The organism is Pseudomonas weihenstephanensis (assembly GCF_016812185.1).
Taxonomy (GTDB): domain Bacteria; phylum Pseudomonadota; class Gammaproteobacteria; order Pseudomonadales; family Pseudomonadaceae; genus Aquipseudomonas; species Aquipseudomonas weihenstephanensis.
The window spans coordinates 394458-602251 of record NZ_JAAEBV010000003.1; the positions used below are offsets into that span (position 1 = coordinate 394458).

The 207794-nt window shown below is 57.6% G+C and carries 186 protein-coding genes, 6 tRNA genes and 8 pseudogenes; 99 read left to right on the forward strand and 101 right to left on the reverse strand.

From position 1 onward, the window contains the following. Positions 1 to 123: 123 nt before the first annotated feature. From pepN to GYN01_RS12710, 6 genes are all read right to left on the reverse strand, one after another. Positions 124 to 2781 (reverse strand): aminopeptidase N, encoded by a 2658-nt coding sequence (pepN, locus tag GYN01_RS12685; protein WP_048401863.1) that lies wholly within the window; start codon positions 2779 to 2781, stop codon positions 124 to 126. A gap of 12 nt (positions 2782 to 2793) precedes the next feature. Beyond that, positions 2794 to 3624, reverse strand: coding sequence for a DUF2797 domain-containing protein (locus tag GYN01_RS12690; RefSeq protein ID WP_048364994.1), 831 nt, complete (start codon positions 3622 to 3624; stop codon positions 2794 to 2796). Then, positions 3621 to 3881 (reverse strand): YeaC family protein, encoded by a 261-nt coding sequence (locus GYN01_RS12695; RefSeq protein WP_048365111.1) that lies wholly within the window; start codon positions 3879 to 3881, stop codon positions 3621 to 3623. The genes GYN01_RS12690 and GYN01_RS12695 overlap by 4 nt, the downstream gene beginning before the upstream one ends. Before the next feature lie 126 nt (positions 3882 to 4007). Further along, positions 4008 to 4886 (reverse strand): rhomboid family intramembrane serine protease, encoded by an 879-nt coding sequence (locus GYN01_RS12700; protein WP_203307241.1) that lies wholly within the window; start codon positions 4884 to 4886, stop codon positions 4008 to 4010. After that, positions 4883 to 5854 carry a metallophosphoesterase gene (locus GYN01_RS12705; protein WP_048401861.1) on the reverse strand — a complete coding sequence of 324 codons (972 nt, stop codon included), beginning with the start codon at positions 5852 to 5854 and terminating at the stop codon, positions 4883 to 4885. The genes GYN01_RS12700 and GYN01_RS12705 overlap by 4 nt, the downstream gene beginning before the upstream one ends. Beyond that, positions 5854 to 6744, reverse strand: a complete 891-nt coding sequence (locus tag GYN01_RS12710) for an NAD(+) kinase (protein ID WP_048364997.1) — start codon at positions 6742 to 6744, stop codon at positions 5854 to 5856. Before GYN01_RS12710 ends, GYN01_RS12705 begins: the two co-directional genes overlap by 1 nt. A gap of 101 nt (positions 6745 to 6845) precedes the next feature. On the opposite strand from GYN01_RS12710, the gene GYN01_RS12715 reads away from it, so the two are divergent. Then, on the forward strand, positions 6846 to 7829 hold the full coding sequence (locus GYN01_RS12715; protein ID WP_203307242.1) for a DUF1853 family protein: 984 nt from the start codon (positions 6846 to 6848) through the stop codon (positions 7827 to 7829). Positions 7830 to 7884: 55 nt separating this feature from the next. Next, the gene (locus tag GYN01_RS12720) at positions 7885 to 8433 is read left to right on the forward strand and encodes a cytochrome b (RefSeq protein WP_048364999.1); all 549 of its coding nucleotides are present in this window, start codon (positions 7885 to 7887) and stop codon (positions 8431 to 8433) included. Here the strand turns inward: GYN01_RS12720 and GYN01_RS12725 are convergent. Together GYN01_RS12725 and GYN01_RS12730 are read right to left on the reverse strand one after the other, a co-directional pair. Further along, a complete protein-coding gene (locus GYN01_RS12725) occupies positions 8430 to 9350 on the reverse strand; it encodes a pyridoxal-phosphate dependent enzyme (protein WP_203307243.1) in 921 nt (306 codons plus the stop codon). The two genes, GYN01_RS12720 and GYN01_RS12725, sit on opposite strands and share 4 nt — an antisense overlap. Before the next feature lie 47 nt (positions 9351 to 9397). Continuing rightward, positions 9398 to 11434, reverse strand: coding sequence for an NADPH-dependent 2,4-dienoyl-CoA reductase (locus GYN01_RS12730; RefSeq protein ID WP_203307244.1), 2037 nt, complete (start codon positions 11432 to 11434; stop codon positions 9398 to 9400). Between the two features lie 212 nt (positions 11435 to 11646). Here GYN01_RS12730 and GYN01_RS12735 point away from each other — a divergent pair, with 212 nt between their 5' ends. Together GYN01_RS12735 and GYN01_RS12740 are read left to right on the forward strand one after the other, a co-directional pair. Beyond that, positions 11647 to 12777 (forward strand): carbon-nitrogen hydrolase family protein, encoded by a 1131-nt coding sequence (locus tag GYN01_RS12735; RefSeq protein WP_048365002.1) that lies wholly within the window; start codon positions 11647 to 11649, stop codon positions 12775 to 12777. Between the two features lie 3 nt (positions 12778 to 12780). Then, positions 12781 to 13821 carry an AraC family transcriptional regulator gene (locus GYN01_RS12740; protein ID WP_048365003.1) on the forward strand — a complete coding sequence of 347 codons (1041 nt, stop codon included), beginning with the start codon at positions 12781 to 12783 and terminating at the stop codon, positions 13819 to 13821. 16 nt (positions 13822 to 13837) lie between these two features. Here GYN01_RS12740 and GYN01_RS22485 read toward each other — a convergent pair whose 3' ends face one another. From GYN01_RS22485 to GYN01_RS12775, 8 genes are all read right to left on the reverse strand, one after another. Continuing rightward, positions 13838 to 13966, reverse strand: coding sequence for a hypothetical protein (locus GYN01_RS22485; RefSeq protein ID WP_275296435.1), 129 nt, complete (start codon positions 13964 to 13966; stop codon positions 13838 to 13840). A 92-nt stretch (positions 13967 to 14058) separates the two neighbouring features. Next, on the reverse strand, positions 14059 to 14958 hold the full coding sequence (locus GYN01_RS12745) for a DUF2242 domain-containing protein (RefSeq protein ID WP_203307245.1): 900 nt from the start codon (positions 14956 to 14958) through the stop codon (positions 14059 to 14061). 125 nt (positions 14959 to 15083) lie between these two features. Further along, positions 15084 to 16589 carry an efflux transporter outer membrane subunit gene (locus GYN01_RS12750; RefSeq protein ID WP_048401848.1) on the reverse strand — a complete coding sequence of 502 codons (1506 nt, stop codon included), beginning with the start codon at positions 16587 to 16589 and terminating at the stop codon, positions 15084 to 15086. Beyond that, positions 16586 to 19693 (reverse strand): efflux RND transporter permease subunit, encoded by a 3108-nt coding sequence (locus GYN01_RS12755; protein WP_048365006.1) that lies wholly within the window; start codon positions 19691 to 19693, stop codon positions 16586 to 16588. The genes GYN01_RS12750 and GYN01_RS12755 overlap by 4 nt, the downstream gene beginning before the upstream one ends. After that, entirely contained in the window at positions 19690 to 22791 is a 3102-nt protein-coding gene (locus GYN01_RS12760) for an MdtB/MuxB family multidrug efflux RND transporter permease subunit (RefSeq protein ID WP_048365007.1), read from the reverse strand. The genes GYN01_RS12755 and GYN01_RS12760 overlap by 4 nt, the downstream gene beginning before the upstream one ends. Next, on the reverse strand, positions 22788 to 24098 hold the full coding sequence (locus GYN01_RS12765; protein WP_203307246.1) for an MdtA/MuxA family multidrug efflux RND transporter periplasmic adaptor subunit: 1311 nt from the start codon (positions 24096 to 24098) through the stop codon (positions 22788 to 22790). Before GYN01_RS12765 ends, GYN01_RS12760 begins: the two co-directional genes overlap by 4 nt. Before the next feature lie 321 nt (positions 24099 to 24419). Then, positions 24420 to 24920 (reverse strand): thiol peroxidase, encoded by a 501-nt coding sequence (gene tpx / locus GYN01_RS12770; protein WP_048401841.1) that lies wholly within the window; start codon positions 24918 to 24920, stop codon positions 24420 to 24422. Positions 24921 to 25188: 268 nt separating this feature from the next. Beyond that, the gene (locus tag GYN01_RS12775; RefSeq protein ID WP_203307247.1) at positions 25189 to 25857 is read right to left on the reverse strand and encodes a DUF3313 domain-containing protein; all 669 of its coding nucleotides are present in this window, start codon (positions 25855 to 25857) and stop codon (positions 25189 to 25191) included. Positions 25858 to 26207: 350 nt separating this feature from the next. Between GYN01_RS12775 and ccoN the strand changes: the two genes are divergently transcribed. The 3 genes from ccoN to tal all read left to right on the forward strand — a co-directional run bounded on the left by ccoN (position 26208) and on the right by tal (position 29007). Next, a complete protein-coding gene (gene ccoN / locus GYN01_RS12780; RefSeq protein WP_048365112.1) occupies positions 26208 to 27635 on the forward strand; it encodes a cytochrome-c oxidase, cbb3-type subunit I in 1428 nt (475 codons plus the stop codon). 56 nt (positions 27636 to 27691) lie between these two features. Next, positions 27692 to 27922 carry a hypothetical protein gene (locus GYN01_RS12785; RefSeq protein WP_048365011.1) on the forward strand — a complete coding sequence of 77 codons (231 nt, stop codon included), beginning with the start codon at positions 27692 to 27694 and terminating at the stop codon, positions 27920 to 27922. A gap of 161 nt (positions 27923 to 28083) precedes the next feature. After that, complete coding sequence (gene tal / locus GYN01_RS12790; RefSeq protein ID WP_048401839.1) at positions 28084 to 29007, forward strand: transaldolase; 924 nt, start codon at positions 28084 to 28086, stop codon at positions 29005 to 29007. A gap of 184 nt (positions 29008 to 29191) precedes the next feature. Here tal and rfaD read toward each other — a convergent pair whose 3' ends face one another. Beyond that, the gene (gene rfaD / locus GYN01_RS12795; RefSeq protein WP_048365013.1) at positions 29192 to 30178 is read right to left on the reverse strand and encodes an ADP-glyceromanno-heptose 6-epimerase; all 987 of its coding nucleotides are present in this window, start codon (positions 30176 to 30178) and stop codon (positions 29192 to 29194) included. 220 nt (positions 30179 to 30398) lie between these two features. Further along, entirely contained in the window at positions 30399 to 31676 is a 1278-nt protein-coding gene (locus GYN01_RS12800; RefSeq protein WP_048365014.1) for a serine/threonine transporter, read from the reverse strand. Positions 31677 to 31902: 226 nt separating this feature from the next. Here GYN01_RS12800 and GYN01_RS12805 point away from each other — a divergent pair, with 226 nt between their 5' ends. After that, positions 31903 to 32433, forward strand: a complete 531-nt coding sequence (locus tag GYN01_RS12805) for a DUF4946 domain-containing protein (RefSeq protein ID WP_203307248.1) — start codon at positions 31903 to 31905, stop codon at positions 32431 to 32433. 632 nt (positions 32434 to 33065) lie between these two features. Here GYN01_RS12805 and GYN01_RS12810 read toward each other — a convergent pair. Beyond that, positions 33066 to 33218, reverse strand: a pseudogene (locus GYN01_RS12810) (IS5/IS1182 family transposase); the annotation flags it as partial. A 127-nt stretch (positions 33219 to 33345) separates the two neighbouring features. Between GYN01_RS12810 and GYN01_RS12815 the strand changes: the two are divergent. From GYN01_RS12815 to GYN01_RS12860, 10 genes are all read left to right on the forward strand, one after another. Further along, positions 33346 to 33792, forward strand: coding sequence for a DUF411 domain-containing protein (locus tag GYN01_RS12815; RefSeq protein WP_048365019.1), 447 nt, complete (start codon positions 33346 to 33348; stop codon positions 33790 to 33792). Positions 33793 to 34314: 522 nt separating this feature from the next. Further along, complete coding sequence (gene glgA, locus GYN01_RS12820) at positions 34315 to 35892, forward strand: glycogen synthase GlgA (protein ID WP_048365020.1); 1578 nt, start codon at positions 34315 to 34317, stop codon at positions 35890 to 35892. 166 nt (positions 35893 to 36058) lie between these two features. After that, positions 36059 to 38149, forward strand: coding sequence for a 4-alpha-glucanotransferase (malQ, locus tag GYN01_RS12825; RefSeq protein ID WP_048401833.1), 2091 nt, complete (start codon positions 36059 to 36061; stop codon positions 38147 to 38149). A 220-nt stretch (positions 38150 to 38369) separates the two neighbouring features. Further along, positions 38370 to 38618 (forward strand): DUF2934 domain-containing protein, encoded by a 249-nt coding sequence (locus GYN01_RS12830; RefSeq protein WP_048365022.1) that lies wholly within the window; start codon positions 38370 to 38372, stop codon positions 38616 to 38618. Positions 38619 to 38747: 129 nt separating this feature from the next. Next, positions 38748 to 40919 carry a glycogen debranching protein GlgX gene (gene glgX, locus GYN01_RS12835; RefSeq protein WP_048365023.1) on the forward strand — a complete coding sequence of 724 codons (2172 nt, stop codon included), beginning with the start codon at positions 38748 to 38750 and terminating at the stop codon, positions 40917 to 40919. Then, the gene (locus tag GYN01_RS12840) at positions 40916 to 41917 is read left to right on the forward strand and encodes an acyl-CoA dehydrogenase family protein (protein WP_203307249.1); all 1002 of its coding nucleotides are present in this window, start codon (positions 40916 to 40918) and stop codon (positions 41915 to 41917) included. The genes glgX and GYN01_RS12840 overlap by 4 nt, the downstream gene beginning before the upstream one ends. After that, on the forward strand, positions 41914 to 42690 hold the full coding sequence (locus GYN01_RS12845; RefSeq protein ID WP_048401827.1) for a PIG-L deacetylase family protein: 777 nt from the start codon (positions 41914 to 41916) through the stop codon (positions 42688 to 42690). Before GYN01_RS12840 ends, GYN01_RS12845 begins: the two co-directional genes overlap by 4 nt. After that, a complete protein-coding gene (locus GYN01_RS12850) occupies positions 42687 to 43286 on the forward strand; it encodes a class I SAM-dependent DNA methyltransferase (protein ID WP_048365026.1) in 600 nt (199 codons plus the stop codon). The genes GYN01_RS12845 and GYN01_RS12850 overlap by 4 nt, the downstream gene beginning before the upstream one ends. Further along, positions 43283 to 43984, forward strand: a complete 702-nt coding sequence (locus GYN01_RS12855) for a glycosyltransferase family 2 protein (RefSeq protein WP_048401823.1) — start codon at positions 43283 to 43285, stop codon at positions 43982 to 43984. Before GYN01_RS12850 ends, GYN01_RS12855 begins: the two co-directional genes overlap by 4 nt. 24 nt (positions 43985 to 44008) lie before the next feature. After that, positions 44009 to 44809 carry an endonuclease/exonuclease/phosphatase family protein gene (locus GYN01_RS12860; protein WP_203307250.1) on the forward strand — a complete coding sequence of 267 codons (801 nt, stop codon included), beginning with the start codon at positions 44009 to 44011 and terminating at the stop codon, positions 44807 to 44809. A 177-nt stretch (positions 44810 to 44986) separates the two neighbouring features. Here the strand turns inward: GYN01_RS12860 and glgB are convergent, their stop codons facing one another. The 3 genes and pseudogenes from glgB to GYN01_RS12875 all read right to left on the reverse strand — a co-directional run bounded on the left by glgB (position 44987) and on the right by GYN01_RS12875 (position 51265). Further along, positions 44987 to 47212 (reverse strand): 1,4-alpha-glucan branching protein GlgB, encoded by a 2226-nt coding sequence (glgB, locus tag GYN01_RS12865; protein WP_203307251.1) that lies wholly within the window; start codon positions 47210 to 47212, stop codon positions 44987 to 44989. A 264-nt stretch (positions 47213 to 47476) separates the two neighbouring features. Further along, positions 47477 to 49213: pseudogene (gene treS, locus GYN01_RS12870) on the reverse strand (maltose alpha-D-glucosyltransferase); the annotation flags it as partial. Positions 49214 to 49270: 57 nt separating this feature from the next. Next, on the reverse strand, positions 49271 to 51265 hold the full coding sequence (locus GYN01_RS12875; RefSeq protein WP_203307252.1) for a maltotransferase domain-containing protein: 1995 nt from the start codon (positions 51263 to 51265) through the stop codon (positions 49271 to 49273). Positions 51266 to 51493: 228 nt separating this feature from the next. Between GYN01_RS12875 and GYN01_RS12880 the strand changes: the two genes are divergently transcribed. Both GYN01_RS12880 and GYN01_RS12885 read left to right on the forward strand, forming a co-directional pair. After that, positions 51494 to 51664, forward strand: a complete 171-nt coding sequence (locus tag GYN01_RS12880) for a hypothetical protein (RefSeq protein ID WP_167337969.1) — start codon at positions 51494 to 51496, stop codon at positions 51662 to 51664. Between the two features lie 48 nt (positions 51665 to 51712). Continuing rightward, entirely contained in the window at positions 51713 to 51952 is a 240-nt protein-coding gene (locus GYN01_RS12885) for a DUF3203 family protein (RefSeq protein ID WP_048365032.1), read from the forward strand. A 55-nt stretch (positions 51953 to 52007) separates the two neighbouring features. Here GYN01_RS12885 and GYN01_RS12890 read toward each other — a convergent pair whose 3' ends face one another. Next, positions 52008 to 52550 carry a maltotransferase domain-containing protein gene (locus tag GYN01_RS12890; protein WP_241485745.1) on the reverse strand — a complete coding sequence of 181 codons (543 nt, stop codon included), beginning with the start codon at positions 52548 to 52550 and terminating at the stop codon, positions 52008 to 52010. 367 nt (positions 52551 to 52917) lie between these two features. On the opposite strand from GYN01_RS12890, the gene ccoG reads away from it, so the two are divergent. Together ccoG and mapR are read left to right on the forward strand one after the other, a co-directional pair. Next, complete coding sequence (gene ccoG, locus GYN01_RS12895; RefSeq protein WP_048365034.1) at positions 52918 to 54339, forward strand: cytochrome c oxidase accessory protein CcoG; 1422 nt, start codon at positions 52918 to 52920, stop codon at positions 54337 to 54339. 125 nt (positions 54340 to 54464) lie between these two features. After that, complete coding sequence (gene mapR / locus GYN01_RS12900) at positions 54465 to 55874, forward strand: GntR family transcriptional regulator MpaR (protein WP_048365035.1); 1410 nt, start codon at positions 54465 to 54467, stop codon at positions 55872 to 55874. A gap of 43 nt (positions 55875 to 55917) precedes the next feature. On the opposite strand, the gene GYN01_RS12905 is transcribed toward mapR, so the two are convergent. Continuing rightward, the gene (locus tag GYN01_RS12905) at positions 55918 to 56328 is read right to left on the reverse strand and encodes a PA0061/PA0062 family lipoprotein (RefSeq protein ID WP_048365036.1); all 411 of its coding nucleotides are present in this window, start codon (positions 56326 to 56328) and stop codon (positions 55918 to 55920) included. Positions 56329 to 56553: 225 nt separating this feature from the next. Here GYN01_RS12905 and GYN01_RS12910 point away from each other — a divergent pair, with 225 nt between their 5' ends. The 3 genes from GYN01_RS12910 to GYN01_RS12920 are packed head-to-tail and all read left to right on the forward strand — an operon-like array spanning position 56554 to position 62324. Continuing rightward, positions 56554 to 59769 (forward strand): efflux RND transporter permease subunit, encoded by a 3216-nt coding sequence (locus tag GYN01_RS12910; protein ID WP_203307253.1) that lies wholly within the window; start codon positions 56554 to 56556, stop codon positions 59767 to 59769. After that, on the forward strand, positions 59762 to 60925 hold the full coding sequence (locus GYN01_RS12915; protein WP_203307254.1) for an efflux RND transporter periplasmic adaptor subunit: 1164 nt from the start codon (positions 59762 to 59764) through the stop codon (positions 60923 to 60925). Before GYN01_RS12910 ends, GYN01_RS12915 begins: the two co-directional genes overlap by 8 nt. Further along, on the forward strand, positions 60909 to 62324 hold the full coding sequence (locus GYN01_RS12920) for an efflux transporter outer membrane subunit (RefSeq protein ID WP_203307255.1): 1416 nt from the start codon (positions 60909 to 60911) through the stop codon (positions 62322 to 62324). Before GYN01_RS12915 ends, GYN01_RS12920 begins: the two co-directional genes overlap by 17 nt. Positions 62325 to 62428: 104 nt before the next feature. Here GYN01_RS12920 and GYN01_RS12925 read toward each other — a convergent pair whose 3' ends face one another. After that, a complete protein-coding gene (locus GYN01_RS12925; protein WP_048365040.1) occupies positions 62429 to 62788 on the reverse strand; it encodes a hypothetical protein in 360 nt (119 codons plus the stop codon). Between the two features lie 252 nt (positions 62789 to 63040). Between GYN01_RS12925 and csrA (GYN01_RS12930) the strand changes: the two genes are divergently transcribed. Next, positions 63041 to 63232 (forward strand): carbon storage regulator CsrA, encoded by a 192-nt coding sequence (csrA, locus tag GYN01_RS12930; RefSeq protein ID WP_048365041.1) that lies wholly within the window; start codon positions 63041 to 63043, stop codon positions 63230 to 63232. Positions 63233 to 63531: 299 nt separating this feature from the next. After that, positions 63532 to 64065, forward strand: a complete 534-nt coding sequence (locus GYN01_RS12935) for a DUF1269 domain-containing protein (protein WP_048365114.1) — start codon at positions 63532 to 63534, stop codon at positions 64063 to 64065. Between the two features lie 74 nt (positions 64066 to 64139). Here the strand turns inward: GYN01_RS12935 and GYN01_RS12940 are convergent, their stop codons facing one another. Both GYN01_RS12940 and GYN01_RS12945 read right to left on the reverse strand, forming a co-directional pair. Next, a complete protein-coding gene (locus GYN01_RS12940; protein ID WP_048365042.1) occupies positions 64140 to 64556 on the reverse strand; it encodes an Ivy family c-type lysozyme inhibitor in 417 nt (138 codons plus the stop codon). Between the two features lie 63 nt (positions 64557 to 64619). After that, positions 64620 to 64940, reverse strand: a complete 321-nt coding sequence (locus GYN01_RS12945; RefSeq protein ID WP_048365043.1) for a YbjQ family protein — start codon at positions 64938 to 64940, stop codon at positions 64620 to 64622. A gap of 286 nt (positions 64941 to 65226) precedes the next feature. Between GYN01_RS12945 and ppnN the strand changes: the two genes are divergently transcribed. Then, positions 65227 to 66600, forward strand: a complete 1374-nt coding sequence (ppnN, locus tag GYN01_RS12950) for a nucleotide 5'-monophosphate nucleosidase PpnN (RefSeq protein ID WP_048365044.1) — start codon at positions 65227 to 65229, stop codon at positions 66598 to 66600. Between the two features lie 77 nt (positions 66601 to 66677). Here the strand turns inward: ppnN and GYN01_RS12955 are convergent, their stop codons facing one another. Then, positions 66678 to 67211, reverse strand: coding sequence for a DUF3087 family protein (locus GYN01_RS12955; RefSeq protein WP_048401810.1), 534 nt, complete (start codon positions 67209 to 67211; stop codon positions 66678 to 66680). Positions 67212 to 67344: 133 nt separating this feature from the next. After that, a complete protein-coding gene (locus GYN01_RS12960) occupies positions 67345 to 68028 on the reverse strand; it encodes a glycoside hydrolase family 19 protein (RefSeq protein ID WP_048365046.1) in 684 nt (227 codons plus the stop codon). A 236-nt stretch (positions 68029 to 68264) separates the two neighbouring features. On the opposite strand from GYN01_RS12960, the gene GYN01_RS12965 reads away from it, so the two are divergent. Beyond that, entirely contained in the window at positions 68265 to 68516 is a 252-nt protein-coding gene (locus GYN01_RS12965) for a hypothetical protein (RefSeq protein WP_048401808.1), read from the forward strand. A 211-nt stretch (positions 68517 to 68727) separates the two neighbouring features. Here GYN01_RS12965 and GYN01_RS12970 read toward each other — a convergent pair whose 3' ends face one another. Then, positions 68728 to 69198, reverse strand: a complete 471-nt coding sequence (locus GYN01_RS12970) for an Lrp/AsnC family transcriptional regulator (RefSeq protein WP_048401806.1) — start codon at positions 69196 to 69198, stop codon at positions 68728 to 68730. Between the two features lie 124 nt (positions 69199 to 69322). Here GYN01_RS12970 and GYN01_RS12975 point away from each other — a divergent pair, with 124 nt between their 5' ends. Beyond that, a complete protein-coding gene (locus tag GYN01_RS12975; RefSeq protein WP_048401803.1) occupies positions 69323 to 70522 on the forward strand; it encodes a methionine gamma-lyase in 1200 nt (399 codons plus the stop codon). Between the two features lie 331 nt (positions 70523 to 70853). Here the strand turns inward: GYN01_RS12975 and GYN01_RS12980 are convergent, their stop codons facing one another. Next, positions 70854 to 71780: a LysR family transcriptional regulator gene (locus GYN01_RS12980; protein ID WP_048401801.1), complete on the reverse strand. Its 927-nt coding sequence runs from the start codon at positions 71778 to 71780 to the stop codon at positions 70854 to 70856. A 309-nt stretch (positions 71781 to 72089) separates the two neighbouring features. Here GYN01_RS12980 and GYN01_RS12985 point away from each other — a divergent pair, with 309 nt between their 5' ends. From GYN01_RS12985 to pcp, 3 genes are read left to right on the forward strand one after another with little or no spacing between them, the layout of a single operon-like run. Further along, positions 72090 to 72821, forward strand: a complete 732-nt coding sequence (locus GYN01_RS12985) for a DUF969 domain-containing protein (protein WP_048401799.1) — start codon at positions 72090 to 72092, stop codon at positions 72819 to 72821. Then, the gene (locus tag GYN01_RS12990) at positions 72818 to 73768 is read left to right on the forward strand and encodes a DUF979 domain-containing protein (protein WP_203307256.1); all 951 of its coding nucleotides are present in this window, start codon (positions 72818 to 72820) and stop codon (positions 73766 to 73768) included. Before GYN01_RS12985 ends, GYN01_RS12990 begins: the two co-directional genes overlap by 4 nt. A gap of 7 nt (positions 73769 to 73775) precedes the next feature. Beyond that, positions 73776 to 74423, forward strand: a complete 648-nt coding sequence (gene pcp, locus GYN01_RS12995; protein WP_048401795.1) for a pyroglutamyl-peptidase I — start codon at positions 73776 to 73778, stop codon at positions 74421 to 74423. Between the two features lie 34 nt (positions 74424 to 74457). Here the strand turns inward: pcp and GYN01_RS13000 are convergent, their stop codons facing one another. Then, complete coding sequence (locus GYN01_RS13000) at positions 74458 to 75543, reverse strand: linear amide C-N hydrolase (RefSeq protein WP_048401793.1); 1086 nt, start codon at positions 75541 to 75543, stop codon at positions 74458 to 74460. A gap of 449 nt (positions 75544 to 75992) precedes the next feature. On the opposite strand from GYN01_RS13000, the gene GYN01_RS13005 reads away from it, so the two are divergent. Then, positions 75993 to 76931: a hypothetical protein gene (locus GYN01_RS13005; protein WP_203307257.1), complete on the forward strand. Its 939-nt coding sequence runs from the start codon at positions 75993 to 75995 to the stop codon at positions 76929 to 76931. 116 nt (positions 76932 to 77047) lie between these two features. Here the strand turns inward: GYN01_RS13005 and GYN01_RS13010 are convergent, their stop codons facing one another. Further along, on the reverse strand, positions 77048 to 77323 hold the full coding sequence (locus tag GYN01_RS13010; protein WP_048401787.1) for a hypothetical protein: 276 nt from the start codon (positions 77321 to 77323) through the stop codon (positions 77048 to 77050). Positions 77324 to 77937: 614 nt separating this feature from the next. Here GYN01_RS13010 and GYN01_RS13015 point away from each other — a divergent pair. Next, entirely contained in the window at positions 77938 to 78309 is a 372-nt protein-coding gene (locus tag GYN01_RS13015; RefSeq protein ID WP_082149395.1) for a dihydrofolate reductase family protein, read from the forward strand. A 174-nt stretch (positions 78310 to 78483) separates the two neighbouring features. Here GYN01_RS13015 and GYN01_RS13020 read toward each other — a convergent pair whose 3' ends face one another. From GYN01_RS13020 to GYN01_RS13030, 3 genes are read right to left on the reverse strand one after another with little or no spacing between them, the layout of a single operon-like run. Next, positions 78484 to 79512, reverse strand: coding sequence for an alpha/beta hydrolase (locus tag GYN01_RS13020; protein WP_048365056.1), 1029 nt, complete (start codon positions 79510 to 79512; stop codon positions 78484 to 78486). A 25-nt stretch (positions 79513 to 79537) separates the two neighbouring features. Continuing rightward, positions 79538 to 80041, reverse strand: a complete 504-nt coding sequence (locus tag GYN01_RS13025; protein ID WP_082149394.1) for a cyclophilin-like fold protein — start codon at positions 80039 to 80041, stop codon at positions 79538 to 79540. 27 nt (positions 80042 to 80068) lie between these two features. After that, entirely contained in the window at positions 80069 to 81256 is a 1188-nt protein-coding gene (locus tag GYN01_RS13030) for an MFS transporter (protein WP_203307302.1), read from the reverse strand. Between the two features lie 128 nt (positions 81257 to 81384). Here GYN01_RS13030 and GYN01_RS13035 point away from each other — a divergent pair, with 128 nt between their 5' ends. The 3 genes from GYN01_RS13035 (at position 81385) to GYN01_RS13045 (ending at position 86178) form a co-directional block, all read left to right on the forward strand. After that, a complete protein-coding gene (locus GYN01_RS13035) occupies positions 81385 to 82278 on the forward strand; it encodes a LysR family transcriptional regulator (protein ID WP_048401783.1) in 894 nt (297 codons plus the stop codon). Positions 82279 to 82574: 296 nt separating this feature from the next. Beyond that, on the forward strand, positions 82575 to 84227 hold the full coding sequence (locus tag GYN01_RS13040; RefSeq protein ID WP_203307258.1) for a cytidine/deoxycytidylate deaminase family protein: 1653 nt from the start codon (positions 82575 to 82577) through the stop codon (positions 84225 to 84227). A 796-nt stretch (positions 84228 to 85023) separates the two neighbouring features. Then, positions 85024 to 86178: a linear amide C-N hydrolase gene (locus GYN01_RS13045; RefSeq protein WP_082149393.1), complete on the forward strand. Its 1155-nt coding sequence runs from the start codon at positions 85024 to 85026 to the stop codon at positions 86176 to 86178. Positions 86179 to 86391: 213 nt separating this feature from the next. On the opposite strand, the pseudogene GYN01_RS13050 reads toward GYN01_RS13045, so the two are convergent. After that, a pseudogene (locus GYN01_RS13050) lies at positions 86392 to 86934 on the reverse strand (tyrosine-type recombinase/integrase). 228 nt (positions 86935 to 87162) lie between these two features. On the opposite strand from GYN01_RS13050, the gene GYN01_RS13055 reads away from it, so the two are divergent. Further along, on the forward strand, positions 87163 to 87747 hold the full coding sequence (locus GYN01_RS13055) for a DUF6630 family protein (RefSeq protein WP_048365059.1): 585 nt from the start codon (positions 87163 to 87165) through the stop codon (positions 87745 to 87747). Between the two features lie 143 nt (positions 87748 to 87890). Here the strand turns inward: GYN01_RS13055 and GYN01_RS13060 are convergent, their stop codons facing one another. Together GYN01_RS13060 and GYN01_RS13065 are read right to left on the reverse strand one after the other, a co-directional pair. After that, entirely contained in the window at positions 87891 to 88430 is a 540-nt protein-coding gene (locus tag GYN01_RS13060) for a P-loop NTPase family protein (RefSeq protein WP_048365060.1), read from the reverse strand. A gap of 168 nt (positions 88431 to 88598) precedes the next feature. Next, positions 88599 to 89272, reverse strand: a pseudogene (locus GYN01_RS13065) (IS3 family transposase); the annotation flags it as partial. On the opposite strand from GYN01_RS13065, the pseudogene GYN01_RS13070 reads away from it, so the two are divergent. Beyond that, positions 89266 to 89691, forward strand: a pseudogene (locus GYN01_RS13070) (DNA cytosine methyltransferase); the annotation flags it as partial. The pseudogenes GYN01_RS13065 and GYN01_RS13070 sit on opposite strands and share 7 nt — an antisense overlap. Positions 89692 to 89922: 231 nt before the next feature. Here GYN01_RS13070 and GYN01_RS13075 read toward each other — a convergent pair. After that, positions 89923 to 90153: a ubiquitin-like domain-containing protein gene (locus GYN01_RS13075; RefSeq protein WP_053221351.1), complete on the reverse strand. Its 231-nt coding sequence runs from the start codon at positions 90151 to 90153 to the stop codon at positions 89923 to 89925. A gap of 360 nt (positions 90154 to 90513) precedes the next feature. On the opposite strand from GYN01_RS13075, the gene GYN01_RS22295 reads away from it, so the two are divergent. Both GYN01_RS22295 and GYN01_RS22300 read left to right on the forward strand, forming a co-directional pair. Beyond that, positions 90514 to 90735 carry a hypothetical protein gene (locus GYN01_RS22295; RefSeq protein ID WP_053221350.1) on the forward strand — a complete coding sequence of 74 codons (222 nt, stop codon included), beginning with the start codon at positions 90514 to 90516 and terminating at the stop codon, positions 90733 to 90735. Continuing rightward, complete coding sequence (locus GYN01_RS22300; protein WP_238936233.1) at positions 90696 to 91019, forward strand: hypothetical protein; 324 nt, start codon at positions 90696 to 90698, stop codon at positions 91017 to 91019. The genes GYN01_RS22295 and GYN01_RS22300 overlap by 40 nt, the downstream gene beginning before the upstream one ends. A gap of 199 nt (positions 91020 to 91218) precedes the next feature. Here GYN01_RS22300 and GYN01_RS13085 read toward each other — a convergent pair. Then, positions 91219 to 91295, reverse strand: a tRNA-Val gene (locus GYN01_RS13085). A gap of 184 nt (positions 91296 to 91479) precedes the next feature. On the opposite strand from GYN01_RS13085, the gene GYN01_RS13090 reads away from it, so the two are divergent. Next, a complete protein-coding gene (locus GYN01_RS13090) occupies positions 91480 to 92763 on the forward strand; it encodes an NAD(P)/FAD-dependent oxidoreductase (RefSeq protein WP_048401692.1) in 1284 nt (427 codons plus the stop codon). Positions 92764 to 92813: 50 nt separating this feature from the next. Here the strand turns inward: GYN01_RS13090 and GYN01_RS13095 are convergent, their stop codons facing one another. Next, the gene (locus tag GYN01_RS13095; protein ID WP_048401690.1) at positions 92814 to 93491 is read right to left on the reverse strand and encodes a lipoprotein; all 678 of its coding nucleotides are present in this window, start codon (positions 93489 to 93491) and stop codon (positions 92814 to 92816) included. 220 nt (positions 93492 to 93711) lie between these two features. Between GYN01_RS13095 and GYN01_RS13100 the strand changes: the two genes are divergently transcribed. After that, positions 93712 to 93879, forward strand: a complete 168-nt coding sequence (locus GYN01_RS13100; protein ID WP_167337975.1) for a hypothetical protein — start codon at positions 93712 to 93714, stop codon at positions 93877 to 93879. A gap of 56 nt (positions 93880 to 93935) precedes the next feature. On the opposite strand, the gene GYN01_RS13105 is transcribed toward GYN01_RS13100, so the two are convergent. Beyond that, on the reverse strand, positions 93936 to 94691 hold the full coding sequence (locus tag GYN01_RS13105; protein ID WP_048401689.1) for a TerC family protein: 756 nt from the start codon (positions 94689 to 94691) through the stop codon (positions 93936 to 93938). A 30-nt stretch (positions 94692 to 94721) separates the two neighbouring features. After that, a complete protein-coding gene (locus GYN01_RS13110) occupies positions 94722 to 94964 on the reverse strand; it encodes a hypothetical protein (RefSeq protein WP_203307259.1) in 243 nt (80 codons plus the stop codon). Positions 94965 to 95097: 133 nt separating this feature from the next. On the opposite strand from GYN01_RS13110, the gene nhaR reads away from it, so the two are divergent. Next, positions 95098 to 96003 carry a transcriptional activator NhaR gene (nhaR, locus tag GYN01_RS13115; protein ID WP_048366076.1) on the forward strand — a complete coding sequence of 302 codons (906 nt, stop codon included), beginning with the start codon at positions 95098 to 95100 and terminating at the stop codon, positions 96001 to 96003. Here nhaR and GYN01_RS13120 read toward each other — a convergent pair. Further along, positions 96000 to 97154 carry an MFS transporter gene (locus tag GYN01_RS13120; protein ID WP_048366077.1) on the reverse strand — a complete coding sequence of 385 codons (1155 nt, stop codon included), beginning with the start codon at positions 97152 to 97154 and terminating at the stop codon, positions 96000 to 96002. The genes nhaR and GYN01_RS13120 overlap by 4 nt on opposite strands. 344 nt (positions 97155 to 97498) lie before the next feature. Here GYN01_RS13120 and sstT point away from each other — a divergent pair, with 344 nt between their 5' ends. Next, positions 97499 to 98725: a serine/threonine transporter SstT gene (sstT, locus tag GYN01_RS13125; protein ID WP_048366078.1), complete on the forward strand. Its 1227-nt coding sequence runs from the start codon at positions 97499 to 97501 to the stop codon at positions 98723 to 98725. Positions 98726 to 98804: 79 nt separating this feature from the next. Here sstT and GYN01_RS13130 read toward each other — a convergent pair whose 3' ends face one another. After that, positions 98805 to 99314, reverse strand: coding sequence for a DUF1993 domain-containing protein (locus tag GYN01_RS13130; protein WP_048366079.1), 510 nt, complete (start codon positions 99312 to 99314; stop codon positions 98805 to 98807). A 132-nt stretch (positions 99315 to 99446) separates the two neighbouring features. Between GYN01_RS13130 and GYN01_RS13135 the strand changes: the two genes are divergently transcribed. Beyond that, positions 99447 to 100091 (forward strand): YceH family protein, encoded by a 645-nt coding sequence (locus GYN01_RS13135; protein ID WP_048366080.1) that lies wholly within the window; start codon positions 99447 to 99449, stop codon positions 100089 to 100091. Between the two features lie 38 nt (positions 100092 to 100129). On the opposite strand, the gene GYN01_RS13140 is transcribed toward GYN01_RS13135, so the two are convergent. After that, positions 100130 to 100948 (reverse strand): shikimate 5-dehydrogenase, encoded by an 819-nt coding sequence (locus GYN01_RS13140; protein ID WP_203307260.1) that lies wholly within the window; start codon positions 100946 to 100948, stop codon positions 100130 to 100132. Positions 100949 to 101181: 233 nt separating this feature from the next. Between GYN01_RS13140 and GYN01_RS13145 the strand changes: the two genes are divergently transcribed. The 3 genes from GYN01_RS13145 (at position 101182) to GYN01_RS13155 (ending at position 102192) form a co-directional block, all read left to right on the forward strand. Next, the gene (locus tag GYN01_RS13145) at positions 101182 to 101532 is read left to right on the forward strand and encodes a hypothetical protein (RefSeq protein ID WP_203307261.1); all 351 of its coding nucleotides are present in this window, start codon (positions 101182 to 101184) and stop codon (positions 101530 to 101532) included. A gap of 160 nt (positions 101533 to 101692) precedes the next feature. Next, a complete protein-coding gene (locus GYN01_RS13150) occupies positions 101693 to 101887 on the forward strand; it encodes a hypothetical protein (RefSeq protein ID WP_048366083.1) in 195 nt (64 codons plus the stop codon). Positions 101888 to 101997: 110 nt separating this feature from the next. Further along, entirely contained in the window at positions 101998 to 102192 is a 195-nt protein-coding gene (locus GYN01_RS13155) for a hypothetical protein (protein ID WP_082149389.1), read from the forward strand. Here the strand turns inward: GYN01_RS13155 and GYN01_RS13160 are convergent. After that, positions 102140 to 102451 (reverse strand): AzlD domain-containing protein, encoded by a 312-nt coding sequence (locus GYN01_RS13160; RefSeq protein ID WP_048366084.1) that lies wholly within the window; start codon positions 102449 to 102451, stop codon positions 102140 to 102142. The two genes, GYN01_RS13155 and GYN01_RS13160, sit on opposite strands and share 53 nt — an antisense overlap. Next, on the reverse strand, positions 102448 to 103143 hold the full coding sequence (locus GYN01_RS13165; protein ID WP_203307262.1) for an AzlC family ABC transporter permease: 696 nt from the start codon (positions 103141 to 103143) through the stop codon (positions 102448 to 102450). The genes GYN01_RS13160 and GYN01_RS13165 overlap by 4 nt, the downstream gene beginning before the upstream one ends. A 205-nt stretch (positions 103144 to 103348) precedes the next feature. Between GYN01_RS13165 and GYN01_RS13170 the strand changes: the two genes are divergently transcribed. Continuing rightward, a complete protein-coding gene (locus tag GYN01_RS13170; protein WP_048366086.1) occupies positions 103349 to 103867 on the forward strand; it encodes a Dps family protein in 519 nt (172 codons plus the stop codon). A 146-nt stretch (positions 103868 to 104013) separates the two neighbouring features. Here the strand turns inward: GYN01_RS13170 and GYN01_RS13175 are convergent, their stop codons facing one another. Then, entirely contained in the window at positions 104014 to 104955 is a 942-nt protein-coding gene (locus tag GYN01_RS13175; RefSeq protein WP_048366087.1) for a class I SAM-dependent methyltransferase, read from the reverse strand. A 318-nt stretch (positions 104956 to 105273) separates the two neighbouring features. Here GYN01_RS13175 and pbpG point away from each other — a divergent pair, with 318 nt between their 5' ends. After that, entirely contained in the window at positions 105274 to 106212 is a 939-nt protein-coding gene (pbpG, locus tag GYN01_RS13180; protein WP_203307263.1) for a D-alanyl-D-alanine endopeptidase, read from the forward strand. 275 nt (positions 106213 to 106487) lie between these two features. Here pbpG and GYN01_RS22490 read toward each other — a convergent pair whose 3' ends face one another. The 9 genes from GYN01_RS22490 to gltX all read right to left on the reverse strand — a co-directional run bounded on the left by GYN01_RS22490 (position 106488) and on the right by gltX (position 111191). Next, a complete protein-coding gene (locus GYN01_RS22490; protein WP_256209835.1) occupies positions 106488 to 106616 on the reverse strand; it encodes a hypothetical protein in 129 nt (42 codons plus the stop codon). Between the two features lie 188 nt (positions 106617 to 106804). Then, positions 106805 to 107254 (reverse strand): Hsp20 family protein, encoded by a 450-nt coding sequence (locus GYN01_RS13185; protein ID WP_048366089.1) that lies wholly within the window; start codon positions 107252 to 107254, stop codon positions 106805 to 106807. Between the two features lie 122 nt (positions 107255 to 107376). After that, the gene (locus GYN01_RS13190; protein WP_059763385.1) at positions 107377 to 108336 is read right to left on the reverse strand and encodes a tRNA dihydrouridine synthase; all 960 of its coding nucleotides are present in this window, start codon (positions 108334 to 108336) and stop codon (positions 107377 to 107379) included. Positions 108337 to 108410: 74 nt separating this feature from the next. Continuing rightward, positions 108411 to 108845, reverse strand: a complete 435-nt coding sequence (locus GYN01_RS13195) for an acyl-CoA thioesterase (protein ID WP_203307264.1) — start codon at positions 108843 to 108845, stop codon at positions 108411 to 108413. Positions 108846 to 108985: 140 nt separating this feature from the next. After that, a tRNA-Glu gene (locus GYN01_RS13200) sits at positions 108986 to 109061 on the reverse strand. A 76-nt stretch (positions 109062 to 109137) separates the two neighbouring features. Further along, positions 109138 to 109213, reverse strand: a tRNA-Ala gene (locus GYN01_RS13205). Between the two features lie 50 nt (positions 109214 to 109263). Continuing rightward, a tRNA-Glu gene (locus tag GYN01_RS13210) sits at positions 109264 to 109339 on the reverse strand. Between the two features lie 75 nt (positions 109340 to 109414). Then, positions 109415 to 109490, reverse strand: a tRNA-Ala gene (locus GYN01_RS13215). A gap of 219 nt (positions 109491 to 109709) precedes the next feature. Beyond that, on the reverse strand, positions 109710 to 111191 hold the full coding sequence (gltX, locus tag GYN01_RS13220; protein WP_048366092.1) for a glutamate--tRNA ligase: 1482 nt from the start codon (positions 111189 to 111191) through the stop codon (positions 109710 to 109712). A 240-nt stretch (positions 111192 to 111431) separates the two neighbouring features. Here gltX and GYN01_RS13225 point away from each other — a divergent pair, with 240 nt between their 5' ends. Further along, positions 111432 to 112757: an Nramp family divalent metal transporter gene (locus tag GYN01_RS13225; RefSeq protein WP_203307265.1), complete on the forward strand. Its 1326-nt coding sequence runs from the start codon at positions 111432 to 111434 to the stop codon at positions 112755 to 112757. A 69-nt stretch (positions 112758 to 112826) separates the two neighbouring features. Here GYN01_RS13225 and GYN01_RS13230 read toward each other — a convergent pair whose 3' ends face one another. From GYN01_RS13230 to GYN01_RS13240, 3 genes are all read right to left on the reverse strand, one after another. Further along, positions 112827 to 113786, reverse strand: coding sequence for an alpha/beta hydrolase fold domain-containing protein (locus tag GYN01_RS13230; protein WP_203307266.1), 960 nt, complete (start codon positions 113784 to 113786; stop codon positions 112827 to 112829). Positions 113787 to 113889: 103 nt separating this feature from the next. Then, on the reverse strand, positions 113890 to 125625 hold the full coding sequence (locus GYN01_RS13235) for a non-ribosomal peptide synthase/polyketide synthase (RefSeq protein WP_203307267.1): 11736 nt from the start codon (positions 125623 to 125625) through the stop codon (positions 113890 to 113892). Then, positions 125625 to 136682, reverse strand: a complete 11058-nt coding sequence (locus GYN01_RS13240) for a non-ribosomal peptide synthase/polyketide synthase (RefSeq protein WP_203307268.1) — start codon at positions 136680 to 136682, stop codon at positions 125625 to 125627. Before GYN01_RS13240 ends, GYN01_RS13235 begins: the two co-directional genes overlap by 1 nt. Before the next feature lie 167 nt (positions 136683 to 136849). On the opposite strand from GYN01_RS13240, the gene GYN01_RS13245 reads away from it, so the two are divergent. Continuing rightward, positions 136850 to 137800 (forward strand): siderophore-interacting protein, encoded by a 951-nt coding sequence (locus GYN01_RS13245; protein WP_082152938.1) that lies wholly within the window; start codon positions 136850 to 136852, stop codon positions 137798 to 137800. A 27-nt stretch (positions 137801 to 137827) separates the two neighbouring features. On the opposite strand, the gene GYN01_RS13250 is transcribed toward GYN01_RS13245, so the two are convergent. Further along, on the reverse strand, positions 137828 to 138676 hold the full coding sequence (locus tag GYN01_RS13250; protein ID WP_082149388.1) for a YceK/YidQ family lipoprotein: 849 nt from the start codon (positions 138674 to 138676) through the stop codon (positions 137828 to 137830). 168 nt (positions 138677 to 138844) lie between these two features. Continuing rightward, entirely contained in the window at positions 138845 to 139621 is a 777-nt protein-coding gene (locus GYN01_RS13255; protein ID WP_048401668.1) for a sulfite exporter TauE/SafE family protein, read from the reverse strand. Between the two features lie 94 nt (positions 139622 to 139715). On the opposite strand from GYN01_RS13255, the gene GYN01_RS13260 reads away from it, so the two are divergent. The 15 genes from GYN01_RS13260 to GYN01_RS13330 all read left to right on the forward strand — a co-directional run bounded on the left by GYN01_RS13260 (position 139716) and on the right by GYN01_RS13330 (position 152491). Then, positions 139716 to 140624, forward strand: a complete 909-nt coding sequence (locus GYN01_RS13260) for a LysR family transcriptional regulator (protein ID WP_203307269.1) — start codon at positions 139716 to 139718, stop codon at positions 140622 to 140624. Between the two features lie 214 nt (positions 140625 to 140838). Continuing rightward, complete coding sequence (locus GYN01_RS13265) at positions 140839 to 142047, forward strand: PepSY-associated TM helix domain-containing protein (RefSeq protein ID WP_048402008.1); 1209 nt, start codon at positions 140839 to 140841, stop codon at positions 142045 to 142047. Beyond that, positions 142044 to 142589 carry a hypothetical protein gene (locus tag GYN01_RS13270; protein ID WP_048366100.1) on the forward strand — a complete coding sequence of 182 codons (546 nt, stop codon included), beginning with the start codon at positions 142044 to 142046 and terminating at the stop codon, positions 142587 to 142589. Before GYN01_RS13265 ends, GYN01_RS13270 begins: the two co-directional genes overlap by 4 nt. 35 nt (positions 142590 to 142624) lie before the next feature. Further along, on the forward strand, positions 142625 to 142930 hold the full coding sequence (locus tag GYN01_RS13275) for a hypothetical protein (RefSeq protein WP_173427004.1): 306 nt from the start codon (positions 142625 to 142627) through the stop codon (positions 142928 to 142930). Continuing rightward, entirely contained in the window at positions 142927 to 143481 is a 555-nt protein-coding gene (locus tag GYN01_RS13280; protein WP_048401662.1) for a DUF6162 family protein, read from the forward strand. The genes GYN01_RS13275 and GYN01_RS13280 overlap by 4 nt, the downstream gene beginning before the upstream one ends. A 34-nt stretch (positions 143482 to 143515) precedes the next feature. Next, positions 143516 to 144454, forward strand: a complete 939-nt coding sequence (locus GYN01_RS13285; RefSeq protein WP_048366103.1) for a metal ABC transporter substrate-binding protein — start codon at positions 143516 to 143518, stop codon at positions 144452 to 144454. Next, positions 144451 to 145206: a metal ABC transporter ATP-binding protein gene (locus GYN01_RS13290; RefSeq protein WP_203307270.1), complete on the forward strand. Its 756-nt coding sequence runs from the start codon at positions 144451 to 144453 to the stop codon at positions 145204 to 145206. Before GYN01_RS13285 ends, GYN01_RS13290 begins: the two co-directional genes overlap by 4 nt. After that, complete coding sequence (locus GYN01_RS13295; protein WP_048366105.1) at positions 145203 to 146102, forward strand: metal ABC transporter permease; 900 nt, start codon at positions 145203 to 145205, stop codon at positions 146100 to 146102. The genes GYN01_RS13290 and GYN01_RS13295 overlap by 4 nt, the downstream gene beginning before the upstream one ends. Beyond that, positions 146103 to 147008, forward strand: coding sequence for a metal ABC transporter solute-binding protein, Zn/Mn family (locus tag GYN01_RS13300; protein ID WP_203307271.1), 906 nt, complete (start codon positions 146103 to 146105; stop codon positions 147006 to 147008). A gap of 179 nt (positions 147009 to 147187) precedes the next feature. Beyond that, positions 147188 to 147439, forward strand: coding sequence for a DUF1654 domain-containing protein (locus GYN01_RS13305; protein ID WP_203307272.1), 252 nt, complete (start codon positions 147188 to 147190; stop codon positions 147437 to 147439). Between the two features lie 4 nt (positions 147440 to 147443). Next, positions 147444 to 148133 (forward strand): endonuclease, encoded by a 690-nt coding sequence (locus GYN01_RS13310; RefSeq protein WP_048366108.1) that lies wholly within the window; start codon positions 147444 to 147446, stop codon positions 148131 to 148133. Positions 148134 to 148290: 157 nt separating this feature from the next. Beyond that, complete coding sequence (locus GYN01_RS13315) at positions 148291 to 149004, forward strand: GntR family transcriptional regulator (RefSeq protein WP_048366109.1); 714 nt, start codon at positions 148291 to 148293, stop codon at positions 149002 to 149004. After that, the gene (locus GYN01_RS13320; RefSeq protein ID WP_048401654.1) at positions 149001 to 150005 is read left to right on the forward strand and encodes an ADP-ribosylglycohydrolase family protein; all 1005 of its coding nucleotides are present in this window, start codon (positions 149001 to 149003) and stop codon (positions 150003 to 150005) included. The genes GYN01_RS13315 and GYN01_RS13320 overlap by 4 nt, the downstream gene beginning before the upstream one ends. Positions 150006 to 150099: 94 nt before the next feature. Then, positions 150100 to 151563 carry a purine-cytosine permease family protein gene (locus tag GYN01_RS13325; RefSeq protein ID WP_048401652.1) on the forward strand — a complete coding sequence of 488 codons (1464 nt, stop codon included), beginning with the start codon at positions 150100 to 150102 and terminating at the stop codon, positions 151561 to 151563. Then, complete coding sequence (locus GYN01_RS13330) at positions 151556 to 152491, forward strand: PfkB family carbohydrate kinase (protein ID WP_203307273.1); 936 nt, start codon at positions 151556 to 151558, stop codon at positions 152489 to 152491. Before GYN01_RS13325 ends, GYN01_RS13330 begins: the two co-directional genes overlap by 8 nt. On the opposite strand, the gene GYN01_RS13335 is transcribed toward GYN01_RS13330, so the two are convergent. Then, complete coding sequence (locus tag GYN01_RS13335) at positions 152481 to 152621, reverse strand: hypothetical protein (RefSeq protein WP_203307274.1); 141 nt, start codon at positions 152619 to 152621, stop codon at positions 152481 to 152483. The genes GYN01_RS13330 and GYN01_RS13335 overlap by 11 nt on opposite strands. Positions 152622 to 152722: 101 nt before the next feature. Here GYN01_RS13335 and lpxO point away from each other — a divergent pair, with 101 nt between their 5' ends. Next, entirely contained in the window at positions 152723 to 153622 is a 900-nt protein-coding gene (gene lpxO, locus GYN01_RS13340; protein ID WP_048366113.1) for a lipid A hydroxylase LpxO, read from the forward strand. A 58-nt stretch (positions 153623 to 153680) separates the two neighbouring features. Here lpxO and copD read toward each other — a convergent pair whose 3' ends face one another. Next, positions 153681 to 154529, reverse strand: a complete 849-nt coding sequence (copD, locus tag GYN01_RS13345) for a copper homeostasis membrane protein CopD (RefSeq protein WP_203307275.1) — start codon at positions 154527 to 154529, stop codon at positions 153681 to 153683. A 4-nt stretch (positions 154530 to 154533) separates the two neighbouring features. After that, on the reverse strand, positions 154534 to 154908 hold the full coding sequence (gene copC, locus GYN01_RS13350) for a copper homeostasis periplasmic binding protein CopC (RefSeq protein ID WP_048401647.1): 375 nt from the start codon (positions 154906 to 154908) through the stop codon (positions 154534 to 154536). 109 nt (positions 154909 to 155017) lie between these two features. Here copC and GYN01_RS13355 point away from each other — a divergent pair, with 109 nt between their 5' ends. Beyond that, complete coding sequence (locus tag GYN01_RS13355; protein WP_048366116.1) at positions 155018 to 155563, forward strand: histidine phosphatase family protein; 546 nt, start codon at positions 155018 to 155020, stop codon at positions 155561 to 155563. 6 nt (positions 155564 to 155569) lie between these two features. On the opposite strand, the gene bkdR is transcribed toward GYN01_RS13355, so the two are convergent. After that, positions 155570 to 156058, reverse strand: coding sequence for a Bkd operon transcriptional regulator BkdR (gene bkdR / locus GYN01_RS13360; protein WP_048366117.1), 489 nt, complete (start codon positions 156056 to 156058; stop codon positions 155570 to 155572). A gap of 206 nt (positions 156059 to 156264) precedes the next feature. Here bkdR and GYN01_RS13365 point away from each other — a divergent pair, with 206 nt between their 5' ends. Genes GYN01_RS13365 through lpdA form a run of 4 tightly spaced genes read left to right on the forward strand, consistent with a single transcriptional unit; the run spans position 156265 to position 161241 of the window. Then, entirely contained in the window at positions 156265 to 157500 is a 1236-nt protein-coding gene (locus GYN01_RS13365; protein ID WP_048366118.1) for a 3-methyl-2-oxobutanoate dehydrogenase (2-methylpropanoyl-transferring) subunit alpha, read from the forward strand. Between the two features lie 4 nt (positions 157501 to 157504). Further along, positions 157505 to 158560 carry an alpha-ketoacid dehydrogenase subunit beta gene (locus GYN01_RS13370; RefSeq protein WP_048366119.1) on the forward strand — a complete coding sequence of 352 codons (1056 nt, stop codon included), beginning with the start codon at positions 157505 to 157507 and terminating at the stop codon, positions 158558 to 158560. After that, complete coding sequence (locus tag GYN01_RS13375) at positions 158561 to 159850, forward strand: dihydrolipoamide acetyltransferase family protein (protein WP_048366120.1); 1290 nt, start codon at positions 158561 to 158563, stop codon at positions 159848 to 159850. It abuts the gene before it with no gap. A 2-nt stretch (positions 159851 to 159852) separates the two neighbouring features. Then, entirely contained in the window at positions 159853 to 161241 is a 1389-nt protein-coding gene (gene lpdA, locus GYN01_RS13380; protein ID WP_203307276.1) for a dihydrolipoyl dehydrogenase, read from the forward strand. A gap of 63 nt (positions 161242 to 161304) precedes the next feature. Here lpdA and GYN01_RS13385 read toward each other — a convergent pair whose 3' ends face one another. Next, a complete protein-coding gene (locus tag GYN01_RS13385) occupies positions 161305 to 162948 on the reverse strand; it encodes an ABC1 kinase family protein (RefSeq protein WP_203307277.1) in 1644 nt (547 codons plus the stop codon). 184 nt (positions 162949 to 163132) lie between these two features. On the opposite strand from GYN01_RS13385, the gene GYN01_RS13390 reads away from it, so the two are divergent. Next, a complete protein-coding gene (locus GYN01_RS13390) occupies positions 163133 to 164518 on the forward strand; it encodes a nucleobase:cation symporter-2 family protein (RefSeq protein ID WP_048401634.1) in 1386 nt (461 codons plus the stop codon). A 153-nt stretch (positions 164519 to 164671) separates the two neighbouring features. Beyond that, the gene (locus GYN01_RS13395) at positions 164672 to 164932 is read left to right on the forward strand and encodes a helix-turn-helix domain-containing protein (RefSeq protein WP_048366123.1); all 261 of its coding nucleotides are present in this window, start codon (positions 164672 to 164674) and stop codon (positions 164930 to 164932) included. A gap of 3 nt (positions 164933 to 164935) precedes the next feature. Here GYN01_RS13395 and GYN01_RS13400 read toward each other — a convergent pair whose 3' ends face one another. The 5 genes from GYN01_RS13400 to GYN01_RS13420 are packed head-to-tail and all read right to left on the reverse strand — an operon-like array spanning position 164936 to position 169373. Beyond that, positions 164936 to 165694 carry an ABC transporter permease gene (locus GYN01_RS13400; RefSeq protein WP_048366188.1) on the reverse strand — a complete coding sequence of 253 codons (759 nt, stop codon included), beginning with the start codon at positions 165692 to 165694 and terminating at the stop codon, positions 164936 to 164938. An 8-nt stretch (positions 165695 to 165702) separates the two neighbouring features. Then, on the reverse strand, positions 165703 to 166902 hold the full coding sequence (locus tag GYN01_RS13405; protein ID WP_048401632.1) for an ABC transporter substrate-binding protein: 1200 nt from the start codon (positions 166900 to 166902) through the stop codon (positions 165703 to 165705). Continuing rightward, the gene (locus tag GYN01_RS13410) at positions 166868 to 167716 is read right to left on the reverse strand and encodes an ABC transporter ATP-binding protein (RefSeq protein WP_048366125.1); all 849 of its coding nucleotides are present in this window, start codon (positions 167714 to 167716) and stop codon (positions 166868 to 166870) included. Before GYN01_RS13410 ends, GYN01_RS13405 begins: the two co-directional genes overlap by 35 nt. After that, entirely contained in the window at positions 167713 to 168783 is a 1071-nt protein-coding gene (locus tag GYN01_RS13415; RefSeq protein ID WP_048366126.1) for an acyl-CoA dehydrogenase family protein, read from the reverse strand. Before GYN01_RS13415 ends, GYN01_RS13410 begins: the two co-directional genes overlap by 4 nt. 32 nt (positions 168784 to 168815) lie before the next feature. After that, a complete protein-coding gene (locus tag GYN01_RS13420; protein WP_203307278.1) occupies positions 168816 to 169373 on the reverse strand; it encodes a carboxymuconolactone decarboxylase family protein in 558 nt (185 codons plus the stop codon). A 101-nt stretch (positions 169374 to 169474) separates the two neighbouring features. Between GYN01_RS13420 and GYN01_RS13425 the strand changes: the two genes are divergently transcribed. Together GYN01_RS13425 and GYN01_RS13430 are read left to right on the forward strand one after the other, a co-directional pair. Beyond that, positions 169475 to 170386, forward strand: a complete 912-nt coding sequence (locus tag GYN01_RS13425; RefSeq protein ID WP_048401629.1) for an AraC family transcriptional regulator — start codon at positions 169475 to 169477, stop codon at positions 170384 to 170386. A gap of 15 nt (positions 170387 to 170401) precedes the next feature. Further along, the gene (locus GYN01_RS13430) at positions 170402 to 170734 is read left to right on the forward strand and encodes a DUF6388 family protein (RefSeq protein WP_048401627.1); all 333 of its coding nucleotides are present in this window, start codon (positions 170402 to 170404) and stop codon (positions 170732 to 170734) included. Between the two features lie 55 nt (positions 170735 to 170789). Here GYN01_RS13430 and GYN01_RS13435 read toward each other — a convergent pair whose 3' ends face one another. Genes GYN01_RS13435 through GYN01_RS13450 form a run of 4 tightly spaced genes read right to left on the reverse strand, consistent with a single transcriptional unit; the run spans position 170790 to position 173935 of the window. Then, entirely contained in the window at positions 170790 to 171404 is a 615-nt protein-coding gene (locus GYN01_RS13435) for an ATP-binding cassette domain-containing protein (RefSeq protein WP_238936235.1), read from the reverse strand. Beyond that, complete coding sequence (locus GYN01_RS13440) at positions 171382 to 172188, reverse strand: ATP-binding cassette domain-containing protein (RefSeq protein WP_203307279.1); 807 nt, start codon at positions 172186 to 172188, stop codon at positions 171382 to 171384. Before GYN01_RS13440 ends, GYN01_RS13435 begins: the two co-directional genes overlap by 23 nt. Further along, a complete protein-coding gene (locus tag GYN01_RS13445; protein WP_048366132.1) occupies positions 172188 to 172994 on the reverse strand; it encodes an ABC transporter permease in 807 nt (268 codons plus the stop codon). Before GYN01_RS13445 ends, GYN01_RS13440 begins: the two co-directional genes overlap by 1 nt. Further along, the gene (locus GYN01_RS13450; RefSeq protein WP_048401622.1) at positions 172991 to 173935 is read right to left on the reverse strand and encodes an ABC transporter permease; all 945 of its coding nucleotides are present in this window, start codon (positions 173933 to 173935) and stop codon (positions 172991 to 172993) included. The genes GYN01_RS13445 and GYN01_RS13450 overlap by 4 nt, the downstream gene beginning before the upstream one ends. A gap of 307 nt (positions 173936 to 174242) precedes the next feature. Between GYN01_RS13450 and GYN01_RS13455 the strand changes: the two genes are divergently transcribed. After that, entirely contained in the window at positions 174243 to 174734 is a 492-nt protein-coding gene (locus GYN01_RS13455) for a hypothetical protein (RefSeq protein WP_048366134.1), read from the forward strand. Between the two features lie 125 nt (positions 174735 to 174859). Here the strand turns inward: GYN01_RS13455 and GYN01_RS13460 are convergent, their stop codons facing one another. Then, positions 174860 to 176440 (reverse strand): ABC transporter substrate-binding protein, encoded by a 1581-nt coding sequence (locus GYN01_RS13460; protein ID WP_203307280.1) that lies wholly within the window; start codon positions 176438 to 176440, stop codon positions 174860 to 174862. A gap of 171 nt (positions 176441 to 176611) precedes the next feature. Here GYN01_RS13460 and GYN01_RS13465 point away from each other — a divergent pair, with 171 nt between their 5' ends. The 4 genes from GYN01_RS13465 (at position 176612) to GYN01_RS13480 (ending at position 181495) form a co-directional block, all read left to right on the forward strand. Then, positions 176612 to 177847 (forward strand): VWA domain-containing protein, encoded by a 1236-nt coding sequence (locus GYN01_RS13465; protein WP_203307281.1) that lies wholly within the window; start codon positions 176612 to 176614, stop codon positions 177845 to 177847. 102 nt (positions 177848 to 177949) lie between these two features. Further along, entirely contained in the window at positions 177950 to 178441 is a 492-nt protein-coding gene (locus GYN01_RS13470; protein ID WP_048366137.1) for a hypothetical protein, read from the forward strand. A 697-nt stretch (positions 178442 to 179138) separates the two neighbouring features. Continuing rightward, positions 179139 to 180194: a fatty acid desaturase gene (locus tag GYN01_RS13475; protein WP_048366138.1), complete on the forward strand. Its 1056-nt coding sequence runs from the start codon at positions 179139 to 179141 to the stop codon at positions 180192 to 180194. A 155-nt stretch (positions 180195 to 180349) separates the two neighbouring features. Next, on the forward strand, positions 180350 to 181495 hold the full coding sequence (locus tag GYN01_RS13480) for a serine hydrolase domain-containing protein (protein ID WP_203307282.1): 1146 nt from the start codon (positions 180350 to 180352) through the stop codon (positions 181493 to 181495). A 260-nt stretch (positions 181496 to 181755) separates the two neighbouring features. On the opposite strand, the pseudogene GYN01_RS13485 reads toward GYN01_RS13480, so the two are convergent. Both GYN01_RS13485 and GYN01_RS13490 read right to left on the reverse strand, forming a co-directional pair. Next, positions 181756 to 181845 (reverse strand): annotated as a pseudogene (locus GYN01_RS13485) (zinc-binding dehydrogenase); the annotation flags it as partial. Positions 181846 to 182330: 485 nt separating this feature from the next. Further along, positions 182331 to 182418, reverse strand: a tRNA-Ser gene (locus GYN01_RS13490). Positions 182419 to 182541: 123 nt separating this feature from the next. Here GYN01_RS13490 and GYN01_RS13495 point away from each other — a divergent pair. The 8 genes from GYN01_RS13495 to GYN01_RS13530 all read left to right on the forward strand — a co-directional run bounded on the left by GYN01_RS13495 (position 182542) and on the right by GYN01_RS13530 (position 187099). Then, positions 182542 to 183213: a Bax inhibitor-1/YccA family protein gene (locus GYN01_RS13495; protein WP_048366141.1), complete on the forward strand. Its 672-nt coding sequence runs from the start codon at positions 182542 to 182544 to the stop codon at positions 183211 to 183213. A 108-nt stretch (positions 183214 to 183321) separates the two neighbouring features. Continuing rightward, the gene (gene tusD, locus GYN01_RS13500) at positions 183322 to 183714 is read left to right on the forward strand and encodes a sulfurtransferase complex subunit TusD (protein WP_048366142.1); all 393 of its coding nucleotides are present in this window, start codon (positions 183322 to 183324) and stop codon (positions 183712 to 183714) included. Between the two features lies 1 nt (position 183715). Continuing rightward, a complete protein-coding gene (tusC, locus tag GYN01_RS13505; protein WP_048401610.1) occupies positions 183716 to 184078 on the forward strand; it encodes a sulfurtransferase complex subunit TusC in 363 nt (120 codons plus the stop codon). Beyond that, positions 184078 to 184377, forward strand: a complete 300-nt coding sequence (gene tusB / locus GYN01_RS13510) for a sulfurtransferase complex subunit TusB (protein WP_048366144.1) — start codon at positions 184078 to 184080, stop codon at positions 184375 to 184377. The genes tusC and tusB overlap by 1 nt, the downstream gene beginning before the upstream one ends. Then, on the forward strand, positions 184374 to 184709 hold the full coding sequence (locus GYN01_RS13515; protein WP_048366145.1) for a TusE/DsrC/DsvC family sulfur relay protein: 336 nt from the start codon (positions 184374 to 184376) through the stop codon (positions 184707 to 184709). The genes tusB and GYN01_RS13515 overlap by 4 nt, the downstream gene beginning before the upstream one ends. Next, positions 184706 to 185707 carry a glycosyl transferase family protein gene (locus tag GYN01_RS13520; protein WP_048401607.1) on the forward strand — a complete coding sequence of 334 codons (1002 nt, stop codon included), beginning with the start codon at positions 184706 to 184708 and terminating at the stop codon, positions 185705 to 185707. Before GYN01_RS13515 ends, GYN01_RS13520 begins: the two co-directional genes overlap by 4 nt. An 87-nt stretch (positions 185708 to 185794) precedes the next feature. Then, the gene (locus GYN01_RS13525) at positions 185795 to 186793 is read left to right on the forward strand and encodes a glutathione S-transferase family protein (protein ID WP_048366147.1); all 999 of its coding nucleotides are present in this window, start codon (positions 185795 to 185797) and stop codon (positions 186791 to 186793) included. A 78-nt stretch (positions 186794 to 186871) separates the two neighbouring features. After that, entirely contained in the window at positions 186872 to 187099 is a 228-nt protein-coding gene (locus tag GYN01_RS13530; RefSeq protein WP_048366148.1) for a YheU family protein, read from the forward strand. On the opposite strand, the gene csrA (GYN01_RS13535) is transcribed toward GYN01_RS13530, so the two are convergent. Together csrA (GYN01_RS13535) and GYN01_RS13540 are read right to left on the reverse strand one after the other, a co-directional pair. Further along, positions 187096 to 187299, reverse strand: coding sequence for a carbon storage regulator CsrA (csrA, locus tag GYN01_RS13535; RefSeq protein WP_203307283.1), 204 nt, complete (start codon positions 187297 to 187299; stop codon positions 187096 to 187098). The genes GYN01_RS13530 and csrA (GYN01_RS13535) overlap by 4 nt on opposite strands. 173 nt (positions 187300 to 187472) lie before the next feature. Next, complete coding sequence (locus tag GYN01_RS13540; protein WP_048366150.1) at positions 187473 to 187805, reverse strand: YnfA family protein; 333 nt, start codon at positions 187803 to 187805, stop codon at positions 187473 to 187475. A gap of 205 nt (positions 187806 to 188010) precedes the next feature. Between GYN01_RS13540 and GYN01_RS13545 the strand changes: the two genes are divergently transcribed. Continuing rightward, on the forward strand, positions 188011 to 188163 hold the full coding sequence (locus GYN01_RS13545) for a DUF3309 family protein (protein WP_047294031.1): 153 nt from the start codon (positions 188011 to 188013) through the stop codon (positions 188161 to 188163). A gap of 70 nt (positions 188164 to 188233) precedes the next feature. Here the strand turns inward: GYN01_RS13545 and GYN01_RS13550 are convergent, their stop codons facing one another. From GYN01_RS13550 to GYN01_RS13570, 5 genes are all read right to left on the reverse strand, one after another. After that, complete coding sequence (locus GYN01_RS13550) at positions 188234 to 190312, reverse strand: LTA synthase family protein (protein WP_048401599.1); 2079 nt, start codon at positions 190310 to 190312, stop codon at positions 188234 to 188236. A gap of 328 nt (positions 190313 to 190640) precedes the next feature. Continuing rightward, positions 190641 to 191516 (reverse strand): polyamine aminopropyltransferase, encoded by an 876-nt coding sequence (speE, locus tag GYN01_RS13555; protein ID WP_048366152.1) that lies wholly within the window; start codon positions 191514 to 191516, stop codon positions 190641 to 190643. 202 nt (positions 191517 to 191718) lie between these two features. Continuing rightward, positions 191719 to 191910, reverse strand: coding sequence for a PLDc N-terminal domain-containing protein (locus tag GYN01_RS13560; RefSeq protein ID WP_048366153.1), 192 nt, complete (start codon positions 191908 to 191910; stop codon positions 191719 to 191721). A gap of 83 nt (positions 191911 to 191993) precedes the next feature. Beyond that, positions 191994 to 192524: a hypothetical protein gene (locus GYN01_RS13565; RefSeq protein ID WP_048401597.1), complete on the reverse strand. Its 531-nt coding sequence runs from the start codon at positions 192522 to 192524 to the stop codon at positions 191994 to 191996. Positions 192525 to 192594: 70 nt separating this feature from the next. After that, on the reverse strand, positions 192595 to 193128 hold the full coding sequence (locus GYN01_RS13570; protein ID WP_048401595.1) for an ankyrin repeat domain-containing protein: 534 nt from the start codon (positions 193126 to 193128) through the stop codon (positions 192595 to 192597). Positions 193129 to 193453: 325 nt separating this feature from the next. Between GYN01_RS13570 and GYN01_RS13575 the strand changes: the two genes are divergently transcribed. Further along, positions 193454 to 193732 (forward strand): DUF3509 domain-containing protein, encoded by a 279-nt coding sequence (locus GYN01_RS13575; protein WP_048366189.1) that lies wholly within the window; start codon positions 193454 to 193456, stop codon positions 193730 to 193732. 83 nt (positions 193733 to 193815) lie between these two features. On the opposite strand, the gene mtnC is transcribed toward GYN01_RS13575, so the two are convergent. The 5 genes from mtnC to aroC form a co-directional block, all read right to left on the reverse strand. After that, on the reverse strand, positions 193816 to 194499 hold the full coding sequence (gene mtnC / locus GYN01_RS13580; protein ID WP_048401594.1) for an acireductone synthase: 684 nt from the start codon (positions 194497 to 194499) through the stop codon (positions 193816 to 193818). Between the two features lie 9 nt (positions 194500 to 194508). Continuing rightward, positions 194509 to 195054, reverse strand: a complete 546-nt coding sequence (locus tag GYN01_RS13585) for a 1,2-dihydroxy-3-keto-5-methylthiopentene dioxygenase (protein WP_048366157.1) — start codon at positions 195052 to 195054, stop codon at positions 194509 to 194511. Between the two features lie 90 nt (positions 195055 to 195144). Then, positions 195145 to 195765 carry a methylthioribulose 1-phosphate dehydratase gene (locus tag GYN01_RS13590; RefSeq protein WP_203307284.1) on the reverse strand — a complete coding sequence of 207 codons (621 nt, stop codon included), beginning with the start codon at positions 195763 to 195765 and terminating at the stop codon, positions 195145 to 195147. After that, on the reverse strand, positions 195762 to 196910 hold the full coding sequence (locus GYN01_RS13595; RefSeq protein ID WP_338053163.1) for an MFS transporter: 1149 nt from the start codon (positions 196908 to 196910) through the stop codon (positions 195762 to 195764). Before GYN01_RS13595 ends, GYN01_RS13590 begins: the two co-directional genes overlap by 4 nt. 34 nt (positions 196911 to 196944) lie before the next feature. Continuing rightward, positions 196945 to 198036: a chorismate synthase gene (gene aroC, locus GYN01_RS13600; protein WP_048366160.1), complete on the reverse strand. Its 1092-nt coding sequence runs from the start codon at positions 198034 to 198036 to the stop codon at positions 196945 to 196947. 142 nt (positions 198037 to 198178) lie between these two features. Here aroC and GYN01_RS13605 point away from each other — a divergent pair, with 142 nt between their 5' ends. Both GYN01_RS13605 and GYN01_RS13610 read left to right on the forward strand, forming a co-directional pair. Continuing rightward, positions 198179 to 199144, forward strand: a complete 966-nt coding sequence (locus GYN01_RS13605) for an alpha/beta hydrolase (RefSeq protein ID WP_203307286.1) — start codon at positions 198179 to 198181, stop codon at positions 199142 to 199144. Positions 199145 to 199241: 97 nt separating this feature from the next. After that, on the forward strand, positions 199242 to 200033 hold the full coding sequence (locus tag GYN01_RS13610; protein WP_203307287.1) for a hypothetical protein: 792 nt from the start codon (positions 199242 to 199244) through the stop codon (positions 200031 to 200033). A 172-nt stretch (positions 200034 to 200205) separates the two neighbouring features. Here the strand turns inward: GYN01_RS13610 and prmB are convergent, their stop codons facing one another. Further along, on the reverse strand, positions 200206 to 201114 hold the full coding sequence (gene prmB / locus GYN01_RS13615; protein ID WP_048366163.1) for a 50S ribosomal protein L3 N(5)-glutamine methyltransferase: 909 nt from the start codon (positions 201112 to 201114) through the stop codon (positions 200206 to 200208). A 261-nt stretch (positions 201115 to 201375) separates the two neighbouring features. On the opposite strand from prmB, the gene GYN01_RS13620 reads away from it, so the two are divergent. The 3 genes from GYN01_RS13620 to GYN01_RS13630 all read left to right on the forward strand — a co-directional run bounded on the left by GYN01_RS13620 (position 201376) and on the right by GYN01_RS13630 (position 203056). Then, the gene (locus GYN01_RS13620; protein WP_048366164.1) at positions 201376 to 201966 is read left to right on the forward strand and encodes a cysteine hydrolase family protein; all 591 of its coding nucleotides are present in this window, start codon (positions 201376 to 201378) and stop codon (positions 201964 to 201966) included. Between the two features lie 148 nt (positions 201967 to 202114). Next, positions 202115 to 202435 (forward strand): hypothetical protein, encoded by a 321-nt coding sequence (locus tag GYN01_RS13625; RefSeq protein WP_203307288.1) that lies wholly within the window; start codon positions 202115 to 202117, stop codon positions 202433 to 202435. A gap of 63 nt (positions 202436 to 202498) precedes the next feature. Next, positions 202499 to 203056, forward strand: a complete 558-nt coding sequence (locus GYN01_RS13630) for a Smr/MutS family protein (RefSeq protein ID WP_048401587.1) — start codon at positions 202499 to 202501, stop codon at positions 203054 to 203056. A gap of 22 nt (positions 203057 to 203078) precedes the next feature. Here GYN01_RS13630 and GYN01_RS13635 read toward each other — a convergent pair whose 3' ends face one another. The 7 genes and pseudogenes from GYN01_RS13635 to GYN01_RS13665 form a co-directional block, all read right to left on the reverse strand. Then, positions 203079 to 204233: a lysozyme inhibitor LprI family protein gene (locus GYN01_RS13635; protein ID WP_203307289.1), complete on the reverse strand. Its 1155-nt coding sequence runs from the start codon at positions 204231 to 204233 to the stop codon at positions 203079 to 203081. 258 nt (positions 204234 to 204491) lie between these two features. Then, positions 204492 to 204920 carry a LexA family protein gene (locus GYN01_RS13640; protein WP_203307290.1) on the reverse strand — a complete coding sequence of 143 codons (429 nt, stop codon included), beginning with the start codon at positions 204918 to 204920 and terminating at the stop codon, positions 204492 to 204494. Between the two features lie 100 nt (positions 204921 to 205020). Beyond that, positions 205021 to 205263: a hypothetical protein gene (locus GYN01_RS13645; protein ID WP_048366167.1), complete on the reverse strand. Its 243-nt coding sequence runs from the start codon at positions 205261 to 205263 to the stop codon at positions 205021 to 205023. 160 nt (positions 205264 to 205423) lie between these two features. Further along, positions 205424 to 205759 (reverse strand): Imm53 family immunity protein, encoded by a 336-nt coding sequence (locus GYN01_RS22685; protein ID WP_203307304.1) that lies wholly within the window; start codon positions 205757 to 205759, stop codon positions 205424 to 205426. A gap of 105 nt (positions 205760 to 205864) precedes the next feature. Further along, positions 205865 to 206115, reverse strand: a pseudogene (locus tag GYN01_RS13655) (RHS repeat-associated core domain-containing protein); the annotation flags it as partial. A gap of 77 nt (positions 206116 to 206192) precedes the next feature. Then, a complete protein-coding gene (locus tag GYN01_RS13660; protein ID WP_203307291.1) occupies positions 206193 to 206657 on the reverse strand; it encodes a hypothetical protein in 465 nt (154 codons plus the stop codon). A gap of 340 nt (positions 206658 to 206997) precedes the next feature. Continuing rightward, positions 206998 to 207675: pseudogene (locus GYN01_RS13665) on the reverse strand (RHS domain-containing protein); the annotation flags it as partial. Between the last annotated feature and the right edge of the window lie 119 nt (positions 207676 to 207794).

The window sequence follows — 207794 nt, forward strand, 5'->3', positions numbered from 1 at the left end:
AAAAGCCCTGCGACTGCGGTACACCTTTATGACGCGATGAGACACCTTGATGTTGCGTTCAGCGATCCATGAAAAAAGGCGCTCACCGATCACTCGGTAAGCGCCTTTGTTTACCCCTGTGGTTTACGCCAGGCTTTTGCTCACCACCTCAAACACATCGCTGGACAGCTCACCCGAATGACGGATGCGCTCCAGTTCAGCCTTCATCAGCGCCTGACGGGCGCTGTCGTATTTGCGCCAGCGCGTCAACGGCGCCAACTGGCGCGAAGCGATCTGTGGGTTTAAGCCGTTGAGCTGGATGACTATATCCGCAAGGAAGCGGTAACCCGAACCGTCCGCCGCATGGAAGTTGATCAGGTTTTGGCCGGCGAACGCACCCATCAACGCGCGTACCTTGTTCGGGTTCTTGATGTTGAAGGCCGGGTGTTCCATCAACTCGCGTACCCGCTGCAAGCCGCCAGGCAAAGTGCTACCCGCCTGCACGCTGAACCACTGATCCATGACCAACGGATTGTCCTTGAAGTGCTCGGCAAAACTGGCCAGTGCCTGGGCCTTTTCAGCCTCGAACGGCGAATTGACCAACACCGCCAGCGCGGTCAGGCGCTCAGTCATGTTGTCGCTGTGCTCGAATTGCTCCAGGGCTGCGGCCAGCACTTCGGGTTTGCCTGTGAGCATCAGGTACGACAACGCGATGTTTTGCAGCGCACGGCGCGCAAAGTGCGACGCTTGAGGCACATACGGCGTGGTTTTGGACACTTCACGGTTGACCTGATAACGCGCCCACAAGGCATCGTAAAGGCTGTCAGCGAGCTGTTTGCGAGCGAATTCGCGGGCGGCATGAATCGCCTCCACATCCGCAACGTCACTGATTTCAGTCAGGTAGGCTTCACCCGGCAGCGACAACATTTCTGCCACCATCGCCTGATCCAGTTGCTCATTGCCCAGCACACTGCGCAGGGCTTGAACCAGGCGTTGATCCATGACCAGCGCCTCGCCGCGCTGATGCTGCCCGATCAAGTCCTGCAACACCTGCACCGCTAACTGCTGACCTGCTTCCCAACGGTTGAAGCCATCGCTGTCGTGTTGCATGAGGAACATCAATTGGTCACGGCTGTACGCAAAGTGCAGTTTGACCGGGGCCGAGAAACCACGCAGCAACGACGGCAGCGGCTGTTCAGTGAGACCGGTAAAAGTGAACGTCTGCTGGCTTTCAGTCACCGACAACACTCGGCTGGTGCCCGCAGGCGACGATTCATCCGCCAATTGCAGTGGCAGTTCTTTGCCCCTGGCGTCCAGCAGGCCCAGTGCCACCGGGATCACAAACGGCAGTTTTTCAGTCTGCCCCGGTGTGGCCGGGCAGCTTTGGGTGAACGTCAGGCTGTAGGTCTGGCTCGCGCCATCGTACTGCTCGCTGACGCTCAGGCGCGGCGTCCCGGCCTGGCTGTACCAGCGCTTGAACTGGGTCAAGTCCACGCCGTTGGCGTCTTCCATGGCACTGATGAAATCGTCGCAGGTCACGGCCTGGCCGTCGTGGCGATCAAAGTACACGTCGCTGCCTTTGCGGAAACCTTCGGCACCGAGCAAGGTGTAAAGCATGCCCACCACTTCCGAGCCTTTCTCGTACACCGTCAGGGTGTAGAAGTTGGAGATTTCGATGAAGCTGTCCGGGCGTACCGCGTGAGCCATCGGGCCTGCGTCTTCAGCAAACTGATGAGTGCGCAGGTAGGCCACGTCCTGGATACGCTTGACCGTCGCCGAGTTCATGTCTGCCGAGAAACCTGCATCGCGAAACACGGTGAAGCCTTCCTTGAGCGACAACTGGAACCAGTCGCGGCAAGTCACGCGGTTGCCCGACCAGTTGTGGAAGTATTCATGCGCAACGATGGCTTCAACGCGCTGGTGGGCGGCGTCGGTCGCGGTCTCGGCACGCGCCAGCACGGCGCTGGAGTTGAAGATGTTAAGGCCCTTGTTCTCCATCGCGCCCATGTTGAAGTCGTTGACGGCCACGATCATGAAGATGTCCAGATCGTATTCACGGCCGTAGGTTTCTTCGTCCCAACGCATGGACTTTTTCAGGCTGTTCATGGCGTGCTGGCACTTGTCGATGTTTTCAGGTTCGACATAAATACGCAGCGCCACCTCGCGCTGGCTCATCGTGGTGAAGGTGTCTTCGACACACCACAGATCACCGGCCACCAGCGCAAACAGGTAAGCCGGTTTTTTGAACGGGTCTTCCCACGTCGCCCAGTGCCGACCTTCGTCCTGCGGGCCGCTGCCCACCGGGTTGCCGTTGGACAGCAGGATCGGGTAGCGATTTTTATCGCCGATCACCGTGGTGGTGAACGTGCTCATCACGTCAGGGCGGTCGAGGTAGTAGGTGATCTTGCGAAAGCCTTCAGCCTCGCACTGGGTGCAAAACATGCCGCCGGACTTGTACAGGCCCTCAAGCGCGGTGTTGGATTCAGGGTGGATCTTGACGCTGGTGTCCAGTACAAACTGTTCGGTTTGCGGGTGCAGGGTCAAGTGGCTGTCCGTGAGCTGATAGTCCTGCGCCGTCAGCTCCAGGTCATTGAGCTTGACCGACAGCAACTCCAACTGCTGGCCATCGAGCGCCAATGACGGCAAGCCTGCACCCCGTGCTGGGTTACGACGCATCACCAGCTGCGCATGAACCAGCGTGTGGTCCTCGAACAATTCAAAGGTCAGGTGCGTTTCGTCGATCAGATACTCGGGCGCCTGATAGTCCTTGAGGTAAATCATTTTCGGTTGTTCGGTGCGCATGCTGGAGTCCTTTTACTGATGCACGGCCAGCTCGTAGGCCGTGTATTTGCGAATGTTGATAACGCCGGTGTCAAAGATCAGGTACTGGCCCTTGATCCCCATCAGCGTGCCTTCGACGATCGGATCTTTGTCCAGATTGAAGCTGACGATCTTGCTCGGGTATTGCTCGACCGGGTAACGGATCTCGATGGGCGCAACGTCATGCAATGGTTGGACCGCTTGCAGGCCAAAACGCTCCTGCAACTGTTGCAAGCCTTCGGCACAGCTCTCAAACAATTGCTCACGCACTGCAACGAGGTCCACCGGCGCGGCGTCGCCCTTGAGCAGTGCACGCCAGTTGGTGCGGTCCCCCACTTGCGAGCGAAACAGGTCTTCGACAAACCCCGATTGCTGTCGCGTGGCCACACGCACAATCGGTATTGCCTGGCTGGCGCCCTGATCGAGCCAGCGCGTGGGCAACTGCGTGGCGCGGGTGATGCCGACTTTGATCCCTGACGAGTTGGCCAGGTACACCACGTGATCGGTCATGCAGAACTGCTCACCCCACGACGGATCACGGCACGTGCCTGCGGCGTAGTGGCAACGCTCCGGGCTCATGATGCACACATCGCATTGGGCCAGTTTGGTCATGCAGGGGTAGCAATAACCTTGGCTGAAGCTTTTTTTGGTTTTGCGCCCGCAGTGGGTGCAGTTGATCGCCCCCAAAAACTCCAGGCGCAGTTTAGTGCCGATCAACGGGTTGACCGGCACCTCGGTGTCACCCAAACGAAACGCATATTGAACAGTCGGCGATTCAAGGCGTGCCGACATTTTGCTGATTGCACCACGACCAATTTCAATCAATGGATGGCATCCGATTTGAACAGGATGTTAGGTACCGAGATGGACTTGGAGCTGCACTCCTGCGGGCCCATGTAACCGGTGCGCTGGTCTTCCGGCAGGTTGTGCAGTTCCCAGGCAATCATGGCCTGCAACGACAGCTCGCGCTGTTCGGCGGTCAGCTTGTTACCGTCCGCCCATTTGCCGATTTCCACGGCCAGTTTCAGGCTCTGGTAGATCTCGGGGGTAATGTTTTGGATCATTTCGTTGAAAGAGGACATGGTTCTTTTTTCCACTAAACAGTAATTAATCGCGTCGTCGCTGCCGCAGTCTGCGATAAGGGCCGAAAAACCTTCGCTCATTTCAGGAAGGCTCGCCACGTATACATTGCAGCCTTGGGCATCGACTTACAGGGCATGAGTCTGCTTTCTTCGGGCCCACAGGCCGCCGAGCAAGCCGGTGAGGCAACCGATCAACAGCCCGCCCACGTGGGCGGCGTTGGCAATCTGTCCAAAACCGATCAGTGACACCAGGCCGGACAAGCACACGGCCAGCCACACCAACATCATCACCAAAACCCCGCGAGGCAGGCGATACAGCGGGTTTGGCGCCATCAACTGGTAAATCCACACATGCCCCAACAGGCCGTACAGCACGCCGGACAAGCCGCCAAACAGGCTCGGGCCGCCAAACAGGTACTGGGCAAAGTTGGACACCAAGCTGAACAACAGGCTCAACCCAATGAGATTGATGCTGCCCTGACGCATTTCGATGCGTCGCCCCAATTCCCAGTACCACAGGCCGTTCATGGCGATGTGCAAGAAACCGAAGTGAATCAGCATCGGGGTGAACAATCTCCACCATTGCCCGGCGGCCAAGCTATCCGACAAAGGTGTGAACTGGATGTACTGCCCGCGAATGCTGAAGTCGAGAAATGTCAGCCCGCTGAGGGTCGAGAGGTTTTCACCCAGTTGCGTCACCACCGCGACGATGATGCACAACAGCAAAATCGCGGCAGTGGCCGGACTGTCGCGCAGTTGCTGGACAAAGCCGGGGCGCGCCATCGCTGGCGGGCGCTCAACAACCGGTAATTGATGCTCGGGATCACCCTGAGGGAAACGCTGATACAGGCTACGCACATCGTCAGCGATGCCGTCAGGCGCCCACACCACTTGCTCGCCCGCCTCTTCACTGACGCGATGCGGCACTTGCAAGCGCTTGAGCAAGCTGACAAAGCCACTTAAATCAGTCGACAGCGGCAAACGTAATACAGCAACAGCACTCATTGAATAGCCTCCGGGCGCTCAACATCCACCCATACAAATTTGTGCGGATCGAGGCGTGTTTCCTGATCCAGACGATAGGCCACCAACTTGCCGTACAACACGGCACTGTAATCCAGGCAGGCCAGGTTTGGCCGGATCGGTGCAGGCTTGCCACTGCGCCAGTAGTGACCGACAAACAACATTGGCTCTTCAATGCCGTAGCGCAGCAAGGCGCCTTTTTCAGTAGGCGATAGGGGCTTTTGTGCCACGCCTGCGGGCAGTGCATCCGGCTGAAACACAATATCGCCGTAGGTCTTGGGGTCGTCTTCCCAGAATTTGGTGCGAAAAAACGCTCGCGTCAGACCGTCGCCACCGGTCAACGTCATGCCGTTCGGCAAGCGCATGTCGGTGCCGCGCAGCAGGCGATTGAAGCTCATAGTGGCAAAGCTTTCAGGCTGCGCCGCCGCTTGCAGGAACGGTTCGTCGATGCAGCCATCGGGGTATTGCGCGCGCAGGGTGGCAATCACATCCGCATCCCAGCAGGCATGCACCACCCGAAAGCGACCGGCATCGACAAACAGCGGCATGTCGTAAAACCACTGCACAAAGTCGCGCCACTCGCCGGGGTACTGGGCAAATTGCTCCAGGGTTTCGTGGATCAGCCGGGTGTGGCGCGGGGTGTGCTCACGCACATACTGCTTGCCACTGCCCGCAGGCGCCGGTGTGCACCAACCCAGCGCGTTGAACTCATGGTTACCCATCAGGCACAGCGCGTGCTGCGCCACAACCATGTCGCGCACGATATGCAGCGCCTCGCGGATCCGCGGACCGCGGTCGATGATGTCACCCAGAAACACCGCCATGCGTTGCGCGTGTTGCCACACACCGCCACGTTTGCGATAGCCCAGACGCTCCAACAGATGCTCAAGGGTATGAGCACAGCCATGCACGTCACCGATCAGATCGTAACTGCGCGCGGGATCGAGCATCAGTCGCTCCTACCGCCCAGTCGGCTACCCCAACCGAGCTTGGTCCGACACACTTCATAGTAGTTGTGGTCCAACGGGTGAATCAGGCGCAGCTTTTGCGCTTTTTTGCTGACGGTGATGGTGTCGCCGGGCGCGCAGGTGAAATGGTTCTGACCGTCGCACGACACTTGTGGGTAGATCTGCATGTCCTTGGCCACCACGATTTTCAGCTCGCTGTTGCCATCCACCACAATCGGCCGGCTGCTGAGGGTGTGCGGGTACATGGGCACAATGACAATGGCATCCAGCTTGGGGTGCATGATCGGGCCGCCGGCCGACATGGCGTAGGCCGTGGAGCCCGTCGGCGTGGCCACGATCAGGCCGTCGGCTTTCTGGCTGCACACGAACTGACCGTCGATGTGCAATTCGAATTCAATCATGCGCGTGGATTTACCGGGGTGCAGCACCACGTCGTTCAGCGCGTCGCCCTGGCCAATGGCTTCGCCGTGACGGCGCACTTCGGCTTGCAACAGAAAGCGGTTTTCAACCAGGTAATGGCCGTCGAGCACCTCGGCCACTTTGACTTCGAGTTCATCCGGACGAATGTCGGTCAAAAACCCCAGGCTGCCCCGGTTGATGCCCAGCACCGGGACATTGTGCCGCGCCAGTGCGCGAGCGGCGCCCAGCAAGCTGCCATCGCCGCCGACCACAATCACCATGTCGCACACTTCACCGAGCATTTTGCGCGACGAAGTTTGCAAGCCATGACCGGGCAACACTTCGGCAATGGTGTCTTCGAGGATCACGTGCATGTGCCGCTCGAGCAGGAATTTTTTCAGTCGGCGAACCGTGTCGAGCACTTGCGAACTGCCCAAACGACCAATGATGCCGATATTACGAAATTGCTCCATGAGGCTCCTGCGGGATACGTGACGGGCGAAAACGACGATTATGGGCGAAAGCACACGATAGACAAAACCCTTTCAGCCCTTCAGCACGCTATGCTCGCAGCATGATCCTCTTCCCCGACTTGCTCAACCTGCCCCGCCAGCTACGTCACCCCCAGGTGCGGGATTTGGCGTGGGTGATCCTCGCGCCCCCTATGCTCAGCCAAACCCCGTGGCCACAACGTCACCCGCTGGCTGGCAGCGACTGGGTACAGGCCCCGGATGCGCTCGAGCACTGGCTGCGGGCACTGGATCAGCACAGCCAACCCCTGGAGGACTGGCTCGCGCAGGCCACCACGCGCAGGCTCGGCCGTTACTACGAGCGACTGTGGCAGTTTGCTATCCAGCGCGCACCCGGTGTGGCGTTGATTGCAGCCAACCTGCCCATTCGCGTGGGTGGCCACACGCTGGGCGAACTGGACATGCTGTTGCGTGATCGCGACGGCGTGCATCACCTCGAACTGGCGATCAAGCTCTATCTGGGGCCGCAACAGGGCGACGGCCGCGACCCCGCGCAATGGCTTGGCCCCGGCAGCAATGACCGACTGGACCGCAAACTCAACCACTTCGCCCAGCATCAGTTGCCGATGTCCAGCCGGGCGCAAAGCCGCGAGATTCTGGCCGGGCTGGATATCCAACAGTTCAGCGCGCACCTGTGGCTGGGCGGCTACCTGCTGTACCCGTGGCCCGGCCATGCGCAGCCGCCGGCGGGCGCTCACCCTCAACACTTGCGCGGGCGGTGGCTGCATCAGCGCGACTGGCCTGCGTTTGTCCGTCAGAGCGCCCAAGGCTGCTGGCAGCCGCTGCCACGCCATGCGTGGCTGGCGCCCGCCCACTACGGCCCGCAAGACTGCTGGAGTGCATCCCAGCTCAAGGGCTGGCTGAGCCAATTACATCCCCAGGCACCCGCGCAATTATTGGTGCGCCTGACTCAAAATAACGACGGTGACTGGGAGGAAGCCGAGCGTTTGTTTCTGGTGTCCGACGTGTGGCCAAACCTGCCGGGGAACAGCGAATCCATGCAATCGTGTGCAACCGTATTAAAGTGAACGCACTGCGTCAGAAAAGAACGCAGGCTTAAGACCTGAACCGTGAGGAAACACCATGTCCTGGAAAAGCTCGACTGACCGTTACAGTCGTATGTCCATCGCCCTGCACTGGCTGATGGTGCTGTTATTTGTATTGATCTACGCCGCCATTGAGTTTCGCGGGATCTTCCCCAAAGACAGCGACGGCCGCACGCTGATGAAAGATGCACATTTCATGCTCGGTTTAACCGTGTTTGCGCTGGTTTGGCTGCGCCTGCTGGCACGCACCCTTGGCGTGGCGCCCACCATCACGCCAACACCGCCCGCCTGGCAAACCGCACTCGCGACCCTCATGCACTGGGCGTTGTATGTGTTCATGATCGCCATGCCGGTCATGGGGTTTCTGGTGCTGAGCTACAACGACAAGTCGATATTTTTCTACGGCTTTGACCTGCCGCCGTTAACCCTCAAAGACATCGACACTGCCAAACAGATCAAGGGCTGGCACGAACTGGGCGGCACCCTTGGTTACTGGCTGATCGGTCTGCATGCACTGGCCGGCCTGGCGCATCACTACGTGATCAAAGACAACACCTTGCTGCGCATGCTGCCCAAGCGCAGCTAAACCGTTGAGGCAAATCCCCGGCGGCCCTGCAAGCCGCCGGTGTGCACAAAAACCACTCGCCGACCGCGTGCAATATGCCCCGATTGCACCGCCTCTTTGAGCGCCAACAAGGCCTTGGCGGTGTACAGCGGTTCCAGCGGCAACCCACTCGACTGTTCGCTGGCGCGCATAAATTCCAGCAACTGATCATCGACCTTGGCAAACCCGCCACGGCTGGCCTCGATCAACTGATAAGGCCGCGAGGCCAGCCCGGCCTGTTGCAAGATGGCCTGCACATTAGGTGCCACCCCATGATCCTGCGGCACCGCCAGCGCGCCAAACACCTCGCGCGGGTCTGCAAGCACCAAGCCTGCCAGCGTAGTCCCGGTGCCCGCCGCCAACCACCACGCGTCATAATCCGCCCAGCCGACAGCACCCAGTTGCTCGCGCACCTGCGTCACCAGCGGCGCGCACCCTAAAGCGCCCGCCAGCCCACCTCCGCCTTCGGGCACGGCGTGTAACTGCGGATACATCTCGTGCCAGGGCAGCCAGAAACCCGGCTCATGCCGGGCGCGATACCCGGCAAACCCCAGCCAATGCAGATGCATGCCAAAGTCTTGCAGGTCGCGGGTGGTCGGTGTTGCTTGAGGGTGCCCGCGCAGCAGGCCCACGGTGGTAAAGCCGAAGCGTTTACCCGCCGCGGCCAGCGCATGCAAATGATTGGAGTGTGCCCCGCCGAGGCTGATCAGGCCCTGCGCGCCAGCGGCCTGAGCGGCCCTTAAGTGATGATGCAGCTTGAACCATTTGTTACCACTGATCAGCGGGTCAATCAGGTCCAGGCGCAGCACCGCCACCTCTACCCCGGCGTTTGTCAGCCAGTCAACGTGCAAGCGCTGCAAAGGCGCATAAGGCTGCCAGTCAATCAAAGGCACGGTCACGGCAGACTCCGCTCAAAAATGAGCGGAGTTTAGCGCACCTCAATCGCTTATAGCTCGGCCGCCAGCCGCGACCCCTGATTGATCGCACGCTTGGCGTCCAACTCAGCGGCAACATCGGCGCCACCGATCAAATGCACGCGCTGCCCGGCGGCTTCCAGACCTTGTTGCAATTCACGCAGCGGGTCCTGGCCTGCGCAGATCACGATGTTGTCGACCGCCAGCAGTTGCGGCTCGCCCTCGCCGATGCGGATGTGCAGACCTTGATCGTCAATGCTCAGGTATTCGACGCTGTTGAGCATCTGCACGTGTTTGTTTTTCAAGCCGGTGCGGTGAATCCAGCCGGTGGTTTTACCTAAACCTTCACCCACTTTGGTTTTTTTGCGCTGCAACAGGAACACCTGACGCGCGGGCGATTCAACCTCAGGCTGGATACCTGCCACCCCGCCACGGGCTTCAAGCCGGGTGTCAATGCCCCACTCCTTCCAGAACGCGTCGCGGTCCTGACTGGTGGATGCGCCCTTGTGCACCAAAAACTCCGACACATCAAAACCGATACCGCCCGCGCCAATCACAGCCACCTTGGCGCCCACCGGCTTGCGTTGCAGGATCACATCCAGATAACTCAGCACTTTGGGGTGATCGATACCCGGGATCGCCGGGGTGCGCGGTGCAATGCCGGTGGCCAGAATGATTTCGTCGAAGTGGCCCGCCAGCAGGTGCTCAACGTCCACGCGGGTATTGAGACACACCTCGACCCCGGTGGTTTGCAGCTTGCGCTTGAAGTAACGCAGGGTCTCGAAGAACTCCTCTTTGCCCGGTACACGTTTGGCCACGTTGAACTGGCCGCCAATTTCACTGCCCGAATCAAGCAACGTGACCTGATGCCCCCGTTCGGCCGCCACAGTGGCCGCCGAGAGGCCCGCTGGACCGGCACCGACCACGGCAATTTTTTTCACGTCGATGGTCGGCAAGTAGTTGAGTTCGGTTTCATGACAGGCGCGCGGGTTGACCAGGCAACTGGTGAGTTTGCCGCCAAAGGTGTGATCCAGGCACGCCTGATTACAGCCAATACAGGTGTTGATTTCATCGCTGCGCCCGGCAGCGGCCTTGTTGACGAATTCAGGGTCAGCCAAAAACGGCCGCGCCATCGACACCATGTCGGCATCGCCCTCAGCCAGAATCTGCTCGGCGATCTCAGGGGTGTTGATGCGGTTGGTGGTAATCAGCGGCACGCTGACCGAGCCGCGCAACTTGGCGGTGACTTTGCTGAATGCGCCACGCGGAACTTTGGTGGCAATGGTCGGAATACGCGCTTCATGCCAGCCAATACCGGTGTTAATCAGGGTTGCACCGGCCTGCTCGACCGCTTGGGCCAGTTGCACGATTTCATCCCAGACGCTGCCGCCCTCCACCAGATCAAGCATCGACAGGCGATAAATGATGATGAAGTTCGCACCCACCGCTTCACGCACGCGGCGCACGATCTCGACCGGCAGGCGCATGCGATTTTCATAGCTGCCGCCCCAACGGTCAGTGCGATGGTTGGTGTGAGCCGCCAGGAACTGGTTAATGAAGTAGCCTTCAGAGCCCATGATCTCGACGCCATCATAGCCAGCGCTTTGCGCCAGTTTGGCGCAGGTCACGAAATCGCTGATTTGCTTCTCGATACCCGCCTCGTCCAGTTCTTTGGGCTTGAACGGGTTAATCGGTGCCTGAATCGCACTCGGCGCCACTTGGCGAGGGCTGTAGGCATAACGCCCGGCGTGAAGGATCTGCAAACAGATTTTGCCCCCCGCTGCGTGCACCGCTTGCGTCACCACCACATGCTTCTCGGCTTCTTCAGCGGTACTGAGTTTGGCTGCACCGCTGTACACACCGCCTTCGTCGTTGGGCGCGATGCCACCTGTGACCATCAATCCCACGCCGCCTTGGGCGCGTTCGGCAAAGTAGACGGCCATGCGCTCGAAACCGCCGGGTTTTTCTTCAAGGCCGGTGTGCATCGAGCCCATCAAACTGCGGTTGCGCAGCGTGGTAAAACCCAGGTCCAGCGGGGCCATCAAATGCGGGTAGTGAGTGGCAGTCATCAGGTTGCTCCACAACAGGCTAATTCACGGAACGCGGGATGCTCTGCGGCTCCCGTCGTTGAAGGTAAGGCACAGTAATGGCATGCCCGACCCCGCTCAATGACCCAAAGTGACAAATTATTAACCCAATTGCGCAGCGCCCCTTGGCAAGTGTGCATACGCCACCTACCCTAGACGCCGAATCCTGCAAATGGCTGCCTGCTCTATTTCCCATGCGTACTTTAATTGGCTGCACCCTACTGATTGCTCTTGCCGCCGCGGGTGGCGGTTATGCGTACTGGACCGAGCAACGAGAGGTCGGCCACTACCTGTCTGACCTGCGGGTTGAACTGGCGATCAACGATGGCGTCGATAGCGGACGTGGCAACTTGTTAGGCATCGAAGCCCAACTGTCGCCGCGTGACTATCAAAGCCTGGCGCTGCTTCACCTCAAGCTGGCCGCCTATATGAGCAAAGCGCGTGATGCCGGTTTGCTCAACGACAAAACCATCGTCGTATTGCCCGAGCACATTGGCACCTGGCTAATGTTTCGCGGTGAAAAAAACGAACTGTACCAAGCCCGCGATTTGAACGAAGCCATGCACTGGCTGGCCATCAGCAACCCGTTGACGTTTACCCGTGCGTGGCTGGGCGCCGTCGGTGAAAGCCGCCTCAACGATGCGCATTTGCGCATGAAAGCCGCGAGCATGGCCGCTGATTACCAAACCTTGTTTGGCGGGCTGGCCAAGGAGTTCGGCGTGACGCTGGTGGCCGGGAGCATTGCGCTGCCCGACCCGCGCATCGAAAACGGCACGCTGCGGGCAGGCACGGGGCCGCTGTACAACAGCAGTGTGGTGTTTGACCGCAATGGCGCCGCGCAGGGCAAACCGCAGCGGCAATTGCTGCCCACCTATGAAGAACAAACCTACATCCAGCCCAGCCCCGACCACCAGCTGAATGTGATTGACACCCCGGCCGGGCGCCTGGGCATTTTGCTCGGCAGCGACAGCTGGTACCCCGAAAACTATCGCTCACTCAACGAGCAGCAGGCGCAGTTCATCGCGGTGCCTGCGTTTATCACGGGTAAAGACACCTGGCAAAAACCGTGGGGCGGCTATAAGAGCGTTTCGACACCCAGCGAAATCAGCCTCAAGCCCGGTGAAGTCAGCGAGGGCGCAGCCTGGCACCGTTTAACGCTCATCAGCAGCGTGCCCACCAGCACCGCCGAAGCCGGAATCACGGTGTTCTCACAAGGCAAGTTCTGGAACAAGCACAGTGGCGGGCAAAGCTTTATCAGCCGTAACGGTTTGACCAGCCATGACATGCCGGTGACCAGCGCACGCCTGCTCAATCTCTGGTTGTAAACCATGAAACCGTTGCCGATGCGCCTGGGGGATTTATCGGTCGGCTTCGTGCAGCAACTGGCCGATGCGGTGCGCAGTTATGGCCACGACCCGCAGCCTTTGCTCAACCAGTACGGGCTGGATGCCGCCCGCTTGAGCCAGCCGCTGGCGCGGTTGTCGATCCCGCGCTACATGCGCCTGGGGCATGCCGCCATTGCGCTGACCCAGCAACCGGCGCTGGGTTTGCGCATGGGCCAACTGAGCCGCCTGAGCCAGGCCGGGCTGGCCGGCGTGACAGCCGCCCAAGCGCCCACGGTGCGTGAAGCGGCACGCACATTGATTCGTTTCGAAGCGCTGTATGGCTCCAATTACCGCGGTCAGTCGAGCCTGCACGAAGATGCCCGGGGCGCCTGGCTGCGCTTTTATTCCATCAGCCCGTATAACGCCTATAACCGCTTTGTCGTGGACTCGATCATTTCCGGCTGGCTGCACCAGTTATCGTCGGTGGCGGGCACGACGCTGATCAGTGAACACATCGACATCGAGTTCAGTGAGCCCGATTACGCCGAGCAATACCGCCACCTCAGCCATCACCCGCTGCACTTTCGCGCCGACACCAATCAGTTGCGCTTGAACCATGACGCGCTGGACCTGCGCAATGCGCAGCATTGCCCCAGCACCTGGTCTTGTTTGCTGCTGATGTGTGAACGCGAACTGGAGCAACTGACCCGCACCCGCAGCCTGCGTGAACGCATCACTCAACTGCTGGGACCGTTGCTCAATGGCGGCCGTGAACCCGACCTGGAAGAAGTGGCTGCGCGCCTCAAGCTGCCGACCTGGACCCTGCGGCGCAAGCTCACCGAAGAAGGCACGCAGTTTCGCGCCATTCTCAACGACACGCGCCGCGACCTCGCCATGACCTACATCCGCGATACAGAGTTGGCGTTTGGTGAAATTGCGTATTTGTTGGGATTTGCCTCAGCCGAGGCGTTTCAACGCGCCTTCAAACGCTGGAACGCCGAAACCCCGGGAGAGTTTCGACGTCGCCAGCGCCAGTCGGCTTGACAGGGCAACGCTGCGATCACAACTCGGTGGCGTCATCAGCGGGGTCCTGCGGGTCCAGTTCAGATGCCTGATATTCAAGCAGCTCTTCCTGATAGTCATCCATGTCGGCATCCTTGGGTGTCTGGGGTCGTGTTCGAGCCAGCATAAGGTGCCCGCATGAAGGAAAAATGACACCTTCGCGGGCAGACCCGGCGCTCAGCATTAAACGTAGCAGAACGTTTCGGATTTACCGCGCCTTTATTGCATCGGCATCGCTTCAAGGGTTGCGGGTGCCGTCACGGGCACAGGCGCTTGAGCCGGTTGGGACGTTTCAGGTGCCGGGGCATCAGACGCCTGCGGTGCTGCAGGCACTGGCACTTGAGGTGTTACAGGCACCTCGATCGGGGTAATGGGTGCCGCTTCAGCTGGCGGCACCACCGGCTGTGAGCCGACCGGCTCGGCCACCAGCGGCTCAGCCAGCGGTGTTGCGGGCACAACCACAACCGGGGCGATAACGGCCGGCGCCACCGGTGCAAGCGCGCCCGGGACGTCATCCACCTTGGCAGGCACCGGGTCAGGCACCCCCAGTTCAGCCTTGGGTGTCTCTTCGATGTGCGCAGCGTGTTTCACATCTTTGGGCAAATACACTTCGACCAAGGAGAAGAAGCGATCATAAAACTGCGCCGACGACACGGTTTCGCTGGCGACTTTGACCATCGAGTCATCGGTCGAGCCAATCGGCATCGACACCGATCCCAACACGCCCACCCCCAGGCTGGCCGAATTATTCACCTTCTTCAGCGCATAGCGGTCCTGCAAGGCGTTGGCAAACATGGTGGAGTGATGGCTGGCTGCGCCGTCATCGGCACAGACCACGCTAAAGCTGATTTCCAGATGGCTTTCACCGGTTTGTTGAAAGCTTTTGTGGCCACTGATCATTTTTGGGTCGCGACTGCCGATGATGTAGCCCTGACTGAGCAAGGCACGGCGCGCCGCTTCGCACGCGGCTTTGTCGGCCACCGGGTAGTTGCGCGAGAACGTGCCGGAGTCATCGAAATTTTCATGCTCGTAAATCGCGGTTTTCTGCGTCGAGCAACCTGCGAGGCTTGTCAGCACAAAGGCGGCAAAAGCAGTACGCAGGGGGAATGACTTGAACATTGAACATCCTGAAGAGAACGGTGCGGGCGAATGCGCGCAGTTTGCTCGGATGAGTGACGCAGAACAAGTCGAAGATGAGGCGCCCGTGCGTGGCCTGCGCCAACCGCTACGCACGAGGCTCATGACTATTGAGCGGCCTTCTCGTTCGCACTCAAGTCGGTGTTGCCATCCCAACCGCCGCCCAGCGCGGTAATCAGATTAACGCTGGCAATCAACCGGCTTTGTTGCAGGTTGAGCACGGTGCGCTCTGCACTCAACGCCGTGGCTTGCACCACGACCACGTCCAGATAGGCAATCAAGCCCGCCTTGTACTGGTTGCTGGTCAAGCGCAACGACTCACGCGCCGAGTCCAGCGCCTGCTGCTGCACCACAGCCTCGTCTTCGAGCACCTTCAACTGCACCAGGTAGTTTTCAACTTCGCGAAAACCATCGAGCACGGTCTGCCGGTATTTGGCGACGGTCTGGTCATACAGCGCTTCATTGCGATCCACTTCGGCCGAACGCTGACCACCATCAAACAGCGGCAAGGCGATTTTGGGCCCCACTGACCAAAAACGGTTCGGCACGCTGATCCAGTCTTCATAGGTACTGCTGCTGTAACCGCCGGACAGGCTCAAGCTCAAATCAGGGTAGTACGCCGCTTTGGCGACCCCTATATTGGCGTTTGCCGCAATGATTGAGCGTTCCGCCGAAGCGATATCCGGGCGCCGCTCCAGCAATTGCGACGGCAAGCTCACAGGAATTTGCGGCAAGGCAGGCACCGCCTGGGTTTCGGCCAGCGCGAAACCTGCGGGCGGTTGCCCGGTGAGCACGGCGATGGCGTTTTCAAACTGGGCGCGCTGCCAGATCAGGTCGATCAGGTTGGCCTGGGTGTTGCGCAGCTGGGTTTGTGCCTGAGCCACGGCATCTTTGCCGGAGATGCCCGCACGGTACTGGTTTTCGCTCATTTTCAGCGAACGCTCATAGGCCACGACGGTGTCTTGCAGCAAGCGTTTTTGTTGGTCGATCACACGCAATTGCAGGTAGTTCTGCACCAGTTCCGACTGTTGACTCAAACGCATGGCCGCCAGATCGGCGAGACTGGCCTCGGCGCTGGCTTCATTGGCTTCCAGGCCCCGGCGCAACTTGCCCCACACATCGGCCTCCCAGCTCACGCCGACCTGCGCGTTCAGCGTGTCCCGAATGCCGCTGCTGGAACTGGTCAGACTGGAGTTGGAGCTGCCGGTGCCCTGGCTGGAACGGGTTTTACCCACGCTCAAGTCGGCACTCGGAAAAAAAGCCCCACGCGCACTGCGCACCAGGGCCTGCGCCTGACGAAACTGGGCTTCGGCCTGCGCAACGGTCTGGTTGGAGCGGTTGAGGGTCTGGACCAGGTCATTGAGCTGCGCGTCGCCATACAGCTCCCACCACGCACCCCGCGCCAAAGCGTCGCTTGGGTTGGCTTGGCGCCAGCCCGCCGCTTCCTTGAACGCCACCGGCGTGGTGGTGTCAGGGCGCTGATAATCCGGGCCAATCGCGCAGGCGTTGAGCAACAGGGTGGACAGCACCAGTGCCAACAGGCGCGAACCGCGTGCCAGCGCCCACGGTTGGGACGACAGAGCCGGTGCAAGGGTAAGCAAACGATGGGTCATAGCGCAGTTTCCAGAGCAGCATCAGTGCGCACGCCGCGCCATTTATTGAAACGATGGCGCGTGCGGTCGAGATAGAGGTAAACCACCGGGGTGGTGTAAAGGGTCAGGATCTGGCTGAAGATCAAACCGCCGATGATGGTCAGGCCCAGCGGTTGACGCATTTCGGCGCCCTCGGCGGTACTGAGCATCAGCGGCAGTGCGCCGAGAATGGCGGCCAGCGTGGTCATCAAAATCGGGCGCAAACGTTGCAAACAGGCGCTACGGATCGACTCCAGCGGGTTCATGCCTGAGTGACGTTCGAGTTGCAGCGCCAGGTCGATCATCAGAATCGCGTTTTTCTTCACCACCCCGATCAGCAAGAACAAACCGAGCAGCGAGATCAGGCTGAACTCTCCGCCCGTGAGGTAGATGCTCAACAACGCCCCGACCCCCGCCGACGGTAAGGTCGAAAGGATGGTTAAGGGGTGAATGTAGCTTTCGTAAAGAATCCCCAGTACCAGGTACACCGCCACCAGCGCGCCAAGAATCATGAACGGCTGACTTTTTTGCGTGTCGGCAAAGGCGTCGCCCGTCCCGGCCATTTTTGCAATCACTTCTTCGGGCAGCCCAAGCTTGGCAATCGCCCGTTCAATGGCCGCAGTGCCCTGCTCCAGCGTGACGCCGGGCGCCATGTCAAACGCGATGGACTCTGACGCAAACTGACCTTCGTGCGAGACGCGATCGTTCTGCAAGCTGTTTTCATAGTGCGCAATCGCCGACAACGGGATGCGCTGGCCCTCGGCCGTAATCACCTGCACCTGATTCAAGGTTTCGGGGTCTTGGGCGTATTTGGGGTTGACCTCCATGACGACTTGATACTGGTTCAGGCTGTCGTAAATGGTAGAAATCTGGCGCTGACTGTAGGCGTTGTTGAGCACGGCAGTGACCATGTCCATGTCCACCCCCAGGCGCTTGGCCTGATCACGGTCGACCACCAGCGTGACTTGCTGCGCGCCACGGCCTTCGCGCGCATCAATGGCGGTCAACTCCGGCAGCGCCTTGAACGCGGCCACGACTTTGGGATACCAGGTGCGCAGTTCGGCGAGGTCGCCACTTTGCAGGATGTAGGCGTATTGCGAACTGGTTTGATCACGTCCGCCGCCAAATTGCAGGTCCTGATCGGCCATCAGCATCAGGCGCCCGCCCGGCACCTTGGGCATGTTTTCACGCAAGCGTTCGATGACTTTTTGCGCCGACACCTTGCGCTCAGACACCGGCTTGAGGCGCACGATCATGAACGCATTGTTGGTGCCGCCGTTACCGCCAATAAAGCCCGCCACGCTTTCTACCGCAGGGTCTGCCAACACCGCCTTGCGAAAGATTTCCATCTTGGGCTGCATCACGCTGAACGACAGGCCATCGTCACCGCGTACAAAACCGATCAACTGCCCGGTGTCCTGCTGCGGCATAAACGTTTTAGGCACCACCACATACAACGCCACGTTGACGCCAATGGTCAGCAGCAGGCTCAACAGCGTCAGGCGTTTGTGCCGCAACACCCAATCCAGGCTGCGCGCATAGCCGCTGACCATGCGCTCGTTGAGGCGTATGCTCCAGCGCTGCATGGCGTTTTCAGTGCCCGGCACGTGAGGCTTGAGCCAGCGTGCGCAGAGCATCGGGGTGAGGGTCAAGGAGACCACCAGCGACACCACAATCGAGGCCGCCAGAGTAATGGAGAACTCGCGGAACAGGCTTTCTACAATCCCGCCCATAAATAGAATCGACAGGAACACCGCCACCAGCGAGACGTTCATCGAGAGCAAGGTAAAACCGACTTCCTTGGCCCCCAGGTACGCGGCTTTCATCGGCGCGATCCCGGCGTCGATATGGCGCGAGATGTTCTCCAGCACCACAATCGCATCGTCGACCACCAGTCCGGTGGCCAGGATCAGCGCCATCAGCGACAGGTTGTTCAGCGAAAAACCGTACAGGTACATGATGGCAAAGGTGCCCACCAACGACACCGGCACCGCCAGCGTCGGGATCAGCGAGGCGCGAAAATTACCCAAAAACAGAAACACCACCAAAATCACCAGCGCCACAGCAATCAGCAAGGTCATTTCGGCTTCGTGCAAGGTGGCTTTGATCACCGGTGAACGGTCCATCGCCACGTTCAGTTGCACACTGGCCGGCAACACCGCTTGCAGCGCTGGCAACTGCGCCTTGATCGCGTTCACGGTTTCAATGATGTTGGCCCCGGCCTGCCGGTTGACCACCAGCAACACCGCCGCATCATTGTTGAAAAAACCACTGTTGTAGCGGTCCTCAACGCTGTCTTTGACCGTGGCCACATGGCTGAGGCGCAACGCGGCGCCATCTTGGTAGCGGATGATCAGCGGTTCGTAATCTTTGGCCTTTTCCAGTTGATCGTTGGCCTGGATCTGCCAGTTATGGTCATCGTCGGACACCGCCCCCTTGGGCCGGCGCACGTTTGCGTTGGCGATGGTGCGACGCACGTCATCCAGCGCGACGCCGTACTGGTTGAGCAGTTGCGGCTCTAACTCGATACGCACGGCAGGCAGCGAACTGCCGCCAATCTGCACCTCTCCAACCCCCGGCACCTGCGACAAACTTTGCGACAGGATGGTCGAGGCCAAGTCGTACAACTGGCCCTTGGACAGCACTTGACTGGTCAGAGACAGCACCATGATGGGCGCTTGCGAGGGGTTGATTTTCTTGTAGGTTGGCATGCTTTTCATGCCACTGGGCAGCAGGTTGCGCGAGGCGTTGATGGCCGCCTGCACTTCGCGCGCGGCGCCGTTGATGTCGCGGTCCTGATCGAACTGCAAAATCACCCGGGTTGAACCCTGGCTTGAGTTGCTGCTCATGGTGTTGACCCCGGCAATCGCACCGAAGGCCCGCTCCAGCGGCGTGGCCACGGTCGACGCCATGACCTCGGGGCTGGCACCCGGCAAGTTGGCCGACACCACAATCACCGGAAAATCCATCTGCGGCAACGGCGACACCGGCAACAGACCAAAACTCACCCCACCCAGCAACATGATTGCCAGGCTCAGCAGCATCGTGGCGACCGGCCGCCGAATAAAAGGCCCGGACAGGTTCATACCGACGCCTGCTCAGGCTGGGCCACATCACCCCGCCAGCGGCGGCCGAGTCGGTCGAAATACAGGTAAATCACCGGGGTAGTGAACAGGGTCAGCACTTGGCTGACCAACAGACCGCCGACCATCACCAGGCCCAAAGGCTGACGCAATTCGGCCCCGGAACCGGTGGCCAGCATCAGCGGCACGGCACCAAACAGGGCCGCCAGCGTGGTCATCAGAATCGGTCGGAAGCGCAGCAGCGCCGCCTGGTAAATCGCCTGCTCGGGGGCCATGCCCTGATTGCGCTCAGCATCGAGGGCGAAGTCGATCATCATGATCGCGTTCTTTTTCACGATACCGATCAGCAGGATGATGCCGATGATGGCGATCATGCCCAGATCGTTGCCACTGAGGATCAGCGCCAACAAAGCCCCGACCGCCGCGGACGGTAAGGTCGAGAGGATGGTAATCGGGTGAATGTAGCTCTCGTACAACACGCCCAGCACGATGTACATGGTCACCACCGCTGCCAGAATCAGCAACAAGGTGCTCGACAGCGAGGCCTGAAACGCTTGCGCCGCACCCTGGAACTGGGTCTGCACACCGACCGGCATGCCGATGTCTTTGCGCACCTGATCGATCAATTCAACGGCCTGCCCCAGCGCCACGCCGGGCGCCAGGTTGAACGAGACCATCACCGAGGGGAATTGGCCGATGTGCGACACGGCCAGTTGCGCCTGGCGCTCTTCAATCCTGGCCAGGTTCGACAACCGAACCTGTCCGCCGTCGGTGGTTTTGACGTGGATCTGGTCCAGCGCCTGCGGGCCGATTTTCTCGCCGTCCTGCGCCTGCAACACCACACGGTATTGGCTGGCCTGCGTGTAGATGGTCGAAATCTGCCGCTGCCCGAACGCGTCATACAGCGCATCCGTGATATTGGCCACCGAAACGCCCAGGCGGGACGCAGCATCGCGATCAATCACCAGGTACACCTGCAAACCTTTGTCTTGCAGGTCGCTGGCGACATCTTTGAGTTCAGGCTGATTGGCCAATGCACTGACCAGCTTCTGGCTCCAGGTGCTGAGCAGCTCGGCATCCGGGGACGACAGGCTGAACTGGTATTGAGTGCGGCTCACACGGTCTTCGATGGTCAAGTCCTGTACCGGCTGCATGAACAAGCGAATACCCACCAATTTGTCGAGCTGCGGTTGCAACCGCGCAATCACCTCGGTCGCGGTTTCACTGCGCTCGCTGTGCGGCTTGAGGTTGATCAGCATGCGCCCACTGTTAAGCGTCGCGTTGTCGCCATCGATGCCGATGTAGGACGACAGGCTCTCAACGTCCGGGTCTTGCAGAATGATTTTGCCCAACGCTTGCTGACGCTGGCTCATGGCACTGAACGAGATGGACTGCGGCGCTTCAGAAATACCTTGGATCACCCCGGTGTCCTGCACCGGAAAGAAGCCCTTGGGCACCACCAGGTACAGGAACACCGTGAGGGCCAAGGTGGCGATGGCGACCAGCAGGGTTAAAGGCTGATGCTTGAGTACCCAGCGCAACATGCGCCCGTATTCGGCAATCATCCAGTCAATACAGGCACCGCTGGCGCGGTAGAACCGACCCTGCTCGGCTTCTTTGGGCTCAGGCTTGAGCAGACGCGCGCACATCATCGGCGTCAGGGTCAGCGAGACCACCAGCGAGATCAGAATCGCCACCGCCAGGGTGATGGCGAACTCGCGGAACAAACGCCCGACCACGTCCGCCATAAACAGCAGCGGGATCAGCACAGCAATCAGTGACAGCGTCAACGAAATCAGGGTGAAGCCAATTTGTTTGGCGCCCTTGAGCGCTGCCTGCATCGGGCTGTCGCCTTCCTCGATATAGCGCGAGATGTTTTCCAGCATGACGATGGCGTCATCCACCACGAAGCCGGTGGCAATGGTGAGCGCCATCAAGGTCAGGTTGTTGATCGAGAAACCGGCCAGGTACATCACGCCAAACGTACCGACCAATGACAGCGGCACGGCAATCGAAGGAATGATCGTGGCACTGGCGCGCCGCAGGAACAGGAACGTCACCATCACCACCAGCGCAATGGCAATCAGCAGTTCATGCTGCACATCGCGCACCGAGGCGCGGATGGTTTGCGTGCGGTCGGTCAGCACGGTCACATCGATACCGGCGGGCAGGTTGTCGGTGATGCTCGGCAGCAGCGCTTTAATGCGGTCCACCACCTCAATCACGTTGGCGCCCGGCTGGCGCTGAATATTGAGCAACACCGCCTGGTTCTCATTGGCCCACGCGGCGAGACGTTCGTTCTCGGCACCGTCGACTATTTCGGCCACATCCTTGAGGCGCAATGGCGCGCCATTGTTGTAGGCGAGAATCAGCTCGGCGTATTCCTGCGGGGTTTTGAGCTGATCGTTGGCATCGAGCATCGAGACCCGGGTCGGACCGTCAAAGTTACCCTTGGGCTGGTTGACGTTAGAGGCGCCGATCAAGGTGCGCACATCGGCCAGGTTCAAACCATTGGCCGCCAGCGCCTGCGGGTTGACCTTGATCCGCACCGCCTGGCGTTGCCCGCCCGCAATGCTGACCATGCCGACGCCGCTGATCTGTGCGATTTTCTGCGCCATGCGCGTGTCGACCAGGTCGTTGAGCTTGGGCAACGGCATGGTTTTGGAACTGATGGCCAAGGTCAGTACCGGCGTGTCCGCCGGGTTGACCTTGTTGTACACCGGTGGTGCTGGCAGATCGCTCGGCAGCAAGTTGCTGGCAGCGTTGATCGCGGCCTGCACCTGTTGCTCGGCGACATCCATGTTGATGTCCAGGTTGAAGCGCAAGGTCAACACCGACGCGCCGCCGGAACTGGTGGAGGCCATTTGCGTCAGCCCCGGCATTTGCCCGAACTGACGCTCCAATGGCGCCGTTACGGCGCTGGTCATGACGTCCGGGCTGGCACCGGGGTACAGCGTCATCACGCGGATAGTCGGGTAGTCCACCTGAGGCAGAGCCGATACCGGCAACAAGCGGTAGGCGATGATCCCGGACAGCACGATGGCCAGCATGCACAGCGTGGTAGCGACCGGACGCAGGATAAACAGCCGCGACAGATTCATTCGTGGGCCTTGGTCTTGGCAGTGTCTGTAGCCTGCGCAGTACCGGCATCGGCATCGGCCCCGCCTTGCAGGTGCGAAGCAGGCGTGGCAGGCACTTGAGCGCTGTCATTGACCACTTCGACCGCCCCGCCATCACGCAGACGGTCGGTGCCTTCGAGCACCACGCGATCACCTGCCGCCAGGCCCTCTTCAATGACGCTCACGTCACCGTCAGTGGCCCCCACTTTAATGTGGCGAATCTTGACTTTGTCGTCGCCCTCCAGCGCGTACACAAACGAGCCATCCGTGCCGAACTGAATGGCCGCCGACGGGGCCAGCACTACATCCTTCAAGGTGTCGGCCAGCAAGCGCACGCTGACAAACTGATTGGGGAACAGGACTTGATCACGGTTCTCGAACAGCGCCTTGAATTTCAGGGTGCCGGTGGTGATATCAATCTGGTTATCGATGCTGCTCAACACCCCGACCGCCAGCTCTTTGCGATCGCCTCGATCCCACGCCTGCACCGGCAGTTTTGCGCCTGAGCGATAGCGGGCAAGCACCCGTGCCAGATCGGTTTCGGGCAAGGTAAAACTCACCACGATAGGCTCGGTCTGGGTGATGACCACCAAGGCTGTGGTGTCATTGGCCGCGACCAGGTTGCCGACATCCAGTTGGCGCAGACCCACACGACCACTGATCGGGGCGCGAATCTTGGTGAATTCAAGGTTGAGCTTGGCGTCGTTGACCGCTGCCTGATTGGTTTTGACCGTGCCCTGATATTGGCTGACCAACGCTTCAGCGGTGTCCAGGGTTTGCTTGGCGATGCTGTCTTCGGCGTACAGGCCGCGGTAGCGCTGCACATCGACCTGAGCGTTTTTCAATTGGGCCTGGTTCTGCAACAACGTACCTTCTGCTTGCAGCAATGCGTTCTGATAGCTGCGCGGGTCGATTTCAGCCAGCAACTCCCCCGCTTTGACCATCTGCCCTTCTTTGAAGTACACCTTGACCAACTCTCCCCCCACCCGACTGCGCACATTGATCGTGTTCAGCGCCGTCACGGTGCCCAGTGCCTTGTAGAACACCGGGAAGTCCCCGCGCTTCACTTCAGAGACCCTGACCGGCACGGCCTGCGTGGAGCCGCCAAAACCTGGGCGCATCATCCCCGACTTACCGGTATGCCCGGCAGGCTGGGCCGCCTGCTGGTTTTTCGAGGCTGAAGGCCACAGCCACCAGCACAGGCCAATGACAATCAACAGGAGCAAAAGGCCAACCAGCCAGCGACGGGGTTTGTGTGAAACAGAGGATTGCATGGAGTGATCAACCATTAGGCACGAGGGCTTGAATTCGAGAAGGCTGAACGATAAGCAGTGTGGGCCGTTAAGAAAAGGCTCTTTACCGGGTATTTACGTTAACGGGGTGTCTGGAGCGGGTTTAAGGGCTAAATAAGCCCAAGACGTGTAGCCACTGTCGAGTGGCGAGGCTGCGATCGAGGGCTAAGCAGATGTAAATACTGAGAGCGTGATGGGTCTGAAACACCGGACACAAGGGTTTACGACGGCTGGGTTGTCTCGCGTCGCCGGTCAGCGCATGCGAAAAAAAACGGCCCGGCAATCAATGCCGGGCCGTTTTAGGTGAAGCGCCGAGGCTTACTTCAAAACAGCCAATACGGCTTCGTAGTTCGGCTCTTCAGCGATCTCTTCAACCAGCTCGCTGTGCAGCACGTTGTCGTTTTCATCCAGCACCACAACAGCACGGGCTGTCAGGCCTTTCAACGGACCGTCAGCAATGGCCACGCCGTAGTTTTTGATGAACTCTGCACCACGCAGGGTGGACAGGTTTTTAACGTTTTCCAGACCTTCAGCGCCACAGAAACGCGCTTGAGCGAATGGCAGGTCGGCCGAGATGCACAGCACAACGGTATTGGCCAGGTTGCTGGCCTGCTCGTTGAACTTACGCACCGACGTCGCGCACGTCGGGGTATCAACGCTTGGAAAAATGTTCAGCACTTTGCGTTTACCGGCAAAGCTGGCCAGCGTTACATCGGACAAATCACCCGCAACCAACGAGAACGCAGGTGCCTTGGCGCCTACTGCTGGCAGGTCGCCGTTGACTTGAACAGGGTTGCCTTTAAGCGTCACTTGAGCCATGAACGATGTCCTTCTTAACAGTTTTTGAAGAGGCCGAAGTTAAACACGAAACATTCTGCTGACCTATGCCCTACCTGCAAAATGTCATGCTGAACATCACATTAAGACGATTCTTAACATTATTCAGACAAATTCTTACAGGCACACACAGCCTCATTGACGCGTTATCTAGGGGCCATCGCGCAAAAAACGGCCAAAGGATTGCTACTGGCGTCATGGAAAGAGGCGAGCGCACCTCGCCCCTGTAAAGGGTGGATGGTGCAACGCTTTACTTCTTCAGTTTCAAATACGACTGATGCAGGTCGCAGGCCCAGCCATCGATCACATTCTTCACATCATCGGCCTTCATGACCTGGCTGTCGTTTTCCAGCGGTTTGCCCGTGCCTTTGCGCACCACTTGCGCCACCACATCCTGGGTTCTGCCGTCGATAAACACGGCCTCTGTCGCCAAGTCGGTTTCCTGATCACGAATACCCGAAGCGGTGCTCACGGCGGCCGCCACCAACGCCACCGGGATCAACTCGTACGGCTTGAGACTTTCAGTCTTGCTGCTGACCGCCGTGATTGCCGGGCGAACCACTATCACGCCGGGCCCCGGTGCGCTGGCCAAGGGTAACGATTTGCTCAGCTCACGCTTGAGTGCCTGATCGTAGTAATGGGTGATGGCCGTGAGGGTGCTTTGCGGAATTTTTGCGGTGGGTTGTGGCGCTGGATAGAACTGGCTGGGTTCGATATAGACGCTGGTGAACTGGTTAACGTTGAGCTTGGGGTCAACCCAGCGCATGACATCAGCGCCAGAGGGCGATTTTGCTTCTTTGAGACGGCTGTAGTCCTTCAAAAAACCGGAGTATTCATCCGGTTGCGCAACATTGCTTGAACAACCGCCCAGCCCAAGCGAGGCGAGGCATAGCGCACCAATCATTAAGCCCAACTTCATGATGAAACTCCTGTAGAAAGCGCAACCGCATGCACACGGTATTTAAGGTATAGACAAGCCCTGAGCAGCCGTCGCTGATTCGCCGTGCACGTCGTAGCAGGTGTGATCCAGCGCCCATTTATCACGCGCACGCTCTGAGCCTGCGTCAATACGGCGCAGAGCATTCAAAAAATCAGTAAATATCCAAAAAGCAGATCAGATAGCGATTCAAAGCTTTAAAACAGCCTTTATATCTGATCCGTATAATTTAACTTTTTCTGGATCTGTTTTGTTATGCGCAGGGTTTCTAAAGTTCAACCTGCGCCAGACCACGAGGTCTGGCATGACTTTGAACCGTGGAAGACTTGAGCATGAGCACAGCACTAAACGGGCAGGCCTATAACTATAAGGTCGTGCGCCAATTCACCATCATGACGGTGGTGTGGGGCGTTATCGGCATGGCCATGGGGGTGTGGATTGCCTCTCAACTGGCTTGGCCCGCCATGAACCTCGACCTGCCCTGGACCACATTCGGCCGCTTACGGCCGCTGCACACCAGCCTGGTGATTTTCGGTTTTGCCGGCAGCGCACAATTTGCCGCCAGCTACTACGCCGTGCAGCGCACCTGCCAGGTACGGCTGTTCTCCGACAAACTGGCCGCGTTTACGTTTTGGGGCTGGCAATCGGTGATTGTGATCATGTTGGTCACCCTGCCACTGGGTTACACCACCACCAAGGAGTACGCCGAAATCGAGTTCACCGGCGCGGTGTGGTTAACCGTGGTGTGGGTGGCCTACGCCATCGTATTTTTTACCACCGTGGTCAAACGCAAGACCAAGCATATCTATGTCGGCAACTGGTTCTTCGGTGCCTTCATTCTGGTCATTGCCATGCTGCACGTGGTCAACCACTTGGCGATTCCAGTGGACTGGTTCAAGTCATACCCGGTGTACGCGGGCGCGACGGATGCCATGGTGCAGTGGTGGTACGGGCACAACGCCGTGGGCTTCTTCCTGACTACCGGCTTCCTGGGCATGATGTACTACTTCGTGCCCAAACAAGTCGGCCGCCCGATTTACTCCTATCGCTTGTCCATCGTGCATTTCTGGGCCTTGATTACCCTCTACATCTGGGCCGGTCCGCACCACCTGCACTACACCGCCCTGCCTGACTGGGCGCAATCGCTGGGCATGGCCATGTCGATCATCCTGCTGGCCCCCAGCTGGGGCGGCATGATCAACGGCATGATGACCTTGTCGGGCGCCTGGCATAAGTTGCGCACCGACCCGATCCTGCGCTTTCTGGTGCTGTCACTGGCGTTCTACGGCATGTCGACCTTTGAAGGCCCGATGATGGCCATCAAAACGGTGAATGCCTTGTCCCACTACACCGACTGGACCATCGGCCACGTGCATGCCGGGGCCTTGGGCTGGGTGGCGATGATCACCTTTGGCGCGGTGTATCACATGATCCCCAAACTGTATGGCCGCGAGCAGATGTACAGCGTGGCGCTGATTAACCTGCATTTCTGGCTGGCCACCATCGGCACCGTGCTGTACATCGCCTCGATGTGGGTCAACGGCATCACCCAGGGCTTGATGTGGCGCGCCATCAACGATGACGGCACGTTGACCTACTCGTTTGTGGAATCGTTGCAAGCCAGCCACCCGGGCTTCGTGGTGCGACTGGTGGGAGGCGTGTTCTTCCTCACCGGCATGCTGCTGATGTCCTACAACGTGTGGCGCACTGTGCGCGTTCCTGACTTCAAAAAAGCCGAGTTGTCAGCGCAAATCGCCTGACCCACACACCGCGCAAACCCTACGGCTTGCGCGGTGCTTAACAAGGAGTTTCAGAGATGATTGATATCGCCTTGAACATGGCGGCCGTGACCAGCCTCTATTTCGCGATCAGTTGGTGTTTGAAGCATCAAACCGAGCGCGACATCGACGAAGCCAGCCTGATCCCCTTCGCGGACGACCCGCAAGTGGCACGCCGGGTTGAAGAGGCCACGGGCAAAACCATCAATGCCGTACAGATGAGCGAAGAGCCTGTGCGCACATCGGGTCAGGGCACGCTGAAGTTCTAAAAAGCCTGTTCGAAAGGGATCTAATGGCGCGTGCGCGCACACACTGGTTGCATAACCCACGTCTTGAGCGGCATGCTGCCAGACCTGATGTTTAGCGAACTTTTGATCGACGACGCACTCAATCTTCACAGCCATTAATACTTTTCGGACAGAGCACGCTCATGACTTCCAAGCTGGAACAACTCAAGCAGTTCACCACCGTGGTCGCAGACACCGGCGACCTCGACGCGATTACCCGTCTTAAACCCGTAGACGCCACCACCAACCCTTCCCTGCTGCTCAAGGCTGCGGCCATGCCCGGCTATGCCGAACTGCTGCAAAGTGCCATAAGCCACGCGAAGGGTGATGTCGGCCTGGCCTGCGACCACTTCGCGGTGTCTGTGGGTAGCGGTATCTTGAACGTGATTCCGGGCCGTATTTCGACAGAAGTCGATGCACGCCTGTCGTTTGATGAACCTGCCCTGCTGCAAAAAGCCAATCAACTGATCGAGCTGTACGACAAAGCCGGTGTAGGCCGCGATCGCGTGCTGATCAAACTGGCCTCGACCTGGGAAGGTATCCGCGCAGCTGAAAAGCTGGAAAAAGCCGGGATTCAAACCAACCTGACCCTGCTGTTCTCGTTTGCCCAAGCGGCCGCCTGCGCTGACGCCGGAGTGTTTTTGATCTCCCCCTTCGTAGGCCGTATTTACGACTGGTACAAAAAATCCACCGGGATTGACTACACCGGTTCCGATGATCCGGGCGTGCAGTCCGTGACCCGCATCTACAACTACTACAAAGCCAATGACTACAACACCGTGGTCATGGGCGCGAGCTTTCGCAACCTCAACCAGATCGAGCAGTTGGCCGGTTGCGACCGCCTGACCATCAGCCCGGACCTGATCGAAAAACTGGCGCAAGAGCAAGGCACGCTGGCGCGTAAACTGAGCCCAGGCAATGGCGGCGAGCCGCGCCTGATCCTCAACGAAGCGCAGTTCCGTTGGGCCTCCAACGAAGACGCGATGGCCACTGAAAAACTGGCAGAAGGCATCCGCCAGTTCGCCCGTGACCAAGAGAAGCTGGAAGCGCTGTTGTCGGGTAAATAACCCACAACGCCCACAGGCTGCGGCTGCATGTTACGCAGCAGTTGCCGAAGGCGACGTTCGATTGCGAAGCGCTGGCAAACCCCTGACGCGGTGTCTCAGAGGCACCGTGTCAAGGAATTAGCGAGCGCTTCGCCTCAACGGCTACACGTTTTACATGCGCGATCGTTGGCCGGTCACAGGGCTTCTACCGGTTTATCGTGCCGATATAGCGCTGCACCCCCTCCTCTAGCGTCAACATCGGCTCGCGATACCCCGCTTCACGCAGTTGAGTGAGATCGGCACAGGTGTACACCTGGTATTTGCCCTTCAAACTGTCGGGAAATTCGCAGTAGCGCAGCACCCCTTCGAGCAACGCAGTTTCCAGGGTCAAGGGTGGCCGATCCTCAGCCGCACGCAGGCTGTTAATCGTTGCCAAGGCCAGATCATTGAATGAGCGCGCGCGCCCTGTGCCCACATTGAAAATACCGCCGGTGTGCGGATGGTCCAGCCAGTGCAGATTGACCTTGACCACATCCTGCACCGACACAAAGTCGCGCAAATGCCCCCCCGCCGGGTAGTTGCCGTATTCGCCAAACAACTCAACAAACCCGCGCTCGCGATACTGGTTGACGCAGTGCCACACCATCGACGCCATGCGCCCTTTGTGCTGTTCGCGCGGGCCGTACACGTTGAAGTAGCGCACACCGACAATCTGACTGCGCGCCCTGGGCAGTAACTGGCGTACCTGTTGGTCAAACAGGCTCTTGGACCAACCGTACACATTGAGCGCGCGTTCACACTCACGCACTTCGCGAAAGTCCGTACCAGAGCCATACACCGCCGCCGACGAGGCATACACCAACGGGACGGACTGATCCTGACAGGCTTGCAGCAGGTCACAGCTGTAACGGTAGTTGTTGTCCATCATCAAGCGACCGTCATGCTCAACCGTGCTGGAGCACGCGCCCTGATGCAGCACCGCGCGCACGTCTCCGAGCTGGCGATCGGCAAAGCGTTGCACAAAGTCACGTTTGTCGAAGTAGTGCGCGATGTCACAGTCCGCCAGGTTGCGGCACTTGTCGCCATCGGTCAGATCATCCACCGCAATGATGTCGCGCTCACCGCGCAGATTGAGGGCTTTTACCAGGTTGCTGCCGATAAACCCGGCCGCACCGGTCACGATGATGCTCATCCAGGACCTCCTGCTGCTGCATGGAAGGTTTAAGCCTATGCCTGTGTGGGGGCGCACTCTTGATGCGGATCAATGCTCTTTGACGCGGGCAAACGCTGAAGTGACGTACGGCACGTTGACCGCGCTGGCACAGCTCAAGGCCGGTACGGATGGCGAAGGGAGAGGATTGCGGGGGTTCACAGGCGGTCGCCGCACAGTCAGGCGACGACCGCTACAGGGATCAAGGAATCAGCGAGTAAACCAGCGACGAAATCGCGATTAGCCCCACCAGCGTCACGAAGACGTTGGAAATTTTGCCCGAATACTTGCGCATGGACGGCACCCGGCGGATGGCGTACATCGGCATCAGGAACAGGATGGCCGCAATCACCGGGCCGCCGAGGGTTTCGATCATCACCAGAATGCTTGGGTTCAGCGTCGCCACCGCCCAGCACACGATCAGCATGAACGCGGCGGTCATGCGGTCCAGGTTTTTGGCTGCCGGACGCTTGCCGGTTTTGAGTACCAGACCTTTAAGCCCTTCGCTGGCACCGATGTAATGACCCAGGAACGATTTGGCAATCGCGACAAAGGCAATCAGCGGCGCAGCAAACGCAATGGTCGGGTTACTGAAGTGGTTGGCCAGGTAGGACAGGATCGACAGGTTCTGAGCCTTGGCTTCGGCCAGCTGTGCAGGCGACAGGGTCAGCACGCAACTAAATACAAAGAACAACACCATCGCCACCATCAGCAGGTGGGCGCGGGACAGGATCTGTGAGCTGCGCTCGTCGGCGTTTTCACCGTAGCGGCGCTTTTGATCGACAGCAAAGGCCGAGATAATCGGCGAATGGTTAAACGAAAACACCATCACCGGAATCGCCAGCCACAGCGTGTGCAGGAACGTCGAAGGCTCTGGCAACGTGCTGGCCGTGCTCAGAATGCCGCCGTTCCAGTGAGGAATGAGAAACACCGCCAAAAACAGCAACGCCACGATAAACGGGTAGACCATCATGCTCATGGCCTTGACGATCACTTGCTCGCCGCAGCGCACCACAATCAACAGACCGAGGATCAATACCAGCGACAAGAGTGCCCGTGGCGGGGGCGTGATCGACAGTTGGTTGAGCATGAAACTGCTCACCGTATTGGTCAGCGCCACGCTGTAAATGAGCAGGATGGGAAAGATGGCCAGAAAGTACAGCAGCGTAATGACTGCGCCAGCCTTGAGGCCGAAGTGTTCTTCTACCACGTCCGTGATGTCAGAACCCTCACGCCCGGAGAGCACGAAGCGGGTCAAGCCACGGTGCGCATAAAAGGTCATGGGGAACGCCAACAGCGCCAGAATCAATAGCGGCCAAAAGCCGCCAAGCCCGGCGTTGATCGGCAAAAACAAGGTACCTGCGCCAATGGCTGTGCCAAACAGGCCCAGCATCCAGGTGGTGTCTTGGCGGTTCCAGCGAGTGAGTGTCGCGGGTGTCTCGTCGAAACGTTCGTCGACGCTATTAGCCTGGTCATTCATCCGGTCGAATCTCCGCTAGCCGGTCGTTACCACGCGGCCGGGGCGGACAAAACACACCTTACAGACAACGCCCCAGCCATAAGAAGGGCGCGATTGTCCGGGATTAGACATAAGAAGCAAAGGCCTAGCTGAGCAAAGGTGAAAAACATCTGGCAGAGCAAAGCAATACATGGACACCTATTGATACAATCTGCCAGTCAAAAAACGCCCATAAGGCTCGCTCCCCATGACTGTTTTACAGCGCTGTAGTGCATTGATCGGACTCCTCTGTACGTTCGGGTTAACGCCGGCTTGGGCCGATTCGACCCAAATCACCTGGCCCGGGGGCTGGGAGGTACAAGCGGTACCGCCTGCACCAGACGACAATGGCCAGCGCCAGCGCGCGGTGAAAAATGACGCCAACGGCGACCCTTTGATGGTCATGGAGCTGACCCAGACCACCTTGGCACCCGAGCATCAGGTCAACATGAACGCTGTGTTGCTGCAAATGCGTAAAACCTTGCAGCAAAACTTCGCCAAAGGCGGCTATCAGAGCGTGTGCAATAAAATCCACGCCAGCACGCTGGGCGGTCTGGATGCGCTGGAGACCACCTGCAAAATCACGCAGAACGGCAATCATCTGATGACCCAGACCCTGGTAGCCGCCACCCGGGGCAGCCACGCTTATGCGCTGTCCTACGCAGGCCCGGCGGACGGTTACAAAGCCGTTAAGCCTGAAGTTCAGGGCATTCGAGCCAGTTTGCGTTTCGCGCCCTGACCCTCAGGGCACCCGCACCACTTGGCACTCACCCCTTGATTGACGTCGGCATAGCTGAGCAGCCCCTGGTCAAGGGCAACCGTTTTCAGCTGCTGAGGGACTGGCAGCCCTCGTTGAGCTTGATGTGAGGCCGCTTGGGCATCGTGGGCTCCTGCTTTTGATGGTCGCGGACTTTACTGAATCTCAACGCCGGTGGCATTCAAATGGGTTTCAGCTGATTTCGTACAGAGCCTAAAGACAAACACCCCAACAGGGTTTAACCGTCTTGGGGTGTTCGAGGTCAATACCATTCACGCGTGGGACCGCTGCGGACGGCCCTTGCATTCATGATTTCGTAAAAGCGCTCGTCCAAGGGGTCCACGTGAAGTTATTAATATTTGCATTAATCTCAGCGGCCCGTTCTGACTCGTAACAGCCGTTATTGCCCAACGCCCCGGTTCCCCCACAAATGACCGTGTTCATGTCGTCTAAATCGAGTGACTCAAGGCCTTGGGCCCAAAACCGCTGCATGATGCTCACTTTTCCGCCAGCCGATGTCAGGTTAGAAGTGGCTGTCGCAGGAGCGAGCCACATCGTAGCTACAGATACTTGAGTTCGGTTTTGCTTAGTGAACATTCATAGGTGTAGGCAGGTTCGACGATCAACCTCCGTTTACGCCCCTTCACTTTTTTGCCTGCACCGTAGCTGTTGTCACCGCCTTGGGGAGAACTGCGGGTCGATTGTGAATCCACGACAGCCGCTGACGGGCTGTCAACGCGTTCTAACCGCTCGCGCCATTGAGCCCGATAACAAAACAACCCCCCCAACCTGACAAAACTGTCATCCAGCCCTCAGTTGACTGACAGCCATCGTCAGCCAAACTGGCAATTTCCCAAGGCTGCATGTACGCCTTTTTACGGACAGAGGACCTCAATGAACACCCCATTACGTATTGCTGCACTCACCGCCTTGCTGCTCAGCGCCACGGCGCAAGCCGCCGAGCAATTGAGTATTGATGTTCACCGCGACGCCAACTGCGGGTGCTGCAAGGCCTGGATTTCACACCTGGAAACGAACGGTTTCAAGGTCAATGACCACGTAGAAACCGACATGAGCAGTGTTAAGCAGCGCCTTGGCGTCGAGCCTCGACTGGCTTCGTGCCATACCGGGGTGATCAATGGCAAGTTTGTAGAAGGTCACGTGCCTGCTGACCAAGTGGTGGCCCTGACTAAGCGCAACGATTTAAAAGGCATTGCCGTGCCGGGCATGCCGATGGGCTCACCGGGCATGGAGATGGGTGATCGCAAGGATGCCTATCAAGTGATTGGCCTGAGCAACGATGGCCACGATGTGGTGGTTGCTCAATACCCCGGTCATTGATCACCCCCCTGCGTAGGGGCGAGTTAGCTCGCTCCTACAGTCCCGATTGACGCGCGAACAACCAAACGTTCTGTATAAGTCCAAATCGTTCTAAGCCTTGCTTGGATCTCTCACCGTTTCCTTGGTAGAACTCACGTCATCGCCCCGCGATAGGCCCTGAATCGCACCGTTTCCTCTCTGACTGCACCTCGTTGGCGCATCCAAAACAATCAGAGAAAAAATTCCCACACATTTTGTCTGTTTAAACGCCGCTGAGTAGCTTCTCTCCTACACTCAAGCAGCTTGAAATCTGACTTCAAAGCCGAGTCATTTAAAACGAACCTTCTGCGTCTGCGTCGGGTCAGCTTAAAAAGAGGGTCTGCGTTATCGGGTGCAATTCTTGCAGCGCCGTCCTCACCCACGACGTATGTGGGATGCCATCAAGCGCTTTACCCAGTTTAGGCATGTAGTGCCTGCCCACAGGATGTGAGTAATAGCCCGGCCACAGGTCGAGGCCGATCAATAAATACAAGGGGGAACATCATGATCAGTGCTGCTGCACCACACCCACACAATTGCCTCACTACCCTGGTTAATGAGGTGATCGCCGCTGCGGGCCAAACCCCGGCAGGTAAAGCAGCAGTGCCCATAGCGCCTGAAATCCCCAACAACCCCAACAAAAAGAAAGTCCTGTTTGTGACCTCCGAGCTGGCCGATCTGGTTAAAACCGGCGGCTTGGGCGATGTGTCCGCCGCCCTGCCGCGTGCCATGCGCCATTTGCATGATGTGCGGGTGCTGATTCCGGGCTACCCGCAGGTGATCAACAGCGATAACCCGATCCATATTATTGGTGAGCTGGGCGGGCATGCCGCACTGCCAGCGTGCAAGATCGGGCGCATGGACTTGAAAGACGGGCTGGTGATTTATGTACTGATCTGCCCCGAACTGTATGAGCGCGAAGGCACGCCGTATGGCGCCAATAACGGTCGCGACTGGCCCGACAATCACATCCGTTTTGCGCGACTGGGCCTGGCCGCCGCCGACATTGCCGCCAACCTGGCGCAAATCCATTGGCAGCCCGATCTGGTGCACGCCCACGACTGGCCAGCCGGGCTGGCCCCCGCCTACATGCATTGGCGTGGTCAACGCACCCCCACTCTGTTCACGATTCACAACCTCGCCTATCAGGGCGTGGTCAGCCTGGCCTGCTGCCCGGAGCTGGGCATCCCCTCCCACGCCCTGCAACAGGAAGGCATGGAGTTCTACGGCAAACTGTCGTTCCTCAAGGCAGGCATGGCGTATGCCAGCCACATCACCACCGTCAGCGCCACGTATGCGCAAGAAATCACCACCCCGGCCTTTGGCTGCGGACTGGATGGCTTTTTGCACAGCAAGACCCAGCAAGGCCTGCTCAGCGGCATCCCCAACGGGATAGACGAGACATGGGAGGCCGCGAGCGATCCGCATCTGGTGGCACCCTTTTCAATCGGTGAATGGCAAGGCAAAGCCATCAACGCCAATCATGTGCGCACGTTGTTCGGCCTCAAACCATCCAAAGGCCCTCTGTTCGCTGTAGTCTCGCGCCTGGTGTATCAAAAAGGCCTGGACCTGACGCAAGGTGTGGCCGCGTACATCGTGGCCAACGGCGGGCAAATCGCAATCATTGGCCGCGGCGAGCCAGAAGAAGAACAGGCCATGCGCGAACTGGCGTTGCGTTTTCCCGGCCAGATCGGCGTGCGCATCGGGTTTAATGAGACCGATGCACGGCGCATGTTTGCCGGCAGCGATTTCCTGTTGATGCCTTCACGCTACGAACCCTGCGGCCTGAGCCAAATGTACGCGCAGCGCTATGCCTCTTTGCCAGTCGCACGCAATACCGGCGGGCTGGCAGACACCATCGAAGACGGGATCACCGGGTTTCTGTTTAACGAATCCAGCGTGCAGAGCTACGAACAGGCCTTGGGCCGGGCGTTCAAAGTGTTCGCCTTTCCCGGCCTACTGAACGCCATGCGTTGCCGCGCCATGTCAGCCCCGTTTAACTGGTGCCAGGCGGTAGAACCCTACGCGCAGCTCTATGAACAACTGGTGCTCAAATCGCTGACCCGCGTGGGCAAACCCTGACAAAAAATGAGCTGCATTCAAACCGGCCAGTTAAGTGACAGGCATTAACGGCGGGTATCTGCTGTACCTGACCTGTGAACGGCTTGAGCACTGAATTAACGCCTTAGAGCGCCCTGCTCAGCCGGGTGCCGCCAAGCGAACCCCTCGCCCCTGATGGAGAACGCCTATGAGCGACGCGCAACTGGAAATACTGGCGAGCCGTGCCGGGCTGGCCGTGGACTGGGTGGATGCCAATGGCAACCCGCAACGGGTGTCCTCCTGCGTGCTCCGTGCCGTGCTTGCCGGGCTGGGTCTGCCGGCCGACAGCGACGAAGCCATCGAAACCAGTTTGTTGAACCTGCAACTGGAACAGCAAAACAAACGTCTACCGCCTTTGTTGACGGCAGACGTAGGCCGAAGCCTGGACCTGACCCGCTACTTTCAACCCCACAGCCAGTGCGTGATCCATCTGGAGACCGGCGGCTCGCTGGACATTGAACTGGACGCCGACGCCTACCTGCCCGGCATGGTGCCAGTGGGTTATCACCGGGCGCAGATCGGCGAGCAGCACTTCACCCTCGCGGTGGCGCCCGCCCGCTGCTACAGCATCAACGATGCCGAGCACAGCGATACCCCGCGCAGCTGGGGGCTGAGCACGCAGCTTTACAGCCTGTGGCGCCCCGGCGACGGTGGGCTGGGGAACACGCAGGCGCTTGAAACGTTTGCCAAGGCCGCCGGGGAACGAGGCGCCGACGCGCTGGCGATCAGCCCCATGCACGCCATGTTCAGCTGCGATCCAGAGCGTTACAGCCCCTACTCCCCCTCCAGCCGTTTATTCCTCAATTACCTCTACGCAGCCCCGGCTAGCGTATTGGGCGAAAGCGTGGTGCAACAGGCCATTGATGACTGTGGGTTACGCGAGGAGTGGCAACGCCTTGAACACCTGCCGCTGATCGACTGGCCCGCGGCAACCCTGGCCCGCCAAACGTTGCTGCGCAGGCTCTACGACGACTTCATAAGCACTGAACAGCCGCTGCACGACGACTTCTATGCCTTTCGCGACGCCGGGGGCGAAGCCCTTGAAAACCACTGCCGTTTCGAAGCGGTGCAAGTTCAACGGCGCAGCGAGCAACTGAGCCAGGACTGGCGCGACTGGCCCGAACAGTGGCGCGACCCCAATAGCCCTGCACTGTTACTGTTTGCCGAAGAACACCACCACGACATTGGCTATTACGCGTTTTGCCAATGGCTCATTGCCCGCTGCCTGGCCCAGGCACACAAGGCGGCCCGTGACAGCGGCATGGCGATTGGCCTGATCGCGGACCTGGCGGTGGGGGCTGACGGCGCTGGCAGTCAGGCATGGTGCCGTCAGGACGAATTACTCTCGCAACTCACCGTCGGCGCGCCACCTGACCTGCTTAACCGTCAGGGCCAGGGCTGGGGTATTTCGGCGTTTTCACCCGACGGTCTCAAACGCAACGGTTTTCGGGCCTTCATTGAAATGCTGCGCGCCAATTTTGCCCATGCCGGGGGTTTACGCATCGACCACGTCATGGGCCTGCAACGGCTGTGGGTGATTCCCTTGGGAGCCCCGCCCGGCGACGGCGCTTATTTGTATTACCCGGTCGAAGATTTGCTGCGCCTGCTGGCCCTCGAATCGTTACGTCATCGCGCCATTGTGTTGGGCGAAGACCTGGGCACGGTGCCGGATGGCCTGCGTGAAAAGCTCAGCGAACGCGCCATTCTGGGCATGCGCATTTTGCTGTTTGAACAGGATTATGGGGCGCGCTTTCGCCCGGTCCTCGAATGGCCCGACACCGCACTGGCCACCACCAGCACCCACGACTTGCCCACGCTCAATGGTTGGTGGCTGGAACGCGACATCGACTGGAACGCGCAATTGGGTCTGGTGAATGCCGAGACCGAAGACCATTGGCGCGACAACCGTGCCCATGAGCGCAACGGTCTGCATCATGCGTTGAGCCAGGACCCGCAAAATTTTCAGGAGGAAGCCAGCGGCGCCGATCAGGTACTCAACGCCAGCGCACGGTTCTTGGGGCACACCCGGGCACCGCTGGTGCTGCTCCCCATCGAGGATGCGCTGGGCGTGGTGGAGCAAGCCAACTTGCCGGGTAACGTGGGCACTCATCCCAATTGGCGCCGCCGCTTACCCGTTGAATGCTCAGCCCTGCTTGACCGCCCGCAGGTTGCCAAACGTCTGGAACTGCTGGCCTGCGCACGCCTACAGGCACAAGAACGCGATGAGTGCAGACGATGATCGAGGGGCCTAAAGGAATCCATGTGGATGCCAATCAACCCTATAGGCATCCATATGAGTACATACCTGCATCAAATGACCGTTCGACGGAACATCGCGCAAATTAAATGGATTTTTTACACAGCCAGCAGTCATTAACAGTAAGACGATACGGGTCAGCGACGTACTAGGTTCTTTCCCTGTCAACCTCATACCCACCACCTAGTTCAGGAGCTTTGCGATGAATAATGATGACAAACGCATTCGTGAATTCGCTTACCAAATCTGGGAATCCGAAGGCAAACCTGATGGCCAGCAAGCCCGTCATTGGGACATGGCGCGCACGCTGGCCCAAGCCGAAGCGCTGGCACCAGGCAACGCTGAACCGCGCAAGGCCAAACCTAAAGCGCCCTCTGCCAGCAGCAAAGCCTCGGTGAAAGAACCGGCAGCGAAAAAACCCCGCGCTGCACGCAAACCACCCGCTTCCTGACGCTTGGCCTCTGAGTGCGCAGAACCCTGACGCACCGACGTTTCACGCCGATTTGAACAGGCCCGTAATGCCTGACGGGCACGTTTTGCCTGCCGTTTGTGAAGGCCTTTGATCCAGCCAGGAGTCAACATGACCAAGCGTAAGTCAGCCCCACCCGTGACACCGGACGTTGAACCCTCACGCCTCAGGGAGGGCCTGCCCTTCCCGTTGGGCGCTACTTGGGACGGGCTAGGTGTTAACTTCGCGATTTTTTCGGCCAATGCCACCAAGGTTGAACTGTGCCTGTTCGATGAAGCAGGCGAGGTGGAGCTTGAACGCATCGAACTGCCCGAGTACACCGACGAGACCTATCACGGCTACCTGCCTGATGCACATCCGGGGCAGATCTACGGTTACCGGGTATATGGCGCGTATGACCCGCAAAATGGCCATCGCTTCAATCACAACAAATTGCTGATCGACCCCTACGCCAAACAACTGGTCGGCGAGCTGAAATGGTCCGAGGCGTTGTTTGGCTACACCATTGGCCACCCGGATGGCGATTTAAGCTTCGATGAACGCGACAGCGCGCCCTTTGTGCCCAAGTGCAAAGTCATTGACCCGGCGCACACCTGGGGGCACGACCATCGCCTGATCGTGCCATGGGACAAGACCCTCTTTTATGAAACCCACGTGCGTGGCATCAGCATGCGCCACCCTGATGTGCCGCAAGCGGTACGCGGCACGTTTGCCGGGCTGATGGTGGATGAAGTCATCGAGCACATTCGCAAACTGGGCGTCACCAGTGTCGAGTTACTGCCGGTGCATGCGTTCGTCAACGATCAGCATCTGCTGCAAAAAGGCATGACCAACTACTGGGGCTATAACAGCATCGCTTTCTTCGCCCCGGACCCGCGCTACCTGGCCAGCGGCAAGATTGCCGAGTTCAAGGAAATGGTTGCACACCTGCACGAGGCCGGGCTGGAGGTGATTCTGGACGTGGTCTACAACCACACCGCCGAAGGCAACGAGCAAGGCCCCACCCTGTCGATGCGCGGCATCGACAACGCCTCGTATTACCGTCTGATGCCTGATGACAAACGCTATTACATCAACGACTCGGGCACCGGCAATACCTTGGACCTGAGCCACCCCTGCGTGCTGCAAATGGTCACTGACTCGCTGCGCTATTGGGCGCACGAGATGCATGTGGATGGCTTCCGTTTCGACCTGGCCACCATTCTGGGGCGTTACCACGATGGCTTTAACGAACGGCACAGCTTTCTTGTCGCCTGCCGTCAGGACCCGCTGTTGCGCCAGGTAAAGATGATTGCCGAACCGTGGGACTGCGGCCCCGGTGGCTATCAGGTTGGCGGCTTCCCGCCGGGATGGGCCGAATGGAACGATCGCTTCCGTGACACCGTGCGTGGGTTCTGGAAAGGCGACGACGGCCAGCTGGCCGACTTTGCCGCACGCATGACCGCTTCGGGCGAGCTGTACAACCAGCGCGGCCGCCGCCCTTACACCTCGGTCAACTTCATTACCGCCCATGACGGCTTCACGTTGCACGATCTGGTGTCGTACAACGACAAGCACAACGAAGCCAACGACGAGAACAATCAGGACGGCAGCAACAACAACCTGTCCTGGAACCACGGCGTCGAAGGCCCGACCGACGACCCTGAAATCAATGCATTGCGCCTGCGCCAGATGCGCAATTTCTTCGCCACGCTGCTGCTCGCGCAGGGCACGCCGATGATCGTGGCCGGTGATGAATTTGCCCGCACCCAGCACGGCAACAACAACGCCTATTGTCAGGACAGTGAAATCGGCTGGATCAACTGGGACCTGGATGACGACGGCAAATCGTTGCTCAAGTTCGTCAAACGCCTGATCAAGCTGCGTAACAGCTACCCGATCCTGCGACGCGGGCGCTTTCTGGTCGGCCACTACAACGAAGAACTGGGCGTTAAAGACGTCACCTGGCTAGCGCCCGACGGTAACGAAATGTCCATCGAACAATGGCAGGACGCCCAAGGCCGCAGCTTCGCCATGTTGCTCGATGGCCGGGCGCAAGTGTCCGGGGTCCAGCGCGCCGGCGCCGACGCCACCTTGCTGATCACCTTCAATGCCCACCATGACGGGGTGGATTTCATCTTGCCGCAGGTGCCTGAAGGCTCCGCCTGGATCTGCAAGTTCGACACCTTCGACCCCGACTTCAAAAGCCCTGCCCCCTTGGCGTTTGGCAGCACTTACACGCTTAACGGCCGCTCGCTCGCGCTGTTTGAACTGGAGCATCAAAAGGAACCCAACGGCTCATGAACCTGCACGACTTCCTTGAGGACCACGCCTGGCCACTCGACACCCCGCAGGCGCTGGGTCAGTGCTTGCAGGGCATGGTGCACGCCGGACTGGATCAACTGCCGTTGCCGGGCAGCGGCTTGACCTTGCAACGCTGGCAACATTTGGCGTTAGTCGCGGGCCACGATTTGGGCTTGTGCAAACTGTTCGAAGGGCACACCGATGCGCTGGCGACCCTGCGCGAGTTGGGCGCCCGCCCCGTGCCAGCGGGCAGCACATGGGGCATGTGGGCGGCCGAACCGCCCAATGCCCGCGTCCAAATGCGCGAAGTTCACGGTCAAACGCTGCTCATGGGCCGTAAAGCCTGGTGCTCGGGCGCAGGGGTACTCAGCCACGGTTTGCTCACCGCTTGGGATGAGCACGGCGGCCAACAATTAGTGGCCGTGGACATGCAACAGTCGGGCATCAGCATCACCGATGACGGCTGGGCCGCCGTGGGCATGGCCACCACTGCCAGCGTCGACATTGTGTTTGATCAGGTGTCCTGCACCCGCGTCGGCCAGCCGGGTGATTACCTGCGCCGCCCCGGTTTTTGGCAAGGCGCTATTGGCATCGCGGCGTGTTGGTTGGGTGCGGCGTACTCACTGGCGCATCATCTGCAACAGCCGTGTGCCAAACGCGCAGAGCCACACGCGCTGGCGCATTTGGGCGCGGTGCAGGCCGCGCTGTTCGGGGCACGTAACACGCTGCACACCTGCGCCACGTATCTGGATCAAAACCCGGCCGCCGACAGTCAACTCCTGGCCCGGCAGGCGCGGGCGCAGATTGAAGCCTGCGCCGAGCACGTCATCGCCCATGTCGGTCGGGCGCTGGGGGCCGGGCCTTTTTGTAAAAACCCGCAGTTTGCCCGCCTAAGCGCCGACTTGCCGGTTTTCCTGCGTCAAAGCCATGCCGAACGCGACCTCCAAGCGCTGGGTGAACTGGCCGCGCAGTCACCCGCAAGGCACTGGCCACTATGAAAGCCAACCTGATCGTGGGCAGCGGCACTGCGTTGGCACACTGGCGCCAATCTGAGCGCTTGGCCAACTTACCGTCGATTGAGCTTGCACACCTGTTACCCCACGGTTCGCGGGCGGTGATTGTGGCGCCGCACCCGGACGATGAAGTGCTGGGCAGCGGCGGTCTGCTGCAAATGGCCAATACGCTGGGGCGCTCGATACTGCTGATTTCCGTCACGGACGGCACTGCCAGCCATCCGGGTTCAAGCCGCTGGCCCACCCACGATCTGGCGCACCAGCGAGCCTCGGAGTCTGAACAGGCGCTGGGGCGCTTGGGGTTGGCATCGCCACGCTTGCAATGGGTCAGGGGCGGATTTGCCGACAGCCAGGTGCAGGCCCGCGAGGCGGCACTCGGCACCTTCATTCAGCAGTTCTTGCGCCCCACCGACGTGGTGTTCAGCACCTGGCGCGAGGACGGGCATTGCGATCACGATGCGGTGGGCCGCGCCAGCGCTCTGGCGGCTAAAAACGTCGGCGCACCCGTGCATGAGCTGCCGATCTGGACTTGGCATTGGGCGCACGATGATGACCCGCGTGTGCCGTGGCACCGCGCCCGCCGTATTGAACTCAGTGAGCAGCAGGTTGCGCGCAAACGTGACGCAGCCCAGGCCTTCACCAGCCAATTACACGCAGACCCGAGCACTGGGGCGCCAGCCGTGCTCAGCCCGCTGGCGCTCGAACGCTTGCTGCAACCTTTTGAACTGGTTTTTGTACAGGACAGGGAGAAGCCATGAGTGTCTCAACGGCTTTTTTTGATCAGTTGTATGCCGACAACAGCGATCCGTGGGCCTTTCGCGAGCGCTGGTACGAACAGCGCAAACGGGCCGTGACGCTGGCCAGCCTGCCCCGCCAGCACTACCCGGCCATTTTCGAAATAGGCTGCGCCAACGGCGAGTTAAGTGCCGGGCTGGCGCAACGCACCGGCGCGCTACTGGCCTGCGACGCAGCCGCCAGAGCTGTTGATCTGGCACGCCAGCGCTTGAGCCACTGCGCCCACGTTCAAGTGCGCCAGAGCCGTGTGCCAGAGCAATGGCCCGAACATCGATTCGATCTGATAGTGATCAGCGAAGTGGCGTATTACCTGGATGCCCAGGCACTCAAAGACGTGCTTGAGCGGGCGATCAACAGCCTCGCCCCCGACGGCCATCTGCTGGCCTGCCATTGGCGCCCGCCCATCGAGGGCTGCGTGCTGACGGGCGATGAGGTGCACGCCCTGGTACACGACACCTTGAAATGGCCGCGTTTAGTGCAACACCTGGAAGACGATTTCATCCTTGAAGTGTGGGGCCGCGACCCTATTTCAGTCGCCTGCCGGGAGGGTTTGCGATGATTGGTGTGTTGATACCTGCGCACAACGAGCAGGCCCTGCTCGCCCACTGCCTGCATGCGGTGCTGTCAGCCAGCGCTCACCCACAGCTCAACGGCGAGCCGGTGCGCGTGCTGCTGGTGCTCGACAGCTGTGACGACCTGTCGGCTGACATCGCAGCGCAATACGACGTCAACGTGCTGTCGATCAATGCACGCAATGTCGGCGTAGCCCGCGCGACCGGTGCGCAATGGTTATTGGAACAAGGCGCGCGCTGGATTTCATGCACCGATGCCGACAGCCGCGTGGCTGAGGACTGGTTGGTGGCGCAATTGGCCTTGGGCAAGGACGCCGTGTGCGGCACCGTGACCGTCGATGACTGGGGCACTGAAATCGATGAACGCGCTCAGTCACGCTACCTGGCCGCCTATCAGGCCCGCGACGGGCATCGGCATATCCACGGCGCCAACCTTGGCGTCAGTGCCACAGCCTATCGGCGTGCTGGCGGTTTTCAGCCGCTGGCCTGCCATGAAGACGTGCACTTGGTGCAACAACTGGAGGCGTGCGGGGCTTCAATCGCCTGGAGCCACCGCCCGCAGGTCACCACCAGCGCGCGACTGGACTGCCGCGCGGCGGGCGGCTTTGGTGATTATCTGAAGTCGCTGCTGGGTGCGGCCGAACATGACCCCCATCAAGCGGGTCCAAGGGCCGACGCGCTATAAACGCCCTATCGCACAGGAGAAACCATGACCTTCGATATTGCCGGTAACAACCTTGAACCCCCTGCACCTGTCGCAACCCCTGCTGTACACCGGATGAAGGTGTTGACGGTTAATACCCACAAGGGGTTCACCGCTTTTAATCGACGCTTCATCTTGCCCGAGCTGCGCGAAGCGGTGCGTAGCACCGGCGCCGATCTGGTGTTTTTGCAGGAGGTGCTGGGCGAGCACGAAAAGCATGCCTCACGCTATGACCACTGGCCCGCCGTGTCGCAGTACGAGTTTTTGGCCGACAGCATGTGGAGTGACTTCGCCTATGGGCGCAACGCGGTGTATCCCGACGGGCATCATGGCAATGCGGTGCTGTCCAAATACCCGATCAAGTCGTACCGCAACCTGGATGTGTCGATCACCGGCCCCGAGCGGCGCGGGCTGTTGCATTGCGTGCTGGATGTGCCGGGGCATGAGCAAGTGCACGCGATTTGCGTCCATCTGAGCCTGCTCGAAAGCCATCGCCAGTTGCAAATCGTGCTGCTTAACCAACTGCTCAAATCATTGCCGCCCGACGATCCGGTGATCATTGCCGGGGACTTCAACGACTGGAAGCTGCAAGGCAACGCTGCCCTGTCGCAACGTGACGACTTGCACGAAGTGTTTGAGCGCCATCATGGGCAGTTGGCCAAAACCTACCCCGCGCGCTGGCCGTTGCTGCGGCTGGACCGCATCTACCTGCGCAACGCCACCAGCCATAGCCCGACCATCCTGAGCAACAAACCCTGGACACATTTGTCGGACCACTTGCCGTTGGCGGTGGACGTTCATTTGTAGCCATTGGCGCAAGCGGTGCCCGGTTGCGCAACAATCGTCAACGTGCGAACCCTGAGGCACCGCATTGAACGGCCTTGCGACCGCTACGTGCCCGCACGCAACCTCGCGCAACTCGTCAACGACTACAAGACGAATGGGCGCAGGTTACGTGCGGCCACGCACGCCGGGTTGCTCGCCTTACTGCGGTTCCAGGATCAACACCCCCAGCGGTGGCAGGTTCAAGGCCACACTGAACGATTGCCCGTGACTGGCATCGGTTTGGGTATGCACCCCGCCGCCATTCCCATAATTGGAACCGGCATACAGCGCCGCATCGCTGTTGAGCACTTCGCGCCAGGTGCCCGCAAACGGCACACCGATGCGATACGCCTCGCGCGGCACCGGGGTGAAGTTGGCAACCACCAACAGCGGCTTGCCGGCCTTGCTCCAGCGCAGCCAGGCATAGACGCTGTTGGTCGCATCGTCGCCAATCAACCACTCAAAGCCCTGAGCCACGTCATCCTGGTCGTGCAAGGCCGGTACGTCGCGGTACAGACGATTCAAGTCGCCGACTAACTGTTGCACGCCTTTGTGCTCGGGGTATTGCAGCAAATACCAGTCCAGCTGCTGATCGTGATTCCATTCGCGCCACTGCCCGAATTCACAGCCCATGAACAGCAGCTTTTTACCCGGATGCGCCCACATGAAGCTCAGATAAGCGCGCAAATTAGCAAACTTTTGCCAGCGGTCACCGGGCATTTTGTCGATCAGCGAATGCTTGCCATGCACCACTTCGTCGTGGGAGATGGGCAGGATGAAACGCTCGGTCCACGCATACACCAGGCCAAAACTCAGTTCGTTGTGATGATGCGCGCGGTAAACCGGGTCTTGCTGAATGTAGTGCAGCGAGTCATGCATCCAGCCCATGTTCCACTTGTACGAGAATCCCAGGCCGCCCTGTTCGGTGCTTTGACTCACACCTGGCCAGGCAGTGGACTCTTCGGCAATCATCAACGCACCAGGCGCCTCAAGCGCAACGACGTCGTTGAGGTGACGCAGAAAGTCGATGGCTTCCAGATTTTCACGCCCGCCATGGCGATTAGGAATCCATTCGCCCGGCTGACGCGAATAGTCGCGATACAACATCGACGCCACGGCATCGACCCGCAGCCCGTCGATGTGGAAGTGTTTGAGCCAATGCAGCGCTGAGGCCAGCATGAAACCGTGCACTTCAGTGCGGCCCAAGTTGTAGATCAGCGTGTTCCAGTCCTTGTGAAAGCCTTCCAGCGGGTTGGCGTATTCGTACAGCGCCGTGCCGTCGAATTGCGCCAAGCCATGCGTGTCATTGGGAAAGTGCGCGGGCACCCAATCCAGAATCACGCCGATACCCGCCACATGGCAGGCGTTGACGAATGCACCAAAGTCATCGGGCGAGCCAAAGCGTGCACTCGGGGCGAACTGCGACAGCGGTTGATAGCCCCACGAGCCACCAAACGGATGTTCCATGATCGGCATCAGTTCGATATGGGTGAAACCCATGTGCTGCACATACGGGATCAGGCGCTCAGCCAGCTCATGCCAGGTGTATTGGCGCGCGACTTCGCCCACTTCATCCACTTCACACTGCCATGAGCCCACGTGCAGCTCATAAATCGCCAGCGGCGCGTCGGGACGCTGCAACTCGCCCCGGGCGTGCATCCAGTCCGCGTCTTGCCAGTCGACCGAGAGGGGCGAGGCCACTTTCGACGCGGTTTCGGGCGGCAATTGGGTGGCCAACGCCATAGGGTCGGCCTTAAGCGGCAAGATCCCCTCGGCCCCTAGAATTTCGTATTTATAGGCCTCCCCGGCCTCAAGCCGCGGAATGAACAACTCCCACACCCCACTGGGGTGGCGCAGGCGCATGGGATGACGGCGACCGTCCCAGATATTGAAATCGCCCACCACTGAGACCCGTCGCGCGTTTGGCGCCCAGACCGCAAAGCGCACGCCGGGCACCCCATCGACACTCATCACTTGCGCACCCAGGCACGTACTCAGGTCGCGGTGATTGCCTTCGGCAAACAGATACAAATCCATTTCGCCCAGTAACGGGCCAAAACTATACGGGTCTTCACTGGTTTGCTCGCCTGCGGCCCAGTTGATGCGCAAGGCATAGGGTTGCAGCTGCGTAAACTGGCCGACAAACAACCCCGGGACCTCGGTGATCGACAACGGGCCAAGCACCTGGCCGCACGCCCGGTCTATGACATTGACGCTCAACGCCTGAGGCAAAAACGCCCGTATAACCTGCCCACCCTGCCCATCGGCATGAGGACCCAAAATCGAAAAGGGATCGCGGTGCTCAGCCTTAATCAGCGCCTCGATGTCTTGACGATCGGGCAATAAAGCAACATATCCCTTACCCAGATCCTTGCCAGCATTCATCTTTTATCTCCGTTTGGTAAAGGCTTGGACATGCCTGGCAAATGGCTGAGCAATGCACTCAGCCCCTGCAATGGAACCCCAGACCAGGCAGGTCGGTTGGCCGCTTGGTACATCACTTCGTAGGCCGCCTTTTCCAGACTGAACAAGGCCAGTGCAGCCTCATGGCCACCTAACACCTGCCAGCCCTGAGCAAGACTAGCTGTTGCCTGCGAATACGCTTAAATCAATGCACTACGTGCCTCTATGAGATAACGCTCACTCCTGTTGTGGCAGCCTATCCGCCTGGGGCGGGTGATCGGGCATGGCGTTTTCACTGACCAGCAAAAACCAATAGAAGCCATAGGGGGCTAGGGTCAGGCTGTAAGGCAATGGCCCAATCGGCGGGAAGGGATGGGTGCTCAGCATCTCGACCGGCACCCGGCCCGCCCACGTGGACAAGTCCAGCTCCACGGTCTGGGCACTGCGCGAGACGTTCGCCACACACACAATGGTTTGGGTGTTACCTAAAGCGTCGGTGAATTCACGCACATAGGCCAGAACCCGGCGGTTGCGGGGCGAGAGCATGTTCAGGCTACCGCGGCCAAAGGCCTTTTGCTGCTTGCGCACGGCCAACAAGCGCCGCGTCCAGTTGAGCAAGGAGTGCGGGTCCAGGGCTTGCGCCTCAACGTTTACGGCCTGATAGCCATACAGCGGGTCCGTGATCGGCGCCAGCACCAGGCTGGCCGGGTTCGCGCGCGAGAACCCGCCATTGAGGTCGATGGACCATTGCATGGGCGTGCGCACACCATCGCGGTCATTCAGGTCAATGTTGTCGCCCATGCCTATTTCGTCGCCGTAATACAAGGTCGGCGTGCCGGGCATCGACAGCAGCAAACTGTTGAGTAACTCAATGCGCCGACGGTCGCCCTCCATCAGCGGGGCCAAACGCCGACGAATCCCCAGATTGATGCGCGCGCGCCGGTCTGGCGCGTAGTAATTCCACAGCGCCTCACGCTCCTTGTCGGTGACCATTTCCAGGGTCAACTCATCGTGGTTACGCAAAAAAATCGCCCACTGGCAATGGGCAGGTATAGGTGGCGTTCGCCGCAAAATGTCGGTGATCGGCAAGCGGTCTTCCTGCGCCAGCGCCAAGTACAGACGAGGCATCAAGGGGAAGTGAAAGGCCATGTGACATTCGTCGCCCTTGATACCGTCGCTGTCGCCAAAATATGGCCGAGTGTCTTCGGGCCATTGATTGGCTTCAGCGAGCAACATGCGATCGGGGTAGTTCGCGTCAATTTCGGCGCGGATCTGTTTCAGAATCTGGTGAGTTTCGGGCAAATTTTCATTGTTGGTGCCATCGCGCTCAATCAAATAGGGAACGGCATCCAGTCGCAGGCCATCAATGCCCATGTCCAGCCAGTAGCGCATGACCGACAGCACTTCATTTATCACCTGCGGGTTGTCGAAGTTCAGGTCGGGCTGATGGGCGTAAAAACGGTGCCAAAAGTATTGCCCCGCCACCGGGTCCCACGTCCAGTTCGAGGTTTCGGTATCAAGGAAGATGATGCGCGTGCCTGCGTATTTCTGATCGCTGTCGGACCACACGTAATAGTCGCGCGCTGTTGAGCCTGCCTTGGCGTGGCGGGCCTTCTGAAACCAGGGGTGCTGGTCTGAGGTGTGGTTGATGACCAGTTCGGTGATCACCCGCAGGCCGCGCTGATGAGCTTCACTGATAAAGCGTTTGACGTCAGCCAGGGTCCCGTAATCGGGGTGCACACCGCGGTAATCAGCGATGTCATAACCGTCGTCACGGCGCGGCGAAGGGTAAAACGGCAATAGCCACACGGTGTTGGCACCCAAATCGGCAATGTAATCGAGTTTGCTGATCAGGCCGGGAAAGTCGCCAATACCGTCGTTGTTGGCATCGAAAAACGACTTGATGTGCACCTGGTAAATCACCGCATCCTTGTACCAGAGCGGGTCATTGATCAGGTTCGACGATGCACGCTTGTTTGCCATTGGAACTACCTGTTGATTCATACGCCTGTGGCCACGGGAGCGGCATTGAAGGCCGGGTTAAAGAGGTTTAATGCGCCAGATACCGAACGGCTGCTGCGAGGGATCAAGCCGCGTCCACTGATGTTTGCCGTACCAGGTCCAGCGATGCCCCGTCATCAGGTCTTCGCCAGCGGTGGGGGCGTCATCGGCCAGGTCCATCTCCCACAGGGGCAATTCAAAGTGCGCCTCTTGGGCGTTATGCGGATCGAGATTGATCACAACCAACACAAAATTGCTGCCATCGGCAGTGCGTTTGCCGAAATACAGCAGGTGATCATTCCAGGCGTTGTACAGCCTCAAGCCCAAGTGGCTATGCAAGGCCGGGTTTTGCCGACGAATCCGGTTGAGCTGGGCAATTTCAGCCACGATGTCGCCCGGCGCGTTGAGGTCGCAAGGCTCGGTCGGGGACTTCCCGCTGCCCGGACACTCGTTCTTGCCCGATAAGGCTTGGGCTTCGCACCGTTCAAACCCCGAGTACATGCCCCACAGGCCAGACCCCATCGTTGCCAGCGCGGCGCGAATAAGGAACCCCGCTCGGCCAGCCCCCTGAGCACACTGCGGATGGATATCCGGGGTATTAACGAAAAAATGCGGGCGAAAGCATTCACGCCACGGGCTTTGGTTGAGTTCGATGAAGTACTCGCACAGCTCGGCCTTGGTATGACGCCAGCACAAATAAGTGTCGCTCTGCGAATAGCCGACCTTGCCCAGCCGCGCCATCATCGCGGGGGTGGTGCACGCCTGCGCTAAAAAGATCACGTTGTTATGCAGCCCTCTGACCTCGGCAATCAACCACTGCCAGAACGGCAGGGGCTGGGTGTGCGGGTTGGCCACCCGAAACAGCGTGACCCCCTCATCGACCCAGCCCAGCACCCTTGCGCGCAATTCAAGCCAGAGCCCGGGGATCGCGTGCGGAGCATAGAAATCAACGTTGACGCTGTCCGGATATTTTCGCGACGGGTTCTGGGCATCACGGATCGTGCCGTCGGGGCGCCAGTTGAACCAGCCAGGGTGCTGCGTGAGCCAGGGGTGGTCTGGGGAGCATTGCACGGCGAAGTCCAAGGCAACTTCAAGCCCCTGAGCCGCAGCGGCCGCGACCATGCGGCGAAAATCATCCCGCGTACCCCATTGCGGGTGAATCGCCGCCTGCCTGCCCTCCTCGCTGCCATTGGCAGACGGGCTGCCCGGTTCATCAGGACCTGCTTGCAGCGTATTGTTCGGCCCTGCGGGGTGGTGCTGATCAATGCGATGAATGGCCGGCAAAACCACAACGTCAAAACCCATGTCGTGAATCATGGGCAAGCGGGCATGCACATCATTGAACGTGCCGTGACCGGCCGGGTCATCGGTGACTGAGCACGCAAACAGTTCGTACCAACTGGCAAACGCAGCCAAGTGCCGTTCCACCTCTACCGGGTACTCAGGGCTGAGGCTGACATAGGCGTGATATTGCGCCTGCGCCATCAACTGAGCGCTGCTTTCATGAAGGAACAAGGCCACTTGTTCGGTCTCAAGCAACCCTGAGAGTTCGCGCAGCATTACCTGCAACTGTTGCTGAAGCTCGTCCGTGCTGCGCTCGATCGCATGCTGCACCAGCACCCGCCCGTGTTGAAGCTCAAGACTCATCGGCACGCCCGCTTGATGTTTTTTATCCAGCTCATGGCAAAAACTGGCGAAGCGATCGACCCAGGCTTCAATACAAAACACATAGCGGCCAGGCTCGGGCACCTCGAAATGCCCGGCCCAGCTGTCGTTGCCCAGACACTGCATGGTCGCGGTCCGCCATGTGTCGTGAGCGGCTTTGCGCCAGTGCAGCCTCACGGCCAGTTGATCGTGACCATCGACAAACACGGTACTGCTGACGTTGACCTGCTGGCCGACGGTCGCCTTGACCGCAAACTGACCGCCCTCCAGCACCGGGGATGTGCTCTCAATAGCGATGCGCGGCAGTAACAGCGCATGGGTCAACGGCAAAACAGCCGTGGAATCAGAATCCGGTAAATCAGCAGTCATCGAGCATCACTCCTCACGCCCTTGGACGCTCACGTGTGTCGTTTCACAGCACATTCCGGCGGTGGCACCGGTCACCTAGGTTGGGAGGCAACGACGGTTTAAAAGTTCAGACTGATTTGCACCACTCCGTTGGTCGCGGCGCGGGATTTTTTTGGCCGGTGTGAAGGTCAACCTCAAGAAGCCTGGCGCTTATTGCGCCTTGTTCATAACAACTACGAGGTCTTGGCGATGAGCATCCCTATCCCTGCCGAAACTCCCGACCCGAACATCGACGACCCGGTTTTACCGCCCGGCGAGCCGCAACCGGTCCCCGAAGAAGACCCGCCACTCAAACCCCCGGTTCCTCAGGGTGATCCACCCAGCGAAACACCGCCGATCAAAGCAAATCGGTCAATTTAGCCCGCAGCGGCCCCACTCCGCCGTGACCCTCACACAAGGAAACCGCCCATGAGCATTGAAATCGACACGCAGCACCAGACCTGTACGCTCACCTCTGCTGAAGGCTCACACCAGGCGCCACTGAGTCGCATTGAAGTGTTTAACGATGACCCGTCGCACCTGTCCCAAGCGTTAGTCGCAGGCAGGCGCATAGCCATAACCGAAGAAGAGGCCCAAGCGCTGGTGAGTGCGGGCGCCATCGACCAAAGAGACATGTTGCATGCCACCACGGACGGCTCACCGATTTGAATCAGACCTTTGCCTGAGTCCGTGAGCACCCGGCCAGGGGTGCTCACGGCGATGCTCAGTTGGTCACGTACAACGGGTATTCAGGACTTAATACCAGGCACGTTCGTTGCTGAACGTCACGCATCTGCACCTGGGTGCTTTCATCCATCAACAGCGCGATTTGCTCGTGCCCAGCCAGACCGGCCAGTTGCTCATAAAGCTGGATCAAAGGCTGCTGGCGCTCAATGTCACAAAATTCCAGGGTCTGCAAAATCTGTGATAACGCGTCCTCGATCAGGCCCTCGGGTGAATCGCCTCTGTGCATGGCCCTTTCCAGGGCCAGGCACAGTCCTGCGTATCGATCAATCCAGGCATCAATGCAAAAGACGTGCAAACCCGGTTTTTCTATACGGATTTGCCCATTCCAGACCCGGTCTCCCAGCGTGTGCATGTAGAGACTTTCGCCGTCACTGCTGTCCACATGCCGCCAACGAACAATCACCGCCAAGGGCCCGCTAGTCAGGCAAAAAACGCGACTGCTGATATTGAGCAACTGTCCTGTAACCACCTTGACCGGCTTATGGCCCTGGCCAATCACCGGCATCGTGCCTTCAATCACAATCAAAGGCAGCTCATGACTTAATGCTGGCTTTCCTGCATCTGAATCTGGCTCAAACCTCGCTCCAGCAGCCATTAAACCCCTCTCCCAACCAACTTATTTGAATGCGTACACACTTGTTTTAAAACTGGAGCTCCATTCTCAAGTGAGTCGCTTATTTCCTTGATCCCGATCAGGATCTTCTATGCCTGGATAAGTTACAAGCCAAGCCCCAACAATTCCTTGGTCATCACGGGGTGCAGCAAGTTGTCGCAGGCCTCTCAAAAAAGCATCTGATACGGTTTTTAATCGGATAGCTGAGTCTGTTATGCAAACAGTTCGCTGGTCATAGTGCACAGGCCTGATGGAGGCTGATGAGCGAAAGACCATGAGCGAACAAATACCTGTCCAGATACTTGAATCCTTTGAGGCTTCTCGACCTAGAGCCGCAAAACATAAAAACAAGTCCAGCGACAACCTAATCCACACCCGCAGTTTTACCGGGCTGTTCCGCACGCTTCGATTAGTCGGCGCAGGCTTTCTGTTCTTGCTGTTCTTCGGCACAGTCTGGCTTAACTGGGACGGTCGCCAAGCAGTTTTATGGGACTTGTCTGAAAGTAAGTTCCATATTTTTGGTGCCACATTCTGGCCACAGGATTTCATCCTGCTTTCGGCCTTGTTGATCATCGCAGCCTTCGGCCTGTTCGCAATCACGGTGTTTGCGGGGCGGGTGTGGTGCGGTTATACGTGCCCACAAAGCACATGGACTTGGCTGTTTATGTGGTGCGAAAAAATAACAGAAGGCGACAGAAATCAGCGAATCAAGCTGCAAGCAGCCCCGTGGCGCTTGAACAAAATTGCGCGTCGCACCGCTAAACATGCGCTGTGGATGGCCATCAGTGTCATGACCGCGCTGACTTTTGTCGGCTACTTTACCCCGATCCGGCCCCTGGCAACGGAGCTGCTGACCTTGGAGATGGCTGGCGTCAGTTTGTTCTGGGTGCTGTTTTTCACCGGTGCCACATACATTAATGCCGGGTGGCTGCGCGAAGCCGTGTGCATGCACATGTGCCCTTATGCGCGGTTCCAGAGCGTGATGTTTGATAAAGACACCCTCGCCATCTCCTATGACGTGGCGCGTGGCGAAAGCCGTGGGCCGCGTAAACGCGGGATTGAGCCAAAACAGGCAGGGCTGGGTGACTGCATCGATTGCCATATGTGCGTGCAAGTGTGCCCAACCGGCATCGACATCCGCGACGGCTTGCAGATGGAGTGCATCGGCTGCGCGGCGTGTATCGACGCCTGTGATTCGGTGATGGACAAAATGGGCTATGCCCGTGGGCTGGTGCGCTATACCTCCGAGCATGAATTGCAAGGTGGTAAGACGCATCTGCTGCGTCCACGCCTGATCGGCTACGCCATCGTCCTGGTGGTGATGATCGGCGCACTGGTCTTTGCACTGAATCAGCGCAGCATGGTCTCAATGGATGTGATCAAGGACCGGGGCCTGTTTCGCGAAAACAGCCAGGGCCAGATCGAAAACATCTACAGCCTTAAAATCATCAACAAGACTCAGCAGGCGCAGCACTATCGGGTGTCACTCAAAGACGGCGAAGGCTATCAGTTGCAAGGTAAAACCGAACTGACGCTGGCCCCCGGTGAAATGACTGACGTACCCGTGTCCGTCGCATTGCTGGCAGATCGCCCGACCAGCAGTTCGCAAACCATCACGTTTGTGATCACGGATACGGACGAACCTGGCATCCGCGCGGTAGCCGATAGCCGCTTTGTGGCACCGCTCAATCGTTGACCCGAGTGCCGAGGGTGTGTCCGCTCGCGCAGGGTTGCGCAATCGGACGCAGCCTTCGCCAGCCGCTACGGGTACAGTGCCCCTTCTGAATTTCCCTGAATAACGCCGGACCGAGCATTGCCTACATGAAACGCTACGAAAAATTTGCCGACGATATTGCTGAGCTGATCCGCTGCGGGGTGCTCGGCCCCGGACAACGCGTCCCCTCAGTGCGCTATGCCAGCCAAACCTACGGCGTCAGCCCTTCGACGGTTTTTCAAGCCTATTACCTGCTCGAACGCCGGGGCCTGATCCGTGCCAAACCGCGTTCGGGGTATTTCGTCAACGCACACACGCCCAGCCCGTTCAGCGAACCGGTCTTTAGCAGCCACGTCACCGAGTCCACCGAGGTCGATGTCAGCGCGCTGGTGTTCTCCGTGCTGGACTCGATCAAAGACCCGCACACGGTGCCCTTCGGCTCAGCGTTCCCCAGCCCGACACTCTTTCCGTTGCAACGTCTGGCCCGCTCGATGGCCACCGCCAGCCGCGAGATGGACCCACGCATGGTGGTGACCGACATGTCGCCGGGCAACCCGCAACTCCGGCGCCAAATAGCCCTGCGCTATATGGTCGGCGGGCTGATGTTGCCAATGGAAGAACTGCTGATCACCAATGGCGCGCTGGAAGCCTTGAACCTGTGCTTGCAAGCTGTCACCGAGCCAGGGGACCTGGTGGCCATTGAAGCCCCGGCGTTTTATGCCTGCTTGCAAGTGCTTGAGCGGCTCAAACTCAAAGCGGTGGAAATCCCTGTGCACCCGCGTGATGGCATTGATCTGGGGGTGCTGGCGCAAACCCTTGAGCGGCACCCGATCAAAGCCGTGTGGTGCATGACCAACTTCCAGAACCCGATTGGCGCCAGCATGCCCGAAGCTAAAAAGCAGGCATTGGTCGAACTGCTGCGCACCCATCAAGTGCCGCTGATTGAAGACGACGTGTACGCCGAACTGTATTACGGCCAACACGCGCCGAAACCGGCTAAAGCCTTTGATACCGAAGGTCTGGTGATGCACTGCGGCTCGTTTGCCAAAAGCCTGGCACCGGGTTATCGCGTGGGTTGGGTGGCGGCGGGCCGGTACGCGCAAAAAGTGGAGCGCCTGAAACTGATGACGTCACTGTGCGCCTCAATGCCCGCGCAAGCCGCCATCGCCGATTACCTGCAACACGGCGGTTATGACCGTCACCTGCGCAAATTGCGTGATGCACTGGAAGGCCAGCAAAACGCCATGCTGGCCGCGATTGCACGCTACTTCCCGGCCCAAACCCGGGTCAGCCATCCCAGCGGCGGCTACTTTCTGTGGCTGGAGCTGCCTGAGCAAATGGACTCGCTCAAGCTGTTTCAAATGGCCTTGGCGCAAGGTATCAGCATCGCGCCAGGGCCGATTTTCTCGGCCACCCAGCGCTTTCGAAACTGCATCCGCCTCAACTACGGCAGCCCGTGGGATGAAGTGAGCGAAAAAGCCATGGAAACCTTGGGCAAAATCGTGCGCTCGTTTTAATCCCATACGCCAGACACGCCGTAGCAGCCGCCGAGGCTGTGTATTACCCCGGCATGCAGGTGAAGTCGGCTGTATGGGCGACTTCCTTGCCGGATGAGTCCATCAGCGTCGCACTGATTTCAGGCCCCAGGCTCGATTCGATCAGTTGGTAATGCTCCCCCGCCTTGAACGCCGGGTATTTCACATCGCCTTGGCAATCCACCTGATTCTGGTCGCCGGTCGCGCCTTCGTACAGGGTCACGTCCAGCCGATGGGCGCCTGGCGTGACTTCAAAATAACGGCCGTCACGGGTGTTTTTCCCGTCCACCCGTTCGGCCATCAGGTCGCTGGTGCCTTCTTCTTTCAGGCCGATCCAGGCTTGAGCCGGGTCTTGCTTGGGCATCGGCCCCGCGCAGGCCGATAGCAACAGAACCAGACTCAGGGAGGGAATCAAAAGCAGCGGTTTAACAGTCATCGCAGACGAGCCTCGCAAAGAGCATTCAAAAAGTGCGACAGGCTCAACCCCGACCCGTCGAATAGGTCGTAAGCTTGGCGGCCATCGCGTACCGCGCCAAATGAATGAAAGTGAAGGGATTTTCAGCCCTTACCTAAAGGATCCTTCACGTTACTGAAAGCTGATCGTTAGGTGCCAACAGCAAGACTGCCGGGGTTTGCAATTCCACTCCTCGGAGGTTCAGGCATGCTCGGGCTGGTAAAGACCGCACTGCACAAGCCCTACACGTTTATCGTGTTGGCGATTTTCATCTGCATCATTGGGCCGTTGGCCGCCGTGCGTACGCCCACGGATGTGTTCCCGGACATTGGCATTCCCGTGGTCGCTGTGGTGTGGCAGTACACCGGCCTGGCGCCCGCCGACATGGCGGGCCGGGTCATTTACACCTATGAGCGCTCGCTCAGCACCACGGTCAATGACATCGAGCACATCGAGTCGCAGTCGTTGCCCGGCATGGGCATCGTGAAAATTTTCTTTCAGCCTGGGGTCGATATTCGTACCGCCAACGCGCAAGTGACAGCCGTGTCACAAACCGTACTCAAACAAATGCCGCCCGGCATTACGCCCCCGCTGATTCTCAATTACAGCGCCTCGACCGTCCCGATATTACAGTTGGCCTTCTCCAGCCCTACGCTCTCCGAAGCGCATATTCGCGACTTGGTACAGAACAACATCCGCCTGCCCCTGAGCGCCCTGCCCGGCCTCGCCATGCCGACGCCGATGGGGGGTAAGCAGCGCCAGATCACCCTTGACCTTGATCCGCAAGCGCTGGCAGCCAAAGGGCTGTCGGCACAAGATGTGGGCAATGCGCTGGCGGCGCAAAACCAGATCATCCCGGTAGGGACCGTCAAGCTGGGCACCTATGAATACACGGTGATGCTCAACAACAGCCCCAAAGCCATCGACGAACTCAACGCGTTGCCGATCAAAACGGTAAATGGCGCACTGATCACCATTGGCCAAGTGGCGCACGTGCGTGATGGTTCGCCGCCACAAACCAATATCGTGCGCGTGGATGGTCATCGCGCCGTGCTGATGCCGGCCTTGAAAAACGGCAACATTTCGACACTTTCCATTGTCGATGGCATTCGCGCGATGTTGCCGCGCATCAATGAAACCCTGCCGCCCTCGCTCAAGACCACGCTGTTGGGCGACGCTTCGGTGTTCGTTAAACAGTCGGTGGGCAGCGTGGCGCAAGAAGGCATCATTGCCGCGTTATTGACCAGCGCAATGATTCTGCTGTTTCTCGGCAGTTGGCGTTCGACGCTGATTATTGCGGTGTCGATCCCGTTGGCGGTGCTCTCGGCGATTGCCCTGCTGGCCCTCAGTGGCCAGACCCTGAACGTCATGACCCTCGGCGGGCTGGCATTGGCGGTGGGGATTTTGGTCGATGATGCGACGGTGACTATCGAGAACATCAACTGGCATCTGGAGCAAGGCAAGTCGGTGCGCGAGGCGATTCTCGATGGTGCCAAACAAATCGTCGGGCCCGCCTTTGTCTCGTTGCTGTGCATCTGCATCGTGTTTGTGCCGATGTTCATGCTGCAAGGCATTGCCGGATACTTGTTCCGTCCAATGGCCCTGGCGGTCATTTTCGCGATGGGCAGCTCTTTTATTCTGTCGCGCACGCTGGTGCCGACCCTGGCGATGTTTCTGCTCAAACCCCACGTGCCGGAACAAGGCGCTGGGCAGCATCCGGAAGATGGCTACATCAACCATCACGAGGGCGATCAGCACAGCAAAAAGCATTCGGCACCGGTGCAGGCGCTGTTGAATTTCCAGCAAGGTTTCGAGCGCCGTTTTTCGGCGGTGCGTGATGCTTATTACGCTGTGCTGGAGCTGACACTGGCCCATCGCAAACGCTTTTTGCTGGGGTTCATGGCTTGTGTGCTGTCCTCGTTTGCGCTGCTGCCAAGCTTGGGTCAGGACTTTTTCCCCGCCACCGATGCGGGCGCATTGGCCTTGCATGTGCGCTTGCCGCTGGGTACGCGCATCGAAGAAAGCGCTGCCGCCTTCGACCGGATCGAATCGCGGATTCGCGAAATCATCCCGGCTGATCAACTGGACAGCATCATCGATAACATCGGGATTCCGTTGAGCGGTATCGACATGGCCTACAGCAGCAGCGGCACCATCGGCCCGCAGGATGGCGATATTCAGGTCACCCTCAAGGCCGATCACAGCCCGACAGCCGATTACGTGAAGCGCTTGCGTGAAGCCCTGCCCGAAAGCTTCCCCGGCAGCCAGTTCGCCTTTATGCCTGCGGATATCAGTAGCCAGATTCTTAACTTTGGCTCACCCGCCCCGCTTGACGTGAAAATCTCCGGGCGCGACGCCGCCGCCAACCGGGCGTATGCGCTGGCGTTGCAGCGCCGCTTGCAACATGTGCCGGGAATTGCCGACCTGCGTATCCAACAGTCGGTGGGTTACCCGTCGTTGCAGGTCAATGTGGATCGTCAGCGCGCCAATGGCCTGGGCATTACCGAGCGTGATGTAACCAATAGCATGGTCGCGTCGCTGGCCGGCAGCTCTCAAGTTGCGCCAACCTTCTGGCTCAACCCGCAAAACGGCGTGTCTTACGGCGTAGTGGCAGCCACGCCGCAATATCGTCTGGACAGCATGCCTGCCCTGGAAGCGCTGCCAGTGACGGGCAGTAATGGCCAGTCACAAGTTCTCGGCGGGCTGGCCACGATCAGCCGCGTGCAAAGCCCGGCGGTGATCACCCACTACAACATTCAGCCGACGCTGGACCTGTACGCCAACATTCAGGGCCGCGACCTGGGATCAGTGGCCGCTGATGTGCAAAAGGTCATTGATGGCGCCGCCGACCTGCGCCCCAAAGGCGCGATCATCAGTTTGCATGGACAAATCGATGCCTTGCACGAGGCGTTCAGCGGCCTGAGCTTTGGTTTGCTTGGCGCCGTGGTGCTGATTTACCTGCTGATCGTGGTCAACTTCCAGTCCTGGGTCGACCCGTTTGTGATCATCACGGCGCTGCCTGCCGCCCTGGCCGGGATTGTGTGGATGCTGTTCTTGAGTGGCACCTCGCTGTCGGTCCCGGCCTTGACCGGTGCCATCTTGTGCATGGGGGTGGCCACGGCCAACTCGATTCTGGTGGTGAGCTTCTGTCGCGAACGTCTGGCCGAGCATGGCGACGCGCTCAAGGCCGCGCTTGAAGCGGGCTACACACGCTTTCGGCCGGTGTGCATGACCGCATTGGCAATGATGATCGGGATGTTGCCGCTGGCCCTCTCCGAAGAACAAAACGCCCCGCTGGGACGCGCCGTGATTGGCGGTCTGATGCTGGCCACCGTCGCCACCCTGCTGTTCGTGCCCGTGGTGTTCAGCCTGGTGCACGGGCGCAACGAACCCCGCGCTGCTGGAGAAACACCCCATGTCTAATCAAACACCGTCACGCAAGCGCTTAATGGTACTGGGTATCGGCGGCCTCTCGCTGGCCGCCTTGCTGGTGGCTAACGGGCTGGCTGCTCGCAGCCGCCATGAACAGGCGGTGGTTCACTGGACTGAAGCGGCCGCGTTGCCCGTGGTAAGTGTGTTTGAACCGCTGCAAAACGCGCACGGCGACACGCTGCGTTTGCCCGCTCATTTGGAGGCGTGGAGCAAGGCGCCGATTCATGCACGGGTGAGCGGCTATCTGCAAAGCTGGCAAACCGACATTGGCAGCAAGGTGAAAGCCGGTCAGGTATTGGCCCTGATCGACAGCCCTGATCTGGACCAGCAACTGGCGCAGGCCCGCGCCCATAAGGCGCAGGAGCAAGCCAACGCCTCACTGGCGGCGACCACCGCCACACGCTGGCAAAACCTGTTGGCTTCGCACTCGGTGTCGCGTCAGGAGGCCGACGAGAAACTATCGAATGCCGCCGCGGCCAAAGCCAATGCGCAGGCAGCCCAGGCCGATTACGCACGTCTTTTGACACTGGAAGCCTACAAAACCATCCGTGCGCCTTTCGCTGGCACCATCACCGCGCGCAATACCGACATTGGCCAGTTGATCAAAGCTGACACCGACAGCGACACGCAGCTGTTTGACATCGCCGACACCCACCAACTGCGCCTTTACGTGCCGGTGCCGCAAAACTACGCCAGTGTGGTCCGCCAGGGGATGCATGTGCAGCTCAGTGTCCCGGAGCACCCGGGCCAAACCTTCAGCGCCAGGTTGATCGGTAACTCAACCTCGATTGATCGGCGTTCGGGCACGCTGATGGCACAGTTTGTCGTGCTCAATCCTGATGATGCGCTGATGCCCGGCGATTACGCCGAAGCCGTGTTATCGATCCCGGCCGATACCCACGGCGTCAGTATTGCGGCCAGCGCCCTGATCTTTCGCGCCCAAGGCACTCAGGTCGCCCTCCTCGACAGCGCCCACCATGTGCATTTGCAAAGCATCCACATTGGCCTGGATTTAGGCGATCGGCTGGTCATTGATCAAGGGCTCAAACCTGCTGACACCGTCATCGACAACCCGCCTGACGCCCTGCGCGAGGGTGATGCGGTGAAACTCGCGGACACAGGAGCCTCCCATGCAGCCAAGGCTTAAATGTGCGTTATTGCTGCTGGTTACGGCGCTACAGGGCTGCTCGTTGGCACCGGCTTATACAGCCCCCTTAATCGACCTGCCCGCGCATTACCGCGAACACAACAGCGACGGCCCGTGGCACAGCGCGCAGCCCGCCGATCATGTGCCCGAGCAATGGTGGCAGGCGTACCAGGACCCGCGGTTGAACACACTGCAACAGCAACTACTCACGGCCAACCCGGACCTTGCAGCGGCGCTGGCGCACGTGGAGGCCTCACAGGCTTACGCCAGCCAGTTGCATGCCGGGTTGTTCCCGCAATTAACCGCCAGCGCTCAACCCCTTCGTCAGCGTCAATCAGACAACCGCCCACTACGCGGGACGACTCAACCCTCGGTGTACAACAGCATGACGGCCGGGTTTGCACTCAATGTTGATCTCGATCTGTGGGGCAAAATCCGCAATCAGGTGGCAGCAGGCGATGCTCAGGCGCAGGCCTCGGCTGATGATCTGGCGGTGGCGCGCCTGAGTCTCCAGCGCCAATTGGCCATCCTCTACGTCCAGCTCGACGGGTTGGATGCGCAACAGCAGATTCTGACCTGCTCTCTGGACGATTACCGCCAGGCCTTACAGCTGACCCGCGACCGCTATCAGGGCCAGATAGCGTCTGAACTTGATCTGACGCGCGCCCAAAGCCAACTGGCGCAGGCGCGGGCGCAACTGGACGATGTACGTGGGCAGCGTAATCTGGCCGAACATGCGATCGGCGAACTGGTGGGCCAAGCCGCAAGCGACTTCCACCTGGCCGCCAGCGAAGGCAGCCTCAATATGCCCACGCAACCTGCCACTCTGCCCAGTACGTTGTTACAGCGCCGACCTGATATTGCGGCAGCTGAGCGCCGGGTGTTTGCGGCCAATGCCGCGATTGGCGTGGCGAAAGCGGCCTGGTACCCGGATTTCAGCTTGAGCGGGCTGATCGGCGGGCAAACCCAAGGCAGCGGCAATATGTTGGCGGCGAGCAATCGCTTTTGGGCGTTGGGGCCTTTGATGAATCTGCCCATTTTTGACGGCGGCCGACTGGATGCACAGGAACGACAGGCCAAAGCTGAATTTGAGGAGGCCAGCGCTCATTACCGCAGCCAGGTGTTGCGCGCCGTGCGTGAAGTCGAAGACAGCCTGGCCCAGTTGCGCGACTTGCATCTGCAAAGCCTTGACGAACAAGCCGCTGCCCATGCCGCTCAACAGACTCAAAGCTTGGCCACCCACAGTTACGAGGCTGGCGCCGTGAATTATCTGGATGTAGTGACCGCACAAACGGCTGCATTGCAGGCACAACGCCAGGTACAAACACTGCGTACCCGGCAATTGCAGGCCAGCGTGCAGTTGCTGACATCGCTGGGCGGTGGGTGGGGAACCCTGTGACAGTGGAGGCTGCTCCCAGCGCTTGCACGCAAAAATAATGCTCCAAACCCCTCCAATAGCGCCGGTTGGCGCTACGCTTAGGCAGCTAACGCCGCTTTGACTGCTTAATGGGCCGGTTTGCCAGGGGGCAGTTCAATCACTGCGGCTTCAAGATTATCGAGCTTGGTGGTTAGCCGCGTCAGCTTCTCTTGGGCCTGTTCTTGCGTGTTGAACGGGCCCAACAGCACATGCTGAACACCTTCATCCACATAAATATAAGAGCTGAAACCATGCTCAAGCAGTCTTGCCGTCAGGTCACTGAGCGCCTGAGTTTTACCCAATTTCACTTCAACCGCCCATTGGGCAATGGGCGCTTGAACCGTCGATGTTTCAGAAGCAGCTTTAGCCCGTTGAATTTTATCGTTAGACTCCTGACCGCAAGCCGTCAAGGCCAATATTGCTGTCATCACGATGACTTTACGCACTGCGTTTCCCCTATCTGTTTGAGTGGGTCGATTTTATCACTGGGGCAGCGGCCTTTGCTCTCCTTGAACAAATCCAATCCGCCCTTATCTAAGGCTCATACACGAGAGTTTCCCTCGCACAGGGAATTAACCCTGTGGCTATGACGTCTGTAATGAGCGGCGCATTTATATGCACTTAGCAGTATTCTGTAGCCATGACCGAAGCCGCACCGTCTCAGAGACGTGCCTTACAAAGCCATCAAGGAGAAAAAAATGCTGATACTCACCCGCAAAGTTGGTGAAAGCATAAACATCGGTGACGATATTACGATCACTATTTTAGGTGTCAGCGGCCAACAGGTCCGGATCGGCATCAATGCACCGAAAGATGTCGCCGTCCACCGTGAAGAAATCTACCAGCGCATTCAGGCCGGTTTGACAGCATCAGACAAGAACGACCAGTAATAAAACTCCGAGGTATCAGCCCTTGGAGTGAGCGTAAGGGCTGCTCAGCCAGCCCTCCTCTTATTGATTGTGCTTGCTGGCAAACACCCTAACCCCCCAGTTCCCCCTCCCCTGCGACAAACTGAACCGCCGATCGACTTGACGGTTTCAATGTCTGCGACCACGCTCATTGCTCGCAGCGTCTGTACTCAACCTGACTCGCTGTGTAACAAGGTGTTAATTATGCAGTCACGCCTTGAGGCCAACTTTTGTGTTCAGCCCTTTGCGGGCTTGAACTGTACAGTCAAGGGATGAAAGACATGTCTGATTTGATCGTAGTGGGATTTGACGATACCGAGAAAGCTGACCGCGCCTTGACCAAGATGGTGTCACTGAGCAAAGAGCATTTGGTCGAACTGGAAGACGCCGTCATTGTTGTACGTAACGAAGAAGGCAAGGTTCATATCAAGCAGAGCGTCAATTTGACCGCACTGGGCGCGACCTCGGGCCTGGTTACAGGGGGGCTTTGGGGGGCGCTGGTGGGACTGTTGTTTCTCAACCCGCTGGCAGGCTTTGCCATCGGCGGTGCCTTGGGTGCTGGCACCGGCGCACTGTCAGGATCGTTGAGCGATTACGGGATTGACGACGACTTCATCAAGTCGCTGAGCGAAACCATCCCGAACAACTCCTCGGCTTTGTTCGTGTTATTGCGTAAATTTCAGCCAGAAAAAGTCTTGAAAGAACTTGAAGACTCAAACTTCAAAGGCAAAGTATTGCGCACCTCCTTGTCGCCCGAGCAAGAACAAAAGCTTCAGGATGCACTGTCCAAAACTGACCTGAACAAATCGGTTTAAGCCTGCCCTGTAAGGGCTTGCAGAGCACACGACAGTCGACCGCCTTCGGGGCGGTCGAGCTTTTTAACAACACCTCAATCCGTTGGATTGTTGTCTGCAAAAGATTTTTTCAGCAGCTTTTTGATCGTTTCATCCGGCATGCCAAGGTATTGCTGGTCAAACGCCTCGGCATTCTCTGCGCGGACTGACAATAGACCCCACGCGTGTTTTGCGTCAGGGCTGAACACCACATTGAGTTGGTTGTCTGCGCAGTCATGAGGTTTGCACATCTGGCCAACCGTGTAGGTTTTACCGTCCACCACCACCTTTTCAACCGGTGCCGCCGTACCCTGCCCCGTGCTCACCCAATCGGGATATGCCAACATGCCTGCATAAGCTTTTTTGTAAGGCGCCTGGGTCGTCAAGTCCGGTAACCGGCTTTCAGCAGACACACCAGCCACGAAACCCGCCAGCGCCAAACCCAACACCACGCGGCTTAATAATTGACTCATCGAGAACGCTCCTTTTGATAAAAAACACCACTTCTTGATGATTGCGATCGGCTCAGCCGAGCCTCAGTTCAATCGCACGGCAGTACCCGTTGCAAATACCACCAACATGCCACCACGCCCTGACGGCATGCTGATTTCAAAATTCACCCCAACGACGGCATCCGCGCGCAACGCACCCGCCCGCTCACGAATTTCAGCCGTCACCTCGGCACGTGCCTCTTTAAGCGCGCGCTCCAGTGTTTGCGAGCGCCCACCAAAAAAGTCGCGCATGCCGGTGAAAAAATCCCGCACAAAATTAATGCCGTGAACCGACTCGGCACTGACCACACCCAGATAGTCAGTAATCTGGCGACCTTCAATACGGTTGGTCGTGGTAATAATCATTAAAACTTCCTTATGACACTCGAGGTCAAACACCTGCCCTCACTGAGCGGCAGGTTACCTCAGACAGAGCCGCGGCGATTGAGTTCACCTGTGTCCAATTGCACCGCTCTGCTCTTATGAGTCTGCGATGTTACTGTAGTGCCCGGCCGGTGATTAGCGACCTTTAAGTCAGGATCTCCACCCATCGCCGCAAGAATTCAAACCTCTTGCACTTAAGATGCACCCGGCTGATATGAATGTTCTCGCTGCATCAGGTAATTTTTCGACCCGCTCAAGGAAGTCATCCATGGTCCAAAGACACGTCATCAATGCTTCGGTCAGCCCCAAAGGCAGCCTGGAGACTTTATCGCAACGTGAAGTGCAACAACTGAGTGAAGTCGGCTCAGGCAGCAGTTACACACTGTTCCGTCAATGCGTGCTGGCCATCCTCAATACCGGGGCCCACGTCGACAATGCCAAAACCATCCTTGAAGCCTACAAAGACTTCGACGTACGCATCCATCAACAAGACCGGGGAGTACGCCTTGAGTTGCTCAATGCGCCCGCCGATGCGTTTGTTGATGGTGAAATGATCGCCAGCACACGTGAAATGCTGTTCAGCGCCTTGCGCGACATTGTTTACACCCAAAGTGGGCTGGACAGCCCGCGCATGGACCTGAGCCACTCAGCCGGCATCACCGACTACGTGTTCCACCTGCTGCGCAATGCGCGCACCTTACGCCCTGGGGTCGAGCCCAAAATCGTGGTGTGCTGGGGTGGCCACTCGATCAACACCGAAGAGTACAAGTACACCAAAAAGGTCGGACACGAGCTGGGGTTGCGCCTTCTCGACATCTGCACCGGTTGCGGGCCAGGCGTCATGAAGGGGCCGATGAAAGGCGCAACGATTTCCCACGCCAAGCAACGCTTAACTGGCGGGCGCTACTTGGGGCTGACCGAGCCTGGCATCATTGCCGCTGAAGCCCCAAACCCTATCGTCAACGAGCTGGTGATTTTGCCTGACATCGAAAAACGCCTTGAAGCGTTTGTACGGGTCGGTCACGGCATCATCATCTTTCCTGGCGGCGCAGGTACGGCCGAAGAGTTTCTGTATTTGCTCGGAATCTTGATGCATCCGGACAACCGCGACATACCGTTCCCGGTGATTTTGACCGGCCCTAAAGAAGCCGAGCCGTACCTGCAACAACTGCATGAATTTGTCGGCGCTACGCTGGGGGCAACCGCACAGACGCATTACCAGATCATCATCGACAATCCGGCCGAAGTGGCCCGCCATATGACCACAGGGCTCAAGGCCGTCAAACAGTTCCGTCGCGAACGCAATGACGCCTTCCACTTCAATTGGCTGTTGAAAATTGACGAAGGTTTTCAGCGCCCGTTCGATCCCACGCACGCCAACATGGCCAGCCTGCAACTGCGCCGCGACTTGCCGCCCCACGAACTGGCGATTAATTTGCGTCAAGCGTTCTCCGGGATTGTGGCCGGTAACGTAAAAGAGAAAGGCATTCATCTGATCGAGCAGCACGGTCCCTACGAGATCCACGGCGACGCCGCCGTGATGAAACCGCTGGATAAACTGCTACAAGCGTTTGTCGAACAACACCGCATGAAGCTGCCAGGTGGCGCAGCGTATGTACCGTGTTATCGGGTGGTGAGCTAACCCTCAGCCCCTGCGGGCTTGCCAGGTAAGAGGCGTACTACATACAGCGCCTCCACTGCCTGGCTGGCCATTCACACTCACTTCATGGGGGTGAAGTTTTTTACCGCCTCAAGCCAGGCAGGGTCCAGACGAGTCTGTTCGGTTTCAATGCCCAACGCTTGCAACCGCGTTTTATGCAAATCGATCTCCTTGACCATCTGGCTCAACGCACTGGAATTAGCGTCCAGTTGGTACATTTGGGTAATTCCCAAGTGATAAAACCGTAACAGCTTCAGGGCGCTGACATCCCCTGCCATTACGCCGGCCGTCACGTAATGCATGACATTGGTTACCCGCATCAAGCTGCGCTTGAGCTGCCAGCCGTACACCGCCTGCGCCATCCACGGCTGTGACCAAAACACATAGCGCACCAGCACGATGGTCACGATCAATGCCGCAATCACCCCCGCCAGGTTCAAGCGAAAATTATCCCCTCCAGGCTCACCCGCCACCATCACCGCCACACCGGACACCAACAGCGCCAGCAACGCAAAAATCAGCGCGATATACAGCGTACTGCGTCGGGTTTGCTGACGATAAACGTCCGGGCTCATCGGTTTTATTTCAAACATCACGGCTATATGGCTCCTGCAAAGTGAGTGAGATGCCCGGCATTATGGCCTGATAAAGGCACTTTGCCTTCAACCTCTCGCACGTATCCGCGCCAATGTCTCAATTTGCTCCGTCTTCGCCCGATAACGCCTGCTAAGCAGTGCCTAACAAGCCCAGCGCCTGCTGATACAACGCGACGCGCTGCGCGTGACCATTGAGCCCGCCATTAACCGCTTTGGTCACCTGCTCGAAATCATCACCGTCTGCCAGAACGTTTATATTGCGCGAATGCCAATACCACCCCGCCGACTCAACGGCCCAGCGCCATTGCTCCAATAAGTGTGGCGTTGCGATCAGTCGCTCATCGCAAAACAAACCCAGGCTGCACTGTCGATAATTCAGTTTGCCGGTCATTTGAATCAGCCCTCTGCCGCGATACAGCCAGCCCTCTCCTGAGGCTTCGGTGCCATTACCCAGACGGTCGCTGTAAACCCTGTTGGCAATGGCTTCAGGCCTGCGGTGCAGCTTTTGCGCTTCACTGTTGGGGACTCGACGTGCACGACCACCCTCCATGACAGTGATGTACTGACCGGCTGAATTCTTTTCAGCGAATCGCGAGCCCCATGTAGCGGCGAGACCTGCCGCACTGTAGTTGAGATTCTCTAGAAGCAGTGTAAAACCGGCACTTTCATGACCCACCTGCGCTAGAAAAGCCGCTAAACGACGAGGAGTACTGATCAAGCGCTGAGCCGTCACTGCTTGTACAGCGGGTAAATATTCATCTATGAACGGCATACTTTTCGGGAACAACTGCAACATGACTTCACGGGTCAACATAAGACCACCTCTTAATTATTTAAATTAAAAGTGAAGCACTCTATGCCTTTTAGCAGGCGCACATGAACCCTTATTAGACATCCCCTACTTACTTCTTGGACATTACTGACAGTCGCCCCTAACGCCCCTGGACAAAGTTCCTTCCAGACGTATAAAAACTTAAGCCTTAACATGCCTCGCGTGCCCACTCAGCGTGGGTCAATTAAACGCAGCCATCCCCAAGAAGGAACTGGATAATGGCCAGTCCACAGCTTGATAAGATGTGTATCGACGTGCACTTCATTAATACGTCAGGCCAGTCCCTTGACTTTATTTCATCTCCACACAATGCTTTTGCAGGTTCATTTACACCCAGGCTAAGTGACAGCGACCTTGAGGTTCGCGTAGATGCCGTCCAATTTCAGGCAGCCCCGCACTTGCGAGGCGACATATTAATCGACGATGACGTCAAGAAATCAATTTTCGAGCCCGCTTTTCTTACGCCCTGAATGAACACATCATCCATTTCGAAACGCGCTTTTCTTACGCCTATGAAAACGGCTGTACGACCAATCACCCAAAATAAATTAATACTGGGACCCCAGTATTAAGTGCCCCCCATCATCGAACAGGCGATGCAGTTCAAGCATCACCCGGCGCACACCGAACAACCCATACAGTTACAAGGTCGACTTCTTGATCGAATACATACCGTTGGCCTCAGCGGGCAATAGGTATAACACGCAGGGGCTTTACAGACTTGAATGAAAAACTTGAATAAATCTCTTTGACTGCGGGTAATGCTTGCAACACTTCCCGAGTAAACTCCCCGAATGACTCAAGGTCCTTGGCCACTACTTCCAATAAAAAATCATAACGGCCCGAGACGTTGTGACACGCAATAATTTCCGGAATACCCAATAAGCACTGTTCAAAATTTCTGGCCATGTCCTGCGAATGCGAAGCCATCATCACACTGACAAACGCCGTGACACCGTAGCCCAATTCCTTGGGTGAAAGAATCGCTTGATAACCCGTAATCAGGCCTTGCTCTTCAAGATGCTTCACGCGTCTCCAGCAAGGTGATGTCGTCAGTGAAACCCTCTCTGCCAGCTCCGCCACGGTTAAGCGTGCATTACTTTGCAGGGCGGCGAGTAAGGCCTTGTCGGTTCTATCCAGGGCGCTGGGCATGCTTTGCCTCTAAACATCATCGTGGCTGGCTTTTGTTCCAATAATGCTCAAATCGTTACGTCAATTTGGAATTTATACCGTTGAATTTGAGCATAGCATTGTAGGAAATATCGGAGAGTCCAGCATGAACGACAAAAAAAATGAGTTCGGCTTTTCTACAAGAGCGATCCATCACGGTTACAACGCGCTTGAGAATAACGGTGCCCTGATACCTCCCATTTATCTCACTTCCACCTTCGCCTTTGCGTCCACCGAATATGGTGCCGCCTGTTTTGCCGGGCAAGAAAGCGGGCATTTTTATACGCGCATCTCCAACCCTACGCTGGCCCTGCTCGAATCGCGGTTGGCCACACTGGAAAATGGCGAGGCAGGCGTAGCGTTCAGCTCAGGGATGGGCGCTATTGCCACTACGTTCTGGACATTACTCAGGCCCGGTGACGAACTGATCGTGAGCCGCACACTGTATGGCTGCACGTTCGCCCTGCTGCATCACGGCATTGGTGAGTTCGGGATCAACGTCAAACACGTCGATATGGCAAACCTGGTGGAACTTGAAGCTGCAATCACCCCATCAACCCGCATGATCTATTTTGAAACACCCGCCAATCCGAATATGCAACTGGTGGATATCGCTGCGGTATCAAGCCTTGCACACAGCCATCCCGACATCACCGTCGTCATCGACAATACATACTGCACGCCGTACTTGCAGCGCCCGCTGGAAATGGGGGCCGATATTGTCGTGCACTCGGCCACCAAATACCTGAGCGGGCACAGCGACATCACCGCCGGCATTGTCGTCGCACGCCAAGAGCTGGCTAATCGCATTCACCTGCAAGGGTTAAAGGACCTGACCGGTGCGGTGCTGTCACCCCACGATGCTTATCTACTGATGCGCGGACTCAAGACCCTGGCATTGCGCATGGATCGCCATTGCAGCAGTGCTCAACTGATTGCGCAGTATCTGGAGAACCACCCGGCTGTCGAGTCAGTGTTTTACCCCGGGCTACCTTCATTCGCGCAATATGCATTGGCCTCGCGCCAAATGAAAAAACCCGGCGGGATGATTGCTTTCGAACTCAAGGGGGGGTTAGAGGCTGGCCGCCGCTTCATGAATGCGCTACAGCTGATCAGCCGCGCTGTCAGCTTGGGCGGTGCTGAATCGCTGGCGCAGCACCCCGCGAGCATGACGCACTCGGCTTACACGCAAGAAGAACGCGCCCGGCACGACATTTCTGAAGGCTTGGTGCGATTGGCAATCGGTCTGGAGGATGTTGAGGACTTACTGGCTGATATTGATCAGGCCATGGAGCGTTGTACATAAAGCGGCTCAGGTCTTAAAACAGAAAAGGCCGCTGTGTAAACAGCTGGCCTCTTGTCTTCTGGTCATCAACCCGGGGGAATGGTCGCGAGAATACCGATACCAATGGTTAACACCAGAAAACCGCCCAAAAACCAACCCATCTTAGCCATATCAGTGCCTACCGTAAGTGTGTCGTAAACCAGAAACCGAGCCAGAACTGACGACCTGCCTGCATCGTTCAAGGTCCAAAGCTCATTTGACCTATCAGAACTGGGTGTAATTTTCTGCCGATTGTGAGCTGCAATACAGGCGCAGGTAAGCCATAAAAATACGGATCAGATGGATCTCTGTACTACTCGGCCGCGTCTGGGAGTAAAAAATGGCCCGCTGAGGCCGTACGTTGATACTCCGCCACCACGCTTCTGGCCAAGTTAACCACCGCTTCGTTTAACTCCAGACCCGCCCCCGCGCGCCAACTGACATACACCGCAAAGCCGGGCGCTGGCTTTATCGGTAAGGCGATCATAGCTGCACTTTGCAGTTCCCGACTTACCAACACAGGGGGCAACACGCCTATCCCGAAGCCATCGGCAACCAGCTTGATGATGGCTGCCACCGAGTTGATGCAACTGATACGTGGTGCCGAGATGCCCTGCTGATGCAAATAATTGAGCACATCCTGATGCGGCCGTGACAGCCGGGAAAATGTCAACAATCGCTCTTGGCAGAGATCCCCCAAACCTTCATAAGGACGGTCCAACGCAGTGCCCTTTGCCACCACCCAACTCAAGGGGTAGCTGGCAAGGTGCACATTACGCACGCCATCCGCGCGTAATAAGTCAGTCTGGAAAATCAGATCCAACTGTCCTTTGAGCAGCTGCTCACTCAGATTCAGAGCCGTATCAGCGGTTAACTCCACTTCAACGAGCGGATAGTCCTGACTCAGGGCATTGATGAGTTCACTCAACCAACTGTGAATTACCGTGTCCATCACACCGATGCGTAATCGCCCCGAATACGTATCCGCTTTACCTAATGACTGAAGCAGGCGCTGTTGGGTCGCGAGCATTTCTTCGGCATAACCCAGCACGTTATGTCCCTCGCGCGTCAGGCTTACGCCTCGCGAATCACGCTGGAACAACTGCACCCCCAGTTCGCTTTCAAGCACTGATATCCGGCTGGAGATAGCCGCCTGAGTGCTTGAAAGCTTCTCCGCTGTCAGTCGAAAACTGCCTAGCCGCGCCACCCACACAAATGTCAGAAGAAATCGCATATTCATGCAGGCTTATCCGTTCACTCTAAACAAGGCCGCCACTGTAAACCCTTGTAACAAGCTCAAGCCAGCGTGAAGAAGTGAGTGTTTCAGCAAACTTTATTGTTCAGTGGTGACAACTTTTTTTGACTGGACGCCGTATTTAAAGCAACCAAAGATATCGCCCAATGACGTTCTGATACCGAGCGTCAACAATAAAAAAAACGCTGAGTCCGGCAGCGTATCAATGTTGCGAAAGTGAGCCAGACCGCTTTCGACTTGCTCGCGTCCAGCCTGCCCTGGCGCTGCGGCAACCAGTCAAGGGATTCACCCCCCATGCAAACCGTCGTCAATCTCTGGCCCTTATTGGGCGTGCTTGTCATCGTCGTAGGCTTCGTACTGCGCTTCAATCCATTATTAGTCGTAAGCTTGGCGGCGATAGTGACCGGCCTGGCTGCAAATTTCCCTCTTGAAAAAATCATCTCCCTGATGGGCGAAGGTTTTCTTGAGACCCGCGCCCTGCAATTGATTCTGCTACTCCCCTTGGCTGTGATTGGCTTGCTGGAGCGTCATGGACTGCGCTTGCACGCACAAAACTGGATCGCCAAATTTCAACGGGCCACCGTTGGCCGCTTGCTGATCATGTACCTGTTCGTACGCGAGACGACGGCAGCCGTGGGCCTCACCAGCCTGGGCGGCCACCCGCAAATGGTGCGCCCGCTGTTGGCGCCTATGGCAGAAGGCGCTGCAGAAAACACATTCGGCAAACTGCCAGAAGCGTTACGCCATAAAGTGCTGGCGATGTGTGCTGCCACCGATAACGTGGGTCTGTTCTTTGGCGAAGACGTATTTGTAGCGTTTGGCGCAATTGCGTTGATGCACACCTTCCTACTGGGTGCAGGGCTGGACGTAGAACCCTTGCACATCGCCTTCTGGGGAATTCCCACTGCCATTTGCGCGTTTATAGTGCATGCCCTGCGCCTTTATCGTTTCGATTTAATACTCACGCGCAAGATGACTGACCTCCAAACGCTCCCCGAGCCTGTGTCGCAGGAGGCCGCGCAATGATCATTTCCATTGAGTATTTCTACTGGCTGGCAGGCTTACTGCTGCTGATTACTGCTGGCATGATTGCCTCTGACCGAACCCACCCAAAACGCTGGACCAGCAGTCTTTTTTGGTTGCTATTTGCCATCGCTTTTTTGATGGGTGATCGCTTGTCGCCGTTTGTGATCGGGGTTGGCGTACTGGTCATGGCGGTCATCGCAGGTATTGGCGGCGTAGGTCGCGGCACCCACGCGGAACTGCACGTCAAGGCAGCCCGGGCGAGCGCAGGCCGCTTAGGCCACAAATTGTTCATCCCGGCCTTGTCGATTCCATTGGTCACAGTGATCGGCTCAGTACTGCTCAAAAACATACAAATTGCGGGCGTTCCTCTGCTGGACCCAAAAAACACGACGTTCGTTTCCTTGGGCCTCGGTTGCATCGTCGCGCTGATTCTCGCTTGCCTCCTGACCCGCGATACGCCCCTGCAAAGCCTGCGCGAATCCCGTCGTCTGACCGAAGCGCTCGGCTGGACCATGGTGCTGCCGCAAATGTTGGCCATGTTGGGCCTGTTATTTAACGACGCGGGTGTGGGCACGGCCGTCGCACATGTCGCAACTTCCTACATCAATATGGATTACCGTCTGATTGCCGTGATGGTGTACGTCCTGGGCATGGCGCTGTTCACTGTCATCATGGGTAATGGTTTTGCAGCATTCCCGGTGATGACCGGCGGCGTCGGCGTACCGGTATTAGTCGGCATCTACGATGCCAACCCCGCTGTCATGGCTGCGATCGGTATGTTCTCTGGCTACTGCGGCACACTGATGACGCCGATGGCGGCTAACTTCAATGTCGTGCCGGTGGCCCTGCTTGAGCTACCGGACAAATACGCCGTGATCAAGGCGCAAATGCCTACGGCTTTGCTGATGCTGGTGGTTAATATCGTCCTGCTTTATCTGCTGATGTGAGGCGTTTATGCGTACCGTGCTGCTGACAGGTTTTGAACCGTTCGATCAAGACACCCTCAATCCCTCCTGGGAAGCCGTACGCCTGCTGGATGAGACGCTGATAAACGAGGACGTCCGTATTATTGCCCGTCAGTTGCCCTGCGTGTTTTCGCAGGCACCTGCACACTTGCACGCATTGATTGAGAGGTTTACTCCGCATATGGTCCTTGCCGTGGGGCTGGGGCCGGGGCGCTCTGATATTGCTCTGGAGCGGGTGGCCATTAACCTGATCGACGCCAGAATCCCCGACAACCTGGGTGAGCAGCCAATCGATATCCCCGTCGCGGCTGAAGGTCCCACAGCCTACTTCAGCACCCTGCCGATCAAAGCGATGGTCGCTGCACTCAGGGTAGCCGGCATTCCAGCCACGGTTTCGCATACAGCCGGTACATTCGTCTGCAATCAGGTGTTTTACAGCCTGCAACATTCGCTGGCAGGTTCAACGGTGCGAAGTGGTTTCATGCATGTCCCGCTGCTCACTGAGCAAGTTGCCTTGGCGGCATCAGCGCAATCTTCAATGAGCCTGGACACCTTGGTAAAAGCCCTGCGCGTGGCGGTATCAGCCGCACTGAATACTCTGCACGATGTGCGAGAAACAGGCGGCCAACTGTGCTGACTGAAAGCCCACGCGGATGGCAGACCAAGACTCATCAACGAATCAAGGCAACCCGTCGTGATTCTTCGCCTGAAAATATGAAAGGCGCCGCCGGCTCAAAGTGGCTGGACACTTCACCGGAATAAACCGTGCTCTGATTAGGCCCAAGATCAAGCTTTTTCACTTTGCCTGTTGCCTGGCTCAAATCCAGCTTTTTAAGGTCTACCCAAAATGTATTCGGCGTGATGGCAGACTCAAAAAAATACAGGCTCTGCTTATGGTCAATGACAGACCGCCAGCGTGTGGACGAAATGTTGGGCTCGCCGGGCGTTGTCAGGCCATAGGGTACCGATACGTTGCGTATCACGCTAAATACACTGGCCAGGGATAATTGCGGGGTTTGGGATTTAGGCACGGCATTGACATAAAAAGAGGCGCGAGCGAAACGATCAGGCGAGCGATTCGTGCCAGGGAGCATTTCTGTACCATTAATCCCCTGCCAATAAGCATTCATCTCCAATTGTTTTTCAAACGCAGGCGAGTTGGTCATGACCTGATAAGCACGGTCATGGTGGATCACTTGCTTACCCTCTATGTACTCGATAATCGCACTGTCGCCTGAGGCATCAGACATTGAAAGATGCAAGGTTGCCAAACGCTCCTCGTTAGGCACGTTGATAGGCATCACATTGAAGGGTTCACTTTTGAGTGCCGTTACCGCTTCTGCAACCGTTTTGAAATTATCCAACACGTATTGAGCCCACGCAGAGACACTCAGCCTGGCTTTATTTTTATCGAAAGCGGGATATTGCGATTCGACCAACCATAACAGGTTGGCCGACAGGCCCGCTTCATTGACCCCGTCCGTCGTAGAAATGTCATAGCCCGACGCTATAACGCTGCCGTATTTGGACGTCCATGTGACTGAGTTAGCCCCCGCTGCACCATGACGCTGCATGCCCTTGGGGAAGACCCACAGATTGGTTTCCACATCATTTGCCCAGTCCATCGAGCGTGCGGTTATTACCTGTTGGTTGTCCCCCAGGTACACCAAACGTGTGCAAGCATGAGCTACCGGCAGTGCTGAGCAGAAACCGGCCAACATCAAAACAAGTCCTTGAGTCGTGCGCAATAGTTTCATTCCGTTGAATTCCTTAGCCATACAAATATCGATTTGTCAGCGCCACAACCGAACCCGGCTTGGCCCACACGATGGTCAAATTCGAACTGACCCTGAATGACGACACTATAAAAAAAGCGACGCCGTAATAGTAATACCATTTGTTTCGACCATTAAACACATCGGTTATTTCGACCTGCAAAATAACTAAAATCTGTCCTCTCAGCTAAATTAATGCGCAAAGCGCCTCCCAAGGTACTTAGGCGACATTATCAACCCGCGAACAAGCTTGGATTCTAGCCACCCCCCTTTAAAAATCAATACCGCCTATCGAATCCTAACTATTTCAAAAAAAAGACATATCACCTTTACAGGCTAAAAAAACGAGCTACGTTATTGTTTGCCAAGGAATGGCGTGCGGCTCGCTATTGGGCCTTGGCACTCAAGCCTACTAACAAGGATGCTATGACATGGGAATGAATAACAGTGTTAAAAAGCTCTTGGAACAGAGCAAGCAGAATGAAAAACGTCTTGAAGAAATAAAAAAAGAACTCGAAACTCAACAAGCTGAAGCCGGAAAAACTCTGAGAGAAGAGCAAAAAAGTTTTTACGTCAACAACCAGAGAGAGTGGAAGTTTTCAGATTATGTGTACGGTGCAAACTCTGACTTTCAAACGTCAGCCACGTGGAGCCTTGATAATCTCAACGCTATCATCCAACAGATTACCAGTGCCGTCGTAGGCATCCTGGGTCCTGTGGGCAAGCTGCCAGAAGGTGTCGAAACATCCCCTGACGTGGAAAGCATCAACAAGGAGGGTGGCATCACGGATGATATGCGCTTATTGGTTGCATCCAATTGCCTGAACCTGCTGACCGGCATCGTTAACTCGTTCGGCAAATCAAGTAAAGTACAAGTCAGCACAGCCACTAGTTCGATACCGATTGGTCAAGGATTAAGAATATTTGCCTCAGTGTCATGTAACGTTACCCAAGAGCGAGGCTTTTTCAATAACCAGGTCATGAGCAGTTATCGTTACGGCTACGTAGTGAGCTATTCATTGGATGAATTTCTTCAGCAAGCCGAACAAACGCTGGTTGCACAGTACGAAATGACACTCAATGCACTTAATATTGCAGCCAAGGACAACTACAACAGCTTTGTAAAAAAAGAAATCGACCTGCGCCAATACAAGGAGACGGCGGACTTTATTGAAGAAATGACAATCGAAATCATTGAAAAAATAAAAGTGCTCAATCAAAGAGAACGCGCCTCAGACAGAACGCAAACGGTCTATGCAGATCAGATCAAGTTCCTCAAGCACTGCCTGATTGAATACGGGTTTGACGCTGAGGTTTCAACACACATCACCGCGCAAATCAAAAAGCTGTCTCATTTATCAGCGGCTTAAATTACATACACCTGAAGCCGTGCTGCATACCACCCTGACTGCATGGTGCAGTCAGGGTATCTAGCCTCGCGGGGTTATTTAAATTCAGCTTGCACAAAACCAATCACTCATGGCGGCTAGCCTTTTTTAATCCAGTCATAAACGCGCTTCGCAAACGACAAGAAATCCCATGCCAACGCAGCACCCACCACAACCCCGGCAAGGCCTATTTTGAATGCCGTTTGCTGCCAATGAACAGATCGGTCGAAAATCAAATAGGCGAGCCTGTAAAAACTCACGTCATGAAATGATTCATAAGTGACTACAAATGCGACTAAACAGAGCGCCGAAGAAAAACAAAAAACGACAAAACCTAATCTGCTTGCAGGACTTTCAAATTTTTTAACGCTCATGCGCGGCGTATCCGTGGCGGGTAGGCGCGCATTCAACCAATCCCGGCCTGCAAAAAGCAAGCACAAGTACGCTGCGCGCCGCCAACTAAACACCCTCCGACAACCCTCTCAGCCCACTTCCTGAACCTGTAAAGCAGCCTATCGCCTGATGATGACGAAGCACTGTCGAAAAAAGGATTGGACACTTTGAGGTGGGAGCTGACTTGGCGCTTTAAGGTGAAAGTTTTCCCAAACACAGACAACAAAAAAGGGCCCACCTTTCGGTGAGCCCTTCTAGACCGCCCAGCAGAGCGGATTTTGTTTGGTAGGCGCGATTGGACTCGAACCAACGACCCCTACCATGTCAAGGTGATCAAATACGGTCGCTAAACGCATGATTTCTATAGGCTTTTTTCGATTCAATCACAGCCTAAATTCGCTGAATCCGCCTATATAAATCAATAACCTAGCGTTGTATTTTCATACAGTCGTCAGGCTTAACTCTGAGGTATCACGGCTGCAGGTAAGAGGCGGATTTGCATTCCGATATGAAATTCAAGCGGGCCGTGGCCTGTAGCTCTTCTTCCGGCGTCCTGCCGACAAATTCATCCCATCTGTATCACAAAATCATCTGAATGTTGTCGGCACACGCCTGCCCTGAATGGCCCTATGAGAACACACGAGTCGTGGTGCTCTCACAGGGGGAGGTCACGCTACCACCAAAACTGCGAGGCAATGTCGATGTGTTAGCGGGCGATCCGGTACTTATCGTGGCGCAGCTTGCGCCTCAAGGTCTGAAGCATCTCTATATAGACGGAGGTCAGACCATCCAGTCTTTCCTCGCTGCGGGATTGATCAACGAGATCACTGTCACGCGTATTCCAGTTTTGTTGGGCCAAGGAATTCCATTGTTCAGCCAGTTGGGTGAGGAGCGTAATTTATGTCTGATTGACTCATCAGCGTGTGATAACGGATTTGTACAAAGTCGTTATCAAGTGCTCGCATAGACTTGCTGATTGCGGTCTTTCGTTTAGATCCACGGTAAATGGCTGATGTGTTGAATATGACTCTGGGGCAGCTTCTGACCGTTTTCCGCCGATCACGGCAGGCCGCAGTCGGCCAGAAGTGGACGCGAAACAAACACTGTTTAAGCCGAAGTTGTTAATTCGATCTCACTATCATCACTTCAAATTACTCTGAAAAAAGCTCGCCAGTTTGTCAAAAGGAATGAGGTCTACGCGATCATAAAGGTCAACATGGCCAGCGCCAGGAATGATGACGAGCTCCTTGGGTTGACCCGCAAGTTTGTAAGCTTCTTCGCTGAACTCTCTGGAGTGGGCATCGGCTCCGACAATGAATAGCATCGGACGAGGTGAAATCGTCTCAATGTCATTGAACGGGTAGAAGTTCATGAATTTGATGTTGCTGGTCAACGTCGGGTGTGTGGTCAACGCTTTGGACGAGCTCGCTGGCGTGTATTCGCCTCGTGGCGTGCGATAGAAATCATAGAACTCTCGCTGGATCGGGTGAGTATTTTCGTCCAGTTGGTGCACCGTGCCACTGGTGTAGAGGGTTTCACCGCCCGTGAATTCTACATACCGCTGCTGTGCGGCCTGCGTGATGATCTCTTTGCGTTGCTCAAGCGTCTGTCCATGCTTCAAGCCATTACGATTGGCTGCGCCCATGTCGTACATGCTGACCGTTGCGATGGCTTTCATACGTGGATCGATCTTAGCCGCGCTGATAACAAAGCTGCCGCTCCCGCAAATTCCGAGTGCGCCTATCCGCTCTTTATCGATAAAAGGCCGGGTGCCGAGAAAGTCCATCGCTGCGCTGAAGTCCTCGGCATAAATATCCGGCGATACTGCATTGCGTGGCAGCCCCTCGCTTTCGCCCCAGAATGAAAGATCCAGGGATAGTGTTACGAAGCCGTTTTCTGCCATTTTCGTGGCGTACAAATTAGCGCTTTGCTCCTTGACTGCACCCATCGGGTGGCCAACAACAATCGCAGGGCTTTTGGTGTTGGCGTCGAGGTTTTTGGGGATAAAGAGATTACCTGACACGTTCATTTGGTACTGGTTTTTGAAATTGACCTTTTGCACGGTCACTTTGTCGCTGGTATAGAAGTTATCTGCGTCGTTGGACATATCGGCTCCTATTGCTGAGAGTGAACTGACAAAAAGCGTTAATAAAACAATAAGCTTTTTCATTGGAATCCTTATCGATGCAGAGTAGTCAGTTTTGAGAGAACGTCACTTTCACGGTATGTCGGCCTACCACTTGTGCCAGGTTCGTGTTGTCTTCCACACGTCCAAGGCGGGTGTATGGGTAAGTCGATTTAAAGGTCGAATAGAAAACAACTAGGGTGTCCGCGCCATACAGCATCAGATCACCCGTATGGATTTTCCCCGGTTTGGTCGCATTAGTGGGCAGGGCTTCAGGCAGGCTGGCGTATTTTTCATTACTGTTGAGGTCGCTCATCTCCAGCGTCAGTGGCAGGAGCATGGCAAACGCACGAGCGGCTGCGTTGTCGGCCAAGGTGATGGCGAAGCGTTGTTCGCCGACGGTCATCCACATGGGAGATTTCTCCGTGATCGATGACGCCGACGCGGCATCATTCATTAGGATGTAACTGCCAAGCACGAGTGCTGAATACAGCACGCCAGGCCAACGAAATGGCCGCATGCCCCTGCCTTCGCGCTGCTCGGCATTTGCGGCGGAGTGAATGCTCCCGGTCATAACCCGTCTCCTGGATCGTTGCGTGGTTCAAGCGGTTCGAGAGGGGGTCGCGTGTGACGTTAGTACGGTCACCGCTGCACCCAGCAGCAGCACGATTGCACTAGCGACAAACGCGCTCTGATAGCCGTGACTATCGAACAGCATTCCACCCACGGTTGAACCCAGAGCAATGGACAGTTGAATCACGGCGACCATCAGGCCGCCGCCAGCCTCGGCATTATTTGGCATGGCCTGTGCGATCCAACTCCACCAGCCCACCGGGGCCGCAGTCGCCAACAGCCCCCAAAAGCCCAGCAGCGCAGCAACAACGATGATCGAATGGCCAAAAGGGATCAGTGCCAGAGCGATCAAGGCCATCAAGACCGGAATGACTATCAATGTCTGGAACAGGCTGCGCCTCAGAACGCGTCCGATGATCAGGGTACCGATAAAGCCTGCCGCACCGATCACCAGCAAGATCAACGACAACGTGGATACATCGACGCGCGTTACCGTTTCAAGGAAGGGCCGCAGGTAGGTAAATAGCGCAAACTGCCCCATGAAGAAGGCTCCGCAACCGACCATGCCCAGCGCCACTGATCGATTCTTGAACAGTTTGAACACATTTCCGGCGCCTGGTTTGCGCGGTTCCACCGGCATGGGCGGCAGGCTGATGAGCATCCAGACGAGAGCAATCGCCGCGACGGGTACCACACAGAAAAAAGCCCCGCGCCAGCCAATAATGGAGCCCAGATAACTGCCCAGCGGTGCGGCAATTACGATAGCCAGCGCGTTACCGCCGTTGAAGATGGCCAACGCCTTCGGCACCTGCGGGGCGGGTACCAAGCGCATGGCCGTCGCCGCGGACATCGTCCAGAAACCGCCAATGACCACACCGATGAGCGCACGGCCGACCATGTACGTTTGATAGTCGGGGGCCAGCCCGACGATCAAGCCCGAGACAGCCATCAACCCGGCCAGTGCCAACAACAGCAGCTTGCGATCGAGGGTTCTGGCAAGCCACGAGATCGACAGGCTGGTCAGTACGGCAAATGCCCCGGAAATCGTAATGCCTTGGCCGGCCATCCCTTCGCTAACCTGAAGATCAACGGCCATCGGTGTCAGCAGGCTGACAGGCATGAATTCAGAAGCGATCAGGGCGAAAACACACAGTGTCATTGCAAAGACACCGCTCCAGTAGGCAGGAGCCTCGTTGTTGGTTGAAACAGTGGCCATCGGGACCTTGCGGTTAATCGTATTCATACCGGCAATGGTGACGAACGAATACTCACGCGACTAGCTAATGAATACTTAACAGGGCTATAAGCTCAGCTAATTAATAGCTGTGAAAGGTGCTGCATACCATGGTCAGAGGAAACCTCAACGATCTGCTTTCATTCGTGACAGTGGCGCGCGAAGGCAGCTTCACCCGTGCCGCCGGGGTACTGGGCGTTACCCAGCCGGCACTGAGCCAAGCCATCAGTGGTCTGGAAGCGCGCCTGCAAATCAGGCTGCTGACGCGCACCACCCGCAGCGTCTCGCCGACTGTCGCGGGCGAGCGGCTGTTACAAGCGATCGGTAATCGCTTCGATGAGATCGAGGCGGAACTGGAAAACCTGACGCAAATGCGCGACAAGCCTGCGGGCACCGTACGTATCACCTGCGGCGATCATGTTCTGCGCACCACGTTACTGCCCAAGCTCACTGCCCTGCTCCACGAATACCCGGACATCAACGTTGAGTTCGACGTGAGTTACGGATTCAGGGACATTGTGGCGGATCGTTTTGATGCAGGCGTGCGCCTGGGTGACACGATCGACAAAGACATGATCGCAGTCCCGATAGGCCCGCCATTGCGGATGGCTGCTGTCGCTGTGCCAGGCTACTTTGCCAGCCGTGGTATTCCCGAAAACCCGCGCGACCTGATGAACCATCGCTGTATCAACCAGCGTATGCAGACATCTGGCGGGCTCTATGTGTGGGACTTTGAGCAGCGAGGCAAGCAGGTAAACGTGCGCGTAGACGGCCAACTCATTTTCAACACCTCGAGCCATATCGTGGATGCGGCCTTGACCGGGCTAGGCATTGCGTACCTGCCAGAAGAGGAGTTTGAGCCGCACCTGCGCGAAGGGAGGCTGGAGCGGGTACTGGAAGATTGGTGCCCACCGTTCTCTGGCTACTATTTGTATTACCCCAGCCGTCGACAACCATCACCCGCCTTTACACTGGTTGCCAATGCATTGCGCAAAGCTGGGTAGAGGGGACGGACTTCTGGTGTATAGGAATAGTCCCTGATTTCCTAGACGCTTTTGACTGGCTGCTTTTGGCCGATAGCTGCCCTTCGTGACAGGCTACTACCGGCCAAAAGCGGTCATCCAGAGTGTCTGCAAAAGACGTTTAGCAGTTCAAAACCGCGATTTTAAGAGTGTCCCTATTAATAGATAAAAAACCACACCTTTGAATCCCTATATATACTATGGCATAGTGGCGTTTTGACCTCCCATGATGTACCGTCACATCCAATAAAAATAGAGCTGGAGATGAGAAATATAAAATGGATAATTACTTTCAAGATACTATCTCAAAAATTTATGGCGATGATGACGACTTTGTTGTCATAGGTCTGACCGGTCGCACTGGCAGTGGCTGCTCCACTGTGGCGAATATCCTATCAAGCCAGCAGAAAGACATAAGGCACTCTCTATTTACAGGTCACAACCCAAAAGACAATAATCAAAGAAAGCAGAAAGTTATATTTAGTTGCTTTGAAAATAACTGGGAGCCTTTTATAACAATCCAAGCCAGCACCGTTTTGCTACTAATGCTTTCTGAAGTAAGCATTGAAAAGGCAGGAATTTTTATCGGAAAATCAGGTGACTTGGAGCACAATATCGCTACAAAAACAACTGACATACTTAAAAGTATTAGCAATAAGTTAGTGGTTGTGGAAGACATTAGCTCTTTACGGAAATTCTATACGGAGTTTTTACCAGCTAAAAACAAAGAGCTAAAAGATGTAATGACTGGAGCTGCTTACGTTAAGTTGTTTCAACTAATTGGCAGCAATCTACGGAATTCCGGCTGCGTTACTTCTGATGAAGTGGTTAGCGGGAAGTCCTTTTCGTTAGCCGAGCGAATAAATAAAATAATTAAAGAAATTCGCAAGGCAAGAGTTGAAGGTGATAAAACCTTTATAGTCATCGATGCGATAAGGAATCCATTTGAAGCTATATATTTTCAAGATAGATACTCTTCATTTTATCTCATGGCCGTTTCTTGCAATGATGACGAAAGAAGGCGCCGACTGCGTGGTCTTGGGTATACAGACACTCAAATTAAAGTAGTTGATAGCGAAGAGTACGGTAAATTAGACGCGACCAATCAAAAGGCCTACGTCAAGCAGGATATCAAAGCTTGTTTGCAACGAGCAGACTTGCATGTGAGCAATCCAGACTCAGGAAATATGGTTTCTAATTTCAACTCACTAGCTGATCAGCTATTAACTTTTGTTGCTCTTATGATTAGGCCTGGCTTGGTCACGCCAACCCCATTAGAACGTTGCATGCAAATAGCATTCACGGCCAAGCTTAATTCAGGATGTATTTCTCGACAAGTTGGCGCTGTTGTTACCGACGTTAATTTTTCAGTACAGTCTATCGGTTGGAACGATACTCCATTTGGGCAAGTTCCTTGCAGCCTGCGGAATCGGTTTGACCTAACTAACGGCTACGATCAAAACGCTTACTCTCAGTATGAAAAACTTGACGTAAAATTCATTGATACCATTAAAAGTGGAAATGAAAAGTTTGTAAAAGTCGCTAAGACCGGTAGAAACATATCATATTGCTTTAAAGATGAATACAACAGCCTTACCGGAAAGGAAAACCAAGTTCATACAAGATCTCTTCATGCGGAGGAAAATGCCTTTCTGCAAATTGCAAAGTATGGTTCTAGAGGGGTTGAAAATGGGAAGTTGTTTACAACGGCCAGCCCGTGCGAATTGTGCTCAAAAAAAGCTTATCAGTTGGGCATAAAGGAAATTTACTATATCGATCCCTATCCAGGTATTGCGATGAGTCATATATTGATGGGAGGAAGTCGGAATCCAGAGCTTGTAATATTTTCCGGTGCTATAGGTAGGGCATTTCACAACCTATACTCTCCAAAAATATCCTATAAAGATGAGCTCTACGCACTCGCCTTGTAATGCGGCTTTTCTTTCTGGTGGAGTTTACCTAATAGAAGTTCCACCCTAAATTTTATCGACTCGAACCGAAGACGACCCAGAGTGAACGTCCATTTTTGGTAGGTGGCTGCCTATTGCGACCGACCGCCCCGGTTGGGTGGTACCGGTCACCTTCCGGCCCAGAGTGGGTAAAAACGCTTCGCTAAACTTGAAGTCCGCGTCGCTACGCAAAATCTGATATTTATCGACAGGTAGCAGATTTAGATTTCACTTAGGTGCGCGATTTTAAGTCTGCTTTTGGCCGAAAGCTGCCTCTCACGAAGGTCTGAAATCGGCCAGAAGCTGCCTTTCATCTGTCCAGAGAAGACGCTCAACGTATCCTGCTGAAAGTGAGCATTGAAAAGGAGTTCGCATGAAAACTGATTGGCAACAAATTGGAGAAATGATGAGTCCTGTCATCGATAGCTGTGAGCAGATCTAAACGGCAGGATTCAATGAAAAACATCGTCCTGAATTGATCTCTCTCTGCCAAGAATAATCGTCCTTATCGCTGGTATAGAGCAAGTTACCTCGATGGAAGCATATCGCTCGCCGACGCGCTGGACAGAGGACCGGCTGATCGCTGACGTCAACTCGTCGTACACTCAGCTAGCTCAAGTAAAAACGTCGGCTCTGTAAGGGATATGACAAGCTGACAGTACTTTCAAGGCCATGGTTACTCCGGTCTGCTGTGAAAATTTTCTCCAAACCGACTTGTCAGACAAATAACCGTAGCCTTGTGCTACTTTTAACTGAACTCTTCGTAAAGGACTACACAATGAACAAATCCGCCATTCTATGGAAGAAATATGGCGTTGCCGCCATGATCGGCTTACTTATTACGCCCAACGTCGCGCAAGCTTGTACGTCGTTGCTGTATCAAGATGACAATGGCGCCTCGTACGCTGGGCGCACGATGGAGTTGCCGATGCCGCTGCCTTATGAGGTGAGCTATTACCCATCAGGCAGTTCTTTTAATTCGATGGTGAAAAAGCAGCCGGAGTTAAAGTATCAGTCGAAATACGCGTTTATCTCGCTGACGGTACCTGATCCTATCAGCGCCGATTTAAAAGTCGTGGAGGGCCTTAACGAAGCTGGCATGAGCTTTAGCTTGTTGGCATTTGCCAGCACAGAAGGGCCACGTGACATGCTAGATAAAACCCAGGCTGTGTTGGCTGCCATCGACTTGGGAGCATGGACGTTGTCCAACTTTAAATCAGTGGCAGAGGTGAAAGCTGCGCTGAGCAAACAGCCTGTGTTGGTCACAGCGCTTCTGCCTTTGGGGTTGATGAAAACCCCTTTCCACTACACTTTGCATGATGCAACCGGTGCATCCATCGTGATTGAGTTTGCAAACGGCAAACAAAACATCATCGACAACCCGTTAGGGGTGATGACCAATGGGCCTGAGTTCCAGTGGCACCAAACTAACCTGAATAACTACACCTTCTTAAGTAACAAAGATCACTCAACGTTGACCTTGAATGGTGTTCGCTTACAGCAGCCTGACTCAGGCATTGCCACGGTAGCATTACCGGCATCAAACACTTCAGTAGGGCGTTTTGTACGTGCGGTGTACTACTCACAGTTTGCTGAAAAATCCAAAACACCCGCTGAAGCAGTGCTGACATTGGCCCACATCATGAATAATTTTGACCGCCCTCGCGGCATTAGCATTGATGATCGCTTCACGGAAAGCGTCGAGAACATTGCCGCGCCCGGGGTGACCGGCGATGAGCTCTACACCACTGAATATACCTCGTGGACGGCGTTGTCTGACTTGAAACAACTCAAGTTCTACATTCGCAGCTATGGCTCTATTAACTACGTTGACTTTGATCTAGCCCAACTGCAGAACTTGACGGTGAAGAAGTCTATTCCGTTGAAAAACTTTACTGATATTGCAGCCAATGGCACCCAAGCCTTTGAGTAATTGCTAAGCGTAGAGCCTGCCTGTTTTGTGGCGCTTCTCCTCACGATTCAGGCAGCCTTCAGGATGATTTAGAAAAAATCGAGCTGTCAGCCGGCGTTGAGTATTTTTGCCTCGAACAGCCCTACCTGAATAGCCCCAGGTTTTGTGGATACCTTCGAGAGGCTGCTTATAGCCGGTTAGCGACGGCCTGACTTCGACCGTCGCTATGCATGATCAAACCTCAGTCTGTTCCGCCATCTCCAGGGCGTCATCGACCTCAATCCCCATATATCGAACAGTGCTCTCCAGCTTCGTATGGCCGAGCAGCAACTGAACCGCCCGTAGGTTCTTCGTTCAGCAATAGATTAGTGATGCCTTCGTACGTCTCATTGTGTGAGTGCCATACATGGCTGGATCAAGGCCTACAGCTTTCACCCAGCCTTTGACGATACGAGCGTATTGACGAGTGGATAGATGGTCTGAGGTAGGTAGCCGACTAGAAAAAAGGCAGTCCTCGCTGCGTTTTTTGCTGCATCACCATGGCTCGTGATGATACGTGCTCGCCATGGGCGACATCGCGCACGCGGAGCTTGGTTAAGTCGCAGGCTCGAAGCTTACTGTCGATGGCCAGATCGAAGAGAGCAGATCCCGGGTTCTTTCCGCAATTTGAAGCCTTACTTGGATGGCCCAGATATCTCTCAGTCGGCGTGGGGCTTTCTGCCCGACTAGTTTTCCTTTGTTCCAGGGCTGACGGCCGCAGGTAGCGATGATGTTCATGACAAGTCCTCCGCGTGTGGAAAGACAAGGAGGGCTAATCAGAGCGACGGTCGCTAACCGGCCAAAAGCGGTCGGTCGGATCAGGTCCAGTTTGGCCGTAAAAAAAGCGGTTGATCGACAAACCTCACCTGGAGCCTTAGGCTCAACTACAACACAAATCTTAAAACAAGCAGCGACTGTCGCCGGTAAAAGAAAAGTCGCTTGCCCCAAGGTATTCCAAGGAGTGGTATGGGCATTTTGGATCGGTTGTTTGGTGGGCGCTTTACCATGCCTCCACCCGAGGAAACTAACCTCAGCGCTTCAGCGATCATGAAAGAATTACGGCCCGGCCCACCCGATCCCGCACAGAAAAAGGCACTCGAGACTTTTGCCCTGGCGCTGTTGGCGGTGGTTCCAGAAAAAGAAGGCGCCAGACTTGTCAGGCGCGTCATGCGCAGATACGCGATGGGAGATGACGCATGCAGTGCTTTCACAGATGGATTGTTGGAGGGTTCAAAGGCGCAAAAACTTGAACACCTCGTTTTAATGAGCCTGGATTGGAAAGGTTTTGATGTGTTTGAATATCAGGTTCCTTATCTGGTTAGCGCCAACCAATTGAAAGAGCCCTACGTCTACGTGCGAAACGGTGCCTCATCAATGCCAGAGGTGCTTGATGAATTCGACCGATGGTTGGTTCGGTTTGGTAAACGTTATCTTCACTTGGACACCGGTGGTGATAATTACGATGGTTTTATTGTTGACGCTGACCGGGTGGAAGAGACCATTGAGTTGGCCAGCCGTGCGGGCATTAAAGTCAGTCTCGAGAACTTCTGACGTTGAGCAGTGCATAAGCGAAAATGGGCGGTGTGACGACCGTGGTGTCAGTGTTTACCAAAGGCCGCTGCAGGACGTGTTCAGCCGGTCGCAATCGGTAGTTTCCATACCGCAGCCGTCAGCCGTCAGCCGTCAGCCGTCGATCAATGTCGAGGAATCTGACCGCTCAAATAGCCAATGCTCGAAAGAAACACGTTGGTATCTCGATTTGAGCGCAGACGAACGACGCGGCATGTTGATGGCGCCGTCGCCACCAGCTGCTGCATATTCACACGCGCTGTTTTTTTCGTCCGCCACATAAATTTCAAGAACTCTGGCAGATTCGCCAGCAGTTCGGGGCAGTTGTCCGGTAAATCGGGCCGAGAGCTGCCGCGCTGGAGCAGTGTTCTTAGCAGCACGCGCCAAAATCGAAGCGTCGCCGAACGATCAATCCATATCAAAAGATCTGCGCGCCCTACCCGATTCTCCCAAGTAACGGAATGGCCGCCTTCGAATATCCAGCGATCACGAGCCTCGACCTCGGAACAAAGGCGTGTTTTCTCGTCCCGGCTTCGTTCAACCCACCCTGGCTGCCAGTGGATAGTGTCTATATGAACGACAGGTAAGCCCGTGCGCAGACCAAGCTCACGCGCCAAAGTGCTTTTGCCCGACCCAGGTTGACCAATAATCATCACCCGCTGCATCTAAGCTCCTTCTCGCCATACGCGCTATTTTTTGGGGGGGGCGATTCTACGTCAACCTCCAACTCCGTCAACTGGCAGCAAGCCAAGACTTGATTGTCGCGACGGTCCGCTTTGGGTCGAAAGCAGTCTTCCCTGTAAACTGCTATCAGTTCCATCTCTATGTAGTGGTCAACTAATCACGGACACGACGTTAAGCTTTGTCTCGGCCTGAGCGGGCGTTAGCCCGCCATTGAATTGATGAAGCCGTATCCAGTGGTAGCGATGCATCAAGTCATGGCTGATGTCCCGTTGAGCCTACTGAACTGACATGTAGCCCACCGAGGGTATCCACTCGGTTTTCAAACGCCGAAAGACGCGTTCCATCGGCGAGTTGTCGTAACAATTACCTCGTCGACTCATGCTCTGGCGTATGCGGTACCGCTAAAGGCGCTGGCGAAACTGACGACTACCCTATTGCGACCCCTGGTCGGAATGAAACAGCAGACCTTGAGGTTTCCCTCGTTGCTCAAAGGCCATATCCAGCGCCTTGATAACCAAGTCTGCATCCGGTTTTAGTGATAGAGCCAGCCCATTACTCGGCGTGCATAGAGATCCATAACCACCGCGAGGTAATGCCATCTTCCTTGCACCTAGATGTAGGTGATATCACCACACCAGACCTTATTAGGCTCGGGAACGTCGAACTCTCGATTCAACGTGTTCGGAATATCAGGCCGTTCGACTGTCGCTTTTTTGTAGACGTGCGAGCCCGGCTGCTTACTGATTAACCCCAGTTCCCGCATCAAACCACGCACCTTGAAACGACCGAAGTGCTAGCCATCTTCCCGCATCATCGACACGAGGCGGAGGCGGAAAAAGTTCGCTGATTGAGTTGCAGCGCTCGCCGGAGGTTGAGGCTGGTGCGCTGAGGGTTGCGGCCTTATTGATCAGCTATTACGGCACCGAGAATGTGAGCGAAGCCAACGAGCCAGCACCGACCATCACCACCCGCGACCGCCTGGCACTGGTCACCGTGACCATAAAGCGTACACCTTACGTGATCGTCGACATCTGCCTGCGGATGTTGCAACCGGCCGAACTGTACAAGACCCAAGGCTTTCCAAGCGACTACATCATCGCCCACGGCGCCGACGGCAAGCCCTTCACTAAGACACAGCAAGTGCACATGTGCGGGAACAGCGTCAGCCCACTGCCGATGGCTGCACTTGCCCGGGCGAATGATCCATGGCGCGCAATCGAACGGCAGGCGGTTGCAGCATGACTGCGCTACGCCGAACAGCCCGTTTAAACGGTGGCCCCATGCAGCCGCTGGATCTGCAAACAGTCTGCAACCAATGCAATAAGTCGCGCGCCCACGGCAACCACACCAAATGCAGCAAGTTGCGCCAAGCCGGAGCGGCGGAGCGGCGGAGCGGCGCGCACGGAGTATATATTTGGGCTTACAAACAAATAACTTGCTAGAAACTTCCGATCATAATTAGCACTAGCCATCCTACATTCGTAGGATAAGATGCAGCTCCATCCCATTATCGATATTATAGTCGCCTAGTGTACGACCATCCCCTAACTGTTTGCCTTTATAAATTAAGCGCTGTATTTCCAGCGGAATACCTTCCCGAGATAAAATTGCTTCTTTAACGGTATCAATTGTTGTTTCTTGACCTTCAAAATCAAAATTCAATCTTTTACCAGTCAACGTTAGAATAGTCAGATTTATAGTCATTACTTTCACCCGATAATGAAGTCGTCTATTCAAATATTCTTAAAGGTTTTTATTTTTTCTGAAACTGTAAGAAATGACAGTTTTCAAGAGCAATTAGAAATAACCCCCGCACCACCACCTCCAAAGTAAGCCGCTATAGCGGCAAGGAAGAAGTCATGCCTGAACAAAAGCCAATCATCATGTACGACTCGCCGGAAGCGGCCAGCCTTAAAACCGTGACGGCTGGGTTTATGAGGACGGTCGACTCTTCGGTCAAGACGAAAACCTAGCCCGGTTCTGCGGTGCTACACATCGCAGTTGTAAGAATAACCCTGATCACCCGGTGCATCAGGTTCGTGGCTACTGACCGATGACGGTGTCTTGCTGGCCCTACTACTCACCGGCGACACCGCCTCGCGCTTTGACAACCTGCTGGAGCGCTTTGATAAGGAATGGGTGCCCTCTCGCGGCTATGCCGATCACACTCTGCGAGAAATCCAGTTCAAGCTCGCACGTTACCGCGAAGACATGGGCGGGCTACTGGTGCAGATTTTGCCTTCGCGGTGGCCAAAGATTTGTGCGAGCGCAATTCGGCAGAGCTGACGCTGGTAAAGAAGGAGGCCGAGAAGAAGCGTCAACGCCCTACGCTGGATGGGCTGAGCACGATTCTGAACTACAGCGGCACCCTGCCCTGGCTCAAACGTGCCATCCGCCTCGGGCTGCTGAGCCTGCAACGGCGGGAGGATATTGTGACGTGGCCGAAAACAGCGGTGGACCTAGAACGAAACACCCTCAAGGTATCCCCCGGGAGGACGCAGAACTATGGCACGCCAATTCACCTTGAAATCGTCATGGGACAAGACCTGCGCGAGGTTGTGTTGGTTTGATGGGGCATGCGGATGTGAAAATGACTGAGCATTATCAGTCCGGGCATGGGCCGGGGGCGGTGATTTATCAAAAGGTCAAAGCCGACCAGAAACTGTAGCGCGGTGGTGGTTTGCCCAAAGTTTTCCCAAACGAGAACAACAAAAAAGGGCCCACCTTTCGGTGGGCCCTTCTAGACCGCCCAGCAGAGCGGATTTTGTTTGGTAGGCGCGATTGGACTCGAACCAACGACCCCCACCATGTCAAGGTGGTGCTCTAACCAACTGAGCTACGTGCCTGCTGTGGGGTCGCATTCTATAGATTTGCAGAGGTGTGTCAACACCTTTTTTGCAGGTAACCCTATGAATTGTCGAATTATTTATTTGAAGCGCAAAAATAGCCGGCTGTGAGCCGCTGGCGGGCAGATTTCAACTCAGGTAGCATCGGCCGCACTCGTAAAAAATATAAAACAGAGGTTGCAGAATGGCGAACACTCCTTACCCCCAGTCTTACTATGCGGCTTCAGCAAATCCGACGCCTGATCGCCCTGCCCTGCAAGGTGAGGTTGAGACGGATGTGTGTGTGATTGGCGCCGGGTACACGGGGCTATCGAGTGCGCTATTCCTGCTTGAGCACGGTTTCAAGGTCACGGTGCTTGAGGCGGCCAAGGTGGGATTTGGCGCTTCGGGCCGTAACGGTGGCCAGATCGTTAACAGTTACAGTCGCGATATTGATGTGATTGAACGCACGGTCGGTACAAAGCAAGCACAACTGTTAGGGCAAATGGCATTCGAAGGCGGCCAGATCATCCGTGACCGCGTCGCTAAATACCAAATCCAGTGCGACTTGAAAGACGGCGGCGTCTTCGCAGCAATCACCAGCAAACAAATGGGTCACCTTGAGGCGCAGAAAAGACTCTGGGAGCGCTATGGCAACTCGAAACTGGAGTTGCTGGACCAGCGCCGAATCCGTGAAGTGGTGGCCTGCGATCAATACCAGGGAGGATTGCTGGACATGAGCGGCGGCCATATTCACCCGCTCAATTTAGCGCTGGGTGAAGCGGCTGCGGTTGAGTCATTGGGCGGCACTGTTTATGAACAGTCGCCCGCCGTGCGCATCGAGCGCGGTGCCAGCCCGGTAGTGCACACGCCACAGGGCAAGGTCAGGGCCAAGTTCATCATCGTGGCGGGCAATGCGTATCTGGGCAACCTTGTCCCTGAGCTGGCGTCCAAATCAATGCCATGCGGCACCCAAGTCATCACCACCGAACCGTTGAGTGATGAGCTGGCGAAGACGCTGTTGCCGCAGGATTACTGTGTTGAGGATTGTAACTACCTGCTTGACTACTATCGTTTGTCCGGCGATAAGCGCCTGATCTTCGGCGGTGGCGTGGTGTATGGCGCACGCGATCCGGCCAATATTGAAGCGATTATTCGGCCAAAAATGCTCAAGGCTTTTCCGCAACTCAAGGACGTGAAGATTGACTACGCGTGGACCGGTAATTTTCTGCTGACGCTGTCACGCCTGCCGCAGGTGGGACGTATCGGTGACAACATCTATTACTCCCAAGGGTGCAGCGGCCACGGCGTGACGTACACCCACCTGGCGGGCAAGGTTCTGGCCGAAGCGCTACGAGGCCAAGCTGAACGTTTTGACGCCTTTGCCGATCTGCCACACTACCCGTTTCCCGGTGGCCAACTGCTGCGCACACCACTGACAGCGTTAGGTGCCTGGTACTACAGCCTGCGAGACAAATACGGATTCTGACAAACTGCACCTTCAAACGGCGCCAAGGGCGCTGTTTTGGAGGCGTTTGCCTACTTGTGCAACTCTAGCGCTTGAATCGCCTTGGCACTTGCCTGCTCCTGCCCGGCGCGAGAAAGGTCATTAGCGGCTTTTAGCCAGCGTGCCCGATCAACATGGGCCGGTAATTGCCCCGGCGACACCACCAGCACAGCCCAGCCTCCGGCATCCTTCCAGGCCGACTCAAACTTATCAAAGTCCATTAACCTGCGCCGCTCCATACCTGCGCGCAATAACACGGTCTGCTTGGTGCGGTTGAAGCCCACCAACATCGCGTAACGCGGCGTAGACCAAACAGTGCCGTCAGTGAACCGCAGCATCACCGGATAACCTGCGGCCACTTGTGTCAGCAGCGCCGAGAGCGATTTATCCAGGGGATAAACCAACAATCCATATTCGGATGCCAGTTTTTCCATATTGCTTTGCAACGCGTCTTCAGCACCCGGCAACTTTAATGGCTTGGTCAACAGTCCGGGTGTAGTACGAATCCGTTGTTCGCTGAACATACTCGCCAGCACTTGTGGGCCACTCTGGTTGGCATTGCCACGAAAGAACGGCACCCCATTGAGTTCAACCCGCTCAGGCAACTGACGCAGGTCGGGCCGCTCAACACTGGCACAACCCGTCATAAGCAACACTAAAACACCGGCCCACCACACTCGCGTCAATTTCAAGCCCATCACTGCACGCATGCTCCCTCGCCTTGAATAGAGGCTGGATGTTCAATACCCAGCATGGTCGCCGATCATAGGGCGCACGCCTGTCGAGGTATAGCCTTAACCCGCAGTTTGCCCCGCCATATAGAGCGAATCAGTCGATGACTCTCGACCTTTGGTCAATAGCTTGAAACACACCAGCGGCTAGACTGTCACTTGTTATGTGTGCATGCCCATTTAGGGCAAGGAGGCACTGATGAGCCCGGCCTTAACCATTTTCCTACTGTTCAGCGGCTGGCTGGCCGTTGCGGCTGCCATGCTCTGGGGCGTGATGCGTATCAGTCGACGCCATCATCCGCAAACGGTGCCCGCTCAAAAAAAACCCGCTGACACACCCAAGATCAACACCGCTAATGCTCATTAAATAAAAAAGCCGCCCCACCCCTTAAGGGAGGAACGGCCTGCTGCATCACTGCGACGTTACTTCACCAAAGCAGCCTGGCGTTTTTCACGAACCCGTCGCGCCAAAATGTTAAGTGTTTCAACCGTCGCCGAGAACGCCATCGCGGCATACACGTAGCCTTTAGGCACGTGAGCACCAAAACCTTCGGCAATCAAGGTCATGCCAATCATGATCAGGAAGGCCAGCGCCAACATCACCACGGTCGGGTTTTCATTGATGAACTTGGCCAATGGCTCCGATGCCAGCAGCATCACCAACACCGCCACCACTACTGCAATCACCATAATCGGCAAGTGCTCAGTCATACCGACTGCGGTAATGATGCTGTCGATCGAAAACACCAGGTCCAGCATCAGAATCTGACCAATCGCGGCCGCAAAGCCTAAAGAAATTGCAGACGACTGACCTTCACTCTCACCTTCTGCCTGCGGACTCATGCTGTGGTGAATTTCACTGGTAGCCTTCCATACCAGGAACAAACCACCGGCAATCAGGATCATGTCCTTCCATGAGAAAGCTTGCCCCAGCACTTCAAACACCGGCGTGGTCAACTGCACGATATAAGCGATGGTGCTGAGCAAACCCAGGCGCAAAATCAGCGCCATGCCGATACCAATGCGGCGCGCCTGGGTACGAAATTTCTCCGGCAACTTGTTAGTCAGGATCGAGATGAAGATCAGGTTATCGATCCCCAGCACGATCTCCATCACGATCAATGTGGCCAACGCCACCCAGGCTGTAGGGCTGGCGGCCAGTTGTAAAAGGTATTCCATAGGTGCGATCTGACTCAGTAGTAAGACGTGTTAAATAGTGTGCGACGACTCTTTACGCGCTTGCTCGGGCGCGTCTTTGTCCTCGGGTTTAGCCCCGGTGACATCATTGAGCGCCTGTTCGGCAGCTTTATGCGTGTCATCAATTGCCTGCTTGGCGCTTTCTGCGGTTTTACTGAGCATCTGCTGCGCGGCTTTTTCCGCTTGATCACATCCGCCCATCATCAATAGCGCTGCCGCCAACAAGGTCGCCACGCCCACATTCTTGATTGTCATCGTGTTTTTCCTCTGTCATCGGGGTCGCGGCCTGCACACGCGAATAACGCGGGATTCTAAAGAGACAAACAGTTCAGGAAAATTCGTATTTTTAAGCGCTATACTTCGCTTTTTACGAAGTGTTACGTATCAAATGCTCAACTACCGTCAGCTCCACTATTTTTGGGTTGTTGCCAAGACCGGCAGCATCGTCCGCGCCTGTGAACAATTGAACCTCACGCCACAGACCATCAGTGGGCAAATCAGCCTGTTTGAGCAGACCTACGGCCTGCCACTGTTTCAACGCGTGGGCCGGCAACTGGAACTCACCGAGACCGGACGCCAGGTGCTGCCCTACGCTGAACACATTTTTCAAGTGGGCAGCGAACTCCAGAGCATGTTGCGCATGTCGCCCAAGGAGCAGCAGATTTTATTCCGGGTCGGGGTGGCCGATGTGGTCCCAAAATCGATCGTGTATCGCTTGATTGCGCCGACGATGGAGCTGGATGAGCCGATTCGCATCACCTGCCGCGAGGACAAGCTCGATCGCCTGCTCGCGGACCTGGCCATTCAACGCCTGGATTTGGTGATTTCCGACAGCCCAATGCCCTCTCACCTGGACATAAAAGGCCTGAGCCAAAAACTGGGGGAATGCGGGATCAGTTTTTTTGCCACTCATGCGTTGGCGAAACACTACTCAGAAAACTTTCCGCAGTGCTTGCAAGGCGCTCCGTTGCTCATACCCGGCCCGGAAACAGTGTTGCGCAGCCGCTTGTTGCGCTGGCTGGCCGAGCTGCAAATTCAGCCACGCATCGTCGGTGAGTTCGATGACAGCGCCCTCATGCAGGCTTTCGGGCAGTCGGGCATTGGCGTTTTTATTGCACCCAGCGTGATCGCCAAAGAAGTCATGCGCCAGTTTGACGTTGAGCTGATAGGCCACACCGAGGCGGTCACCGAATCGTTTTACGCCATCACCGTGGAGCGCAAGATCAAGCACCCCGGCATCGTTGCGATTACCGAAGGTGCGCGGCGCGAACTGTTTACTGACCTGGAAACTTAAGCACAGACCGCGCGGGTTTTAGATGTCATCAGCAACAAAGCCAGCAAGATCGACAGCACAATGAACCCGGCGGCCGCAAAACCCAGGCTGCCCAAGCCGTAATGATCAATCACCCGACCACCCACCATTGCCCCTAAACCGATACCCAAATTAGCTCCGGCAATGTTGAGCGATGCTGCAAATGCGGGCGCGTGAGGCGCCACTTTCATCAAGCGCACATGGCTCACCAGGAACAGCGCCGCCTGCGTCACCCCCCATACACCCATCGCCGCCGCCAGCCCGAGCGTTGAGTGAATGCTGGGCACCAAGGCGACCATCCCGCCGATCATAAAGGCGCAAAACACCATCGAGGCAATCAGCGGATGACGATCCACCATCCGCCCGCCCAACGAGTTACCGATCAGACCAACAGCACCGAACCCCATCAGGCACCAACCGACCAATGTGCCGTTAAAGCCTGCCAACCGCTCCAAAATGTCTGCCAGATAGGTGTATGCCGTAAACATGCCGCTGAATACCAGCACGGACAGCACAATATGGCCGATCAACAGCGGATTGCGCAGCATGCCCAATTGCGAGCGTAGCGTGACGGTCTCTTTGGCCACGCGAGTGGCCGGCAGGTAGATCCACAGCAGTAAGGCCTTGGCCAAAGCCACTACCGCCAAAATGGCGAACGCACTGCGCCAGCCCCACGCATCCGATATCAGTGTGCCCACTGGAATACCGAATACCGTAGCGCAGACAATCCCGAAGCCGATCTTGGCAATGGCTCGCCCAGCAAAATCAGGACCCACGATATCCACTGCGGTTTCACTGGCCAATGCCCAGAACACCGGCAATCCAAGGGCCGGTAATAACCGGGCAAATGCCATCACCCAAATGTTGGGCGCCAGCGCCGCCACCGTGTTGGCAAAAGCAAACATCAGCAAGATGTTTATGAACAGACGCTTGCGCTCAAAGCGGGCGAAATAAGCAGTCAAAAATGGCCCCAACGCTGCAACGGTGAAGGCAAACAAGGTCACCAATAAGCCGGCCTGAGGCACGCTTACCTCTAGGTCGCGCGCGATTGATGGCAACAGGCCAACAATGATGAATTCAGTCGTAAGCACGGTAAAACCGGCCGCAGACAGCAGCAAGATAGGCAACAGCATGAAAAACTCCAGAGACAGCAACGCCAGCGAAGCAACGAGTCCGCTGATTTGAAGAAGTGTGGGGAGGGCAATATTAACAGAATGTTTCGAGCGTAGCGTGCGTTGAATCCATGCAGGCCAAGCCCTGCGCGTGTGACAGATTGCCCTTGTACGGGAAAGTTCCTACACCGCTATGATAAAGTCCGCCCCTGCGCCATGGTTTTAGTCACACAGACGTGTTTAACACGCCCGGCTATCATCAGCCGCGCAGGTCCCGTCCTGCGATTTTTGCTGAGCAGCCTGCCCGTTTGCTGTTCGGCGCAAGATCACTGAATGCAATGCCCACAACAACTAGAGAGTCCCCTATGACTGACGCTTCACCTTCCCTGTTGCACCGGCTCAAACGCACCAGCCTGGTGACCCAGATTGTGATCGGGTTGATTGCCGGGATTCTGCTGGCCTGGCTCGCGCCATCAGCTGCACTGTCCGTGGCTTTTATTGGCAAGCTGTTTGTCAGTGCATTGAAAGCCGTCGCACCGATTTTGGTGTTCGTACTGGTCATGGCCTCGATTGCCAACCATAAGCACGGGCAGGAAACCCACATCCGGCCCATCCTGGTCCTCTACCTGTTCGGCACCTTTGCCGCCGCCGTTGTGGCTGTTGTTGCAAGCATGCTCTTTCCTTCCAACCTGGTGCTTTCCACGCAAGACATTGCCGTGTCGGCCCCCGGTGGTATCGGTGAAGTGTTGCAAAGCCTGCTGCTGAGCGTGGTCGACAACCCGGTGAACGCTCTGATGAACGCCAACTTCATTGGCATTCTGGCGTGGGCTATTGGTATGGGCATTGCGATTCGCCATGCCGGAGAGACCACGCGCACCGTGCTCAATGACTTGTCGAACGGCGTGACCTTGATCGTGCGCGTCGTAATCCGCTTTGCCCCCCTGGGTATTTTCGGGCTGGTGGCTTCGACCCTCGCCTCTTCGGGTTTCAACGCACTGCTGGGCTACTTGCACCTGCTCGCCGTACTGATCGGCTGCATGCTGTTTGTGGCGTTAGTGGTCAACCCGCTGATCGTATTCTGGAAGCTGCGTCGCAACCCGTTCCCGCTGGTCTTTATGTGCTTGCGTGAAAGTGGCATCACCGCGTTTTTCACCCGCAGCTCGGCCGCCAACATCCCGGTGAACATGGCACTGAGTGAACGTTTAGGGCTGCATGAAGACACCTACTCTGTGTCGATCCCGCTGGGCGCCACCATCAACATGGCAGGTGCGGCGATTACCATTACCGTGCTGAGCCTGGCAGCGGTGCACACGCTAGGTATTGAAGTCGATGTGCCGACAGCCATCTTGCTCAGTGTCGTGGCGGCTGTTTGCGCCTGTGGCGCATCGGGCGTGGCGGGTGGCTCGTTACTGCTGATCCCGCTGGCGTGCAGCCTGTTTGGCATCCCGAGCGAGATTGCGATGCAAGTCGTGGCGGTGGGTTTCATCATCGGCATTCTGCAGGATTCGGCAGAAACCGCGCTCAACTCCTCCACCGACGTGTTGTTTACAGCGGCAGCCTGCATGGCTGAAGACAAAGCCGTACAACGCTAAACCTCCCGATATTCAAGCGCAGCCCAGGGCTGCGCTTGAATGCTGACCGTGCGCTACTCAGCGCAACGCCATCTCACACTCAGAACGCACCCATGTAATCGCGCTTGCCGACTTCAACGCCATTGTGGCGAAGGATCGCGTAGGTGGTGGTCACGTGGAAGAAAAACTGGGGCAGACCATAGGTCAACAAGTAAGCCTGACCCGTGAAGCGCTTTTCTTTGGGCGTGCCCTGACGGGTGATGATTTCAATCCCTTCCTTGCCATCAACCTGCTCGGGCTTGATGGTGTCTACAAAGGCCAGCACTTTGCTGATCAATGCTTGCAGCTCTGCAAAGGTTGTTTCGGTGTCGTCGTATTTTGGCAGTTCGATTTGCGCCAGACGTGCCGAAACACCCTTGGCGAAATCGACCGCAATTTGCACCTGACGCACCAGCGCGAACATGTCCGGGGCCAGACGTGCTTGCAGCAACACACTCGGGTCGATGTTCTTGGCCGTCGCGTGCGCCTCAGCTTTGCTCAGCACACCGCTCATGGCGTTAAGCATTTGTTTGAACACGGGAATGGATGCGTCATACAGAGAGATAGTCATGTAAGTCTCGACAGTCTGTGGGCGGGAATTAATGTGCGGCGAATTATAGCCCTGTAGCAGCGCGCAAGCGGCTTGTCTTTTAGCCAGCATTGGTTCTAGGCTAGCCGCCTTCCAACGCACAAGGAAAGCGTGATGAGCACAGAACACGATACCGACGTCGAACCCCGGCTCAATAGCACGGAAATTCGCATCCTCGGCTCCTTGATCGAGAAACAGGCCACCCACCCCGAGACCTACCCGCTGACCCTCAACGCACTGGTGCTGGCTTGCAATCAAAAAACCAGCCGCGAACCGGTGATGAATCTAAGTCAGGGCCAGGTCGGACAAAGCTTGCGCGCGCTTGAAGGACGAGGCTTCACTCGTTTGGTGATGGGCAGCCGTGCAGACCGCTGGGAGCACCGGATCGATAAGGTACTGGAGCTTGTGCCCGCCCAGATGGTGTTGATCGGGCTGCTCTTTCTGCGCGGTCCGCAAACCCTGAATGAGCTGCTGACCCGCAGCGCACGCTTGCACGACTTTGAAGACACCGAGCAAGTACAGCACCCGTTGGAACGATTGATTGCGCGCGACCTGGCCCTGCTACTGCCTCGCCAGAATGGTCAGCGTGAAGACCGCTACATGCACGCGCTAGGCGATCCGGCTGACATCGAAACGATCATGGCCGCTCGCCAGCAACCTGCCGAGCGCGGGGCCAGCGCTGGCATCTCGCTGGAGCGTTTCGAAGCACTGGAGGCTCGGATCACCGCGCTCGAAGCTCGCCTGGCCGAACTTGAGTAAACAGTTGGCCGGATGCGCTGGTTCACCCGGCCACCACCTCAACGGCGTGCGAACTCGACAGCCGCCTGAAATTGCTCAGGGGTCGGGCGCACGCCGGTGTACAGCACAAATTGCTCTACGGCCTGAATCGCAATGACCTCAAGCCCGGTAATTACCTGCTTGCCTTGCGCGCGCCCACGAACGATCAAAGGGGTTTCAGAGGGAATCGCCACCACATCGAAGATGATTGACGCCTGATCAATCGCCCCGGCCTCGAACGCCAATTGATCGGCCTCTGCCCCGCCACTCATACCCACTGGCGTGACATTGATCAGCATTTGCGGGCGCTGTGCACCCAGCTCAGGTTGCCATTGATAACCACAGTTGGCGGCCAATGCCCTGCCACTCGCTTCATTTCGCGCCACGATCAAACCATTGCGATAGCCCCCGTCCCGCAGCGCCGAGGCAACCGCCTTGGCCATGCCGCCACTGCCACGCAAGGAAAACGTGGTGTCTTTATCCACTTGATGGGTTTCAAGCAACTGCGCAATGGCGATGTAGTCGGTGTTGTACGCTTTGAGGTGACCGTCGGTATTGACGATGGTGTTGATCGAATCAATGGCCTTGGCCGACGCATCCAGCTCGTCGACCAAAGCAATGCACGCTTCCTTGAAGGGCATGGACACACCGCAACCGCGAATACCTAGCGCCCGAATACCGGTGATTGCGCCTGCCAGATCCTGGCTGCTAAACGCCTTGTAGTAGTAGTTCAGGTCCAGTTGGCCATACAGATGATTATGAAAACGCAACCCGAAATTCCCCGGCCGGCCCGACAGCGATATGCACAGCCGGGTGTCTTTGTTCGGATTCATTTGCATGCTCATCTCCAGGCAGAACGCTTTCAGATAAACGGCCAGAGCCGTTTCGAGTGTTTTGGTTAATCATGGACGGGCAGATCACGCTGAAACGTGTCAGCTGGCGCAGACCTTACACAACATTTACCGACATGCGCCGCATGTTTTTCAAGAAATGCAGTCTGAGTGTTATCCCCGCACTCATTTTGTGGCCTGGTACAGGCCACATTGCCGGGGCTGGAATTCGAGGATTCGTCATGTTGCGCAGTATCCCAAAAGTCGCTTTGCTGATCGGCGCATTGGCTGTCGCCGGCCAAGCCTCTGCCCACGGTCGCTGGGGCCCTGGCCCGGCCCTGTTTGGTGCAGTGGTGGGCGGTGCGATCATCGGCTCGGTCATTTCGAGCCACGATCAACGCCCGGTCTACGTGCAACAACCGGTCTATGCTCAGCCCCCGCCGGTGTATGTACAGGCGCCACCGGTGTATTACCAGCCACAACCGGTGTATGTGCCGCCCCCCCAACCCGTTTATTACCAGGGTTACTATGGCCGGCCACAACCGGTGTATTACGGCCCACCACGCGGTCACTACGGCCCGCCGCGCTGGTAACGGCAGATGGTCTGGATAGATGATGTGAATGTCGCAGGTGAGACACAAAATGTAACTTACCTGCGGCATGATTAATGCTGTGCGTACCCGCTGGCTTGCCACTCATGGCTGACACCACCTGCTTACACATCTCAATACCTATAAAAACAAGGAAGGCTCCATGCCAACACAGAACCCTCACCACACCGCTGGCTTGTGCACCTCCAGCAAGGTTTACAACGCACTCACCGAACTCAAACAACTCGAAGGGCATCGCTCTGCCAAGCTGGTCTCACTGCTGGCGCAGCATTTGGTCAACAAAGGGTTGATCAGCGATCACGAAGTCATGCACATGCTGGACCTGGTGGTGGATTAACCTGCCACACGCACTACCCTCATCACTGTCGATGGCGACTATCAAGCGCAATGATTTTTTGTGCCGCGGCGCACGCCGTAAGGTGCTCTCATTGATAGATGGAGGTGTGTATGTCCAAGATTCATGTCATGTCCGTGGTGGGCAGTGCAGTACCCGCCCCGCTTCGCGCCGATGGGCTGTTAGCGTGCTGGTACGTGGTGATCGACGGCGTGCCTGTCAGCGGCCCGTTTACTTCTCGCGCCGCCGCCCAAGTCAAAGCCACCTGCGAAACAGATAAAACAGCGCCACACTGCACACGACACTGAGCAACACGTTGCGGCGCCAGAGCATCAGGCCAATGGCACACAACCCGGCCAGCAGGTATGGGTTGCCGGGGCTTAGATCCAGCGTCTGTTCCTTGACGAAAATAATCGGCCCGCAAATTGCGGTCAGCATGCCCGGTACCGCAAAGCCCAAAAATTCCTTGACCCCGCGATTCAAACGGATCGGCAAGCGCGGCTCAAGAAACAGATAACGGTTGAAAAAAAGAATCAACGCCATCCCGACAATAATCACCCACATCATTCGAAAAACACCCCCGCCCGTTTGCTCAAATACCCTGCGGCCATCCCGGCCAGCCCCGCCAGCACAATGGCCGACTCCCACTGCCAGTAACTGAACAGCACCACACTGAGCAGTGAAACCGCCACACAAATGACAGTCGGCATATTGCGCACCACGGGCGTGATCAACGCGATAAAAGTCGCGGCAATCGAAAACTCCAGCCCAAGCTGATCCAGCCCCGGAATACTCTTGCCCAGCACCACGCCGAGCAGCGTGAACAGGTTCCAGCCGATGTACATGCACAAGCCCACGCCCAGTGCGTACCAGCGGTTAAACGACTGGCGGTCATGGCTGCTCACCAACGCAAAAAACTCATCCGTCAGTAAAAAACCCAGACCAAACCGCCACTTGGCAGGCAAAGGCGAAACCACAGGGCGCAGGTGCATGGCATACAGCAGATGCTGTGAAGTCAGGAGCAAGGTCGTCAACAGGATAGACAGCGCACTGGCGCCACCTTTGATCATGCCAATTGCCACCAACTGAGCCGCACCGGCAAACACCAGTACCGACAAACCCTGGCTTTGAGCGGGGGTCAATTGCGCATCAATGGCCGTCGACCCGGCCAGAAGCCCCCAGGGCGCACACGCCAGCGTCAAGGGAAGACAAGCAATCACGCCACGCATGAACGCGACGCGGGGGATCGAATCAGGCATTTAAAACTTCCGGGCAGTGGGCAGCGTCAAAGCGTCGCAACAAACGCGGGCAAAGTCTTGAACAATCTTGCTCAGCGGGCCTTCAAACCCTTGAGATACCTCACTGGCGCGGCTTGGCTCGTTTGACGAAAGACCAATCCTGGTCTTAAGTCAGCCCGAATCAATAGCTGTTAACTCCCATCCACAGCTTCCACGAGGAACCATCATGAAAGACCTGAAATCCGCCAAGGAAAACAGAAAGGCCGATCTGCGGACACCTTCGGCGCTGAGCGATGAAGCCTGCATCAACATTGCAGCCGAAGTGAATGCGCTGCTGGCTGATACGTTCGCCATTTACATGAAGACCAAAAACTTTCACTGGCACATGTCCGGCCCGCACTTTCGCGACTTCCATCTGCTGCTGGACGAGCAATCCGATCAAATTTTCGCCACCACAGACGCCATCGCCGAACGCGTGCGCAAGCTGGGGCGCACCACCATTCGCTCTATAGGTCACATCAAAAAGCTGCAACGCCTGCTAGATAATGATGCCGATTTCGTGACCCCGGAAGACATGCTGGCCGAACTGCGCGAAGACAACATTCAACTGGCGGCCTACATGCGCGAAACCCACGACATGTGTTCCGAGCTGGGCGACGTGGCCACCACCAGCCTGCTGGAAAACTGGATTGATGAAGCTGAGCGCCGCGTCTGGTTCCTGTTTGAATCGTCGCGTACCAAATAAACCAAAACGGCGGATTGATCGTGATCAATCCGCCGTTTTAGATGAATTTTGTTTCACCCAGCCAGTGAATGTCAGGCGGTATATTGCCCCTGCTCATTCAATGAACCCTTCGCCCGCACCCTCCCCCGCGGGCTTTTTTTTGCCCCTCAAATACCTTGTTTGAACACCAGCGCTTTCAAACCGCATTCGGCGTCTGCGTCCGGGAACTCCGGGGGATTGTCAAGGCGCTGCTCAAAACGCAAACCCGGCGCATGCTCGGTCACGCCATCGATCAAAAAGTCTGATCCCAGCGAAGGATCATTCATGCACGCCAGAACCAGACCGTTTTCACTCAACAGTTCCGGCAGGCGTCGCACTACCCGCTGGTAATCCTTGGTCAACAGAAAGCTGCCTTTCTGAAAGGACGGCGGGTCGATGATGACAAGATCATAGGGACCGGTACTTTTTACCTTGCCCCATGACTTGAACAGCTCGTGCCCCAGAAACGTCACCTTGCTCATGTCATGGCCATTGAGACGATGATTGTCGCGGCCACGGCTCAAGGCCGCGCGGGACATGTCGAGGTTAACCACATGCTGTGCCCCACCGGCAATCGCAGCCACCGAGAACCCGCAGGTGTAGGCAAACAGATTCAACACCCGCTTGCCTTCGGCCTGCGCTTTGACCCAATCACGGCCATACCGCATGTCGAGAAACAGCCCATTGTTCTGTTTGCGCCCCAGGTCCACCCGATAGCGCAACCCGCCTTCGGTCAGCGTGCATTCATCAATGGGCTCACCCACCAGCCATTCACTGTCGCTTTGCAACGTGTAGCGATGCTGCACGACCAATGTGTGCGCACCACACGCTTGCCACACCGGGGTATGCGCAAGGTCCAGCAGCAGCGCCTTCAGCGCAACCAGTGACGGTGCTTCAGGCTCCTTGAACAGCGAAACCAGCACCACGCCTTGCAGCCAGTCCACCGTGAGCTGCTCCAATCCCGGCCAGCAACGACCGCGCCCGTGAAACAGACGTCGGGTTTCGTCGGGCACGTTTTCAAGCGCAGACAGAAGATGCAGATGGAGGGTGGACAGCGCTTGAGGGGTCATCGTGTGAGCCGGTCATTTCAAAGGGCGAGCATTTTACACAATTGCCACGCGATGCGATGGCTTGGCGCAGACGATGAAGTGTCTGTTCAGCGTGCGCTCAGCGTTGTACTGCTACCCTCTTGGCGGGCAGGCGATCTTGCTGACTGCCAGTGCACATCAGGCAAACCCGAAACGTATGATTTACGCGAAAAAGGTGCTCTAAAGGCCCGTTTACTCACGCATTTGCGCGATTATTGATACATACTCTCTAAGTGTAACGTGATGTGTATAACAGCACTGACAGCCAGGCACTTCCTAACCTTTATTGAGTCAATCTGCGTGAAAATTCATCTTTCGATTCTTGGCCTATTTTTAGTTCTTACAGGCACCGCTGCTTGCTCAGTCGCCGCAGCGAATGAGAGCACCTCAGCACCGCGCGACACATCACAACTGCACATCGCTTCAGGCAGCGCGATGTTGGTTGATCTGCAAACCAACAAGATCATCTACGCCAGCAACCCCGACGTGGTGGTGCCGATTGCTTCGGTCTCCAAGCTGATGACCGCTATGGTGGTGCTCGATGCCAAACTGCCAATGAATGAGTACATCGCGGTCAACATCAACGACACGCCGGAAATGAAAGGCGTGTTTTCACGGGTCAAGCTTGGCAGTGAGCTGACCCGCCACGACATGATGCTGATTACATTGATGTCCTCTGAAAACCGTGCCGCTGCCACCCTCGCCCACCATTACCCTGGCGGCTACGTGGCGTTTATTGCCGCCATGAACGCCAAGGCCAAAAGCCTGGGCATGATGCACACCCATTACGTCGAGCCGACCGGCCTGTCGATTCACAACGTGTCCACCGCCCGCGACCTCAGCAAACTGCTGGCCGCCGCGCGTAAATACCCGATGCTGAGCCAGTTGAGCACCACCAAAGAAAAAACCGTGGCGTTCAGAAAACCGAATTACACCCTGGGTTTTCACAACACCGATCACTTGGTGAACAAGGACAAGTGGAACATCAAAATCACCAAGACCGGGTTCACCAATCAGGCTGGGCACTGCCTGGTGCTGGTGACTGAAATGGGCAACCGGCCGGTATCGCTGGTGATTCTGGATGCGTTCGGCAAATACACGCATTTTGCCGACGCCAGCCGTATCCGCAACTGGATAGAAACCGGCAAAAGCGGCAGCGTGCCGGATGTAGCCCTGCGCTACAAAGCGGACAAAAACCTTAAAGCACGTCCAACCGCCCAGCCTCACACCCCAAAGTAAAACCCGTTACCCAGGCCCGCAATGCCGGGCCTGGATCAACGTCGCTTAATTGCTTGCTGACGGGTATGCAAGGCGCATTCGTTGTCGAGCAACAGGCTTGCGAGCGCGCCGAACTGTTCAGGGTCATATTCAACCTGCCCGGTGCTGAGACGCTTCTCACAGCCCCATAGAGGGTGCGCATTTGACGCTTGTGCGCTCTCGTGCAAGCGCGCCAGGTAAAAGTGCAGGCACTTGCCTCGGGGAGAGGTCGAAGACAAATGCCTGCGTGCTGCTCATCAGCTTTTTGCGTCCGGCTTTTTGGGTTTTTTGATGGTTTCGAGGGTGCTCTCCCGCGGTCGACGCTTGGCTTCTTCCAAAGGAATGAATAGCCCGGTGACTGCATCTCGCGCGCGTTTGTTCTTCATCTACTTCACCTGCGGGTGGTGCCAAACACCGTATGTGTTCGGCCAGTGCTCTACAGGCTAGTTGAAGAAAAAACGCTTTATCGCCCACAGAAACAAACGCTTGCAGATCTGTGCGCGCGGCTCACACCCCCCTGAAACAAAGAACCCCGCCTGATGAGACGGGGTTCATGGCTAGCACCTGCTGTGGATCAGTGTTGCAGCGCTGGCTGCTCCCCATTGATAGGGATGCGTTTGGCTTTCGCCTCTTCAGGCACGACCCGTTGCAGATCAATACTTAGCAGGCCATTGCTCAAGTTGGCGCCTTTGATCTCGATATGGTCGTCGAGACGGAAGGACAATTTGAATGCCCGTTGCGCAATACCCTGGTGCAAATAGGTCAAGCCTTCATCATTGCTGGCTTCACGTTTGCTACCACTGACGCTCAGCACACCTTTTTCAACTTGCAGGTCCAGGTCATCTTGCTGGAAGCCTGCCGCCGCGACGACGATGCGATAGCTGTCTTCGCCACGTTTTTCTACGTTGTAAGGTGGGTAGCCCCCACTGGTGTCATTACGCAGCGCTGTTTCGAACAAATCACTAAAACGGTCAAAGCCGACAGAATTACGGAACAGTGGCGCCAGAGAAAATGCAGTGCTCATAATTTATGCCTCCTGATTTCAGCGAGTTTTTTATTCGCGACCCGGTTTCGGCATCGCGTACCCACTAAATAAGGACCGGAAAAATCATTTCAAGGGGCTTTTTCAAATTTTTTTTGGGCCGATCAAATCGCGCCCTCAGGCGGGTTATTCACCAGATACCGCACCTTTTCACAGTCGGTTTCGCGGCGCATGGCGTTGAACAGCACCATCGCCTCAGGGTAATTACGCGTCAACATGGCCAGCCATTGCTTGAGCCGGCCCGGCGCTGAACGCGGGGTCAACTGGGCCTGCGCCTGCGCCCAGAAATCGCGAATCATGGGCTGCAAATCGGCCCAGGTCATTTCAACGATCTCCTCGCCCGCACGGGCGGCGGCGATCTGGCGTGCCAGGTCGGGGCGCGAGACCAGGCCGCGCCCCAGCATGATGTCTTCAGCACCGCTGATTTCCCGGCAACGCCGCCAGTCATCAACCGACCAGATATCGCCATTGGCAAAGACCGGCACGTTGACGGCCTCTTGCACTTGCGCGATGTACTCCCAATGCGCAGGTGGTTTATAGCCGTCCATCTTGGTTCGGGCATGCACCACGATCTGACTCGCACCGCCCTCAGCCAGCGCGATGGCACATTCATTGGCGCTGTCGGGAGTATCGAAACCCAGACGCATTTTGGCCGTGACCGGGATATGCGCGGGCACGGTGCGCCGCACCTGCAACAAGATCGCGTGCAGCAACTCAGGCTCTTTGAGCAGTACGGCGCCGCCGCGCGACTTGTTCACCGTTTTGGCCGGGCAACCGAAATTCAGGTCGATGACCTCAGAACCCAGCTGGCAAGCCAGTGCCGCGTTATCCGCCAGGCACGCCGGGTCCGAACCCAGCAACTGCACACGCAGCGGCACCCCGGCACGGGTTTTGGCGCCGTGCTGGAGTTCAGGGGCAAACTTGTGGAAGTAGGCTTCTGGTAGCAGGCGCTCAGTAACCCGAATAAATTCGGTCACGCACCAATCAATACCGCCGGTGCGGGTCAGGACATCACGCAGGATGTTGTCGACCAACCCCTCCATCGGCGCCAAAGCAATTTGCATGGGTGACTCTCATAAAAAACGTGCCACAGTTTACGGTGTTCCGTGGGGAATCGGTATCAAGCCGTGAGCCTTTGTCATCCGGTAACGACCGCCGGGCCATAGCCTTCCAGGAACTCAGGCGGCAAGCGCTTGGCTTTGCCACTGGACAGCTCGATACACACAAAGGTGGTGCGCGCGCGCAGCAAGGTCTTGCCATCGCAGGGCCTTACCAGTTGGAAGCGGCGAGTCATGCGCAGGCGCTGGTCACAGTCAACAATCCAGGTGGCCAGCTGTAATTCGTCGCCTTCATAGGCGCTGGCCAGATAGTCGATTTCATGCCGGGCCACCGCCATGGCACGGTCCAGACGCCGGTATTCGGTCAGGTCCAGACCCAGGCGCTGTGAGTGCCGCCAAGCGCACCGCTCAAGCCACACGACATAGGCTGCGTTGTTGGCATGCCCAAACCCGTCAATGTCTTCAGCCTGCACCTGTAGGTCAATGATGAATGGCGTTGCCAAATCCCACGTCATGCCCAGCTCCACGCTCCAATAAAGGGCGCAGTGTAACGCAGGGTTAGAAGGAGGTGCAGCGACAGGCTTAAAACGCAGACAAACAAAAGGGCCATTCAATAATTGAATGACCCTTAAAAATCCCGCAGAGCGGGTAATCGTGGCGTCCCCTAGGGGACTCGAACCCCTGTTACCGCCGTGAAAGGGCGGTGTCCTAGGCCACTAGACGAAGGGGACACAAACCCTTCTAACAGTGATCAAGCTTAAGCTTGATCGATTCAACGCCAGTGTGGCCCGACGTTGAACTGTAAATTGGTGGAGCTAAACGGGATCGAACCGTTGACCTCCTGCATGCCATGCAGGCGCTCTCCCAGCTGAGCTATAGCCCCGATTTATCGCCTGGCGGCGGAGCAACACCGAAGTGCTGCTTCTGTAAAACTGGCGTCCCCTAGGGGACTCGAACCCCTGTTACCGCCGTGAAAGGGCGGTGTCCTAGGCCACTAGACGAAGGGGACACAAACCTTCTAACTGATCAGCGCTGAGTGCTGATCGATTCAATGCCGGTGTGGCCAGGCATTGAACTGTAAATTTGGTGGAGCTAAACGGGATCGAACCGTTGACCTCCTGCATGCCATGCAGGCGCTCTCCCAGCTGAGCTATAGCCCCAAACAGTCAGTGTTGCTTGTTGCTGTGTGGACGGGGCGCATATTAAGACTGGATCGGGAGGCTGTCAAACTTATTTTCAAAGTTTTTTAAAAAAAATGGTCGAGAGAACAACCACTTACCCTTCCCGGCCCGCAAATACAGGCCAAACCTTCAGTACAAGCGCGTAGCAACTACCGCCAAACACCGCCTTCAGCAGCTGCTACACGCCTTACATTCTGATCAACCGATTGCGTTGAACAGTTTTTCCCACTCTTTGTTTTCTTTCTTCGACACGCCGCCCAGCAAGTCCAGCGCCTGACGCAGACGGAAACGGGTCAGGTCCGGCCCCAGAATTTCCATTGCATCGAGCACCGACACCGAGCTGGCTTGGCCGGTGATCGAGGCAAACATCAGCGGCATCGCATCGCGCAGCTTCAACTCAAGGGACTCGACCACTGTTTGAATGCAGCCGGTGATCGCCTCTTTTTCCCACTGACGCAGGCTTTCAAGCTTCCACAGAATCAGTTGCATCAGCTGACGCACTTGATCGCCGGACAACTTCTTGTGCTCAAACAGCTTGGCATCCAGCTGCACGCCGCCCGAGAAGAAGAACTCGGCCAACGGTGCGATCTGGCTGAAAGTTTCAACCCGGCCCTGAACCAGCGGCGCGATTTTCATCATGTACTCAGGGTTCAACGCCCATTGCTGCACACGGCTGGCGAATTCTTCGAGTGGCAGGTCGCGCAGCCACTGGCCATTGAGCCAGGACAGTTTCTCGACGTCAAAGATCGGCCCGCCCAGCGATACACGGGACAGATCAAAGTTGTCGACCATTTCTTGCAGCGAGAACTTCTCGCGCTCATCCGGCATCGACCAACCCATGCGCCCCAAGTAGTTGAGCATCGCTTCAGGCATGAAGCCCATGCGCTCGTAGAACGTCACCGACGTCGGGTTTTTACGCTTGGACAGCTTGCTCTTGTCCGGGTTACGCAGCAGCGGCATGTAGCACAGCTGCGGCTGCTCCCAACCAAAGTATTCGTACAGCAGAATCAGTTTCGGCGCTGACGGCAGCCATTCTTCGCCACGCAGTACGTGGGTGATGCCCATCAAGTGGTCATCGACCACGTTGGCCAGGAAGTACGTCGGCAAGCCGTCGGTCTTCATCAGCACTTGCATGTCCATACGATCCCACGGGATCTCGACGTCGCCACGCAGCAGGTCCGGCACCACGCACACACCTTCGCTCGGTACTTTCATGCGGATCACGTGCGGTTCGCCAGCGGCCAGGCGCTGCGCCACTTCCTCTTTGGACAGCAACAGCGCGCGGCCGTCGTAGCGCGGGGTTTCACCCTTGGCCATTTGCTCGGCGCGCATCTGGTCGAGTTCTTCGCCAGTACAGAAGCACGGGAACGCATACCCCATGTCGACCAGTTGCTGGGTGTACTGCTTGTAAATGTCGCTGCGTTCGCTTTGACGATACGGACCGTGCGGGCCACCGACATCCGGGCCTTCGCTCCAGGTGATGCCCAACCAGCGCAAGGCATCGTAGATCTGCTGCTCAGACTCACGGGTCGAACGCAGTTGGTCAGTGTCTTCGATCCGCAGGATGAACTCGCCGCCATGCTGCTTGGCGAAGCAGTAGTTGAACAAAGCGATGTAAGCGGTGCCTACGTGAGGGTCGCCGGTAGGCGATGGCGCGATGCGCGTGCGAACGGTGGTCATGGGCGGTCTCGAAGTGGAGATGAAACAAAGGGGCGAATGGTAACAGGCCGACCCCGCTTGGCTCCAGCACAGGACTGACCGGTGGGCCAGATCCCCACCTAAACCCGTGCAAAAGCCGGAAATAGAGCCGGTGTATCAACCTGATCAGCGGCAAAAAGCCCGACACAGGTGTAACCTCGCTCCATTCTCATGCCGGTGCGCCTGGCCAAACCCTCCCCCCTGGATACCCGGAGCCAGCGTTTGAAATTCCGTCTGCCGAAAATCGCCACAGCGCCGTTCTGCCCGCCTGAAGTCAGTGGCAGCGTGCCGGTGGACGCACGCGCCCCCTTCTGGAAACGCGCCCTGCGTTTTGCTGGCCCCGGCTTGCTGATCAGCATCGGTTACATGGACCCCGGCAACTGGGCCACCGCCATCGAAGCCGGTTCGCGTTATGGCTATAGCCTGTTGTTCGTGGTGTTGCTGGCCAGCCTCGCGGGCATGGCCGTGCAATGCCTGTGTTCGCGCCTGGGCATCGCCACCGGGCGTGATCTGGCGCAACTGTGCCGGGCGCGCTACAGCAAGCGCTCGGCCCGCGTGCAGTGGCTGTTGGCTGAAGTCTCGATTATTGCCACCGATCTTGCCGAGGTACTGGGCTGCGCGCTGGCCTTCCACTTGCTGCTGGGTTGTTCGCTGACTTTCGGCATCGCCCTGACCGCCTTCGACACCGTGTTGATCCTCGCCTTGCAGGGCAAAGGCTTCCGCCGCCTCGAAGCCATCATGCTGGTGCTGGTGTTGACCATTGGCGCGTGTTTCTTCGTCGAACTGGTGCTGATCAAACCGTACTGGCCTGACGTATTTGAAGGGTTCAAACCGTCCTTGTCCGCCATCAGCGAAGCGGCGCCGCTGTACCTGGCCATCGGCATCCTCGGCGCGACAGTGATGCCCCACAACCTGTACCTGCACAGTTCAGTGGTGCAAACCCGGCGAATGGGCAACGACTACGCCAGCAAACTCGACGCCGTGCGCCTGGCGCGCATTGATACCATCGGCTCCTTGGCCTTGGCGTTGATGGTGAACGCCGCGATTCTGATCCTCGCCGCAGCGGCCTTTCACACCACGGGCCACACCGAGGTGGTAGAGATCCAGGACGCCTACCGCCTGCTCGACCCCTTGGTGGGCGGCGCGATGGCCAGCGTATTGTTTGGCGTGGCACTGCTGGCCTCCGGGCAAAGCTCGACATTCACCGGCACCATTGCGGGCCAGGTGATCATGGAAGGCTACCTGGAGCTGCGCATCCCGTGCTGGCAACGGCGCTTGATTACCCGTGGCCTGGCCTTGATTCCGGCGTTTGTCGGGGTGTGGTTGATGGGCGATAACGCCGTCGGCAAATTACTGATCCTCAGCCAGGTGGTGCTGAGTTTGCAGTTGCCATTTGCGCTGTACCCGCTAATCCGCATGACCAGCGACGAGACGTTGATGGGGCCTTTTGCCAACCGCTTGCCGACCCGGTTGCTGGCCTGGTTTCTGTTTGCCGTTATCAGCGCGGCCAACATTTGGCTGATTGTACAGATCACTTTTGGCGACTGATCCCTCGCCTTGCCGCAGGCTGCGCGCTTTTGATCTTGAGCGCGCGCAGCCTGCGGCAGCTGTTACGAATCAATTCAAGTTTGTGTCCAGCCACTGCGCCACGCGCTGATGAATCCCTGCCACCTCCTCCAGCAAGCCGCTCATGCGCATGAAATCGTGGGTCATGCCCGGCTCTTGCCACAGCGCCACCTCATTGCCCGCCCGCTGGAGTTTTTGGGCATAAGCCAGCCCTTCGTCATACAGCGGGTCGTAACCGGCCAGATAGACCAGTGTCGGCGCCAGGCCGCTAACATCTTGCGCCAGCAGCGGCGAAATCCGCCAATCCTGCACGTCATCTGCCGTGCGCGTGTAGTGCCGGTAAAACCAGTCCATCGTGGCGGCCTCAAGCAGATAACCTTGCGCGTAGCGCGTATGCGAATCACGCTTGCAACTGCCATCGGTGACGGGGTACAGCAGCACCTGCGCACGCGGCACAATGGCCACTTCTTGTGGGTCGCGAACCGCCAGAATCGACAACACAGTGCTCAAAGTGCCACCCGCGCTGTCACCGGTAAACGCCACACGCGTGGCGTCCAACCCGTGCCGCGCGCCCTCGCGCAGCAACCAGTTAACGGCGTCGCACGCGTCATGCACCGCCGTGGGGAATTTCCACTCGGGCGCCAACCGATAATCCACAGCCAGCACGGCGAAATGCCCGGCATCCGCCAAACGGCGGCACAAAGCATCATGGCTATCCAGGCTGCCGATCACATAACCCCCACCATGAAAATACACCACCACCGGCAGCGGTCCCTCTGGCAACTGCGGGCAGCGATACAGCCGTGCGGGCAGGCTGAAACCGTCTCGGGCACTGATGCGCAGGTCATAGCAGTCGATGTCCGCTAGCGGCACATCAAACACCCCCGAACTCATTTCGAACTCCACCCGCGCATCGGCCGGTGTCATGTCATGCATCGCTTTGCTTTTGCCGGTCATGCGGCTGTATTCGGCCAATTCCAAAAACGCTTCCAGCTCAGGTACTACCGACATGCGTGTTTCCTTATCCATAAACAGGCTTCTTGAGGTGCGCAGGCGGCGCGCTTTTAAGATTTAAAGATCGCCGCCTGCGACAGCTTCTACGCAATAAAAGTGCTCACGCCCGCTCAGGCTGCCCCGCCAGCAAGTGCTCCAGTCGGGTCAGTAACGCGGCCTGGCGCAGCAGTTCGTAGTGTCCACCCGCCAAAACTGCATGACTGGCACCCGCACCGATTTGTGTCGCATGCTCGCGGCGCTCCTCGTCACGTCCCGTCACCCACCAGTGGTGCGCCTGAACCCGGGTTGCAGGCAACGCAGCCTGCGCCAGCGCCAATTGCTTGAGGCGCGCACCCACTGCAAAGATGTGGCTCAGCTCCGCCGCCCCGAGCAGCCCATGCTCACCCAGCCCGCTGCGCGGTTCGGCCATCGCGGCACCAATCACCTGCTCGGCACTTGGCCCTTGCTCATCCAGCAACACGTTCGCCTCGGCCTCGGACACACCCAGCACAAAGCGCAAAAAGTCCTGCAAGTCTTCGCGCCCGTCACTGGCCTCAGCCGTTCCCGCCACGTAGGTATCGACCAAACCGGCAAATGCCACCTGCTGACCTTGCGCCTCAAGCGCTTGCGCCACCAGCAAGGCCAATGCCCCGCCCAACGACCAGCCAAGCAGGTGATACGGACCATTGGCCTGCTGCTGACGAATACGTTCGGCATAAGCGAGTGCCATGCTGTGTAACGACGCGTCCTGCCACTGGGGGTCGAGCAACATGCGGCACTGCACTCCATAGACGCTGCGGCGCCCGTCCAATTTACGGGCCAATGGCTCGTAGTCGAACACGGTGCCGAAACCTGCGTGCAAGCAGAACAGCGGCGGTACGTCCTTGACCCGGCTGTTGAGCGCCAGCAACGGGTCCGGCGCCTGATCCGCAACCACGGGTTCAAACCCGCTGAGTTCGGCAATACACGGTTTTTGCATCAAGTCGCGCAGTTTCAAACTCAAACCCAGCTCAGGCTGATTGCGCACCCGCGAAATCACTTTGAGCACTTGCAGCGAATCGCCACCCAGCTCGAAGAAGTTGTCGTCGATGCCTACTGACGCCAGCCCCAGGACCTCTTGCCAGATCAACGCCAGCGCCTGTTCCAGCGCATTACGCGGCGCGCGGTACGTGCCCTGGGTCAGTTGCGGTTCGGGTAATGCGCGCCGGTCCAGTTTGCCGTTGGCCGACAGCGGGAAGCACGCCAACGGCACAATGTACGTCGGCACCATGTAATCCGGCAGTTGCGCTTGCAGTTGCTCCTTGATTTCACGCTCCAGTGTGGCGCGGGCGGCAGCCACCACGTAGCCCACCAATTGTTTGCCACTCGTGCCTTCGATCACCTTGACGGCCGCGTCTTGCACACCGTCGCACTGACGCAGGCGCGCTTCGATTTCACCCAGTTCAATACGGAACCCGCGAATTTTTACCTGCTGGTCCAGTCGCCCCAGATAGTCGATCAAGCCGCACTCGCGCTGGCGTACCAAGTCGCCAGTGCGGTACATGCGCCCGCCCTTGGCCTCGAACGGGTCCGGCACAAAGCGTTCGGCGCTCAACCCCGGCTGACGGTGATAACCCCGCGCCAGACATTCGCCACCCAAGTACAGTTCACCGCTGACACCCACCGGCAACGGGTTCATGTCTGCGTCCAGCACATACACCCCGCGGCCGGCCACGCTGCGGCCAATCGGCGCGTACGCCGCCTCACAGCGCTCGCTCACCTCGGCCCGCCACAGCAGCGGCGTGACCACGGTTTCGGTCGGGCCATAGCCGTTGACCAGTCGTTGCGGGCGCAGCGCCTGTTTGACCCGTTCAAAACTGGCATGCGGCACCGCATCACCGCCAAAGCAGTAGGTGTGAACGGGCGGTGGATTGCCCTGCGTCAGCGCCACATCGGCCAGTTGTTGCAGGTACGCCGGCGGGAAGCACGCCACGCTCACGTTGTAGGCATGCAGCACCGCTAAGGTCTGCTCCGCCGTCCACAGCTGATCGTCGCGAATCACCAGGCTGCCACCGGCCAGCAACACACTGAGCCAACGCTCTTGCGCGCCGTCAAAGGAGAAGGACATAAAGTGCAATTCGCGGCTGCGGGGGGTCAGTTCATACCGCTCGATGATGCCCTGACAGTGCCGCGCGATCGGTTGCCGCGCCACGGCCACGCCCTTGGGCTGGCCAGTGGAGCCGGAGGTGTAAATCAGGTACGCCAGGTGCCCGCCCAACGATTCAACCGCGCGCGGCAACAGCGGCTGATCACTCAGTTGATCAAGCAGCAACCGCGGGGTGGCAGCCGTGAAGGCCACGCGTTCGTCCACATCGCTGTGGCACAGCAACAGGCTGGCCGCAGAGTCGGCCAGCATGAACGCCAGCCGCTCGGCCGGGTAGTCGAGGTCCAGCGGCAAATACGCAGCACCGGCCTTGAGCACCGCCACAAACGCCACAATCGTCTCTTCTGAACGCGGCAACGCCACGGCCACCAACGATTCCGGACCAATGCCCCGCGCTTGCAGCTGCGCGGCCAAGGCGTCGGCCTGACGATCCAGTGCGGCATAGGTCAACTCACGACCGTCGCAGATCAAGGCCACCGCCTGAGGCTGACGCAGCACCTGAGCCATAAAGCCCTGCACCACGTCTTGCGTCGGCATAGGCGGCTGTGGCATTTCAATCTGCGCCTGTGGCAGCCCAATGTTGCCGATCAGGCACTGCGCATCCAGCGGCAATTGCGCCAGCAAACCTTCGAACTGCGCGCGAATGTGTTCCACCTCAGGCGCGCTGAAGCGTTCGCGCAAGTACAGGTATTCCACCTCCAGGCCCTGATCGGTGGCGCTGACCATCAAGTCCATCGGGAAGTTGGTCACCCCGCCGCTGCCGACTTCGGCAAATTTCAGCTCGCCGTCTTGCTCACCGCGCAGGGCACGGTCCACCGGGTGGTTTTCAAACACGATAATGCTGTCGAACAGCCCTTGCCCGCCCTGTCCGGCCCAACGCTGAATATCCGCCAGAGGGGTGTGCTCAAAGTCACGGATCGAAAGGTTGTAAGCCTGTAATTGACGCAACCAGTCACCCAGCGCTTGCTGCGGGTCAAGGGTCTGGATCACCGGCAAAGTGTTGATGAACAGGCCCAGCATGTCTTGCGCACCCGCCAACCCGGTCGGGCGCCCCGCCACCGTGGCACCAAACGCCACGCTGCGTTGCCCGGTATGGCGTTGCAACAACAGTAACCAGGCGGCTTGCACCACGGTGTTGAGCGTCACCCGCTGACGATTGGCAAAGGCATGCAAGCGGCGTGTCGCGTCGCTGTCCAGATAGGTGTAGAGCACGCCATGCCCGCGACCGTCGGTGTTGGCCGCATTCGCCAGAATGGTCGGCGCTTGCACTGCAGCAAGCTGCTCGCGCCAGAAGCCTTCGGCCACACTGACGTCCTGCTGCGCCAGCCACTGGATGTAATCGGCATAACGCCCACTCAGTTGCGGCAGGCTCTGATGAGCGTACAAACGCAGCATTTCGCCGAGCAAACGTGACGCGCTCCAGCCATCGAGCAGCAAGTGATGGTAAGTCCAGATCATCTGGTACCGGTGCTCCTCCAGGCGCACCAGCGTAAAGCGCATCAACGGTGGGCAGCTCAGATCAAACCCGCGCGCCTGGTCCTGCGCCGCCAAGGCCTGCAAAGCCGCGTCTGGCTCGGCATGTTCACGCCAGTCCAGTTCGACAATGGGCACGCGCGCCTGCTGATACACCGCTTGCAGCGGGTCAGCCAGACCGTCGCGCCAAAGGAAAGCGGCGCGCAGCACCTCGTGACGCTCAAGCAGGGCCTCCCACGCCGCGCAAAAGCGTTCGACCTGCAACCCTTCGACCGCCACGCTGAGCTGGTTGACGTACAGGTTCAGCTCCGGCGATTCGATGCAGTGGAACAACATGCCCTGCTGCATCGGCGACAGCGGGTAAAGGTCGTCCAGTGAGCTGCGATCAACCTGCACGGCTGCGCTCACTTGAGCAAAGGGCACGCTGTGGAGTACCTGCGCGGACTGCGGTGCGGCATCCACCGCCAGCTGCGCCAACGCACGAATGGTTTGGGCCTCGAACAGTTGTTTGGGAGTGAACGCCAGACCTTGCGCGCCCGCCCGGCTCACGGCCTGCAAAGAGATGATCGAATCGCCGCCCAACTCGAAGAAGTTTTCGGTGACGCCAATCGCCTCCAACCCCAGCAATTCTTGCCAGATGTCGGCCAGCAGTGACTCTGCCGGTGTGCCCGGCAGCACCCGGTCCAGCACCTCACGGCTGGCGTGGGGCGCAGGCAGTGCCTGACGGTCAAGTTTGCCGTTGGGGGTCAATGGCAGCGCCGCCAGGCACATCATGTGCGCGGGCATCATGTGCGCCGGCAAACGGCTGCGCAGGTGTGCATTCAGCGCTTCGCGCAACGCGCCCTCATCGGCCAGCGGGTCACGCGCTACCACATAACCGACCAATTGACGGCTGACCGGCCCTTCACGGTCCACCACAAAGGCTTCGCGTACGCCCTCGTGTTCCAGCAGGCAGGCTTCGATTTCCCCCAGTTCAATGCGGAAACCGCGAATCTTCACTTGCTGGTCAATACGCCCCAGGTACTCGACCACGCCATCTTCGCGCAGCCGCGCCAGGTCGCCGCTGCGATACAGGCGTGCACCGGCCACGAACGGGTCCGGTACAAAGCGCTCAGCAGTCAGGTCAGGACGCTGATGATAACCGCGAGCAATGCCCTCGCCGCCCAAGTACAGCTCACCCGCCACGCCCACCGGCAGCGGTTGCAGATGACTGTCGAGCACATACGCACTGCGTTGCCCCACCGGGCGGCCGATCGGCAGGAACGCCGAATCAAATTGCGTGCCCGGATACGCGCACCAGATCAGCGGCGTGATGACGGTTTCGGTCGGGCCATAACCGTTGATGATGCGTGGCGGCTGCAACACCCGCTGCACTTCATCGAACGCGTGCTTGGGCATGCCCTCACCGCCCACGGTGTAGGAACGAATCGGCAACTGGCGCCCTGCTTCGCCGATGTAATCGGCCATTTGCAGCAGGTAGCTGGGGGTGAAACAGGCGATGGTTATGCCGTGGCGCTCGATCTCTTCGCAGGTGCGTTGAGCGCTCCAGACTTCATCGTCCCGCGGCATCAGCGCCGAGCCGAACACCAGCGGCGTCAGCCAGCGCTCATGGGCACCGTCAAAACTGATAGAGGCAAATTGCAACTCGCGGTCCTGCGGGGTCATGCCGTACAGCTCGCCAATCGATTGGCAGTGCATGGCCAGCGGGCCGTGGGCCACACTGACGCCTTTGGGGCGACCGGTCGAACCCGAGGTGTAAATCAGGTAAGCGAGGTTGTGCGCGCAGGTCAGGTTAGGCAGGTTGGTGCCCGGCAAATGCGCGACGGTTTCGCGGTCCAGTTCCAGGACCGGCAGGCCGTCGATCCGGGGCAATTGATTGCCCAGCCACGACTGGCTCAACAACAGGGCAATGCCGCTGTCCTGCATCAAATAACTCAAGCGCTCGGCCGGGTAGGCCGGGTCGAGCGGCACATACGCCCCGCCCGCCTTGAGGATCGCCAGCAAGCCAATGATCATCTGTGGCGAACGCTCCACTGCCAGCCCCACCCGCACTTCAGGGCCAACCCCCAACTCGCGCAAGCGATGGGCCAAGCGGTTGGCGCGCTGATTGAGGTCGGCATAGCTGAAGGTGGTGTCGGCAAAGATCAGCGCGGGCGCCTCGGGACGCATCGCCGCCTGCGTTTCAATCAACTGATGCACGCAGTGCTCGGTCAGCGGCTGCGGCGCCGGGTTCCAGTCATACAGCAGCTGTTGGCGCTCGGCGGCACTCAGTAACGGCAAGTCACCGAGACGGGCTTGCGGCGCCGCGACCATAGCCTCCAGCAGACACGCCAGATGCTGGCTCATGCGCGCCACGGCTGTGGGGCTGAAGTGGCTGAGCAAATAGCTCCAGGTCAGGCTCAATTGCCCTTCGCTGACCGCCGCCAGTGTCAGCGGGTAGTTGGTGCGTTCATGGTTGTCGGGCAACGAGAAGCTCAGGCCATCCGGCGCGCCCTGTTGCAGGGCCTGGGCAATGGGGAAGTTTTCGAACACCAGCAGGCTGTCAAACAACGGTTCGCCTGCGCGACCGGCCCAGCGCTGCACGTCGCTCAACGCGGTGAATTCATGCTCGCGCAGCTCAAGGTTGTGCGCCTGCAAACGCCCTAACCACTGCGCCACGCTTTCAGCGGCTTGTGGCTGGCTGATCACCGCCAAGGTATTGATAAACAGACCCAACTGCTGCTCGGCACCCGGCAAGTCCACCGGTCGCCCCGCCACCGTGGCGCCAAACGCCACCGTCTGTTGACCGCTGTAGCGCTGCAACAATACCGCCCACGCGCCTTGCACCAAGGTGTTGAGGGTAATGCTGTGCCGACGGGCAAACGCGGCAAAGGCCGCACTGCTCGGCGCGTCGAACACCTGCCGATGGTCGGCGTAGGCATCGGCGGGAGCCGTGGTGGCGTGCGCCACGCTCTGGGCGAGCAGGGTCGGATTTTGCAAAGCGAGCAGTTGCTCGCGCCAAAAGGCTTCGTCCGCCACCGCGTCCTGCCCCTGCAACCAGCCAATGTAATCGGCAAAACGGCCTTGATGGTTCGCCACCTCGACCCCGGCATAACGCTGCAACACCTCGCCCAGCAGCAGGGCATTGCTCCAACCATCGAGCAACACGTGGTGATGGGTGTAAATCAGTTGCTGACGCTGCTCGTCGAGGCGCACCAACGCCAGACGCAACAACGGCGGCTGGGCCGGATCGAACGCCAAGCGTTCGCTGCGGGCCAGCAATTGCAGCTCCGCGTCCTGATCGTCACGGCCGCGCCAGTCGAGCACGGTGAGCGGCAGCTCCAGTGTGCGTTGCACCACTTGCACCGGTTCTGTGGCGCCCTGCGGCCAGTGGAACCCGCTGCGCAAAATCGGGTGCGCATCCAGTGTCGCTTGCCACGCCTGGCCCAATCGCGCCGCGTCCAGCCCTTTGGCTTCGACGCTGAGCTGGTTGACGTAAGCCCCGGCCTGCGGTTCGTAGAGGCTGTGAAACAGCAACCCGCTCTGCATTGGCGATAACGGGTACAGGTCTTCGATCTGCCGCGCAGCCACCGGCAGTTCATCCAGTTGGCTTTGGCTCAGTGGCGCCAGCGGGAAGTCTGCCGGGGTCACACCGCCGTGTTGCGGGTTGACGCAGTGCGCCACCAGCGCCCGCAGGTTGGTTTCGATGGCCGCCGCCAATGCTTGAATATCAGCCTTGTCGAAGCACTCCTGACTGAAGCTCAGGTCCAGTTTCAGTTCACCGCCAAACACCTGACCGTCCACTGACAACCAGTTGGCCAGCGGCGAGTCCAGGCTCTGCGCCGCACCGCTGCTGTGGCGGGAGGGCACAAATAACGCATCGTCACTGAAGCTCTGGTCGAACTGGCCCAGATAGTTGAACGTGACCCTGGCGGTCGGCAACGCCGCAAGGCGGGCTTGCACCTCGGTCGGGCCGTGGTAGCGCAACACACCAAAGCCCAGCCCTTTGCCGGGGATGTCACGCAGTTGCTGCTTGATGGCCTTGATCGAGGTCGCCAGATCGGCGGCCGGGGTCAATTTGACCGGGAACAGGCTGGTGAACCAGCCCACCGTGCGGGTCAGGTCAAGCGTGTCGAACAGGTCTTCGCGGCCGTGGCCTTCGAGTTGAATCAACGCTGTCGAATCACCGGTCCAGTCACACAACGCGCGGGCCAATGCGGTCAGCAACAGGTCATTGACCTGAGTGCGATACGCCGCGGGCGCCTGTTGCAACAGTTGACGGGTGTGTTCGCGGTTCAACCCCAGGCTGACCACCTGACGATGACGCAGGGCCTGGCTGCCGCCGGGGCGGGCCTTGGGCAACTGCGCGCTGACACCCTGCAACTGGGCCTGCCACCACGCCGATTCAGCCAGCAGAGCGTCGCTGTTGGCGTAGGCGCTGAGTCGGGTGGCCCAGTCTTGCAGGGCACTGGTTTTTTCCGGCAGCGCCTGCCCGGCGTACGCCGCTTGCAGGTCTTCAAGCAGGACACGCCACGACACGCCATCGACCACCAAGTGATGAATCACCAACAGCAAGCGTTGGCCTGCGTCCTCGTGGTCGATCAACACCGCGCGCAACAGCGGGCCGTCATGCAGCGACAAGCTGCGCTGGGCTTCGTCACACAAGGCTTGCAGTGCCTCATCGCTTTGCACCTGTGCGGTCCACAGCAAATCGGTGGCGGCCGCGCTGTCGAGCGGCACATAACGCGCCGTCCATTGCCCCTCGATTTCACGGAACTGCAAGCGCAGCGCATCGTGTTGGGCCAGCACCTGCTGCACAGCGGTTTGCAGGCGTAACAAGTCCAGCGGTTCGCGCACATCAAGCAACACCGACTGGTTCCAGTGCTGCGGCTGCACCCGCTGGTGTTCAAAGAACCCGTGCTGCACCGGGGTCAGGGGTTGCACGCCGAGCACCGGGCCTTGGGCAATGTGCGGCGCGGCCTGCTGGCTCACCACAGCAGCCAGCGCGTGCAAGGTCGGCTGTTGAAACAGATCCCGTGGTTTCAACCCCAAACCTGCACGGCGGGCGCGGCTGACCACTTGAATCGAGATGATCGAGTCACCGCCCAGCTCAAAGAAATTATCGTGACGCCCGACCTGCTCGACCCCCAGCACTTCTTGCCAGATGGCCGCCAATTGGCGTTCGTGCTCGCTGCGGGGTGCTTCAAACACGCGCTGGCTGACACTGACGTGCGGCGCTGGCAGCAACTTGCGTTCCAGCTTGCCGTTAGGGCTGAGCGGCATGCGCTCGATCAGCATCAGGTGCGTGGGCACCATGTAGTCCGGCAGGCTCTGCAACAGGTGCGCCTTGAGCGCTTCGCGCCACGGCGCTTGCGCCTCTGGGCGGCTGAGCACCGCGGCATCGGCGGGCACCAGATACGCCACCAACTGGTTCTCAAGCGCCAGTACCACGGCGTCCTGCACCTGCGGGTGTTCTTGCAGGCGCGCTTCGATTTCGCCCAGCTCGATGCGCAACCCGCGAATTTTCACCTGATGGTCGATGCGCCCGCAGTATTCAATGGCGCCATCGGCGCGGTAGCGGGCCAGATCACCGGTGCGATAGAGGCGCTCACCGGTGCCAAACGGGTCGACCACAAAGCGCTCGGCGGTCAACCCCGGACGTGCGTGATAACCCCGGGCCAAACCGCTGCCCGCCAGGTACAACTCGCCAATCGCGCCGTTCGGCAACGCCAGCAGTTCAGGGCTGAGGATGTACGTACGCAGGTTGGCAATCGGGCGCCCGATAGGCACGCTGTCGCGGCCCTCTTCGACGCACGTCCAGTGGGTGACGTCGATGGCCGCCTCGGTCGGGCCGTACAGGTTGTATAACGACGCTTGCGGCAGGCTGCGCAACGTCTGGCGCTGCAACTCGACCGCCAGCGCCTCGCCACTGCACACGATGCGTTGTAACGAGGTGCACTGCGCGGCTTCCTCGGCGCCGATAAAGGCCTGAAGCATCGAGGGCACGAAGTGCAGCGTGGTGATCGCCTGTTCGACGATCAACGCCGCCAGCTGTTGCGGGTCGCGGTGCGCGCCCGGTGCCGCCACCACCAGGGTGGCGCCGTGCATCAGCGGCCAAAAAAACTCCCACACCGACACGTCAAAACTGAAAGGGGTTTTTTGCAACACCCGATCGGTCGCGCTCAGTGCATAGGCCTGTTGCATCCACGCCAGACGGTTGTACAACGCCCCATGACTGTTGCCCGCACCTTTAGGGCGGCCCGTGGAACCCGAGGTGTAAATCACGTATGCCAGGTTCTGCGCGCTGGCCAGGTTAGGCACATCCTCGTTGGCGTACTCGGCCAGCCAAGCGGCGCTGGTTTGCAGGCAGAGCACGGGCAAGCCTTCAGGCAACGGCAAGTCAGCCTGCACATGGGCCTGGGTCAGCAACAGGCTGATACCGCTGTCTTCAAACAGGTAGGCCAGACGCTCGGCCGGGTATTCGGGGTCTAACGGCACATAAGCGCCACCGGCCTTGAGAATCGCCAGCAGCCCAATGACCAATTCCAGCGAGCGTTCGCACGCCACGCCCACGCGAACTTCCGGGCCAACACCCTGCTCACGCAAGCAGCGGGCCAGACGGTTGGCCCGCTGGTTCAACTCGGCATAACTCAGGCGTTGGCCGGCAAACACCAGCGCGCAGGCCTGGGGCGTTGCCGCCGCTTGCGCCTCGATGTGCAGGTGCACGCATTCCGGGCCCGGATAGGGATGTGCGGTGGCATTGAGCTGGTAAAGCGTGGCTTGAACCTCGGAGGCCGACAGCATCGGCAATGCGCCAATTGCGCAGTTCGGGTCGGCCACAATGGCCGCCAGCAGGTTGCGCCAATGCGCCGCCATCTGCTCGATACGCGCGGCGTCAAACAGGTCGGTGGCGTAGGTCAGGCTGGCCATCAGGCGCTCGCCTTCCTCATGGGTGTCCAGTTGCAGGTCAAACTGGGTGGTGCGGCTCTGCCACTCCACACTGTCGATCTGCAAACCGGCCAACATTGCACTCAGCGCGCCGGGACGGCTTTGCTGGTGATTGAACATGACCTGGAACAACGGGCTGTGACTCAGGCTGCGCTCGCCTTGCAGCGCCTGCACCAGCCGCTCGAAGGGCAGGTCCTGATAGCCTTGCGCGTCCAGCGAACGGTCACGGGTTTGTTCCAGCAGGCGGGTAAACGGCAGGTGCCCGTCAAGCTCGGCGCGCAGCACTTGCGTGTTCACGAAAAAACCGATCAGGCCACGGCTCTCAGCCCGATTGCGGTTGGCTACAGGGACGCCGATACGCAGATCCTGCTGACCGCTGTAGCGGTGCAACAAGGTCTGAAAACTGGCCAGCAACAGCATGAACGGGGTCACGCCGCGCTGTCGGGCCAGCGCCATCAGGTTTTTGGCCAATACCGGCTCAAGGGTGAAGTCCAGGCGCGCACCCTGCTGCGTGGGTTGCGCAGGGCGCGGGCGATCACCCGGCAGTTCCAGCACCGGCTGCTCGTCACCCAGTTGCCCGCGCCACCAGTCCAGTTGGCGCTCCAGCTCACCGGCCTCCATCCAGCGCCGCTGCCACAGTGCGTAGTCGGCGTATTGAATGGGCAGCTCGGGCAGCGTCAGGGTTTTGCCTTGCACATGGGCCGCATACAGCTGCGAGAATTCGTCAACCAACACCCCCATCGACCAACCATCGGCCACGATGTGGTGCAGGGTCAGCACCAGCACGTAGTCGTCGGTGTCCAGTTGCAGCAGGCTGACCCGCAGCAGCGGGCCGTTTTGCAGGTCGAACGGCTGGGCGATGTCGTGTTCAAGCAAAGCCAATGCACGTGGCATGCGTTCGGCCGTGGCCAGATCACGCAGGTCATGGCGCGTCAACTGCATACCTGTAGGCGCGAGCGGGCTACTGCATTGAACCTGGCCGTCGTGCTCGACAAAAACGCTGCGCAAGCTGTGATGGCGCCTGAGCAACGCGTCGAAGCTGTGTTGCAAGGCGTCGACATTCAACCCGCCCCGCAGGCGCAGGGCCGCCGGGATGTGATACGCGGCGCCCTCAGGGTCTAACTGCCAAAGGAACCATTGGCGTTGCTGTGCATACGACAGTTCGCACAGACCATCGGCAGGGGCCGTGGCCGGGATCGGCAACTGGCCGAAGCTGACGCCCTGCGCCTGCATTTTTTGCAGGAACTCACGGCGCTGTTCAGGCGCCAGGCTGGCAAAACGGTTGGCAATGCGCCACGCGGTCGAGTGTTCCATCAGTTGATCTCCATCTCGTCGAGCAGCGATTCGAGCGCGCTCAGACGACCATCGTTATCCGCAGGCGTTTGTGCCTGTGCCACCGCGGCATAGGCTTGCAGGTCGGCGGCCTCGAACAGCGCGCGCAGCGCCAGCTCGATGCCCAATTCAAGTTCAACCCGGGCGCTGGCCTGGGCCGCGAGCAACGAGTGCCCGCCCAATTCAAAGAAGTTGTCGTGGCGCCCGACGCGCTCCACGTTCAGCACGCTGGCCCAGATTGCCGCGAGCTGTTGCTCCAGCTCGCCGACCGGTGCGCTGTAGGGACGCTGCCAGTCTTCGACGTCGGGCGGTGGCAAGGCCTTGCGATCGAGCTTGCCGTTGCCGGTCAATGGCAGGGCGTCAAGCAGCCGCCAATGGGTCGGCACCATGTAGTCCGGCAAGTCGACCTTAAGCGCCTCACGCAAATGTTCACGCCACGCCAGTGGGTCGGCGGGCGCTTGATCGGCCACCACATAGGCACACAACTGCGGCCCGTGAGTGCCTGGATGCACGCTCAGTACCGCTTGCGCCACGCCAACCTGCTGTTTGAGGCAGGCTTCGATCTCACCCAGCTCGATACGGAAACCACGGATTTTCACCTGCTGGTCGATACGGCCCAGATAGTCGATATTGCCGTCCGCACGCTGGCGTGCCAGGTCGCCGCTGCGATACAGGCGTTCGCCCGGCGCAAACGGGCTGGGTACAAAACGCTCCGCTGTCAGCCCCGTGCGGCCGTGATACCCCCGCGCCAACCCCGCCCCGGCGATATACAGCTCGCCCGCGCAGCCCGCTGCAACCGGCTGCAACTGGCTGTCGAGCAAATACCAGCTCAGGTCGCTGAGCGGGCGGCCAATCGGGCTTTGCACCTTGGCGTCCAGGTCCGCCGGGCTCAGCGCACGGAACGTCACGTGAACCGTGGTTTCGGTGATGCCGTACATGTTCACCAGCGTGGTGCTTTGATCACCGAAGCGCTCGTACCACGGGCGCAGGCTCGACACGTCCAGCGCCTCACCCCCGAAGATCACCCACCGCAGTGCCAGTGGTAGTGTGCTCTGGCAGGCAATGGGCAGTAATTGACGGAACGCCGTCGGCGTCTGGTTGAGCACCGTGACGCCTTCGTCACACAACAATTGATGGAACGCCTGCGGCTCGCGGCTGATGAAATACGGCACGATCACCAGGCGACCGCCGGTGCACAGGGCACCAAACAGTTCCCAGACCGAGAAGTCGAACGCGTAGGAATGGAACAGCGTCCACACGTCCTGCGCGCCGAAGCCAAACGGCTGCTGCGTGGCACTCAGCAAGCGGGTGACGTTGGCATGGCTGAGCAGCGCGCCCTTGGGTCGCCCGGTGGAGCCGGAGGTGTAGATCACGTACGCCAGAGTGTCCGGCAGGGTCTGGTTGGCCAGGTTGTCAGCACTGAACGCGTCCAGCGCCAGATGCTCCAGGCACAGCGTCTGCACCCCAACGCGGGGCGGCAAATGCTCCAGCAGGTGCTCCTGGGTCAGCAGCAAGGCAATGCCGCTGTCTTCGATCATGAAGCTCAAGCGTTCGGCCGGGTATTGCGGGTCCAGCGGCACATAGGCACCCCCGGCCTTGAGAATCGCCAACACGCCGACCACCAGCGGTATCGCCCGCTCGGTGGCAATGCCCACGCGCACTTCCGGGCCAACGCCCAGCTCGCGCAGTTTGCGCGCCAGCCGATTGGACCGGGCGTTAAGGTCGGCATAGCTGAGCCCCTCGTCGCCCCACCGCAGCGCCACGGCGTGCGGCTGCACGGCGGCTTGCGCTTCGAACAGCTGGTGCAAGGCCGCAGCCACCGGCTGGCGCTGAACGTTCGGGTTCCATTGCTCAATCAGCGCTTGCTGCTCGCACGGCTCCAGCAGCTCAAGTGCGGCAATCCGTTGTTGCGGCTCACGCACCACGGCGCGCAGCAGGTTGAGCCAGTGCCCGCCCAGCTGCGTCATGGTGGCGGCGTCATACACGTCGCTGGCGTAGGTCAGGCTGGCGTGTAACTGCTCGCCCTGCTCTTCGGTGTCCAGCGCCAGATCAAACTGGGCCGTGTGTTGCTGCCAGTCCATGCGCTCGACACTCAGCCCCGGCAGGCTGCGCTCGACACTTTCGCCGAGCTGGCGCTGATGGTTGAACAGCACCTGAAACAGCGGGCTGTGGCTCAGGCTGCGTTCCGGTTGCAGCGCTTCGACCAGCTGCTCGAACGGCAGCTCCTGATGCGCTTGTGCCCACAGGGCGGCTTTTTTGACCTGTTGCAGCAGGCTGGCGAAAGTCTGCTGGCCGTCGATCTCGGCGCGCAGCACCTGAGTGTTGATAAAGAAGCCGATCAAGCCTTCGGTTTCGAGACGGCTACGCCCCGCGTTTGGCACCCCGACGTTGATTGTCGATTGGCCGCTGTAGCGATGCAGCACGGTCTGGTAACTGGCCAGCAGCAGCATGAACAGGGTCACGCTCTGTTGCTGGGCCAACTGGCGCAGACCGGCGGCCAATTCGGGTTCAATCAACAGTTCAAGGCGCGCGCCGCGTTCGCTACGAATCGCCGGACGGGTCAATTCGCTAGGCAGCTCAAGCGGCGCAGGGTGCGTGCCCAGGTGGGCTTTCCAGGCGCTCAGTTGGCGCTCGCCCTCACCCGCCTGCAACCAGTCGCGTTGCCAGGCGGCGTAATCGCCATAGTGAATGTTCAACGTTGGCAGCTGCGGGGCTTGCCCCTGAACATGGGCCAGGTACAAGGCGCAGAACTCATCCACCATGACCTGCATCGACCAGCCATCGGCAGCAATGTGGTGCACGGTCAGCACCAGCACATGCTCCTCGGCTGCGACGTTGAGCAATAGCACCCGCAACAACGGACCATTGCGCAGGTCGAACGGTTGACGCATTTCCTGGGCCACCAGCGCTTCAATTTCAGCGGCGCCAGGCGCTGACACTGCCAGTTCGCGCACTGCCAGTGGCAGGCTGGCGTGCAGCACGCCGCGCGCCTGTTCACCGTCCTGGGTGAACGTGGTGCGCAAGGTGGCGTGACGCGTTTGCAGGTCGCTGAAGCTGCGCAGCAGGGCTTCGCGGTTCAACACACCCTTGAGGCGCAAGGCTGCCGGGAGGTTGTAGGCGGCGCTGTCAGGGTCCAGTTGCCAGAGAATCCACTGCCGTTGCTGGGCAAACGACAGCACGCCCGCTTGCCCTGCTGGCAGTGCACGCAGCAGCGGTTGGCTGACGCTTTGTGGTTGCGCCGCGCAGCGGGCAGAGAAGTCACTGAGCACGCTGTATTCAAACAGGCTGCTGAGGGGCAGTTCGATGCTCAATTGCTGACGCACGCGCGACACCACCTGCGCCACCAGCAGCGAATGCCCGCCCAGTTCAAAGAAGTTATCGTCCCGGCCCACGGCGTCCAGTTTGAGCACGTCTTGCCAGATCGAGGCCATGAGCGTCTCAATCCCGGCCCGGGGTTGCACCACTTCACGCTGCCAGTCGGCGGCTTGCGCCTGCGGCAGCGCCTTGCGGTCCACCTTGCCATTGGCATTGAGCGGCAACTGATCGAGGTGCAGCCACTGCAACGGCACCATGTAGTCCGGCAGTTGCGCCTTGAGTCCGGCTTTGAGGTGTTCACGCAGGGTGTTCCAGTGCGGCGCGTCATCGTCGGCCACGACAAAGGCCACCAATGCCTTGCCGATCGGGCCTTCCTGCACCACCACGGCGGCTTCGCGCACGCCCTCGAGGTCACGCAGGCGCGATTCGATTTCACCCAGTTCAATGCGAAAACCGCGCACTTTGACTTGCTGGTCGATGCGGCCCACGTACTCTAACTGGCCATCCGCACGGCGCCGCGCCAAGTCACCGGTGCGGTACAGACGCTCACCCGGCTGCTGCGCGTAAGGGTTGGGCAAAAACACACTGGCGCTGCGCAACGGGTCGCCAAAATAGCCGCGCCCCACGCCCGTGCCCGCGACGTACAACTCACCCACCACCCCGGTCGGCACCGGTTGCAAACCGCCGTCGAGCACGTACAAACGGTTGTTGTCAGTGGCCAGGCCAATCGGCAGGTAGGCACCCTCGGCTGACGCTGCGTCCACCCGGAACAGCGCCACGTCATCGGAGCATTCAGCCGGGCCGTAGGCGTTGACCAGCCCGATGCGCGGGTAACGCTGCAACCAGCGGCGTGCCAGTTCAGGCGGCATGGCTTCGCCGGTCGGCAGCATCCAGCGCAACGGCGCCAGGCTGCCTTGTGGTTCGTCGAGCAGGCTGTGGATCAGCGACGGTACGCTTTCCAGCACGCTGATACCTCGCGCCGCCACGTGCGCCAGCAGCGCGGCCGGGTCGTGGGCGATGGCGTTGGGCACGATGTCGACCTGCGCGCCAAACAACGGCGCGGCGAGAAATTGCCAAACTGAAATATCGAAACTCTGGGACGCGGTCTGTGCAATCACGTCGGCACTGCCCAGATCCAGATACGGTTTTTTGCTCAGCTGGTTATTCAGCATGCCCGCCTGCTCCACCATCACCCCTTTGGGCGTGCCGGTGGAACCCGAGGTGAAGATCACGTAAGCAAGGTTGTTGGGCGCGGTGTAGATGCCCGGCTGTGCGCTGGAGAAACGCGCGCCTTGCACCTCCTCCCAGACCCGTAATTGCGGGCGTTGCGCCGGGGCTAACTGCGCCAGTATCTGATGCGCCTGTTCGCGGCAGGCGGCACTGGCCACCAGCAGCGGTACTTGCCCCAAGTGCAGCAAGTCGAGCAAGCGCCGCGCGGGCAGTTGCGGGTCGAGCGGCAAGTAAGCGGCGCCTGCCTTGAAGCTGCCAAGCATCATGCCCAGCAGCTCAAGGCTGCGCTCTGCCAGCAGCGCCACCGGCTGATCAACACGCACACCGGCCTCAATCAGGGCATGGCCGAGGCGGTTGGCGCGGGTGTCCAGATCGCGATAGGTCCAGCGCTGATCCAGGCAGGTCGCAACCACCTGTTGCGGGTGCGCCGCACATTGCGCTTCAAACAGGCGTACATAGCCGTGCGCCAACGGGTAATCGCGCGCGGTTTGATTGCCGGCCTGCAACACGTGCTCGCGTTCGCCGGCGTCCACCACCGGCAAGTCGGCAAACAGCCCATCGGCATGTTCGCCGATGGCCAGCAGCAACCGCTTGAAGTCAGCCAGCAAGCGCTCGACGGTGGCGTCGTCGAAGAAGCGCTTGTCGTATGACAGGTGCAGGCCCAGCGCATCGCCGGGGTACACCACCACGGTCATCGGGTAGTTGGTGTGGGTACGGGCGCTGTCGGACTTGGCGCTGATTTGCTCCGCGCCGCTGACCACGGCACTCTCGACCGGTGCATTTTCATAGACAAACAGGCTGTCGAAAATCGATTGGCCTTTGTCCAGCGCGCTGCACGCCTGAATCTGCAACAACGGCAAATGTTCATGCTCACGCAACGCCAGGTTGTGCTCGAACAAGCCTTGCAGCCACTCACGCACGCTGACCTGCTGGCCCGCACGCGGCAGACGCATGCGCAGCGGGATGCTGTTGATGAACAGGCCCACGGTGTCCTGCATTTCGGGGCGGTTGATCGGTCGCCCCGCCACGGTCACGCCGAACAGCACTTCATCCAGCCCGCTGTAGCGCTGCAACACCAGTGCCCAGGCAGCTTGGGTCAAGGTGTTGACGGTCAATTGATAACGTTGCGCCAGCTCACGCAAGGCACGCCCTTGACAGACCGTGAGGTCGGCATACACGTCGCCGATCTGCGAGAAACCACCCTGACGGCGCAAAGCCCGATCGAACGGCAGCGGTGTGGGTTGCTCGAACCCCGCCAATTCCTGCGTCCATGCTTGAAGGGCTTCGCGCTCGCCCTGCTCTTGCAGCCATTGAATAAAATCGCGGTATCGCGCCGCAGGCGGCAGGCTGCGCTGGCCGCTGTAGAGCGCGAAGAAATCTTGCAGCAGCAGCGAACGGCACCAGGCGTCAATCAGGATGTGGTGGTTGCTGAGGATGAACCAGTAATGACCGGCGCTGCGGCGAATCAGACGCAGGTTGAAGGGCGGCGTGTTGAGCAGGTCGAATCCTTCGGCGCGGTCCTGGGCCAACAGCGCTTGCAGCGCGGTTTCGTGCTCGGCTTCGGGGCGCCCGGTCCAGTCGTGGACTTGAACCTTGGGCGCGGCATCGCGGTGAATGATTTGCAGCATCTGCCCGTCATCGTCCAGGCTGAAGGACGCGCGCAAGGCATCGTGACGCTGGGCCACGGCGTGCCAGGCCGCCGTGAAGCGCGGCAGGTCGATGTCACTGTCAATGATGTAGCGGTCTTGCATGAAGTAGATGCCCGAACCCGGCTCAAGCAAGGTGTGCACCAGCAAACCCTGTTGCATCGGCGACAACGGGTAGATGTCTTCAATGGCGCTGGCAGGCACTTTGAGGCTGTCCAGCTGCTGCTGGGTGAGACGCGCCAGCGGGAAGTCGGAGGGGGTCATGCCGCCCGTTTCATGGGTCACGCAATGCTCGATCAGCGCACACAGCTCCTGCTGGTAGTCCTCAACCAGCGCTTCAAGGGTGTGCGCGTCGAACATCTCGCGGCTGTAGGTCCATTGCAGGTTCAACTCGCCGCCGTACACCTGGCCCTCGATGCTCAGCCAGTTGGCCAACGGTGCGTCTTGGTCTTGAGCCTGGCCCGCGCTTTCGGCAGCCGGGACAAACAGGGCCTGTTCATCAAACTGGCGGTCGAACTGCCCCAAGTAGTTGAACGTGATGCGCGGGGTAGGCAGCGCCGCCAGTTGCGCCCCCGCCGCCTCGCCTGCCAGATAACGCAACAGGCCGTAACCGACGCCTTTGTCCGGCACGCTGCGCAGTTGCTCCTTGATGGCTTTGATCGACTCGCCCAGCCCGGCCGCGGGGGTGAGTTGCACCGGGAACAGGCTGGTGAACCAGCCCACCGTGCGCGACAGGTCCACGTCAGCAAACAGCTCTTCGCGGCCATGACCTTCGAGCTGAATCAGGCTGCTGGCGTGACCGCTCCAGCGGCAGATCACCCGTGCCAATGCCGTCAGTAACAGGTCGTTGACCTGAGTGCGGTACGTGGCCGGGGCCACTTGCAGCAACTGACGGGTGCGTTCAGCGTCCAGGGTCAGCTCGACCTTTTGTGCGTGTCGCGTGCGCAGCCCCGCCTCGAGGTGATCGCGGGGCAGTTCGTGGGGCGCAGCCGCCAACTGGGCTTGCCACAGCGCCAGCTCCGGTAGTCGTGCATGCGCCTCCTCGGCAAGCCGCGCGGTCCAGGCCTGATAGGCGCTGGTCTTGGGCTGAGGCGCGTGGGACGGCTGGGCATAAAACTGCTGCAAGTCTTCAAGCAATACCCGCCATGAAACACCGTCTACCGCCAAGTGGTGGATCACCAGCAGCAGGCGTTGCGTGTGGTCGGGCATGTCAACCAGCAGCGCACGCAACAATGGCCCCTGTTGCAGATCGAGGCTGCGCTGGGCGTGCTCGCACAAGGCGTTGAGTTCATCGGTGCCAGCCGCCGCTTTGTGCCACAGCAGGCTGTCGGCTGACAGGTCGGCATAGGCTTGCTGCCAACGGCCATCGTGCTGCTCGAAACGCAGGCGCAGAGCATCGTGATGGCGCAACAGTTGGCGCAACGCCTGTTCCAGCGGCGCCGCCTCTAGCGGTTGGCGCGGCTGCAACAGCAACGCCTGGTTCCAGTGATGAGGGGCGGGCATCGCCTGCTCGAAAAACCATTGCTGCACCGGGGCCAACGCCACGGCACCGTGGGCGATGCCTTGGTCAATGGCGGTGTGCGTGCTCAGTTCGGCGACCCGCGCCAGGCTGCGAATGGTCTGGTGCTGGAACAGGTCACGCGGACTGAAGGCGATACCGGCCTGACGCGCGCGGCTGACCACTTGAATCGAGATGATCGAATCGCCGCCAAGTGCGAAAAAGTTGTCGTCAACGCCAAGGGGCGAGACACCCAGCACCGTCTGCCAAATGTCGGCCAGTCGTTGCTCCAGTTCAGTGGCGGGCGCGGTGTAATCCTGCTGCGCAGACGACAGGTCGGGGCGCGGCAGAGCGCGGCGCTCCAGTTTGCCATTGGGCGAGAGTGGCAGTTGCTCCAGGCTGATCCAGTGGCCGGGCACCATGTATTCTGGCAACCCGCGCAGCAGATGCGCCGCCAGCGCGGCCTGCCAGTCCCCTGCCGTGGCCGGGTCTTGGAGCACCACGTAAGCCACCAGTTGCTTGCCATCGAGCACCAGCGCCACGGCTTCGCGCACCGCCGCGTGCTCAGCCAGACGCGCTTCGATTTCGCCCATTTCGATCCGCAGGCCGCGCAGCTTGACCTGATGGTCGAGGCGGCCCAGGTACTCAATCACCCCGTCCACCCGCTGGCGCACAAGGTCGCCGGTGCGGTACAGGCGTTCGCCCTGATTGAACGGGCATGGCACAAAACGCTCGGCGGTCAGGCCCGGGCGGCGATGATAATTGCGTGCCAGACCGGCACCGCCCAGGTACAGCTCGCCCGCCACCCCCAGTGCCACGGGGGACAGGTCGGCATCCAGCACCAGCGTGCGCAGGTTGGCGATGGGCAGGCCAATCGGCACACTGGCGGCGCCTTCATCGACACAGGTCCAGTGGGTCACGTCGATGGCGGCTTCGGTCGGGCCGTACAGGTTGTACAGCTCGGTGCCCGGCAGTTTGGCGAACACCTGTTGTTGCGCGTCGACCGCCAGCGCCTCACCGCTGCACACGATGCGGCGCAGGCTGGTGCACTGCTCAACCCCTGTCTCGTGGATAAAGGCTTGCAGCATCGACGGCACGAAATGCACGGTGCTGACCTGATGCTGGCGCAGGGTCTCAATCAGGCGCAGCGGCTCGCGATGCTCGCCCGGTTGCGCCACTACCAGCCGCGCGCCGGTGAGCAGCGGCCAAAAGAATTCCCACACGGACACGTCAAAACTGAACGGGGTTTTTTGCAGCACCGTGTCGTGCTCGTTCAAACCGTAGGCTTGCTGCATCCAGCATAGGCGGTTAACCAGTGCGGCATGGGTGTTGCCCGCGCCCTTGGGGCGACCGGTAGAACCTGAGGTGTAAATCACGTAGGCCAGGTGCCGGGCATCCTGCGCCAGGTTCAGGTTGCTGTCGTCATCGTCTTGCAGCGTCTCGACAGCCTGATCGAGAGCGATGACCTGAATACCCGCCACCGGCAAGTGGGTCAGCAGCGCTTGCTGCGTCAGCAACAACCCGATGCCGCTGTCCTCAATCATGTAAGTCAGGCGTTCCTGCGGGTACTCCGGGTCCAACGGCACATACGCACCGCCGGCCTTGAGGATGGCCAGCAGGCCGACCACCATCTCGACCGAACGCTCAAGTGCAATGCCAACCAGCACATCCGGCCCCACCCCCTGTTCGCGCAAGCGGCGCGCCAACTGGTTGGCCCGCGCATTGAGTTGCGCATAGGTGAGGGACTGATTGCCAAACACCAGGGCGGTGGCCTGCGGTGTGCGCAGCACTTGCGCTTCAATCAACGGGTGCAGGCACACATGGACGGGGTACACGGCGCCCGTGTTGTTCCAGTCGCGTACCTGGGTGTGCAGCTCGCTGGCATCCAGCATCGCCAGCTCGCCAATCCGGCAGTCGGCGTTGTCGACCAGGGCCCGCAGCAGATTGCCCCAGTGCCGCGCCATACGGGTGACAGTCGAGGCGTCGAACAGATCGTTGGCATAGGTCAGCGCAGCATTGAGGCGCCCGCCTTTTTCCCAGGTATCGAGGCTCAGGTCGAACTGCGTGGTGCGCCCTTCCCACTCGATCACGCCCAGCGCCAACCCCGAGGCGGTGCTGACTGTTTCTATGTCGGCCACCTGCGGCTGGTGGTTGTACATCACTTGAAACAGCGGGTTATGGCTCAGGTTGCGCTCCAGCTTGAAGGCTTCAACCAACTGCTCGAACGGCAACTCCTGGTGCGCCTGTGCGCCGAGCGCGGTTTCCTTCACGGCGGCCAGCAAATCCGTCACACGGGTTTGCGCATTCAGCTCGCTGCGCAGCACCTGCGTGTTCACAAAAAAGCCGATCAGCCCTTCGACTTCTCGGCGGTTGCGGTTGGCAATGGGCACGCCAACCCGCACGTCGGTCTGGCCGCTGTAGCGATGCAGCAAGATGTTGAACGCCGCCAGCAGCAACATGAACAACGTGACATTGTGCCGTTGTGCCAGCGCGCGCAGTTGCTCGACCAGCGCCGGATCGACCGCAAACTCATGACGCGTGCCGCGGTAGCTGGGCATGGCCGGGCGCGGGTAATCGGTGGGCAATGCAATGACCGGGTGCTCGTCCCCGAGCTTGGCCTGCCAGTATTCGAGCTGGCGCGCCTGCTCCCCGGCTTCCAGCCAGCGGCGCTGCCACAATGCATAGTCACTGTATTGAATGGGCAGGTCGGGGAGCTGAGGCTGCTGGCCGCGCTCAAAGGCGTCGTAACCCTGAATGAACTCGTCAATCAGCACGTTCATGGACCAGCCATCAGACACGATGTGATGCAGGGTCAGCAGCAGGACGTGCTCGTCATCGCCCAGCTTGATCAGCTTGATGCGCAACAGCGGGCCACTGGCCAGATCGAAGGGCAATAGTGATTGGCGCTGTGCCTCGCGAGCGATCGCCTGCTCACGCTCAAGGGCGGGCAACAGGGTGAAATCCATGTGTTCAACCACCAGCGGCTGACTCAGGGCCGCCTGCTCAAGGCTGTCATCTGCCTGTTGGTGAAACACCGTGCGCAGGGTCTCGTGACGCTGCACCACATGGGCGAAGGCCTGCTCCAGGGCCGCGATATTCAGGGCTCCGGTGAGGCGCACAGCACCCGGCAGGTTATAGGCACCGCTGTGCGGATCAAGCTGCCACAAAAACCACATGCGCCGCTGCGCATAAGACAGTGCATGGCGGTCGTCCTGCGCCACGTCTGCCGGAATCGGGAACTGCGAAAAGTCGATCCCTTCTGCGCGCAAGCCGTCGAGAAATAACCGGCGCTTTTCCAGCGGTAACTCGATGAACCGGCGGGCAAGTTTGAGGGACTTCTCAGCATTCATCTGGCTTCTTCCGTACGTATTGGCTATCGAGCGTTGGCTCGGCTATCACTACGGAACGGATGAACAGCGCGAAAAATTAACGCGCTGAGCCCATTCACCAGCGGTCTTAAATTGAAGCGCCCCGGCAACGTTATAGAGAACGACTCCTGTTTAACATGGTGCTGTTTATGTCTGTCGCCGCCACGCTGGTGCAAACCCTGCGCAAACGCCTGAGCAAACCCAGCGGTTATGAACTGTTCGATATCCAGCTCAAGCAACGCGTTGCCTTGAGCCCCTCACTGCTGCGCTGTGTATTCAGCGGCAAAGACGTGGCCCTGATGCGCACGCTCGCGCCAGACCAGCGGGTCAAACTGTTCTTTCCGGCTGCCGATGGCAGCGCCCCCGATCTGCCAAAAACCGGCGACTGGCAGGCTGCGCGCCGCGCCATGAGCGCCAACCAAACACCGCCCATGCGCACTTACACCCTGCGCAACCTGCGCCCCGAAGCAAACGAGCTGGACATCGACTTTGTGCTGCACGGCGAAACAGGGCCTGCCTCGCGTTGGGCCGCACGCAGTGTGCCGGGCGACGGGCTACAAATCGTCGCGCCCAATGCCACGTACCGCAGCGACCCCGGCGGCTACGAATGGCAACCGCCTGAAGGCGTGCGTCAGGTGCTGCTGATTGGCGACGAAACCGCCTTGCCTGCCATCGCCGGTATTCTCGAACAACTCACCGAGCACCCGGATGCACCGCACGTACAGGCCTTTATTGAAGTGCCTGAAGAGTCAGATTGCCTGGCGCTGCTGTGCGGCTTGAACGCCAAGGTGCACTGGTTGCCCCGTGCCAGCCTGGGCAAGCAACATGGCGAAGGCATGACCCTGGCCGCCCGCGAACTGGCGCGTTTGCCGCCGGTGCGCGGCAATTTGGACAGCACATCGCCCATTGAAGAACTGGACCTGAACACACAACGCCCATGGGAACGGGCCAGTGCCAAACGGGGCGATTTTTATGCGTGGGTCGCGGGGGAATCGGCTGCGGTCATGGCCATTCGCAGGTTCTTGATCAACGAACAAGGCCTGGAGCGCCAGCAACTGACGCTCATGGGTTATTGGAAATTGGGGCGGTCGCTGGAGTAAGGCACACCCGTGCGTGCATGCGATTGTTCAAACCACTTTGCGAGGGTTCAAAACAGCCTTGTTATGCGGCGCAGGCAAAGGGCACTTACCCTGCGCAGCCTGCTGTTTCAACGATTTAAAGACAGCCTGCACCTCAGGTTGATTCAACGCGCCCGGGTCATACACCGCCGTATTTGATCGAACAAAGACCAGTTCATTGCACGGCATGAAGTAAATGATGATCGACTTGTCTGCCACGTTCTCAGCACTGTCCAGAAGGGTTTCTTTTATTTTTATTGTATTTCTATAGTTGACCCCATCACGCGCTTGATACACCGGCCCTACTTTGTGAAAGCTCATGGCTTTGCCCGAACTGCGCGGATCAGCCGCAAACAATTGCGCCGGATTAATCGTCCCCGCGACGGGTTCAACACCGCTCTTGGGGTCGGGTGCTGCTACAGCTTTTGCAATAAGGGCTCTCTCTAATCTGAAGGGCGCGTTTTCAATAAAATCCGTATTGCCGGTCGGCGCCGAATAAGGAGGCCAAGCCATGTAATCGAAGTCGCTGGCACCGGTTAAATTTATGCTGTAAAGCGGTGCTGAATAGCCCACCGGAGGGGGCATGTACACCACCGCCGGCTTACTTTTTTGATAGGCATCGTAAGGGTATAAAACAATATCCACTCCCAGATCCACTGGCATGGAGACTATTGCCATCAGTGGCACTAAACCCAAGCTAACTACCCAAAATAAAGGCTCACTAACTATTTTTATATCTTCGTTAACACCATCAAACGTGCCTGTTCGATGACTTAATATCGTCCCACACCCTGACAGCAGCGTAAGACACACACCCAAGACAACTGCCGGTAATATTTTTGTGCGTGCGGCGTCCATTGCGACCTCTTAGTCCATTTTTTCAGGCGGCACTTGTAACCCATCAAGCGCCATAAAGCTATTAACGTGGCTCACGGCAAGCTTCATCTTAGGTCTTGGAATATGCCCCTGAATGCCTGCCCATTTAACGCCACCTTGCGAGGCAAAACAGCCCTGTTTGAACCTGGACTAAAACCCGTTCATATAAGCGCGATAGATCAGCATCGCACCGCTGGCCAATAGGATCACATTCACTACCCGTATGAAGGTTTCACGCGACACTCTGAGCGTAATGTGGTTGCCCGCCCAAAGCCCCACGATCAAGGCCGGTAATAAATAGAGCGCCATCACCAACAATGAAAGGTCGGTATAGGTGCCCGCCAGGGTTAACATCGTCAGCCGTACCAAGGTACTGATCCCGATCAAGGTACTTTGTGTGGCACCGGCTTTTTCTTTCGTCTGGAGACGGCCATTTAAATAAATGGCGTAGAAAAATCCGCCACTGCCAAACAACGCGCCCACTAATCCGCCACTGACCCCCAAGGGCATTGCCCATGCAGTCGGTAATACCGTCTTTGGTCGCGGCGTGAGTAACGCATAGACGGCATACAACGTGACAAAACAGCCCATCATCAACAGCAGTGCATCCGCCTGAGTGCTCAGCAGTATTACGATGCCCGCCACACTGCCGAGCGCCATAAAGGGCACTAACCTGAACAACTCTGCATGCACCACATTTTTATATGAGCGCGCCAATCGGCCAAAAGCTGCCACACAGTCCAATAACACCAACAAGGGAATGACTTGCGACAGCGGCATGTAATGAAGCAGCACAGGTCCGGCCACCAGCGCCGTTCCAAACCCCGCAATACCAAAAATGACATACGCCACACTGACTGTCGCAAAGATGATTAAAAACTGTGCCTGCGCATACGGGGTATGAAGAATAAAATCGAGCATTGCCAGAACTTCCCTGGTATTTGAGACAGCCTACCCAACCCTGAAAAGCTCGACTAATATCAAAAAAACAAGCCACCTATCTCATTTCGGCATAGCTCTTATGATTTCGATGAAACAGTTACGCTATTTTGTAGCCATCGCAGAAAACGGCAGTTTCATGGCAGCGGCACAAACGCTGTTTATTGCTCAATCGGCACTCAGCCGACAAATCCAGGCATTAGAAAAACACTTGGGCATTCTGTTATTTGAGCGCACCGCGCGCCAACCGGAGCTGACCCACGCCGGTTTAGCCTTCTTACCCAGAGCCAAAGCTATTTTGATTGACGTTGAAAGTGCCAGCCGCCTGGCCACCTCAACGGGTCTGGGGCAAAGCGGCACACTCCGCTTGGGCCACGCCAGCACCGTGCCACTGATCGGCAGGTTAAAAGAGGTGATGGGGCTGTACCTGGAAGCATCCCCTGATGTCTGCATTGAAGTGTCAGAAGAATCCTCAGAAACACAACTATTGAACCTGGTGGAGGGCCGTACCGATGTGGGCTTGCTCCGACTCCCGGTGCTGCATCAATTGAATGACATCACGCTTGTCCCGCTCTTTACCGAGAAGGTGGTGGTGGCCGTGAGCCCCAGTCACCCGCTGGCCTCCCGGCAGCGCATGACACTGGTCGAGTTGCAGGACGAACACTTTGTAACGATCACCCACGCCAAACGTGGCGGCCTGAGTTCCCTTTCTTACGATCTGTGCGCGCGCGCCGGGTTTTCGCCAAAATCAGCGCAGGTTTATTCACTCAAAAGTACGCAGTCGATGCTGATTCAGGCCGGATTCGGGATCGCATTGCTGCCTGCCTCCACAGTGCGGGCGTGTTCTTTGCACGGCATTGAGTTGGCTGATGACGGCTGTGAGAGCACTGTCGCGCTGGCGTATCGCGAACGCGGCCCATCTTTGGTGACGGCCTTCGTCAAACACTTCCAGCATGTCTGTGCTGAACATCAAGTGCCCGTCCACGGCTAATTTTCCATTCCCTCATTCGTTACCCGTGAGCGCTCTTCATTCTCTGGCCTGCAAAGGCCGCCGGGCGCAGGTGTTTCTGCGCCCCAGACGCCCGTAGAAACAATTCTTTACATCTCAAGGTTAGGGTTTTGCCTTTCTCATCCGTCCTACATGGATAAGCAATCGCTTCTCAATGGCGATTAACACCCGCTCAACCGCGAGTTTGCCGTTTCCCATGTCCAAAAAGTCCCGCTCCAAGCTCTGGTTTCTGGTTCACAGTTGGCTCACCCTGCCGATCTGGTTCTTTGTGCTGATTGTGTGCGTCACCGGCACCCTGGCAGTGGTCAGCCAGGAGATTGTGTGGCTCGCCACCCCTGAAGCCCGCGCCAGCCAACCCTCGGACGACGCACCGCTGCTCACCTATGAGCAAGTGCTCAACGCCATTCATCAGGCAGAACCCAAGCTTGCCGTGCAGTCGATCAGCCGACCGGACGAATCGCATTTCGCGCTGGTGGCCGATGTGGTGTACCCGGACGGGCGTTCACCGTCGCTCTATATCAACCCGTACACCGGGGCGATTCAGGGCGAGAGCCCTGCTTTCGACTTCAAGGCCTTTACCCGCGCCCTGCACGGTTGGTGGCTGGTGCCGTTCACCAACGGCTACAGCTGGGGCTGGTATTTGGTGTCCTTCCTCGGCTTGCCGCTGCTGGCCTCGTTGGTCACGGGGCTGGTGGTGTACAAAAAATTCTGGAAAGGCTTCTTCAAGCCCAACCTGCGCTTCAAGCACGGCGCACGGATTTTCTGGGGCGACTTTCATCGCCTGTGCGGCATCTGGTCCATCTGGTTTATCGCGGTGATCTCCATCAGCGGCCTGTGGTTTCTGATCCAGGCGTTCATGTTCGATAACCAGATTTCCATTTCCACGGAAGGCAACCCGCCGGTGGTGGCGCGTCAGGATGTGCCGATCATGCCAGACGGCAAACCGGCCCCGCAGATCAGCCTGGACAAGGCCGTGGCCATTGCTGCAGAGAAAATCCCGGGGCTTGAAGCCAGCTTCATCAGTTTGCCCAGCAATGCCTTCGGCCACATCGAAGTCGGTGGGCCGGGCTGGTATCCCCTGCTGTTCCAAACCGCCGACATCAACCCGTATAACGGCCTGATCGAAGGCTCACGGATGATCGCCGACCGCTCCGGCCTGGAGCTGGTCACAGAGTCCATGCGCCCTTTGCACACCGGTGACTTCGGCGGCCTGTGGGTCAAGCTGATCTGGTTCTTCTTCGGCCTGATCCTGAGCATGATGGTGTTGAGCGGGCTATTGATCTGGACCAAACGCACCGCGCTGGCCACCGCCAATGCGCTCAAGCGCAGCCATAAGCCCGCACGCTCAGTACCCGCCCAAGCGGCCACCGCCCGCACTGACGCCACCTCGGAGGCCAACGCATGAGCAAGGCAGCGGCTGCACAGCCGACTTCCAGCAGCCTAAGCCGGTTTTGGCATAAATGGCGCTTTCACATCAACCTCCTGCTGTTGCTGGTGCCGTTGGGCTTCATGCCCAAATACTTTGCCGATGCGTCGCTGTTTCGCGGCGACAGCGGCTTGGGCGAGCGCGAAATCGGCACCGTAGAGGTCGGCCCCTGGAGTCTGCAACTGGCCGAACTGCGCGATGAAGCCCCGCGCCCCGATGGCCCCGCAGGCTACATGAAAAGCTTTAACGCGGCCTTGTGCGACGCCTGCATCGAACCGGTCAAGGCCGTTTACCTGCGTGTTGGCAAGCCGCGCAGCTTGCGCACCGCCGGGGTGATTTTCTTCGGCACGCCTTATCGCCTGGGAGCCACCGTGCCGATCCCCCTGCGCACCCAAGAGGAGGCCGACCTGTGGATCACCCTGGAAGGCTGGGACGGTTCGGTGCATCAGGCATCCATTCCCCTGAAGCAAGCCTCACCGGCCACGGTGGCCTGGCTCAAACAACGAGGAGGCAAATCATGAGCGCACGTTTGTCCAACCGCCAAAAACGACGGCTAATGACCGCAGGTTTGGTGGTATTGCTGGGGGTCAGCCATCAGGCGTTGGCCCACAACCCCATGTGCGAATGCAAAGAAATCGAAGGGGCGCAAATACGCTGCACAGGTGGGTTCTCGGATGGCAGCGGTGCGCCGGGCGTCACCCTGGACGTCATCGGCTACGACGAGACCATTCTGGTACCCGGCAAGCTGGGGACCGATTCGACCCTCACCTTCAAAAAGCCCGATGCTGAGTTTTATGTGCTGTTCGACGCAGGTCCCGGCCACATCGTCGAAATTGACCAAGCCGACATCGAGGCCCCATGAACACTTACGTCGTGCGCCCGGCCGGAGCCGGGCATGAAACCCTTTATGTGCTGCTGTTATGCCTGTTGATCCTGACGGTCGCAGGTTCGGTGGTGGCCTGGCGTCACGAAACGCAAGCCGTCACCTCGGTGGCGTCCCATCAACTGGATGCACGACGCGATCTGAACGCCGCCGAACAAGGGATCTATGCCGACCTGCGCGTCACCCTCGACGAAATCCAACTGTTAGGCGAAGACTCAAACGCCCTTCCCGAACCCGCCGAACTGGCCGCTGAAGGTTTTGCACCGTTTGCCACCGATGCCAGCTCAGTGAGTCGCGGCGGCCATCAATGGCAGTTGCTCGGCGAGCAGGCGTATCTGGGCATCAGCCCGAACCCAAGCGTTGCCGGCTCGTTTTTACTGCGCATTGGCGCGCAGCCTGACGTGTGGCTTAACCGCAACAGCGCTGTCAGCGCTCCGACCGATTTTAGCGATGCAGCCCTGAACCAGAGTGGCTGGCAGCAAGTGATCGCGCAATTCGATGCCGGGGTGACTCGCCAGCATCGGCACTGAACCCACCGCTTGACCTGAGAGAAGACTGCTCGCCATGTCCATTTCATCTGTTCTGCGTCGCCGCACCTTGTTGCTGGCCGGCCTGTTTGCCTTTTGCCTTGCGCCGCAAGCCTTTGCCGACACCCCTGCACCGCTGGCCAAACCGTTGCGCATTGGCATCACCCTGCACCCGTATTACAGCTACGTGAGCAATATCGTTGGCGACAAGGCCGAGGTCGTGCCGTTGATTCCGGCAGGCTTTAACCCCCATGCCTACGAACCCCGTGCCGAGGACATCAAACGCATCGGCACGTTGGACGTGATCGTGCTCAACGGCGTTGGCCATGACGACTTCGCCGACCGCATGATCGAAGCCAGTGAACGCCCCGACATCCCGGTGATCGAGGCCAACCAAAACGTACCGTTGCTGGCAGCCACCGGCAATGCGGCTCGCGGTGCTGGCAAGGTGGTCAACCCGCACACCTTTCTGTCGATCAGCGCCTCGATTGCTCAGGTCAACAACATTGCCCGCGAGCTGGGCAAGCTTGACCCGGCCAACGCCAAAACCTACACCGCCAATGCGCGCGCCTATGGCAAACGCCTGCGCCAGATGCGCGCCGCAGCGCTGGCGAAACTGACCGAAGCACCCAATGCCGACCTGCGCGTGGCCACCGTACACGCGGCTTACGACTATCTGCTGCGCGAATTCGGCCTGGAGGTCACCGCCGTGGTCGAGCCTGCACACGGCATCGAACCAAGCCCCAGCCAACTGAAAAAAACCATCGACCAATTGCGCGCGCTGGATGTGAAAGTGATTTTCTCGGAGATGGACTTCCCGTCCACCTATGTCGAGACCATTCAGCGTGAGTCCGGGGTCAAGCTGTACCCGCTGTCGCACATTTCGTATGGCGATTACAGCGCCGATAAATACGAAAAAGAAATGACCGGCAACCTCAATACCGTGGTCAAGGCGATACAGGAGGCAGGCGCATGAGCGCAGCTGAGCCTTTGGGCACCGTCACTGTAGGCCCGGGCGTGGCGTTTGATCAGGTCTCGCTGACTCTGGGACGCACCCTGATTCTGGATCATGTCAGCTTCAACATTCGCCCCGGCAGTGTGCACGCACTGGTCGGACCCAACGGCGGCGGCAAAAGCTCACTGATCAAGACCCTGCTGGGGCAAATGCCCCATCAGGGCCGTCTGTGCCTGAGCTGGCCTGCCGAACCTGGCCTGATCGGCTACGTGCCACAAGCACTGGAATTCGACCGCGGCTTGCCCATGACCGTCGACGATTTCATGGCCGCCATGTGTCAGCGCCTGCCTGCATTCATGGGGCTGTCACGCAAGGTGGCGCCAGCGATTGGTGACGCGCTGGAGCGGGTGGGCATGCAAGACAAACGCAAACGGCGCATGGGCGCTCTGTCCGGTGGCGAGCGCCAGCGCGTATTGCTCGCGCAAGGGCTGATTCCCTCCCCGCAGTTGCTGGTACTGGATGAACCGATGTCTGCGCTGGACGAAGCCGGTGCTCAAGTCTTTGAGCGCCTGCTCGCCGACTGGCGGCAGAGCGGTGTCACCGTGGTGTGGATCGAGCATGACTTGGCAGCGGTCAAACGCTTGGCAGAGCGCGTAACCGGCCTCAATCGCCGCGTGCTGTTTGACGGGCCTCCCGAGCACACCCTCAGCCCCGATCGCTTGCTGAGCCTGTTCTCAACCCACCCCACCGCTCAGGGGAGTGCTCACTCATGAGTTACGAAGCATTTCGCCTGATGGTGCAGGGCTGGGCCACAGCGGGTTACCTGCCCGAAGTTCTGGCCTATGGTTTTGTCGTCAACGCCCTGCTCGCCGGGCTGCTGATCGGCCCCGTGCTCGGCGGCCTGGGCACGCTGGTGGTCGTAAAACGCTTCGCGTTCTTTTCCGAAGCGGTCGGGCACGCGGCGCTGACCGGCGTGGCCATTGGTATCTTGCTCGGCGAACCCTACACCGGCCCGTATGGCAGCCTGTTCGGCTATTGCTTGCTGTTCGGCATTTCCCTGAATTACTTGCGTAATCGCACCGGGTTGGCCCCGGACACCTTGATCGGCGTATTCCTCTCCGTCTCGTTGGCACTGGGCGCCAGCCTGCTGCTGATTCTGGCGGGCAAGATCAACGTGCATATCCTCGAAAACGTACTGTTTGGCTCCGTTCTGACCGTCAACGGCAACGATCTGCTGGTATTGGCCATTGTCGGCGCGTTGGTGCTGGGGCTGAGCCTGCCGCTGTACAACCGCATCATGCTCGCCAGCTTCAACCCGCAACTGGCCGCCGTGCGCGGGGTCGCCGTGAAGTCGCTGGACTACTTGTTCGTGATTCTGGTGACGCTCATCACCGTGGCCGCCGTGAAAGTCATCGGTGCGATTCTGGTCGGCGCCTTGCTGGTCATACCCGCAGCGGCTGCGCGCTTGCTCAGCCAGTCGCTCAGAGGCTTCTTCTGGATCTCGGTCCTGATTGCCACTGTCAGCACGCTCTGCGGGATCCTGCTACCGATTGTGTTCGACCTGCCCATCCCCTCCGGCGCTGCGATCATTCTGGTGGCCGGTATCGCCTTCGCCCTCGCTGCCATTGCGCGCGGGGTGGTCCCCAGCTTGAAAGGGAATATTGGATAAATGCACACTTTGCGCACCCTCACCCTCGCGCTGGCCCTCACCGGCCTGTTCAGTTCACCGCTTCAGGCCGCCGATGCGCCCTCACCACCGGTGCGCATTCTGGCCAGCCTGCCCATCACCTATGGCTTGGGCCAATGGTTGCTCAACGACAGCGGCGTGAGCCTGGAACGCGCCGCTGCCGCCAACTTGCCCGGCAGTCGACAGAGCGCCTACTTCAGCGGTCGCGGCGCCCCTGCCCTGCACAAACTGGCTGAACACGCCGACGCGGTGATCGGGCTGCGCTCCGTGTGGAACGATGACCCGCTCTACCCAATGGCACGGCGCAGCAACATCCGCATCGTCGAAGTCGATGCCGCACGCCCGGTCGACGGCAGCTTGCCGGGCATCGCCTTGCAACCGGGCACCCCGCACGACGGTCTCAACAGTCAACCGTGGCTGGCGAGCAACAACATGGGGCGTATGGCCGACGTTATCGCAGCCGACTTGGTGCGCCTGGCGCCCGCCGCCAAACCGCAGATCGAAGCCAACCTGGCAGCCCTCAAGCAACGCCTGCTCAAACTCAACGCCGACAGCGAAGCGCAACTGGCCAAGGCCGATAACCTGAGCGTGGTGAGCTTGTCCGATCGACTGGACTACCTGCTGGGCGGCTTGAATCTGGAGCGCGTGAACTTCGAGCACACTCGCGACCAGACGTGGACACCCGACACCCTCAAGGCCCTGACCCAAACCCTGAAAGACAATGACGTTGCATTGGTGCTGGACCATCGCGCACCGTCCGACGCATTAAAAACAGCGGTGACGCAAGGTGGCAGTGAACTGCTGGTGATCAGCACGGACGGCGCTGACCCGGTCGCCGAATTGCAACGCAATATCGAGGCGATTGTTAAGGGGTTGACCAAGAGCTAAGGCATTTTCACATCGCTGCAAACTCGTTTGCGGCCCTGTATACAGGGCCGCAAACGGAGCCGCTCATGTCAGCAATGGATAACCGCACACCGCGTAAAAACATCGCCGATGCACAAACGGTTGCGAAATGACGCGCAGTTAAATACTGTATGCGCATACAGCTAACCAAGGATCGCATCATGGCTAAAAAAGCAGCGAAAGCGCCAACCCCTCCGACCCCCTACGAACTTTTCGGACTTCGCATTCAAAAAGAAATCAGCTCTCCCAAGGCACAAAAAGCCAAAATGGCTGTCCTTTTGCGTCAGGAAGGTGACAACCCGGAGTGGTGGGAACGCCTGATAGAAGAAATCTCCGAAAACGATAACGTCACCATTGCCCACCGGGATTGTGGTGGGGTCAACGTTTTCTGGACCGTGATCGAGGAAGACTGAGTTAATGAGGGTTCGTTTACTGGCACTCGCCAGCCTCTTCACTGCTTTAAGCGTACAGGCGGCTGCGCCGCAAACCTTTAGCGAAGCAAAAAAGGTTGCCTGGAAGCTCTACGCGCCACAGTCCACCGAGTTTTACTGTGGCTGTAAATACACTGGCAACCGCGTCAACTTGCAAGCCTGTGGTTACGTGCCGCGAAAAAATGCCAATCGCGCGGCACGCATTGAATGGGAACATATTGTTCCGGCGTGGCAAATTGGTCATCAACGTCAATGCTGGCAAAAAGGTGGACGCAAAAACTGCACCCGCAACGACCCGGTGTACAAGGTGGCTGAGGCCGACTTGCACAACCTGGTGCCAAGCATTGGCGAGGTCAATGGCGACCGTAACAATTTCAGCTTTGGCTGGCTCCCGGCACAACCCGCCCAGTACGGTTCGTGTTTGACCCAGGTCGACTTCAAAGCCAAAAAGGTCATGCCACGCCCCTCCATTCGCGGGATGATTGCACGCACCTACTTTTATATGAGCAAGCGCTACAATTTACGCCTGTCCAAACAAGACCTTCAGCTGTACCAGGCTTGGGATAAAACCTACCCGGTGCAGGCGTGGGAACGTCAACGTAACCAGGCGGTTGCCTGTGTCATGGGCCGCGGAAATGAATTTGTCGGCCCCGTTAATCTCAAGGCCTGCGGCTGAATTAAAAGTCGGCTTTACTTAGCCTTGGGTCCTGCACCCAATGCAGGATTCAAGGTGTCCACACATGAGTAGACCGGTTGGGGTGCCTTGGCGTTTTACCCTCATCAAAGAGGTCCATTTATTGCCCAAGTGCCATTACTGAGCTATTACTCTGCACATGATTAGACAAGCTCGTTCCAACAAGAAACAACGCGTGGTTGATGAACTCGTTCACCGGATAGAAAGCGGGCTGTTAGCCGATGGTTTACCCCTCCCTGAAGAAGACCAGCTGGCTCAAGAGTTGGGCGTCAGTCGTAGCACGTTGCGTCAGGCCTTGACTGAACTGGAGCACCGGCGTTACATCGCGATGCAAACCGGCGGCGGCTCTGTTGTCACCTATGACGGCATGACGCTGGACCAAAACAACGGCTGGACTCAGGCACTGGCCGACACCGGCGCACGTATCCACACTGAGTTGCTGCGATTTGAAACCATCGAACGGCCTGAGTTGCTCCATCAATTTGGCGTGAGCCATTTCATTGCGCTCGACCGTCGGCGACGACGGGCTGATGGCACCGCCGTTTCGCTGGAGCGCTCACTGATGCCTGCCACCCACGGTCTTGAAAGTTTGCCGCGTGTGGGACTGATCGATGATTCGCTGACCATTACCCTCGCCGCCTATGGCTTCGTGGGCGAGCGGGGTGATCAATGGATCGGGGCCGAACCTTTGAGCGAGGAAGAAGCGCTGCTGTTGGGTCGTGCGCCCGGCACGGTTTTCCTCAAAGCCTTGCGCACCACCTACGACCGGCAGGGGCGTTTTATGGAACAGGTCGAAAGCTGGCTTGATCCCCTACACTTTCGGATGCACCAATCGTTTGGAGCGCCAACATGAGTCAACTGGATCGCGCCCTGGGGGCCTTTTACGGGCTGGCATTGGGCGACGCCTTGGGTATGCCCACCCAATCGTTTAGCCGAGCCCAGATCCTCGAGCGTTTCGGCGCCATCACCGATCTGCAAGACGCCCCCGCCGATCAACCCATTGCGCCCAACATGCCCAAGGGATCCATCACCGACGACACCGAGCAAGCCATTCTGGTCGCACAGTTGCTGGTCGAAGGGGATGCCCGCATAGATCCCGCACAACTGGCGCGTCGGTTGATCGACTGGGAAGCCCGCATGCAAGCCAAAGGCTCACAAGACTTGCTGGGCCCTTCAACCAAGCACGCACTCAGCCTGATCCTGGCCGGCCACAGTGTGGCAGAGGCGGGACGCTTCGGCACCACCAACGGCGCGGCCATGCGCATCACCCCGGTGGGGATCGCCTGCGATATCGCCCGCCCCGACCACTTCATCAACGCAGTCGTTCAAGCCTGCCAAGTGACCCATAACACCAGCCTGGGCATCGCCAGTGCAGCCGCCGTGGCAGCCGTGGTATCAAGCGGCATCAATGGCAAAACACTGGAACACGCGCTCAATGCTGGCACTGAAATGGCCTTTAGAGCCGAGCATCATGGGCATTGGGTGGCAGGTGCTCGCATCGGGCCGCGTATACGTTGGGCGCGCGAAGCCAGCACGCGGTGCAATAACGATAACCTGGGCGACTTGCTGTATGACGTGATTGGCACCTCTGTCGCCTCGCAAGAGTCAGTAGTCGCCGCTTTTGCGCTGGCGCAACGTGTGGCCAGTGGCGCCATGAACAGTTTCGACGCGCTGTGCATGGCCGCCAGCATTGGTGGTGATACCGATACCATTGGCGCCGTACTCGGGGCCATGCTCGGCGCGTGCGAAGGGCTGGATCGCTGGCCTGTACCGCTGATAGCCCACGTAATAGAGGTCAATCAGTTGCAACTTGAACCTTTGGTCAAGGCGCTACTGAACCTGCGCAACGCTTAATCTCCCGCGCAATGGAATGCACACAGGCTTGAACACTGAAGCCTGCGCGACACGCTGCTTACAACCATAAAAACAGCCTCAGGAGCTGCATCCCATGAGTCACCTTCGCGTCGGGCACAGTGCCGGACAACTGGAAACCCGCGGCATCGAGCCAGTCCCCGAAAACGAATGCAACGGCAACCCGCTGCAACTGTTCTGGGTGTGGTTTGCCGCCAACATCAGCATCCTCGGCCTGCCACTGGGCGCCACACTGGTCGCCTTTCACCAACTGGCTATCTGGCAAGTCATCATCGTTGCCTTGATTGGCGCTGCCGGTTCGTTCGCCGTGGTCGGGGTGATCTCTATTGCTGGCCGCCGTGGGCGTGCGCCCAGCCTGACTCTGTCGAGGGCTATTTTCGGCGTGCGGGGCAACATCGGTCCCACGCTGGTCTCGCTGATTTCACGGGTCGGCTGGGAAACCGTCAACACCACGACGGCAGCCTTTGTATTACTGGCACTGAGCAGCATCGTGTTTGGCACCCCGACCGAAGCTAAAAGCGCCCCCCTGCTGACGCTGACCTTCATCGGTATTTTTGCCCTGCTCACGCTGGCAGTGTCGGGCTTGGGCCATGCCACCTTGCTGCTAATCCAGAAGTGGGCCACTTATGTGTTCGGCGCGCTCAACCTGCTGGTGGGTGGATTCCTGTGCGCCACCATCAATTGGCAGGCCGTGTTTAGCGCCAGCCCTGCCCCCATGAGCGCAGTGGTTATCGGAATTGGCATCATGGCGGCAGGTACCGGGATCGGCTGGGCCAACGCGGGCGCAGACATGTCGCGCTACCAAAAGCACACCGTCAGCGCAACGCAACTGGTGGCGTCCGCTGCGTGGGGCGCGGGTATACCGCTGGTGCTGTTGATCACGCTCGGCGGCTTACTGTCAGTGGGCAATCAGACATTAGCCTCCGCCACCGACCCCGTTGCCGCGATCCGCAACATGCTCCCGGCGTGGATGGCCGTGCCTTATCTGCTCAGTGCGTTTGGCGGCTTGTTGCTGTCCAATCACCTGTCGGTCTATTCCGCTGGCCTGACCACGTTGACCCTCGGGGTAAAGATCAAACGGGTGCAGGCAGTCGTGGTTGATATCGTCGCTATTTTTTGTGGCTCGATTTACTTCATGCTCTACGCCGACAGCTTTTACGGGCCGTTCATTACCTTTATTTCCCTGACGGCAATTCCAATTACTGCGTGGGTAGCCATCTTTGTCGTGGACTTGATCCATCGTCATTACTACAGCGCCAACGACTTACTGGACGTCAGTGCGAGCAGCGCCTACTGGTACAGCGGCGGTATCGAATGGCGCGCCCTGAGTGCCTGGGCCGTTGCGCTGGTGCTGGGGTTCTGTTTTACCCGCGTGGGCAGCAACGACACGGACTGGTTCGTCGGCCCATTGGCGAACTCCTGGCTGGGCCATCACGGATTGGGCTGGGTCGTCACCTTGGTGGTGGCGGGCGGCTTGTATGCCGTGATGGGTGGCGCCAAAGACCGGCGACGGGCTGTAGAGCGATTTGCCAATGTCTAGATTGCTGCACACCGGCCAAATCATCATCGACCTGGTAATGGCACTCGACACCCTGCCGGTCAGCGGGGGCGATGCCTTGGCAAAAAGTGCCCGTTTTGAGGCAGGCGGCGGCTTTAATGTGATGGCGGCGGCGCAACGCAACGGCCTGTCCACTTGGTATCTGGGCCGACATGGCCAAGGCCCGTTCGGCGACCTGGCGCGTCAGGCGATGCTCGCAGAAGGCATTACCCCCACCCTGGCGCCAGATCCGGACCAAGACACCGGGCTGTGCGTGGCACTGACTGAGGCCAGCGCGGAGCGCACGTTCATTTCCTATATTGGCGCGGAAGGTGTGTTGACGTCCGATGATCTGGCGCGGGTTCGGGTTGAGCCACACGACGCGGTGTATGTCAGCGGTTACAGCCTGCTGCACGGCGCCAAGGCCAAGCCGTTACTGCACTGGTTACTGGGATTGGCGCACAGCGTGCACGTCAGCTTTGACCCTGGACCTTTGCTTGGGGACATCCCCGCCGAGCTGATGCACGCGTTGCTACCGCGCCTCAACCTGTGGACCAGCAACCGCCTTGAGGCGCAGATCCTGACGGGCACTCAAACCCTTGCCCAGGCGTTACTCGCGCTGCAAGAGCGCTTGGCGCGCGACTGCTTGAAGGTGATCCGCGATGGTGCGCAGGGCTGCTGGATCAGCGACCCGCACGGCCAACACGCCCTTGCCGGGTTCAGCGTGCAGGCCGTCGACAGCAATGGTGCTGGCGACGCTCACACCGGGGTATTGATCGCCGCATTGATGGCCGGTCAATCACCGGTTGTTGCTGCACGTCGAGCCAACGCTGGCGCCGCCATTGCGGTCACACGCAGAGGCCCGGCGACTGCGCCACACGACCATGAAATCGACGCTTTCATGGCCCGACATGCGGATTTCAATCTTTAAAAATAGATTTAGCACAAGAGCATTCAGTAAAAATCCTACAAGCAACCCGACCAAAGACTGTAAGCAAAAATGTATAAAAATCTTCATAAAAGCTGGAAAATGCCCAAAGGGCTGTTTTAACCTTACCCATTGGCTTACCTCCTGCGACACCTGTGCCCGGTAAATCTTCAAGATTTCGGGCCAATTGCGTGCACGCGGGACGGCGTTTTCTCTCGACTTGTGACGATACTTTTGAAACTCATCATTATTGCTGTTTACGTTTTGTCCATCGCGTATGTCCACCTGCGGGGCAAGGTTCGGCATAAGCTGGGCCGTCAATTAAGCGACCACTCCACCTTTCTGGCGCCCATCAACTGCTTCCTGTACCTGTTCTCCAAAGTGCCCAGCCAGCCGTACTTCAAACCGGCGGACTTTCCCGAACTGAACGTGTTGCAAGCACATTGGCAAGAGATTCGCGAGGAAGCGCGCCAACTGATGCACGCGGGCGAGATAAAGCGCTCCGAAACCCCCAACGACGTCGGCTTCAACTCGTTCTTCAAAACTGGCTGGAAGCGTTTCTACCTCAAATGGTATGGCGACAATCACCCTTCTGCCGTCGAGTTATGCCCCCGCACCATCGAACTGCTCAACGGCATCGGCACCATCAAGGCTGCGATGTTTGCCGAGCTGCCTCCGGGTTCAAAGCTGGTGCGCCACCGCGACCCGTATGCAGGTTCCTTGCGCTACCACTTGGGTCTGGATACGCCCAACGATCCTGGCTGCTACATCAATGTGGACGGCCAGAACTATTACTGGCGTGATGGCGAAGGGGTGATGTTCGACGAAACGTTCATCCATTACGCCGAGAACAAAACCGACAAAAACCGCATCATTTTGTTCTGCGACATTGAACGCCCGATGCAGTACCGCTGGGCGGCAGCATTTAACCAGTGGTTCAGCCGCACGGTGATGGCGTCCGCCAGCTCACCGAATGACGCGAACGACAAAGTCGGCGGGCTTAATCGCGCCTTTACCAAGCTGTACAAAATTCGTCTACGCGGCAAAGAACTGAAAAAACGCAATCGCACGCGTTACTACCTGGAAAAATGGGCCATTTTCGCCGGTTTGCTGGCGTTGTTCCTGTTGATCTGATGCAGGCGCAGCAGTTGAGTCACCGTGCAGGAGCTGCCGCAGGCTGCGATCTAATGCTTCAGATCACCAGCGGCGGCAACGTCCCCAGCAACGACACGGCAGCCACACCCGCCAGCCCAAGCAACCCTTCCACCAGCACGCTGCGGCGCAAGACCCTGGTATGACCTGCACGGCTCATCAACAGGTTGAACAGCGCCAGCCCCAGCATCGCCACCACCACCAGCACCTTGATCAACAAGATCAAGGCGAAACCGTTAAACAACGGCGTCGGCCAAAACTGCCCCGTGAGCACACGGGTATTGACCAGGCCTGTGAACACGATCGCAGCCACCAGCACACCACCCATTTGGCTAAAGCGCCACAGCAGCCGCTGCACATTCACCTCGCCGGGGTGTTTGAGGACCAGCCATAACACCAGCAAACCGCCCAACCAAGCGCCCACGCCCGTCAGGTGTATCGCTTGATTGAGCATGAGCAATTGCCCCTGCCAACCGTCGAGCATGGCGCCATGCCCAACCGGTGCCAGGGTGATGAGCAACAAAAAACTGAGCAGGCAACGAATCCGCAGCTGAACGCGAGCGTACATAGCCGTGACTAACAGGCCACTGAACAGTAAATGCGCGGCCCACACCTGACCGAAAAAGGTGCTACCCAGTACCAACCACAAGGTCGAAGGTTGCAAGGTGTCTGACCAACTGCCTGCCATTGCTTGCGTGGTCAGCAATAACCAACAGACTGCGCTGGCCAGCGCCGCACAGGCCAGTACGCGGCAGACCGTGAGTAACGCCTGATCAACCGCCCTGCTCACCTCACGGCCTGGCAGCAGACACCGAAAGGCACTGGCGCCAAACATCAGCAGTACCGCGGCAAAATGCACAAAACGGCACACCACCATCGGGTCAGGCATCAACTCACTGACTCACGGTGAAACGGTACTGCCCCTCGCTTTTGTGGGTATCAACCGACACGGCATGCCACTTCACTTGATAGTCACCGGGGGCTAACGGCGCGGCAGGCGTGACGATCAATACTTTTTTGTCCGTGGGTTCGGTCTTGACGCTGCTCACGGGAACGGGTGCTGCATCGCGACTGATCACAACCTTGGTAAACGCCTGCTCGACCCCTTCGGTGAATTGCAGGCGCAGCTGCGCAGGGCTGGCAACGGTGCTGTCCGCGGCGGGCGTCGACTGTTCGAGATGAGCATGGGCAAACGCAGTCCCCGCACTGGCCATCAGCGCCAGCAGGGCCGTGGCATTGAAAAGGTTTTTCAGCAGAGTGACCGGCATGACAATGTCCTTTGATTGGAAATACGCGGTCATAATACGCGCCTAAGCTCGATTGAGGCGCTGCGCTGCCCACACTGATCGCCTGATCATGATCCGGAGGTTTTTACCCATGCCCATTCGTCTCAGCTTTGTATGCCACGCCCGCACCCAGGCCCAGCGCCTGGGACGCTTTGCGCTGGATGAACCGGCAGAAGCCAAAAGCCTGGAAAAAGCCACGCAAATGGCCGCTGTTTTGAAGAAGCCCGTGCGTATCCTGTGCGCGCCGGAAACCCGTGCATTGCAAACAGCACACGCGTTGGGCGGCGAGATTGAAATCGTGCCCGCGCTGGAGGAGTACGATTTCGGCGATTGGAAAGGCCAGAGCCTTGCAGACCTGCAAGAGAGCATCCCGCACGTGCTGGCTGACTGGCTCAGCAACCCCAATGCTGCGCCGCACAATGGCGAATCGGTACAGGATTTGTGCCTGCGCGTGGGCAACTGGCTCGACACGTTTGGCGAAGACGGCCATTTTGCCGTGGTCACTCACCCGTTCGTGATACGCGCCGCCCTCCTGCATGCCTTGGCCGCCAGCACCGCGTCCTTCAACCTGATCGACATTGAGCCGCTGGCCATCGTCGACCTGCGTTTTAACGGGCGCTGGCGACTGCGGTTCTGAGCCGCCCTACTCCTCCAGCACCAACCCGCCCGCCGGTAAGGGCAATGCCGTTTTATAGCGCACTTGCTTAAGGGCGAAGCTGGAGCGGATGTTGGCCACGCCCGGCACTTTGGTCAGAAAGTCCATCATGAAGCGCTCCAGCGCCTGAATGCTCGGCACCAATACCCGGATCAGATAGTCGGGGTCGCCCGCCATCAAATAGCACTCCATCACTTCGGGACGGTCCGAGATCGCCGCTTCGAAATGCTGGAGCGCTTCCTCGACCTGTTTTTCCAGGCTCACATGGATAAACACATTGACGTGCAAGCCCAGCATGTCGGCGTCAAGCAAGGTGACTTGTTCGCGAATCAAGCCACGTTCTTCCATCGCCTTGACCCGGTTAAAGCACGGGGTGGGCGACAAGTTGACCGAGCGCGCAAGGTCCGCATTGGTGATGCGCGCGTTCTCCTGAAGGCGATTGAGAATCCCGATATCCGTTCGATCTAGCTTACGCATGAGACAAAACCACCTGTTTTTTATGTTTATGCAGAATTCTTATCCTTAATCACTGCAAAGCACAACGAACTACAGATAAATAATCTTCACTGTCCGGAATATGATTGTTGTAGGACAAGATCTGCGGGTTTCCCGCAAAGTTCTTGCATGCATTACCTAGCTCCCGCGCCCTAATAATCACGACAAGATCGAGCGTAGAGAAAGCCATGAATCAAGACTATGCACCACTGCGCCTGCACGTTCCCGAACCCTCTGGCCGTCCAGGCTGCAAAACCGACTTCAGCTACCTTCGCCTGACCGACGCCGGTCTGGTGCGCAAGCCCCCTATCGACGTAGAACCGGCTGACACCGCTGACCTGGCCAAAGGCTTGATCCGTGTGCTTGACGATCAGGGCCAAGCCCTTGGGCCGTGGGCCGAAGGCGTGAGCAGCGAGGTGCTGCGGGCCGGGATGCGCGCCATGCTCAAAACGCGAATTTTCGACACGCGCATGGTGGTCGCCCAGCGGCAGAAAAAAATGTCGTTTTATATGCAAAGCCTTGGCGAAGAAGCCATCGGTAGCGCGCAGGCCCTGGCCTTGAACATCGACGACATGTGCTTCCCCACCTACCGCCAGCAAAGCATCTTGATGGCCCGCGACGTGCCGCTGGTGGACCTGATCTGCCAACTGCTGTCCAACGAACGCGACCCGCTCAAGGGCCGCCAGTTGCCCATCATGTATTCGGTCCGCGATTACGGTTTTTTCAGTATTTCCGGCAACCTGGCCACCCAATTCATGCAGGCCGTGGGCTGGGGCATGGCGTCGGCCATCAAGGGCGATACCAAAATTGCTTCGGCCTGGATCGGTGACGGCGCCACCGCCGAGTCCGACTTTCACACCGCCCTCACGTTCGCCCACGTTTACCGTGCCCCGGTCATCCTCAACGTGGTGAACAACCAGTGGGCGATCTCGACCTTTCAGGCCATTGCCGGTGGCGAGTCCACGACCTTTGCCGGGCGTGGCGTGGGCTGTGGCATTGCGTCATTGCGCGTGGACGGCAACGACTTCATCGCCGTCTATGCGGCATCGGTGTGGGCCGCAGAGCGCGCACGCCGCAATCTGGGCCCGACGCTGATCGAATGGGTCACCTATCGCGCTGGCCCGCACTCCACCTCTGACGATCCATCGAAGTACAGGCCAGCCGATGACTGGAGCCACTTCCCGCTGGGTGATCCGATTGTTCGCCTCAAACAGCACCTGATTGCCACAGGCAACTGGTCTGAGGAGGAGCACCTGGCCGTCAGCGCAGAACTGGAAGCCGAAATCATCGGTGCACAAAAAGAAGCCGAGCGTTTCGGCACGTTGGCGGGCGGGCAAATGCCCAGCGCGGCGACCATCTTTGAGGACGTGTACAAAGACATGCCCGAGCACCTGCGCCGCCAACGTCAGCAATTGGGGTTATAACCAGATGAACGACAACAATAAAATTCAGATGGAGAACGCCGTGAGCACCAGCACCATGACGATGATCCAGGCCCTGCGCTCGGCGATGGATGTGATGCTTGAGCGCGACGACAACGTGGTGGTGTTTGGCCAGGACGTGGGCTACTTCGGCGGCGTATTTCGTTGCACCGAAGGCCTGCAAGCCAAATACGGCAGCTCACGGGTGTTCGATGCGCCGATCTCCGAAAGCGGCATTGTCGGCGCAGCGGTCGGCATGGGGGCCTATGGTTTGCGCCCGGTGGCCGAGATCCAGTTTGCCGACTACTTCTACCCCGCCTCTGACCAGATCGTGTCTGAAGCCGCCCGCCTGCGTTACCGCTCGGCCGGTGAGTTCATTGCCCCGATGACCCTGCGCATGCCCTGCGGCGGCGGCATCTACGGCGGTCAGACCCACAGCCAAAGCCCGGAAGCGATGTTCACCCAGGTGTGCGGCCTGCGCACCGTAATGCCGTCCAACCCTTATGACGCCAAGGGCCTGTTGATCGCCTCTATCGAAAACGATGACCCGGTGATCTTTCTCGAACCCAAACGCCTCTACAACGGCCCGTTCGATGGCCACCACGAACGCCCGGTCACGCCGTGGTCCAAACACGCCGCCAGCCTGGTGCCCGACGGCTACTACACGGTGCCACTGGACTGCGCCGCGATTGTGCGCCCCGGCACTGAAGTCACCATCCTGACCTACGGCACCACGGTGTATGTGGCGCAAGTGGCCGCCGAAGAAACCGGCATTGACGCTGAAGTCATCGACCTGCGCAGCCTGTGGCCGCTGGACCTGGACGCCATCGTCAGCTCCGTGAAAAAGACCCGCCGTTGCGTCGTCGTGCACGAGGCCACCCGCACCTGCGGCTTTGGCGCCGAGCTGATCGCACTGGTTCAAGAGCACTGCTTCCACTACCTGGAAGCGCCAATCGAACGTGTGACGGGTTGGGACACACCCTACCCGCACGCACAAGAGTGGGCCTATTTCCCTGGCCCGGCGCGAGTGGGTGCGGCTTTGCAACGGGTTATGGAGGTCTGAATGGGTACGCACGTTATCAAGATGCCGGACATTGGCGAAGGCATTGCGCAAGTTGAATTGGTGGAATGGTTTGTCAAAGTCGGGGACATGGTCAGCGAAGACCAAGTGGTTGCCGATGTCATGACCGACAAGGCCACGGTAGACATCCCCTCCCCTGTGGCAGGCAAGGTACTGGCGCTGGGCGGTCAGCCCGGCGAAGTGATGGCCGTGGGCAGCGAGTTGATCCGCATCGAGGTTGAAGGCGCGGGCAACCTGCGTGAACCCGCGCACCCGGCGGCTGAACCGGCCCCGGCTGGCGCACCAAAAGCGGCGCCACAAGCCCGCGTGGAAGTGGCCAGTGTGGCCGCTGCGGCCGCCAAAGCCGCGCCAGCCTGCGCCCCGGCTGCTCGCCCGGCGCCGGTGGCACGCGAAGCCAACGAACGCCCGCTCGCCTCGCCTGCGGTGCGTAAACGCGCTTGGGATGCAGGCATTGAGCTGCGTTTTGTGATCGGCAGCGGCCCCGCAGGTCGGGTCTTGCACGATGACCTTGAGGCGTATTTGGCGCAGGACGCCAGCCCCGGCCAGACACCGGCCAGCGGTTACGCCAAGCGCAATGATGAACAGCAGATCCCGGTTATCGGCCTGCGGCGTAAAATTGCCCAGCGCATGCAAGACGCCAAGCGCCGCGCCGCGCATTTCAGTTACGTCGAGGAAGTCGACGTCACGGCCCTTGAAGAACTGCGCGCCCAGCTCAATCAGAAATGGGGTGACACGCGCGGCAAACTGACCCTGCTGCCGTTTCTGGCCCGCGCCATTGTCGTGGCGCTGCGCGATTTCCCGCAGATCAACGTGCGCTACGACGACGAAGCGCAGGTCATCACCCGCTTTGGCGCGGTGCACCTGGGCGTCGCGGCGCAGAGCGACAACGGTTTGATGGTGCCCGTGGTGCGCCACGCCGAAAGCCTGACGCTGTGGGGCGCCGCGGATGAAATCACGCGTCTGGCCAGCGCCGTGCGCACCGGCAAAGCGAGCCGCGAAGAGCTGTCGGGTTCGACCATCACCCTGACCAGCCTCGGTGCATTGGGCGGTATTGTCAGCACCCCGGTGGTCAACTTGCCTGAAGTCGCAATCATTGGCGTTAACCGTATCGTCGAGCGCCCGGTGGTGGTTAAAGGCCAGATCGTGATACGCAAAATGATGAACCTCTCCAGCTCCTTCGACCATCGCGTAGTCGACGGCATGGACGCGGCGCAATTTATTCAGGCCATGCGTGGCTTGCTCGAACAACCTGCCACCTTGTTTGTGGAGTGACCATGCTGCCAACTCAACACACCACGCTGCTGATTATCGGCGGCGGCCCCGGCGGCTATGTAGCGGCGATTCGCGCTGGCCAGTTGGGCATCCCGACGGTGCTGATCGAAGGCCAGTCGCTGGGCGGCACCTGCCTGAACGTCGGGTGCATTCCGTCCAAGGCGCTGATTCACGTCGCCGAACAGTTCCACACCACTCAGCGCTACAGCGGCAACAGTTCGCCACTGGGCATTAAAACCGCTGCGCCAAGCCTGGACATCGCGCAGAGCGTGCAGTGGAAAAACGGCATCGTTGACCGCCTGACCACGGGAGTCGGCGCCTTGCTGAAAAAGCATGGGGTCAAGGTCATTCATGGCTGGGCCAATATTCTGGATGGCAAAGCAGTCGAGGTGGACGGCCAGCGCATTGAGTGCGAGCACTTGTTGCTGGCCACCGGCTCAACCTCTGTCGAGCTGGCGATGCTGCCCATTGGCGGCGCGATCATTTCGTCCACCGAGGCCCTGAACCCTGACGCGATCCCCAAACGCCTGACCGTGGTGGGGGCGGGCTACATCGGCCTGGAACTGGGCATTGCATATCGTAAGTTGGGCGCCGACGTCACTGTGGTGGAAGCGCGCGAGCGCATCCTGCCGACTTATGACATGGAGCTGACACAACCTGTCGCTGAGTCCCTCAAAGCGCTGGGCATCACCGTGTACCTGGAACACAGCGTCGAAGGCTTCCAGGCCAGCACGCGTACCTTGTCGATGCGCAATCGCCAGGGCGTAAGCCAGACACTGGAAACCGATCAAGTGCTGGTGGCCGTCGGGCGCCGTCCGCGTACCCGGGGTTTTAACCTTGAAAGGTTGGCGTTGACCATGAACGGTACGGCCATTGGCGTCGACAATCGCTGCCAGACCAGCATGCGCAACGTATGGGCGATTGGTGATGTAACCGGGGAGCCGATGCTGGCTCACCGTGCGATGGCGCAAGGCGAAATGGTCGCTGAAATCATCGCGGGCAAACACCGCGAATTCAGCCCTGTGGCGATTGCAGCGGTGTGCTTTACCGACCCTGAAATCGTGGTGGTGGGCAAAACTCCGACCGAGGCCCAAGCAGCCGGGCTGGATTGTTTGAGCGCCAGCTTTCCGTTTGCCGCCAATGGCCGGGCCATGTCGCTGGAATCCAAAACCGGCTTCGTGCGGGTTGTCGCGCGGCGTGACAATCACCTGATTGTGGGCTGGCAAGCCGTGGGGGTTGGGGTCTCGGAATTGTCGACGGCGTTTGGCCAGTCGCTGGAAATGGGGGCCTGCCTGGAAGACATCGCGGGCACCATTCACGCGCACCCCACCTTGGGCGAGGCGGTGCAAGAAGCAGCCTTGCGTGCGCTGGGGCATGCGTTGCACGTGTAAACGCCACACACTCGCAGACTGCGCGCTTTTAAAGGTTGAAAAACGCGCAGCCTGCCGAGCTTGTCAGCCTTTGAAGAGGCTCCACAAAAACGCCAGCAGGCCGCCCAGCGTGGCAAGCCCGGCCAACCAGCCAATGGCCGACAAGCCATGCCACACTGGCCCTGCCGCCGCGATTTGGGGGCCAAAGGCGATTAATAGCGCGCTGATCAGCAGCGCCAGCGAGAGCCGCGTAGAAGCCAGACGTAACGAGCGCTCCAGCTTTTCAATGCCTGGCATGTCGACTTTCAGATCCAGCACGCCGTGCTTAAGGCGATGCACCAGCAACCGGGTCAGTTTAGGCAAGTCGCCCAACACCCCGCGCCCAAGCTCCAACCCTTCAATGCCAATGCGTTTGGCGACCTTCCAGCTCACTTGCTCACGCAGCATTTTCTCGACCGCAGGCTTGGCCGCCGCTACCAGGTCCAGTTCAGGGTCGAGCCGGGTCAATACGCCGTCAGCGGTGATCAAGGCTTTGAACAACACCAAAAGATCGGGGGGCAACATGAGGCGATGTTCACGCATCAAGTCGAGAAAGTCCGTGATCAGCGCGCTCATTTTCAACGCCCGCCCGCAGTGGCGCGCCATGTAGTGACGCGCAGCGCGTTCAATGTGAGTCAGGTCCTGCACCCGCTCACCGCTCCAGTCGATCAAGACCCCGATCAGCGCCTCGGTGCTGCCCTCGGTCAGGGCGCGCATAAAGGTCATGACCTCAAAACGTCGACGCTCATCGAGGCGCCCAACCATGCCCAAATCGATGAAACCCACACGGTTATCGCTCATCGCCCGTAAATTGCCGGGGTGCGGGTCGCCATGAAACAAGCCATCTTCGAGCACCATTTTGATAAACGCGCGCGCGCCGCGTTGCGCCAGCAGCGCTGGATCAAGCCCTTGGGCTATCAACGCTTCGCGCTCCAGCGGCATGAAGCTGGGCAAGAACTGCTGCACCAACAATCGCTGGCTGCTGTAGGCCCAGTAGATGCGCGGGATGACGATATTCGGGTCACCCGCAAAGTTATGCGCCACGCTGTCGCCATGCTGGCCTTCCTGAGTGAAGTCCAGCTCCTCCAGCATCGCCCGCGCCAATTGGCGCACCAGCTGTCGAGGCTGGTAGACGGCCAGCGCTTCATTTTGCTCAAGCAACTGTGCGACGCTTTCCAGCAATTGCAGATCGGCCGTCATCGTGGCGCGCAGCCCCGGCCGCTGCACTTTGACCACCACCTGATCGCCGTTCAACAAACGTGCGCGGTACACCTGCGCCATCGAAGCGGCCGCCAGCGGCTGGGTCTCAAATTCGGCAAATACGCGGTCAAGGTCGCAACCCAAGTCGTCCAGCACCTGGGCCTCCAATTCGGCCCAGGGCAAGGTCGCAGCGTTGCTGTGCAACGCTTGCAGCTCTGATACCCACTCAGGCGGCAAGATGTCGCTGCGAGTGGCCAAAATCTGCCCGCACTTGATAAACGTTGGTCCCAACGCCTCGAGCGCCATGCGCAGCCGTTGCGCCGTGCTGGCGGGCAGCCCGTCACCCGGCTCGGCCGCGACGACGTCATTGAGCAAGCGCCCCAGCCCCAAACGCAGCAGCACGTCCTGCGCGCCAAAGCGCACCAGCGTGGCCACGATCTGATGAATACGGCGGTGATGCTTCAAGGCGGTCCAGGTGGGTTCAAGCATGGGCACACGTCCTTGGGTCAGGGATTGAAAGAGCCGGGGCGGCGCTTTCTCCGACCGCGCAGGGCGCAAAACATTCGCATGATTAAAGTCCGCACTTGGCTCAATGCCAAGCCCGCGCAAGCAAACGCTGTGCGTGATGGCCCAAGACCAGTAGAATCGCGCTCTTTTTTCCAGGGCGCTCGCCATGACCTCTCCCAAAACGCCGCTTGAAGCCGAGTCCCAGAACAGCGATCTGGTCTTTGGTCTTGAAGACCGCCCCAAGCCGTGGATCGGCTTTCTGGCGGCCCTGCAACACCTGCTCGCTATCATCGTGCCCATCGTCACCCCCGGCCTGCTGATCTGTCAGGCGCTGGGCGTGTCGAGCCGTGACACCAACCTGATTGTGTCGATGTCGCTGGTGATTTCCGGCATCGCGACGTTTGTACAGTGCAAGCGTTTCGGCCCGTTTGGCGCCGGATTGCTGATCGTGCAAGGCACCAGTTTCAACTTTGTCGGCCCGCTAATTGCGGGTGGTGCGCTGATGGTTCAGCAAGGCACGCCGGTTGAAAGCGTGATGGCGGCGATCTTTGGTGTGGTGATTGCCGGCTCGTTCGTCGAGATGGGGATCTCGCGCGTGCTGCCTTTTGTGAAACGCATGATCACCCCCCTGGTTACCGGCATCGTGGTGCTGATGATTGGCCTGACCCTGATTAAAGTCGGCCTGATCAGCATGGGCGGCGGCTTTACGGCGATGGGCAACGGCACTTTCGCCAATGGCGAAAACTTGATGCTGTCGGGCGTGGTGCTGGCGATTATCGTCATCCTCAACCGCATCCCGCTGGTGTGGATGCGCAGTTGCGCCATTGTCATTGCGCTGGCGGTCGGCTACGCACTGGCAGGCTATCTGGGGCGACTGGACTTCACCGGCATGCACCAGGCCGAACTGTTTCAGGTCCCGGTGCCGCTGCATTTTGGTTTGGGCTTCTCGTGGGCCTTGTTCATTCCGATGCTGGTGATTTACCTCGTCACCTCGCTTGAAGCGATTGGCGATGTGACGGCGACCAGTAAAGTGTCGCGCCAGCCCGTAGAAGGTCCGGTGTGGATGCAGCGGATCAAGGGCGGCGTGTTGGTCAACGGTGCCAACTCGCTACTGGCCGGTATTTTCAATACCTTCCCCAGCTCGATCTTTGCGCAAAACAACGGGGTGATTCAGCTGACCGGTATTGCCAGTCGCCACATTGGCGTGTGGATTGCCGCCATGTTGATTTTGCTGGGACTGTTCCCCTGCGTGGCCGGGGCCATTCAGGCGGTGCCTGAACCCGTGCTTGGCGGTGCGGCAATGGTGATGTTTGGCGCGGTGGCCGCCTCAGGCATCAACATTCTGGCCAGCACCATGCTGGACCGACGCGCGTTGCTGATTATTGCGGTGTCGCTGGCCCTGGGCCTTGGCGTGTCGCAAGTGCCCGAGTTCCTGGCACACATGCCGGCGGCATTGCGCAACGTGCTTGAATCGGGCGTGGCCACAGGCGGTATCTGCGCTTTGTTGCTGAACTGGTTTTTGCCTGAAACCGAGAAAAAAACCGGGGCGTGAGCCAAGACCCGCGGCAGGATCGGCCAGCCAGATCCTGCCGCGGCCTGTAACCGTTGATACTGAGCTGCGCGCCCATCGTCACATCAGCCTTTTCCCTGGTTGCGACTTGGATTACTCTTTCAGCATCGCTGAATGCCTCGCACAGGCTACGACATGAGTACCTACGGTAAACGCCTGCAAGAAGAACGCTTACGACTGGGCCTGACACAAAAGCAGCTGGCGCTGGCCGGTGGGGTGGGTCGCCACGCTCAAAGTTTTTATGAACGCGACCAGCGCCTGCCCAGGGCACATTATCTGGCGGCGATCACCCTGGTGGGGATTGACGTGCTGTACATCCTGACCAAGCGCCACACCGAGCACTTGGCTCCAGCGCCCACCTTAGCCTGCGGGAACGGACAGCTCAGCGAAAAGTGACCATCACCCCGCATGCGCCCAACGCCGATGCAGGCCTCGGGCAAATGCATCCAGTGCAAACCCCAATACCCCGATCAACACCACCATGGCCATCAGTTCCGAATAGGCCAGGCGGTCGCGCGTGTCGAGGATGAAATAGCCCAATCCGGCACTGACACCGAGCATTTCGCACGGCACCAGCACGATCCACAAAATGCCGATTGAAAGCCGCACTCCGGTCAACACGTGGCCCACCACACCGGGCAGGATGACCCGACGTAAGGTTTCCCAGCGCGTGGCGCTCAAGCTGCGGCTCAGTTGCAGCCAGCGCGGATCAAGCGCACGCACACCGGCAACGGTGTTGAGCACAATCGGCCACACGGCCGCAAAGGTCAGCAAGAAGTAGATCGGCTGATCGCCCACGCCCATCAACATCACCACCACCGGCATCCATGACAACGGCGAAATCATGCGCAAAAACTGAAAAGCAGGTGTGGTGGCGGCTTCCAGGTTGCGTGAGCCACCGATCAACAGCCCCAATGGCACACCCATCAGCAATGCCATCAGCAGACTGATGACAATCCGTTTCAGACTCACCCATACGTTTTCGTACAACTGCGCGCTGCCCAACAGCTCAAACAGACTGGCAAAGGTGGCTTGCGGTGAGAAACGCGCGGCCAAGGCTTGCCCACTGCCCAGCACCTCGACGCCCAGCCACCAAGCCAATAACAGGCTCAGCAGCCCTGCACTGCCGAGCCACCACTGACGTTTACGTGAGGGAATCAACGCCTTCAAAAGCCAAACTCCTCGGTGCGCTCAAAGCTGTCTGGCAAACCAAACGCCTTCAGGCCGCCCACTGCGCCAATACTGTTTTTGACGAAGCGATCGTCCACCAGATCAGCGGCCACGTGCTTGGGATCGAGCGCTGCCAAAAATTGATTGTCGCCCTGGATCAAGGTGCTCTTGAGCCGCGTGACCAGTTCTTCGGTGTAGCTGGGGAACGGATAAGGCTGGAAATCAATGCGCTGCTCATCCCAGCTCACCTGCTGGATGGCGCCATCGGCCTCATAGCCTGCGCGCTCGCTGATCGCAGGTGCCAGCACGCGCTGCAACACACTGCTGCTGTGCGGGGTGTAGCGGTTATGGCCGTCCTTAGCCAGCAACTGGGCGGCCTCAGCGCGGTGATCACGCGTCCACAGCTGCGCCTTGACGATCGCGTTGACCACTTTTTGCGACCACTCGGGGCGATTATTCAAATCGTGCTCGTGCATGAACACCACGCAGCATGCGTGGTTGCGCCACAGGTCGCCGGTAAAACGCTGCACACGGCCCACCTTCAAGTCCTCGGCCAAGGCATTGAACGGCTCGGCCACGATATAACCGGCTATTCGTTGGGTCGCCAGTGCGGGCGGCATGTCGGAGGGCGGCATCACCACCAGGTTCACTTCATTGGCCGCTAAGGGCCTGCCCACCGCACGCGTGACCGGCTGCAAACCGTTGTCACGAAACAGCTGCTGCACCACAACGTTGTGAATCGAATACCAAAACGGGATAGCGATGGACTGCCCGCCCAGTTGCTTGACGTCGCTAATGTGCGGCGCCACGGTCAGACCCGAGCCACCGACGTGGTTCCAGGCCACCACTTTGGCTGGCACTTTGCTGCCATAGCGTGCCCATACCGTCATCGGCGACAGCAAATGGATCACGTTGACTTGCCCTGAGATGAACGCTTCGATTACCTGCGCCCAGCTGCGCAGCAGCACCGGGCGCTCGGCCTTGATCCCTTGCTCCTCGAACAGCCCGTTGTTGTGGGCCACCAGCAATGGCGTGGCGTCGGTAATCGGCAGATAGCCAATGCGCACCGGGGCATCGGGCTCTGCCGCGGCACGGGCTTGCAAGCTGGCGAGCAGCGGCAATGCACCGGCAGCCGTCAGCATGGCGCTGAGTTTTAAAATGTCACGCCGTGTGTGAGTGAAATCGTCCAGGCACATGTGCAAGCTCCAGCGAATCGGGCAAAGGTTCAGTAACAGGGTCAGGGGTGCGGCTCGCCCGCCGAAGGGTTTTAAGGATCTCAATGCGCAACGCGCCCAGCTCATCAATCCGGTCTGTGCGCGGCTGCGCCAAATCGATGCGCCACTCACCTACCGTGTGCGCCGGGCTGTGGCCCAGTAGCAGTATCCGGTCGCTGAGCAACAAGGCTTCATCAATATCGTGAGTGATCAACAAGGCCGCGGTGTTGTGCCGCGCAATCACGCTCAACAACAATTGCTGCATGTCGGCACGGGTGATCTCGTCTAGCGCGCCAAACGGCTCGTCGAGTAACAGTACTTGCGGTTGACGCGCCAGACAGCGCGCCAATGCAACACGCTGCGCCATGCCGCCCGACAATTGCGCCGGGTAGTGGCCCGTCGCGTGTTGCAGCCCCACTTCAGCAATCGCCTGTTCGACCCGCGCCTTACGTTCAGCCGCCGCCACTTTTGGCTGGCGTGCAAAATCCAGACCGAACGCGACATTGCTTTCGAGGTTCAACCACGGCAATAAACTGGGATCCTGGAAGGCCACGGCTACGCGCGGGTGCGGCGAAGTGACAGCCTCTCCCAGCAGGCTGACACTGCCCGAGTACGGGGTTTGCAAACCCGCCAATACCCGCAACAGACTGGACTTGCCCACCCCGCTCGGCCCCAGTACCGACACCACTTCACCCGGCACCAGTTGCACGTCAAACCCTTCGAGCACCGATTGCCAGCCGTGCTCGCCGGCATAGCCCACGGTGATGTTGCGCGCCTCAAGCAGCAGCGTACTCATTGCGCACTGACCTGAGCCTGGCGTAACAGCTCGGCGCGTAACTGCACCAGGCTTGGGGTCACAATCGGGACGAAGGCCGACTCGCGCCAGCGCCGCGCAAACGCGCTGCCGTGGGCACACAAATAGGCTTTGCCACCGCTGGCTTGCAGCTCGAATTGCACCGCGCTGGCCGTGGCTTCAGCCAAGGCAATGCGGATGTTGAACAGGGCGGCAGGGTCGGCCAGAAAACGCCCGTCCAGCAGCCCTGCTTTCAGCGCCTGCACCTGCGCCTCTAATTGTGCTTGCTGCTCGTGCAGCAACCCGAGCAACGCAGAACGCGGGCCTTGCAGGTGAGACTCGGCTTCTTGCAACGAACGCCTGGCCAAACCAATCGACAAGCCGCACTGCAACCCTAAAAACGCCGGGCGTACAGCCGGTAAAAACTGCTTGGCGTTGTCGTGCAACAACCACTGCTCATTGACCTGCACATCCTTGAAATCGAGCGCCGCAGTGTTGCTCGACTGCAACCCCATCAGCTCCAGATCATCCGAACGCTGCAAACCGGGCAATGCATCAGCAATCGCCAGCACAAACGGCGCACCGCCCTCTTCACGCTCAATGGCGGCGGCGACCACGAACCCGCTTTTGCGTAAATTGGTGACCCAGTGCAAACGACCATTAAGCGCCCAGCCATTAGCCTCGGCACGCGACCGCACTTGCAAAGACTCGATCCCCGAAAGGAATTTCATCGCATTGGACAGCCCGGTGGCACCAGCCAATTGGCCACTCAGCAATGGGGGCAACAAGCGCTCACGCAAGCCGCTGTTCGGGCTGTGCAGCAAGTACTCGATAAAGGCACGCTGGCCCCAAAACACGAACGCCGAGGCCAGCGAATGGCTGGCCACATTGGCCATGACCTCCAGCGCGTCAGCCAGGTTGCCACCCGTACCGCCCAGTTGCGTATTGATCCCGACCCGTAACACATTGGCCGATGCCAACTGCGACAGAACGTGTTGCGGATCACTGTGCCCGAGGTCTAGCGCCTCAGCTTCGGCATCCAGCCAATGACTCAATACAGGGTCAAGCATGTCGATTTCTCCTTTAAATCGGGACCGCCAGATTACGCCGGTTGGGTCCAGCTATAGCGCGCCAATTCAGGGTTCAACGGGGTGCGGGCAAACACGTTGGCAAAGTTGCACAAGGTCGCCAGGCTAACGCCCAGAATCACCTCCAGCGCCTGCCCCTCGGTGAACCCGGCAGCTTTGAAGGCGGTGAAGGTGTCGTCGCTGACATCGCCGCGCTTGGCAATCACTTCGCGGGTGAACGCGGCCAGCGCTTCCAGGCGCTCAATCGGCAGCTCAGTTTGCCCACGCAGCGCCGTCACCACGTCGTCGGGCAGTTTGGCCTTGTTCTGCGCCACAGCGGTATGACCTGCGACACAAAAATCGCAACCATGGCGGGTCGCCGCAATCAACTGCACCACTTCCCTTTCTTGCAGGGTTAGCTCAGCCTTGCCATTGATTCCCGAAACCGTGACATAAGTCTCCAGTGCCGCTGGCGCATTGGCTAGAATGCCCAGCAGGTTGGGGATGAACCCGGAGTTCTTCTGAGCGGTTTGCAAAAATGGCTTGGCGGCTTCAGGGGCAGTTTCAAGGGTATGAAGCGTTACACGGGACATGAAGTGACTCCTGCAAAGGGTGTCTGATCAGTCTGTTGGTTATAAAAATTTGATTCCATATTCTAAAGTAGCGATTACTTGCTTCTGAGTGTTTCCATTAGATGAATTCGTCCAGTCCACTGATCGATTGGTTATTAGAGAGCCTTGAGCTGGATGCCAGCCTGTTCCATGTTGGCCGCTACTGCGGCGGTTGGCACAGCAGCACACAGGGCTTGGCCCGCGCCAGTTTTCATGTGGTGGTGCAAGGGCATTGCTGGCTGCACATTGAGGGTCATGAGCAAGGCATCAGGCTCGATACCGGCGATGCGTTATTTTTGCTGCAAGACTTGAATTACCGGCTGTCCAGTGCGAACGAAAGCGCGCTTGCGGGCCAGTTGCCCCGTCAAACAATGCAGGCCCTCGACCCCCTGGCCGAAGATGGCACAGGACTGGTGTGCGGCTTTTTTCATTTTCAGCCGGGCCTGTCCGCCCTGATCATCGAGGCCATGCCCGGTTGGCTGATCCTGCGAGCATGTGATGCGGGCGCCAGCGCAGCGCGCAGCGTCTTTGAGTTGATCCTGCAAGAATGCCAACGCACTCCGGCGCCTTCCGATGCCCTGCTGGAGCGTTTAAGCCATTTGCTGTTTCTGTATGTGCTGCGTCAGCAAGTGAGCAATAACCCGAACCTCGGCGGCCTTGTGGCATTGGCGCGGCAACCGGCGCTTTCGGGCTTGCTGCAACAATTGATTGAGCACCCCGAGCAGCCGTGGACACTGGAGAGCATGGCGGCCTGTACCGGATTATCACGCTCGGCGTTTTTCAAGCGGTTTAGCGAACATGCCGGGCAATCCCCCGGCCATGTCTTGCTGGCGCTGCGCATGCGTCATGCCTGCCAGTTATTGCAAACCGGGCACACCGTTGAACACGTGTGTGCCGCCGTGGGGTATCAATCGATCGCCGCCTTCACCCGGGCGTTCAACAAAGCCATTGGCGTGCAACCGGGCGCCTACCGCAAGCAGCATGAACACCGCTGAACACAGGAGAATCACGTGACAGAACCCGGCCCCCAACATCAAAAAGCCCTTGATCGGTTCCTTGCTGAACACCCGGATCTTAAACAACAACTTGACACGCTTAACCCGCTAGAAGCCCGCGCTGTGGGTCAAACGATGCAGGAGTACCGCCAGGAACGGCTGAATGAGGCCTTTGAAGCCGAGGCCGAGCGTTTAGACTTTTTTGCCTGGGAGCTGACATTGAAACTCACCAGCGAAAGCGATGACGCCTTTCAAGCCCAGCGTCTGGAGGTGCATCGCGAAGTCGCACAAATGGCACGCATGCCATGGGCTGAATATTGTAAATTTCATGGGTTGGTCACACCGTAACGGTAGCCTTTGACGCGTCACACGAGGCTGCGCACCCAAAAGTGGCCTGGGGTGCTCACGTGTCGAGCGATGGCGTCCAGATACTTGAACACACCTTCGCAAGCAACACCTTGTTGTGACTGAACACAATCAGCCCCAGTTCACGGCGCTTGACCTCTTCGAGCAGGATCTGCCACACCTGCGCCTGAATATGCGCATCCAACTGCGCCGTCACCTCATCGGCAATCAAGTAACGGGTGCGCGGGTCCAGTGCCCTGAGCAGCGCGATACGGGCCAACTCGCCACCCGACAGCTCATCCGGGCGGCGAGTCAGCCAGACTGGACTGATCGCCATACGATCAAGCCACGCCGCATTGGGAGACCAGGCATCGCGCAGGCTATCGCCCGTGGTGCGGTAAGGATTAAAGGTCAGCTCCGGGTGCTGAGGCACTAGTTGAATCGGGCAATAGCCCTTTTTCAACAGCGGTTTGGCGCCCACGGTCACCCGGCCAGAGGTTGCGTTTTGCCATTGCGCCAGAACACGGCCCAAGGTGGTTTTGCCATAGCCACTGGGGGCAGAAATACCTTTACGTTCGCCTGCACTGACCTGAAACGACACCGAGTCCCACAATCGTTGGCCGTTTTGCACAATCGTTAATTGCTCCACCTCAAGCATAAGGCTGGCGCTCAAGCGCCGGTACGCGGCCAGCAATGAACTGTTGCTCGGGCAAAGCTGCCCACAGTGACTGTAACCACGGGCTACCGCCATGCTCGCGCAAGTCTTGTGCGCTTAAGGTTTCATGCAGTTCGCCTTGATGCAGCACCGCTATTTTGTCGGCAAAACGGGCCGCCAGCGCCAGATCGTGAGTCACCCATAAAATCCCGCGGCCCTGCTGGCAAAAGCTTTTGAGGTGGGCCAACAATTGACAGGCGTGTTCGTCATCCAGCCAAGCCGTGATTTCATCTGCCAAGAGATAGCGTGCGTGGGTAAGCGCAGCGCAGCTGGCCAAGACCCGCTTGGCCATTCCGCCTGAGAGCCTGCGCGGGTACTCGTTAACCAGTTCGGGTTGCAAGTTGTAATGCTGAAGTTGTTGCAAAACCTCTTCCAGGCTTAGCGCGGTCCCACTCAACAACGCCGCACGTTGCAACTGCGGGCCCACTTTTATAAGCGGGTTCAAGGCACTAACGCCCTGCGGCACATAGCACAGCACTTTACCGCGCTGATGAACTTTATCGGCCTCACCCAGCACATCCCCATCCAGCCATGTGTTACCACGACAACGCATGTTTTCAGGCAACAAGCCCAGCGCACTTTGCAGTAGCAAACTTTTGCCTTCGCCGCTGGAACCCACCAGCGCTACCAGTTCACCGGGGTGAATCTCAAGCGAGATATTGCTTAACAACGGGTGCCAGGTTTTGTGGCCTAGCCAGTGGTACTGCGCAATATCGATTGCCAATTGGTCGAATCTGAGCATCAGGAGATCCTTATCCATAATTGCTGCAACGCCCGGGCGAACTGATCGAATACCAACACCAATCCCACCAGAATCAAACCCGGAAATAATGCCAACCACCAGGCTCCACTGCTCAGGTAACGCAACGCATCCGCCAGTAATAGCCCCAACGACGGATCATGGGGTGCCAGACCGAACCCTAAAAAGCTCAGCGCAGCCGAGTGCAAAACGGCGTGAGGGAACATCAACAAGGTGCCGATGATCCATTGCGGCAGCAGTAACGGTAGCAAATGATGGCGCCAGCAATAAAAACGGCTGTTGCCCAAGCGGTAGGACAGCATCACAAAGTCAGTCTCACGGATACGCAAAATTTCGCCCCGCAGGATCAACGCCAGCCGTGGCCAATGCGTCAATGCAACCGCCAGAATCACCCCCTGCTTACCGCCACCCAGTGTGAAACAGATCAGCACCAGCAAGAGCAGGTGCGGCAATGCCAGCAGGCTGTCAATGACACCCCGAACGATGAAATCCAGGGTTTTATTAACGGCGCACAGGCTGGACGCCAGCATCGCCAGCGCACCACTGCTAAAGGCGGCGATCAGACCGATTTGCAAACTGGTGGTCATGCCCTGAAAGCACCGCAACCAAAGGTCGCGCCCCAAGCTGTCAGTGCCAAACCAGAACGCGCTTGAGGGCGCCTGGCGCCGTGCGAGCAAGTCGACGCTCACATCGACGCCCGACACTGAAACGCCGTAGGCAATCAGAGATAACAACAGCAGCAAAGACGCGCTCAGGCGTAATAATGCGCGATTAGGATTGTAGGTCATGAGGGGCGCACCACCCCGCGGTTGAGGCGCAGTAACAGTGCATTCGCAATGCTGTTGCCGATAAATACCAGCACCGTGCACAGCATGACGATACCCATTAACAATGGGATGTCCCCACGCAAACCAGCATCCACTGTGGCCTGCCCCAGGCCTGGATAAGCAAAGATTTTTTCAGCCAGCAACGAGCCGCCAATCAACTCCCCCACCGACGCAAACTGCAAGCACACCGCTGGCGTGAGGGCATGGCGTAACACATGAAAGTTGATCAACGGCCATCCTTTATCGCCTTGAGCATGCGCAAAACGAATGAATTCGCTGTTCATCACCTCGGCAACCCGTGAGCGGGTATGCAGCGCGATATTGCCTACACCCAGCAACCCCAGCGCCAGCATCGGTAACACCAAGTGTCGGAGCTTGTCGCCCCACGTCGCTGTTTGTGCATCGCTGCCTGGGGTCCACGCACAACAGATGGGGGCCCAATTAAGCGTCACCGCAAACAACGACAGCAACAACAGGCCAATCCAGAACGTCGGTAAGGACACCAATACGTAAGACACCGTAGAAAGCAACCGATCCGGCCAACGATTCAAATAGCGCCCGGCTGTCATTCCCATCGCAAGACCCACACACCCGGAGAACACCCAGGCCGAAAACAGCAACATGAACGATGTAGCAAAACGCTCGCCGATGACATGAGAGACCGGGGCGTTGTACAACATCGAGTAGCCAAAATCCCCCTGCAAAATCTGCACAAACCAGTGCACAAAACGCTCCCATAACGGCAAATCCAGACCCCAGCGTGCAGCGATCAGCGGGTATTGATCGGGTGGAACATGCAACAAGTCGCTGCCAATATAAGCTCGAATCGGATCAACCGGCGAAAAGCTGAGCAGGGTAAACGTACCCGCAGCCGTCACCAGCAGCAGACCTGCCAAACGCATAATTGCGCCAAGCAAGGCTACAGCCACAGAGATCGCTGACGTGCTGGCTGAAGAGCCTGGCTGTTGAGGCCGTCCGGTTCTGGCTCGCAGAGTACTCAAGAACATGATGCTGTCTCGCAATTCAATGGACCATTTTCCCCTGAGCACAGAGTGCGCTTCGGTAACCATAGAGCTTATTTACTTACAGTCCTTTCAGGCTAAACCTGCCAATGGAACTGATTGGAATGTTTTCCCCACAAAAACTTGTAATGGAACACTAAATTAGTCAGGACGGCATTAATCAGTAATCGGACAATGTCACCCCCCTATGAAAATTCATGAAACCCTTGTGCCTATCACTACCCCGCTCACTTCGCCTGCGCCCGAAAAAGCGAAGTCCACCCTGTCGGAAAAACTCACGTCAGCCATCAAGACAGAAGTGCAGTCTTATTTCCCCGCCGCCCTTCATCCTCAAGAGCGCGCGTCGCTAGCAGACACACTCAAGCAAGCATTTAACGAGCAAATACACGCATTACTCCCACAAGCACTGCACATTGAGAGTGACACTAAAGAAAAAGCCCAAGGGGCTGGCTGGATGCTGGGCGGAGCGATGATGCAAGGGGCTGGCAAAAGAATCGGCGCTGCGGGTGGCTTAGGAGCCAAAGTGTTTGGCGCAGGTATTGGCATGGCAGGCAAAGTCTCGGAAGAATATGGCAAAGATAAGCTCGAACGTGCTGGCAACAACGACAACAGCACTAAAGGACACAATGCCTATGCAGGCTTCTACAGAGGCTTTGGTGATCCAGACAGTAAAAAGTGAAACGGGGAATTCTTGGCGCTGTAAATTTTGCGCTGCAGGCTCGCGCTCATTCGATTGACTTCGCATGAGCGCGTTTTGTGTAGATCCTGCCACCAGGATCGTTTTAAACCTGGCAAAGCAGCACATCACTTACAGGTCCACCGCCAACTATCAAGACTGTTGAGCAGTGACCAGGAACCGTGAATTTCTGGGGCACCTTTGCCCAAATCAATGCACTGATCGGCCAAATAAGTGTGTTGCACATTAAGCAACCACGCCCAGGCTGCATCGCCTTTAATCCCTACGCCCGTTTTACCGTCCCATTCAACTTGTTGCCAAAACGGTACGGCTTGCTGCCAAGTTGGCGCATTCAGTGCCTGCTGCAAATGTTGATCAACAACAGGATTTTTGTAGTAACCAGGATTGTAGAACTCAACACCCGCTGCTTCGCTGCTGTAGTGATGGTAAAGCTCCATAGGGTCGAGGCTGCCCCAGCCAAAAAGCGTTGGATTCGCGTGCATATTTCGTTCGACGGTTTCCCAACTGCCTGACTTCAACTCCATGTCTATGCCGATGGGCTTGAGCATTGAGCGCACCGCCTGAGCCAGATCACGCCGTGTCGCATCACCACTGGCGTACCACAGCGTAATTTTTGCTGGAAGGCCGTTTTTTTCGCGAGTCCCGCTGGCCGTTTCGACCCAGCCTGCATCGTTCAGAATCTGTTTGGCCTTGGCACTGTCACCATCTTTGAAGGCCGCCTCAGGGTTGTTCCACGGCAGCCCTTGCACACCTGTGTAAGCGGCAATCGCGTGACCTTCAAGAATTTGATCGGCTAATAATTGACGATTGATTGCATAGTTGATGGCTTTACGTATCGCAACATCAGCGGTCACATCATTACCGACGGGATCGCCGTGCGCATCCTTTTCGCCAGATGCCATAGTCGGCAGCACAATGCCCCGGTTTTCAACACTGGGCCGCACCCAGAGCTTCATGCCCTGCGCAGGCGTGACCGCCAACGAGGGGGCAATTCGTACAATGCCCAATTGCTGGCTTTGCGCTGCTGCGAATGCACTGTCTTCGTCAAGAAAGACAAATACCAGCGTGTCAAAGTCGTTTTTCTGCCCGGCGTAATACGGATTGGTTTCCACAACAAGCTGTTGCCCCGGCTGGTAATTGGTCAACCGGTACGGTCCTGCGCCTATTGGCTTTTGCGCATAGGTTTTAGCGTCGTACTTGTCGGCAGACACAATACCCAGTGAACCAAGCACATTGACGAACGTGCTTTGCGGGGCCTTGAGATGAATACGCACAGTGAGAGGGTCAAGGACGTGTGCATCAAGGAAATTGCCCATGTCTACCTTGCCCCCGCTCGCGGCGGCATTGTTGTAGGTATACGCAACGTCCTTGGCTGTCAAGGCTGAGCCGTCGGAAAACTTCAAGTCAGGTTTGAGCGTGAGGGTCCATGTTTTGCCATCCGCACTGGTTTGATAATCGCTAAGCAGAAAGCGGCTCCAGGACAGGTCTTCGTTCTGCTTGAGCAAGGGACTGTGCAACAGCAAATAGCTGCCGTGGCTCCAACCGAGCATGGGATCGAACCCCTCAGTGGGTTCATCACCAATAGCCAGCTTCAGGGTCCGACCTTGCGATGAATACACCGGCGTCGCCAACACACTCAGCAAGGTCGCAGCCACCAGGGTTTTGCATAGCCAGGCGATCTTGGGCATTCGCCCTCCAAAAAGAAGTAGCATCGGCGCAATAATTAAGTAACGACCATACACACTTGCGGATGCCCAACAGTAATAGCAGCGCAGGTTCAAAAATCCAGTTATGCATCTGATTTTTTTAGTATTTATTACCTCTAACGACTGACTTAACGTCAAGGAAACCACCTGATTATGCTCATCGCTCAAGGCCAGCGGCTCGCGCTGACAACCCTTACTCACGAGATGCAGATAACGCTGACCATCAATATTAAAAGCCCGTTAACACTCGATTGCGTGTGTTTTGGCCTCGATGCACAAGGCAAGCTGTCTGACGACCGCTATATGGTTTTTTTCAATCAACCCGTATCCCCCTGCCACAGCTTGTCGCTCTCTGACGGAAACGCATTCAGCATCGACCTCGCTCGCGTGCCTGCGACGATTGAACGACTGGTGTTCAGCGCCTCAGTTGATGGAAACGGCAGCTTGCGTGATATCCAGTCAAGCAACTTCACCGTGATGCATGCGGATCAGGAGCTTGCCACTTGCCCTTTCAACGGCGCAACTTTCGCCGAAGAGAAAGCCATCATGGTGGTAGATATTTATCGCAAAAATGGTGAATGGCGCCTGGCAGCAAACCTGCAAGGTTTCAACGCTGGCCTGGCAGCATTAGTGAACCACTTTGGGGCAACGGTCATCGATACGCCTGCTTCAGCGCCTGCAAAAATCTCCCTGGAGAAAAAAGTCGCGACCGCTGCACCGCAATTGATCAGCTTGGCCAAAAAAGCCCAAATCAGTCTTGCAAAAGCCAATCTCGACAACGTAAAAGCTCGCGTAGGGCTGGTGCTCGATGCATCAGGCTCAATGCACGGCCAATATGCCAAGGGCCGTGTACAAGAAGTGATTAATCGCCTGCTGCCACTGGCCGTGCATTTCGACGACGACGGGGCCTTGGATTGCTGGGCATTCGGTGCCAAAACCTGCCAGTTGTCACCCGTCACACTGAGCAACTATCAACACTTTGTTGAACAGGATAACGAGGGCTGGCGCGACTGGAATGTGGGACGGCGCATCAATGACGAACCCAAAGCCATGCGCCAGGTGATCGACTATTACCAGCAAAGCGCAGACCGTACACCGGTCTACGTTCTGTTCATTAGCGATGGCGGCGTCAGTGAAAACCGCGCCATTACCCAACTGATGATCGAAGCCGCCAAACTGCCGATTTTCTGGCAGTTCGTGGGCTTGGGCGGTCGCGGATACGGTGTGCTGGAAAAACTCGATGATATGCCGGGGCGGGTAGTCGACAACTGTAGTTTTTTTGCGCTGGACGACCTCAATGACATCAGCGAAGAACAACTGTACGACCAGTTGATGGAAGAGTTCCCGGACTGGCTGAAGGCCGCAACATCAGCAGGCATCTTGGGCTGACCTTACACGCTCAGAGGCTTGTCAGAGCCGCTGAGCGACCTTGTGCTATACCCATATGGAAGATTTCCTGGCGCCAAACAGACTTCACTGACAGAGGTTCGCATGTTCAAAGCACTAGCTGGTCACTTGAAAGACAGAAACGTCCACACGATCAACGCCTTGCCATCGAACAACATCGAACTGTTCGACTGCTATACCGGCTTGGTGATGGGACTCCTTTACCGAAACTTTCCCCTGCCCGTCAACATTGATTCTTCCGACTTCATCGACTACAAATCCCCCCATGACATTAATCGGGAGGCTTGCGAAAAAGAGGAACGTCTTTTCCTTGCCACGATTAAATGGCTGGCTGACGTGGGGTACATCCATTTTGACGGCATGTCAGGCATTTCGTTTTTCGAGGTCATCCTGACCAACAATGGATTACACATTTTGCGTGCAAAACCTGAAGGCGCGGAAACGTCAACCACCATTGGCGAAAACCTAGCGCTATGCCTGAAAAATGACGACAGCGCGGACCTCCGCCGAATGGTAGGAGAGGCGCTAAGCCTAGGGAGCCGCCTACTCAACCCGATGATCCGCTCGGGGATTTGAGCCAAGTTCAATGATCAGCATGCCATTGCAAAACTTCTGTACCGGCCCTTTCTGAAAGCTTTGTCGGTTGACGCAGTGGTATACCCTCGTAGTGTGTGTATGCCGAATCACACCGCTTGGGTGACGTTACCTCCCCCTACAAATTCAAGTAATGCCAGCAAAGTAGGGAAAGCTGCATTAATAGCTTGGACTGATCTATTTACCGCTGCATTGAAGGAATTCTTACCCCCAGATTCATCTCGCGTGCCAATAGAGCCTTGCCCCCCTCCGAGTCATCCTTACCGGTTACGCCAGTCACCCCGGCTATGGAGGTCATTCACAGGGGCATTTGTACGGATTGTAGGCCCGTGCAGAAAAACACACGACACCAGTCAGTTGTTCGCAACGCGTTGTACCGGGAATCACACAGGCAGATTTACATGTCATGGCCATGGGAACACAGGGGGATCGAAAAAGTGAATAGCTCAGTAACTGACCGTTATCGGTATCCACCCACGCCCGTTATATTCCAAATTGATGATTACCTATAACCCACCCCCATCACGACCCACAAACAAGTTAATTGTCAGACAAAATAACGATTTATATATCCGCTCGTCAGGCCAAGCGTTCAAAAAATTCAAAAAACTTGCCCTAAAATTTAAATGTGCTTTTCTAGTGAAGCGGAACCGACCCATCGTCTTCAAAGGATGAAGTGATGAACACTACACATAAAGTTTCAACCCCTACTTTGTCAAAAAAAGAACAAACACAAATAAACGACATTACTCAAAAAATCACACAGCACAGTAATGATCTGCGCGCACGATATAAGCTATTGGGCTATCAGAACGTGATAGGTGCCAGTGTCATGGCCTTTTCTGTGGCGGGCATGGTAACCACGGGTACGCTGTATGTGAAAGGCCTGATACCTGGAGGGCTGTGCATTTTAATAAATGCTTTATTGACGTCACTCATACATGAATTGGAGCATGATTTAATCCATCGCTTATATTTCAGAAAACAACCCTTTGCACATAACCTGATGATGCTGCTTTGCTGGATCACCCGGCCAGGGATGCCAAGCCCTTGGCTAAGACGAGAACTGCACTTTCACCATCATAAAGAGTCGGGCACCGATACTGATGTTGAAGCATGGATTACCACCAGCGGTAGCCCGTGGGGCGCCAAGCGCTTATTAAAACTTGTCGATGGATTCATTTTTGGCATTGTGAATGCTTTGTGTGCGCCTACCTGGCGAGAAAAAATCAGATTAACGATTAAAGTGCTTCGCTTAAATGCACCCATGGGCCTTTTATACTGGGGCTGCTGGTATGTGTTCCTGGGGTATCACTTCTACACATGGGCGTGCTCTATGATGGGCCTTGCGTATCAGCCTTCCTCAACCACCTCCCTGCTGATGAGCGTGATTAATAGCGCAGTGGTTATCATCATCGCGCCCAATATAATACGCCAGTTTTGCCTGTTCTTTATTAGCTCCAACATACATTATTATGGCGATGTGATGCCCCGTAATGCTTTACAGCAAACTCAGGTCATGAATCATTGGTGGCTGTGGCCATTCCAGTTGTTTTGCTTTAACTTCGGAAGCACGCACTGCATTCATCATTTCGTGGTTAAAGACCCCTTCTACCTTCGCCAAATGACAGCAGCGTTTGCTCACAAGTTATTAGCCGAAGCGGGTGTTCGCTTTAATGACTTTGGCACCTATAAACGCGCCAACCGTTACACGCAAACTCAGACAGACACGTAACCCACATTACTACTCTGCATCCGCTGCACTTGCACAATCCAGCGACAGTGCACTGGCGTTAATACGCCTTCACCATAACCTTTGGCACAATCGCAATCACGACATCGTACACTCACGTTCGATAACAGCCACTTTAACCGCAGGGGGCCTTAAGCATGGAAGCAAAAGGGATATGGGCGAAAGAATTCGAAAGCGTCAAGTGTGCTTTTGAGTCTATCTTTAATGATCCACAGGAGCGAGGGGGAGGACTCTGCGTTAAGATCGGCGATGAAACTGTCATTGATATATGGGCAGGCTCATCGGATCTTGAGGGCAATAAACCTTGGCTGGAAGATACATTGGTCAACACCTTTTGCGTTGTCAAACCGTTCGCAGCAGTTGCTGCATTAATGCTGGTTGAGCAAGGGAAATTAGAACTAGACATCCCAGTGGCTCATTACTGGCCGGAGTTCGCACAGGGCGGCAAAGGGCAGATTACCTTGCGCCATGTAATGAGCCATACCTCCGGGATTCCGGCGTTGAGACTGCCGGACCACAATCCTGCGATGTATGACTGGGAGCATATGGTTAATGTCTTGGCTGCTGAACCCTTGTGGTGGAGACCTGGCTCAGAGCTAGGGTATGGCACCACAACCTATGGCTGGATCATTGGAGAACTGATACGCCGAACTGACGGTCGCAACCCTTGCACTTTTATCCGTGAGGAAATAACCCATCCCCATGGGTTAGAAGTTCACCTGGGCGTTGAAGAACACCATTATTGTCGCATCGCCCATTTTGACGCGGCTAAAGGACGAATCGGCGATCCTTACTCCAAGCAATTACGAGATCTGGTTGTGACCCACTCAGAAGATATTTCAACCCTGGCATTTACCAACCCAGGCATGACGCCCAAGCGCTCATCTGACCCCAGGTGGTGGGCCTTCCAACAGCCCGGTGCATGTTCACACAGCACGGCAGGTGGTTTAGCCGGCTTTTACAGCACATTACTGGCTGGGCGTTTGATCAGTAGAGAGATGCTCAATGAGTTCACCAAAGAGCACAGCAACGGCATGGATCGCATTTGGAAGCGACCAATGCGTTATGGCCTAGGTTGCATGATGGAGCAAAAAGCCGATCCGGATGCCTCGCACTGCATGGGGCCTAACACCTTTGGACATATAGGCCTGGGCGGTCCAATTGCCTTCGCCGACGCTGAACGTGAGATCAGCTTCAGCTTTGTGACAACCACCTCAGGCGCTCACACAATGATTGATCCACGCGCTCAGCAACTTGCAGCGCTTGCCTACGCGGTAATCTGAAAAACGCAGATCAACTTGCCAGACAAAAGTGGCAAGTTGATCTATGTATTATCCCGATCGCCACACCGACCCTTTTCAATTTCAACGTGGTCTGCAACTGCACGAAAATTTGCCGGTGATTAGCGGCTGTTCTAAAAGTCAGACTGCTAGTTGCAGCTACTTCTGCGTGTGTCTGCTGTGCGATGGCTGCGCCTCTGATTCAGGTGCTGGGATGTGATATTTGGGGCAGACACGTTATCTACGAGTTTTTTGTAACGCACTTACTTGATTTTTAGGGTGACTTTACCTTTTGATCTGCCCTGCTCGACGTACCGCAACGCCTCTGCAGTTGATTCAAAAGGGAAGACACGATACTGCGGCTGCCAGCAGCGCTTGGGCTTTGCGTAAATAGTTCGTTGACCCGACTGCGTAGTGGCGACCGCAACCCCTACTTGGTTGTCACAGAGGACGGTCGGAAGGTGACTGCGCCCATGCTGCGCCTGCGCTTTGATGATGCTCGTAACGAGGCAATCAAACAGGAAGGAGAATGGCGATATCAAGCTGGCCGAGAGCATTCGGTGGTTTCAATTCCGCGATATCCGCCCCAAAGCAGCGAGTGAAACCCTAGATTTGGGTGACGCAAGCCGTCTTCTGGGGGCATACCGACAAGCGAATAACTGAGACGGTTTACCGTCGGGCTGGAGAGATAGTGAAGCCCACCCGCTGAGTTAAATTCAGCCCGACTTGCGGAAACGGCCGGAACAAATGCGCAAACGACACAGCTCGCAGAGAAAACTTCCCCAAACCCCAGAAACGACAAAGCCCGCCAAAAGGCGGGCTCTGCGGTGTAGCAATATGGCGGAGGCGATGGGATTCGAACTCATGGACCTGTTACAGTCGACGGTTTTCAAGACCGTTGCCTTAAACCACTCGGCCACACCTCCTAACGTTGTTGCGGGCGCCATAATACCTGAATGAAACACGTTGTCAAACTCTCTTGAGCGCTTGTTACAGAGCCTCTGCTATGATCTTTGCTACTTAACATTTCCAAACACAGGAGTATCGCCATGCGCGAACAGGATTACGCTGTTAATAACAGCGTGCAGGCCGAGCAGCTAGAGGTTAGCCGTGTCCTGCGCAACACTTATGGCTTACTCGCTTTGACACTGGCTTTCAGCGGTGTGATGGCGTTTGTCGCACAACAGATGCGGGTCGGGTACCCAAATATTTTCGTGGTGCTGATCGGCTTTTACGGGCTGTTCTTCCTGACTAACAAGCTGCGTGACTCGGTTTGGGGTTTGGTATCGACGTTCGCACTGACCGGTTTCATGGGTTTCCTGTTGGGCCCAATCCTCAACCGCTATCTGGGCATGCAAGGTGGCGCCGAGGTTGTGGGGTCGGCGTTTGCGATGACAGCGCTGGTTTTCGGCGGCTTGTCTGCTTATGTACTGATCACCCGTAAGGACATGAGCTTTTTGGGTGGCTTCATTACCGCAGGCTTCTTTGTGCTGCTGGGGGCGACGCTGGCGAGCTTCTTCTTCCAGATCAGCGGCCTGCAATTGGCTATCAGCGCAGGCTTTGTGCTCTTCTCGTCGGTCTGCATCTTGTTCCAGACCAGCGCCATCATTAATGGCGGTGAGCGCAACTACATCATGGCGACCATCAGCCTGTATGTTTCGATCTACAACCTGTTCATCAGCTTGCTGCAAATCTTCGGCATCATGAGCCGCGACGACTAATCATCACCCGCAAGGTAAAAGCCCGCTTCGGCGGGCTTTTTATTGCCTGTTGCAAGCATCTTTGAGCGTCTGGCTTTATGATTACCGCAGTTTTGCCGAGAGCCTTCCATGAAATTTGCCATCGCCCTTTATTCAGCGGCCCATTCGCCCTCCTCACGTCGAGCACTTCGGTTTGCCGAAGCCGCATTGGCCGGAGGCCATGAAATCGTGCGCCTGTTTTTCTACCAAGACGGTGTGCACAGCGCATCAAGCACCATCGTCACACCTCAGGACGACCAAGATATCGCGCAACAATGGGCAACCTTTGTCACTCAAAACCAGCTTGATGGTGTGGTGTGCATTGCTGCTGCCTTACGACGCGGAGTATTAAATGAGGATGAAGCCACGCGCTATCAGCGGTCTGCGGTCAATCTAAAAGCCCCCTGGGAGCTGTCTGGACTCGGCCAGTTACATGATGCCATTCAGTCTGCGGATCGACTGATCTGTTTCGGTGGGGCGTGATATGTCTACATCACTTTTGATCATCAGCCGGCAGGCGCCATGGTCCGGTCTCACCGCTCGCGAAGCACTGGATATTGTTTTAGCCGGTGGGGCTTTTGACTTGCCAATGGGACTTCTGTTTCTGGACGATGGCGTGTTTCAGCTTGTGCCTGATCAACAATCGGGCGCCATCGAGCAAAAAAATCTGACGGCCAATTTGCAAGCTTTGTCATTGTTTGGCGTCGAAAACGTGTTCGCCTGTAGTTTCAGCTTGGAAGAACGCGGTCTCGCGCGCACTGCGCTGACAGTGGCTGATGTGCAATCACTGGAACTGGAAAAAGTCCGCGAACTTATCGCCCGTTATGACCAGGTAATCACCCTCTGATGTCGACCTTACATGTCCTGAATCACTCGCCCTTTTCAGACAGCCGATTTGGCAGTTGCTTGCGAGTCATGTCCACTCATGACGCGCTCTTGCTCTGTGGCGATGCCGCTTACGCCTTACAACCGCATAGCCGTGCGCGTGAGACGCTCGACAACATGAAAGCCGAACTGAAGCTCTTTGTGCTGGATGAAGACTTGGTGGCCCGCAATCTTCAATGCCCGAACTGGGCTACCCGCGTCGATTACCCAGCTTTTGTAGCGCTGACAATTCGTTATGACAAGGTCAATACCTGGCTATGACTGCACTCACCCTCAAGAGCAAAACCATAGAACTGGATAAGGAGGGCTACCTCGTTGACCTCGACGACTGGTCCGAGGACGTTGCCCAGGCACTGGCGGCGCAAGCAGGCATTGAGCTAAGCCCTGAACACTGGGAGATCCTCACGTTACTGCGCAGTTTCTATCAGGAGTTCGAACTCTCACCTGCGACCCGCCCGCTGATCAAATACACCGCGCTCAAACTGGGAGCGGACAAGGGTAACAGCCTGCACCTCAACCGCCTGTTTAATGGCACACCTGCCAAACTCGCTGCCAAATTAGCGGGCCTGCCTAAACCGACTAATTGCCTATGAACACGCCTGCTGAACTGATCCTTGAAACCCCGGCCGAACACCCCTTTGCACAATTTGTACGCATTCTGGGTAAAGGCAAACGCGGCGCGCGCAACCTCACGCGCGAAGAAGCACGCGAAGCCATGGGTATGCTGCTTGACGAAAAAACCGAAGCCACGCAGTTAGGCGCCTTCCTGATGCTGCTGCGGCATAAAGAAGAAAGCCCCGAGGAGCTGGCCGGTTTTGTTGAAGCGGTACGTGAACGTCTGGCAGCGCCCGCAATCAAGGTCGATATCGACTGGCCCACGTACGCTGGCAAAAAACGCCATCTGCCCTGGTATTTGCTGGCGGCCAAATGCCTGGCGCAAAACGGCGTACGCATCCTGATGCATGGCGGTGGAGCCCATACCGCCGGGCGTCTTTACAGCGAGCAACTGCTTAACGAATTGGCCATCCCGTTGTGCCGCGATTGGCCCAGCGTCGAAGTCGCGCTGGATAACGGCAACCTTGCCTTTATCCCTCTGCAAGACTGGGCCCCGCAATTGCAGCGCATGATCGATTTACGTAATACCTTGGGTCTGCGCTCCCCTGTCCACTCCCTGGCGCGCCTTCTCAATCCACTGGGCGCACGCTGCGCACTGCAAAGCATCTTCCACCCGGGCTACCAAGGCGTGCACCGAGAAGCCAGCAGCCTACTGGGCGATACGTGCATCGTGATCAAGGGTGACGGCGGTGAAATTGAAATCAACCCCGACACACTTAGCCACCTTTATGGCACAACCGCAGGGGTCAACTGGGACGAAGAATGGCCCGCACTGTCCACTCAACGTCATGTAAAACCAGCAACGCTGGACACTGAACACCTTAAAGCGTTGTGGCGTGGCGACGTGGAAGACAGCTATCCACAATTGGCCTTGCTTTCCACCATGGCCCTGGCTTTACGCGGACTGGGCACGCCACGCGAGCACGCTTTTGAACGCGCCCGCCTTTATTGGGAAAACCGTGACAAATCGATTTAACCGATGCTTAACGCCCAGCTTTTGCGCTATTTGTTCGAACTCCAGCCTCTAGACTGACCTCCAAAGCAAAACTGCCAGGAGCAACTCATGGGCTTATTGATTGATGGACAGTGGCACGACCAGTGGTACAAGAGCAGCAAAGACGGCGCCTTCCAGCGTGAGCAGGCGCAACGTCGAAACTGGATCACCCCTGACGGCTCGCCTGGCCCAACGGGGGTGGGTGGCTTTAACGCCGAGGCCGGGCGCTATCACTTATACGTGTCACTGGCCTGCCCATGGGCGCATCGCACCCTGATCACCCGCCAGCTCAAGGGCCTGGAATCACTCATTGGCATATCGGTGGTCAGTTGGTTGATGCTGGAAAATGGCTGGACCTTTGACACATCTTTTGGCGCCAGCGGCGATCACTTGAACGCCCTTAGTGACTTGCATCAGCTGTATACACTCGACACCTCTGATTACAGCGGACGCGTGACAGTCCCCGTGCTGTGGGACACCCAGCAGCAATGCATCGTCAGCAACGAGTCTGCTGACATCATTCGAATGTTTAATAGCGCCTTTGATCCCCTCACCGCCAACACACTGGATTTGTATCCCCAGTCCTTGGCCTTACAGGTGGACCACTGGAATCAAAGGATCTACCCGGCGCTTAACAACGGCGTTTATCGAGCAGGATTTGCGACCTCACAATCAGCCTATGAGCAGGCCTTCGACGACGTGTTTGCTGAACTTGAACACCTCGAAGCCCATCTTTCGAAACATCGCTACCTGGCGGGCGAATACCTGACCGAAGCAGACATCCGGCTGTTCACAACCCTGATCCGCTTTGACGCGGTGTACCACGGCCACTTCAAGTGCAATGAGCAAAGGATTACGGACTACTCAAACCTGTCCAATTGGCTACGCGAGCTGTATCAATGGCCCGGCGTTGCAAGCACCGTGGACTTCACCCATATCAAAAGCCATTACTACGCAAGTCATCGCACCCTGAACCCCACAGGTATCATTCCCAAAGGCCCCGCCCTGCACCTGGCCGTCGAACACGATCGTAATCGCTTAAAAGGTCAGGGGATATTTACCAAGTGACTCTTTACAGACACGTCAGCACTGGCGCTGCAAGTCGGGTGCCAGTAGCATCGCCAGCATTGATCAAGAGAACCCTCCATGCTTATCCCTTACGAACAGCTTGAACCCGATACCCTGACCCGCCTTATCGAAGATTTTGTCAGTCGCGATGGCACCGATAATGGAGATGACACCCCCCAAGAGACACGCATTCTGCGAGTGCGCCAAGCACTGGGCAAAGGCCAGGCGGTGATTTTTTTTGATCTTGAAAGTCAGCAATGTCAATTGCTGCCCAAACATGCGGTGCCCAAAGATTACTTTGATTAACACTTGCCCAAAGGGCTGATCGGTAACCGCCCGCCTTGTTCTTTTCGGATGCGCTCATAAATTTCCGAACGATGAACACTGACTTCCTTGGGGGCCTCGATGCCCAGGCGTACATGGTTACCGTTAATCGCGATAATCCGCATAGTAATGTCTTGATTGATAGAAATGTATTCGCCGACGGTACGACTCAGAATCAGCATGGCTCTCATCCTGCAAGATAGGTGGCCACAAAGACTGCAACGCGCAATAACCTCCTTCAATCCCTACAATAAAAATCAGTAGCGACCTACTAATAAAGCGCCTAATTCCTACAGCAAAAAACATCCTTGCCTACGCATCGCAGCGATAAGTCACGTAACCCGACGAATTTAGCTCAAGAACTCGACACTCGCGGCCCCAACAAAATGATGGTCGCCCCTATCACGCACAATCCAACACCCACCCAATCCGAGGCCAAAGGCCTGACTCTTTCCACGGCCGCCAGCCAGGCAATGGATGTGACGATATAGATTCCGCCGTACGCGGCATACGCCCGTCCTGCATAAACAGCTTCCACTTTGGTCAAGAGCAGCGCGAACAGGGTGAGACTCAATACAGCCGGCACAATCCACCACGCACTCTTACCCTGCCTTAACCACATCCAAAACCCGTAACACCCGGCAATCTCAAACAGGGCAGCCAAAAAAAACCAGACGTAATTGAGCATGATTAATCTCTGAGCATGAGCAAACGCGCACCCTACCTGCGGCTCTACCGACGGGCAATACCTGAGCGCGGCAATCAACTTAAATAAGTTTGAATTAATCCCCAGTCGCAGCAGTCGGACTTTATAAGCACTGCCTGGCCTTGTTTCTCAAGCAGCGCCCTGCACCCCTTGCTTGTTGCTTGATCTCATTAATAAGGAATTCACCATGACCACCATCCTTCTCATCGTCCTGATCCTGCTGCTGGTCGGCGGGCTGCCTGTGTTTCCTCACTCTAAAAGCTGGGGTTACGGCCCCTCAGGGATTATTGGTGCCGTGCTGGTCGTACTCTTGATTCTCTTACTGCTTGGCAAGATCTAGCCCTGTTGAAAGCCGGCTCGACGCGCAATAAAAAAGAGGCCCTAGGGCCTCTTTTTTATTGCTTCATGACTTACTTCGGATCTGCAACACCCGCCGTGTTATCGAGCAAACTTTTGGTCGCGGTCTGCAAGAATGACTCAAGTTTTTGTTTGAGCTCGGCTTCATCTGGCGAACCGGTCACGACCTTGGCTTCAGGCGTGGCGCCCAATGTGTATTGCCACACTTTGGCCGGCATCTCCTTGGGTTGAACCAGCAAGTGATCGCCGCTAATGATGGCCACCGTCTGATCGCTACCCGACGGTTTGATCACACCACTGCCTTTATCGCCTTCAGGCAAGGTCAACAAGTCACGGCCCCAGCACTGTTGGCGGAACTCGCCACCCAGACGGCCCATGATGGTCGGCACGATGTCGACTTGAGTGCCCACGATGTCGCTGCGCGGACCAAATTTCTCCTGGATACCCGGACCAATCAACAGCAACGGCACGTTGAAGCGGCCCAGGTCCATCTCTGAAATCTGCTGTTCGTTACCGAAACCGTGGTCACCCACAACGACAAACAGGGTTTCCTTGAAATACGGCTCCTTGCGGGCCTTCTCAAAGAACTGACCCAATGCCCAGTCCGAGTAACGCATGGCGGTCAAATGTTCATTCAGCGAACCACGGTCCGTCACCGGCTCAACCGGCAACGGTGTCGGCAGCGCGTACGGCGTGTGGTTGGACAGCGTTTGCAGCAAGGCATAGAAAGGCTCTTTGCCTTCACGCTTTTTCAGTTCCTCAAGCCCGCGGTTAAACATGTCCTGATCGGACACGCCCCACGTAGGATCGGAGAACACCGGATCAACGAAATCGTTACGACCTACAAAGGTCGTCATACCCTGATTACTGAAGAAACCGGATTGGTTGTCCCACGCGAAATCACCGTTGTACACATACACGTCATCAAATTTGCGTGCGCTGAGCAACTCAGGCAAACCCGACAACTTGTGGCTGCCTTCCGGGGTCTGCATCAGGTATTCAAAGCCTGGCAAGTTCGGGAAGCACGCCATCGTGGCAAACATACCCTGATGGGTGTGGGTGCCATTGGAGAAGAAGCGATCGAACAACAGACCTTCTTTCGACAGTTGGTCGAAGTACGGGGTGATGTTGCCTGGACGGCCCAGCGCGCCAACCGAATGGCCAGCAAAACTTTCCATCAAGATGACCACAACGTTCTTGATCGGCAGCGTTTTTTCGGCCGGTGGCGTGGTGTCACGGCGTACAGGGGCGGTGTCCGGGTCGACCAGCTTGTCGTTATCGGTCAGCAACATTTCACGCACGGTGCTCACGGCAACCGGGTCTTCCAGGGTTGCTTTCCAGATATTGGTGCGCTCGTCAGAAAAGCGGCTTTTCGCAGCAGCGATCAACGAGAGCGAGCCATTGAGGCCCAACTGGTTAGCGAAGTTGGAATCAGTTGTGTACGCATCGCCCCAACGCAGCGGAGGACCTTGGCGCAGAGTGCCGCGAGCCGCCACCACACACACCAACAGCACCACGACGAAGACAGCAATGCGCGCATACCAAGGGGCCGCAGCGCGAATAGCGCCCGTACCCGCGGCCGGCAGTTGCGGACGTGTGACACGATCCGCAGCACGAAAGGCCAAATACAACACCACGGTGCCCACCGCCCACGCCAACAAGTAGCGCACCACAGGGAAGCCATACCAGAGCATGCTCATGACCGTTTTAGGGTCTTCTTTCACATACTGGAACACCAGACCGTTCAACCGTTGATGAAACTCACGGTAGAAGTCCATCTCCATCAGGCCCAAAAACAGTGCCAGGCTAGAGGCCGCGATCAACCAGAAGCGCATCACACCACGCTGGACCATCGCCTTGACGCTGAGCAAGGCCAGCAGCAGTGGAATGCTGAGATACACCACGATGCGCAGGTCAAAGCGCAGGCCGTTCGCGAACGCTTCCAAAAAAGTCGACGCCGGGGTGTCGAGGATCATTTCCCGGTTGTAAACCAGCAATGCAACCCGAAGCAGGGTAAACATCACCATCATGACCAACGCGCACAACAGCGTAAAAGCCAGATGCGATTTAACGGTTGGTTGCAACACACGCGTTCCAGCGTGCTGTTGTCTTAGGGCGTCCGGGTTTGCCATGTCGTTTTAGGACCCATTGGTTCAGTTGGTATGACGTGGATTGCGCATCGCCCCGCCTGGGCAACAACACCCTGAAGTACTGGCGTGGCGGGTCATGCACGGTGGGCAAATGTTGCACGATCATCGGTGGTTTTCCACTGATGGCGTGCTTTTATAACGTAGAACGCGACAGCCTCTGACTTGAAAGCCTCACCCCAGAGCCTTGTAGCCGTTATTGGTGCATAAAATGCGAGCGCGAATTCTCTTAAATGGAACGTGAAAATTTCGTTCAAAGCATAACTTGAAACAAAAGAAAGGGCCTTTCGGCCCTTTCCTATATCAGACGGTTTTAATCGTTGCTGGGCTTGTTCACGGCCTGCAACACGTATTGTGGCAACGCGAAAGCACCGAGATGGATTTCAGGGTTGTAGTAGCGCGTCACAATACCGCTACCTGCAAACCGCTGACGCAGGGTATCCAGTGACACCTTACGGTAATCGTTGTTGGTCGAGCCCCAAGCAAACGTCATCGCTCCGCCAATGTAAGTCGGCACGGCCGCCTGATAGAAATGCCAGTCTGCAAACAGGCTGCGCAGGCGACCCGCCGTGGTTTTGACTTCACCCAACTGCATGAACGGCGTGCCATTTTGCGTGACCAGAACCCCGCCTTCATTCAGGCACCGATGGCAGGCCTCATAGAAGTTTTCCGAGAACAACACTTCACCCGGACCAATCGGGTCGGTGGAGTCGGAAATAATCACATCAAACTTTTCGTCGGTGGTGGCTACAAAACGCATGCCATCGTCAATTACCAGGTTCAGGCGTGGATCGTCATAGGCGCCTTTGGAATGGTTGGGCAAAAACTGCTTGCACATGTCCACCACGGTGCCATCGATCTCGACCATGGTGATGTGCTCAATACCCCGGTGCTTGGTCACTTCGCGCAACATGCCGCCATCGCCGCCGCCAATGATCAGCACACGTTTGACCGTGCCGTGGGCCAGGATCGGCACATGGGTGAGCATTTCGTGGTAGATGAATTCATCGGCTTCGGTGGTCTGAATAACGCCATCGAGCGCCATGACGCGGCCCATCACCGGATTTTCGAAAATCACCAGGTGCTGGTGATCGGTGCGCACTTCGTGCAGCAGCTTGTCCATGCGAAAGCGCTGGCCATAGCCTTCATACAACGTTTCTAGATAGTCGGTTTTAAGCGCTTCGGTCATGGGAAGTCCCCTTGAATGCTGGTGGCAACGGACGGTCACCCGCCCATGATCGACAGTTGAACGGTGTGCCGCGACGGCACACACGTTCAATTGCCCAAGAAAGGCGCGCATTCTACGTCGAGGAACATGACAGGTCGAACCTTGACGCTGACAAACTCAATGAGCTGCCACGCTAGCAGGTGGCAGCCCACAGGCAAACGGGTCAGATTCTGACATTGCCCCTTGGCCCCGCGATGGCCCAGATCACCAGGCCCAACACCGGCAGGAAGATGATGAGCAGTACCCAAAGGATTTTCATCCCGGTTTCGGCACCGCTTTTCAGCACGTTGATGATGGCCCAGATATCCAGAGCCAGAATGATCAGGCCAATCAGGCCGTTAAACGTGGAACCCATGATGACACTCCTGAGTGAAGGGCTTGTTCACTTAGGATAGTCAGCCGTGGCCAGGGTTCCGTTATTTATTACAGGCCAATACTTCAGACGTGGACAGCCACTTTCAAGGCTTCCAGTGATGGCTCGGCGTGAATACCGACTTCACCACACAGTTCAAGCACGCGGGGTACGTCATTGCCATACACCAGCACCACCTGAATCTCGTCGTCCAGCGGCTGGCTGAGGTTCATCAGCACATAACCGTCATTGTCCTTGTTCATGCTGCCCATCTGGATTTGAATCCGGTTCAGGGCTGTCAGGGCTTCAGTTTTGGCCAATTGCTTGGGTTTGATGTTGAAAGCAACACCCGGACCAAACGAGGCGACAATCTGCTCAAACAGATCCATGTACGTGTCGGCCTGAAACAAAACCGTTTCAGGCAGGCTGCCGATCACGACCCATTCACCCAACGAAATCGGGAACGTGTCGTCGTAGTTAATATCTGGATTGGCCGCAAGAAACGCGTCTGGATCAGCGTAAGCCTGGGCTGCCTCGTCCGCGATTTTAGTGATGTCGTTTTCGTCCATGCACCCAGAGCTGATTTTGCTGATGAGTTCTACGAGAGCGGTTTTCATGGGCGAGGCCTGTCACAGGTAAATTTGAGGGCGCGCAGGATATATCAAATGCGCCCCTCAAGGCAGGCTATCAGCCCAACAGCTTCTCAAGTTGGGCTACTGTGTCGGTTGCGCCCATCGTTTTGGCGGCGTCCAGCGCAGTGATGCCATTGGCATCTTTGGCTTTGGGGTCTGCGCCTTTGCTGATCAGGTAATCAATGATCTCGGTGCGGTTAAACATGGCGGCCATCATCAACGCGGTGCGGCCATCGAACGATGCGCCTTCCACTTGCGCGCCGCCTTCAATGAGTGCTTTGACCACCGCCAGGTCACCTTTGAACGCAGCGCCAGCAATCGGACTTTGGCCGTTGTCGTTGCGCACCTCGGGATCAGCTTTGTGTTCAAACAAGACTTTCACCGCATCCACATGCCCGTGGTAGCTGGCCAGCATCAACAGCGTGTCGCCCTTGTGATTGCGCAAGTTCGCCGGCAGACCTTTGCTCAGCAAGGCGGCGAGCATCGCCGCATCGCCTTCGCGAGCCTTATTGAAAACCTGCTCGGCAAATTCAGCCGCTTCTTCCGGGGTCATCTGCCGGGGTGAGTCTGCGGGCTTGGTGTCGGACATTTGAGGCTCCAGGTGCGCTACAAAAAGAACGTAGTTTCCTGAGACCGGCAGGGCGTGTCATCCCTTTTTTATTGAAGATGGCCATAGCCGTCATTTATCAAGCCACTGGCGCGGCTTAGCGCAGCCTTAGCCCGCAAACCAGGCCCCGACGAATGGGCAAAATGCAGGATGCACGATGGCCTTTCATGCAGAATGCACGATGACTAACATTTTAAAAAATCATAACTTGTTGTTTTATAAGGTATTTTTAAAAAAACAATAGTGGCACAATCACTGCAATACCTACTCCATGCAAGCCCTTCATGAGCTAATGGAGCTGAAAGACATGAGCCTGATTCAAGAAAAATTCGCATCCCTGTTCTCAAACCACACCGTCACCACCCAAGCCCGCCCGGATGGCGGTGTGTTGCTGACGTTGTGCGACAGTGATGGCAAACAGACCCAGCGCTCTATTTCTTATGCGCAACTGCACACCGCGGAACAACTGACTTGGGTTATCAGTGCGATTCGCCGTGACCTGGCAGGCCAAGCCAGCGAACTGCCTACCATTTCGTTGCTGCAAAGCCAGAACCGCTTTGCCCTGCCGACCTATCACAACGCCTGATCGCGCCAGATACGACAGACAGCAAAAAGCCAGCAACCGCGATAGCGCGTTTGCTGGCTTTTTAACGCCTGGCTTACCGATGCTCAGGGATGCATCAAATCAATCTCGGCAAAACTTCTGACCGTGGTGTGGCCTTCGAGCTTTCCGCCTTCGCGAGCCAGCCCGCAGGTCAGCATGCCCGCTTCCTGCGCAGCATCCAGCTCTTGGACAATGTCGGAGAGAAACAGAATTTTGCCCGCCGGACAGCCAATCGCTTCCGTGATATGCCGATACGATTGCGCGTCACGCTTGGGGCCTGACGTGGTGTCGAAATACCCGCTGAACAAAGGCGTCAAATCACCCGCCTCGGAACAACCGAAAATCAACTGCTGCGCCTGAATCGAACCTGACGAATACACATACAACTCATACCCCTGCTGGTGCCAGGCTTTAAGTGCTTGCACCGCATCAGGGTACACATGGCCTTTAAGTTCGCCCGTTTCATAACCTTGCTGCCAAATCATGCCTTGCAACGCCTTGAGTGGCGTGGCTTTGCGATCCTCGGCAATCCACTGCTGCAAAATCTCGATCACCCGCTCTACATCGGCTTCTGGCTCCCCGCTGTCCAGGCGTACCGCACCCAATTGCATGGCCACGTCCGGGTCTTCGGCATGCGCACGCACGAATTCGGGAAGGTGTTTGCCCGCATAAGGGAACAACACATCGAATACGAAGCTGACCGCGCTGGTCGTGCCTTCGATATCGGTCAGGATGGCTTTGATCGGCATGTGAAATCCTTAGTCTTCGAGGCGCGGGAAGCGGTTGGCGATGTCCTCACCAGTAAAGTTTGCTACCCAGCCGTCAGGGTTATTGAACAGGCGAATCGCGATGAAATGCGGGTGCTCGCCCATGTCAAACCAATGCGGTGTGCCTGCGGGCACTGAGATCAAGTCGTTCTTTTCACACAACACCGCATACACATAGTCATCAATGTGCAACGTAAACAGACCACGTCCTGCAACAAAAAATCGTACCTCGTCTTCAGCATGGCGGTGTTCGTCAAGAAACTTGGCACGCAACTCGGCTTTTTGCGGATGATCACTGTTAAGGCTGATGACATCGACAGTGACGTAGCCACGCTCCGTCATCAATTGATCAATCTGCTGACGATACGCACTGATCACTTCGTCCTGAGCGGCGCCAGGCTGAATCGGTGTGGCCGCTTGCCAGCGATCAAAGCGCACGCCCTGCTCGCCCAGCGTCGCAGCGATGTCATCAAAATGGGTCAGCACTTTATTGGGTAATTCGGGGCTTGAAACGTGATAAACGGACAGGCTGCTCATGGGGCGTAATTCCTCGGCTTGGGCACGCTTGCGGCTTTTACAGGCCGTTGCGGCATACCCCTCAATCAGGTGGGTGTGTGCTCGTCGACGTCAACGGTTAAGCACGGCGCGGGTCTTTAGCTCACATTCAAACAAGAACTCGAACGCTTCGATCTGGCGCAAGGCATCGCTCATGCGCGCGCCCCAGGTGTACAGGCCATGCCCGCGAATCAGATAACCGACACAGTCTGGATGCGCTTCCAGCCACGGCTGCACCTTGGCGGCCAGGCGCGCAATGTCTTGATCGTTATCGAAAATGGGCACCAGCACCTTCGACTCGTGGGTCGACACGCCGCTGAACGCCTTCTGCAATTCGTAGTCCTCAAACTCGATACGGTCACCCGCCGTAATACGCGACAGTACCGTCGCGTTCACTGAATGGGTGTGTAACACCGCACCGATCTGCGGGTTCCAACTGTAAAGCTGGGTGTGCAGCAGGGTTTCAGCGGAGGGTTTTTTGCCCGGCTCAAGACTGTTACCGGCCAAATCTGTGGCCAATACATCCTCCAGGCCCAACTGGCCTTTGTGTTTACCCGACACGGTCAGCAGCGCTTCGCTGGCCGAGAGCCGGGTTGAGTAATTGCTGCTGGTGGCCGGCGACCAGCCGCGGCCATACAAAAAGCGCCCGGCGTTTATGATTTCCTGGCTCAGGTGTTCACGGGTAAGGCTCATGGCCTGTCCTCTTGCAGTCGAGTGGCAATGATAACGGCTGCGGCCAGCGCTGCGACGCTCGCCATACTAAAGGTGATAGTGGGGCCCAACGTGTTCCAGCTGTAACCGGCATACAGCGCGCCCATTGCGCCACCGATACCGGCCAGGGTGGCATACAAGGCTTGCCCCTGACCTTGCTGGCCCGGCCCGAAACTGCGCTGCACAAAAGTCATGGCTGCGGCATGAAAACTGCCGAAGGTCGCGGCATGCATCAGCTGCGCCAACAACAATGCCCCGACGTTATCAGCAAACGAGCCGAGCAACAGCCAACGAGCGCTGGCCAACAAAAAGCTGACCATCAGAACGCGGCGCAGTGAAAAATGCAGCAAAATGCGGCGCATGCCCATGAACATCAGCACTTCAGCCAACACCCCCAGCGCCCACAGCAAACCGATGACACCGCGGCTGTAACCCAGCGATTCAAGGTGCAACGTCAAGAACGTGTAATACGGCCCGTGACTCATCTGCATCAGCGCGACACAGGCGTAAAACGCCAGCACCCCGGGGCTGCGTAATTGCGCCAGAAAGCCGCCCGCCAGTGGTTGGCGGCCCTCGGTTGAAGGTTGAGCATTGGGCACCCACAGGCTGCACAGCACAATCCCGGCCATCACCACGATCAGCGCGACCGGGTAGACATCAAGGCTCAACCACTCAAATACCCGACCTAAAATCACCACGGTCAGAATGAAACCCACAGACCCCCATAAGCGGATCTGACTGTAACGCTCAGGCTGCTGACGCAAATGAGCGAATGTGATGACTTCAAATTGCGGTAACACGGCATGCCAGAAAAACGCATGCAACGCCATGACCAGCGCCAGCCACGCGTAGCTCTTGCTGACAAAGATCAGCGCAAAACTGAACAACGTACAGAGCGCGCCCAGCCGCACGATCAGCAAGCGTTTACCGGTGTAATCGCCGAGCCAGCCCCACAGGTTGGGGGCCACGCAGCGCATCAACATGGGGATGGCCACCAGCTCGCCGATTCGCGCACTGGAGAAACCAAGATGGTGGAAGTACAGCGCCAGAAAAGGCGCTGTAGCACCCAGCAAGGCGAAGTAAAAAAGATAGAAGCCTGACAGTCGCCAGTAAGGCAGAGGCGCCACCGTCGTCAGACCGTGGCGCTCAACAGGCTTTGCATTACAGCTGACCCAGCACAGGCGTACTGACACGCACCTCGGCATTCTGACCGCGATGACGCAGCAAGTGATCCATCAGCACGATGGCCATCATCGCTTCGGCAATCGGCGTGGCACGAATGCCAACACAAGGGTCGTGACGACCTTTGGTGATGACATCAACCGGGTTGCCGTGCACATCAATCGAACGCCCCGGTGTGGTAATGCTCGACGTTGGCTTGAGGGCCAGGTGCGCAACGATGGGCTGACCCGAGGAAATACCGCCCAAAATGCCACCCGCGTTATTGCTCAGGAAACCTTCTGGCGTCATCTCGTCGCGATGTTCGGTGCCGCGCTGGGCGACGCTGGCAAAACCGGCGCCGATCTCAATGCCTTTCACCGCGTTGATGCTCATCAGTGCGTGCGCCAGCTCGGCATCCAGACGGTCGAAAATCGGCTCGCCCAGGCCCGGAATCACGCCTTCTGCCACCACGGTGATTTTGGCCCCGACCGAGTCCTGATCACGGCGCAATTGGTCCATGTAGGCTTCGAGTTCCGGCACTTTGTCAGGGTCAGGGCTGAAAAACGCATTGTGCTCAACCGAGTCCCAGGTTTTGAAAGGGATTTCAATCGGGCCCAACTGGCTCATGTAGCCACGAATCACAATGCCCTGCGTCGCCAGGTACTTTTTGGCGATAGCGCCGGCCGCCACGCGCATGGCGGTTTCGCGTGCCGAACTGCGACCGCCGCCACGGTAGTCGCGTTCGCCATATTTGTGGTGGTAGGTGTAGTCGGCATGCGCCGGACGAAACACGTCTTTGATGGCGGAGTAGTCCTTGGACTTCTGATCGGTGTTACGAATCAGCAGGCCAATGGCGCAACCGGTGGTTCGCCCCTCGAATACGCCAGAGAGGATTTCGACTTCGTCGGCTTCCTGGCGCTGCGTGGTGTGGCGGCTGGTGCCCGGTTTGCGGCGGTCCAGATCGAACTGCAAATCGTCAACAGACAGCTCAAGCCCGGGCGGGCAGCCATCAACAATGGCGACCAACGCCGGGCCATGGCTTTCGCCAGCGGTGGTGACAGTGAACAGCTTGCCGTAGGTATTGCCGGACATGCAGGGCGCTCCATGAAAAACAGCCGAAAGAACTCAGCCTGGATAACTAAGCGCGCCAGTATACGCAGGCTGTCCAAGTAGTTCATCCTCGAACCTTATTCATCCGGGTTTGTCCAACCGGCACTCAGTCAAAGATGGCGAAATGATGCTCAGGATTCTGCTCGTGGCAATAACCTTTTTCAGTGCCGTGGCCCACGCCGCGGCACCCAATGTGCTACTGCGCCCTATCGAACTGAACACCGCGAGTGGCACGCTGTATGGCTCACTGGTGTTACCCAAAAGCGACAAGCCCGTGCCGGTGGTGCTGATCATTGCAGGCTCCGGGCCTACGGATCGCGACGGCAATAACACGCAAGCCGGGCGCAACGACGGCTTGAAGAAACTGGCCTGGCGGCTCGCGCAAAGCAACATTGCCAGCGTGCGCTTCGACAAACGCGGTATCGCCCAAAGCCTGCCAGCGGCGCCGGACGAACGCACGCTTACACTCGACCAATACGTGACCGATGCCGTGGCCTGGGGCCAAAAGCTCAAGGCTGACCCACGTTTTGGCGATGTGTATGTGCTGGGGCACAGCGAAGGCGCGCTCATTGCCAGCCTGGCCGCACCGCGCATGGACGCATCCGGGGTTATTTCCATTGCCGGTACAGCGCGGCCCGTCGGCCAAGTACTGCGCGAACAATTGCAGCGTAACCATCTGCCCCCTTCCCTGCTGCAACGCAGTTTTGAACTGATCCACACATTGGAAGCCGCACGCACGGACGACAACGTGCCGCAAGCCCTGCAAGTGATCTTCAGGCCCAGCGTGCAGCCCTACCTGATCAGTCTGTTGCGCTACGACCCGGCCAAGGCCTTCGCTGCACTGACAATGCCCGCACTGATCATTCAGGGCACCCACGACATTCAGGTGGACGTCAACGATGCCCGCTCACTCAAAGCCGCCAAGCCTAATGCCGATTTGACCTTGATCGATGGCATGAACCATGTGATGCGCATCGTACCGATGGACATGAAGCGCCAAATCCAGTCTTACAACGACCCGAACCAGCGCTTATCCAGCGAACTGGGTGACGCCATTGTGCGTTTCATCATTAAAGTGAGCACACGCTGAGCCGTTAGCCCTCCAGTCCTGCGCATAACGGCCGATAAGGCTATGTCGGCAGCCTTTGTTTTGCCGACATACCGGGCTTGCACAGGATTCCGCCGTTATGAGCGACACCCCATCACATTCCGCCGAAGCTCAAGAGCCGGCGACCCCCGAAGCGCCGCCGCTGCCTTGGGCTGACGTGCAACCCGAGCATTTCAAAATGCTGCGGCTCGCGCCTTTGCAAACCGACCGCAACACCGGCGGTCGGCCGCTGCGTTTTGTGCAGTTCGGTTATGCCGAGCGCAACAACAAAGACCTCAGCCTGTTGCGCATGAACATCTTGTTGCCCGGTCAGCGGGTGCGCAAAGAGCAAAACCAGCTCGACATTTGGGTCGACCACGAAACCCGGCGCGTGAGTATCAGCCCTGAAAGCGGCTTGCAGGTGGAACCGTGGAATCGCGGCATCGGTCGCTTCCTGATGGCCCAGGCCATTTTATGGGCGCAGAAAAAATGGTCGACATACCGTGTCGACGGCATGGCACTGGCCAGCAAAGATGCCTTGAACGAAGACACCCGCCTGCGTCGCGACCATTTCTTGCGTATGCATGGCTTTGATGTGGTGTACGCCGACGGTCAGCATCTCAAAGCCAGCCTCGAAGACGTGCAAGTGGGTGAGCTGCTGAACAACTGGAACACCGAAAAAGTCCAGTTTGTGGAGATTCTTGAGGCCGCGCAAATGCTGCAACAGGCCGAACAGACCTTGCAGGAGCAGGAAGTCAAACTGCGCGAGAAAGAAGAAAAGGTCACTAAATACAAGCGCGAAGACACGGGGCTGCGTTTCACCATCACCTGCCTGGTGGCCTTTGCGGTGTTTCAGGCGGGGCTGCTGATCTGGATCGCCACACACCGGTAATGCCCACTGAAATTGCGCAGTCACGCGTAGTCGCTACTGGGTAGCACGAGGCTGCGAGCGGGCGTAAAGCCGTTCACGGCAGTGTGAAGACACACTGGGTGATTGCCTTTACGCCCGCTTTGCCGTCGATCGCAGCCTCGTGCCACTCGTCAACGGCTACATCGCCTTGCCCTTACACCCGTGACGCAAACAACGCTTGATGATTGCGGCACTGCTCAGCGGTGAGCATGAACACGCCATGACCGCCGCGCTCAAAATCTAGCCACGCAAAATCGACTTCCGGGTACAGCGCTTCCACATGCACCTGGCTGTTGCCCACTTCGACAATCAACAAGCCCTTCTCGGTCAAATGCTCACCCGCCTCGGCCAGCATGCGACGCACCAGATTCAGCCCATCATCGCCACAGGCCAGGCCCAGCTCTGGCTCGTGCTGATACTCAGCCGGCATGTCAGCAAAATCTTCGGCATCCACATACGGCGGATTGGACACGATCAAATCAAAACGCTGGCCCGGCAACCCGTCGAAACCGTCGCCCTGCACCGTGTACACACGCTCATCCACGCCATGACGCTCGATGTTTTGATTGGCCACCTCAAGCGCTTCGTACGACAGATCCGCCAGCACCACCTCAGCGTTCTGAAACTCATAGGCGCAGGCAATACCGATGCAACCCGAGCCGGTGCACAAGTCAAGAATGCGTGCAGGCTCAGCCGCCAACCAAGGTTCAAAGCGCTTTTCGATGAGTTCGCCAATGGGCGAGCGCGGGATCAGCACGCGCTCGTCAACGATGAACGACATGCCGCAGAACCACGCCTCACCCAGCAAATAGGCGGTTGGCACACGCTCTTCAATACGACGCTTGAGCAAATACTGAAGGTTTACCAGCTCATCATCTTCAAGACGGCAATCCAGATAGCTGTCAGCAATTTCCCACGGCAGGTTCAACGCGCCCAGCACCAATTGGCGGGCCTCGTCCCACGCATTGTCGGTGCCATGACCGAAGAACAGCTCTTCCCCATGAAAGTGGCTGACGGCCCAACGAATATGGTCGCGCAGAGTGCGCAGACGGGAAGTGATCAACGGTCTTACTCCTCAAAATCGACCGACGATTCTAACAGCCAAAACCCGACCCGGCCAAAGTTGTGCCCGGCGGTCACGCCAAACGCCTCCCTTCACACGCCAAACGGAGCAAAATCGTTCTGTTTTATACATTTTTGAACCGCCAATTCAATGCTTGACTTGGCTACAGCCCAACAACCACGGCGTTTACAAGAATGGGCATTCACATAAACGCCCGGCCAGTGGAGAATGTCGCAAAAGCCCCACTCAAAGGAGCCCCGAATGTCAGCTTTAAAAACGATGTTTCAACTGACTGGACGCGGTTATGCCGCAGCCACTCTGAGCAACGCCAGCCTGTTGATCATCGATGCGCAAAACGAGTACCTGAGCGGCCCTCTGGCCCTGTCGGGCATGGACGCCGCCACCGCCAACATCGCCCTTCTGCTTGAGGCCGCCCGCAAGGCCAACCGCCCAGTGGTGCACATCCGTCACCTGGGCACGGTGGGCGGCATGTTCGACCCCCAAGGCGAACGCGGCGAATTCATCAAGGGCCTCGAACCCCAAGGTGATGAGGTGATCATCGAAAAACGTATGCCTAACGCGTTTAACGATACAGGCCTGCAAAAAACCCTTGAGCGACTGGGCTCGCTCGACGTCATTGTGTGCGGTTTCATGAGCCACTCCAGCGTCAGCACCACAGTGCGTGCCGCCAAGGATTACGGGCTTCGCTGCACCCTGGTCGAGGACGCCTGCGCCACCCGCGACCTGCCTACCCGAGATGGCATCATCCCGGCTGCCGAGGTGCAACGCACCGAGATGGCCATCATGAATGACAACTTCGCAACCCTCGCGCTCACTCAAAACCTGATTTGATCTGACGCCCTGCTGATAGGCGGCGCCTGCTAACCGCCTATCTGTAATACCCATTTCCTACATATCAAACACCTATTTGCGACTCCACTCCGGAACAAGATGCGAGTCTTCCTGTCGAAGGCCCGATACTCTTTAAGGAAAGATCGGAATGAAGATCTCCGATGGTTTTGATGCGCGTCGGTTACGCCCCAAAGGCCCCAGCCATTGGCGCTCACGCTTTGTCTTGACGTTAGCGGCGCTGATCACGCTCTGTGGCTTGCTGATGGCACTGGCCGGTGTGGCGAGTGTGCTGGGCGGCCCTGCGGCCTTGAGTGAACTCAACGCCAACCCGGCCGGGGCTTCAGTGGTGCTGGGCATTGGCCTGCTAATCACTTGGCTGGGGATCTGGATGTGGCGCCGCCGTCGCCGTTACATGCGCCAGCCGCTGGGGCTGAACATGTCTGCACATTTAATGAAAAAGCACGATTAAGGCACATCCGCCGCACGCGGGTCGCCGACTTGGGTAAACTGGCGCCCCTTCGCGGAGGCTGACATGCAAGACGACGATTTTTCCCTGTTCAAAAACGAAATCCGCGGCGTGAAGCCGATCAAACATGATCGGGCTGATACCGGCAAACCCAAAGCTGACCGTGCACAACTGGCCAAACTGCGGCAAAACGCGATTGTGCGTAGCAATGAGACGATCATTGACGGCTTGTCAGACCAGTTTGTGATTGATGTGGGACCCGAAGATCAACTGAGCTGGTCGCGCGATGGCGTGCAAGAAAGCCAGATGCGCAAGCTCAAACTGGGGCAGATCAGCTTTGAAGGCAGCCTTGACCTGCACGGCATGACCGTCGAAAAGGCTCGCGAAACCTTGTGGGAGTTTTTGAGCGAAGCCACCCGGCTCGAAGTACGCTGCGTACGCGTGACCCACGGCAAGGCGGTGCGCCTGGATGGCAAACGGCCGATGATCAAAAGCCACGTCAACACCTGGCTGCGTCAGCACTCACAAGTACTGGGGTTCTGCTCATGCCAAGCCAAACACGGCGGCGCAGGCGCGGTGTACGTGATGCTCAAACGCACCATGATGGAGGGTCGCGACGAGTAAACGTCGCGACAAGGGCGTAGGCTCAGGCGCCCAACTCTTCTTTTCTCTTTTCAGACCAGGCGTGATCACACTCCGCACATTCATAGTCATAGCGATTGATCACAAAGGTCGTACTCATAAAGCGCGTATTGGTGCCGCGTGAATTTTTTTCGTGCACTTTGATACGTCCCTTGAAGCGATCCATCTCCTTGTGCCCCGTGCAGTCAAAATTCAGCGATTTGCACGATGGGCAACGATGACGGATGAAACGGTGCCATATAAAACCGCCCAAAATGGCCGCCAATAACAGCCCTATCCAAAGCAACCACTGCCCGCGGGCCTGACTTTCTTGACGAAGTTGCGTTTGCTGGCGCTGCTCTTGTAAAGCGACGGCCTGCGCCTGCTCGCGCGCAAGCGTGGCTTGCTGCTCGGCCTGGGCTTGCAGTTGCTGAGCCTGGCGCCTGGCGCGTTGCTCGCCATTGGCCTGTGCAATCCAGTATTTGAAGCGCGGGATGCCGTCAATGACCTTTTGCATGGCCTCAGTGCGCAAACGGTAGGTCGAGTCCTGAGTGGGATCATTTTGCAAATTACGCTGCGCGTACCAGTTACGCGCTTCTTGCAGTTCGGCCATTTTTTGCTGCTCAAGCCGATACTTCAAATACTCAAAGTCGGCGTCATCCCACTGCAACACCGGCTTGCCAAACAGCTTGGCCTGAGGATCACTCCAGGCTGACTCGCTCAATAGCCCCTGCACGTTATAAAAATACTTGGGATCAAACAGAATCGGGATCGGGTTATCGGCCGCCATCGCTGGAGCTGTCGGCGCAATGACCGGGGCCGCGACGGGAGCGGCAACTGGAGCGGCCGCAGGCACGCTTGAACTCACCCCGTTCAAAGCATCCAGTTGTTGCTGATAGGCTGCGGTCAAACACACAACGTTTGCCGAACACTGTTCACGCGGGCCTCTGAGCCACGCCAGTTGCCGACTCCTGACCTGAGGGTCCTGCGCAAGCGCCTGGCGATAAGTGCGCGACAACTGCTCATCCAGTGCCGACAACGTCGGATTGCCACAAATGGCATATTCGACCTGGGTGCTGGCCTTGGTGCAATCAAAACTGGCGGCGTTGCTGTGCGCCATGCCCACGCTGAAAATCAGCCCCGTCAACATCAGTGACGACCTGTGCAGTAATGCGTCCATGTCAGCAGTGCATCCTTAATCAAAAATTGGACTTGCCCGATTTGGCATCATTTAGCCATCAGGCGGGCATGCTATCGATTTTGCAGTGGGCAAACCAGATGCTCCGTTGCGAATACGCACTGCGCGTACACCCATCGCTCGACCTACGCGACTATGTGCGCCAAATGAAGTGCACCCCAAGTACCTGATCACCCTTCTCGGCACACACTTGCCGATGGGCGCCACCCAGGTACAGTCCACTCGATAACGGGATTGACCTTAGTGAGCATGGCTGCGCACGGTATAGGTGATTACGCCCCATATCGACAGATCATCCCCTTCCATTACTTGAAGATCCGGGTAACGGGGGTTCTCAGACTGGAGAATGACGCTCTTTCCCCGGATGCACAGACGCTTGCAGATGGGATCATTATTGAGCAAGGCCACCACGACTTGACCGTTGAGAGGTTCAACACCACGGTCAACCACTGCCAAATCGCCGGGATAGATGCCTGCACCTTGCATGCTGTCGCCATCGATCGTGACCAGGTATACCTGCGGCGCGCGAATATTCAGCAACTGATCCATGGAGATCTCCTTCTCAATATGGTCCGCTGCCGGAGAGGGAAAACCAGCCGGAACCTTAAACGTGCAAAGCGGCAGGCGAATGCCACCTTCAGAGATTGGACCCAGGGATGTGAAGCTCATGACGCGCGCCTTTAGCTAGCTGTATGTATATACAGCTGACTGTGTAGGACGATGCCGGTCAATTTGTACGTAGGATATTTCGACAGATGGATCGCGCCCGCTATAGCTTAGGCACGCGGTTGACCGCTTCAGCTAAAGCCAGCAACACGTCTGAAACGTGGTTTACAGCCTGGTCCAATTCGTCGAAGGCCTGGTGAATGGTTTGATGCTCATCCACCGTCTGCCCTCCCCTCAAAGAATGACGCCCCAGACTTTCGTCCTGCTCCAGCACCTGAATGCTCTCGCGCAGTTGTTCGACCTGCCGGGCAATGACTGCAAAGTGATCCTGCTTGGAACTTCCCATGATGTGGCCACCTCACAATAAACAGTACTGTTTAGAGACTACGCTCTGGCCAGGCGTTCCATTGGCTGAGGGTCAACACCATGTGCGGACGATTCGTTCAATATCAGGGCATTGCCGGTTATTTGGAAGTACTGGGTTCAGACAGTCCAATCCTGAACGGTTACGATAACCAGCCTATTGCACGCCACAACGTTGCCCCCGGGACCCGGGTAAATATCCTCCATGGGGATAACCAAGGTTTGCGGATAGACGCCGTCCACTGGGGCAGGAATTCCACATCACTCGCGGCAATCCTAATCCAATCAGACTCATCTCGCTCCACGCTAACCAAACCTGAACGTTTCAAAGAGGCCCCTGTTATTTTCACTTTCCATCCTGGGTTATCAATATTTACAACTTCAATACCAAATGAATGCTCCCAAATGCCATTGCATTGAACCTCATACCAGCCTTGTAAAAGCTCAACAAAATTTATATATCCCTGTATTGACTGAATTTACTGAATTGAAAATATTATAGATTTTTGATTAGAAAGCTCGCGTGCCATTTCAGTTTCATTTTTTGGCCCTTGCAATTTATTATCAGTGCAGCGTGGTAAACACTTAGCAAGCCCCAGCGGATCAACCCACCCCGTGGGACTAGGCCATACGCATACAGATTCAACCCACCCGCATAGCTGATCGGGTCTTTACTGATAAACCGCCCAACCCGGGGATCATAGTACCGATAGCGGTTGTAGTGCAGCCCTGTTTCGTGATCGTGGTACTGGCCCTGGAAGCGGATCGGTTTTTTCAGGCCTTCACGCTGCGCCCATTCTGAGCACTGTTCTTTTATTTCACCCCAGGCTTTATAAGTTTCAACTTGCCATCCTGCTTTCTAGATAATGGCATAGTCCGTGCGAGTCTGTATTTCACCGGCCCTGATGGCTGTCACTCTCTTGCAGCCTCCCGCCCCCCTTTATTTGCAGTTATGCGCTCTCTTAGACAAGATATGTTGTTATTTATTGTGTCTCGATACTGCAAAGGATCTAGCTTCTCAATAAATAGACTGCTCCCCCATGGTCTTATTGCAATGTGGTGCTCGCCTAACAGTTTGAAAAAGGCGGCTTTATCGCCATCGAAAGATTCAATACCAAGAGGAAGGCAGCAGTTGCGAATGTCATGTTTTATTACGAGGTCCAATCTATCGTTAATTTCTTCAGCAAAGCACTCTTCGGCACAGACATTATCAAGGCGCGCTTCTAAGTCCTCAAGTGAGAGCAGAAGGTTTTTTGCAAGAACTATTTGTTCATAATCGCCAACATTCACAGACTGAAAAACAAATCTGCACTGTGAGAACAAGTAGTCGCCGACAGTTGAGAGATTAAGCCCAACTTCAATGATGGGATATTTCATTTCTTATACCTCCCACACAAGCAATCCTTTTTCATTGATACGAACCTTTTATCGACTTCAGGAGGTACTGGGATACCACGGTTCTGCGATGTGTCGCCATTCCAATGAACGTTTCCGTCATTACTGTTCCCAAAACGGTGAGTAACTCCATTTTCATCCATCGCATACCAGTGCTTACCTTCAGCGTCCGGGATTGCTTTTTTGTACAGCGACTCTGCATCTTTAGGAAGAACTGATGTTTTGACCCTCCACCTCTAAAGTTACCCGAAGACGGATCATGATGCCCTGGGTTTTCATATTTAGGTTTAGGACCGTGATATCTTCCCTTTTTAGGAATGGTTGATAGCCCCAGCGGATCAACCCACCCAACCGGATTAGGCGCATACGCATAAAGATTCAACCCACCCGCATAACTGATCGGGTTGGTCAGCCCCTCACGCTGCGCCCATTCCGAACACTGTTCTTTTATTTCACCCCAGGCTTTGTACTGCGCACTCCAGGCGATTTGGCCGTTGGGGTCGGTCAGTTCTTGCGGCGTGCCCAAGTGGTCGCACTGGTACCAGGCCAACACGTCTATCGGCAGCGCTTGGGGCGTGTGCGTCCACAGCGGATCTTGATCTATATCGTAGGCGGCTTCGTAGTTCGGCTGCGCCAACAGGCGGATCGGTTGATGCCGCATGGCCTGCGCCACGGGCACGAAGGTGCCGGGTTCGTAGACGTAGTGGACTGTTTTACCCGCCGTGCCATCGGCCTGGGCCGGGCTGCTTTCCCAGGCCAAGGTGTCGCCGTCCCAACCGAACAGGGTAAAGCCGCAACCCAGTTCGCGTTGTTTACGCGCCCGTTCGTTTTGGTTCCAGTGCGAGCCGGCTTCCGGGCGATGTGTGTGGTGGGCATTGGAGTATTTATGGATGCGCCGCCCCAGCGGGTCGTAGGCGTAGTCGACGCTGAGTGTGCTGTCTTCAAAGCGCACCAGACGGTCGAACAAGTCCCAGCGCATTTGGCTTTGTTGGCCGTTGTGCTAACAAATATCAATCCATACCGGCTCAGTTTTTAAAGAACGGTGTAGCGGTTCAACGGTTGACTGCACCTTTAGGGCCACTGGCTATTAGCGCCGCGCCACAAGCCGTCTTCATTCCG

Bases quoted from the DNA above. Each gene is read 5' to 3' on its own strand.
- GYN01_RS13575 (WP_048366189.1), top strand. From the start codon at position 193,454: ATGAGCCTGATTCAAGAAAAATTCGCATCCCTGTTCTCAAACCACACC.
- GYN01_RS13605 (WP_203307286.1), top strand. From the start codon at position 198,179: ATGATGCTCAGGATTCTGCTCGTGGCAATAACCTTTTTCAGTGCCGTG.
- GYN01_RS13460 (WP_203307280.1), bottom strand. From the start codon at position 176,440: ATGCCCAAGATCGCCTGGCTATGCAAAACCCTGGTGGCTGCGACCTTG.
- GYN01_RS13075 (WP_053221351.1), bottom strand. From the start codon at position 90,153: ATGACTATAAATCTGACTATTCTAACGTTGACTGGTAAAAGATTGAAT.
- GYN01_RS12885 (WP_048365032.1), top strand. From the start codon at position 51,713: ATGAGCATTGAAATCGACACGCAGCACCAGACCTGTACGCTCACCTCT.
- GYN01_RS12940 (WP_048365042.1), bottom strand. From the start codon at position 64,556: ATGAGTCAATTATTAAGCCGCGTGGTGTTGGGTTTGGCGCTGGCGGGT.
- GYN01_RS13620 (WP_048366164.1), top strand. From the start codon at position 201,376: ATGTCAGCTTTAAAAACGATGTTTCAACTGACTGGACGCGGTTATGCC.
- mtnC (WP_048401594.1), bottom strand. From the start codon at position 194,499: ATGCCGATCAAAGCCATCCTGACCGATATCGAAGGCACGACCAGCGCG.
- GYN01_RS12960 (WP_048365046.1), bottom strand. From the start codon at position 68,028: ATGTTGACCCGTGAAGTCATGTTGCAGTTGTTCCCGAAAAGTATGCCG.
- GYN01_RS12875 (WP_203307252.1), bottom strand. From the start codon at position 51,265: ATGACTGCTGATTTACCGGATTCTGATTCCACGGCTGTTTTGCCGTTG.
- GYN01_RS13475 (WP_048366138.1), top strand. From the start codon at position 179,139: ATGAACACTACACATAAAGTTTCAACCCCTACTTTGTCAAAAAAAGAA.
- GYN01_RS13160 (WP_048366084.1), bottom strand. From the start codon at position 102,451: ATGATGTGGGTGATTATTGTCGGGATGGCGTTGATTCTTTTTTTCAAC.
- GYN01_RS13645 (WP_048366167.1), bottom strand. From the start codon at position 205,263: ATGGGAAGTTCCAAGCAGGATCACTTTGCAGTCATTGCCCGGCAGGTC.
- GYN01_RS13100 (WP_167337975.1), top strand. From the start codon at position 93,712: ATGAGCCCGGCCTTAACCATTTTCCTACTGTTCAGCGGCTGGCTGGCC.
- GYN01_RS13185 (WP_048366089.1), bottom strand. From the start codon at position 107,254: ATGAGCACTGCATTTTCTCTGGCGCCACTGTTCCGTAATTCTGTCGGC.
- malQ (WP_048401833.1), top strand. From the start codon at position 36,059: ATGAGCGACGCGCAACTGGAAATACTGGCGAGCCGTGCCGGGCTGGCC.
- glgA (WP_048365020.1), top strand. From the start codon at position 34,315: ATGATCAGTGCTGCTGCACCACACCCACACAATTGCCTCACTACCCTG.
- GYN01_RS13030 (WP_203307302.1), bottom strand. From the start codon at position 81,256: ATGGCCACTGTTTCAACCAACAACGAGGCTCCTGCCTACTGGAGCGGT.
- GYN01_RS13310 (WP_048366108.1), top strand. From the start codon at position 147,444: ATGAGGGTTCGTTTACTGGCACTCGCCAGCCTCTTCACTGCTTTAAGC.
- GYN01_RS13105 (WP_048401689.1), bottom strand. From the start codon at position 94,691: ATGGAATACCTTTTACAACTGGCCGCCAGCCCTACAGCCTGGGTGGCG.
- GYN01_RS12860 (WP_203307250.1), top strand. From the start codon at position 44,009: ATGACCTTCGATATTGCCGGTAACAACCTTGAACCCCCTGCACCTGTC.
- GYN01_RS13040 (WP_203307258.1), top strand. From the start codon at position 82,575: ATGGATAATTACTTTCAAGATACTATCTCAAAAATTTATGGCGATGAT.
- GYN01_RS13110 (WP_203307259.1), bottom strand. From the start codon at position 94,964: ATGACAATCAAGAATGTGGGCGTGGCGACCTTGTTGGCGGCAGCGCTA.
- GYN01_RS12855 (WP_048401823.1), top strand. From the start codon at position 43,283: ATGATTGGTGTGTTGATACCTGCGCACAACGAGCAGGCCCTGCTCGCC.
- GYN01_RS12695 (WP_048365111.1), bottom strand. From the start codon at position 3,881: ATGTCCTCTTTCAACGAAATGATCCAAAACATTACCCCCGAGATCTAC.
- GYN01_RS13585 (WP_048366157.1), bottom strand. From the start codon at position 195,054: ATGAGCAGCCTGTCCGTTTATCACGTTTCAAGCCCCGAATTACCCAAT.
- GYN01_RS13260 (WP_203307269.1), top strand. From the start codon at position 139,716: ATGATTTCGATGAAACAGTTACGCTATTTTGTAGCCATCGCAGAAAAC.
- GYN01_RS13295 (WP_048366105.1), top strand. From the start codon at position 145,203: ATGAGTTACGAAGCATTTCGCCTGATGGTGCAGGGCTGGGCCACAGCG.
- GYN01_RS13055 (WP_048365059.1), top strand. From the start codon at position 87,163: ATGGGCATTTTGGATCGGTTGTTTGGTGGGCGCTTTACCATGCCTCCA.
- pcp (WP_048401795.1), top strand. From the start codon at position 73,776: ATGCGTACCGTGCTGCTGACAGGTTTTGAACCGTTCGATCAAGACACC.
- GYN01_RS12985 (WP_048401799.1), top strand. From the start codon at position 72,090: ATGCAAACCGTCGTCAATCTCTGGCCCTTATTGGGCGTGCTTGTCATC.
- GYN01_RS12700 (WP_203307241.1), bottom strand. From the start codon at position 4,886: ATGAGTGCTGTTGCTGTATTACGTTTGCCGCTGTCGACTGATTTAAGT.
- GYN01_RS13235 (WP_203307267.1), bottom strand. From the start codon at position 125,625: ATGGAACACTCGACCGCGTGGCGCATTGCCAACCGTTTTGCCAGCCTG.
- GYN01_RS13045 (WP_082149393.1), top strand. From the start codon at position 85,024: ATGAACAAATCCGCCATTCTATGGAAGAAATATGGCGTTGCCGCCATG.
- GYN01_RS12730 (WP_203307244.1), bottom strand. From the start codon at position 11,434: ATGACTGCCACTCACTACCCGCATTTGATGGCCCCGCTGGACCTGGGT.
- ccoG (WP_048365034.1), top strand. From the start codon at position 52,918: ATGAGCGAACAAATACCTGTCCAGATACTTGAATCCTTTGAGGCTTCT.
- GYN01_RS22485 (WP_275296435.1), bottom strand. From the start codon at position 13,966: ATGCTGGCTCGAACACGACCCCAGACACCCAAGGATGCCGACATGGAT.
- GYN01_RS13330 (WP_203307273.1), top strand. From the start codon at position 151,556: ATGTCTAGATTGCTGCACACCGGCCAAATCATCATCGACCTGGTAATG.
- tal (WP_048401839.1), top strand. From the start codon at position 28,084: ATGACTTCCAAGCTGGAACAACTCAAGCAGTTCACCACCGTGGTCGCA.
- GYN01_RS12990 (WP_203307256.1), top strand. From the start codon at position 72,818: ATGATCATTTCCATTGAGTATTTCTACTGGCTGGCAGGCTTACTGCTG.
- GYN01_RS13465 (WP_203307281.1), top strand. From the start codon at position 176,612: ATGCTCATCGCTCAAGGCCAGCGGCTCGCGCTGACAACCCTTACTCAC.
- sstT (WP_048366078.1), top strand. From the start codon at position 97,499: ATGACTGACGCTTCACCTTCCCTGTTGCACCGGCTCAAACGCACCAGC.
- GYN01_RS12840 (WP_203307249.1), top strand. From the start codon at position 40,916: ATGAACCTGCACGACTTCCTTGAGGACCACGCCTGGCCACTCGACACC.
- ppnN (WP_048365044.1), top strand. From the start codon at position 65,227: ATGGTCCAAAGACACGTCATCAATGCTTCGGTCAGCCCCAAAGGCAGC.
- GYN01_RS13625 (WP_203307288.1), top strand. From the start codon at position 202,115: ATGAAGATCTCCGATGGTTTTGATGCGCGTCGGTTACGCCCCAAAGGC.
- csrA (WP_048365041.1), top strand. From the start codon at position 63,041: ATGCTGATACTCACCCGCAAAGTTGGTGAAAGCATAAACATCGGTGAC.
- GYN01_RS13630 (WP_048401587.1), top strand. From the start codon at position 202,499: ATGCAAGACGACGATTTTTCCCTGTTCAAAAACGAAATCCGCGGCGTG.
- GYN01_RS13455 (WP_048366134.1), top strand. From the start codon at position 174,243: ATGAAAATTCATGAAACCCTTGTGCCTATCACTACCCCGCTCACTTCG.
- GYN01_RS13020 (WP_048365056.1), bottom strand. From the start codon at position 79,512: ATGAAAAAGCTTATTGTTTTATTAACGCTTTTTGTCAGTTCACTCTCA.
- GYN01_RS12965 (WP_048401808.1), top strand. From the start codon at position 68,265: ATGGCCAGTCCACAGCTTGATAAGATGTGTATCGACGTGCACTTCATT.
- nhaR (WP_048366076.1), top strand. From the start codon at position 95,098: ATGCTCAACTACCGTCAGCTCCACTATTTTTGGGTTGTTGCCAAGACC.
- GYN01_RS12765 (WP_203307246.1), bottom strand. From the start codon at position 24,098: ATGGTTGATCACTCCATGCAATCCTCTGTTTCACACAAACCCCGTCGC.
- GYN01_RS13130 (WP_048366079.1), bottom strand. From the start codon at position 99,314: ATGACTATCTCTCTGTATGACGCATCCATTCCCGTGTTCAAACAAATG.
- GYN01_RS13365 (WP_048366118.1), top strand. From the start codon at position 156,265: ATGAATCAAGACTATGCACCACTGCGCCTGCACGTTCCCGAACCCTCT.
- GYN01_RS13155 (WP_082149389.1), top strand. From the start codon at position 101,998: ATGTCCAAGATTCATGTCATGTCCGTGGTGGGCAGTGCAGTACCCGCC.
- GYN01_RS13195 (WP_203307264.1), bottom strand. From the start codon at position 108,845: ATGACGTGGGATTTGGCAACGCCATTCATCATTGACCTACAGGTGCAG.
- GYN01_RS13545 (WP_047294031.1), top strand. From the start codon at position 188,011: ATGACCACCATCCTTCTCATCGTCCTGATCCTGCTGCTGGTCGGCGGG.
- GYN01_RS13495 (WP_048366141.1), top strand. From the start codon at position 182,542: ATGCGCGAACAGGATTACGCTGTTAATAACAGCGTGCAGGCCGAGCAG.
- glgB (WP_203307251.1), bottom strand. From the start codon at position 47,212: ATGAATGCTGGCAAGGATCTGGGTAAGGGATATGTTGCTTTATTGCCC.
- GYN01_RS13010 (WP_048401787.1), bottom strand. From the start codon at position 77,323: ATGAGCGTTAAAAAATTTGAAAGTCCTGCAAGCAGATTAGGTTTTGTC.
- aroC (WP_048366160.1), bottom strand. From the start codon at position 198,036: ATGTCCGGCAATACCTACGGCAAGCTGTTCACTGTCACCACCGCTGGC.
- GYN01_RS13300 (WP_203307271.1), top strand. From the start codon at position 146,103: ATGCACACTTTGCGCACCCTCACCCTCGCGCTGGCCCTCACCGGCCTG.
- GYN01_RS13290 (WP_203307270.1), top strand. From the start codon at position 144,451: ATGAGCGCAGCTGAGCCTTTGGGCACCGTCACTGTAGGCCCGGGCGTG.
- GYN01_RS13275 (WP_173427004.1), top strand. From the start codon at position 142,625: ATGACCGCAGGTTTGGTGGTATTGCTGGGGGTCAGCCATCAGGCGTTG.
- bkdR (WP_048366117.1), bottom strand. From the start codon at position 156,058: ATGCGTAAGCTAGATCGAACGGATATCGGGATTCTCAATCGCCTTCAG.
- GYN01_RS13140 (WP_203307260.1), bottom strand. From the start codon at position 100,948: ATGCAAATGAATCCGAACAAAGACACCCGGCTGTGCATATCGCTGTCG.
- GYN01_RS12705 (WP_048401861.1), bottom strand. From the start codon at position 5,854: ATGCTCGATCCCGCGCGCAGTTACGATCTGATCGGTGACGTGCATGGC.
- GYN01_RS12910 (WP_203307253.1), top strand. From the start codon at position 56,554: ATGCTCGGGCTGGTAAAGACCGCACTGCACAAGCCCTACACGTTTATC.
- GYN01_RS13515 (WP_048366145.1), top strand. From the start codon at position 184,374: ATGACTGCACTCACCCTCAAGAGCAAAACCATAGAACTGGATAAGGAG.
- GYN01_RS12970 (WP_048401806.1), bottom strand. From the start codon at position 69,198: ATGCCCAGCGCCCTGGATAGAACCGACAAGGCCTTACTCGCCGCCCTG.
- tusB (WP_048366144.1), top strand. From the start codon at position 184,078: ATGTCGACCTTACATGTCCTGAATCACTCGCCCTTTTCAGACAGCCGA.
- GYN01_RS12880 (WP_167337969.1), top strand. From the start codon at position 51,494: ATGAGCATCCCTATCCCTGCCGAAACTCCCGACCCGAACATCGACGAC.
- GYN01_RS13005 (WP_203307257.1), top strand. From the start codon at position 75,993: ATGGGAATGAATAACAGTGTTAAAAAGCTCTTGGAACAGAGCAAGCAG.
- GYN01_RS12760 (WP_048365007.1), bottom strand. From the start codon at position 22,791: ATGAATCTGTCGCGGCTGTTTATCCTGCGTCCGGTCGCTACCACGCTG.
- GYN01_RS13135 (WP_048366080.1), top strand. From the start codon at position 99,447: ATGAGCACAGAACACGATACCGACGTCGAACCCCGGCTCAATAGCACG.
- GYN01_RS13640 (WP_203307290.1), bottom strand. From the start codon at position 204,920: ATGAGCTTCACATCCCTGGGTCCAATCTCTGAAGGTGGCATTCGCCTG.
- GYN01_RS13285 (WP_048366103.1), top strand. From the start codon at position 143,516: ATGTCCATTTCATCTGTTCTGCGTCGCCGCACCTTGTTGCTGGCCGGC.
- GYN01_RS13355 (WP_048366116.1), top strand. From the start codon at position 155,018: ATGCCCATTCGTCTCAGCTTTGTATGCCACGCCCGCACCCAGGCCCAG.
- GYN01_RS13325 (WP_048401652.1), top strand. From the start codon at position 150,100: ATGAGTCACCTTCGCGTCGGGCACAGTGCCGGACAACTGGAAACCCGC.
- GYN01_RS12975 (WP_048401803.1), top strand. From the start codon at position 69,323: ATGAACGACAAAAAAAATGAGTTCGGCTTTTCTACAAGAGCGATCCAT.
- GYN01_RS13525 (WP_048366147.1), top strand. From the start codon at position 185,795: ATGGGCTTATTGATTGATGGACAGTGGCACGACCAGTGGTACAAGAGC.
- GYN01_RS13565 (WP_048401597.1), bottom strand. From the start codon at position 192,524: ATGAAAACCGCTCTCGTAGAACTCATCAGCAAAATCAGCTCTGGGTGC.
- GYN01_RS12955 (WP_048401810.1), bottom strand. From the start codon at position 67,211: ATGTTTGAAATAAAACCGATGAGCCCGGACGTTTATCGTCAGCAAACC.
- rfaD (WP_048365013.1), bottom strand. From the start codon at position 30,178: ATGAGCATCATCGTGACCGGTGCGGCCGGGTTTATCGGCAGCAACCTG.
- tusC (WP_048401610.1), top strand. From the start codon at position 183,716: ATGTCTACATCACTTTTGATCATCAGCCGGCAGGCGCCATGGTCCGGT.
- GYN01_RS12745 (WP_203307245.1), bottom strand. From the start codon at position 14,958: ATGTTCAAGTCATTCCCCCTGCGTACTGCTTTTGCCGCCTTTGTGCTG.
- GYN01_RS13150 (WP_048366083.1), top strand. From the start codon at position 101,693: ATGCCAACACAGAACCCTCACCACACCGCTGGCTTGTGCACCTCCAGC.
- GYN01_RS13035 (WP_048401783.1), top strand. From the start codon at position 81,385: ATGGTCAGAGGAAACCTCAACGATCTGCTTTCATTCGTGACAGTGGCG.
- GYN01_RS13385 (WP_203307277.1), bottom strand. From the start codon at position 162,948: ATGCTTGAACCCACCTGGACCGCCTTGAAGCATCACCGCCGTATTCAT.
- GYN01_RS12945 (WP_048365043.1), bottom strand. From the start codon at position 64,940: ATGATTATTACCACGACCAACCGTATTGAAGGTCGCCAGATTACTGAC.
- GYN01_RS12935 (WP_048365114.1), top strand. From the start codon at position 63,532: ATGTCTGATTTGATCGTAGTGGGATTTGACGATACCGAGAAAGCTGAC.
- GYN01_RS12980 (WP_048401801.1), bottom strand. From the start codon at position 71,780: ATGAATATGCGATTTCTTCTGACATTTGTGTGGGTGGCGCGGCTAGGC.
- GYN01_RS12830 (WP_048365022.1), top strand. From the start codon at position 38,370: ATGAATAATGATGACAAACGCATTCGTGAATTCGCTTACCAAATCTGG.
- GYN01_RS12815 (WP_048365019.1), top strand. From the start codon at position 33,346: ATGAACACCCCATTACGTATTGCTGCACTCACCGCCTTGCTGCTCAGC.
- gltX (WP_048366092.1), bottom strand. From the start codon at position 111,191: ATGACCACCGTTCGCACGCGCATCGCGCCATCGCCTACCGGCGACCCT.
- GYN01_RS13240 (WP_203307268.1), bottom strand. From the start codon at position 136,682: ATGAATGCTGAGAAGTCCCTCAAACTTGCCCGCCGGTTCATCGAGTTA.
- GYN01_RS13540 (WP_048366150.1), bottom strand. From the start codon at position 187,805: ATGCTCAATTACGTCTGGTTTTTTTTGGCTGCCCTGTTTGAGATTGCC.
- GYN01_RS13250 (WP_082149388.1), bottom strand. From the start codon at position 138,676: ATGGACGCCGCACGCACAAAAATATTACCGGCAGTTGTCTTGGGTGTG.
- GYN01_RS13450 (WP_048401622.1), bottom strand. From the start codon at position 173,935: ATGCGTTTGGCAGGTCTGCTGCTGGTGACGGCTGCGGGTACGTTTACC.
- GYN01_RS12850 (WP_048365026.1), top strand. From the start codon at position 42,687: ATGAGTGTCTCAACGGCTTTTTTTGATCAGTTGTATGCCGACAACAGC.
- mapR (WP_048365035.1), top strand. From the start codon at position 54,465: ATGAAACGCTACGAAAAATTTGCCGACGATATTGCTGAGCTGATCCGC.
- glgX (WP_048365023.1), top strand. From the start codon at position 38,748: ATGACCAAGCGTAAGTCAGCCCCACCCGTGACACCGGACGTTGAACCC.
- GYN01_RS12785 (WP_048365011.1), top strand. From the start codon at position 27,692: ATGATTGATATCGCCTTGAACATGGCGGCCGTGACCAGCCTCTATTTC.
- GYN01_RS13245 (WP_082152938.1), top strand. From the start codon at position 136,850: ATGTCTGTCGCCGCCACGCTGGTGCAAACCCTGCGCAAACGCCTGAGC.
- GYN01_RS12755 (WP_048365006.1), bottom strand. From the start codon at position 19,693: ATGAACCTGTCCGGGCCTTTTATTCGGCGGCCGGTCGCCACGATGCTG.
- GYN01_RS13390 (WP_048401634.1), top strand. From the start codon at position 163,133: ATGACCTCTCCCAAAACGCCGCTTGAAGCCGAGTCCCAGAACAGCGAT.
- GYN01_RS13420 (WP_203307278.1), bottom strand. From the start codon at position 169,373: ATGTCCCGTGTAACGCTTCATACCCTTGAAACTGCCCCTGAAGCCGCC.
- GYN01_RS12905 (WP_048365036.1), bottom strand. From the start codon at position 56,328: ATGACTGTTAAACCGCTGCTTTTGATTCCCTCCCTGAGTCTGGTTCTG.
- lpdA (WP_203307276.1), top strand. From the start codon at position 159,853: ATGCTGCCAACTCAACACACCACGCTGCTGATTATCGGCGGCGGCCCC.
- GYN01_RS13270 (WP_048366100.1), top strand. From the start codon at position 142,044: ATGAGCAAGGCAGCGGCTGCACAGCCGACTTCCAGCAGCCTAAGCCGG.
- GYN01_RS13610 (WP_203307287.1), top strand. From the start codon at position 199,242: ATGAGCGACACCCCATCACATTCCGCCGAAGCTCAAGAGCCGGCGACC.
- GYN01_RS13305 (WP_203307272.1), top strand. From the start codon at position 147,188: ATGGCTAAAAAAGCAGCGAAAGCGCCAACCCCTCCGACCCCCTACGAA.
- tpx (WP_048401841.1), bottom strand. From the start codon at position 24,920: ATGGCTCAAGTGACGCTTAAAGGCAACCCTGTTCAAGTCAACGGCGAC.
- pepN (WP_048401863.1), bottom strand. From the start codon at position 2,781: ATGCGCACCGAACAACCGAAAATGATTTACCTCAAGGACTATCAGGCG.
- GYN01_RS13570 (WP_048401595.1), bottom strand. From the start codon at position 193,128: ATGTCCGACACCAAGCCCGCAGACTCACCCCGGCAGATGACCCCGGAA.
- GYN01_RS13470 (WP_048366137.1), top strand. From the start codon at position 177,950: ATGTTCAAAGCACTAGCTGGTCACTTGAAAGACAGAAACGTCCACACG.
- GYN01_RS13090 (WP_048401692.1), top strand. From the start codon at position 91,480: ATGGCGAACACTCCTTACCCCCAGTCTTACTATGCGGCTTCAGCAAAT.
- GYN01_RS13375 (WP_048366120.1), top strand. From the start codon at position 158,561: ATGGGTACGCACGTTATCAAGATGCCGGACATTGGCGAAGGCATTGCG.
- GYN01_RS13315 (WP_048366109.1), top strand. From the start codon at position 148,291: ATGATTAGACAAGCTCGTTCCAACAAGAAACAACGCGTGGTTGATGAA.
- GYN01_RS13635 (WP_203307289.1), bottom strand. From the start codon at position 204,233: ATGGACGCATTACTGCACAGGTCGTCACTGATGTTGACGGGGCTGATT.
- GYN01_RS13265 (WP_048402008.1), top strand. From the start codon at position 140,839: ATGTCCAAAAAGTCCCGCTCCAAGCTCTGGTTTCTGGTTCACAGTTGG.
- GYN01_RS13000 (WP_048401793.1), bottom strand. From the start codon at position 75,543: ATGAAACTATTGCGCACGACTCAAGGACTTGTTTTGATGTTGGCCGGT.
- GYN01_RS13395 (WP_048366123.1), top strand. From the start codon at position 164,672: ATGAGTACCTACGGTAAACGCCTGCAAGAAGAACGCTTACGACTGGGC.
- GYN01_RS12735 (WP_048365002.1), top strand. From the start codon at position 11,647: ATGCGTACTTTAATTGGCTGCACCCTACTGATTGCTCTTGCCGCCGCG.
- GYN01_RS13280 (WP_048401662.1), top strand. From the start codon at position 142,927: ATGAACACTTACGTCGTGCGCCCGGCCGGAGCCGGGCATGAAACCCTT.
- GYN01_RS12715 (WP_203307242.1), top strand. From the start codon at position 6,846: ATGATCCTCTTCCCCGACTTGCTCAACCTGCCCCGCCAGCTACGTCAC.
- GYN01_RS13335 (WP_203307274.1), bottom strand. From the start codon at position 152,621: ATGGGTAAGGTTAAAACAGCCCTTTGGGCATTTTCCAGCTTTTATGAA.
- GYN01_RS13660 (WP_203307291.1), bottom strand. From the start codon at position 206,657: ATGAAATATCCCATCATTGAAGTTGGGCTTAATCTCTCAACTGTCGGC.
- GYN01_RS13060 (WP_048365060.1), bottom strand. From the start codon at position 88,430: ATGCAGCGGGTGATGATTATTGGTCAACCTGGGTCGGGCAAAAGCACT.
- ccoN (WP_048365112.1), top strand. From the start codon at position 26,208: ATGAGCACAGCACTAAACGGGCAGGCCTATAACTATAAGGTCGTGCGC.
- GYN01_RS12805 (WP_203307248.1), top strand. From the start codon at position 31,903: ATGACTGTTTTACAGCGCTGTAGTGCATTGATCGGACTCCTCTGTACG.
- GYN01_RS22490 (WP_256209835.1), bottom strand. From the start codon at position 106,616: ATGAAGAACAAACGCGCGCGAGATGCAGTCACCGGGCTATTCATTCCT.
- GYN01_RS12915 (WP_203307254.1), top strand. From the start codon at position 59,762: ATGTCTAATCAAACACCGTCACGCAAGCGCTTAATGGTACTGGGTATC.
- GYN01_RS13320 (WP_048401654.1), top strand. From the start codon at position 149,001: ATGAGTCAACTGGATCGCGCCCTGGGGGCCTTTTACGGGCTGGCATTG.
- GYN01_RS13120 (WP_048366077.1), bottom strand. From the start codon at position 97,154: ATGCTGTTGCCTATCTTGCTGCTGTCTGCGGCCGGTTTTACCGTGCTT.
- GYN01_RS13170 (WP_048366086.1), top strand. From the start codon at position 103,349: ATGAAAGACCTGAAATCCGCCAAGGAAAACAGAAAGGCCGATCTGCGG.
- GYN01_RS12800 (WP_048365014.1), bottom strand. From the start codon at position 31,676: ATGAATGACCAGGCTAATAGCGTCGACGAACGTTTCGACGAGACACCC.
- GYN01_RS13405 (WP_048401632.1), bottom strand. From the start codon at position 166,902: ATGTGCCTGGACGATTTCACTCACACACGGCGTGACATTTTAAAACTC.
- GYN01_RS12920 (WP_203307255.1), top strand. From the start codon at position 60,909: ATGCAGCCAAGGCTTAAATGTGCGTTATTGCTGCTGGTTACGGCGCTA.
- GYN01_RS13165 (WP_203307262.1), bottom strand. From the start codon at position 103,143: ATGCCTGATTCGATCCCCCGCGTCGCGTTCATGCGTGGCGTGATTGCT.
- GYN01_RS13445 (WP_048366132.1), bottom strand. From the start codon at position 172,994: ATGACCTACAATCCTAATCGCGCATTATTACGCCTGAGCGCGTCTTTG.
- GYN01_RS13370 (WP_048366119.1), top strand. From the start codon at position 157,505: ATGAACGACAACAATAAAATTCAGATGGAGAACGCCGTGAGCACCAGC.
- GYN01_RS13550 (WP_048401599.1), bottom strand. From the start codon at position 190,312: ATGGCAAACCCGGACGCCCTAAGACAACAGCACGCTGGAACGCGTGTG.
- GYN01_RS13480 (WP_203307282.1), top strand. From the start codon at position 180,350: ATGGAAGCAAAAGGGATATGGGCGAAAGAATTCGAAAGCGTCAAGTGT.
- GYN01_RS12845 (WP_048401827.1), top strand. From the start codon at position 41,914: ATGAAAGCCAACCTGATCGTGGGCAGCGGCACTGCGTTGGCACACTGG.
- copD (WP_203307275.1), bottom strand. From the start codon at position 154,529: ATGCCTGACCCGATGGTGGTGTGCCGTTTTGTGCATTTTGCCGCGGTA.
- GYN01_RS13560 (WP_048366153.1), bottom strand. From the start codon at position 191,910: ATGGGTTCCACGTTTAACGGCCTGATTGGCCTGATCATTCTGGCTCTG.
- copC (WP_048401647.1), bottom strand. From the start codon at position 154,908: ATGCCGGTCACTCTGCTGAAAAACCTTTTCAATGCCACGGCCCTGCTG.
- tusD (WP_048366142.1), top strand. From the start codon at position 183,322: ATGAAATTTGCCATCGCCCTTTATTCAGCGGCCCATTCGCCCTCCTCA.
- GYN01_RS13520 (WP_048401607.1), top strand. From the start codon at position 184,706: ATGAACACGCCTGCTGAACTGATCCTTGAAACCCCGGCCGAACACCCC.
- speE (WP_048366152.1), bottom strand. From the start codon at position 191,516: ATGACCGAAGCGCTTAAAACCGACTATCTAGAAACGTTGTATGAAGGC.
- GYN01_RS12750 (WP_048401848.1), bottom strand. From the start codon at position 16,589: ATGACCCATCGTTTGCTTACCCTTGCACCGGCTCTGTCGTCCCAACCG.
- GYN01_RS12720 (WP_048364999.1), top strand. From the start codon at position 7,885: ATGTCCTGGAAAAGCTCGACTGACCGTTACAGTCGTATGTCCATCGCC.
- GYN01_RS13190 (WP_059763385.1), bottom strand. From the start codon at position 108,336: ATGCAAATTGCTTTGGCGCCGATGGAGGGGTTGGTCGACAACATCCTG.
- GYN01_RS13440 (WP_203307279.1), bottom strand. From the start codon at position 172,188: ATGCTCAGATTCGACCAATTGGCAATCGATATTGCGCAGTACCACTGG.
- GYN01_RS13015 (WP_082149395.1), top strand. From the start codon at position 77,938: ATGTTGTCGGCACACGCCTGCCCTGAATGGCCCTATGAGAACACACGA.
- GYN01_RS13415 (WP_048366126.1), bottom strand. From the start codon at position 168,783: ATGCTTGACCCTGTATTGAGTCATTGGCTGGATGCCGAAGCTGAGGCG.
- GYN01_RS13175 (WP_048366087.1), bottom strand. From the start codon at position 104,955: ATGACCCCTCAAGCGCTGTCCACCCTCCATCTGCATCTTCTGTCTGCG.
- GYN01_RS13410 (WP_048366125.1), bottom strand. From the start codon at position 167,716: ATGAGTACGCTGCTGCTTGAGGCGCGCAACATCACCGTGGGCTATGCC.
- GYN01_RS13425 (WP_048401629.1), top strand. From the start codon at position 169,475: ATGAATTCGTCCAGTCCACTGATCGATTGGTTATTAGAGAGCCTTGAG.
- GYN01_RS12710 (WP_048364997.1), bottom strand. From the start codon at position 6,744: ATGGAGCAATTTCGTAATATCGGCATCATTGGTCGTTTGGGCAGTTCG.
- GYN01_RS13095 (WP_048401690.1), bottom strand. From the start codon at position 93,491: ATGCGTGCAGTGATGGGCTTGAAATTGACGCGAGTGTGGTGGGCCGGT.
- csrA (WP_203307283.1), bottom strand. From the start codon at position 187,299: ATGCTGATTCTGAGTCGTACCGTCGGCGAATACATTTCTATCAATCAA.
- GYN01_RS13590 (WP_203307284.1), bottom strand. From the start codon at position 195,765: ATGAGCCTTACCCGTGAACACCTGAGCCAGGAAATCATAAACGCCGGG.
- GYN01_RS12775 (WP_203307247.1), bottom strand. From the start codon at position 25,857: ATGAAGTTGGGCTTAATGATTGGTGCGCTATGCCTCGCCTCGCTTGGG.
- GYN01_RS12740 (WP_048365003.1), top strand. From the start codon at position 12,781: ATGAAACCGTTGCCGATGCGCCTGGGGGATTTATCGGTCGGCTTCGTG.
- GYN01_RS13025 (WP_082149394.1), bottom strand. From the start codon at position 80,041: ATGACCGGGAGCATTCACTCCGCCGCAAATGCCGAGCAGCGCGAAGGC.
- GYN01_RS13530 (WP_048366148.1), top strand. From the start codon at position 186,872: ATGCTTATCCCTTACGAACAGCTTGAACCCGATACCCTGACCCGCCTT.
- GYN01_RS13230 (WP_203307266.1), bottom strand. From the start codon at position 113,786: ATGTCGGTAGTACCTGAGCTGGAAGCGTTTTTGGAATTGGCCGAATAC.
- GYN01_RS13145 (WP_203307261.1), top strand. From the start codon at position 101,182: ATGTTGCGCAGTATCCCAAAAGTCGCTTTGCTGATCGGCGCATTGGCT.